Source organism: Nonomuraea sp. B208 (assembly GCF_057536035.1).
Genome location: NZ_BAAJOU010000021.1, coordinates 388507 through 611867 on the forward strand (window position 1 = coordinate 388507; position 223361 = coordinate 611867).

At 72.4% G+C, this 223361-nt stretch carries 219 protein-coding genes and 2 pseudogenes (2 of these 221 only partly in view); 130 read left to right on the plus strand and 91 right to left on the minus strand.

Features of this window, described 5'->3' with window-relative positions; translation table 11 throughout:
* The 4 genes in view from AC27IY_RS18775 to AC27IY_RS18790 are tightly spaced (at most 40 nt apart) and all read right to left on the minus strand, a layout consistent with a single transcriptional unit that may run on beyond the window.
* A protein-coding gene (locus AC27IY_RS18775; RefSeq protein ID WP_344213471.1) for a family 2B encapsulin nanocompartment shell protein crosses the window boundary here: on the minus strand, positions 1-509 show its beginning. Its footprint begins 859 nt before the window's first position; 509 of the gene's 1368 nt are visible here — the first part of the coding sequence; it begins with the start codon at positions 507-509; its stop codon lies off the left edge, out of view.
* Between the two features lie 40 nt (positions 510-549).
* Entirely contained in the window at positions 550-1959 is a 1410-nt protein-coding gene (locus AC27IY_RS18780; protein WP_423451909.1) for a family 2B encapsulin nanocompartment shell protein, read from the minus strand.
* A gap of 26 nt (positions 1960-1985) precedes the next feature.
* Positions 1986-2927 carry a 4-hydroxy-3-methylbut-2-enyl diphosphate reductase gene (locus AC27IY_RS18785; RefSeq protein WP_364462092.1) on the minus strand — a complete coding sequence of 314 codons (942 nt, stop codon included), beginning with the start codon at positions 2925-2927 and terminating at the stop codon, positions 1986-1988.
* 14 nt (positions 2928-2941) lie between these two features.
* A complete protein-coding gene (locus AC27IY_RS18790) occupies positions 2942-3991 on the minus strand; it encodes a polyprenyl synthetase family protein (protein WP_423451907.1) in 1050 nt (349 codons plus the stop codon).
* A 154-nt stretch (positions 3992-4145) separates the two neighbouring features.
* Between AC27IY_RS18790 and AC27IY_RS18795 the strand changes: the two genes are divergently transcribed.
* The 5 genes from AC27IY_RS18795 (at position 4146) to AC27IY_RS18815 (ending at position 8578) form a co-directional block, all read left to right on the plus strand.
* Positions 4146-5327 (plus strand): zinc-dependent alcohol dehydrogenase, encoded by a 1182-nt coding sequence (locus AC27IY_RS18795; RefSeq protein ID WP_487178692.1) that lies wholly within the window; start codon positions 4146-4148, stop codon positions 5325-5327.
* Positions 5328-5367: 40 nt separating this feature from the next.
* Entirely contained in the window at positions 5368-6417 is a 1050-nt protein-coding gene (locus tag AC27IY_RS18800) for an NAD-dependent epimerase/dehydratase family protein (RefSeq protein WP_423451906.1), read from the plus strand.
* 242 nt (positions 6418-6659) lie between these two features.
* Positions 6660-7130, plus strand: a complete 471-nt coding sequence (locus AC27IY_RS18805; protein WP_449949731.1) for an ATP-binding protein — start codon at positions 6660-6662, stop codon at positions 7128-7130.
* Between the two features lie 136 nt (positions 7131-7266).
* Entirely contained in the window at positions 7267-8166 is a 900-nt protein-coding gene (gene folP / locus AC27IY_RS18810; protein ID WP_344213457.1) for a dihydropteroate synthase, read from the plus strand.
* A gap of 10 nt (positions 8167-8176) precedes the next feature.
* Positions 8177-8578, plus strand: a complete 402-nt coding sequence (locus AC27IY_RS18815) for a DnaJ family domain-containing protein (protein ID WP_364462077.1) — start codon at positions 8177-8179, stop codon at positions 8576-8578.
* A 137-nt stretch (positions 8579-8715) separates the two neighbouring features.
* Here AC27IY_RS18815 and AC27IY_RS18820 read toward each other — a convergent pair whose 3' ends face one another.
* The gene (locus AC27IY_RS18820; RefSeq protein WP_487178693.1) at positions 8716-11067 is read right to left on the minus strand and encodes a glycoside hydrolase family 6 protein; all 2352 of its coding nucleotides are present in this window, start codon (positions 11065-11067) and stop codon (positions 8716-8718) included.
* A gap of 317 nt (positions 11068-11384) precedes the next feature.
* Between AC27IY_RS18820 and AC27IY_RS18825 the strand changes: the two genes are divergently transcribed.
* Together AC27IY_RS18825 and AC27IY_RS18830 are read left to right on the plus strand one after the other, a co-directional pair.
* Positions 11385-14285, plus strand: coding sequence for a glycoside hydrolase family 48 protein (locus AC27IY_RS18825; protein ID WP_487178694.1), 2901 nt, complete (start codon positions 11385-11387; stop codon positions 14283-14285).
* The gene (locus AC27IY_RS18830; RefSeq protein WP_423477525.1) at positions 14228-16810 is read left to right on the plus strand and encodes a glycoside hydrolase family 9 protein; all 2583 of its coding nucleotides are present in this window, start codon (positions 14228-14230) and stop codon (positions 16808-16810) included. The genes AC27IY_RS18825 and AC27IY_RS18830 overlap by 58 nt, the downstream gene beginning before the upstream one ends.
* Before the next feature lie 133 nt (positions 16811-16943).
* Here AC27IY_RS18830 and AC27IY_RS18835 read toward each other — a convergent pair whose 3' ends face one another.
* Both AC27IY_RS18835 and AC27IY_RS18840 read right to left on the minus strand, forming a co-directional pair.
* Positions 16944-17477, minus strand: a complete 534-nt coding sequence (locus AC27IY_RS18835) for a hypothetical protein (protein WP_371248954.1) — start codon at positions 17475-17477, stop codon at positions 16944-16946.
* Positions 17474-18535 carry a lytic polysaccharide monooxygenase gene (locus AC27IY_RS18840; protein WP_344213447.1) on the minus strand — a complete coding sequence of 354 codons (1062 nt, stop codon included), beginning with the start codon at positions 18533-18535 and terminating at the stop codon, positions 17474-17476. Before AC27IY_RS18840 ends, AC27IY_RS18835 begins: the two co-directional genes overlap by 4 nt.
* 264 nt (positions 18536-18799) lie before the next feature.
* On the opposite strand from AC27IY_RS18840, the gene AC27IY_RS18845 reads away from it, so the two are divergent.
* The gene (locus tag AC27IY_RS18845; RefSeq protein WP_487178695.1) at positions 18800-19882 is read left to right on the plus strand and encodes a glycoside hydrolase family 12 protein; all 1083 of its coding nucleotides are present in this window, start codon (positions 18800-18802) and stop codon (positions 19880-19882) included.
* Positions 19883-19982: 100 nt separating this feature from the next.
* Here AC27IY_RS18845 and AC27IY_RS18850 read toward each other — a convergent pair whose 3' ends face one another.
* From AC27IY_RS18850 to AC27IY_RS18860, 3 genes are all read right to left on the minus strand, one after another.
* Complete coding sequence (locus AC27IY_RS18850) at positions 19983-21272, minus strand: serine/threonine-protein kinase (protein ID WP_364462059.1); 1290 nt, start codon at positions 21270-21272, stop codon at positions 19983-19985.
* The gene (locus tag AC27IY_RS18855; RefSeq protein ID WP_423451900.1) at positions 21259-22230 is read right to left on the minus strand and encodes a LacI family DNA-binding transcriptional regulator; all 972 of its coding nucleotides are present in this window, start codon (positions 22228-22230) and stop codon (positions 21259-21261) included. Before AC27IY_RS18855 ends, AC27IY_RS18850 begins: the two co-directional genes overlap by 14 nt.
* 226 nt (positions 22231-22456) lie before the next feature.
* Entirely contained in the window at positions 22457-24604 is a 2148-nt protein-coding gene (locus AC27IY_RS18860; protein WP_487178696.1) for a transglycosylase domain-containing protein, read from the minus strand.
* A gap of 351 nt (positions 24605-24955) precedes the next feature.
* On the opposite strand from AC27IY_RS18860, the gene AC27IY_RS18865 reads away from it, so the two are divergent.
* Genes AC27IY_RS18865 through AC27IY_RS18875 form a run of 3 tightly spaced genes read left to right on the plus strand, consistent with a single transcriptional unit; the run spans position 24956 to position 27544 of the window.
* The gene (locus tag AC27IY_RS18865; RefSeq protein ID WP_487178697.1) at positions 24956-26071 is read left to right on the plus strand and encodes a hypothetical protein; all 1116 of its coding nucleotides are present in this window, start codon (positions 24956-24958) and stop codon (positions 26069-26071) included.
* Entirely contained in the window at positions 26068-27090 is a 1023-nt protein-coding gene (locus tag AC27IY_RS18870) for a hypothetical protein (RefSeq protein ID WP_487178698.1), read from the plus strand. The genes AC27IY_RS18865 and AC27IY_RS18870 overlap by 4 nt, the downstream gene beginning before the upstream one ends.
* Positions 27091-27145: 55 nt before the next feature.
* The gene (locus AC27IY_RS18875; RefSeq protein ID WP_487178699.1) at positions 27146-27544 is read left to right on the plus strand and encodes an STAS domain-containing protein; all 399 of its coding nucleotides are present in this window, start codon (positions 27146-27148) and stop codon (positions 27542-27544) included.
* Here AC27IY_RS18875 and AC27IY_RS18880 read toward each other — a convergent pair.
* The 5 genes from AC27IY_RS18880 to AC27IY_RS18900 all read right to left on the minus strand — a co-directional run bounded on the left by AC27IY_RS18880 (position 27501) and on the right by AC27IY_RS18900 (position 33695).
* Positions 27501-28907: a dihydrolipoyl dehydrogenase family protein gene (locus AC27IY_RS18880; RefSeq protein WP_487178700.1), complete on the minus strand. Its 1407-nt coding sequence runs from the start codon at positions 28905-28907 to the stop codon at positions 27501-27503. The two genes, AC27IY_RS18875 and AC27IY_RS18880, sit on opposite strands and share 44 nt — an antisense overlap.
* Positions 28908-28994: 87 nt before the next feature.
* Positions 28995-30830, minus strand: coding sequence for a CheR family methyltransferase (locus tag AC27IY_RS18885; protein WP_344213429.1), 1836 nt, complete (start codon positions 30828-30830; stop codon positions 28995-28997).
* 28 nt (positions 30831-30858) lie between these two features.
* Entirely contained in the window at positions 30859-31071 is a 213-nt protein-coding gene (locus tag AC27IY_RS18890; protein ID WP_487178701.1) for a hypothetical protein, read from the minus strand.
* A 53-nt stretch (positions 31072-31124) separates the two neighbouring features.
* On the minus strand, positions 31125-31868 hold the full coding sequence (locus AC27IY_RS18895; protein ID WP_487179112.1) for an STAS domain-containing protein: 744 nt from the start codon (positions 31866-31868) through the stop codon (positions 31125-31127).
* Positions 31869-31970: 102 nt separating this feature from the next.
* The gene (locus AC27IY_RS18900) at positions 31971-33695 is read right to left on the minus strand and encodes an IucA/IucC family protein (protein ID WP_487178702.1); all 1725 of its coding nucleotides are present in this window, start codon (positions 33693-33695) and stop codon (positions 31971-31973) included.
* A gap of 79 nt (positions 33696-33774) precedes the next feature.
* Here AC27IY_RS18900 and AC27IY_RS18905 point away from each other — a divergent pair, with 79 nt between their 5' ends.
* Complete coding sequence (locus AC27IY_RS18905; RefSeq protein ID WP_487178703.1) at positions 33775-35346, plus strand: IucA/IucC family protein; 1572 nt, start codon at positions 33775-33777, stop codon at positions 35344-35346.
* Positions 35347-35399: 53 nt separating this feature from the next.
* Positions 35400-36302 (plus strand): alpha/beta fold hydrolase, encoded by a 903-nt coding sequence (locus AC27IY_RS18910; RefSeq protein WP_487178704.1) that lies wholly within the window; start codon positions 35400-35402, stop codon positions 36300-36302.
* On the opposite strand, the gene rfaE2 is transcribed toward AC27IY_RS18910, so the two are convergent.
* Complete coding sequence (gene rfaE2, locus AC27IY_RS18915) at positions 36236-37666, minus strand: D-glycero-beta-D-manno-heptose 1-phosphate adenylyltransferase (RefSeq protein WP_423451889.1); 1431 nt, start codon at positions 37664-37666, stop codon at positions 36236-36238. The genes AC27IY_RS18910 and rfaE2 overlap by 67 nt on opposite strands.
* 151 nt (positions 37667-37817) lie before the next feature.
* On the opposite strand from rfaE2, the gene AC27IY_RS18920 reads away from it, so the two are divergent.
* From AC27IY_RS18920 to AC27IY_RS18965, 10 genes are all read left to right on the plus strand, one after another.
* A complete protein-coding gene (locus tag AC27IY_RS18920; RefSeq protein ID WP_487178706.1) occupies positions 37818-38606 on the plus strand; it encodes a glycosyltransferase in 789 nt (262 codons plus the stop codon).
* Positions 38606-39682 carry a glycosyltransferase family 9 protein gene (locus tag AC27IY_RS18925; RefSeq protein ID WP_487178707.1) on the plus strand — a complete coding sequence of 359 codons (1077 nt, stop codon included), beginning with the start codon at positions 38606-38608 and terminating at the stop codon, positions 39680-39682. Before AC27IY_RS18920 ends, AC27IY_RS18925 begins: the two co-directional genes overlap by 1 nt.
* Before the next feature lie 131 nt (positions 39683-39813).
* Positions 39814-40203: a type II toxin-antitoxin system RelE/ParE family toxin gene (locus AC27IY_RS18930; protein ID WP_449949776.1), complete on the plus strand. Its 390-nt coding sequence runs from the start codon at positions 39814-39816 to the stop codon at positions 40201-40203.
* Complete coding sequence (locus AC27IY_RS18935) at positions 40200-40598, plus strand: helix-turn-helix domain-containing protein (RefSeq protein ID WP_423451886.1); 399 nt, start codon at positions 40200-40202, stop codon at positions 40596-40598. Before AC27IY_RS18930 ends, AC27IY_RS18935 begins: the two co-directional genes overlap by 4 nt.
* 112 nt (positions 40599-40710) lie before the next feature.
* Positions 40711-41022 (plus strand): glycosyltransferase family 9 protein, encoded by a 312-nt coding sequence (locus tag AC27IY_RS18940; RefSeq protein WP_487178708.1) that lies wholly within the window; start codon positions 40711-40713, stop codon positions 41020-41022.
* Positions 41023-41039: 17 nt separating this feature from the next.
* Complete coding sequence (locus AC27IY_RS18945; RefSeq protein WP_423451884.1) at positions 41040-41555, plus strand: SigE family RNA polymerase sigma factor; 516 nt, start codon at positions 41040-41042, stop codon at positions 41553-41555.
* Complete coding sequence (locus AC27IY_RS18950) at positions 41552-42763, plus strand: hypothetical protein (protein ID WP_487178709.1); 1212 nt, start codon at positions 41552-41554, stop codon at positions 42761-42763. The genes AC27IY_RS18945 and AC27IY_RS18950 overlap by 4 nt, the downstream gene beginning before the upstream one ends.
* Before the next feature lie 40 nt (positions 42764-42803).
* Entirely contained in the window at positions 42804-43382 is a 579-nt protein-coding gene (locus AC27IY_RS18955) for a TetR/AcrR family transcriptional regulator (RefSeq protein ID WP_344213409.1), read from the plus strand.
* 19 nt (positions 43383-43401) lie between these two features.
* On the plus strand, positions 43402-44163 hold the full coding sequence (locus AC27IY_RS18960) for an SDR family NAD(P)-dependent oxidoreductase (RefSeq protein WP_449949790.1): 762 nt from the start codon (positions 43402-43404) through the stop codon (positions 44161-44163).
* A 25-nt stretch (positions 44164-44188) separates the two neighbouring features.
* A complete protein-coding gene (locus AC27IY_RS18965) occupies positions 44189-44371 on the plus strand; it encodes a hypothetical protein (protein ID WP_487178710.1) in 183 nt (60 codons plus the stop codon).
* Positions 44372-44543: 172 nt separating this feature from the next.
* Here AC27IY_RS18965 and AC27IY_RS18970 read toward each other — a convergent pair whose 3' ends face one another.
* Positions 44544-44960 carry an ATP-binding protein gene (locus AC27IY_RS18970; RefSeq protein ID WP_423477385.1) on the minus strand — a complete coding sequence of 139 codons (417 nt, stop codon included), beginning with the start codon at positions 44958-44960 and terminating at the stop codon, positions 44544-44546.
* A gap of 138 nt (positions 44961-45098) precedes the next feature.
* Between AC27IY_RS18970 and AC27IY_RS18975 the strand changes: the two genes are divergently transcribed.
* The 4 genes from AC27IY_RS18975 to AC27IY_RS18990 are packed head-to-tail and all read left to right on the plus strand — an operon-like array spanning position 45099 to position 46630.
* Complete coding sequence (locus AC27IY_RS18975; RefSeq protein WP_344213401.1) at positions 45099-45893, plus strand: helix-turn-helix domain-containing protein; 795 nt, start codon at positions 45099-45101, stop codon at positions 45891-45893.
* Entirely contained in the window at positions 45880-46104 is a 225-nt protein-coding gene (locus AC27IY_RS18980; protein ID WP_329588666.1) for a DUF397 domain-containing protein, read from the plus strand. The genes AC27IY_RS18975 and AC27IY_RS18980 overlap by 14 nt, the downstream gene beginning before the upstream one ends.
* A 50-nt stretch (positions 46105-46154) precedes the next feature.
* Complete coding sequence (locus tag AC27IY_RS18985; protein ID WP_449949800.1) at positions 46155-46367, plus strand: DUF397 domain-containing protein; 213 nt, start codon at positions 46155-46157, stop codon at positions 46365-46367.
* A gap of 50 nt (positions 46368-46417) precedes the next feature.
* Positions 46418-46630 carry a DUF397 domain-containing protein gene (locus tag AC27IY_RS18990; protein WP_449949803.1) on the plus strand — a complete coding sequence of 71 codons (213 nt, stop codon included), beginning with the start codon at positions 46418-46420 and terminating at the stop codon, positions 46628-46630.
* Positions 46631-46685: 55 nt separating this feature from the next.
* On the opposite strand, the gene AC27IY_RS18995 is transcribed toward AC27IY_RS18990, so the two are convergent.
* Positions 46686-48212 (minus strand): golvesin C-terminal-like domain-containing protein, encoded by a 1527-nt coding sequence (locus tag AC27IY_RS18995; protein WP_487178711.1) that lies wholly within the window; start codon positions 48210-48212, stop codon positions 46686-46688.
* 189 nt (positions 48213-48401) lie between these two features.
* On the opposite strand from AC27IY_RS18995, the gene AC27IY_RS19000 reads away from it, so the two are divergent.
* Complete coding sequence (locus AC27IY_RS19000) at positions 48402-50348, plus strand: family 10 glycosylhydrolase (RefSeq protein WP_487178712.1); 1947 nt, start codon at positions 48402-48404, stop codon at positions 50346-50348.
* 43 nt (positions 50349-50391) lie between these two features.
* Complete coding sequence (locus tag AC27IY_RS19005; protein ID WP_487178713.1) at positions 50392-51480, plus strand: sensor histidine kinase; 1089 nt, start codon at positions 50392-50394, stop codon at positions 51478-51480.
* 15 nt (positions 51481-51495) lie between these two features.
* Here the strand turns inward: AC27IY_RS19005 and AC27IY_RS19010 are convergent, their stop codons facing one another.
* Together AC27IY_RS19010 and AC27IY_RS19015 are read right to left on the minus strand one after the other, a co-directional pair.
* Positions 51496-51873: a YbaB/EbfC family nucleoid-associated protein gene (locus AC27IY_RS19010; RefSeq protein ID WP_487178714.1), complete on the minus strand. Its 378-nt coding sequence runs from the start codon at positions 51871-51873 to the stop codon at positions 51496-51498.
* Positions 51874-51884: 11 nt separating this feature from the next.
* Positions 51885-52271, minus strand: a complete 387-nt coding sequence (locus AC27IY_RS19015; RefSeq protein ID WP_487178715.1) for a YbaB/EbfC family nucleoid-associated protein — start codon at positions 52269-52271, stop codon at positions 51885-51887.
* A 143-nt stretch (positions 52272-52414) separates the two neighbouring features.
* Between AC27IY_RS19015 and AC27IY_RS19020 the strand changes: the two genes are divergently transcribed.
* From AC27IY_RS19020 to AC27IY_RS19030, 3 genes are read left to right on the plus strand one after another with little or no spacing between them, the layout of a single operon-like run.
* Positions 52415-52735 (plus strand): hypothetical protein, encoded by a 321-nt coding sequence (locus AC27IY_RS19020; protein WP_344213386.1) that lies wholly within the window; start codon positions 52415-52417, stop codon positions 52733-52735.
* Positions 52726-53667, plus strand: coding sequence for a hypothetical protein (locus AC27IY_RS19025; RefSeq protein ID WP_487178716.1), 942 nt, complete (start codon positions 52726-52728; stop codon positions 53665-53667). The genes AC27IY_RS19020 and AC27IY_RS19025 overlap by 10 nt, the downstream gene beginning before the upstream one ends.
* A 3-nt stretch (positions 53668-53670) precedes the next feature.
* Positions 53671-54339 carry a hypothetical protein gene (locus AC27IY_RS19030; RefSeq protein WP_487178717.1) on the plus strand — a complete coding sequence of 223 codons (669 nt, stop codon included), beginning with the start codon at positions 53671-53673 and terminating at the stop codon, positions 54337-54339.
* A gap of 4 nt (positions 54340-54343) precedes the next feature.
* Here the strand turns inward: AC27IY_RS19030 and AC27IY_RS19035 are convergent, their stop codons facing one another.
* The 12 genes from AC27IY_RS19035 to AC27IY_RS19090 all read right to left on the minus strand — a co-directional run bounded on the left by AC27IY_RS19035 (position 54344) and on the right by AC27IY_RS19090 (position 68121).
* Positions 54344-55768: a pyridoxal phosphate-dependent decarboxylase family protein gene (locus tag AC27IY_RS19035; protein WP_487178718.1), complete on the minus strand. Its 1425-nt coding sequence runs from the start codon at positions 55766-55768 to the stop codon at positions 54344-54346.
* A complete protein-coding gene (locus tag AC27IY_RS19040) occupies positions 55765-57096 on the minus strand; it encodes an MFS transporter (protein WP_487178719.1) in 1332 nt (443 codons plus the stop codon). The genes AC27IY_RS19035 and AC27IY_RS19040 overlap by 4 nt, the downstream gene beginning before the upstream one ends.
* Complete coding sequence (locus AC27IY_RS19045; RefSeq protein WP_487178720.1) at positions 57093-57722, minus strand: TetR/AcrR family transcriptional regulator; 630 nt, start codon at positions 57720-57722, stop codon at positions 57093-57095. The genes AC27IY_RS19040 and AC27IY_RS19045 overlap by 4 nt, the downstream gene beginning before the upstream one ends.
* 56 nt (positions 57723-57778) lie before the next feature.
* Positions 57779-58198 (minus strand): hypothetical protein, encoded by a 420-nt coding sequence (locus AC27IY_RS19050; RefSeq protein WP_423451872.1) that lies wholly within the window; start codon positions 58196-58198, stop codon positions 57779-57781.
* 32 nt (positions 58199-58230) lie between these two features.
* Positions 58231-59412 (minus strand): ABC transporter permease, encoded by a 1182-nt coding sequence (locus AC27IY_RS19055; protein ID WP_487178721.1) that lies wholly within the window; start codon positions 59410-59412, stop codon positions 58231-58233.
* The gene (locus AC27IY_RS19060; RefSeq protein WP_487178722.1) at positions 59412-60101 is read right to left on the minus strand and encodes an ABC transporter ATP-binding protein; all 690 of its coding nucleotides are present in this window, start codon (positions 60099-60101) and stop codon (positions 59412-59414) included. Before AC27IY_RS19060 ends, AC27IY_RS19055 begins: the two co-directional genes overlap by 1 nt.
* A complete protein-coding gene (locus AC27IY_RS19065; protein ID WP_487178723.1) occupies positions 60094-61992 on the minus strand; it encodes a peptidoglycan-binding protein in 1899 nt (632 codons plus the stop codon). Before AC27IY_RS19065 ends, AC27IY_RS19060 begins: the two co-directional genes overlap by 8 nt.
* Positions 61993-62001: 9 nt before the next feature.
* Positions 62002-62907 (minus strand): hypothetical protein, encoded by a 906-nt coding sequence (locus tag AC27IY_RS19070; RefSeq protein ID WP_487178724.1) that lies wholly within the window; start codon positions 62905-62907, stop codon positions 62002-62004.
* A gap of 34 nt (positions 62908-62941) precedes the next feature.
* Complete coding sequence (locus AC27IY_RS19075; RefSeq protein WP_487178725.1) at positions 62942-63943, minus strand: hypothetical protein; 1002 nt, start codon at positions 63941-63943, stop codon at positions 62942-62944.
* On the minus strand, positions 63940-64263 hold the full coding sequence (locus AC27IY_RS19080; RefSeq protein ID WP_091081493.1) for a PadR family transcriptional regulator: 324 nt from the start codon (positions 64261-64263) through the stop codon (positions 63940-63942). Before AC27IY_RS19080 ends, AC27IY_RS19075 begins: the two co-directional genes overlap by 4 nt.
* Positions 64264-64323: 60 nt before the next feature.
* A complete protein-coding gene (locus AC27IY_RS19085) occupies positions 64324-66852 on the minus strand; it encodes a glycoside hydrolase family 9 protein (protein ID WP_487178726.1) in 2529 nt (842 codons plus the stop codon).
* 123 nt (positions 66853-66975) lie between these two features.
* Positions 66976-68121, minus strand: a complete 1146-nt coding sequence (locus tag AC27IY_RS19090; RefSeq protein ID WP_423451865.1) for an alkaline phosphatase PhoX — start codon at positions 68119-68121, stop codon at positions 66976-66978.
* 169 nt (positions 68122-68290) lie between these two features.
* Here AC27IY_RS19090 and AC27IY_RS19095 point away from each other — a divergent pair, with 169 nt between their 5' ends.
* A complete protein-coding gene (locus tag AC27IY_RS19095; RefSeq protein WP_487178727.1) occupies positions 68291-69949 on the plus strand; it encodes a carbamoyltransferase family protein in 1659 nt (552 codons plus the stop codon).
* Here the strand turns inward: AC27IY_RS19095 and AC27IY_RS19100 are convergent, their stop codons facing one another.
* Complete coding sequence (locus tag AC27IY_RS19100) at positions 69950-71293, minus strand: N,N-dimethylformamidase beta subunit family domain-containing protein (protein WP_487178728.1); 1344 nt, start codon at positions 71291-71293, stop codon at positions 69950-69952.
* 89 nt (positions 71294-71382) lie between these two features.
* Between AC27IY_RS19100 and AC27IY_RS19105 the strand changes: the two genes are divergently transcribed.
* Positions 71383-72168 (plus strand): N-acetylmuramoyl-L-alanine amidase, encoded by a 786-nt coding sequence (locus tag AC27IY_RS19105; protein WP_423477365.1) that lies wholly within the window; start codon positions 71383-71385, stop codon positions 72166-72168.
* A gap of 8 nt (positions 72169-72176) precedes the next feature.
* Here the strand turns inward: AC27IY_RS19105 and AC27IY_RS19110 are convergent, their stop codons facing one another.
* A complete protein-coding gene (locus AC27IY_RS19110) occupies positions 72177-72356 on the minus strand; it encodes a hypothetical protein (protein WP_344213353.1) in 180 nt (59 codons plus the stop codon).
* Positions 72357-72560: 204 nt separating this feature from the next.
* Between AC27IY_RS19110 and AC27IY_RS19115 the strand changes: the two genes are divergently transcribed.
* Positions 72561-73379, plus strand: a complete 819-nt coding sequence (locus tag AC27IY_RS19115) for an SAM-dependent methyltransferase (protein ID WP_423451859.1) — start codon at positions 72561-72563, stop codon at positions 73377-73379.
* Here AC27IY_RS19115 and AC27IY_RS19120 read toward each other — a convergent pair.
* The 5 genes from AC27IY_RS19120 to AC27IY_RS19140 form a co-directional block, all read right to left on the minus strand.
* Positions 73369-73944, minus strand: a complete 576-nt coding sequence (locus tag AC27IY_RS19120) for a hypothetical protein (protein ID WP_487178729.1) — start codon at positions 73942-73944, stop codon at positions 73369-73371. The genes AC27IY_RS19115 and AC27IY_RS19120 overlap by 11 nt on opposite strands.
* A 33-nt stretch (positions 73945-73977) precedes the next feature.
* Entirely contained in the window at positions 73978-75120 is a 1143-nt protein-coding gene (locus AC27IY_RS19125) for an FAD-dependent monooxygenase (RefSeq protein ID WP_487178730.1), read from the minus strand.
* Positions 75121-75187: 67 nt separating this feature from the next.
* Positions 75188-78340 carry an AfsR/SARP family transcriptional regulator gene (locus AC27IY_RS19130; protein ID WP_487178731.1) on the minus strand — a complete coding sequence of 1051 codons (3153 nt, stop codon included), beginning with the start codon at positions 78338-78340 and terminating at the stop codon, positions 75188-75190.
* Between the two features lie 25 nt (positions 78341-78365).
* Complete coding sequence (locus AC27IY_RS19135) at positions 78366-79559, minus strand: tetratricopeptide repeat protein (RefSeq protein ID WP_487178732.1); 1194 nt, start codon at positions 79557-79559, stop codon at positions 78366-78368.
* On the minus strand, positions 79553-80986 hold the full coding sequence (locus tag AC27IY_RS19140) for an AAA family ATPase (protein ID WP_487178733.1): 1434 nt from the start codon (positions 80984-80986) through the stop codon (positions 79553-79555). Before AC27IY_RS19140 ends, AC27IY_RS19135 begins: the two co-directional genes overlap by 7 nt.
* Before the next feature lie 170 nt (positions 80987-81156).
* On the opposite strand from AC27IY_RS19140, the gene AC27IY_RS19145 reads away from it, so the two are divergent.
* Positions 81157-83526, plus strand: a complete 2370-nt coding sequence (locus AC27IY_RS19145) for a M28 family peptidase (RefSeq protein ID WP_487178734.1) — start codon at positions 81157-81159, stop codon at positions 83524-83526.
* Between the two features lie 4 nt (positions 83527-83530).
* Here the strand turns inward: AC27IY_RS19145 and AC27IY_RS19150 are convergent, their stop codons facing one another.
* On the minus strand, positions 83531-85096 hold the full coding sequence (locus tag AC27IY_RS19150; RefSeq protein WP_487178735.1) for a cellulase family glycosylhydrolase: 1566 nt from the start codon (positions 85094-85096) through the stop codon (positions 83531-83533).
* Positions 85097-85297: 201 nt separating this feature from the next.
* Here AC27IY_RS19150 and AC27IY_RS19155 point away from each other — a divergent pair, with 201 nt between their 5' ends.
* Positions 85298-86986, plus strand: a complete 1689-nt coding sequence (locus AC27IY_RS19155) for a GAF domain-containing sensor histidine kinase (RefSeq protein ID WP_487178736.1) — start codon at positions 85298-85300, stop codon at positions 86984-86986.
* Here AC27IY_RS19155 and AC27IY_RS19160 read toward each other — a convergent pair.
* The 4 genes from AC27IY_RS19160 to AC27IY_RS19175 form a co-directional block, all read right to left on the minus strand.
* Positions 86964-87383, minus strand: coding sequence for a pyridoxamine 5'-phosphate oxidase family protein (locus AC27IY_RS19160; protein WP_487178737.1), 420 nt, complete (start codon positions 87381-87383; stop codon positions 86964-86966). The genes AC27IY_RS19155 and AC27IY_RS19160 overlap by 23 nt on opposite strands.
* Before the next feature lie 84 nt (positions 87384-87467).
* The gene (locus AC27IY_RS19165; RefSeq protein ID WP_487178738.1) at positions 87468-88109 is read right to left on the minus strand and encodes a response regulator; all 642 of its coding nucleotides are present in this window, start codon (positions 88107-88109) and stop codon (positions 87468-87470) included.
* Between the two features lie 41 nt (positions 88110-88150).
* A complete protein-coding gene (locus tag AC27IY_RS19170) occupies positions 88151-89653 on the minus strand; it encodes a long-chain-fatty-acid--CoA ligase (protein ID WP_423477353.1) in 1503 nt (500 codons plus the stop codon).
* Positions 89640-91016, minus strand: a complete 1377-nt coding sequence (locus AC27IY_RS19175) for a PucR family transcriptional regulator (protein WP_423477352.1) — start codon at positions 91014-91016, stop codon at positions 89640-89642. The genes AC27IY_RS19170 and AC27IY_RS19175 overlap by 14 nt, the downstream gene beginning before the upstream one ends.
* 179 nt (positions 91017-91195) lie before the next feature.
* Here AC27IY_RS19175 and AC27IY_RS19180 point away from each other — a divergent pair, with 179 nt between their 5' ends.
* Genes AC27IY_RS19180 through AC27IY_RS19200 form a run of 5 tightly spaced genes read left to right on the plus strand, consistent with a single transcriptional unit; the run spans position 91196 to position 95829 of the window.
* Positions 91196-91954, plus strand: coding sequence for an ABC transporter ATP-binding protein (locus AC27IY_RS19180; protein ID WP_423477351.1), 759 nt, complete (start codon positions 91196-91198; stop codon positions 91952-91954).
* A complete protein-coding gene (locus tag AC27IY_RS19185; RefSeq protein ID WP_423477350.1) occupies positions 91951-92667 on the plus strand; it encodes an ABC transporter ATP-binding protein in 717 nt (238 codons plus the stop codon). The genes AC27IY_RS19180 and AC27IY_RS19185 overlap by 4 nt, the downstream gene beginning before the upstream one ends.
* A 2-nt stretch (positions 92668-92669) precedes the next feature.
* Entirely contained in the window at positions 92670-93551 is an 882-nt protein-coding gene (locus AC27IY_RS19190; RefSeq protein ID WP_449949899.1) for a branched-chain amino acid ABC transporter permease, read from the plus strand.
* Positions 93548-94555 carry a branched-chain amino acid ABC transporter permease gene (locus AC27IY_RS19195; RefSeq protein ID WP_423451845.1) on the plus strand — a complete coding sequence of 336 codons (1008 nt, stop codon included), beginning with the start codon at positions 93548-93550 and terminating at the stop codon, positions 94553-94555. Before AC27IY_RS19190 ends, AC27IY_RS19195 begins: the two co-directional genes overlap by 4 nt.
* A 5-nt stretch (positions 94556-94560) precedes the next feature.
* Positions 94561-95829, plus strand: a complete 1269-nt coding sequence (locus AC27IY_RS19200) for an ABC transporter substrate-binding protein (protein WP_423451844.1) — start codon at positions 94561-94563, stop codon at positions 95827-95829.
* 4 nt (positions 95830-95833) lie between these two features.
* On the opposite strand, the gene AC27IY_RS19205 is transcribed toward AC27IY_RS19200, so the two are convergent.
* Positions 95834-96787 (minus strand): NAD-dependent epimerase/dehydratase family protein, encoded by a 954-nt coding sequence (locus AC27IY_RS19205; protein ID WP_487178739.1) that lies wholly within the window; start codon positions 96785-96787, stop codon positions 95834-95836.
* A 23-nt stretch (positions 96788-96810) separates the two neighbouring features.
* Positions 96811-98010: a cytochrome P450 gene (locus AC27IY_RS19210; RefSeq protein WP_487178740.1), complete on the minus strand. Its 1200-nt coding sequence runs from the start codon at positions 98008-98010 to the stop codon at positions 96811-96813.
* A 206-nt stretch (positions 98011-98216) separates the two neighbouring features.
* On the opposite strand from AC27IY_RS19210, the gene AC27IY_RS19215 reads away from it, so the two are divergent.
* Positions 98217-99731: an FAD-dependent monooxygenase gene (locus AC27IY_RS19215; RefSeq protein ID WP_364462234.1), complete on the plus strand. Its 1515-nt coding sequence runs from the start codon at positions 98217-98219 to the stop codon at positions 99729-99731.
* 3 nt (positions 99732-99734) lie between these two features.
* On the opposite strand, the gene AC27IY_RS19220 is transcribed toward AC27IY_RS19215, so the two are convergent.
* Positions 99735-101180 (minus strand): FAD-dependent monooxygenase, encoded by a 1446-nt coding sequence (locus tag AC27IY_RS19220; protein WP_487178741.1) that lies wholly within the window; start codon positions 101178-101180, stop codon positions 99735-99737.
* A gap of 52 nt (positions 101181-101232) precedes the next feature.
* Between AC27IY_RS19220 and AC27IY_RS19225 the strand changes: the two genes are divergently transcribed.
* Together AC27IY_RS19225 and AC27IY_RS19230 are read left to right on the plus strand one after the other, a co-directional pair.
* On the plus strand, positions 101233-101436 hold the full coding sequence (locus AC27IY_RS19225; protein ID WP_170223733.1) for a helix-turn-helix domain-containing protein: 204 nt from the start codon (positions 101233-101235) through the stop codon (positions 101434-101436).
* A 10-nt stretch (positions 101437-101446) separates the two neighbouring features.
* On the plus strand, positions 101447-101902 hold the full coding sequence (locus AC27IY_RS19230) for a Clp protease N-terminal domain-containing protein (RefSeq protein WP_487179113.1): 456 nt from the start codon (positions 101447-101449) through the stop codon (positions 101900-101902).
* 48 nt (positions 101903-101950) lie between these two features.
* On the opposite strand, the gene AC27IY_RS19235 is transcribed toward AC27IY_RS19230, so the two are convergent.
* Entirely contained in the window at positions 101951-102430 is a 480-nt protein-coding gene (locus AC27IY_RS19235) for a hypothetical protein (RefSeq protein ID WP_487178742.1), read from the minus strand.
* 450 nt (positions 102431-102880) lie between these two features.
* Between AC27IY_RS19235 and AC27IY_RS19240 the strand changes: the two genes are divergently transcribed.
* Positions 102881-104281 (plus strand): PLL family lectin, encoded by a 1401-nt coding sequence (locus AC27IY_RS19240; protein ID WP_364461870.1) that lies wholly within the window; start codon positions 102881-102883, stop codon positions 104279-104281.
* A 41-nt stretch (positions 104282-104322) separates the two neighbouring features.
* Here the strand turns inward: AC27IY_RS19240 and AC27IY_RS19245 are convergent, their stop codons facing one another.
* Positions 104323-105657: a hypothetical protein gene (locus AC27IY_RS19245; protein ID WP_487178743.1), complete on the minus strand. Its 1335-nt coding sequence runs from the start codon at positions 105655-105657 to the stop codon at positions 104323-104325.
* A 204-nt stretch (positions 105658-105861) separates the two neighbouring features.
* Here AC27IY_RS19245 and AC27IY_RS19250 point away from each other — a divergent pair, with 204 nt between their 5' ends.
* The 8 genes from AC27IY_RS19250 (at position 105862) to AC27IY_RS19285 (ending at position 111596) form a co-directional block, all read left to right on the plus strand.
* Positions 105862-106323 (plus strand): Hsp20/alpha crystallin family protein, encoded by a 462-nt coding sequence (locus AC27IY_RS19250; RefSeq protein ID WP_487178744.1) that lies wholly within the window; start codon positions 105862-105864, stop codon positions 106321-106323.
* A gap of 15 nt (positions 106324-106338) precedes the next feature.
* The gene (locus AC27IY_RS19255) at positions 106339-106905 is read left to right on the plus strand and encodes a hypothetical protein (RefSeq protein ID WP_364461861.1); all 567 of its coding nucleotides are present in this window, start codon (positions 106339-106341) and stop codon (positions 106903-106905) included.
* A gap of 6 nt (positions 106906-106911) precedes the next feature.
* Positions 106912-107274: a hypothetical protein gene (locus tag AC27IY_RS19260; protein ID WP_344213295.1), complete on the plus strand. Its 363-nt coding sequence runs from the start codon at positions 106912-106914 to the stop codon at positions 107272-107274.
* A 63-nt stretch (positions 107275-107337) separates the two neighbouring features.
* A complete protein-coding gene (locus AC27IY_RS19265; RefSeq protein ID WP_487178745.1) occupies positions 107338-107616 on the plus strand; it encodes a hypothetical protein in 279 nt (92 codons plus the stop codon).
* Positions 107617-107678: 62 nt separating this feature from the next.
* Positions 107679-107981, plus strand: a complete 303-nt coding sequence (locus AC27IY_RS19270) for an EthD family reductase (protein WP_487178746.1) — start codon at positions 107679-107681, stop codon at positions 107979-107981.
* A gap of 180 nt (positions 107982-108161) precedes the next feature.
* Complete coding sequence (locus tag AC27IY_RS19275) at positions 108162-109529, plus strand: family 2B encapsulin nanocompartment shell protein (RefSeq protein WP_487178747.1); 1368 nt, start codon at positions 108162-108164, stop codon at positions 109527-109529.
* Between the two features lie 40 nt (positions 109530-109569).
* Positions 109570-110712 (plus strand): family 2 encapsulin nanocompartment cargo protein terpene cyclase, encoded by a 1143-nt coding sequence (locus tag AC27IY_RS19280; protein ID WP_423451835.1) that lies wholly within the window; start codon positions 109570-109572, stop codon positions 110710-110712.
* Entirely contained in the window at positions 110709-111596 is an 888-nt protein-coding gene (locus tag AC27IY_RS19285; RefSeq protein WP_344213285.1) for a geranyl diphosphate 2-C-methyltransferase, read from the plus strand. Before AC27IY_RS19280 ends, AC27IY_RS19285 begins: the two co-directional genes overlap by 4 nt.
* A gap of 161 nt (positions 111597-111757) precedes the next feature.
* On the opposite strand, the pseudogene tnpA reads toward AC27IY_RS19285, so the two are convergent.
* A pseudogene (tnpA, locus tag AC27IY_RS19290) lies at positions 111758-112172 on the minus strand (IS200/IS605 family transposase).
* Between the two features lie 66 nt (positions 112173-112238).
* Between tnpA and AC27IY_RS19295 the strand changes: the two are divergent.
* Positions 112239-113507 carry an RNA-guided endonuclease InsQ/TnpB family protein gene (locus tag AC27IY_RS19295; protein ID WP_487178748.1) on the plus strand — a complete coding sequence of 423 codons (1269 nt, stop codon included), beginning with the start codon at positions 112239-112241 and terminating at the stop codon, positions 113505-113507.
* A gap of 98 nt (positions 113508-113605) precedes the next feature.
* Here AC27IY_RS19295 and AC27IY_RS19300 read toward each other — a convergent pair whose 3' ends face one another.
* The 3 genes from AC27IY_RS19300 to AC27IY_RS19310 all read right to left on the minus strand — a co-directional run bounded on the left by AC27IY_RS19300 (position 113606) and on the right by AC27IY_RS19310 (position 116141).
* Positions 113606-114829, minus strand: coding sequence for a S1C family serine protease (locus AC27IY_RS19300; protein ID WP_487178749.1), 1224 nt, complete (start codon positions 114827-114829; stop codon positions 113606-113608).
* Positions 114830-114995: 166 nt separating this feature from the next.
* Positions 114996-115724, minus strand: coding sequence for a class I SAM-dependent methyltransferase (locus tag AC27IY_RS19305; protein WP_487178750.1), 729 nt, complete (start codon positions 115722-115724; stop codon positions 114996-114998).
* Between the two features lie 33 nt (positions 115725-115757).
* The gene (locus tag AC27IY_RS19310) at positions 115758-116141 is read right to left on the minus strand and encodes an STAS domain-containing protein (RefSeq protein ID WP_423451831.1); all 384 of its coding nucleotides are present in this window, start codon (positions 116139-116141) and stop codon (positions 115758-115760) included.
* Positions 116142-116341: 200 nt separating this feature from the next.
* On the opposite strand from AC27IY_RS19310, the gene AC27IY_RS19315 reads away from it, so the two are divergent.
* The 4 genes from AC27IY_RS19315 to AC27IY_RS19330 are packed head-to-tail and all read left to right on the plus strand — an operon-like array spanning position 116342 to position 119174.
* A complete protein-coding gene (locus AC27IY_RS19315) occupies positions 116342-116911 on the plus strand; it encodes a CGNR zinc finger domain-containing protein (RefSeq protein WP_371252216.1) in 570 nt (189 codons plus the stop codon).
* Positions 116911-117384: a protein-tyrosine phosphatase family protein gene (locus AC27IY_RS19320; protein ID WP_487178751.1), complete on the plus strand. Its 474-nt coding sequence runs from the start codon at positions 116911-116913 to the stop codon at positions 117382-117384. The genes AC27IY_RS19315 and AC27IY_RS19320 overlap by 1 nt, the downstream gene beginning before the upstream one ends.
* On the plus strand, positions 117381-117890 hold the full coding sequence (locus AC27IY_RS19325; protein ID WP_423451829.1) for a GNAT family N-acetyltransferase: 510 nt from the start codon (positions 117381-117383) through the stop codon (positions 117888-117890). Before AC27IY_RS19320 ends, AC27IY_RS19325 begins: the two co-directional genes overlap by 4 nt.
* 57 nt (positions 117891-117947) lie before the next feature.
* Entirely contained in the window at positions 117948-119174 is a 1227-nt protein-coding gene (locus AC27IY_RS19330) for a site-2 protease family protein (RefSeq protein ID WP_423477333.1), read from the plus strand.
* A gap of 6 nt (positions 119175-119180) precedes the next feature.
* On the opposite strand, the gene AC27IY_RS19335 is transcribed toward AC27IY_RS19330, so the two are convergent.
* Both AC27IY_RS19335 and AC27IY_RS19340 read right to left on the minus strand, forming a co-directional pair.
* The gene (locus AC27IY_RS19335; RefSeq protein WP_344213269.1) at positions 119181-119651 is read right to left on the minus strand and encodes a hypothetical protein; all 471 of its coding nucleotides are present in this window, start codon (positions 119649-119651) and stop codon (positions 119181-119183) included.
* 146 nt (positions 119652-119797) lie between these two features.
* Positions 119798-120973 carry a sensor histidine kinase gene (locus AC27IY_RS19340; protein WP_423477332.1) on the minus strand — a complete coding sequence of 392 codons (1176 nt, stop codon included), beginning with the start codon at positions 120971-120973 and terminating at the stop codon, positions 119798-119800.
* Positions 120974-121103: 130 nt separating this feature from the next.
* Between AC27IY_RS19340 and AC27IY_RS19345 the strand changes: the two genes are divergently transcribed.
* The 3 genes from AC27IY_RS19345 to AC27IY_RS19355 all read left to right on the plus strand — a co-directional run bounded on the left by AC27IY_RS19345 (position 121104) and on the right by AC27IY_RS19355 (position 123833).
* The gene (locus AC27IY_RS19345) at positions 121104-121901 is read left to right on the plus strand and encodes a lytic polysaccharide monooxygenase auxiliary activity family 9 protein (protein ID WP_423451825.1); all 798 of its coding nucleotides are present in this window, start codon (positions 121104-121106) and stop codon (positions 121899-121901) included.
* 137 nt (positions 121902-122038) lie between these two features.
* On the plus strand, positions 122039-123283 hold the full coding sequence (locus tag AC27IY_RS19350; protein WP_423477331.1) for an alpha/beta hydrolase: 1245 nt from the start codon (positions 122039-122041) through the stop codon (positions 123281-123283).
* Positions 123284-123293: 10 nt separating this feature from the next.
* Positions 123294-123833, plus strand: a complete 540-nt coding sequence (locus AC27IY_RS19355; RefSeq protein WP_423477330.1) for a DinB family protein — start codon at positions 123294-123296, stop codon at positions 123831-123833.
* 24 nt (positions 123834-123857) lie between these two features.
* Here AC27IY_RS19355 and AC27IY_RS19360 read toward each other — a convergent pair whose 3' ends face one another.
* Positions 123858-124988, minus strand: a complete 1131-nt coding sequence (locus tag AC27IY_RS19360) for a hypothetical protein (RefSeq protein WP_423477329.1) — start codon at positions 124986-124988, stop codon at positions 123858-123860.
* 268 nt (positions 124989-125256) lie between these two features.
* Positions 125257-127125, minus strand: coding sequence for an adenylyl cyclase (locus AC27IY_RS19365; protein WP_487178752.1), 1869 nt, complete (start codon positions 127123-127125; stop codon positions 125257-125259).
* 185 nt (positions 127126-127310) lie between these two features.
* Here AC27IY_RS19365 and AC27IY_RS19370 point away from each other — a divergent pair, with 185 nt between their 5' ends.
* The 13 genes from AC27IY_RS19370 to AC27IY_RS19430 all read left to right on the plus strand — a co-directional run bounded on the left by AC27IY_RS19370 (position 127311) and on the right by AC27IY_RS19430 (position 143730).
* Positions 127311-128750, plus strand: a complete 1440-nt coding sequence (locus AC27IY_RS19370) for a PI-PLC domain-containing protein (protein ID WP_449949966.1) — start codon at positions 127311-127313, stop codon at positions 128748-128750.
* Between the two features lie 180 nt (positions 128751-128930).
* Complete coding sequence (locus tag AC27IY_RS19375; protein ID WP_487178753.1) at positions 128931-130595, plus strand: ABC transporter substrate-binding protein; 1665 nt, start codon at positions 128931-128933, stop codon at positions 130593-130595.
* A gap of 3 nt (positions 130596-130598) precedes the next feature.
* Positions 130599-131609 (plus strand): ABC transporter permease, encoded by a 1011-nt coding sequence (locus AC27IY_RS19380; protein ID WP_329588794.1) that lies wholly within the window; start codon positions 130599-130601, stop codon positions 131607-131609.
* Entirely contained in the window at positions 131609-132472 is an 864-nt protein-coding gene (locus tag AC27IY_RS19385) for an ABC transporter permease (RefSeq protein ID WP_487178754.1), read from the plus strand. The genes AC27IY_RS19380 and AC27IY_RS19385 overlap by 1 nt, the downstream gene beginning before the upstream one ends.
* Positions 132469-134247, plus strand: coding sequence for a dipeptide ABC transporter ATP-binding protein (locus AC27IY_RS19390; protein ID WP_487178755.1), 1779 nt, complete (start codon positions 132469-132471; stop codon positions 134245-134247). The genes AC27IY_RS19385 and AC27IY_RS19390 overlap by 4 nt, the downstream gene beginning before the upstream one ends.
* Positions 134244-136307: a hydantoinase/oxoprolinase family protein gene (locus AC27IY_RS19395; RefSeq protein WP_487178756.1), complete on the plus strand. Its 2064-nt coding sequence runs from the start codon at positions 134244-134246 to the stop codon at positions 136305-136307. The genes AC27IY_RS19390 and AC27IY_RS19395 overlap by 4 nt, the downstream gene beginning before the upstream one ends.
* A complete protein-coding gene (locus AC27IY_RS19400; protein WP_449949974.1) occupies positions 136304-138001 on the plus strand; it encodes a hydantoinase B/oxoprolinase family protein in 1698 nt (565 codons plus the stop codon). Before AC27IY_RS19395 ends, AC27IY_RS19400 begins: the two co-directional genes overlap by 4 nt.
* Positions 137994-139661, plus strand: a complete 1668-nt coding sequence (locus tag AC27IY_RS19405; RefSeq protein WP_371252230.1) for a hydantoinase B/oxoprolinase family protein — start codon at positions 137994-137996, stop codon at positions 139659-139661. Before AC27IY_RS19400 ends, AC27IY_RS19405 begins: the two co-directional genes overlap by 8 nt.
* The gene (locus AC27IY_RS19410; protein ID WP_423477321.1) at positions 139658-140893 is read left to right on the plus strand and encodes an amidohydrolase family protein; all 1236 of its coding nucleotides are present in this window, start codon (positions 139658-139660) and stop codon (positions 140891-140893) included. The genes AC27IY_RS19405 and AC27IY_RS19410 overlap by 4 nt, the downstream gene beginning before the upstream one ends.
* Positions 140890-141288 carry a DUF4440 domain-containing protein gene (locus AC27IY_RS19415; protein ID WP_487178757.1) on the plus strand — a complete coding sequence of 133 codons (399 nt, stop codon included), beginning with the start codon at positions 140890-140892 and terminating at the stop codon, positions 141286-141288. Before AC27IY_RS19410 ends, AC27IY_RS19415 begins: the two co-directional genes overlap by 4 nt.
* Positions 141285-141617 (plus strand): TIGR04076 family protein, encoded by a 333-nt coding sequence (locus AC27IY_RS19420; protein ID WP_344213235.1) that lies wholly within the window; start codon positions 141285-141287, stop codon positions 141615-141617. Before AC27IY_RS19415 ends, AC27IY_RS19420 begins: the two co-directional genes overlap by 4 nt.
* Positions 141614-142633, plus strand: coding sequence for an LLM class flavin-dependent oxidoreductase (locus AC27IY_RS19425; protein ID WP_487178758.1), 1020 nt, complete (start codon positions 141614-141616; stop codon positions 142631-142633). Before AC27IY_RS19420 ends, AC27IY_RS19425 begins: the two co-directional genes overlap by 4 nt.
* Entirely contained in the window at positions 142630-143730 is a 1101-nt protein-coding gene (locus AC27IY_RS19430; RefSeq protein ID WP_487178759.1) for an alpha/beta hydrolase, read from the plus strand. Before AC27IY_RS19425 ends, AC27IY_RS19430 begins: the two co-directional genes overlap by 4 nt.
* On the opposite strand, the gene AC27IY_RS19435 is transcribed toward AC27IY_RS19430, so the two are convergent.
* A complete protein-coding gene (locus tag AC27IY_RS19435) occupies positions 143714-144151 on the minus strand; it encodes an Lrp/AsnC family transcriptional regulator (protein WP_344213229.1) in 438 nt (145 codons plus the stop codon). The genes AC27IY_RS19430 and AC27IY_RS19435 overlap by 17 nt on opposite strands.
* 144 nt (positions 144152-144295) lie before the next feature.
* On the opposite strand from AC27IY_RS19435, the gene AC27IY_RS19440 reads away from it, so the two are divergent.
* Both AC27IY_RS19440 and kynU read left to right on the plus strand, forming a co-directional pair.
* Positions 144296-145108 (plus strand): tryptophan 2,3-dioxygenase, encoded by an 813-nt coding sequence (locus tag AC27IY_RS19440; protein WP_449949988.1) that lies wholly within the window; start codon positions 144296-144298, stop codon positions 145106-145108.
* A gap of 32 nt (positions 145109-145140) precedes the next feature.
* Complete coding sequence (gene kynU / locus AC27IY_RS19445; protein ID WP_449949991.1) at positions 145141-146394, plus strand: kynureninase; 1254 nt, start codon at positions 145141-145143, stop codon at positions 146392-146394.
* Here kynU and AC27IY_RS19450 read toward each other — a convergent pair.
* The 3 genes from AC27IY_RS19450 to AC27IY_RS19460 all read right to left on the minus strand — a co-directional run bounded on the left by AC27IY_RS19450 (position 146391) and on the right by AC27IY_RS19460 (position 148247).
* Positions 146391-147005: a helix-turn-helix domain-containing protein gene (locus tag AC27IY_RS19450; protein ID WP_364463185.1), complete on the minus strand. Its 615-nt coding sequence runs from the start codon at positions 147003-147005 to the stop codon at positions 146391-146393. The genes kynU and AC27IY_RS19450 overlap by 4 nt on opposite strands.
* Positions 147006-147077: 72 nt before the next feature.
* Entirely contained in the window at positions 147078-147377 is a 300-nt protein-coding gene (locus AC27IY_RS19455) for a hypothetical protein (RefSeq protein ID WP_487178760.1), read from the minus strand.
* A gap of 6 nt (positions 147378-147383) precedes the next feature.
* Positions 147384-148247: a dioxygenase family protein gene (locus tag AC27IY_RS19460; RefSeq protein WP_487178761.1), complete on the minus strand. Its 864-nt coding sequence runs from the start codon at positions 148245-148247 to the stop codon at positions 147384-147386.
* A gap of 205 nt (positions 148248-148452) precedes the next feature.
* On the opposite strand from AC27IY_RS19460, the gene AC27IY_RS19465 reads away from it, so the two are divergent.
* Both AC27IY_RS19465 and AC27IY_RS19470 read left to right on the plus strand, forming a co-directional pair.
* Positions 148453-149064 carry a hypothetical protein gene (locus AC27IY_RS19465; protein WP_423451808.1) on the plus strand — a complete coding sequence of 204 codons (612 nt, stop codon included), beginning with the start codon at positions 148453-148455 and terminating at the stop codon, positions 149062-149064.
* Between the two features lie 118 nt (positions 149065-149182).
* A complete protein-coding gene (locus AC27IY_RS19470) occupies positions 149183-150424 on the plus strand; it encodes an NBR1-Ig-like domain-containing protein (RefSeq protein WP_487178762.1) in 1242 nt (413 codons plus the stop codon).
* Positions 150425-150468: 44 nt separating this feature from the next.
* Here the strand turns inward: AC27IY_RS19470 and AC27IY_RS19475 are convergent, their stop codons facing one another.
* The 5 genes from AC27IY_RS19475 to AC27IY_RS19495 form a co-directional block, all read right to left on the minus strand.
* Complete coding sequence (locus AC27IY_RS19475) at positions 150469-151419, minus strand: SpoIID/LytB domain-containing protein (RefSeq protein WP_487178763.1); 951 nt, start codon at positions 151417-151419, stop codon at positions 150469-150471.
* 34 nt (positions 151420-151453) lie between these two features.
* Positions 151454-152347, minus strand: a complete 894-nt coding sequence (locus AC27IY_RS19480; RefSeq protein WP_344213210.1) for a peptidase inhibitor family I36 protein — start codon at positions 152345-152347, stop codon at positions 151454-151456.
* Between the two features lie 52 nt (positions 152348-152399).
* Complete coding sequence (locus AC27IY_RS19485; protein ID WP_423477310.1) at positions 152400-153245, minus strand: peptidoglycan-binding domain-containing protein; 846 nt, start codon at positions 153243-153245, stop codon at positions 152400-152402.
* Between the two features lie 159 nt (positions 153246-153404).
* Positions 153405-154040 (minus strand): response regulator, encoded by a 636-nt coding sequence (locus tag AC27IY_RS19490; protein WP_449950002.1) that lies wholly within the window; start codon positions 154038-154040, stop codon positions 153405-153407.
* A complete protein-coding gene (locus AC27IY_RS19495) occupies positions 154037-155164 on the minus strand; it encodes a sensor histidine kinase (protein WP_364463212.1) in 1128 nt (375 codons plus the stop codon). The genes AC27IY_RS19490 and AC27IY_RS19495 overlap by 4 nt, the downstream gene beginning before the upstream one ends.
* 112 nt (positions 155165-155276) lie before the next feature.
* Between AC27IY_RS19495 and lgt the strand changes: the two genes are divergently transcribed.
* From lgt to AC27IY_RS19510, 3 genes are all read left to right on the plus strand, one after another.
* Positions 155277-156092 (plus strand): prolipoprotein diacylglyceryl transferase, encoded by an 816-nt coding sequence (gene lgt / locus AC27IY_RS19500; RefSeq protein WP_449950008.1) that lies wholly within the window; start codon positions 155277-155279, stop codon positions 156090-156092.
* A gap of 76 nt (positions 156093-156168) precedes the next feature.
* Positions 156169-157062: a CPBP family glutamic-type intramembrane protease gene (locus AC27IY_RS19505; protein WP_449950011.1), complete on the plus strand. Its 894-nt coding sequence runs from the start codon at positions 156169-156171 to the stop codon at positions 157060-157062.
* Between the two features lie 40 nt (positions 157063-157102).
* Entirely contained in the window at positions 157103-158362 is a 1260-nt protein-coding gene (locus AC27IY_RS19510; protein WP_487178765.1) for a sensor histidine kinase, read from the plus strand.
* A gap of 3 nt (positions 158363-158365) precedes the next feature.
* On the opposite strand, the gene AC27IY_RS19515 is transcribed toward AC27IY_RS19510, so the two are convergent.
* Positions 158366-159013: a response regulator gene (locus AC27IY_RS19515; RefSeq protein ID WP_344213196.1), complete on the minus strand. Its 648-nt coding sequence runs from the start codon at positions 159011-159013 to the stop codon at positions 158366-158368.
* A 272-nt stretch (positions 159014-159285) separates the two neighbouring features.
* On the opposite strand from AC27IY_RS19515, the gene AC27IY_RS19520 reads away from it, so the two are divergent.
* From AC27IY_RS19520 to AC27IY_RS19545, 6 genes are all read left to right on the plus strand, one after another.
* Positions 159286-159375: a potassium-transporting ATPase subunit F gene (locus AC27IY_RS19520; protein WP_344213194.1), complete on the plus strand. Its 90-nt coding sequence runs from the start codon at positions 159286-159288 to the stop codon at positions 159373-159375.
* A complete protein-coding gene (gene kdpA / locus AC27IY_RS19525) occupies positions 159375-161036 on the plus strand; it encodes a potassium-transporting ATPase subunit KdpA (RefSeq protein WP_487178766.1) in 1662 nt (553 codons plus the stop codon). The genes AC27IY_RS19520 and kdpA overlap by 1 nt, the downstream gene beginning before the upstream one ends.
* A 1-nt stretch (position 161037) precedes the next feature.
* Entirely contained in the window at positions 161038-163104 is a 2067-nt protein-coding gene (gene kdpB / locus AC27IY_RS19530; protein WP_423477301.1) for a potassium-transporting ATPase subunit KdpB, read from the plus strand.
* Positions 163105-163911, plus strand: coding sequence for a potassium-transporting ATPase subunit C (locus AC27IY_RS19535; protein WP_423451798.1), 807 nt, complete (start codon positions 163105-163107; stop codon positions 163909-163911).
* 61 nt (positions 163912-163972) lie between these two features.
* Positions 163973-166450 (plus strand): DUF4118 domain-containing protein, encoded by a 2478-nt coding sequence (locus AC27IY_RS19540; RefSeq protein WP_423477522.1) that lies wholly within the window; start codon positions 163973-163975, stop codon positions 166448-166450.
* Positions 166447-167115, plus strand: a complete 669-nt coding sequence (locus AC27IY_RS19545) for a response regulator (protein WP_344213183.1) — start codon at positions 166447-166449, stop codon at positions 167113-167115. Before AC27IY_RS19540 ends, AC27IY_RS19545 begins: the two co-directional genes overlap by 4 nt.
* Here AC27IY_RS19545 and AC27IY_RS19550 read toward each other — a convergent pair.
* Positions 167103-167678, minus strand: coding sequence for a TetR/AcrR family transcriptional regulator (locus AC27IY_RS19550; protein ID WP_487178767.1), 576 nt, complete (start codon positions 167676-167678; stop codon positions 167103-167105). The two genes, AC27IY_RS19545 and AC27IY_RS19550, sit on opposite strands and share 13 nt — an antisense overlap.
* A gap of 110 nt (positions 167679-167788) precedes the next feature.
* Between AC27IY_RS19550 and AC27IY_RS19555 the strand changes: the two genes are divergently transcribed.
* The 3 genes from AC27IY_RS19555 to AC27IY_RS19565 all read left to right on the plus strand — a co-directional run bounded on the left by AC27IY_RS19555 (position 167789) and on the right by AC27IY_RS19565 (position 170940).
* Positions 167789-168337, plus strand: a complete 549-nt coding sequence (locus tag AC27IY_RS19555; protein ID WP_423477298.1) for a hypothetical protein — start codon at positions 167789-167791, stop codon at positions 168335-168337.
* A 39-nt stretch (positions 168338-168376) separates the two neighbouring features.
* The gene (locus AC27IY_RS19560) at positions 168377-170482 is read left to right on the plus strand and encodes an NACHT domain-containing protein (protein WP_423477297.1); all 2106 of its coding nucleotides are present in this window, start codon (positions 168377-168379) and stop codon (positions 170480-170482) included.
* 98 nt (positions 170483-170580) lie between these two features.
* Positions 170581-170940: a hypothetical protein gene (locus AC27IY_RS19565; RefSeq protein ID WP_344213174.1), complete on the plus strand. Its 360-nt coding sequence runs from the start codon at positions 170581-170583 to the stop codon at positions 170938-170940.
* A gap of 21 nt (positions 170941-170961) precedes the next feature.
* Here AC27IY_RS19565 and AC27IY_RS19570 read toward each other — a convergent pair whose 3' ends face one another.
* The gene (locus tag AC27IY_RS19570) at positions 170962-171291 is read right to left on the minus strand and encodes a hypothetical protein (protein WP_487178768.1); all 330 of its coding nucleotides are present in this window, start codon (positions 171289-171291) and stop codon (positions 170962-170964) included.
* 436 nt (positions 171292-171727) lie between these two features.
* Between AC27IY_RS19570 and AC27IY_RS19575 the strand changes: the two are divergent.
* The 3 genes and pseudogenes from AC27IY_RS19575 to AC27IY_RS19585 form a co-directional block, all read left to right on the plus strand.
* Positions 171728-172525: pseudogene (locus AC27IY_RS19575) on the plus strand (PP2C family protein-serine/threonine phosphatase); the annotation flags it as partial.
* Between the two features lie 163 nt (positions 172526-172688).
* Positions 172689-173066 carry a trehalase-like domain-containing protein gene (locus AC27IY_RS19580; protein WP_487179114.1) on the plus strand — a complete coding sequence of 126 codons (378 nt, stop codon included), beginning with the start codon at positions 172689-172691 and terminating at the stop codon, positions 173064-173066.
* Between the two features lie 325 nt (positions 173067-173391).
* Positions 173392-173919, plus strand: a complete 528-nt coding sequence (locus AC27IY_RS19585; RefSeq protein ID WP_423477295.1) for a DUF7144 family membrane protein — start codon at positions 173392-173394, stop codon at positions 173917-173919.
* A gap of 27 nt (positions 173920-173946) precedes the next feature.
* Here the strand turns inward: AC27IY_RS19585 and AC27IY_RS19590 are convergent, their stop codons facing one another.
* The gene (locus tag AC27IY_RS19590) at positions 173947-175071 is read right to left on the minus strand and encodes an AI-2E family transporter (protein WP_487178769.1); all 1125 of its coding nucleotides are present in this window, start codon (positions 175069-175071) and stop codon (positions 173947-173949) included.
* Positions 175072-175225: 154 nt separating this feature from the next.
* Here AC27IY_RS19590 and AC27IY_RS19595 point away from each other — a divergent pair, with 154 nt between their 5' ends.
* Complete coding sequence (locus tag AC27IY_RS19595) at positions 175226-175627, plus strand: SHOCT domain-containing protein (RefSeq protein WP_487178770.1); 402 nt, start codon at positions 175226-175228, stop codon at positions 175625-175627.
* 7 nt (positions 175628-175634) lie between these two features.
* Here AC27IY_RS19595 and AC27IY_RS19600 read toward each other — a convergent pair whose 3' ends face one another.
* Complete coding sequence (locus tag AC27IY_RS19600) at positions 175635-176882, minus strand: amidohydrolase (RefSeq protein WP_487178771.1); 1248 nt, start codon at positions 176880-176882, stop codon at positions 175635-175637.
* 135 nt (positions 176883-177017) lie between these two features.
* Between AC27IY_RS19600 and AC27IY_RS19605 the strand changes: the two genes are divergently transcribed.
* A complete protein-coding gene (locus tag AC27IY_RS19605; RefSeq protein ID WP_487178772.1) occupies positions 177018-177716 on the plus strand; it encodes a trimeric intracellular cation channel family protein in 699 nt (232 codons plus the stop codon).
* Positions 177717-177743: 27 nt separating this feature from the next.
* Here the strand turns inward: AC27IY_RS19605 and AC27IY_RS19610 are convergent, their stop codons facing one another.
* Entirely contained in the window at positions 177744-178145 is a 402-nt protein-coding gene (locus tag AC27IY_RS19610) for a YbaB/EbfC family nucleoid-associated protein (RefSeq protein ID WP_487178773.1), read from the minus strand.
* A 48-nt stretch (positions 178146-178193) separates the two neighbouring features.
* The gene (locus AC27IY_RS19615; RefSeq protein WP_423451787.1) at positions 178194-178601 is read right to left on the minus strand and encodes a YbaB/EbfC family nucleoid-associated protein; all 408 of its coding nucleotides are present in this window, start codon (positions 178599-178601) and stop codon (positions 178194-178196) included.
* Positions 178602-178708: 107 nt separating this feature from the next.
* On the opposite strand from AC27IY_RS19615, the gene AC27IY_RS19620 reads away from it, so the two are divergent.
* The 3 genes from AC27IY_RS19620 to AC27IY_RS19630 are packed head-to-tail and all read left to right on the plus strand — an operon-like array spanning position 178709 to position 180432.
* On the plus strand, positions 178709-179032 hold the full coding sequence (locus AC27IY_RS19620) for a hypothetical protein (RefSeq protein WP_487178774.1): 324 nt from the start codon (positions 178709-178711) through the stop codon (positions 179030-179032).
* Positions 179029-179922 (plus strand): hypothetical protein, encoded by an 894-nt coding sequence (locus AC27IY_RS19625; protein WP_423451785.1) that lies wholly within the window; start codon positions 179029-179031, stop codon positions 179920-179922. The genes AC27IY_RS19620 and AC27IY_RS19625 overlap by 4 nt, the downstream gene beginning before the upstream one ends.
* A gap of 6 nt (positions 179923-179928) precedes the next feature.
* A complete protein-coding gene (locus AC27IY_RS19630) occupies positions 179929-180432 on the plus strand; it encodes a hypothetical protein (protein WP_423451784.1) in 504 nt (167 codons plus the stop codon).
* 23 nt (positions 180433-180455) lie between these two features.
* Here AC27IY_RS19630 and AC27IY_RS19635 read toward each other — a convergent pair whose 3' ends face one another.
* The gene (locus tag AC27IY_RS19635) at positions 180456-180770 is read right to left on the minus strand and encodes a hypothetical protein (protein WP_487178775.1); all 315 of its coding nucleotides are present in this window, start codon (positions 180768-180770) and stop codon (positions 180456-180458) included.
* 65 nt (positions 180771-180835) lie between these two features.
* Here AC27IY_RS19635 and AC27IY_RS19640 point away from each other — a divergent pair, with 65 nt between their 5' ends.
* The 8 genes from AC27IY_RS19640 to AC27IY_RS19675 all read left to right on the plus strand — a co-directional run bounded on the left by AC27IY_RS19640 (position 180836) and on the right by AC27IY_RS19675 (position 187188).
* Positions 180836-181546 (plus strand): hypothetical protein, encoded by a 711-nt coding sequence (locus AC27IY_RS19640; RefSeq protein WP_487178776.1) that lies wholly within the window; start codon positions 180836-180838, stop codon positions 181544-181546.
* Positions 181547-181643: 97 nt separating this feature from the next.
* Positions 181644-181799, plus strand: a complete 156-nt coding sequence (locus AC27IY_RS19645; RefSeq protein ID WP_329588891.1) for a hypothetical protein — start codon at positions 181644-181646, stop codon at positions 181797-181799.
* Positions 181800-181850: 51 nt separating this feature from the next.
* Positions 181851-182810: an MvdC/MvdD family ATP grasp protein gene (locus AC27IY_RS19650; RefSeq protein WP_423477282.1), complete on the plus strand. Its 960-nt coding sequence runs from the start codon at positions 181851-181853 to the stop codon at positions 182808-182810.
* Positions 182807-183805, plus strand: coding sequence for a TIGR04500 family putative peptide maturation system protein (locus AC27IY_RS19655; protein ID WP_487178777.1), 999 nt, complete (start codon positions 182807-182809; stop codon positions 183803-183805). Before AC27IY_RS19650 ends, AC27IY_RS19655 begins: the two co-directional genes overlap by 4 nt.
* A complete protein-coding gene (locus AC27IY_RS19660) occupies positions 183802-183990 on the plus strand; it encodes a hypothetical protein (protein ID WP_423477280.1) in 189 nt (62 codons plus the stop codon). The genes AC27IY_RS19655 and AC27IY_RS19660 overlap by 4 nt, the downstream gene beginning before the upstream one ends.
* Complete coding sequence (locus tag AC27IY_RS19665; protein WP_449950058.1) at positions 183987-186122, plus strand: peptidase domain-containing ABC transporter; 2136 nt, start codon at positions 183987-183989, stop codon at positions 186120-186122. The genes AC27IY_RS19660 and AC27IY_RS19665 overlap by 4 nt, the downstream gene beginning before the upstream one ends.
* 21 nt (positions 186123-186143) lie before the next feature.
* Positions 186144-186611 carry an NUDIX hydrolase gene (locus AC27IY_RS19670; protein ID WP_423477278.1) on the plus strand — a complete coding sequence of 156 codons (468 nt, stop codon included), beginning with the start codon at positions 186144-186146 and terminating at the stop codon, positions 186609-186611.
* A 121-nt stretch (positions 186612-186732) separates the two neighbouring features.
* Positions 186733-187188: an SPW repeat protein gene (locus AC27IY_RS19675; protein WP_364463294.1), complete on the plus strand. Its 456-nt coding sequence runs from the start codon at positions 186733-186735 to the stop codon at positions 187186-187188.
* A 30-nt stretch (positions 187189-187218) separates the two neighbouring features.
* Here AC27IY_RS19675 and AC27IY_RS19680 read toward each other — a convergent pair whose 3' ends face one another.
* From AC27IY_RS19680 to AC27IY_RS19720, 9 genes are all read right to left on the minus strand, one after another.
* Positions 187219-188724, minus strand: coding sequence for an MFS transporter (locus AC27IY_RS19680; RefSeq protein WP_423477277.1), 1506 nt, complete (start codon positions 188722-188724; stop codon positions 187219-187221).
* A gap of 39 nt (positions 188725-188763) precedes the next feature.
* Positions 188764-189654 (minus strand): DMT family transporter, encoded by an 891-nt coding sequence (locus tag AC27IY_RS19685; RefSeq protein ID WP_449950419.1) that lies wholly within the window; start codon positions 189652-189654, stop codon positions 188764-188766.
* A 24-nt stretch (positions 189655-189678) separates the two neighbouring features.
* Positions 189679-190257, minus strand: a complete 579-nt coding sequence (locus AC27IY_RS19690; protein WP_423477275.1) for a hypothetical protein — start codon at positions 190255-190257, stop codon at positions 189679-189681.
* Positions 190254-190892 (minus strand): DUF6286 domain-containing protein, encoded by a 639-nt coding sequence (locus tag AC27IY_RS19695; protein ID WP_423477273.1) that lies wholly within the window; start codon positions 190890-190892, stop codon positions 190254-190256. The genes AC27IY_RS19690 and AC27IY_RS19695 overlap by 4 nt, the downstream gene beginning before the upstream one ends.
* The gene (locus tag AC27IY_RS19700; protein WP_423477272.1) at positions 190889-191263 is read right to left on the minus strand and encodes an Asp23/Gls24 family envelope stress response protein; all 375 of its coding nucleotides are present in this window, start codon (positions 191261-191263) and stop codon (positions 190889-190891) included. Before AC27IY_RS19700 ends, AC27IY_RS19695 begins: the two co-directional genes overlap by 4 nt.
* Positions 191260-191436, minus strand: a complete 177-nt coding sequence (locus AC27IY_RS19705) for a hypothetical protein (RefSeq protein WP_344213120.1) — start codon at positions 191434-191436, stop codon at positions 191260-191262. The genes AC27IY_RS19700 and AC27IY_RS19705 overlap by 4 nt, the downstream gene beginning before the upstream one ends.
* Positions 191433-191822, minus strand: coding sequence for an Asp23/Gls24 family envelope stress response protein (locus tag AC27IY_RS19710; protein WP_423477271.1), 390 nt, complete (start codon positions 191820-191822; stop codon positions 191433-191435). The genes AC27IY_RS19705 and AC27IY_RS19710 overlap by 4 nt, the downstream gene beginning before the upstream one ends.
* Positions 191819-192319, minus strand: coding sequence for an Asp23/Gls24 family envelope stress response protein (locus AC27IY_RS19715; protein ID WP_423477520.1), 501 nt, complete (start codon positions 192317-192319; stop codon positions 191819-191821). The genes AC27IY_RS19710 and AC27IY_RS19715 overlap by 4 nt, the downstream gene beginning before the upstream one ends.
* A 149-nt stretch (positions 192320-192468) precedes the next feature.
* A complete protein-coding gene (locus tag AC27IY_RS19720) occupies positions 192469-192948 on the minus strand; it encodes a GNAT family N-acetyltransferase (RefSeq protein WP_423477270.1) in 480 nt (159 codons plus the stop codon).
* A gap of 131 nt (positions 192949-193079) precedes the next feature.
* Between AC27IY_RS19720 and AC27IY_RS19725 the strand changes: the two genes are divergently transcribed.
* On the plus strand, positions 193080-193442 hold the full coding sequence (locus AC27IY_RS19725; protein ID WP_423477269.1) for a metalloregulator ArsR/SmtB family transcription factor: 363 nt from the start codon (positions 193080-193082) through the stop codon (positions 193440-193442).
* A 152-nt stretch (positions 193443-193594) separates the two neighbouring features.
* Positions 193595-196006 (plus strand): phosphoketolase family protein, encoded by a 2412-nt coding sequence (locus tag AC27IY_RS19730; protein ID WP_487178780.1) that lies wholly within the window; start codon positions 193595-193597, stop codon positions 196004-196006.
* A gap of 126 nt (positions 196007-196132) precedes the next feature.
* Here AC27IY_RS19730 and AC27IY_RS19735 read toward each other — a convergent pair whose 3' ends face one another.
* Complete coding sequence (locus tag AC27IY_RS19735) at positions 196133-196876, minus strand: response regulator (RefSeq protein ID WP_344213110.1); 744 nt, start codon at positions 196874-196876, stop codon at positions 196133-196135.
* Positions 196877-197272: 396 nt separating this feature from the next.
* Between AC27IY_RS19735 and AC27IY_RS19740 the strand changes: the two genes are divergently transcribed.
* From AC27IY_RS19740 to AC27IY_RS19815, 16 genes are read left to right on the plus strand one after another with little or no spacing between them, the layout of a single operon-like run.
* Positions 197273-197578: an acyl carrier protein gene (locus AC27IY_RS19740; RefSeq protein ID WP_364463326.1), complete on the plus strand. Its 306-nt coding sequence runs from the start codon at positions 197273-197275 to the stop codon at positions 197576-197578.
* 30 nt (positions 197579-197608) lie between these two features.
* Positions 197609-198415: a cupin domain-containing protein gene (locus tag AC27IY_RS19745; RefSeq protein ID WP_423477267.1), complete on the plus strand. Its 807-nt coding sequence runs from the start codon at positions 197609-197611 to the stop codon at positions 198413-198415.
* Positions 198412-199695 carry a beta-ketoacyl-[acyl-carrier-protein] synthase family protein gene (locus AC27IY_RS19750; RefSeq protein WP_487178781.1) on the plus strand — a complete coding sequence of 428 codons (1284 nt, stop codon included), beginning with the start codon at positions 198412-198414 and terminating at the stop codon, positions 199693-199695. The genes AC27IY_RS19745 and AC27IY_RS19750 overlap by 4 nt, the downstream gene beginning before the upstream one ends.
* Positions 199692-200939, plus strand: coding sequence for a beta-ketoacyl synthase N-terminal-like domain-containing protein (locus AC27IY_RS19755; protein ID WP_487178782.1), 1248 nt, complete (start codon positions 199692-199694; stop codon positions 200937-200939). The genes AC27IY_RS19750 and AC27IY_RS19755 overlap by 4 nt, the downstream gene beginning before the upstream one ends.
* Complete coding sequence (locus AC27IY_RS19760) at positions 200936-201835, plus strand: cyclase family protein (RefSeq protein WP_487178783.1); 900 nt, start codon at positions 200936-200938, stop codon at positions 201833-201835. The genes AC27IY_RS19755 and AC27IY_RS19760 overlap by 4 nt, the downstream gene beginning before the upstream one ends.
* Positions 201832-203235 carry a B12-binding domain-containing radical SAM protein gene (locus AC27IY_RS19765; protein ID WP_487178784.1) on the plus strand — a complete coding sequence of 468 codons (1404 nt, stop codon included), beginning with the start codon at positions 201832-201834 and terminating at the stop codon, positions 203233-203235. Before AC27IY_RS19760 ends, AC27IY_RS19765 begins: the two co-directional genes overlap by 4 nt.
* On the plus strand, positions 203232-204596 hold the full coding sequence (locus AC27IY_RS19770; RefSeq protein ID WP_423477265.1) for a coproporphyrinogen-III oxidase family protein: 1365 nt from the start codon (positions 203232-203234) through the stop codon (positions 204594-204596). Before AC27IY_RS19765 ends, AC27IY_RS19770 begins: the two co-directional genes overlap by 4 nt.
* 42 nt (positions 204597-204638) lie before the next feature.
* Positions 204639-206009, plus strand: a complete 1371-nt coding sequence (gene hemW, locus AC27IY_RS19775) for a radical SAM family heme chaperone HemW (RefSeq protein WP_487178785.1) — start codon at positions 204639-204641, stop codon at positions 206007-206009.
* Positions 206010-206022: 13 nt separating this feature from the next.
* The gene (locus AC27IY_RS19780; RefSeq protein ID WP_344213092.1) at positions 206023-207204 is read left to right on the plus strand and encodes an NAD(P)H-dependent oxidoreductase; all 1182 of its coding nucleotides are present in this window, start codon (positions 206023-206025) and stop codon (positions 207202-207204) included.
* Complete coding sequence (locus AC27IY_RS19785) at positions 207201-208055, plus strand: alpha/beta fold hydrolase (RefSeq protein WP_364463354.1); 855 nt, start codon at positions 207201-207203, stop codon at positions 208053-208055. Before AC27IY_RS19780 ends, AC27IY_RS19785 begins: the two co-directional genes overlap by 4 nt.
* A 40-nt stretch (positions 208056-208095) precedes the next feature.
* Positions 208096-209352, plus strand: a complete 1257-nt coding sequence (locus AC27IY_RS19790; protein ID WP_423477262.1) for an MFS transporter — start codon at positions 208096-208098, stop codon at positions 209350-209352.
* A complete protein-coding gene (locus AC27IY_RS19795; RefSeq protein WP_423477261.1) occupies positions 209349-210029 on the plus strand; it encodes a DNA alkylation repair protein in 681 nt (226 codons plus the stop codon). Before AC27IY_RS19790 ends, AC27IY_RS19795 begins: the two co-directional genes overlap by 4 nt.
* Positions 210026-211129, plus strand: coding sequence for an LLM class flavin-dependent oxidoreductase (locus tag AC27IY_RS19800; RefSeq protein WP_371252289.1), 1104 nt, complete (start codon positions 210026-210028; stop codon positions 211127-211129). Before AC27IY_RS19795 ends, AC27IY_RS19800 begins: the two co-directional genes overlap by 4 nt.
* A gap of 1 nt (position 211130) precedes the next feature.
* Positions 211131-212294 (plus strand): alpha/beta hydrolase family protein, encoded by a 1164-nt coding sequence (locus tag AC27IY_RS19805; RefSeq protein ID WP_423477260.1) that lies wholly within the window; start codon positions 211131-211133, stop codon positions 212292-212294.
* Positions 212291-213766, plus strand: a complete 1476-nt coding sequence (locus AC27IY_RS19810) for an acyl-CoA carboxylase subunit beta (RefSeq protein WP_423451756.1) — start codon at positions 212291-212293, stop codon at positions 213764-213766. The genes AC27IY_RS19805 and AC27IY_RS19810 overlap by 4 nt, the downstream gene beginning before the upstream one ends.
* Positions 213767-213788: 22 nt before the next feature.
* Positions 213789-214106 (plus strand): Rieske (2Fe-2S) protein, encoded by a 318-nt coding sequence (locus tag AC27IY_RS19815; RefSeq protein ID WP_487178786.1) that lies wholly within the window; start codon positions 213789-213791, stop codon positions 214104-214106.
* 7 nt (positions 214107-214113) lie between these two features.
* Here the strand turns inward: AC27IY_RS19815 and AC27IY_RS19820 are convergent, their stop codons facing one another.
* The 3 genes from AC27IY_RS19820 to AC27IY_RS19830 are packed head-to-tail and all read right to left on the minus strand — an operon-like array spanning position 214114 to position 216170.
* Positions 214114-214683 (minus strand): DUF6461 domain-containing protein, encoded by a 570-nt coding sequence (locus AC27IY_RS19820; protein ID WP_487178787.1) that lies wholly within the window; start codon positions 214681-214683, stop codon positions 214114-214116.
* A gap of 57 nt (positions 214684-214740) precedes the next feature.
* The gene (locus AC27IY_RS19825; RefSeq protein ID WP_449950111.1) at positions 214741-215484 is read right to left on the minus strand and encodes an ABC transporter permease; all 744 of its coding nucleotides are present in this window, start codon (positions 215482-215484) and stop codon (positions 214741-214743) included.
* Complete coding sequence (locus AC27IY_RS19830) at positions 215481-216170, minus strand: ABC transporter ATP-binding protein (protein WP_364463381.1); 690 nt, start codon at positions 216168-216170, stop codon at positions 215481-215483. The genes AC27IY_RS19825 and AC27IY_RS19830 overlap by 4 nt, the downstream gene beginning before the upstream one ends.
* Positions 216171-216284: 114 nt before the next feature.
* On the opposite strand from AC27IY_RS19830, the gene AC27IY_RS19835 reads away from it, so the two are divergent.
* Together AC27IY_RS19835 and AC27IY_RS19840 are read left to right on the plus strand one after the other, a co-directional pair.
* A complete protein-coding gene (locus AC27IY_RS19835) occupies positions 216285-217382 on the plus strand; it encodes a sensor histidine kinase (protein WP_487178788.1) in 1098 nt (365 codons plus the stop codon).
* Positions 217379-218020, plus strand: coding sequence for a response regulator (locus AC27IY_RS19840; protein WP_487178789.1), 642 nt, complete (start codon positions 217379-217381; stop codon positions 218018-218020). Before AC27IY_RS19835 ends, AC27IY_RS19840 begins: the two co-directional genes overlap by 4 nt.
* A gap of 31 nt (positions 218021-218051) precedes the next feature.
* Here the strand turns inward: AC27IY_RS19840 and AC27IY_RS19845 are convergent, their stop codons facing one another.
* Entirely contained in the window at positions 218052-219077 is a 1026-nt protein-coding gene (locus AC27IY_RS19845) for a hypothetical protein (RefSeq protein ID WP_487178790.1), read from the minus strand.
* Positions 219074-219403 carry a PadR family transcriptional regulator gene (locus AC27IY_RS19850; RefSeq protein WP_423451751.1) on the minus strand — a complete coding sequence of 110 codons (330 nt, stop codon included), beginning with the start codon at positions 219401-219403 and terminating at the stop codon, positions 219074-219076. The genes AC27IY_RS19845 and AC27IY_RS19850 overlap by 4 nt, the downstream gene beginning before the upstream one ends.
* Positions 219404-219648: 245 nt before the next feature.
* Between AC27IY_RS19850 and AC27IY_RS19855 the strand changes: the two genes are divergently transcribed.
* On the plus strand, positions 219649-220110 hold the full coding sequence (locus tag AC27IY_RS19855; protein WP_487178791.1) for an NUDIX hydrolase: 462 nt from the start codon (positions 219649-219651) through the stop codon (positions 220108-220110).
* 71 nt (positions 220111-220181) lie between these two features.
* Entirely contained in the window at positions 220182-220670 is a 489-nt protein-coding gene (locus AC27IY_RS19860) for a hypothetical protein (RefSeq protein ID WP_487178792.1), read from the plus strand.
* 32 nt (positions 220671-220702) lie between these two features.
* On the opposite strand, the gene AC27IY_RS19865 is transcribed toward AC27IY_RS19860, so the two are convergent.
* Positions 220703-221560 carry a class I SAM-dependent methyltransferase gene (locus AC27IY_RS19865; RefSeq protein ID WP_487178793.1) on the minus strand — a complete coding sequence of 286 codons (858 nt, stop codon included), beginning with the start codon at positions 221558-221560 and terminating at the stop codon, positions 220703-220705.
* A 280-nt stretch (positions 221561-221840) separates the two neighbouring features.
* Here AC27IY_RS19865 and AC27IY_RS19870 point away from each other — a divergent pair, with 280 nt between their 5' ends.
* A complete protein-coding gene (locus AC27IY_RS19870) occupies positions 221841-223055 on the plus strand; it encodes an MFS transporter (RefSeq protein WP_487178794.1) in 1215 nt (404 codons plus the stop codon).
* A 41-nt stretch (positions 223056-223096) separates the two neighbouring features.
* Here the strand turns inward: AC27IY_RS19870 and AC27IY_RS19875 are convergent, their stop codons facing one another.
* Positions 223097-223361, minus strand: partial view of a histidine kinase gene (locus tag AC27IY_RS19875; protein WP_487178795.1) — the 3' portion only. Its footprint extends 518 nt past the window's final position; only the last 265 of its 783 coding nucleotides appear in the window; the start codon falls outside the window, past its right edge; it ends in the stop codon at positions 223097-223099.

Here is a 223361-nt window from a genome sequence, read left to right on the forward strand (position 1 = left end):
GTCTCCAGCGTGAAGTCCCACGTCGCGCCCGGCAGTCCGCCGCCCGCGTGGTCGCCGTCGGCGAGGGCGCCGCGCACCAGCCGGTCGCCGTGTCCGCCGGCCTGGAGCTGGGCGACCTTGCCGTGCGCGATCAGCAGGATCTCGTCGGCTGGGCGGCCGGCGCGGGCGATCGTGTCGCCCGCGCCGTACTCCCGCTGCCGGAACGAGCGGGCGAGCAGCTCCAGCTCCTCGCCGCCGGCCATCCCGTGCAGCAGGGGCAACTCCGTCAGGCTCGGTGGGATCACCTGGAGCCGGGCCCCGGTGCGGTAGAAACTCACCCGGCCGCCCCCGACCGGGTAGGTGAGCCGCCGGTTCACCCGGTAGGTGCCGGCCGCCACGTCGACCCACGGCAGCATCCGCAGCAGCCAGCGCGGGGTGATCTCCCGCGCCTGCGGAGGCGTCTTGGTCGTCGTGGCGAGCCTGCGCGCCGCCTGGGTGTCGAGGCTGAGCCTCTGGTCCGACTCCGTCACGTGTGAAACACCACCAATCCCCCGGCGGATCAGGTCCGGGCTAGTCGTTCCTGCCGAGCTCGACGTCCTCCAGAACGCCGAGCGCGTCGGGCACCAGGACCGCGCACGAGTAGTAGGCGCTGACCAGGTAGGACACCACCGCCTTCTCGTTGATGTTCATGAAGCGCACCGACAGGCTCGGTTGGTACTCGTCAGGGATGCCGGTCTGGTGCAGGCCCACCACGCCCTGGTTCTCCTGGCCGGTCCGCATGAGCAGGAACGACGTCGTACGGCTGCCCGAGACCGGGATCTTGTTGCAGGGGAAGATCGGCACACCTCGCCAGGCCGGCACCCGGTGCCCGCTGACCTCGCTGGCCTGCGGGTAGACGCCGCGCTTGCTGCACTCCCTGCCGAAGGCGGCGATGGCCTGCGGATGAGCCAGGAAGAACGCCGGCTCCTTCCACACGGTGGCGAGCAGGTCGTCGAGGTCGTCGGGGGTCGGCGGGCCGGAACGGGTGCGGATGCGCTGGCTGAAGTCGGCGTTGTGCAGCAGGCCGAACTCGCGGTTGTTGATCAGCTCGTGCTCCTGGCGCTCGCGCAGCGCCTCGATCGTGAGGCGGAGCTGCTGGTCGAGCTGGCTCATCGGCTGGTTGTACAGGTCGGAGACGCGGCTGTGGACGCGCAGGATGGTCTGGGCGACGCTCAGTTCGTACTCGCGGGGGCTCAGCTCGTAGTCGACGAACGTGCCGGGCAGCGTGGCCTCGCCGGTGTGGCCCGAGGACATCTCGATGGCGGCCTCGCCGTAGTCGTTCTGGGCGTGGGCGCCGCTGCTGGCCAGGCTCTCCAGGTGGGCGCGCAGCGCGGGCGACTGCTCGGCGACCTGCTCGAAGTCCTGCCGCGACAGCGTCAGCAGGGTCGTGGCGGTCTTGGCCCGCGCGCTGAAGGCGAACGGGGCGCCGTCGGTGAGCGCCTGCTCGCCGAAGTGGTCGCCGTCGGCCAGCACGCCGAGCTCCTGGTCGTCGCCGTACGCGCCGCGGGCCACCTTGTCCACCCGGCCGTGCGCGATGAGGACGAGCCGGTCACCCTCCGCGCCCTCGGCGACGATCTGCTCGCCGGGCTCCACCTCCCGCTGGGTGAAGCGGGCGGCCAGCGCCTCCAGCACCTCCATGTCGTCGAAGCCGCGCAGCACGGGCAGCTCGGTCAGCTCCGCCGGGATGACGCGGACCTCCGAGCCGGTGGTGCTGAAGGTGATGCGGCCGTCCCCGAGGGTGTAGGTCAGCCGCCGGTTCACCCGGAAAACGCCGCCCGAGCACTGCACCCAAGGCAGCAGCCGCAGCAGCCACCGCGAGGTGATCTCCTGCATCTGCGGCGGCGTCTTGGTGGTGGTGGAGAGCTGCCTCGCGGCTTCGGTGCTCAGGCTGAGCTGACCGTTGCCGTTCTCGGGGGCGGCGGACTGGGTGGTTTCTGTCATCTCTTACCTGCCTGTTCCGTGCTGGATTAGCCGGGATTGCGGGTTGGTCGTAGTTCGGGGGGAAGAGAGAAGGTCAGGGTCTCCTCGGTGAGGGTCACCTGAGTGACGTCGGCGAAGCCGCGGGCCGCGAGCCAGTCGAGCAGGCCGCTGACCAGCCGCTCCGGCGCCGAGGCGCCGGAGGTGACGCCGACCGTCCGCACGCCGCGCAGCCATCGCTCGTCGGCCTCTCCGGCGTGGTCCACCAGGTGGGCCGCCCGCGCCCCCGCCTCCAGCGCGACCTCGACCAGGCGCTGGGAGTTGGAGGAGTTGGCGGAGCCGACGACGAGGACCAGCTCGCACTCGGGCGCGATCCTGGTCACCGCCTCCTGGCGGTTCTGGCTGGCGTAGCAGATGTCGTCGCTGGGCGGGTCGGCGAGGTGCGGGAAGCGCTCGCGCAGCGCGCCGACCGCGCGCATGGTCTCGTCCACCGACAGGGTGGTCTGCGACAGCCAGCTCACCGGGCCGTCGCCGGTGACGCTCACCTCCTCGGGGCGGGCCGGGTCGACGACGTGGATGTGGCCGGGGGCCTCGCCGACGGTGCCCTCGACCTCCTCGTGCTCGGCGTGGCCGATGAGCACGATCTCGTGGCCGTCGGCGGCGAGCCTGACCGCCTCCTTGTGGACCTTGGTGACCAGCGGGCAGGTGGCGTCGATGGTGCGCAGCCCGCGCCGCTCGGCCTCGGCCTTCACCTCTGGCGACACGCCGTGGGCGCTGAAGATCACCAGCGCGCCGTCGGGGACCTCGTCGAGCTCGTCGACGAAGACCGCGCCGCGCCTGGTCAGCTCGCCGACCACGGAGGTGTTGTGGACGATCTGTTTGCGGACGTGGACGGGCGGGCCGAAGCGCTCCAGCGCCCGCTCCACCGTCACGATCGCGCGATCGACGCCCGCGCAGTAGCCACGCGGGGCCGCGAGAAGTACGCGTCCCATCGGGAAAAGCCCTTCTAGCTGGTGCGGTGTGCGAGCCGGTCGGCGAGCACGGTGAGCGCGGCGGCCGCGTCCGGCTTGATCCCGGCCTCGGCCAGCGCCGCGACCGCCTCGCGCACCCGGCTCGCGATCATGTCCTCGACCGCGGCGAGCGCTCCGGTGTCGCACAGGATCTGGCGCAGCTCGGCGGCGCGCTCCTCGTCCAGCCCGGGGTCGCCGTGCCAGCGCCGCAGGTGCTCGCGCTGGGCGGCCGAGGCGCGGCGCAGGGCCTGCGCGATGAGCACGGTGTGCTTGCCCTCGCGCAGGTCGTCGAGCGCCGACTTGCCGGTCTCGGCGGCCGAGCCGAAGGTGCCGAGCACGTCGTCGCGGAGCTGGAACGCCTCGCCCAGCGGCACCCCGAACCGGGAGTAGGACGCCAGCAGCTCCGCGTCGGCCCCGGCGAGCGCGCCGCCGATCTGCAGCGGCCGCTCCACGGTGTATTTGGCCGTCTTGTAGCGGATGACGGTCAGCGCCTCGTCGACGCTCGCCCCGGCCCGCAGTTGCGCGAGCATGTCGAGGTATTGGCCGCTGATCACCTCGGTGCGCATGGTGTCGAAGAGGTGGTGCGCGGCGCGCAGCCGGTGCGGCTGGATCCCGCAGGAGGACAGCATGGCGTCGGACCACGCCAGGCTCAGCGTGCCGAGCAGGATGCCGCCCGCCTGGCCGAAGACCTCCGCGCCCGGCCCCGCGTGCAGCCGCTCCAGGCTCTTGTGCACGGTGGCGCGGCCCCGGCGCAGCTCGCTGCCGTCCATGATGTCGTCGTGGATGAGCAGGCCGGCGTGGCACAGCTCCAGCGCGGCGGCGGCCGTGATGATCTCGTCGCAGTCGTCGCCGCCCGCCCCGCGCCACCCCCAGTAGCACAGCTGCGGCCGGATGCGCTTGCCGCCGCCCAGCACGAACTCGCGCAGCACGTTGTACGCGACCGCGACGTCGGGATCGGACAGCGGCGCCCGCCAGGTCTCCAGGAACGCGCTCAGGTGGTGGTCGATGCGCGAGCCGAGGCATGGCTCAGTGAGGCCCAATGGCATGCGCGCGCTCCTTCGGTCGATCGGATATCACCAATAGTTACTCACCCAACACTGAGCGTGTAAAGAGTCTGGGGCTGCACATGACTTCATCCGTCTCACCGGTCACAGGAGCAGGCCGTCCGTTTAGTGGCTTTTGTAGGGGTATGCGCTGTGCATGAGAGCAGTCACATGGCACGGCAAGCGGGACGTGCGGGTCGAGGACGTTCCCGACCCGGTGATCAAGGAGCCGAACGACGCGGTCATCAGGGTGACCAGCACCGGCATCTGCGGCTCCGACCTGCACCTGTACGAGGTGCTCGGCCCGTTCATGGCCGAGGGCGACATCCTGGGCCACGAGGCCATGGGCGTCGTCGAGGAGGTCGGCCCGGAGATCACCCATCTCAAGCCGGGCGACCGGGTCGTCATCCCGTTCAACATCGCCTGCGGCCACTGCCACATGTGCGGCATGGAGCTGTACGCCCAGTGCGAGACCACCCAGGTGCGCGAGCAGGGCACCGGCGCCGCCCTGTTCGGCTACACCCGCCTCTACGGTCAGGTCCCCGGCGGCCAGGCCGAGTACCTGCGGGTGCCCGAGGCCCAGTTCGGCCCGATCCGGGTGCCGGACGGCCCGCCGGACGAGCGGTTCGTCTACCTGTCGGACGTGCTGCCCACGGCGTGGCAGGCGGTCGCGTACGCGGAGATCCCCGAGGGCGGCAGCGTGACCGTGCTCGGGCTCGGGCCCATCGGCCAGATGTGCGCCCGCATCGCGCGGCACCTCGGCCACCGGGTGATCGGCGTCGACGGCGTCGACGCCCGGCTGGAGCTGGCCGCCCGCCACGGGATCGAGGTCATCGACGCGAGCGAGGTGACCGCCGTGCCCGACGAGATCCGCGCCCGCACGGCCGGCCGCGGCACCGACTCGGTGATCGACGCCGTCGGCATGGAGGCCCACGGCTCGCCCGCCGCCAAGATCGCGCAGACCCTCACAGGACTGCTGCCCGACGCCCTCGCGGCCCCGCTCATGACCAACGCCGGCGTGGACCGCCTGGCCGCGCTCAACCAGGCCATCGACGGCGTGCGCAGGGGCGGCGTGATCTCCGTCATCGGCGTGTACGGCGGCATGACCGACCCGCTGCCCATGCTCCGCATGTTCGACAAGGGCATCACCCTGCGCATGGGGCAGGCGCACGTGCGCCGGTGGATCGGCCCGCTGATGCCGCTGGTGACCGACGACGCCGACCCGCTCGGCGTCATGGATCTCGCCACCCACAAGCTGCCGCTGGAAGATGCGGCAAAGGCGTACGAAATGTTCCAGAAGAAGGCCGACGGGGCCATCAAGGTCCTCCTACAGCCCTGATGGGCGTTTCACCGGACGGACAGCGGGCAGCGGTGCCTTCATGAGAGTCGTCGTGGTGGGAGCAACCGGGAACGTCGGCACCAGCGTGGTGCGCGCGCTGAGCACCGACGAGCGGGTGACCTCGATCGTCGGGGTCGCCCGGCGGCTTCCCGGCTGGCGCGTCGACCGCACCGAATGGCGGCAGGCCGACGTGGCCTCCGCCGACCTGACCCGGATCTTCGACGGCGCGGACGCCGTGGTCCATCTGGCGTGGCTGTTCCAGCCGACCAGGGACCCGGCGACCACCTGGCGGGCCAACGTGCTCGGCAGCATGCGGGTCTTCCGCGCCGCGGCGGAGGCCGGGGTGCAGGCGCTGGTGCACGCCTCGTCCGTGGGCGCGTACTCGCCGGGGCCCAAGGACCGGCGGGTGGACGAGAGCTGGCCCACGCACGGGTGGCCGGGAGCCGCGTACGGGCGGGAGAAGGCCTACGTCGAGCGGGTGCTCGACGTCTTCGAGCACGACCACCCGAGCATCCGCGTGGTGCGGATGCGGCCCGGCTTCATCTTCCAGCGGGCGGCGGCCTCGGAGCAGCGCAGGCTGTTCGCCGGGCCGCTGGTGCCGCGGCGGTTGATCGGCGCGGGGCGCATCCCGTTCGTGCCGGACATCCCCGGGCTGCGGCTGCAGGTGCTGCACGCCGAGGACGCGGCCGAGGCCTACCGGCTCGCGGTCGTGCGCGAGGTCAGGGGCGCGTTCAACATCGCCGCGGAACCCGTGCTCACTCCCGGCGACCTCGCCGAGCTGCTCGGCACCCGTACGGTGCCGGTGCCGCGCGGGCTCGCCAAGGCGGCCGTCTCGGCGGCCTGGCGGCTCAGGCTGGTGCCCGCCTCGCCCGGGCTGTTCGACCTCGCCATGCGGCTGCCCGTCATGACCACCGACCGCGCGCGCGAGGTGCTGGGCTGGCGGCCGCGGCACTCGTCGCTGGACGCCATGCGTGAGCTGTTCGAAGGACTGCACGACGGCGCCGGCATGGACACCGCGCCGCTCGCCCCCGACGGCGGCCCGGCCGGCCGCGTCAAGGAGCTCGCCTCCGGCATGGGCGCACGCCCGTGACGCCGATCCGCCCCGAGCGCGGAGTGTAATCCCCCTCCTGGCGGGAAGGGGGGACACGAGGTCCAGAGGCGCGGCCCCCGGGTGTCACTACGACACGGAGGAACGCCATGGACCCTTTTCCCCGGACCGGTTTCCGCCAGGTCCTTCGCCTCGATCTTCCCGATCTGAGCCAGTGCGGCGGAGGCGGCACGTCTCCGCCGCCCGGGCGCCGGCGCGTCCAGGCCAGGTCGGAGGAGCCTGCCATGCGCACCCTTCTGACCCAGCCCTTCACGCTCCAGGACGTGACCAGGCTCCGCCGTACGGTGGCCGAGAAGGCCGAGCACTGCGGGCTGAGCGGTCCCCGCCTGGACGACTTCGTCCTCGCCGTGCACGAGAGCGTGGTCAACGCCGTCGAGCACGCGGGCGGGCGCGGGCACTTCAAGCTGTGGACCGTGGACGGCGTGATCCGCTCCGAGACCACCGACCGGGGCGAGGGCATCCCCGACGGGTACGTCGCCGGCGACCACCGGCCGTCCGACATGAGCTACGACGGCCGCGGCATCTACCTCATCCGCCGCCTGTGCGACATGGTGGACTTCAGCACCGGCCCCCACGGTACGACGGTCCGCATCACCATGCGGCTGCCGAAGGCCGCGGGGCACGGCGCGCGGGGGCACATGCGACGCGTCCGGGTCGCGGGCCAGGCCCATCCGCCCGGACGCTTCACCGCCTGAGCCCGCCGTCCGCAGCGCCGTCAGCAGCGCCGTCCGCAGTGCCGTCCGCAGTGCCGTCCGCAGTGCCGTCCGCAGTGCCGTCCTCAGGGGCCCGCCGCCCGGTGGTGCCCGCGTAGCGGCAGGTAGGGTCGGAAGAGTGAGCCGCGAGCAGCCTTCCCCCGCGATCATCGCCCCGGTCCGGCGCATCGGCCGGCGGGAGTTCGACTTCGCGCGCCAGGTCGCCGTGATGGCGATCGTCAACCGCACCCCCAACTCCTTCCACGACCAGGGCCGCACCTACGCGCTGGACAGCGCCGTCGCGGCGGCCAGGCAGGCGGTCGACGACGGGGCCGACTGGGTCGACATCGGCGGTTTCGCCTTCAGCGCCGCGCAGGCCGAGATCGGCGCCGCCGAGGAGATCGACCGGGTCGCCCCCGTCATCGCCGAGGTCCGTGCCGTCACCGACGCGGTCATCTCGGTCGACACCCACCGCCCCGAGGTCGCGCGGGCGGCGATCGAGGCCGGCGCCGACGTCATCAACGACACCAACGGGCTGCGCGAGCCCGGCCTCGCCGAGGTGGCCGCCGCCACCGGGGCCGGCGTGGTGGTCACCCACAGCCTGGGCGGCCCCGGCCGGCGGGTCTTCCGGCCCAGCTACGACGACGTGGTGGCGGAGGTGGCGGGCTTCCTGCGGGAGCGGGTGGCGTACGCGCTGGAGGCCGGCATCGCGCCCGACAAGATCATCATCGACCCCGGCCACGACCTCAACAAGAACACCTTCCACTCGCTGGAGCTGACCCGCCGCCTGGAGGAGATCACCGCGATCGGCTACCCGACGCTGGTCGCGCTGTCCAACAAGGACTTCATCGGCGAGACGCTCGACCGGCCGCAGGGCCGGCGGACCGAGGGCACCATCGCCGCCAACGTCGTCGCCGTACTCAAGGGGGCGCGGATCCTGCGGGTGCACGACGTGCCCGCGACCGTCGCCGCCGTACGCATGACCGAAGCCGTCCTCGGCTGGCGTGCCCCCCTCGCGCCCAGCCACAACCTGGCGTGAAGGAGCGCACGTGAGCGACCGCAAGCCGATCGGGATGCCCTTCGAGAGCTGGGTCGACCGGCAGATCCGCGAGGCGGAGGAACGCGGGGAGTTCGACGACCTGCCGGGCGCGGGCAAGCCGCTGCCGGGGCTGGACAAGCCGCAGGACGACATGTGGTGGATCAAGCAGAAGGTGGAGAGCGAGGGGCTCGCCATGCCGCTGCCGCCCACGCTGGCGCTGCGCAGGGACGCGGAGGAGGCGCTGCGGGAGGCGCGCGGGGCGCGCACCGAGGCCGAGGTGCGGCGCGTGCTGGAGGCGGTCAACGAGCGGATCCGCGAGGCGATCAGGACGGGACTGTCGGGGCCGCCGCTCAACCTGATGCCGTTCGACGTGGACGAGGAGATCTCGGAGTGGCGGCGCGCCCAGGGGTGACCCCCATGGGAACGGGGCCCGGGCGCGACGGCCCGGACCCCGGTCCGGTTGGCTGAGGGGCCCGGGTCAGGCGGGTCCCTCTGGCCGGCCGGAGCCCCGGGTCAGGCGGGGCCCCGGCCGGCCGGGTTCAGGTGATCTCAGTTGACCGGCGGGTAGGCGTTCGCCAGCAGCTCACGGAACTGCGCCGAGAACCACTGGCCGGAGAGCGGCGCGTCGCCCTTGGCACCGGACATGTTGTTGCCGTTGAGGCTGTTGCCGGTGTACGTCGGGTCGCACATCCGGTCGAACCTCTTGCCCTCGTCGTTCGGGATGTCCCGGCTGGCGCCGTCGGACTCGCCCGGAGGCTTGATCCAGACGTAGGCGTCGAGGCCGGCGACGGGGGCGGCGGTCGGGCGGGCGCCCAGGCCGGCGCCGGCCTGGTTGCACCAGTTACCGGCGTGGATGCGGCGGTCGACGCGCGAGCTGTTCACGAACGTGTCCACGTTGAGCGAGGTGCTCGGCCCGGACGGGCGGGCGCTGCCGCCCCAGCCGTTGCGCGAGGTGTCGATCAGCATGCCGAGCCCGGAGCGGAAGCCCTTGGCGATCAGGGCGGTGCGCAGGGCGAGAGCGAAGGACTGCTCGTCCACGTACCAGTTCCAGTCCACCCACTTGGACTGCCGGACCGAGACGTTGTCCACCATGGTGTTGACGGTGAAGTGCGGCTCGGTCGTGGCCCCGTAGTTGGCGGTGTTGACGATGAAGCCGTCCACGCTGTCCACGCCGGCGGCGGTGCCGGCGACGGTCTCGTAGAAGAGGTTGACGGAGGGCTGGAAGTTCGAGTCCCAGCCGAGCCACGCGTGGTGGGCGGCGTCGATGTAGGTGTAGACGTTGGGGATGGCGTGGAGCTTGTCGAGCGCGTACCGGACGCCGTCACGGTAGCCGCCGGGGCCGTTGGCCTCGCGGCAGTCGGCGAAGTTGTTGAGGTTGGTGACGAGGTTCGGCAGCGAGTCGGGCTCGATGATGGTGACGATGCGCAGGTTCGCGTAGGCGGAGTCGCGGAGGATGGCCGCGATCGGGTCGATGTACTCCGTCTTGTAGCGGTTGAAGCCGTCCTGGGAGATGCGCAGCTCGCCGTTGGAGGCCAGGGCGGAGCAGTCGCGGTTGGGCAGGTCGTAGATGACGACCTGGATGGTCAGCGGCGTCGAGCCGTTGGCGGCGTCCTGCCGGACGGCCTCGTCCAGGTGGGCGCGCAGGCCCATGGCGCTGCTGGAGCCGGCGATGGCGGCGATGCGGTCCATCCACACGGCGGTGGAGGTGTTCGCGACCGCCGAGCCGCCGGGCTCGGCCGCGGCCTTGGCGCTCCAGTTGGGGTTCACGTAGCCGGTGGCGCCGGCGTACGGGTTCTCCACGTGGGTGGGGGTGGGGCCGCCGTCGTCGTCGGCCTCGGTGGCGGTGACCGTACGCGAGGTCAGGCCGGTGGAGGCGACGGTGAACGTGCGGCTGCCGTTGGCCGTGTCGGAGTCCTGCGCGGCGGCCAGGGTGACCGTCTGCGGGGTGTTCCAGTTCGACGTGGTAAAGGAGAGCGAGGCGCCCGAGCTGACGGTGAGGTCGGCGTCGCCGCTGCCCGCCGCCGTGGTGACGGTCACGCCGGCGGAGGGCTGGGCGGCCAGCCGCACGGTGAACGTGCCGGTCGAGCCCTCGGGCACGGTCACCGAGGTCGGCGTCACGATGATGGACTGCTCCACCGTGGCGTCGTCGTCCACCTCGGTCGCGGTGAGCGTGGCGCCGGTGACGCCGCTGCCGCCGACGCTGAAGCTCGCGGTGCCCGCGGTGGTGTCGGCGTCCTGGGCCGCGGCCAGGGTGACCGTCTGCGCGGTGTTCCAGTTGCTCGGGGTGAAGGTGAGCGAGGCGCCGGAGCTGACGGTCAGGTCGGTGTCACCGCTGGTACGGGCGGTGGTGACGGTGACGTTCGAGCTGGGCGCGGAGGAGAGGCGCGCGGTGAACGTGGCCGTCGAGCCCTCGTTGACCGCGATCGAGCTGGCCGACAGCACCACGGACGGCGTGACCGGGCCGGTGCCGCCGCAGCTCACGCCGTTGACGCTGAACGACGTGGGGTTCGGGTTGGTGCCGGTCCAGGTGCCGTTGAAGCCGACGGAGACCGAGGCGCCGGTCGCGAGGCTGCCGTTGTAGGGCATGTTCGTGCCGGTGACGCGGGTGCCGCTCTGGCTCCAGTTGGCGCCCCAGCCACTCGGTGTGTACTTCTGCCCGGTGGTCGGGTAGTCGAAGGCCAGCGACCACGACGAGATCGGGTCACCGGTGTTCTTCAACGTGATGTTCGCGGTGAAACCGCCCTGACCAGGGCTGCTCGTCCACGAGTTGGCAGAGTAGGTCACGTCGCAGGCGACCGCGGCGTTGGCGGCCGTGCCCTGGCCGGCGACGAGTCCTAGGGCCGCGACACTCGCGGCGGTCACGGTCACGGCCCATTTGCGGAGGCCGCGTTGGAGTCTCACGAGCGATCATCTCCAGTGCTAGGTGGCTGGGAGCGCTCCCATCGTGAGCCGCCGTCGGGTTGCTGTACAGAGGGACGTCCCCGCGCCGCCGCCGGGGGCCCCGCATGCTCCGTGAATGCCCTCTAACGATGATGAAACTTTCATCTAGGGCAGGCAGGTGAGAGGAAACAGAGGGGTTACCGGGCGGCCATTTCGTTGACATACGCCGGAGCACACCCACAATCCCGATTGGGAGCGCTCCCACACCCCTACTCCCTGGAGACCCCGTGAAATTCAGACCTCCGCCCCTTCTGACGCGCTTATCGAGGCGGCTCGCCGTGGCCACGACCCTCGTCCTCGTGGCCGGCGCGACCACGGCCGTGGCGGCCGCCCCCGCCCAGGCCGCGGTCTCGTGCGACGTGACGTACGCGGCCAACCAGTGGACGAGCGGCCCGAACCAGGGCGGCTTCACCGCGAACATCACGCTGAAGAACACCGGTGACCCCATCACCTCCTGGACGCTCGCCTTCGACTACCCGACCACCGGGCAGAAGTACACGCCCAGCGGCTGGGGCGCCAACTGGAGCCAGAGCGGCACCCGCGTCACCGGCACGAACATGCCGTGGAACGGCAGCCTCGCGACCGGAGCCTCCACCAACATCGGCTTCAACGGGACCTGGACCGGCAGCAACCCCAGCCCGACGTCGTTCAGCGTGAACGGCGTCACCTGCGGCGGCACCGGCCCGACCGCGCCCACGGTCTCGCTGACCTCGCCCACGGCCGGGCAGACCTTCACCGCCCCCGCCACCGTGCCGATCGCGGCCAACGCCGCCGACGCCGACGGCACGATCGCCAAGGTCGACTTCTACCAGGGCAGCACGCTGCTCGGCACCGACACCACCTCCCCGTACAGCTACAACTGGACGAACGTGGCGGCCGGCAGCTACTCGATCACCGCCCGCGCCACCGACAACAGCGGCGCGGCCACGACCTCCTCGCCGGTCGGCATCACCGTCTCGCCGCCGAGCACCGGACCGGCCCTGGTCGTCAGCCCGACCACGCTGTCGGTGCCCGAGGGCGGCACGGCCGGCTTCGGCGTCAAGCTGTCGCAGGCGCCCTCCTCCAACGTGACCGTCAGCGTGGCCCGCGCCAGCGGCGACGCCGACATCACTGTCTCCGGCGGCGCGAGCCTCACCTTCACGCCGTCGAACTGGAACACCGCGCAGAACGTCACCCTGGCGGCCGCGCAGGACTCCGACACGACCAGCGGCTCGGCCGTGATCCGGGTGAGCGCGAGCGGCCTCACGCCGGTCGACGTGACCGTCAGCGAGGCCGACGACGACGTGGGCGGCGACAACACCTACGTGCAGCGCTTCGTCGAGCTCTACAACGAGATCCACGACCCGGCCAACGGCTACTTCTCGCCGGATGGCGTGCCGTACCACTCGGTCGAGACGTTCATGGTCGAGGCGCCGGACCACGGGCACGAGACCACGTCCGAGGCCTACAGCTACTACCTGTGGCTGGAGGCGACCTACGGCCAGGTGACCGGCGACTGGTCGAAGTTCAACGCCGCCTGGGCGTCGATGGAGAAGTACATCATCCCGGCCACCGCCGACCAGCCGACGAACTCCTTCTACAACGCGTCCAAGCCGGCGACGTACGCGGCCGAGCACACCTCGATCAGCAACTACCCGTCGCAGATCGACTCCGGCGTGTCCGTCGGCACCGACCCGATCGCCAGTGAGCTGCAGACCGCGTACGGCACCCGCGACATCTACGGCATGCACTGGCTGCTCGACGTCGACAACACCTACGGCTTCGGCCGCTGCGGCGACGGCACCACCAAGCCCGCCTACATCAACACCTACCAGCGCGGCCCGGAGGAGTCGGTCTTCGAGACGATCCCGCAGCCGTCCTGCGACACCTTCCGGCACGGCGGCACCAACGGCTTCCTGGACCTGTTCATCAAGGACGCCTCCTACGCCAAGCAGTGGAAGTACACCAACGCCCCCGACGCCGACGCCCGCGCCGTCCAGGCCGCCTACTGGGCGCTGACCTGGGCCAAGGCGCAGGGCAAGTCCGCCGACGTCTCGGCCAGCGTGGCCAAGGCCGCCAAGATGGGCGACTACCTGCGCTACGCGATGTACGACAAGTACTTCAAGAAGCCGGGCTGCACGAGCACGAGCTGCGCGGCCGGGACCGGCAAGGACGCCTCGGCGTACCTGCTGTCGTGGTACTACGCGTGGGGCGGCGCGACCGACTCCAACGCCGGATGGGCGTGGCGCATCGGCTCCAGCCACAACCACTCCGGCTACCAGAACCCGTTCGCGGCCTGGGCGCTCGCCAACGTGGCCGAGCTCAAGCCCAAGAGCTCGACCGGCGCCTCCGACTGGAGCACCAGCCTCAACCGGCAGCTCCAGTTCTACAAGTGGCTGCAGTCCGACGAGGGCGCCATCGCCGGCGGCGCGACCAACAGCTGGGAGGGCCACTACGCCAGCCCGCCGAGCGGCCTGCCGAAGTTCTTCGGCATGACCTACGACTGGCAGCCCGTCTACCACGACCCGCCGTCGAACCAGTGGTTCGGCTTCCAGGCGTGGACCATGGAGCGGGTGGCCGAGCTGTACAACCAGACCGGCAACGCCAACGCCAAGGCCATCCTCGACAAGTGGGTGACCTGGGCGCTGGCCAACACCACGATCAACGCCGACGGCACCTACCAGATGCCCTCGACGCTGCGCTGGACCGGCCAGCCGGCCGGCGACTTCAGCTCGCCGACCGACGTCCCGCCGGCCAACCCCAACCTGCACGTGACCGTCGTGGACCACACGACGGACGTGGGCGTCGCCGGCGCCTACGCCAAGGTGCTGATGTACTACGCGGCGCGGGCCAACCACACCGAGGCGAAGAACACCGCCAAGGCCCTGCTCGACGGCGTCTGGAAGAACCGGGACGCCAAGGGCGTGTCGGTGCCGGAGACCAAGACCGACTACAACCGCATCGACGACCCGGTGTACGTCCCGGCCGGCTGGAGCGGCAAGATGCCGAACGGCGACACCATCAACTCCAGCTCGACCTTCATCTCCATCCGCTCGTTCTACAAGAACGACCCGGACTGGCCGAAGGTGGACGCCTTCCTCAAGGGCACCGGCCCCGCGCCGGTGTTCAACTACCACCGGTTCTGGGCGCAGGTGGACGTGGCCGTCGCCCTGGCCGAGTACGGGCGGCTCTTCCCGTGAGATCCGCAAGGAAAGCAGCGCTGATCGCTGCGGTGTCGCTGGTCCTGCCCCTGGTCACAGGGGTAGGGCCGGCGGCCCCCGCCGCCCACGCGGCGCCCGCCTACAACTACGGCGAGGCGCTGCAGAAGTCCCTGTGGTTCTACGAGGCCCAGCAGTCGGGCGACCTGCCCTCCTGGAACCGCGTCTCCTGGCGCGGCGACTCGGGCCTCAACGACGGCAAGGACGCCGGCCTGGACCTGACGGGCGGCTGGTACGACGCGGGCGATCACGTGAAGTTCGGGCTCCCGATGGCGTACAGCGCCACCATGCTGGCCTGGGGCGCGGTCGAGTACCGCGACGCCTACAGCTCCTCCGGCCAGCTCACCCACCTGCTGAACAACCTCAAGTTCGTCAACGACTACTTCATCAAGGCCCACCCGTCGGCGAACGTGCTGTACGGGCAGGTCGGCAACGGCGGCACGGACCACGCCTGGTGGGGGCCGGCCGAGGCGATGCAGATGGCGCGGCCGGCGTACAAGATCGACGCCTCGTGCGGCGGCTCCGACCTGGCCGGTGAGACGGCGGCGGCGATGGCGGCCTCCTCGATGGTCTTCAGGCCGACGAACGCGGCCTACGCCGACACGCTGCTGACGCACGCCAAGCAGCTCTACTCCTTCGCCGACACGGTGCGGAAGAAGTACAGCGACTGCATCACCGACGCCCAGGGCTACTACAACTCCTGGAGCGGCTACAACGACGAGCTGGTGTGGGGCGCGATCTGGCTCTACCGGGCCACGAACGACGCCTCCTACCTGGCCAAGGCCGAGGCCGGCTACGACAACCTGTCCAACGAGCCGCAGAGCACCACGAAGTCGTACAGGTGGACGCTGGCGTGGGACGACAAGTCGTACGGGGCGTACGTGCTGCTCAGCAAGCTCACCGGCAAGCAGCGCTACCTGGACGACGCCAACCGCTGGCTCGACTGGTGGACGGTCGGGGTCAACGGGTCGAAGGTGGCGTACTCGCCGGGCGGGCAGGCCGTGCTCGACCGCTGGGGCTCGCTCAGGTACGCGGCCAACACCGCGTTCGCGGCGCTGGTGCACAGCGACTCGATCAGCGACGCCACGCGCAAGGCCCGCTACCACGACTTCGCGGTCCGGCAGATCAACTACGCGCTCGGCGACAACCCGCGCAACTCGTCGTACATGATCGGGTTCGGCGCCAACCCGCCGAAGAACCCGCACCACCGCACGGCGCACGGCTCGTGGACCGACCAGATCACGAACCCCGAGCAGACCCGCCACACCCTGTACGGCGCGCTCGTCGGCGGCCCGCCCGACCCGAACGACGCCTACACCGACAAACGCGACGACTACGTCATGAACGAGGTCGCCACCGACTACAACGCCGCCTTCACCGGCGCGCTGGCCCGGCTCCACAAGGAGTACGGGGGCACCCCCGCGGCGAACTTCCCGCCCGCGGAGACGCCGGACGGTCCCGAGATCTTCGTCGAGGCGGGCGTGAACGCCTCGGGCACGAACTTCACGGAGATCAAGGCCATCGTCCGCAACCAGTCGGCCTGGCCCGCCCGGGTCCTGTCGGACGGCTCGTTCCGCTACTACTTCACGCTCGACGGCTCGACGACCCTCTCGCAGATCAGCGTGTCGTCGGCCTACACGCAGTGCAAGGCGCCCACCCTCGGCTCGCTGGGCGGCGGCGTGCACTACGTGAACATCGACTGCTCCGGGCAGGTCATCGCCCCGGCCGGGCAGTCGCAGCACCGCAGGGAGGTGCAGTTCAGGATCAGCAGCGCGGGCACGTGGGACCCGGCCAACGACTGGTCGTACCGGAACATCCCCACCACGCCCGGCGCGACGCCGGTCCGCACCCCGAACATCACCCTCTACAGCGGCGCCACCAAGATCTGGGGTGAGCCCCCGGGTCCGGAGGAAGAGGACGACACCCCGCCCAGCAAGCCGGGCAGGCCCGCGGCATCCGGGATCACGGGCTCCACCGCCAGGCTGACCTGGACGGCCTCCACGGACAACGTGGGCGTGTCGGGTTACGACGTCTACCTGGGGTCCACCAAGGCAGGCACGTCCCCGACCGCCTCCTTCGACCTGACGGGGCTCACCCCTTCCACGTCCTACTCGGCCACCGTGGTGGCCAGGGACGCGGCGGGCAACACCTCGCCGCCCTCGGACGCGGCCACGTTCACCACCACGGACACGACGACGCCGCCCCCGGGCGGCTGCCAGGCCACGTTCAAGGTGACGAACTCGTGGGGCGGCGGCTTCCAGGGCGAGGTGACCGTGAAGAACGCGGGCACCGCGGCCATCAGCGGCTGGACGGCCTCCTGGACCTCCCAGAACGCCATCACCCAGGTCTGGGGCGGGAAGCTCACGCAGTCCGGCTCCACCGTGACGGTGCGGAACGAGAGCTACAACGGCGCCCTCGCCGCCGGCGCGAGCACCACGTTCGGCTTCATCGCGAGCGGCGCGGCGAGCGTCCCCGACCCGGTGACCTGCGCCTCGGGCACCGGCTGAACACTCAGGCCGTCCGCTGCGTATGAGGAGGTGAGGCCACAACTTCATATCCCTGCCCGATGAACCATCCCCGCCCGGATGGGACGGACGCGGTCGATTCCTCCAGTCGGCCGCGTCCGTTTTTCAGGGGGGTTCAGCCCTGGCGGCGGTTGACCTCCTGCGCGAAGCGCTCGCGGGCGAGGTCGATGAACGACTCGTCGGCGAACTCCTCCTTCAGCGCCTGCGCGTGGTAGCGCTCGGGGATCAGCCGGAGCACGTGGTCCCGGTAGCCGGGTCCCGGCGCGGGCACCCGCACCTGCGGCGGGATGCTGATCTTGACGGCGATCGGGCCGGAGGCGCGTACGGACTGCGCCCAGTCCGTGCCCTCGCCGGTCACCGCGCACAGGTGACGGGCGTAGACCCAGGTGACCTCGACCAGCGACTTCGCGTCCGGCGGTTCGACGCCGAACGGCTCCACCGCGCAGATGACGCGCGTGTCGAGGGTGCCGTGGCCGTGGGCGTGGTGCTCGTCCGGCGAGGACTCCTCAAGGATCTTGGTGACCTGCGCGGAGAGCTCTCGATCGAGCTGCGACGACGGCTGCCTGCCGGCGAAGAACATCACCCCGGCCAGGCTCAGCCCGGCCAGGGTGATGATCGCCGCGATGAGCCCGCGACGGGTTTTGATCACGGGCTGGTGCAGGTCAGGGTCGGGGCGGGGTTCGGGACCGAGCCGGTGGCGTTGAACCCGAACGTGGTGGTGGCGTTGGGGGCGAGCTGGCCGTTGTAGGTGGCGTTCTTGACCTTCACGTTCGGCGGCTGACCGCTCAGCACGCCGTTCCACGGCGAGCCGTCGAAGCCTTGACCGCCGCCGTAGGTCCAGGAGACCGTCCAGCCGTTCAGGCTGGAGGTGCTGGTGTTCTTCACCGTCACCTCACCCTGGAAGTGGCCGGCCCAGCCGGTGTCGGTGGCCTTCCACGTCGCCGTGCAGGCGCCCGGCGTCGGCGTGGACGTCTGCGTCGGCGTGATGGAGGGGCCGGGCGTGCTGCCGTTCGGGCCGACGCCGGTGACCTCGCCGTTGCCGCCGTCGAAGACGACGTCGGAGCAGCTGTAGAAGTTCTCGTTGCTGTCCGAGCGGATCCAGTGCGTGTAGATGATGTGCCGGCCGGTCTTGCCGGACGGGAGCTGGCTGTTCCAGTAGTAGTAGTTGAGCGCGCCGGCCGGGCCGGTGTCCGGCGGGTTGGTGACACTGCCGAACGGCTCCAGGTCCGACCACTTCAGCGGCCCGTTCGGGTTCCAGCCGTTCTTGGTGATGTAGTAGTTGAACGAGCCGGGGTGCTTGGCCCAGTTGCTGTGCCGCATCTGGATGGTCGCGCCCGAGGTCAGGTGGGTCACCGGCCAGTCGGAGCGGACCGCGTTGTAGGCCGAGAAGTCGTACGGCCCACCGGTGCCGCCGCTGCAGAGCTGGCCGTCGGGGATGAACCCGGAGGTGCGGCCGGCGCCGTCGGAGCGCAGCACCGCGAACCAGTTGTAGAGGGGCGTGCTGCCGCTCTGGGCAACGGCGGCCGCGCAGGCGGGGTTGTAGGGGAGGATCTGGCCGTTCTCCCGCAGGCCGTCCTGCCAGCACAGGAACGTCCGGCCGCCCGGCACCATCATGACGCCGTGCGCCTGTGCGGGGTTGGGTGCGATGAGGATCGTGGTGATCAGAACCAGGACGGCGGCGATCGCCGTCCGCTTCACTGCTTTCATGTGGGCTTTCCCTTGCGCTGACGACAGAGGAAACTGCCCCACGACCCAGCCCGCCCGGCCAGCGCCAGTGAACCACGCGCCGGGCCGTTCCGACAACGCGCCGTGAAACTTTCAGCCGATCATGGTCATGGTTTCCCCTGGTAGCCGCATAGCGGCAGGTGGTAATTACATGCGCGCTCTTGCCGTGTGACGGAACGCGGAGAAGCCTCCCTGTTGGGAGCGCTCCCACGTATCCTGTTCTCCGAGAAGCGGGAGCCACATGTCATGAGGAACGCGCACACCCATCTGCTCATCGGGGCGATCCTGGCGCTGCTCGCCGGCTGCCTGGTCGCCGCGCCCGCCCAGGCCGCCCCGGTGCTGTGCGGCAAGTACGCCTCCACCACCGTCCAGAACGGCCGCTACGTCGTCATGAACAACGTGTGGGGCGCCGACACCGCCCAGTGCATCGACGTCAACCAGAACGGCGGCTTCACCGTCACCCAGGCCGCGCACAACAAGCCCACGAACGGCGCCCCGGCCTCCTACCCGGCCGTCTACGCGGGCTGCCACTACGCCACCTGCAGCACCGGCAGCAACCTGCCGATGCAGGCGAGCTCGCCGTCGTTCGGCTCGCTGCGCACCTCCGTGAGCATGACCTACCCGAGCGGCGGCGTGTGGGACGCCGCCTACGACATCTGGTTCGACCCGACCCCGCGCACCGACGGCCAGAACACCGGCGCCGAGATCATGGTCTGGCTCAACCGCATGGGCTCGATCCAGCCGGTCGGCTCCCAGATCGGCACCGTCAACCTGGCCGGCGGCACCTGGCAGGTCTGGTTCGGCAACATCGGCTGGAACGTGATCTCCTACGTACGCACCTCGCCGACCGCCTCGATGGACTTCACGATCGACACGTTCCTGAGCGACGCCATCGGCCGCGGCTACGCCCAGCGCTCGTGGTACCTCACCAGCGTCCAGGCCGGCTTCGAGCCCTGGGTCGGCGGCGCCGGCCTGGCGGTCAACTCCTTCTCCTTCGGCTCGGGCGGCTCGAACGGCGGAGGCGGCGGCTGCACGGCCGCCGCCACCACGCAGTCCCAGTGGCAGGGCGGCTACGTCATCCAGCCGGTCACGGTGACCAACACCGGCTCGGCCACGAAGAACGGCTGGACGGTGACGTTCACGCTGCCCGCCGGCCACACGATCACCGGCTCGTGGAACGCGACCCTCAGCGTCAGCGGCTCCACGGTCACGGCCAGGAACGCGGGCGGCAACGGGACCCTGGCGCCGAACGCCTCGACCAGCTTCGGCTTCCAGGCGACCAGGCCGGGCGGCAACTCGCAGGTGCCGAGCGGCTACACCTGCGCATGAGATCCGCGCGGGCGTGCTTGAGCGAGGGGCACGGGCCGCGCGGAGGAGGGGTACGGCTGGTGCTGCCGTACCCCTCCGTCAAACTCAATCCGTCAAATGCTCAGTCCCGTTCCATCGCCTGCTCGATGTCGTCGAGCCGGGCCTGCAACTCGCTCAGGCAGGCCGGCGCGAGCCGGCCCTCCCGCAGCCGGTCGGAGAGCTTCTGCCGCAGGTTCTGCGTGGTGGTCGCGTACGGGCCCCGCGGCACCACCGTGGTCTGGAGCACCTGCTTGAGGTCGAGGACGACGTCGGCGTCGGTCGCGCCGCACGGCGTACGGGCCTCCAGCACGCTCTGGAACCGGGTGACCGCCTGCTCGACCGTGACGGCCGAGGCGGGGCTGCTCTCCATGTAGCGGGCGGTGACGCCGGCCGACGGCTCGGCGACCACCCGCTCCTGCTGCTGCTGTGGCGGCGGCGTGGCGGACGGCTGCTGGACGACGGCCCGCTGGATCCCGGTCTGCTGGAACCACAGCAGCGCCGAGAGCGCGACCGCGGCAGATCCCACCACGGTCACGCCCCGGCGTACGTGCCGGCCGACGGAGGCCGCGCCCAGCGCGGAGTTGAGCCCCGCGACGATCTCCGCCGCCGTGGGCCGCTCCTCCGGCCGGTGCGCGAGGCAACGCTGGCAGAGCGAGGCCACGGCGTGCGGCACCCCGGGGACCCGCGGCGGGGGAGACGTGCGGCGGGCCGCCTCGATCTCCTCCCACGTGGTCTCCGGGTACGGCGTGCGCCCCGTGAGCATGGTGTGCAGCAGCACGCCCAGGGCGTAGACGTCCACGGCGGGATGGGTGGGCGCGCCGAGCAGGCGTTCGGGGGCGACGTACGGCGGGGTGCCGCGGTCGTCCTCGGGGTCGCCCGTCCACGCCGCGATGCCGAAGTCGAGCAGCTTCGGCCCGTCGTCGGTGAGCAGCACGTTCTCGGCGGTGACGTCCCGGTGGACCAGGCCGCGCGCGTGCCCGGCCATGAGGACGCGGGCCAGGCGGAGCGCGATGGCCGCCGCCTCGGCCCACGGGAGCGGTCCCTGCTCGATGCGGTCGGCCAGCGGCGTGCCGTCGAGCAGCGGCATCACGACGTAGGCCGCGAGGGAGCCGTGCGGGGTCACGGTCTCCCCGTAGTCGTAGATCTCGATGGTGTCGGGGTGGAGGAACCTGGCGGCGGCACGGGCCTCGCTGCGCACGCTCACCCGCTCACCCTGGTCGGTGTGCAGGGAGGCGGTGAGCACCTTGACCGCGATCATCCGGTGCAGTGACTGGTCGAAGGCACGCCAGATGATCGACATGCCGCCTCTGGCCAGCGGATCCAGCAGCAGATACCGCCGGGCCAGAACGTCCCCTGGCTCAAGCCGACTCACGGACGACCAGTTCCGTGGGCAGGACGGGGTCCACTCCCGCCGCCCCTGTGAGGAGCAGCCGGGTGGCCACCGTGGCCAGTTCCTCGACGGGCTGGCGGATGGTGGTCAGCGCGGGGACGGTGTGCTTGGCCACCGGCGCGTCGTCGAACCCGATGACCGCGACGTCGGCGGGCACCTTGCGCCCGGCCCTGCGCAGCGCCTGGATCGCGCCCGCGGCCATGAGGTCGGAGGCGACGAACACGGCGTCCAGCCCTGGAGCGTGACGTAACAACCACTGCATGGCATGCGTGCCCGATGCGGCGGTGAAGTCGCCGTAGGCCACCGGCACGTCGGGGGCGCCGGCCGCCTGGAGGGTGCGGACGAGCCCTTCGAGCCGGTCGCGGGCGGCCGGCAGCGACGGTGGGCCGCCGATCGCGGCGACGTTGCGGCGGCCGGTGAGGAGGAAGTGCTCGGCCGCCTGCCGTCCGCCGTCGAGGTTGTCGACGTCGGCGTACGGCAGTTTGAGGTCGTGGGGCGGACGGCCGATGTTACGGACCGGAATGCCCGAGGTGGACAGTTTGATGGCCAGCGGGTGACGTTCCCGCGCCCCGATGATGAGCACCGCGCCGGACAGCGCGGGGAGGATCGAGGAGGTCGGGGTGACGGTGGTCACCATGAGGTGGGTGCCGTGCTCGGCGATCACCGCGCCGGCGGCGGACAGGAGCCTGGCGTAGTAAGGCTCGGAGAACAGTCGGGGAAGATGGTCACAGATCACGGCGGTGACGCCGTCGGCGGTGGTTTTGGCGGCCGCGCCCCTGGGCGCCCGATGGCGGACGTAACCCATCCGGGAGACGGCGTCGTAGACTTGGCGGCGGGTCGAGGTACTGACCCGCACCGAGCCCGTGAGGACTCTTGATGCGGTCGCGGGGGAAACCCCTGCAGCGGCCGCCACCTGTGCCAGTGTGGGCTGCTCGGTCATGGAGCACCTCGCGGAAAGATCCTGGGAGCGCTCCCAACGTTACCAACGTTTCGCCGTTGTTAATAGGGCCTTTGCTGAGAGTGCGTCCGGTTGTGCGGACGCATCCGGAATTTGCGGAGCTAGTGGCGGTGGTAACCCTCGGAGTTTTTGTTCCGAGGGTTGATCACCGGCATATTTCCATGTCCGATTTGTCGTATCCGACCTTATGGAAAAGAACCCTTGCCGCTCAGCCGTCCTCGCCGCCGAAGCGGACGTCGAAGCCGTCGCCGTCGTCGTCGCCCTGCTGGGGCTCGACCGGCCGGCGCGGCTCGCAGCCCGACCCGCACCCGCCGAACCTGGAGGTGTTGACCGGGGTGAAGTCCGTCGCCGGGACGCCCTTCAGTGCCTCGATCATGGTGTCCTTCCAGATCGGGCCGGGGATGGAGGCCCCGAAGACCGAGCCGTAGTACTTGCCGCCGATCGTGATGTTGTTGAGCTTGTGGGTGACCGCGCCGCGCGGGTCACCGATGCTGACCGCGCCCGCGAGGTCCGGCGTGAACCCGGCGAACCAGGCGGTGGCCTGCGAGTCGGTGGTGCCCGTCTTGCCCGCCGCCGGGCGGCCGATGCCGCCGACGCCGCGCATCGTGCCCTTGGTGAACACGCCCGACAGGATGTTCGCCGCCGCGTCGGTGACCTCGGGGTCGATCGCCTGCTTGCACTTCGGCTTGTACGTCGTGACCTTGCCGTTGCGGTCCTTGATCGAGCTGATCGCCATGGGCGCGCAGTACTTGCCGCGCGCGCCGATCGCCGCGTAGGCGTTGGCCACGGTCACCGGGTCCATCTCGTTGATGCCGAGCGTGAACGTGGAGAACTCCTGCAGGGGCAGGCCGTCGGAGCGCTTGATGCCGAGGCTCTTGGCGGTCTTCACGACGTTGCAGAGCCCCGCCTTCTGCTCCAGCATCATGAAGAAGGTGTTGACCGAGCCCCAGGTGCCGGTGGCCAGCGACTTGAAGCCGCCGCCGCCCTCGTCGTTGGTGACGGTGTGGCTCGGGTCGGCGATGTTCTCGCCCTTGCAGTTCTTGAACGTCGAGTAGTAGGGGGCGCGGTAGCCGCTGCCGACCGTGAACCCGTCGTTGATCTTCATGCCCTGGTCGAGCGCGGTCAGCAGCGTGAAGGTCTTGAACGTCGAGCCGGCCTGGAAGCCGACGCCGCCACCGTGCACCGCGTCGGCGACCACGTTGTACGACATTTCCTTCTTGCGCTTGTTGGTGCCGTACGCGCGGCTGGCCGCCATCGCCTTGATCGCGCCCGTGCCCGGCTGGACCAGCGCCTCGGAGGCCACCGGGTTGTCGCTGGCGAAGACGTGCTTCTTGATGGCCCGCTCGGCCGCCTTCTGCATCTTCGGGTCGATCGTGGTCTTGATCGTCAGGCCGCCGCGGTTGAGGAACTGCTCGCGGGCCTTGGCCGTCTTGCCGAAGTCGGAGTTGCTGAGGATCTCGTTGCGCACGTACATGCAGAAGTACGGATACGTGCTGGCGCCGCACCCGCCGGGGATCGCGGTGTTCTTCCAGCCGAGCTTCTTGGACTTGGCCTCCTCGGCCTCCTCCGGCGTGATCTTCTTCAGCTCGGCCATCCGGGCGAGCACCACGTTACGCCGGTTGAGCAGCTTCGCGCGCTGCTTCTTGCCCAGGTTGGGGTCGGTGGCGTTGGGGTCCTGCACCGCGCCGGCCAGGGTGGCGGCCTGCGACAGGGTGAGCTTGTCGGCGCTCACGCCGAAGAAGCGCTGGGCCGCCGCCTCCACGCCGTACGCGCCGGCGCCGAAGTAGGCGATGTTGAGGTACTTCTCCAGGATCTGGTCCTTGGTGTACTTCTCCTCGACGGCCATCGCGTAGCGCAGCTCCTTGAGCTTGCGGGCGTAGCTGGCCTCCAGCGCGGCGTTCTTCTCCTTCTCGGTGGTCGCCGAGTTGAGCAGCACCTGCTTGACGTACTGCTGGGTGATCGACGAGCCGCCCTGGGCGATGCCGCCGGAGGCGAGGTTCTTGGCCAGGGCGCGCATGGTGCCCTCGATGTCGATGGCGCCGTGCTCGTAGAAGCGGTAGTCCTCGATCGCGATGATGGCCTTCTTCATCACGTCGGCCACCTGGTCGAGCGTGACGTTCTCGCGATACTGCTCGTAGAACCAGGCGATCTCGTTGCCCTTGGCGTCGAGGACGGTGGTGCGCTCGGCCAGCGGGGGCTCCTTGAGCTCCTCGGGTTTGATGCCCAGATCCTCCGAGGCGCCGACGAACATGGCTCCCGTGCCACCTACCGCGGGCAGTGCGATGGCCGCGGTCACCACGCCGGCCGCCACCGCCGCCGCGGTGAGACGCGCGATACCTGACAAGCGGGAACCCATGCGGAAATTCCTCCCCTTCGTGGCAATAGGGTGCATCCTAAACCCGGGCATGGCGTGCTCCATGTAAAACGTTGGACCCCGGCGACGGCCGGTTGGTTCGCTCCCGGCCCTCGTGACTTCCGGCACATCGTGCGGGACGACACGGTTCCTTCTGGTTCCCGTCAGGCGTCGGCAAAACGTCGTCGCGGCGCAGGGGCGGACGTAGGGCCCTCTGGCAGCCTCTACCAGGGCATATCTACCTGCCCCGTTGGAGGTCTCATGCATCGTGTCGGAGATGGCGGGCAATTCGATCGGTTGCTCCGCGCGGCCCGTACCTACTGGGGAGACAGTCCCGGTGGCGAGCGATGCGTCGTGGCGGAGGTGTTCGACCAGGACATCAGGGTCGTGGTGCGGACGCTCATGGTCGCCAAGGCAGTGTGCGACGCCGCCGCGGCGCGGCTGGTCGTCCACGGTGACCCGGAGTCCCGGCAGCTCGCCGAGGTGTTCGGCGCGGCGGCCGACCCCCAGCCCGAGACGCCGCCGGTCGCGCTGGTGACCGGGCGGGTGGACCGCGACCTGCCCAGGGACATCCCCGTCGTGCACGTGCACGGCACCGGCACGCTCCAGGCGTACGCGCTGTTCCCCGACGACGGGCCGAGGTCGTTCGAGGACGAGCTGCCCGGCCGCGTGGCGGCCTTCTTTGAGCAGTACGTCTGGCCGAACCGCGAGATGATCAGGCCCAGCGCCGAGCGGGTGGCCTGGCAGGCCAAGAGCGGCTACCAGGTCCGCACCGACACCGAGCGCCGCCAGCTCCGCGCCTACGGCTGCGCCCGCCTCGGCCTCGACCCCGGCCTGCCCACGATCACGGTCGCCGCGCACGCGCCCGGCAGGGACACCGAGCTGTTCGAGACCACCGCGCGCTTCGCCGCCGCCGAGGAGTCCGCCAACTGGCTGTTCGTCGACCCGATCGCGCCCGATCACCGGCGCGTGCGCTCCGGCCTCGGCGAGCTGTCCACGAACCTCCTGTGGAGCCTCACCGACGTCGCCGTCAGCTTCGAGGACAGCGACCTGCCCGCCTTCGGCATCCCCGTCATCCAGTCCGGCTTCTCGGCGGGCGCCCACTGCGGCGCCACCCACCTGGCGCGTACGGCGTCGGACCAGGTGCGGCTGCTGGAGGAGGCGGTCACCACGCACGCCAAGGGCGAGACCATCCTCGGCCCCGAGCAGCGCGAGCGCGCCCGGCTGTGGCTGTGGATGCGCCGCTGCGGCGCGGACGTGCCCACCCAGCTCCTGCCGCACTGGGCGCACGGCGCGGACTACCCGCGCGTGCTGGCGGTCAACCTCCGCTACGTCGAGCGTGACGGCGACCCCCTCTTCGGCGCGGTGCATCGCATGTGGGAGCGGCGTGAACCCCTGCTCACCCGCTTCGACTTCCGTCATCCGGCAGGGCTGTCCGCCACTCTCACCCCCGCGAGGAGCATCCGTTGAACAGCATTGGGTCCGGCACCGACCTCGACCAGGTGATCCTGCCCGCGATCCCGCCCGCGCACCTGCGCAGCGGCCAGATCGCCGCCCTCCAGGTGACCGACCGGCTGCATCGCGGCTCGCAGATCATCGGCCGGTTCGAGACCTCGGGACTGGCCGGCTTCAAGATCGCCGCGCAGGGCCGCCCGCTGCGGGTGCGCATGTCCCTGTCGGTGGACGAGCACTCGGTGAGCGGCTGGCACACCGGCGTCACCGAGGCGGCCGCCGTGCTGCCCCGCCTGGTCCAGATCCGCTCGCAGGGCCGGCTGCGCCAGTGCGTGCTGCTGCGCGGCCGCCGCTCGCACGCCCAGGTCGCCTTCGACCTGTCCGCCGACGAGATCCCCGACGACGGGCTGATCTGCGTCGAGGCGCTTGACATCATGGAGGGCGACGGCGTCAGCCCCGAGGTGCGCGAGCTGCTCGGCGACCGGATCCTGGCCGACGGCGTGGCCGGGCTGCGCCTCGACAAGATCGTGTTCGAGGAGCCGCCGGCGGCCGACTTCGACACCGACCAGCTCGACGGCTGCCGCTGCGAGGCGGGCTCGCTGATCAGCGCCGGCGGGCTGGTCAACCTCAACCGGCAGGGCACCCGGCAGCTGCGCTCGAACCTGTTCCTGGTCAACCCGGCGTTGCGGCACACGTTCGGCTCCAGCGGCTACCTCACCCTCCGGCTCGGCACCAAGGCGGAGCCGGCCGCCGTCATCCCCGCGACCTGGCGACGGATCAACAGCGAGCTGCGCTGGCTGCGGCACGCCACCAGGAAGCTCGTCCGGGCCGCCGCCCCGCACGTGGAGCAGGTGCTCAGCATCAGGGACGGCGACCTCGGCGTGCCCGAGCAGCGCCCCCAGGGCAACCTCACCGAGCTGGAGGTGCCGTGCCCGGCCGGCTCACCGCTGCTGGTGGTCCTCACGCCCGTCCCGGGCGTGGTCCCCACGCTGGAGCACGCCACCGTCAGCGGGACGCGGCTGTCCGAGCGGGGATGAACAGGCAAAACAGCGATCACCTGTGAAAACGCCGCCCCTGGGGCAGGAGGAACAGGTGACCAGCAACGGCCTGCGCATCGACACGACGCGCCATCCGCACTGCACGGTCCTGCGCGCCGGCGGCCGGCTCGACCACGCCGGGCGGGTCAGGTTCAGCGCCCGCGTCAACGACGTCTGGGACTGGTCCGACGGCCCGGTCCTCGTCTTCGACCTCGCCGAGCTCGACTTCTACGACTCCTCGGTGATCGGCGTGCTGGCGATGGCGATGCAGCGCATGGAGGAGGAGCACGGCGACGGCCGGATCATCCTGGTCCGGCCGTCCGGCCACCTGCTGGACGTGCTGCGGCAGACGGACCTGCTCGCGCACGTCGAGCTCCGCGACAGCGTCGCGGAGATCATCGCGGAGCTTTCTACAGCCCGTACGCCTCCAGCAGGCGCAACCACACCTCGCTGACCGTCGGGAACGACGGCACGGCGTGCCAGAGCCGGTCGATCGGCACCTCGGCGGTGACCGCGATCGTGGCCCCGTGCAGCAGCTCGGCGACCCCCGGGCCGACGAACGTCACCCCGAGCAGCACCCTCCTGTCCTCGTCCACGACGGCCCTGGCCCTGCCGCGGTAGCCGTCGCCCAGCAGGTAGGCCCCGGTCACCGAGCCGAGGTCGTAGTCGACGGCGCGCGCGTGGAAGCCCGCCTTTCTCGCCGCCTCCTCCGTACGGCCGACCGCGCAGACCTGCGGGTCGGTGAAGACCACCTGCGGGGCGCCGTAGTGGTCGGCGAGGTCGCGCATCTCGCACAGCTCGTCGCCGCGGGCCCGGGCCGCGATCACGTCGCCGCACACCCTGGCCTGGTACTTCCCCATGTGGGTGAGCAGCGCCCGGCCGTTGACGTCGCCCACGGCGTAGAGCCAGCCCTCGGCCACGCCGGTGGCGCGCATGCTGTCGTCCACCTCGACGTACCCGCCGTCGGCCAGGCCCACCGAGGCGAGCCCGAGGTCGCCGGTGGCGGGCTCGCGGCCGGTGGCGACCAGCAGCTCGTCGGCCTCCAGCGGCGGCCCGTCGGACAGGTGCACGGTGATCTTCCCGCCGGGCTCGGGCCGCTCCACCCGGACCACGTCCGTGTGGGTGCGCACGTCGATGCCGGCCGCGGTGAACGACTCGGCCACCATCTCGCCCGCGAACGGCTCCATCCGGTTGAGCAGCCCGCCGCCGCGGACGAGCACCGTCGTCTGGCGGGCGCCGAGCCCGTGCATCGCCTGGGCCATCTCGCAGGCCACGACGCCGCCGCCGATCACGGCCAGCCGCTCGGGGACGGCGGTGGCCGCCGTCACCTCGTGGCTGGTCCACGGCCGGGCCTCGGCCAGGCCGGGCACCGGCGGTACCGCCGCCGTGCTGCCGGTGGCGAGCACCACGGCCTGGCGGGCGGTCAGCACCCGCTCGCCGCCGTCGGACAGCGCCACCCGGACCCGCCTCGGCCCGTCGAGCCGTCCCCGCCCGCGGACGAACTCGGCCGGCACGCCCTCGATCCACCGCACCTGTCCGCCGTCGTCGTAGCGCGAGACGGCCTCGTCACGGCGGGCCAGCACGGCGGCCACGTCGATCTCGCCGAGCGACATACCGGGCACCCGGCTCACCTCGCCGGCCAGGTCCACCGGCCGCAGCAGCGCCTTGCTCGGCACGCAGGCCCAGTAGGAGCACTCGCCGCCGGCCAGCCGCTCCTCCACGATCGCGGCGGTCAGGCCGCCGCGCACCGCCCGGTCCGCGACGTTCTCACCGGCGGGACCTGCGCCAATCACGATGACGTCGAACTCGTCGGGCACCCCAGCCTCCCCATGCGTTTCGTCCCTTCATCGCACTCTTTCATGTGAAGGGCGCAGAGGTGGACGTGGCACGCACGCGAGCGGGCGTCAGCCGCCCGCGCCCAGCACGCGCATCACCAGGATGAGCCCGCGCGTGTCGTCGTCCTCGGCCCGCAGGCGGGACACCTGCACCGAGAGCGCCACCGGCCGGCCCCTGCGGTTGACCGCGTCGAGCACCAGCCCCTCCTCACGCGGGTCCGCGCGGAGCGCCGCCCGCAGCCGGGGGGCGAGCGTGTCGAGCGGCAGGCCGATGTCGAGCGCCGAGAGGGTCGCGCCCACGGCCTCGACGGTCCGCACCCCCCACAGCTCCTCCGCCCCGGGACTCCAGACGATCACCCTGAGCTGGTCGTCCAGCACCACCACCGCGTCGCCGAGGCTGCGCACCACCGACGAGACGAACCGGTTGACCTCGTCCAGCTCGATGGTGCGGGCGGCGAGGGCGTCGTTGATCTGTTGCAGCTCGTCGTTGGTGGACTGGAGCTCCTCGTTCATCGTCTCCAGCTCCTCGTTGGTGGACTGGAGCTCCTCGTTGGTGGTCTCCAGTTCCTCGTTGGTGGACTGGAGCTCCTCGTTGGTGGTCTCCAGCTCCTCGTTGAGCGACTGGAGCTCCTCGTAGGCCTGTTCGAGCTGGCGGTTGGCCTCCTCCAGCTCGTCGCGCAGCCTGCGGTAACGGGTGACGTCGTTGAAGTGGATGCTGATGCCCGCCAGGTTTCCCGAGGCGAGGAGCGGCACCACGGACACGTCGAAGACGCTGTCCTCCGGCTGGCCGGGCCGCCGCCAGCCCACCTCGCGCAGCTCGACCGTACGCAGCTCGTGGCGGGCCTGCTCGATGACCGAGCGCAGCTCGACCGGCCGGTAGGACACCTCCAGGTCCTGGAACGGCCGCCCGACGTCGCGCGGGCCGAGGTTGAACAGCGCCTCGGCCCTGGAATTGGCCAGCGCCAGGTCGCCCGGCAGGTCGAGCACGAGCTGCGCCACCGGCCCCGACGCGAGCGCGACCGACGCGAGGGCGGGTAACCGCGCGGCGAGGTCGGAGGCGCTGCCGACCGCCGACCAGGTGGCCCGGGTGCTGTGACCGGTGGGCCTCAGCTTCCTGAACAGCCGCATCCGCAGGTCCACGGGCTCGAACGTGTCGCTGTGGTTGAGCAGCATCTCGGCCTTGCCCAGGAACAGGTAGCCGGTGTCGGCCAGCGCGAAGTGGAAGCGCCGGACGATGTTGAGCTGCATCTCCGTGTTGAAGTACATCAGCGTGTTGCGGACGAGCAGCAGGTCGACGCGGGAGATCGGCGCGTCGCGGGTCAGGTCGTTGCGGCCGAAGATGAGCTGGCGGCGCAGGTCGCGGCGGAAGGTGAACCCGTTCTCGACCGGCTCGAAGTAGGTCTCGCGCAGGTCGAGCGGCACCTCGCCGAGCGCCCGCTCGGCGTAGACCCCGGTGCGGGCCAGGTGCAGCGCCTTCTCGTCGAGGTCGGTGCCGTAGATCTTGACGCGCTCGCGGAAGGCGTCGACGCCGAGCTCCTCGGCCAGCACCATGGCGATGGTGTACGCCTCCTCTCCGGTGGCGCAGCCGGCGCTCCACACGCGGATGGGCTGATCGTGCTCCATCAGGGCGGGGAGCACGCTCTCGCGCAGCCGCTGCCAGGCGGCGGCGTCCCTGAAGAAGCTCGTGACGTTGATCAGGAGGCTGTCGAACAGCCGGGTGTACTCCTCGGAGTGCAGCTCCAGGTAGTCCCGGTATTCGCCGTAGGCGGCCAGCTTCAGCGCCTCGAGCCGGCGGGCGATGCGACGGACGAGGGTGTTGCGCTTGTAGCCGGTGAAGTCGAAGCCGCGGGTCTCCTTCAGCAGGAGGAGGAGATCGTCGAGCTCGCGCTCATCCTCTGGGGTCACTGCGCCAGCCTACGCCGGGCGGCTCCGCTCAGTCGGTCATCGCGGATTCGTCGCCCCGGCCGATGCGGGATCCCAGCGTGGGCTCCTCAGCCGTGCCGGTGATGCGCTCCAGTGTGCGCACCCGCTCCTCCAGCCGCCGGACGGCCACCCACAGGGCGCGTTCCACCGCGTCCGGCCGCGCGTCCGCCCGGCTGTCCCGCAGGAGCTGGTCGATCTCCTTGGCCAAGTCGTCGTCGCGCACGTGGTCCTCCCCTTCGACGGGCGTCCCGCTCCGCCGGCGCCGCGGCGACGAGGTCACCTCCTGTCGTCCACATGCCTCCTCTCCTGTCCGGAAACGTCGTGGTCATGCACGGCGTCATGCGTGCCCGGAGCGGCCCTGCCGTCGATCGCGGACCGGATGCTGACGCGGCTCGTACGCAGCACCTCCAGGCTGGCGACGCAGCGCTCGCGGGCCGACAGCAGCAGGGTGCGGGACTGCGCGGTCCGCAGGAGCTGCCGGGTCAGCGTCGAACGCTGGCGGAGCGTCTGCTCGCGCAGGCCGCGCGAGCGGCTCATCACCAGGGACAACGCGGCTTTCTGCGGACGCGGGCGATCGCGGGCGTCCTCGCCCGGCGAGGTGGTGCGCAGGTTGCGGAGGAGCGGCATGTGGCGGGGGATCGGCGTGGGCGGTCCCGACACCTCGTAGACGTCCACGTCGGTCTGCGCCAGGGCCTCCGGCATGCTCGGATAGACCGGGATGGGCTCCGCCTGCCCGTCCATGAGCGAGATGAGCCGGAGCAGCGACGGCCTGGCCTCCGCCACGAGAAGGCCGCCGCCCTTGCGCCGCATGGCGCTGTGCGTCAGCGCGAGTTGCTGCAGGCCGTCGAGGTCGCAGAACCAGAGGTCGGAGGCGGCGACCACGACGTGTTTGACCCTGGACCGCGGCAGCGGGTCCAGGAACGCGGCCAGGACGGGCCTGGTCGTCGCATCCAGCTCTCCCGTGAGGGCGACCACCAGGGTCGTCTCCCCGACGGGCACGAGCCGCACAGACAGCTGCATCACCGGACGGCCCTCCTCCCCCGCCTCGCGAACGCGGCGGCACACATCACGGTCCTCCGTCATAGTGCTCCCTCCCGACGCCGAGGGCCAGACAATTCGCAGTCATGGCGATACGAAGAGTGGATTAGGCAGTTTGATCCAGTTGTCCCCCGGTGGTGTGCCGTCGAGCTGAGCCAGCAGGTGGGCCTTCACCATGAGGTACGGGGCGAACAGGGCCTCCCGGTCGGCCCGTACGTCCGGATCGCACGGCAGACCGTCGAACGCCTCGCGCGCGGCGTCGCGCACGATCCGCCACAGTCCGGCCTCCACGTCGCGGTCGCCGCCGGAGAAACCGGCCACCAGGCCGCCGAACGTCGTGCCGATCAGGGAGCCGTACAGCTTGGCGTGCAGGACGCCGGGATCGTCGTGCAGCAGCCGCGCGGCGACCGGCGGCACCTCGACGCCGTGCCTGGCCAGCCGGGCCGGGCTGAGCCGGACGTCGGCGAGGTCGCGGTAGGCCAGCCGGGCGGGGCGGCCCCGTCCGTCCAGCACGACCAGGAGGTTCTGTCCGTGGGCCTCCAGCGCCGCGCCCGCGGCCAGCAGGCGCAGGGCGGCGGGCAGCGCGAGCCGGGCGAACGCGGCCAGCCAGGCGGCCGGGTCGTCCACCGCGCCAGAGGCCACCGCGCCGGGGGTTCCCGCGCCGGGAGTCCCCGCGTCCGGGATCACCGCGGCGAGCGGCAGCACGTCGGCGCTCCCGGCGAAGGCCCGGGTGGGCTCGCGCAGCATGACCGCCAGGTCCGCGCTGAACTCGCCCTTCACGGTCGCGGCGGCTCCGGCCAGGTAGCGGATCATGCGCGGGCCTCCGGCGCGGCGGGACAGCTCCGTGAGGAGGTCCGACAGCGGGACGCAGTCGCGGATCGAGCCGGGGGAGATGTCGCGGACGGCCGAGGTCATCCGCGTGGTGAACGCCGTCTTCAGATGCGGGCCGCCGTCCAGCGGGGCGAGCGTGCGCACGGACATCAGCGGCCGGGCCGGGATCGCCCCCCTCCGGTACGGCCGCACCCCGAGGTCCGGCAGCACGTGCTCGCTCTGCCAGGGGTGCACGGGCAGCAGCAGCCGGTCGCCGTCGGTCAGCGCGTCCGGCCACGGGCCGGAGACCAGGCAGTCGGCGGCGGGGACGGCGACCAGGTCGAGGGCGACGACGGGCCGGTGCTCGGGCATGTAGGCGAGCTGCTCGGCGACCGACACGCCGGGGCGGTTGCGGCAGCACGGGTGGTAGGGGTGGCCGTCCATGACGTCCTGCTCGTGGTCCTCCGGGACGCGGGGGTGTCCCGGTCGGGCGTGCACGCGGGCGGTCGGGTGGGCGCCCGGGTGGGCGTTCGGGCGGGCGTTGGCGCGCGACAGTGCCAGGGAGGCGACGCTGTTGGCCAGGTCGGCGGTGAGCCGTGCGCTGCCGGGGAGCCCGAGCGCGGCGAGGAGCGCGGCGGGCTCCCGGTACGGCGTCCCGTCCAGCCACAGGACGGGCACCTCGCCGAGGTCATGGGGCCGCCGCTCCGGCCCGCGCAGCCGCCGCCCATCGGCCAGCACCACCTCGGCCTCTGCCGGGGCTTGGCCGTGTCGGGGGGCCTGCCCGTGGTGAGGGGAGTGCGCCTGTCGGGGGGCGGGGTTGTGCTGGGCGGTGTGGCCCGGGGAGGTGACGATGCCGGGGAGTGGTTCGTGCAGGAGGCTGCGCCACAGGCGGCCCAGGACGGCGGCGCGGGCGCCGGGCACGGCCTCGGCGTAGGCGGCCGACAGGGCTGGGCGTACGGTGGCTAGCTCCGCAGCGAAATCACTCTCGTCTCGCCCCATAATCCCCCCGATTTCCACGAACATCCTGTTTAGCTAGCCTGTGTGCGCTGACGGGTACAAACGGTAGGAGAAGGTCGCCATGCCATCCACAGACGGCCTCCTCCCGCCCGGCGGCGGGCCGGAGCGAGAAGCCTGGACGCACGCCACCGCACTCGCGGTGACGGCGCTGCTCAACTGCCTGGTCCGGGAGGTCGCCCACCCGGGTCCCGACGCCGGCACGTACGTGCTGCCCGCGACCGGCCACGTCCTGCGGGTGAGCGGCGGGCGTTTCCCCGCCGACCCCGAGCTGCGCGCCGCGGACGGGTGGCGTCCGCTGCCGCTGGACGACCTCGTCGCGCTCACCGCCGCCGAGCTGCGCGCCCGTACGGGCACCGCCAACGACGTCCTGCCCGCCGAGATCCGCCACAGTCGTGACGTCGCCGCCGCGCTCCTGGCCGCGCGGCGGGCCACGGAGCCGCCCGCCGATCTGTACCTGCGTTCGGAGCAGGCGCTCCTCGCCGGCCACCGCTACCATCCGGCGCCCAAGGCCCGGGGCGGCGCGGGCCCGGAGGAGTGGCTGCGGTACTCGCCCGAGGTGCGCGCGAGCTTCGCGCTGCCGATTCTCGGCGTCCCCCCAGAGCTCCTCGTCGAGGACGGCGACCCGGCCGCGCTGGACGCGCTCACCCCGGCCGCCGGCGCGGACGGCCTGGTGCCGCTGCCCGCCCACCCCTGGCAGGTGGAACTGCTGGGCGCGCCGCTGCGTCACCTCGGCGTCACGTCGGAAGTGGCGGTGGCCACCTCCTCGATCCGCACGGTGTACCTGCCGGAGACGGACCTGTTCTGCAAGTTCAGCCTCGACGTGCGGATCACCAACGACGTACGCCGCCTCTGGTCCCGTGACCTGCGGCGGCTGCGGGAGGTCGCCGAGCTGGTGGACGGGGCCTTCGAGGGGCTGGCCGGGCACGTGCCGCGGCCCGCCGTGCTGCGCGACCGCGGCTACCGGAGCGCGGACCTGGGCGGCGGGGACGGCGGCGAGGCGCTGGCGGTGATCGTACGGGACGGGCTGGGCGCGCATCTGCGGCCCGGCCTGACCGCCGTGCAGGCGGCCGGGATCAGCGAGGGCTTCCCCGGCAACCCGCTGGACGGCCTCGACGAGGACACGGCCCTGCTGTGGTGGGAGCGCTACCTGGAACACGTGGTGCCGTCGGTCCTGCACGCCTACTTGCGGCACGGCGTCGTCTTCGAGTGCCATCTGCAGAACGTCCTGGTCGGCGTGGACGGGCGGGGCCTGCCCGCGCAGGCGCTCTTCCGCGACCACGAGGGCGTGCGGATCCTCGCCGAGCGGCGGCCCGACCTGCCGGGCGCGGCCTCGGTGAGCCGGGCCTACGGCTGGGAGCGGCTGGTCTACTGCCTGGTGACCAACAACCTGCTGGAGATCGCCGGCGCGGTGACCGAGCGCCATCCCACGCTGCGGGACGAGCTGTGGGCGCGGGCGCGGTCGGTGTTCAAGGACGCCGGGCGGGAGCACGGCGATCCGGAGGAGCTGCGGGCGCTGCTGTCGGACCCGTACGTCCCGGCGAAGGCGAACCTGCTGCTGCGCTGGACGGACGCCGAGGGTGAGGCCATGCGCTGCGTCCCCATCCCTAATCCGTTGAGACTCTTTACGCCCTAAGCTATTGTTCCGAAGGTAATGCCTTACGGCGTAATGAGATAAGGGGGAGCGACATGCCCGAGGCGGTTCTGCACGACGGCAGCAGCATCGAGGTGGAGGTACACGGTTCAGGGCCGGTCGTGCTGCTCCCCGTGGACCCGCGCCCGATCGAGGGCGAGCAGGCCGAGGAGATGCGCAAATGGGGCGCGGACCCGGCGCTCGGCCGCTCGCTCATCGACGGGCTGAGCGACGCCTTCCGCGTCGTGGCCTTCGACTACACCGGCCACCTCATGGCCGTCCCCAAGCCGGACACCCTCACCCCGGACAACGTGTCGGCCGACCTGCTCGCCGTGGCCGACGCGGTCGGGGCCGGGAGTTTCGCGTACTACGGCTACTCGTGGCTGGCGCTCTCCGGGCTGCAGCTCGCCCTCCGCACCGACCGGCTGGCCGCGCTGGCGATGGGCGGCTACCCGCCCTACGAGGGCCCGTACGCTGAGATGCTGAAGGTCACCACGGCCACGTACGAGAAGGCGATCGACCCGCCGCCGCCCGCCACGGAGCCGGTGGAGCCGGGCGACTGGGGGTCGGTCCAGAACGTGCCGAGCGAGCCGCAGGCCCGGCAGTTCGTCACGCTGTACGAGGCGCTCCAGGACTTCGACGACAAGGCCGTCCGGCTGACCTGCCCGCGCCTGTGCTTCGCCGGCTCGGCCGACGCCATCGACTACGCCGAGGAGTGGGGCGGGACCCGGGTGGACCTCGCAGGGCCGCTGACCCGGCACCGGGGCGAGCTGGAGGCGCGCGGCTGGGAGGTCGCCGTGCTGGACGGGCTCGACCACATGGGCGCGATGCGGGCCGAGAGCGTGCTGCCCGTCCTGCGGCCGTGGCTGGAGCGCGTCCTGCTCCAGCGTTCTCAGGCGTTCTCCGGCAGTGACCGCATGCGGCCGATGATCGCCGTGGTGGAGCGGTCGGGCAGGTAGTCGAGCACCCGCACCTCGCCGCCCAGGGCGCGGACGAGCGGCGTCTCCGGCAGCATCTCCGGCGTGTAGTCGCCGCCCTTCACGTACAGCTCAGGGCGGATCATCCTGATCAGCCGCTCAGGCGTGTCCTCGTCGAACTCGACCACGTAGTCCACGCCGTGCAGCGCGGCCAGCACCGACATGCGGTCCTCGCACGAGTTGACCGGCCGGCCCGCGCCCTTCAGCCGGGCCACGCCGGCGTCGCTGTTGACCGCCACCACCAGCACGTCGCCGAGCTGCGCCGCCTGCTCCAGGTAGGTGACGTGGCCGCGGTGCAGCACGTCGAAGCAGCCGTTCGTGAACACCACCTTCTCGCCCGCGCGCCGGTGCTCGTCCAGGAGCTCGGCCAGGCGCTCCGGGGTCTGCACCGCGCCCTCGCGGCGGCGCAGCGCGCGCAGCAGGTCGTGGCGGGTGCACACGGCGGTGCCGGGGCGGCGTACGACGACGGCCGCCGCCGCCTGGCCCGCCTGCGCGGCCTCCTCCGGGGTGGCCCCGCCGGCCAGCCAGAGCGCGAAGGCCGCCGTGTACGTGTCGCCCGCGCCGGTCGCCATGTGCTGCGGCGCGGGGTGCGCGTACGTCCGGTACGGCGGCACGCCCGCCCGGTGCAGCAGCGTGCCCTCGCCGTCGAGCGTGGTCACCACCATGTCCGCGCCGGTCAGCTCCAGCACCCGGTCGCTGCGCGCCATCAGGAAGCCCAGCCGGTCCGGCTCGCCGTCCTCCTCGGCGAGCAGCCGGACGACCTCGGCGTAGTTGGGCAGCACGGCGTTCGGCCGGCACTCCCGCCAGGGGGCCACCGCGTGCGCGTCCACGACGAGCAGGGGCAGGCCCGCGAGCGACCTGCGTACGGCCGGGGTGAACACGCCGCCCCCGTAGTCGCAGGCCACGACCACGTCGGCGGCCGGCGCGACGGCCGCGACGCGGCGCAGCAGCTCGCGTTCGGTCTCCTCGGGGAGCGGGTCCTGGTCCTCGTCGTCGAAGCGGGCGATGAGCTGGCCCTCGGTGACCAGCCGCCGCTTGTGCGCGGTACGCCGGCCCGGCACGGTCAGCAGGTCCGTCTCGACGCCGAGCAGCCGCAGCGCCTGCCGCAGCTCCTCGCCGGGCTCGTCGTGGCCGGCCACGCCGATCAGGCGTACGCGTGCGCCGAGCGCGACCAGGTTGGCGGCGGTGTTGGCGGCGCCGCCCGGGGCGTTCTCGGTGCTCTCCAGGCTCATCACGGGCACCGGAGCTTCCTGCGCGAGCCGCTTGGCCGAGCCGTGCAGCCAGGAGTCGAGCATGACGTCACCGACGACCACTGCGTTGATGATCTTCTCGTTGGTGGTGCCCATGACAGGCGAGTACCAGCAGAAGGGCTCTCCAAACCCCGGGTGCCGGGTGTCGCCGCAGGTTATCGAGGGGTTCGGCCGGGGTAGCCGGGCTCCTGTGCACGGCTCAGAACTCGATGTGGGCTCCCAACTCGACGTTGGCTCGGAACTCGATGTGCTCGTCCCGACGAAGGACCGTCCGGGCGCGCTGGCGGTCACGCTCGCCGGCCTCGCGGCCCAGACGGCGGGCGGCTTCCGCGTGGTCGTCTCCGACCAGTCGGCGCGGCCCGTGGCCGAGGACCCGCTGGTGGCGGCGGCCGTACGCATCCTGGAGCATCGGGGCTCGCCGGTCGAGCCGCTGCGGAACGTGCCGCCGAAGGGCCTGGCCGAGCAGCGGCAGTTCCTGCTGGAGCGGGCCCGGCGCAGGTTCGCGCTCTACCTGGACGACGACGTGTGGCTGGAGCCGGACGCCCTCGCCACGCTGACCGGCGCGCTGGCCGAGCTGCGGTGCGGGTTCGTCGGGTACGCGCTGCACGGGCTGTCGTACCGGGAGGACGTGCGGCCGCACGAGCTGACGTCGTACGAGGAGTGGGCCGGTCCGGTGCGGCCCGAGCGGGTGCGGAGGGACCAGCCCGCCTGGCGGCGGCACACCCTGCACAACGCGGCCAACCCGCTGCACCTGGCCGCCAAGGTGGGCGCGGACCGGGGGTGGCGGGCGTACAAGGTGGCCTGGATCGGCGGCTGCGTGCTCTACGACCGGGAGCGGCTGGTGGAGTGCGGCGGGTTCGGCTTCTGGCGTGCGGTGCCGCCCGCGCACGCCGGTGAGGACGTCGTCGCCCAGCTCCGCGTCATGGAACGCTACGGCGGGGCCGGGCTGCTGCCCAGCCGCGCCTACCACCTGGAGCTGCCGACCACGGTGGTGGACCGGCGGGCCGAGTGCTACGACCACGTGCTGGAAGCCTGATGGGCGGGCTGGTCCCCGGGGTCGAGCGGATCGCCGTGCTGCGGGCCAACGCCATCGGCGACTTCCTGCTGTCCGTGCCCGCTCTGGACGCGCTCAGGTCGGCCTATCCGGACGCGAAGCTGACGCTGCTCGGCCTGCCGTGGCACGCCGGGTTCCTGGAGGGGCGGCCGGGGCCGGTGGACGAGGTGGTCGCGCTGCCGCCGATCACCGGCGTGTCCACGAGCGAGGGCGGGCATCCGGTCCCCGGCGGGCTGTGCGAGGGGCTGCGCGAGCGGGCCTTCGACCTGGCGGTGCAGATCCACGGCGGCGGCCGGTACTCCAACCCGTTCGTCCGGCGGCTCGGCGCGCGGGTGACGGCGGGGCTGCGGACGCCGGACGCCGACGAGCTGGACCGCTGGGTGCCGTACGTCGACCACCACCACGAGAGCCTGCGCTTCCTGGAGGTGGCCGCGCTGGTCGGCGACAGGGCGGGCGACAGGGCGGGCGGGCTGGAGCCGCGGGTGGCGGTCACCGGCCGCGACCGGGAGGAGCTGGCCGCCGCGTTCGGCGAGCCGCCGCCCGGCCTGGTCGCGGTACACCCGGGCGCGCGCGACCCGCGCCGGCGCTGGCCCGTGGAGCGCTTCGCCGCGGTCGCCGACCGGCTCGGCCGGCCGGTCGTGGTCACCGGGTCGGCCGCCGAGCGGGACCTGGTGGAGGGGGTCGTCGCCGCGATGCGCCGGCCCGCCGCCGCCGTCGCGGGCACGCTCGGCCTCGGCGCGCTGGCCGCCCTGTACGAGCGCTGCGACCTCGTGATCGGCAACGACACCGGCCCCCGCCACCTGGCCGCGGCGGTCGGCACGCCCACCGTCGCCGTCTACTGGTGCGTGAACCTCGTCAGCTACGGCCCGCTCACCCGCACCCGGCACCGGCCGCTGATCTCGTGGACCACCGGCTGCCCGGTGTGCGGCGCGGACGGCGTGGACCCGCGGGGCGAGCGCTGCCCGCACGACGTGTCGTGGGTGCGTGACGTGCCGGTGGACGACGTACTGGAGCAGGCCGGGGATCTTCTCGCGGAATCCGGCGGGCCGGACGCATAGCGGAGGGGTTCACGCGCCGATGGCCACCCGGTCGGGCGACCGTCGAACAGCGGGGCGAACGCATGCGCGACGCCCTGCGCATCGGCTGACATGCCCGTTCGGGAGGTAAAGGATCGCCTATACTCGAAGGTGTGCAGGACGAGTGGAGCATCTATGTCACCGACGAGGTTGATGCCTGGATCAGTAGCCTTGATCCAGTGCGGCATCGGCTCGTCATCGATGCGCTCGATCGACTCGCGGAGAACGGTCCAGCATTGGGCAGGCCACTTGTGGGCAAGGTCAGCGGCTCGCGTATCACCAATCTGAAGGAACTGCGCCCCCGGTCCTCCGGGCGTAGCGCGCTTCGACTGTTGTTCGCTTTCGACCCAAGGCGGGACGCCATCATCCTTGTTGCCGCGGACAAATTGAAGGCGAACCCACGCGACCCCAACCGCTGGTATGAGGAGGCCATACCGCACGCGGAGCGTCTGTATGACATCTATCTGAAAGAGCGCGCAGAGGAGGAGGGGCAGAACCAATGACGACGTTCAAGAAGTGGAACCGCGCCAAGCACGTTGAGCAGGCCGGAGGGGAAGATGCCCTTGCCGATACCCGACGCATGGTTGACGACTTCATCGACGCCTGGCAGCTCGCCCAGCGCCGCAAGAACGCCGCTATGACGCAGAACGAGGTTGCCGCCCTGATGGGTGTGACCAAGGCGCGGGTCTCGCAAATCGAGCGTGGCGAAGTCTCGTCAGTGGATGTGGTGGCTCGTTATGTGGAGGCGATCGGCGGACGGCTTGAGCTCACCGCTAGCTTCCCCGGCAGCACCTACCGGCTACGCGTCAGCAAGACGAGGCAGACGTGCAAGCGGCACTTCAAGTTCAAGGGCTCGCGTATCGAATCGCACACCGGAGACGCCCGGCACACTGTTTGATGTCGAGGCATGCTGCGCGATCACCTGATCCGATGTCTCAACCCTGACGTCGGGTCCGGCGAGGCCACCTACCACGCGCTCCCGCCCGGACGGGCGACGACGTCCCTTCAACATGAACGGCCGCAACGACACCGGCCCCCGCCACCTGGCCGCGGCGGTCGGCACGCCCACCGTCGCGGTCTACTGGTGCGTGAACCTCGTCAGCTACGGCCCGCTCACCCGCACCCGGCACCGGCCGCTGATCTCGTGGACCACCGGCTGCCCGGTGTGCGGCGTGGACGGCGTGGACCCGCGGGGCGAGCGCTGCCCGCACGACGTGTCGTGGGTGCGTGACGTGCCGGTGGACGACGTACTGGAGCAGGCCGGCGATCTGCTGGCGGAAACACGCATAGCGGAGGGGGCCATGCGGCGTCTGAGAGGGTGACGTCGATCCTTTCGGAGGTGATCGTGGACGCCGCGGACGAGCAGCGTTTCCGCGAGTTCGTCGCCGCGCGTTCCCCCGCGCTCATGCGGCTGGGGTTCCTGCTCGCCGGCGGCGATCAGCACGCGGCCGAGGACCTGGTGCAGAGCGCGCTGGCCAAGCTGGCCGCGAAGTGGCGGCGGGTGACCGCCCCTGAGGCGTACGTGCGGCAGACGATGTACCGCCAGCAGGTGAGCTGGTGGCGGACGAGCGCGCGGCGCGGCGAGGTGATCCAGGCCGACCCGCCGGAGACCGCGGGCCGGGACCTCAACCACCAGAGCGAGCTGCGCATGATGCTGCGCGCCGCGCTCGCCCGGCTCACCCCCCGCCAGCGCGCGGTGGTGGTGCTGCGGTACTTCGAGGACCTGCCCGAGCAGGAGGTCGCCCGGACGCTGGGCTGCTCGGTCGGCACGGTCAGGAGCACCGCGCACCGGTCGCTGGCGCGGCTGCGCGAGATCGCCCCCGAACTGGCACGAGAGCTGGAGGTGGCCCGGTGACCCGGTTGCTGCGCGACACGATGCGGGAGTGGGCCGGGGAGGTTCACGTTCCCCACGACCTGGCCGATCGGGCGCTACGGAGGCGCGTCCGTCGGCCGGCGAGGGTGGCCGTCCTGGCGGCGGGGCTGGTGGCGGCGCTGATCGCGGGCGTCACGTTCGTGGCGGGGACGGTGGGGGACCGTCCCGCGCCGGCGGTCAGCGTGCGTCCGGCCGACGGGATCACGCTCCCGGCCCGGCCCTCGCCCGCCCCGACCGACGTGCGCGCGGACGTCGAGCACAGCCCGCCCCGCCGGCTGGTCGCGGCGGGACGGCTGGCGGTGTCGGCGTACTACACCATGAAGGAGGAGCCGGCCGGGGGCAGGCTGCGGCACAACGTACGCACCTGGTCCCTGTACGACCCGCGTAGCGGCGGCTACGAGCGGACCTCCTGGGGCTGGGTGGACGTGGCCCCCGGGCTCCAGGTCGCGGCCGTGCTGGAGCGCGAGCTGCCCGCGCGGCGGCTGGGCATCCTGGACCTGAACACCCGGCAGATTCTCAAGTGGTTCGACCTGGAGCATCCGGTGGCCTCGGTCACCTGGTCGCCCGACGGCACGAAGGTGCTCGCCACCGCGTACTCCAGTTATCCCGACGCGGTGGAGCGCGGGCCCGAGCCCGACAGCCTGATCCTCCGTGACAGCCCGCGCACCGGCTACTTCATCCTCGACGTCGGGTCCGGCGAGGCCGTCTACCACGCGCTGCCCGCCCGGACGGGCGACGACGTCCCAGCCAACATGAACGGCCGCCAGGACCTCGGCTGGAGCCTGGACGGCACGGCGATCTGGGCGCCCACGGACACCGAGCCCGATCGCGTCTGGTACACCCTCGACGGTGAGCCGCGCGACGCTCCGCAGGGCCAGCGCTACGTCCGCTACTCAACGGAGTCGGCGCTCTCGCCCGACGGCCGCCGCGTGCTCGGGCCCGACGGCCTGCCCACCGAGATCACCGACAGCGCGACGGGCGAGATCGTCGGCCGCCAGAACGTCCTGCAGCTGCACGCCTGGGCGGACGACGACAACGTGCTCGCCCTGGGCTGCGCGGGCTCCTGCGGGGACGAGTTCGACAACGGTCTGGTGCTGGTGAGCGTGGACGGGGCGCGGATGACCCAGCTGGCCGCGTACCGGAACTCCAACAAGCAGGGCGCCTGGCGCTGGGTCCTGACGCCGCGATGATTTTTGACCGATCGTTCTAGATAGTGTTAACGTGGCTCGCGTGGCACGGAGCAAGGAGTTCGATCCCGAGGTCGCGCTGGAGAAGGCGCTGGAGCTGTTCTGGGAGCGCGGCTACGAGGGCACCTCGATGGCCGACCTCGTGGAACGGCTCGGCGTCGCGCGGGCCAGCATCTACGGCACCTTCGGCGGCAAGCGCGAGCTCTATCTGAAGGCGCTGGAGCTCTATCTCGCGCGCAACGACGTGGTGGGGCCGCTGTCGCAGCCGGGGCCCGTGCTGCCGGCGCTGCGCGCCTTCCTCGACGGCTACGTGGCCGAATGTCTGGCCGACGAGCTGCGGCGGGGGTGCATGGTGGTCAACACGGCGGTCGAGTTCGGCTCGCGCGACCCGGTCGTGTCGCGGCGGGTGGTGGAGAGCTGGGCGGGGCTGGAGACGGCCATCGCGGCGGCGCTGGTGCGGGCGCGGGCCCAGGGGGAGATCCCCGGGCACAAGGATCCGTACGCGCTGGCCAGGTTCCTGCTCGTGCTGCTCCAGGGCGTACGGGTGCTCGGCCGCGCCGACCCCGACCCCCGCCGCCTCCGCGCCGCCGTCGAAGAGGCCATGACAGCCGTCCAAATTTGAGAACGATTGGTCAAGAATCATGAGTGAGCGTTTCGCGGGGAAGGTCGCCCTCGTCACCGGCGCGACGGGTGTCGTGGGCGGGGCGGTGGCGCGGGCGTACGCGCGGGAGGGCGCCGCCGTACTGGTGGTCGGCCGCGACACCGGACGGCTGTCCGGCCTGGTCAAGGAGATCGAGGCGGCCGGCGGCCGGGCGAGCGCGTTCGCCGCCGACGTCTCCCGCTCGGCCGAGGCCGCCGCCATGGTCGCCGCCGCCGTCTCCCGCCTCGGCGGGCTCGACGTGGCCTGCAACGCGGCCGGGATCTTCGGCACGCTCGCGCCCGTGGCCGACTACGACGAGGACGTCTTCGACCAGGTGCTGGCGGTCAACCTCAAGGGCGTGTTCCTGTCGATGAAGCACGAGGTGGCCCACATGCGCTCCCACGGCGGCGGGACGATCGTCAACGTCGCCTCCAACCTGGGCGCGCACTGGCGGCTGCCGGGGGCGGGCGCGTACGCCGCCTCGAAGGCCGCCGTCAGCCACCTGACCCGCACCGCCGCCCGCGACCACATCGCCGACGGCGTCCGCATCAACGCGATCAGCCCGGGCCCGATCGACTCCCCGATGTCGACCCGTCCGGGCGAGACCGTCGAACAGCGGGACGAGCGCATGCGCGCCTCCCTCCCCATCGGCCGGGTCGCCGCCCCTGAGGAGATCGCGGCGGCGGTGCTCTGGCTGACCTCGCCCGAGTCGAGCTACGTCGTCGGCCAGGACCACGTCGTGGACGGCGGCGCCACCGCCTGAGAGGCTGTTCGAAGGAGAAGGATCGATGACGAGTTTCCCCAAGTGGAACGACGTGCGCGCCGACATCGTGGCAACCTCCGGCGGAGAGGAGGCCGTGGCCGAGGCCCGGCGGCGCAATCAGGCCTACATCGACGATTACGAGCTGGCCGAACGGCGTACTCAGACACTTTCGGCGGGTGACTCGCTGAACAGTGGCGCCACCGCCTGACGCGCGCGTCGGCGTGTCTCCTCTTCCAGATGCCGGTGCAGCTCGGCCAGGGTCACGCCGCACCGCACATTGGAGAGTCCGCTCGTGGACGGCACCAGGACAAGGCGGATGGCGATGTAGCCGCCTCCTGCGCCGTCGATGATCTGCCAGCCGGGAAAGGGCCGGGGCGTCGTCATCCTGCCGCTACATCGGCCCAGATGACGCGGCGTCCGCCCGCAAGGAGGCGCGTTCCCCGGCGGACGCTGAGGCAGGCCACGATGCCGAGGCCGCGACCCGACTCCGCCAAGGGATCGAGCTGGCGGGGGACGAAGCAGGGCACGGGGGACGGGGTGCCCGGGTCGGTCACCTCCAGGCGGACGAAGCCGTCGCCGAAGCCGAGGCGGATGCCGATCCAGTCGCGGCCCTGGCCGTTGGGGACGTGCTGGACGACGTTGGCCACCAGCTCGGCGACGATCTGGAGCGCGTCGGACCTGACCGCCGGATCATTGTCGGCGAGCCACAGTCCGGTGGCCTGGCGTGCCTGCCATGACGTTCTGGCGTCGCGGCGCAGCGTCGTGCTGCGCCACAGGACGACCTCTGAGTTGCCCATAGTGCGGCTCCGGCTTTGCGAGTGTCCGAGAACACTCCTCAGAGTGGCGGCGTGCTGCTATTTTGTGATCGACCCGTCACCGTCCGTTGCCGGACAGACCTCCTGAGGCTTGTCCGGGTCCCCCTGAGAGGGCGTGGCATGCCGGCACAGGTCTACGGCGAGATTCTGAGGAAGGCGCGCGAAGCGGCAGGGCTGTCGCAGGCGGCGCTGGGGGAGCTGCTTTCGTGCAGCGAGAGCCTGGTCGGCCTGATCGAACGCGGCAAGCGGCGGCCGAGCAAGGGTTTCACCCTGGCGGCTGAGGCGGCGCTGGGGTTGAACGGCGAGCTGTACGGGCTTCTGCCGAACACGACGGTGATGTCCACGCCGAGGTGGTTCAGCGAGTGGCCGAAGGCGGAGGAGAAGGCCCACACCATCCGCACCTGGCAACCGCTGGTGATCCCCGGGCTCCTTCAGACGGCCCGCTACGCGCGAGCCCTCCTGATGACGGAGCCGGGAGTCACTGAGCAGTGGGTGGACGATGCCGTGGAGACACGGCTCCGGCGGCAGTCGGTCTTCCAGCGCGTGGATCCGCCCTTGTACTGGGCGCTGATCGATGAATGCGCTCTCCTCCGCCCGGTGGGTGGGAAGGAAGTGATGCGGGAGCAGTTGGAGCATCTGTTGAAGATGTTCGCGCGGCCCTTCGTCTCGATTCAGATCGTGCCGCTGGAGATGGGCGCTACAGCGGGTCTGCTCGGAGGCTTCGCCGTCGCTCAGGGCAAGGACATGCCGGATCACATCTCACTTGAAGACGCCGCCTCGGGCTCCGTGAGCGCTCATGAGGACATGGTGCGGCGGGTCAGCGTCAGGTATGAGGCGATTCACAAATGGGCACTTCCCATATCGATGAGCCAGCGACTGATACATGAGGCGGTGGCGAAGTATGAAGATCAGTGATGATCTGCGTGCCGAGCTGGAAGCAGCCCGGTGGGTCAAGTCCACACTCTCCGGATCCAGCGGCGGTGACTGTCTCTACGCCGCCAGACTGAGCGGCGACCGTTATGCGATTCGTGACTCCGAGCAGCCTGAGGTCGCGCCGCTGATTCTTCGCGGTGGAGTGTTTCGGGCGTTCGTGGGTGGCGCGAAGCTCGGGGAGTTCGACTTCTGACAGCGGCTTGCTGTCTCCCTCGTCGGTTTCGGAGAAGAGGACGGCAAGGTATGCGGATCGGTGACGAGCTGGAAAGCGTGCGGTGGATCAAGTCCTCGCTGTCCGGGCCCAACGGTGGGGACTGTCTCTACGTCGCCAAGCTGAGCGGTGACCGTTACGCGGTCCGTGACTCCGAACAGCCCGGGGTCGCCCCGTTGATTCTGCGGGGCGAGGTGTTTCGGGCGTTCGTCTCGGGCGCGAAGCTTGGGGAGTTCGACTTCTGACAGCGGCTTGCTGTCTCCCTCGTCGGTTTCGGAGAAGAGGACGGCAAGGTATGCAGTTCGGTGACGAGCTGGAAAGCGCGCAGTGGATCAAGTCCTCGCTGTCCGGGCCCAACGATGGTGACTGTCTCTACGTCGCCAAGCTGAGCGGTGACCGTTACGCGGTCCGTGACTCCGAACAGCCCGGGGTCGCCCCGTTGATTCTGCGGGGCGAGGTGTTTCGGGCGTTCGTCTCGGGCGCGAAGCTTGGGGAGTTTGATTTCTGACGGAAGGCCCGCGCCCACCGCTGCGGTGGTGGGCACGGGCCGTGGTGTGGTGGGGTCAGACGCGGCTGATGCGGACGGCGTCGGCGATGACGTAGCCGGTGCCGGCGGTCCACCGGCTGATTCCGACCACGTTGTACGTCCCCGCGTTCAGCGAGAACGTGCCGATGCTCTTCCAGGTGCCGCCGCCGCTGCGTTGGTCGACGTAGACGGTCTGGTTGCCGCCTGAGGCCGCCACGATGTACGGCGCCGAGCTGTTGTAGCCCGCGTCGGCCGGATACCAGACCTCGACGCGGTACGTGCCCGCGCTGGGGATGGCGGCCGAGTACCACGCCGGGTCGCTGGCGGAGACCGGGTCGGCGAAGCGGTAGTCGGAGCCGTAGCGCTGGCTGGAGTACGTGGAGGTGCCCCAGTTGGCGCTGGCGGTGAACTGGCCGGAGGTGGTGTTGTCGATCGTGGTGGTCCACGAGGGGGTGCCGCCGCCACCGGTCACGTAGTTCATGTACGTGGTCCAGTTCCAGTTGGAGCCCGGGTCGGTGTGGGTGGCGCCGGGCACCTGGTTGTGGCCGATGATGTGGCTGCGGTCCTTGGGGATGCCGTACTTGTCGCAGATGGCCTTGGTGAGGGCCGCGGACGCCCGGTACATCGCGTCGGTGAACCACGAGGCGTCGTTGACGTAGCCCTCGTGCTCGATGCCGATCGACCGGGTGTTGTAGGTCCAGTTGCCGGCGTGCCAGGCGATGTCCTTCTCGCGCACCATCTGGGTGATGGCGCCGTTGGAGGACTTGACCACGTAGTGGGCCGAGACCTGGGCGGAGGAGTTCTGGAACCAGGAGATGGTGCCGGCGTACGAGCCCTGCGTGACGTGGATGATCACGCGGTCGATGGCGTAGCTCGACGGGCGGCTGGAGGCGGTGTAGTTGCTGGAGCTGGCGGCGACCCAGGCGGCGGGGCCGTAGTCGGTGCTGAGGACGCCGGCGTCGGCCTTGGCGTTGAGGTCGCGGGCCTTGGCCAGCGGGCCGCGGTCGGCGGTGACCTCCTGCGGCTTGACCTGCACGCCGCGGATGTCGATGCCGAGTCCGAGGCTCTCGTAGACGGCGTCGGCGTAGAGGCGGGCGAGCTCGGGCGAGGTGGCGTTGCCGTACTTGGCGACGGCCTGGTACCAGCGGCCGGCGTCCTTCCTGGCCGTTTCGTCGAGGCCGAGGGCGTCGGCGTGGGCGCGGAGGACGGCGGCGCCGCCGAGCACGTTGGCGGCGTCGTCGGTGCGCAGTTCGTCGGCGGAGCGGCCGGTGAGCTCGGCGGCCTTCTCCAGCGAGTGGTTGGTGGGGTTGGAGACGAGGTGCATGACGCCGTAGCCGCCGCTGGCGCTGGGCTTGCCGTCGTGGCCGTCCAGGTGGGTCTCGGCGTAGCCGAGGGCGACCAGCAGGTCGCGGGGCACGTCGTACGTGGCCGCCGCCTTGGCGAAGGCGGCGGTGAGCGTGCCGTCCGTGGGCGCGGCCAGGGCGGGGCGGCCCGTGGCGACGAGGACGAGGACGGCGAGGAAGGAGGTGGCGAGGGCTGTTAATCGCGTGCGGGCGAGTTCCATGGGGGGCTCCTCGTTCACAAGGGTGACGGCTCGCACGCTACGGCAACTACCTGACCGATGTCGATAATTGACATTACTCGCCAGTTCGGTGAAACTTTTCACCTTCGTTGACTGGATGTCCGAAGTTGGGCCCCCGCAAAAGCGTGAAAACTATTGCGCTTTCCGGATGATGCGCTGAAACTTCCCTTCGTGACCGCGCTCCTGCGTACCCTCATGGCGGCGCTCACCGCCGCACTCGTCACCCTCGTCGTGCCCGCCCCCGCCGCCGTCGCAGCCGCCTGCCAGACCGACCCGGCCACCCCGAAGCGCCAGCTCAGGGCCATGTGGATCTCGTCCGTCGCGAACATCGACTGGCCCAGCCGCACCGGGCTCACCGCCTCCGCCCAGCAGGCCGAGTTCCGCGCCTGGCTGGACCTCGCCGTGGCCAAGCGCATGAACGCCGTCGTCGTGCAGATCAGGCCGACCGCCGACGCGTTCTGGCCCTCGTCGTACGAGCCGTGGTCGCAGTGGCTGACCGGCACCCAGGGCGGCAACCCCGGCTACGATCCGCTGGCGTTCATGGTCAGCGAGGCCCACGCCCGGAACCTGGAGTTCCACGCCTGGTTCAACCCGTACCGGATCGCCAACCACGACGACCCGGCCAAGCTGGTCTCCACGCACCCCGCCCGCAAGAACCCCTCCTGGCGGTTCGCCTACGGCGGCAAGCTCTACTACAACCCGGGCATCCCGGCGGTCCGCGCCTTCATCGAGGACGCCATCATGGACGCGGTCTCCAAGTACGACGTGGACGGCGTGCACCTCGACGACTACTTCTACCCCTATCCGGTGAGCGGCGAGTCGATCCCCGACTCCGCCACCTACGCCCAGTACGGCGGCTCCTTCGGCAACGTCGCCGACTGGCGGCGGGAGAACGTCAACCTCCTGATCCGTGAGCTCGACCAGCGCATCCACGCCGCCAAGCCGCACGTCTCCTTCGGCATCAGCCCGTTCGGGATCTGGCGCAACTCCGGCACCGACCCGCTGGGCTCGCGCACCTCGGGCCTCCAGTCCTACGACGCGATCTACGCCGACAGCCGCACCTGGGTCAAACAGGGCTGGGTGGACTACATCTCCCCGCAGATCTACTGGCACCTCGGCTTCTCCACGGCCGCCTACGAGGTGCTGACCGCCTGGTGGTCCGACGTCGTCAAGGGCACCGGCGTGCAGCTCGTCATCGGCCAGGCCGCCTACCGCGCCGGCGCCTCCGGCCAGGACGCCGCCTGGCAGGACCCGGCGGAGCTGAGCGACCATCTCCACGACAACAGGCAGCACCCCGAGATCGTCGGCGACGTCTACTTCAGCGCCAAGGACGTCAAGGCCGACCGGATCGGCGCGATCACCCGCCTGGTCAACGCCCACTACACCAGGCCCGCCCTGCTGCCCGCCCGGGGCGCCGCCGCCGCTCCGGCCGCGCCGGTCATCACGGCGGCCACCCAGGGCAGCGGCGGCGTCCAGCTCACCTGGACCGGCTCCGGCACCGGGTACGCGGTCTACCGCGTCGCCGGCACCCCGTCGGCCGCCGACCCGTGCTTCTTCGCCGACGCCCGCAACCTCGTCGGCACGACCAGGGCCAAGACGTTCACCGACACCACGGCGAGCGGCACGAACACCTACTACGTGACCGCGCTCACCCGTACGCACCAGGAGAGCGCGCCCAGCGCGGGCCGGACCGCCGGCTCCCCGGGCGGCGCGTTCAGCGTGATCCTGGACAACGCCGCCGCCGGCTTCACGGCGAGCGGCAACTGGGGCACCTCCGCCTACTCCACCCAGCTCTACGGCGCCGACTACCGCTTCGCCGACCCGGTCGCGGCCAGCGACCCCGCCTGGTACGCGGCGACCATCCCCAGCGCGGGCAGCTACCGCGTCGAGGTGTGGTACCCGGCGAACGCCGGCTACAACAGCGCCACGCCGTTCATCGTGGCCGCCTCCGGAGGCAACCAGACGGTCAGCGTCGACCAGCGGTCGGGTGGCGGGGCCTGGCGGGTGCTGGGGACGTACACGTTGAACGCGGGCACGTACAACGTGGTCGGCGTGAGCCGCTGGACCTCGGCCACCGGCTACGTGATCGCCGACGCGGTCCGCATCACCAAGGTGTGAGGGGGCGCTGGGCAGGTGCCGTCCGTGATCGTACGATGAGCCGGTGGACGGTGCCCGCCCGCGGCTCGCCGATGCGGTCGCGGTCCTCGCCGCGGCGGGCTTGACGCTGGCGGCCTACCCGAGGGGGCCGTTCCTGCCGCTCCTCCTCGCCGTCACGGTGCCGCTGCTGTGGATGCGGCGCGCCCCGCTGACCGTCGCCTGGATCAGCGCGGCCACCGCGGCCGCGCTGCCGGTGCTCTGCGCGCTGGCCCCGGCCGCGGTGCCGCCGCTGGCCCACCTGCCGGTGTGGCCGCCGGCCGGCCCGTTCGCGGTGTACGCGGCCATGGCCTTCGCCGCCGAGCGGCACCACGCCACCCGGCGGTGGCTGCCCGTGCTCGCCCTCGCCCTCGCCGTGCTGCTGCCCGCCGAGTGGCCGGGCGCGGCCTTCCTCGTCCTGCGCACCGAGATCGTGCTCGCCTTCGCCGTCCTGTACGGCCTGTACGCCGAGGCGGGCGCCCGGCTGCGGCGCGCGCTGGAGGAGCGGGCCGAACGCGTGGAGCGCGAGCGGCTGGCCGGCGAGATGCACGACGTCGTCACCCACCGGGTCAGCCGCATGGTCCTGCGGGCCGGCGCCCTGGCCGAGCAGGCGGCCGACGAGCGCGCCAGGGCCGCCGCCGAGGAGCTGCGGGCGACCGGCCGGGCGGCGCTGGACGAGCTGCGGCACATGAGCCTGCTGCTGCGGCGCGGCACCGGGGAGGGCTTCGACCTGGGGCTGCCGCTGCCCGACCTGCGGTCGCTGGTGTCGGAGTCGGCCTTTCGCGGCGTTCCCGTGGAGCTGGTGGTGAGCGGCGTGCCGGTGCCGGTGCCGGGGGAGGTGGGGCGGACGGCGTACCGGGTGGTGCAGGAGGCGCTGGCCAACGTGCGCGAGCACGCGCCCGGCACGGACGCCCGCGTGGAGGTGCGCTACCTGCCCGGCGTGGTACGGGTGAGCGTGCGCAACACCCGGCCGGAGGAGGCGTTCGCGCCGCCCGGACTCGGCGGCGAGGGGCTGAGCGAGGTGAGCCAGTGGGTGGAGCTGGCGGGCGGCACGCTCAAGGCCGGGCCGGTGGAGGACGGCGGCTTCCTGGTCACCGCCATCCTCCCGACGAACTGACCGGGCTGTCAGATCTCAGCGCCACTCGCCGAGCATGGCCTCCAGACGGGCCTCGGCCTCGGCGGGGTCGTAGCCGGGCAGCGCCTCGCGCATGAGGTCGTGGGTCTGGCGCTGGGCGTCGGCGCACGCCTCGCGCACGGCGGCCAGCGTCTCCTCCGCCAGGTCGCGGCTCGGCAGCTTGGTGGCGCGGGGGCCGTAGGCGACCTTGAGCACCCGGCCGTTCGCGTCGACCCGCGCCTCGACCTGCCCCGAGCGCGACCTGCCCGCGCCGACGACCCGTTCGAGGTCCTCCTGGGCGCTCTCCAGCCAGGCCAGCATCCGCTCGCCCGCGCGGCCGGCCTCGTCGAGGTCGCGCTCCTTGATGTCGGCGGGGTCGTACCGGTGCTCGAACACGAGTGGCCTCCTCAGAGCAGGTCGCGGGCCACCTGCTCCACCCGGTCGCGGACGAAGCTCTCGTCCAGCGGCTCGGGCAGGGTCGCGGCCCCGGCGACCTTGTCGGCGATCTCCTTGGCCCTGCGCTCGGCGTCGTCCTGGGCCGCGCGCAGCACCGCCGTCACCTCCCGGCCGAGCGCCGCCTCACCGAGGCGCAGCGCTCGGGGGTCGAGGCGCAGGCCGGTGAGCTCGCCGTGGCCGGTGGCGACGGCCTCCACCAGCCCGTCCTTGCTGCGGGCGCGGCCCTCGACCTGCCCGATCGCGGCACGGGCGGCCTGGAGGTCGCGCATGACCCGCCGGGCCTGCTCGTAGTAGTCGGCCAGGTAGCGGGCGTCGTCCTCGGGAGCGGGGCGCGGCATGTGACCTCCTCCGGCATGACGGCAGCTGAACGGACGAAGGCACAGTCTAGACGGCCACGATCCCTTCGATGTCCGACAGATCACAAGATCATGACTGGAAAGTGTCGTCCGAAGTGACAGAAGGGCTTATATCGTCATTCGCCATGACGGAAGTTGAGATCGCCTTCGGCGCGGTGGAACGGGAGGCCGCGCGTGTCAGGGCCCACGGCGAGGACTACGGCGCCGTGCTGACCCCGATGCACGCGCGAGGCGACGGCGTGTCGTCCTGGGGGGACGACGGTCTGTTCTCCGTGTTCACCAGCTTCTACGCCGAGTGCCGCGAGACCTCGATGGCCGCGCTGGGCGGCCTGCACGCGATGCTCGTCAGGACCGGCGACGGCCTGCACGACACCGCCAGGAACAGCCGCGACGCCGAATCGGCCAACACCGCGGTCGTCGGGGACGTGGAGACCACGTGGGCGTGATCCTGCCGCCGGCGGCGGCCTCGATGATGGCGATGCTCGGCCCCTGGCCCAACATCGACGAGGACGACATGGGGCGGGAGAGCGCGGCCGTGCGCACTGCCCACACCACCGCCCTGCCCGCGGCGGCCCAGGTCGACGCGGGCGTGCAGGGCGTGGGGCAGGTCCACAAGGGCGAGTCCGCCACCCACCTGCAGTCCTTCTGGGACCAGCACGGCGGGCAGGGCGGCCACCTCGCCCAGGCCGACGCCGCCCTGCGGTCGATGCCCCGGTTGATCGACGGCGGCGCGTCCGTCGTGTCGGCGGTGAAGGTCGCGGCGGGCACGCAGGCCGTGTTCGCCGCCGTGGACGTGGCCAAGCTGCTGGCCTTCGGCGGAGCGGTCGGCGCGACGTACGCGACGGCCCGCGTGCTCGCCGGGCGCAAGGCGGTCGGCGGGATCCTGCGCCAGGGCGCGGAGGGCACCGGCAAGGTCCTCGCCCCGCTGATGCGGCGCAAGGTCACCGAGCCGATGCGCCGCGTCCTCGACACCATGAAGCTCCCGCGCGGGCCCATGGGCTCGCCGGCACTCGCCGGTGGCCCGCGCGGGGTCGTCCCCATGCGTCCTGCGGGCCTGCGCAACCCGTCCGGGCCCCGGTCCGTACGGGACGGCATCGCGCAGATGGGCCGCAGGAACAACCGGGGCAACAGCGGCGGCGGCCGGGGCGGAGGCGGCGGACGGGGCCGCAGGGACGAGACCGGTAAGTTCCATGGTGCGATCCCGCAGAGCACCAGGGGCATGAGCGAGGCCGAGAAGAAGAAGCTGGAGGACGACCTGAAGAAGAGCATCGCGAAACGGAAGGCGGAGGAGCAGCGACTGGGCTACGAAGCCGGCCACGCGGAGCGGATTCGACGGGAAGAAGGGGCTCTGCGACGGCTCTTCGGAAGGAACAAGTAGCGCATGCACACCCAGACAGGTGACGACCTGATCGCACGCGTCCTCGCCCACGCCGACGACGACGACGTCCTCGGCGCTGCGGCCAACGACCTGCTGGAGGAGGTGTTCGCCGGCTACCCGGTGGACAACCTGCGCCGGCTGCTGCGCAGCGACGCGGAGAAGGTCGTGCGCACGGGCGCCTGGCTGCTGTCGGAGCTGGGCGAGCTCGCCGCGCCGCTGGCCGACGAGCTGCCCGCCCTGCTCGCCAGCCCGCTCCGCCAGGTGCGCTTCTTCGCGGTCGAGACCGTGCTGAACGCGGGGGACGCCGACGGCCCGCTCGCCGCCAGGGCGCTCGCCCTGGTCCGCGACGGTGACGACGCCGTGCGCTGGAAGGTCCTCTCCTTCCTGGCCGAGGCCGGGACCGAGCAGCTCGCGGCCGGGGCGGAGGCCCTGGAGGACGCCGAGCTCAAGGAGCTGGCCGAGTGGCTGGTACGCCTCGACACCGAGGAGATCGACCCGCGCGAGGTCGTCGCCCGGCTGGAGGGCGGCGACCGCACGGCCCGGATGTTCGCCGCGGCGGCGGCCGCCCGGCTGTCCGACGAGGAGGACACCAACCTCCTCGCGCACGCGGCCACCGCCGAGGACGAGGAGATCCGCTCGTTCGCCCTGGAGCAGCTCGACGACCTCCAGTGACCCGTCAGCCCGTGCCGTAGAGGACCGACAGGAAGCGCACCAGCACGGCCTCGCGGCTGCTCGCGGGCAGGGCGTCCAGCACGGTGTTGACCACGGCCATCTCGGGCCGGCCGGCGCCCGGCCGCAGGTCCGCGCCGACCGAGGCGGCCAGCTCGGCGAAGGAGGCGTCGTCGAGCGCGTCGAGGTCCAGCCCGGCCACCAGCTCGACCAGGCCGTCCGGCAGCTCGACGGGGCCGCGCTCGCGGGCGGCCGCGGCCGACTCGGCGATCACCTTGAGCATGGCGTCCACCCCGGCCAGCGTCACGCCGGTGACGGTGATGTGCAGGTTGGCCGGGATGCCCGCGTACGAGAGCTGCGGCTGCAGGAACCAGCCCCGTGCACGGGCCTCGTCGGCCAGCACGAACACGTCCACCCCGTCGCCGGCGAAGGCCACGAGAGACGACTCGGGCTCGCCCAGCGGACGCAGCCCGGGGATCTGCGCGATGCCCTCGCGCAGCCGCCTGGCCGCCTCCAGGGTGGCGCGGCCCAGCTCGACGTACCCCTCGCGGCCGAGCGCCTGGAGGGTGGCCCACGCGCCGCCGAGCGGCCCGGCCGACCGGGAGCTCTGGACGGTCGCGTTGATGATCGTGTAGCCGGGCCAGGCCGCCGAGGCGAAGTACGCCCTGCGCCGCATCGCGGGGTCGGCGAACAGCACGACCGAGGCGCCCTTGGGCGCGTAGCCGAACTTGTGCAGGTCGCAGGAGAGCGACGTGACGCCCGGCACCGACAGGTCGAACGGCGGGATCTCGGCCCCGGCCGCGCGCAGCCACGGCAGCAGCCAGCCGCCGACGCACGCGTCCACGTGGCACGGCACCCCGGCCGCCGCGGCGACGGCGGCCACCTCCTCGACCGGATCGATGACGCCCTGCGGGTAGGACGGCGCGGAGACGACGACGAGGACCGTGTCCTCGGTCATGGCGGCGGCGACGTCCGCCGGCCGCACCCGGTAGGTCTCCAGGTCCACAGGCACGGCGACCACCTCGACGCCGAGGTAGTGGGCGGCCTTGTGGAAGGCGGGATGGGCGGTGACGGGCACCACCAGGTTGGGCCGCTCCCGACCGGCGTGGTCGCGGGCCGCCTTCACGGCCAGCATGATCGACTCGGTGCCGCCGCTGGTGAAGACGCCGTGGCCGCCGCCCAGCTCGTCCGCGACCGCGCCGACGACCTGGCGCTCCATCTCGACGATGCTGGGGAAGGCGGTCGGGTCCAGGCAGTTGACCTCCAGCATCTCGAAGTACGCCCGCGCCGCCGCGTCGTTGACCTCGGCGCGGCCGGTGTCGTACACGTAGGCGGTCACCTGGCCGCCGCGCACCGGCAGGTCGTCCGCCTTGAGCCGGGCGAGCTCGGCCAGCAGGTCGGCGGTGGCGCGTCCGGTCGGGGGGAGGTTCACGCGGGCTCCTTCGCGAGGCGGCCGTACCGGGCCACGAACGGCAGACTGATCAACATGAGCAGGGCGGGCAGCGCGGTGAACCCGAGCAGCAGGCCGGTCAGGGCCACGGGCTCCTGCGCGACGGGCGATCCGGTGGGCGCCGAGACGAACCCCGAGAGCGTCAGCACCAGCGCGAACAGCCCCGGGCCGAGCGCCAGCCCCGCGGTCTCGCCCGCCGTCCACAGGCCGGTGAACGCGCCCGACTGCGCCTGCCCGGTGCGGGCGGCGTCGGCGTGCACGGTGTCCGGCAGCAGCGACAGCGGCAGCAGTTGCAGGGCCGCGTAGCAGACGCCCGCGAGCGCGGTCAGCGCCAGCGTGACGATCAGCCCGCCTACGGCGATGGCGGGGATCAGCGCGACCGCGACCGCGCAGAACCCGGCCGAGGCGGCGAGGTAGCAGCGCACCGCGCCGTGCCGCCGGGCCAGCCACGCCCATCCGGGCACCGCGAGCATGCTGGGCCCGACCAGGCAGACGAACATCACCGACGTCAGTCCGTAGTCGCCCAGCCGGTACGACGCCACGTACGGCGCCCCGGCCAGCATCACCGCCACCGCCAGCGCCTGCGTTACGAACGCGGCCAGCAGCACGAAGAACGGCCGGTTGCCGCGCGCCAGCCGGAAGGCGGCCACCGGCCCGAGCGGGCGCGGCCCCGGCCGCGACGGCACCCAGCGGGTGCCCAGCGTCGCGGCGACCAGCGCCGCCGCCATGAGCGCGCCGATGACGACGCCCATGACCGCGTAGCCGCCCCGGCCGCCGCCCGCCAGGTCCACCACGGCCGGGGCCAGGCCGCCCGCGACGAGGATGCCGACGGTCAGGCACACCACCCGCCAGGACATGATGCGGGTCCGCGCGCTCTGGGTGCCCGCCATCTCGGCGGGCAGGGCCACGTACGGCACCTGGAAGCAGGCGAACGCGGTCGCCGCCAGCAGGAACGCGGCCCCCGACCAGAGCGCCCCGGGCACACCTCCTGGCACGGCGAACATGAGCGCGAACGTCACAGGCAGCGCCGCCGCGCCGATCGCGAGCAGCCGGGTGCGGCGGCCCGTGCGTACGGCCTCGCGGTCGCTGGCCGCGCCGACGAGCGGGTTGAGCAGCACGTCCCAGATCTTGGGCGCGACGAGCACGACGCCCGCCACCGCGGCGGGGACGCCCAGCATGTCGGTCAGGTAGTAGAGCAGCAGCAGGCCGGGGACGGCGGAGAAGACGCCGGTGCCGATCGAGCCGACGCCGTAGCCGAGCAGCCGGCCGCGGCCGAGCGGGCGTTCGACGACGCCTCCGGGAAGGGTCATGGGGCGTCGCCGGGGAGGCCGAGCGTGCGGTGCAGGCTCTGGTGCAGGTGGGCGCGGAAGCGCCGCAGCGCCGCCCGGTCGCCCGCGCCGCGCCGGCGGCCCTCGGCGTCCAGCACGCCGCCCTTGGCGAAGCCGTGGATGGACCAGATCGCGGACCAGATCGTGTATTCGAGGTCCACGCCCGCGGCGATGACGCCCGCCTCGCGGGCCGGGAGCAGCGCCGCGCCGACGTTCGCGATCAGCGGCTGGACGTACTCGCGTTCCAGCTCGGTGATGTCGCTGGCGTCGGAGAGCCAGCGGTGCATCCACAGCGCGGGGATCTCGGGGTTGTCGACGCAGAAGTCGAGGTAGTCGTCCATGAGCCGGTGGATCGCGACGACGGGGTCGGTGCCGGTGAGCCGGGCCAGCGCCTGATCGAGGGCGGTCCGCTCGGCGAGGTGGGAGCGTTCCATGACCGCGAGGTAGAGCTCGCGCTTGCCGCCGACGTGGTAGTTGACGGTGGCGATGTTGAGTCCGGCGGCCTCGGCGATCTGGCGGGTGGAGGTGCCGTCGTAGCCGAGGGCCGCGAAGAGCTGCGTGGCGACCTTGACGATCAGGGCGACCTGACCGCCGTCCGCTGGTGTCATGCGCCGAACATAGTTCCACCACGCCCCGCCGGTCAATCACTTGATGGAGGCCGGGATCAGTCCGGCGCCCAGTACTTCGTCATGGCCGCGTCGAGCTGCTTCACCACCGGCTGCCAGCTCTTCGGGAGCGTGTAGCGGGTCGCGCGGTGTCCCTGGTGGGCGAGGGTGTACTTGAGGAAGTCCGCGCCCCGCGGGGCCGGCTCCGAGCGGCCGACGCGCAGGCTCTTCAGCGCCGTACGGAGCCTGCGCTCCTCCTTGCCCGTGAGGCACTTGTCCACGGTCGGCCCGGTACGGCGGCTCAGCCGCACACAGCCGTCCCGGTAGACGATCACATGGTCGTCGAAACCCGCGAACCCGCCCTGCCTCCGGTAGTCCACCAGCACCTTCCGCTGGACGGCGGCGGCCACCGGAACGGCCGGTACGGCGACCAGAGCCGGCACCAGCAACGGCGTGAGCGCGATGCGCCAGATCCTCATGCCCCTATGACGTGCCGGCGGGCCGATCGGGTTCACCGCAACGCGTCCACGGGCTCCATCCTGGCCGCGCGCCACGCCGGATGCAGCCCGGCCAGCAGCCCCACCAGCGCCCCCGCGACCGGCGCGGCGATCGCCAGCCGCACGTCCAGCAGCGGCGTCCACCGTTGGACGGCCGAGACCGCGACGATCGCGACCACGCCCAGGCTCGCGCCGATCACGCCGCCCGCCAGCCCGATCAGCGTGGACTCCAGCAGGAACTGGGCGGCGACGTGCCGCCTGGCCGCACCGAGCGCCCGGCGCAGGCCGATCTCCTGGACGCGCTCCATCACGGTGACGAGCGTGACGTTCGCGATGCCGAGCGCGCCCACGACGAGCGAGACCAGGCCGAGGATCAGGAAGAGCGCGTCGGCGTCGTCCCGCGCCGCGTCCCTGGCCCTGGCGGGGCTGGGTGGGGCGATCACCTGCAGCAGGTCGCCGGCGCCGGGGCTGAGCGCCACCGGGGCCTGGCGGGCGATCAGGTCCGTCGCGCCCAGGCTCGTGTTGACCAGCACCCTGGTGACCTCACGCAGCCCGAACCGCCGCCCCACGGTCGGCGGCAGGATCACGGCCGCGCTCAGGTTCCGCTCCCGCCGCAGGTCGCCGAGGACCCCGAGCACCGTGTACGCGTGCCCGCCCACGAAGATCGCCGGCGCCCGGTCGAGCCGGGTGATCCCGAGCATCCTGGCCGCCTCCTCGCCGATCACGGCCACCCGGTCGCCGCGCCGGACGTGCCCCTCGTCGTAGAAGCGGCCCTGCGTCATCCGGCCGCGCGCGGCCCCGGGCAGGCCGGTCGTGGCGGCCAGCACGGTCAGGGCGTGCGTGGTGACCCGGGCGGGGTCCACGAGGACGTTGGAGCGTACGGACACGTTCGCGCCCTCCTCCGCGTCGGCCACGGCGGCCGCCGACTCCACGCCGCGCAGCCGGGTCAGCCGGTCCACGGCGTCCCAGGCCACCACCGGCTTCCCCGTCGTGGACTCCGGCACCTCCACCGTGATGGCCGTGGCGGCCAGTGCGTCGAAGCGGCCGACGATCTGGTTGCCCGCCGTGGCGGCCACGCCCAGCGTGACGACCAGCGTGGTGATGCCGAGCACGGTGCCGAGCGTGGTCAGCGCCGTGCGCACCGGCCTGGCCAGCAGCCCGGCGACGGCCTCGCCGGCCAGGTCGCGTACGTGCATCACTCCTCCACCAGCACGCCGTCGGTGATCCGCACCCGGCGCCCGGCCCGCTCGCTGACCTCCGGCTCGTGCGTGATGACCACGATCGTCAGGCCCTGCTCCCGCAGCTCGCCGAACAGGTCGAGCACCGCCTCGGTGTTGCGGCTGTCCAGGTTGCCGGTGGGCTCGTCGCACAGCAGCAGCGACGGGCCGCCGAGGAGGGCCCTGGCGATGGCGGCGCGCTGGCGCTCGCCGCCGGACAGCCGGTCCGGCGCGAACCCCGTCCGGTGGCCGAGGCCCACCCGGTCCAGCGCCGCGAGTGCCCGCTCCCGCCTGCCTTTGCGCGGCTGGGTGCCGTAGACCTCGGCGAGCATCACGTTCTCCAGCACGCTGCGGTGCGGGAGCAGGTGGAAGGACTGGAAGACGAAGCCGATCCGGTCGCCGCGCAGCCGGGTCCTGGCCCCGTCCCTGAGCGTCGTGGTCTCCACGCCGTCCAGGCGATAGCCGCCGGACGTCGGGCGGTCCAGCAGCCCGACCACGTTCAGCAGCGTGGACTTGCCGGAGCCCGACGGGCCGACGATCGCCAGGTGCTCGCCCCGCTCCACGCGCAGCGACACCTCGCGCAGCGCGCGGACCGGCGGCGCGGCGGGATACTCCCTGGAGACCTTCACCAGCTCGACGACGGGCGGCGGCGTCCCTCGCTCAGCCACCGCTCACCACCACCCGCTCGCCCTCCTTGAGCGCACCGCTGACCTCGACGTTCCCGTCGGCGGTCAGGCCCGTGCGCACCTCGACGTCCCTGGTCCGGTCCGTGGCGTACTCGACCCGCACCCGGGCCCTGCCGTCCGCCGAGGTGATCACCGCGGCCACCGGGACGACCAGCACCGGCTCCTCGGTCGCGCCCACCGTCACCCGCACGGTCACCGCGACGCCCGCCCGCAGGCCCGCGCGCCCGCTCGGCGTGAGCAGGACGGCCCGGGAGCCCTCGGGCGGCTCCTCCCCGCCGGGCCGCCCGGCCTTCTCGCCGACCGCGCTCAGCCTGGCCTGGTACGTCCGGCCCGAGTCCAGCTCGACGGTGGCCTTCATGCCGGGCCGCAGCAGCTCCGCCTCCGCGGCCTCGACCGAACCGGTCACCGCGAACGCCGAGCTGGTCACCGTCGCCACCTCGCCCTCGACCGGGCGGCCCGGCTTCGCCGCGACCTTCTGGACGCGGGCGGGCAGGTTCGGCAGGAACACCACCTCGCCCGGCGGGATCGACACGCCGTAGGTGCGGGCGTACTCGGCCAGCATCTCCTCGGCGGCGGCCACGTCCGCCCTGGCGCCGGCCACCTTCATCCGGGCCGGGGAGAGCTGCCTGGCCTGGCGCAGCGCCTGCTCGGCGGTCACCACCGCCTCCTTCGCGGTCCTGACCGCTTTGCGCAGCTCCGCGAGCCTGGCCTTGCCGGCCTCCTCGGCCTTGCGCAGCACCAGGTCACGGGCCTGCTGCGCGGCCGCCAGGTCCGCCCTGGCGTTGGCCACCTTCAGCTCCAGGAGGCTCGTGTCGACGGTGGCGGTCGGGCGGGGGGTGGCGGGTTGGGAGGGGGGCGGCTGGGAGGAGGTCGGCTGGGGGGTGGCCGTGCCTCCGGCCGTCGGCTGGGCCGCCTGCCCGGCGGCCTGCCGGGTCGTCTGGCCGGCCGCCTGCCCAGCGGCCTGCCGGGTGGTCTGGTCGGCGGCCCGCCAGGTCGTCTGGCCGGCGGCCTGCCCGACCGCCTGCCGGGTCGCCGGGTCCGAGGTCGGTTGGGAGATGGCCTGGCGGAGGGCCTGTTCGGCTTCGAGGAGGCGTTCGCGGGCCGCGCGGACGGCCGCGTCCGCCGCCGCCAGGTCGGCCTCGTCGGCGGGGGTGAGCCCGCCGGACTCGGCCTCGGCCAGCGCGGCGCGCGCCGCTTTCAGGTCCTTCTCCGCGTTGTCCAGCCGGACCTTCAGCGGCAGCACGTCACGCCCCCGGTCCAGGGCCTGCCGCTCGGTCGCCAGGGTCTCCCTGGCGGTCCGCACGGCCTTGCGCAGCGACTCGTACGTCTGCCGCTCGGTCAGCGTCGGCTGCTGGGCCTCGTACCCCTTCTTGGCGTACATGCGGGTCACGGCCGCGATCGTGGCCCGGTCGAACACGCCCGACGCGGGCGCGCGGTGCCCGAGCCTGCGCAGGGCCCGCTGCAGTTGCCGGACGTCGTCCCCCTTGCCGCCGGGGGCGATCGTGCGGTGCATCGGCACCGCGCCGCGCAGGGCGAACACCGGGCGGCCGTTGACCTCCATCAGCACAGCGCCCTCCCTGAGCCGCCCCTTGCGCGGCGCGCGGGTGGCCCGCTGCAGCTCGGCGCCGCCACCGACCACCCCGGCCAGGGTGACCGGCAGCGGGGAGCCGTACTCCAGCATGCCGCTGAGCACGACCGTGCTGACCAGCTTGCGGCGCTCCACGGCGGCGGTGACGAGCGAGGCGGCGGGCGCGGCGCGGCGGGCCGCCTCATCGGCGGGGGAGCGCAGCCGGGCGCCGACCGCCCAGCCGGCGCCCGCGACGACGACCACGCCGGCCACGACGCCGGCGAGGAGCCTGCGTGGGGATCTCATGAGCGCCGGTCAGAAGGCGAACTGCTCGTTGACCTGCCGCTGGACCGCGGTCTCCTTGGGCAGGTAGGCCGCGTAGAAGTCCTTGCCGCACTCCAGGTCGTCGAGGGCCGCCTTGATCTCCTTGGTGAGGTACGGCTTCGCCTCCTCGGGGGTGAGCGTCGGCATCTGGATCTGCTTGGTGTCCTTCGTCATCTTCGGCGGGCCGGGCTGGTCGCCCTGCTGCTTGCGGCCCAGCTTGCTCTGCTGCTCCATGAACGTGAGCTCGCCGCGCCCGGCCACGGCGGTCGGCTTGGTGTCGCTGACGGTGTAGCCCTTGCCCTTGAGGCAGGTGGCCATGGAGCCGGCCAGGCTCACCAGGTCCTGGTCGCCGTCGAGCTCGGCCGCCTTGGCCCGCTTGTGGGCCTTGGCGATCTGGCCGTAGTAGTCGATGCTCGACTTCAGGGTCAGGCCGAGGGCCTGCTTGCCCGCCACGGCGACGCAGGCGTCCCTGGCCTGCTGGTAGGCCTCCCCCTGGGAGGGCGAGAGGGCGGTCATGATCTTGATGTTCGGGTCCTGGACGGGCTCTCCGCCCATGTGCTCAGGGGCGTTCAGTTCCTTGGGGTAGACGTGCTGGGCGAAGACCCCGAACCCGTACTTCTCGCGGTAGGTCCGCATCGCCTCGTAGTCGCCGGAGGCGAGCTTGCGCTCCTGGTCGCTCTCCTGCTTCTCCGGCTTCACGTACGGCACGTACGTGAAGCCCTTCTGCTTCATGCAATCGGCCTTGGCCGCTTCGAACTGACGCTTCTTGTCCTGGACCGCCGTGCTCGGGGCGGTCGTGCCCGGGGCGGCGGCCGGGCCCTCGGCGGCGCCCCCGCAGCCGCAGAGGACGGTCGCCGCGACGGACATGGCAAGGGCCAGACGGGATCTCTTGAGCATGGGACGAGACCATACTCCGTTAAACGAAGTATGGTCAATCCAGACAGTGCCTTCGCTGCCGCAGCGGCACGAACACGGCCGCCACCGTGAGCAGGACGAGGATGCCCGCGTAGGCCAGGTGCTGCCTGCCGAGGTCCTGGGCGTGGAAGGCCAGCTCGCCGAGGGCCACGAGCAGGTAGATCGCCGACGCCATGGCCCACCGGTGGTCGCGCGCCAGGTAGCCGCCCGTCACCGCGAGCCCGAGAGCCACCGCCTCGACGGCCATCCTGCTCAGGCTGATCGGGTGCTCCGTCCCTTCCGCCATCCACGCGGGCCCCGCCCACGCGGCCGGCACGACCGCCGCCCACCACCACCACGACCTGGCCCGTACCGGCCGGCGCAGCGCCACCAGCACCACCAGGCCGATCAGCACGATCGCGTAACCGCCGGCCACCAGGAACGGATCGCTGTCCTGGAACAGGGCCCGATCGGAGAGCGCGTCCGGGTAGACGGGCAGCACGGTCACGTCGAACCACTGCCGGCCCGAGGCGAGCGCGACCGCCTTCGCGCCGGTGAGCAGCGTGAGCGCGAAGGCCGTACGCAGCCGTCCGCGCAGGATCGCCAGCAGCGCCGCCGCCGACAGCAGCGTCCATAACGGCAGCTCGCCCGCGTACGGGAGCAGCGCGGCCAGGTTCACCGCCGCGACGGCCGTGACGCCCAGGTGCAGGCCGTCCTCCCAGGCGCTGCCGGTCGCCTGGTGCGTGATGCGGCTGCGCACGCCGCCCGTCAGCAGGCCCCACGCCTCCCTGAGCACGGGCATCCGCCTGCCGGGCGCCGCGTCCTCCAGCAGCACGTCCAGCAGCTCGTCGCCGTGCGCCCGCCGGTACGGGCGCGGGTAGGCCAGCAGCAGCCTGCGGTAACGCCGTTCGAGCGGGCTCGGGGCGGCGGGGTCGTCCGAGGCGGGGTCGTCCGAGGCGGGGTCGTCCGGGGCGGGGGCGTCCAAGGCAGGGTCGTCCGAGGCGGGGTCGTCCAGGGCGGGGCCGGTCGGCGCCGTCATGCGCCGGACGGGCGCAGGACCAGGGCGGCCGCCTCCTGCATCCGCCTGGCCTCGGCCTCCACCAGCGCCTGGCCCTCGTCGGTGATCCTGAAGTAGCGCCGGTTGCGGCCGTTGACCGTCTCCTCGCGGTCCACGGCGATCACGCCCCGCTCGTTGAGCCGCTCCAGGATGCCGTAGAGCGTGCCGACGGACGGCTGGACCCGCCCGCGCGACAGCTCCTTGATCGATTTGCTGATGGCGTGTCCGTGCAGCGGGCCCGCACGCAGGGCCGTGAGCACGAAGTACATCGGCTCGCTGACTTCAGAGGTTCCCCTGGGCATGGGGCGACATTATTCCGTTCAACGGAGCGTCCGCAACGCGCCCAGGGGATCCCTCACGATCTATCGGCAGCGTGCCCCGTTGAGGTGGAACACCTCGGGCGCCGTGTTCGGGCCTGAGGGGTTCGTGCCGTTGAACCCGAACGTCACCCGCTGTCCGGGCGCGATCTTGCTGTTCCAGTCCAGCGCCTTGGCCGTCACCACCGCGCCCGACTGCGACAACGTCGCGCCCCAGACGTTCCCTGCCTGCTGACCGGCCGGGAACGACCAGCGCAGGGTCCAGCCGTCCACTGCCTGCCTGCCGGTGTTCTCGATCACGACCTGCGTGGTGAACCCGCTCGGCCACGAGCCGTGCGCCGTGTAGACGACCCGGCAGTCCACGCGCTCGCCCCTGTCGGCCAGGAACGCCGAGACCCAGGCCAGCGGGGAGTTCCAGTTGATGGTCAGCTCGTTCGTCGACCACGACTCGATGTGGTCGATGTAGCAGAACTGCGGCTTGCAGCCCTGGAGCAGACGCTGCGCGACGGGGTCCTGGATGGCGGAGTTCGGGCCGCCGGCCAGGGTGCCGCGCGGCGGGTTGGGCAGCGCGGGGTCGAGCTGGTGGGCGTACCAGCGGCTGTGCTGGTTCTTCGAGGCGACCTCGCCGTAGCCGGTCACGTACGACTGGTTGAGCGCGTTGCGGCCCAGGATGTAGTCCATGCCCTCGCGGACGGCGCCGCGGTACTTCTCCTCACCGGTCAGGTCGTAGGCGGTGGCCAGGACGACCAGGTTGTTCAGCACCAGGTTGTTGGAGCCCCAGTCGTAGTCCGGCGGGTTGTAGGGCAGCCCGTACGGGTGCGCCCGCTGGATCGCCAGATACTTCTCGGCCCCCAGGACCACCGACTTCCGCACCTGAAGCCGGTCGGGCAGCGCGTTGGGCACCGTCGCCAGGTCCAGTCGGCCGAGCTGGGCCGTGTTGCCCCAGTCGAAGCCGCGATCGCGCCAGATGTCGGCGGTGTGGTGCGGCGAGGCCAGGACGAAGTCCCTGAACTCCTTCTCGCCGGTCGTGATGTAGAGCTCCGCCGCCGCCCAGTAGAACTCGTCGCTGACGTCGGCGTCGTTGTAGGCGCCGCCGCCGGTGCCGTCGGCCGGGTCGGCGTACCTGGCGGGCTCGGCCTTGGCCGCCGCCCACGCCTTGCGGGCCGCCGTCAGGTTCCTGGCCGCGAAGGCGGCGTCGTACGGCGCGAACAGCCGGGCCGCCTGCGCCGCCGTCGCGGCCAGGTTCAGCGTCGCGGCCGTGGACGGCGGGTGCAGCTCGCGCGGCTGCGGATCGAGGTGCGGCAGCAGCGGCAGCCCGGTCCAGGCCCGGTCGTGGATCTTGTGGTGGGCCATGCCGGCCAGCGGCTTGCCGTCCGGCACCTGCATGCTCAGCAGGAACTCCTGCTCCCAGCGGGCCTCGTCCAGGATGTCGGGGCGGCCGTTGCCGCTCTCCGGGATCGCGAGCTGGCCGTCCTTGAAGGCCGCCCGGTCGCGCTCGTAGGCGGACATGAGCTGGTGGACGGAGATGCCGCCGTTGACGACGTACTTGCCGTGGTCGCCGGCGTCGTACCAGCCGCCTCTGACGTCGAGCGAGTAGTCGCAGACGCCGGGCTGGCAGGGGACGCTCACGTCGCCCTGGTTCGGCGCGACGCCGAGGTGGCCGGCCGGGCGGGCGTAGCCGGGGCGCAGGCTGCCCAGGATCTCGATGCCGCTGCGCTGGGTGTAGTAGAACTTCAGCGCGTCGGTCGGGAGCTGGTCGTAGAGGTCGGCGGCGATGTCGAACGGGCGGCTCGTCTCGCCGTCGGCGGTGATCGTGTAGCCCTCACCCGCCTTGCGGTAGGAGCCGAAGTCGAGCGTGTGGACGTTCTGGCCGGAGCTGGCGTCCACACCCCTGGGGGTGGTCCTGCCCTTGGCGACGGTCTCGTTGTCGGCGTTCTTGAGCTCCCAGTCCAGCGCGGCCGTGGCGGCGGTGACCACGGTGGCCCTCTTGGGGCCCGAGGGCAGGTAGCCGAGCATGTTCACACGGACGCGGGGCCCGGTGTCCGGCTCGTAGACCTCGGGTTCCGCGCCGCCCTTCAGCGACACGTCGTCCATGCAGAACCTCCAGGGCTCGGCGCTGCCGCCCAGCTGGAACGCCACCTGCGCGTTCGGCAGCGACACGGGGGCGGTGAAGGTGTAGGAGTAGTCGTTGCCCGAGACGCTCATCTCGGGGGCGGCCGACAGATACTGCGTCCACGGGTCCACGGGGAGCTGGATCAGGGCGCGGCCGACCTTGGCCGGGGTGGCGGTGGCGAAGAACCCGAAGGCGTACGTCTCGCCCTCGACCAGCGGGAGGTCGTTCTGGCCGATGATGACGTCCCAGGGGTTGGCGGTGCCGCCGGGGATGTCGGCGCACAGGCGGCCGTCCTGGACGACGGGCGTCACGTTGCCGGTGCTCCACCAGGGGGCGGTGCCGGTGTCGAAGGTGCCGTTCACGATCTGCTCGGGTCCCTCGTCGGCGGCGTGAGCGGACGTCGCGGGGGACAGGGCGACCATGGTGAGGAGGGCCAGTAAGGCGGCCCGGCATCGGGGCATGGAGGTCCTTATGGGGGGAGTTGGGAGCGCTCCCAATCCTGAAGGGCCGGTGGGGCCGCGTCAACGGCCCCGCACCAACCATGATTCAGAAGGGTGAAACTTTCACGCGCCCCGTGTCCGTCGTCAGCGCCGGAAGGGGCCTCGCACCTCGTACGTGATCCCGCCCGTCCCCGCCGTCTCGCCGCTGGTGCCGCGCTGGGAGGAGAAGTAGAGCCGGGTGCCGTCGGGCGAGAACGCGGGCCCGGTGATCTCCGACTTGGCCTGCCCGTCGAGCCGCATGATCGGCGCCACGACCCCGTCCGGGGTGATGATGTTGATCTCCATGTTGCCGCCGTCCTCGGCCACGTAGAGGTCGCCGGAGGGCCGCCCGGTGATGTTGTCCACGCCGTCGAGCGTCCCGCCGCCGTCGTAGACGGCCGTGACGGTCGAGCGGGCCACGTCGTACGCCCACACCTTCCTGTCGCCCTTGGCCGTGAAGTAGCAGATCCCGCCCGCGTAGTGGCAGCCCTCGCCGCCGCTGAAGTGGCGGGCGGCGGAGACCTGGTGTCTGGTCTGGGTCTCCAGCACGCCGGGCCCGGGGTCGGGCACCGGACGCCACTCGACGGCGTCGCCGCCCGCGCCGCAGAGCACGTCGAGCCGGCCGCTGGACAGGTCGCCCCAGGTGGTGGGGGTGAAACGGTAGAAGCAGCCGTCGGACTCGTCCTCGGTGAGATAGACCACCCGGTGGTCGGGGTCGCAGGCGGCGGCCTCGTGCTTGAAGCGGCCCATGGCGGGGCGCGGCTGGGCGGAGCGGACGCCGTACGGGTCGGTCTCGTACACCCGGCCGCGGAAGACCTCCTCGCACGACAGCCAGGTGTTCCAGGGGGTCGCGCCGCCCGCGCAGTTGAGCGTGGTGCCGCTGAGGATGCGGTAGGCCCGGTCGATCGAGCCGTCGGCCCGGAACTTGATGGCCGAGGCCCCGCCGACCAGCGGCACCTCGGAGTTGGAGACGTAGATCCAGCCGGTGCCGTCGGGGAAGCAGGCGCCGCCGTCGGGCGCCGGGTGCCAGAGCGTCCCGCCGACGACGCGGCCGGTCCTCGCCACGATCCGGCCGGTGAACCCGGCGGGCAGCGCCATGCCGTTCGCGTCGGGCGCGCCGAGCGGCCCGTACGGGCTCGGGCCCGCCGAGACGGCGGCCACCGAGGCGGCGGCGTCGTGCCACACCGCGCCGGAGAAGGCCACGGCGCCGAGGCCGGTCGAGAGGGCACGTAAGAAGGTGCGGCGTTGCATCCTCGCTCCATCCACTCGGGGGGGCTCCGTACCGCACCCGACAGTAGACGCCGGTCCGTCCCCTGCGTAGGCCCAGTTCTGACGCTGACGGGTCTCTTACGCCCTTGAGAGATCCACTTGTCCTGGCCTCGGGTACGGGTGCCGTGATCACACCCAGGAGGCACCGGAGATGGCCGATTTTCCCATCGTCGTCGGGATCAACCGCACCCAGGACGGGTCCATCGCCGTCGCGGTCGGCGACACGGGCATGTACAGCCTGCAGAAGGAGCGCATCACCCGGCGCAAGCACCACTGGGGCCGGCTCGGCGACCTGCCCGACCGCTACCTGCCCGCGATGCCGCTGCTCAAGGAGCCGGTGGACCTCGTGGTCGAGGGGTATTCCTCCGACGCCGAGATCGAGAACCTGGAGGACTACCACGAGGAGCTGCGCGAGAGCCTGAGCCTCAAGGAGGACGCCAGGATCGTCCAGGTCTCGCACCACCTGAGCCACCTCTACAGCGCCTTCCACCCGTCGCCGTTCGAGGAGGCGGCCGGCCTGGTCGTGGACAACCAGGGGAGCCCGGTCCGGCGCTTCACCGAGCCGTTCACGCCGCCGCCCGGCGCCTCCGGCGACCTGCTGGAGGTCGCCTCCTTCTACCGGTGCACCCGCGACGGTGTCGAATGCCTGGCCAAGCAGCTCTGGCACGGCGACTGGGCCGACCCGGCCGGGCTCGGCTGCTTCTACGCCCTCCTCACCAAGGCGCTCTGGCCCGAGGGCGAGGGCAACGAGGGCAAGGTCATGGGCCTGGCCCCGTACGGCGACCCGGACGCGCTCGGCCTGCCCGGCCTCGACGTGCGCGGGCACGAGGTGCTGATCCCGTCCGCGTGGACCGAGCTGTTCGCCCGGCGCGAGGAGTTCATCTACGAGCCGGGCGGCGAGCCGTTCCGCCGCTCGGCGAACCTGGCCGCCGCCGGCCAGCGCGCCTTCGAGAACGCCCTGGCCGCCCTCGCGGAGTGGCTGCACGCCAGGGCCGGCCTGGACAAGCTAGCCTTCGCCGGCGGCACGGCGCTCAACTGCTCGGCCAACGGCCTGCTCATCAGGCGGGGGCCGTTCCGCGAGGTCTTCGTCCCGCCGAGCCCGCACGACGGCGGCACCGCGATCGGCTGCGCCCTCTACGGGCTGGAGGCCGTGCTCGGCGTACGCGGCCGGTGGCGCTGGCGCGACGACTTCCTCGGCCCCGACCCCGACGAGAGCGAGATCGCCGCGGCCGTCGGCAGCCTGCCGGACGGCCTGGTCGCCGAGCAGCCGGAGGACCTGATCGCCGCGACGGTGGCGCTGCTGGAGGACGGCCGGGTCGTGGGCCTGCACCAGGGCCGCAGCGAGTCAGGGCCGCGCGCGCTCGGCAACCGCAGCATCATCGGCGACCCGCGCAGACCCGACATCCAGGACTACATCAACTACGAGGTCAAGGGCCGCGAGTGGTTCAGGCCGCTGGCCCCGCTGGTGCTCGCCGAGCACGCCCGGCGCTTCTTCGACGTGGACCGGCCGGCCCCGTTCATGCAGTACGCCGCCGACGTCCGCCCCGAGTTCCGCGAGCTGCTGCCCGGGGTCACGCACGTGGACGGCACCGCCCGGCTGCAGACGGTGGAGCCCGAGCGCACGCCGTTCCTGCACGCGCTGCTCACCCGCTGGTACGCGCGGACCGGCCTGCCCGTGCTGATCAACACCTCGCTGAACGGTCCGGGCCGGCCGCTCACCGAGACGCCCGAGCACTCGATCGACACGCTGCGCACGACCGGCATGCACGCGCTGGTGATGCCGCCGTACCTGATCAGGAAGACGGACTGATCAGGAAGACGGACTGGGCGGCGGCTCGCCGAGGCGGTCGAGCACGTTCGCGGTGATGCGCGCGACCGCCGCCGAGCTCTCCAACCCGCGCGGCCAGTCGGTGGTCGCGCCGGTGAACACCGTGCCGTGCGCGGTGTGCAGGCCCATGGTGGCGGCCCCGTTGCCGAACCCCCAGCCGGCCGCCCCGCAGTCGCCCACCGCGAGGATGGTGAACCCGGCCGGGGTGCCGTCCGCCCCGGTGGGCACGTAGGGCGGCCCGGCGGCCCGGTCGAACGCGGCCCCGTCGCACTCGTAGCCCACCAGGCACTCCTCCAGCCCGAACACGTCGCCGTCGCGCAGCCCCGTGCCCGCGTACACCCAGTGATCGGCGTGCTGGACGCGGAAGCCGACCGGCTCGGGATGCTCGTCGCGGTCGCGCTCGCCGCCGTTGCGGAAGCTGACGCCGGTCAGCTCGTTCTCCGGCGGGCCGTGCTCGTGCCAGAAGCCGGTCCGCTCGAAGCTGACCGGGTCGCGGAAGGCGATCCGCCACCAGCAGGTGTTGCCGCCGAAGAAGGCCACGTTGCGCCCGGCCGCCACGTGCCGGGACACGGCGGCGCGCATGGCGTCGCTCCAGTACTCGTCGTGCCCCGCGCTCACCAGCAGCTTGTACGGCCCCAGCAGCTCCTCGCCGTCCCGGTGCAGGTCGAGGTCCGTGCAGTAGTCCACCCGGTAGCCGCGCCCGGCCAGCCAGGCCACGAAGCGGCCGTCCCAGTGGACGAACGTCTGGCGCGGCGTCGGGTCGTACGGGTCGAAGTTCGTCACGTCGTAGGGGGTGGCGCCGGTGCCGCCGCCCGGCCGGTGCAGCGACACCCCCGGCTCCGGATCGCCCGGGACGTCCGCATGGTCGTAGAGGCACCAGCCGCCGGAGACGTTGTAGGCGTGATAGGTGAACAGCGGCAGCTTGTAGAGGATCCGGGCGGACGGGACCGCCGGGCGCACCACGAAGAGCGCCTTCGCCTCCCGCCCGTCGGGCGTCGTACGGTCCGGGTCCGTACGGTCGCCGTCGTCGTCGCCCTCGACCAGCACCGCCACGTACACCCCTGGCTCGGCCGGGGCGGGCAGCTCGTGGCCGGGCCAGGCAGGCAGCGGCTCGCCACGGGGGCCGGTCCCGTCGCGGCCCCAGTCGTGCGCGGGCAGGTGCGGCGGCGCGTCCGCGCCGGGCAGCCACGGCGACTTCGCCGACAGCGTCAGCCCGTCGCCGCACCGGTGGAGCTCCACCCGGAAACGCGGCGCGTCCGTCGCCGCCCGCAAGGTCAGCGTCCCGCCCGCGCGAGGGCTCGGCTGCTCCACGTAACCCCTGATCACATCGCTGGGACTACCCGGTCGTACGACACGAAATAGCAGGTCAGCGTATGTATTGGGTTTGCCGCGCCGAGGCCGGTAGCGTCGGCCGCATGCGCGCGTACCTGGTGACACTCACGCTCTCGGCCGCGCTCTCCACCGCGTGCGGCGGCCCGGCCGCGCCCGCCGCCGCGCCCGAGGCGGCCTCGCCCGCCTCGCCGGCCCCCACGCCCTCGGCGGCCCCGCTGCGGGGCAAGACGGTCGTCCTCGACCCCGGGCACAACGGCGGCAACGCCTCCCACCCGGAGCAGATCAACCGCCTGGTCGACGTGATCAACGGCACCAAGCCGTGCAACACGACCGGCACCGAGACCGACGCCGGCTACCCCGAGCACGCCTTCACCTGGGACCTCGCCGGCCGGCTCAAGCCGATGCTCGAACGCATGGGCGCCAAGGTCGTCCTCACCCGGCCGAACGACAAGGGCGTCGGCCCGTGCGTCACCGAGCGGGCGGCCATCGGCAACGAGGCGCGGGCGGACGCGGTGCTGTCCATCCACGGCGACGGGGCCGCGCCCCGGGGGCACGGCTTCCACGTGATCATGCCGGGCCTGCTGCCCGGCCACAACGATGAGGTGATCGAGCCGTCGCGGCGGCTCGGCCACGCCGTACGCGACGCCTACCGCGCCGGCACCGGCATCCCCTACGCGAACTACGTCGCCAAGGACGGCCTCCAGACCCGTACGGACCTCGGCGGCCTCAACCTGTCGACCCGGCCGGCGGTCTTCATCGAGTGCGGCAACATGCGCAATCCGGGCGACGCCCGCAAGATGTCCAGCCCAGCCTTCCGGCAGCGCATGGCGACCTCACTCGCCACCGGCCTGCGCGACTTCCTGACCTGATCACCGCGTCAGTGACAGAGCGGTTCGCCGCCCACCACGCACGCGATGTCGTCGAGCTGCACGCTGAGCAGGGTTCCGTTCATGCCGAGCACGAGCACGAGGTCGCGCCGCGAGGGGTGGGCCAGCATGACCCGGCCGACGACTCCGTTGTCCAAGATCACGGTGGGGCGGCCTGCCGCGTAGTCCATGCCCTCGTGACTCCTCTCCGAGAGGGACCGGCCCCCGCCGGACCCTTCTCCCCCCAGGATGCACAGGCGAACCCCGTCACCGCATCGGCCATCCGGACCAATTTCTCACCGGACTTCCTGACTCGGGCTTCGGACGGAAGAAAGTCGGGTCCGTTGAGTAGGATGGCGCTCACGTTGCCGCGTGGCTAAGGAGACGGCCTTCCCGTGACCGACTTAGAACGCCTTCCGCCCGGTGTCGACCCGACGGTGCCGAGTTCGGCCCGCGTGTACGACTATCTCCTGGGCGGCAAGGACAACCTCGCCGTCGATCGCGAGGTCGCCGAGAAGCTGCTCGCGGTCGCCCCGGACACCCGGCTCGTCGCCCGGGCCAGCCGCCACTTCCAGATCGAGGCCGTCCGCCACCTCGCCGAGCAGGGCGTCCGGCAGTTCCTCGACCTGGGCACCGGCATCCCCACCTCGCCCAGCATCCACGAGACCGTGCGCCAGGTGCATCCCGGCTGCCGGGTGGTCTACGTCGACAACGACCCCGTGGTGGGCCTGCACGCCCAGGTGCTGCTGGCCGACGCGCCCGGCCTCGCCGCCCTCCAGGCCGACCTGCGCAGGCCCGCCGACATCCTCGACAGCCCCGAGGTCACCGAGCTGATCGACTTCGACCGGCCGGTGTGCGTGCTGATGGTGGGCGTGCTGCACTACGTCATGGACGACGAGGACCCGGCGGGCATCGTGGCCGCCTTCAGGGACCGCATGGCGCCGGGCAGCCACCTGGTGCTCTCCCACGCGCTGGCGGAGAGCGACGCGCAGGCCGTCGGCCGGCTGCGCGCGTCCACCGACGGCACCTCGGCCCAGGCCGGGTTCCGCACCCGTGAGGAGGTGCTGTCGCTGTTCGAGGGGTTCGAGCTCATCGGGCCGGGGCTGGTGCCGGTCCACGAGTGGCGCCTCGGCCCGGACGATCAGGAGGTCCCGCTCATCGACGGGGTGCCTCGCCTGCTCTTCGCGGCCGGGGTGGGCCGGGTCAAAGCCTGATCCCCGCGACGATCCTGCTGAGGTCGGGGACGAGCGGCTCGGAGGCCATGACGGTGACGGCGACGCCGTCGCGCTCCACCCAGCCGACGTAGCGGCCGTGGCCGAGCGCGCCGTCGCCCTTCATGGTGAGCACCTTACGGTCACCGATCTTCGCGGTCCGCACGTCCCCCGAGAACGTGCCGAGCCGGAGCGGGGCCTTCTTCAGCGCGTTCAGCTCGCGCAGGCCGGGCTTGCAGACCACGCGCACCCACAGCCAGCGGTGCTTGAGGTCCACGTCGTCGCGGTTGTCGGACCACTGGTAGCCGTACTCGGTGAGGCCGTCGTGGCGGCTCACCTCGACCTGCCCGTGCGTGAAGCCGCGCGGCAGGACCTCGACGCGGACGCCCTTGATCGCGTTGGACCTCCTGGCGGGCCGGTCGATGTCCGAGCTGTTCGCGCGCTTGACCTCCGCCTTGGACGGCGTCGGGCAGGAGGGACGGGTGGCGGCCCCGGCGGCGGGGGCGGCGATCACGGTCGCGGCGAGCACGGCGGCGGACAGGGCCGCGAGGTGCCGGTTTCTGTTCATGCCCGGGTTGGATGTCCTGCTGATCACAAAAGTTCAGTACGTCTTGAGCTCGATGTCGGTCGCGAACTTGTCGGTCATTTTCATCATCCAAGCGAGGAGGAAGCGGTACTTGAACATCCAGTTCCGCATCCGGATCCGCGACGGACTCCCGGGTGCGAGGAAGGGGCCGGCGTTGCCGTTCTCGGAGATCTTGGCGTACGGGCGGAAGACGCGCTCGTACGCGTCGAACGCCGCCCGATGGTCGCCGCCCGCCGCCGCCAGCTCGCCCGCCAGCACGTACGCGCCCACGACGGCCAGGCCGGTGCCGAACCCGCCCAGCGTGTTGCCGTACGCCGCGTCGCCCAGCAGCACCACGCGGCCTCGGCTGTACCGGTCGATCCGGACCTGGCTGATCGAGTCCAGGTACACGTTGGGCGAGCGCCGCACCGCCGCCAGCACCTCCGGCACCCGCCAGCCCATGCCCGCGTACGCCCGCGCCAGGATGTCCTTCTGCTGCCCGGCGTCATAGCGGTCGTAGTCGAGCGGCTCGGAGGCGAAGACGAAGAACGCCGGCGCCTTCGGCCCGCCGACGGCCGCCATCCTGCCCGGCTCGTTGTACATCCGCCCGACCGGGCCGAAGTCCTGGTCCAGGTCGACCAGCGCGTAGTAGTGGCCGAGGAAGCGCACGAAGTCGGACTCCGGGCCGAAGGCGAGGCGGCGGACGTTGGAGTGGATGCCGTCCGCGCCCACCACCAGGTCGAACGTGCGGGGCGCGGCGCGCTCGAAGGTCACGTGCACGCCGTCCGGGGTCTCGGTCAGCGACGTGATCGAGTCGCCGAAGACGTACTCGCAGGCGGGGGCGGTGCGCTCGTAGAGCAGCCTGGCCAGGTCGCCGCGCTGGATCTCCAGCTCGCCGCCGGTGAACTCGCCGGGCATGACCGCGAGCGTGCGGCCCTCGGCGTCGACGAGGAGCTGGTCGGTGCCGCCGGTCTGGAGCTTGCGCACGTCGTCCAGGATGCCCATCCTGGACAGGACCGTGCGGTGGGTCTCGCCCTTGAAGTCGACCGCCTGGCCGCCGGGGCGCAGCGCCGGGGCCTTCTCGACGACCGTGACGGAGCAGCCGTACCTGATCAGCCAGTGGGCGAGCGCGGGGCCGGCGATGCTGGCGCCGGAGATGAGAATGGTGAGGTTCTTCATGTCCAGCAGCCTCGCGACCTGCGCTGACAACCCGGCGACCACCGGCTGACAGCCCTCCGCCTCCCTGTCAGCCCGGGTGCTGCGCGGTCAGGGCTTCCCGGGCTTCGGCTCGTCCCATGGCGGCGCCCTTGGCGTACGCGGTCGCGAAGCCGTCCGGCCCGAGGACGGCGGTGGCGCGGGCGGCGGTGGCGGCCACGTCGGGGTCGCCCGCGACGGCGATCCCCCGGAGCGCCGCCCCCATCCCGAGCAGCAGCCCCGCCCGCGCGGCGTCCTCGGCCGTGGTTTCCTGGGCCGTGGTTTCCTGGGCGGGGAGCAGGGCGTGGCCGGCCAGGCCCTCGGCGACGGCGGCGAGGTCGGCGGTCATCGGGGAGCCGAGCGCGGCGGCCAGCGCCTCGCCGTGCCTGCGCGCCGCCTCCGCCGCGTCCCCCCGCGCCTCCGCGAGCCGCCCGAGCGCCGTCAGCACCTGCGACCTGATCCCGGACGCGGTGAAGGCCCAGCTCCCCTGCACGATCTCCAGCGCGGCGTCCAGCCGTTCGGCCACCTCGCCGATCCACGCCAGCCCGTCCTCCTTCGGCGGGAGGTGGGTGTGCTCGATGCGGGTGATCTCGGCGGCCACCAGGTGGATCGTGGCCATCAGGGCGGGCCGGCCGGTACGGCGGGCCAGCTCCGCCGCGCGTTCGCAGTCGGCGCGCGCGCCCCGCGGGTCGTCCGCGCGGCAGCGGGCCTCGGCGCGCCGGCAGAGGACGTCCACCAGCTCCTCCGCCGCGCCGAGCTCCTCCAGCAGCCCCACCGCGTCCTGCCAGAGGCGCATGGCCCGCGCCCGGTCGCCGCGCCAGCTCGTGATCAACGCCAGCCAGTCGAGCGCCTGCGCCTTCCCCCAGCGCTCGCCCACCGCGCCGAAGTCGGTCAGCACGCTCTCCAGCTCCCGCTCGGCGGCCCCGATCCTGCCCCGCAGCACCAGGACGAGCGCCTCGCTCAGCCGGCCCAGCGCCCGGCTCCACGGGTCGGCGGAGAGGAGCGGCGGCCAGTGTTCGCCGCCGTCGTCGTCCGGCGGCCCGGCGACCATGCCCCACAGCGCGGGCCCCAACCGGCAGCGCATCGGCCGCCCGAGCGACCCGGCGGCGGCCCGCGCGCGTTCCCAGTGCGGCGATCCTGCGTCGGGCACGGCGTGCAGGACGGTGAGCACGTACTCCTCGGCCAGCTCGGCGGGCGGCTCGGCCCCCAGCGTGTCGAGCAGGCGGGTCGCGGGCGCGATGGCCTGCCCGCGCCGCCCGCTTAGCCACCAGTACATGGCCAGCGCCGCCACCAGCCGCGCCGCCGTCGCCGGGTCGTGCTCCACGCTCCAGCGCAGCGCCGCCCGCAGGTTCGCGTCGTCGGCCGACAGCCGGGCCAGCCAGTCGAGCTGTTCGGCCCGGTAGAGGTGGTCGTCGGCGCGCCGGGCCAGCTCCAGGAACCAGGCGGCGTGGGCGCGGCGCAGCCGTTCCTCCTCGCCCGCCTCGGCCAGCCGGTCGGCGCAGAACAGCCGGATCGTCTCCAGCATGTGGTAGCGCTCGCCGTCGGTCTCCACGAACGACTTGTCCACCAGGCCGGCCAGCGGCTCGGCGGCGTCCGCGCCGCAGACGGCCTCGACCGCCTCCAGCCGCGCGCCGCCCGCGAACACCGCGAACCGCCTGGCCAGCTCCTGCTCCTCCTCGGCGAGCAGGCTCCAGCTCCACTCGACGACCCCGTGCAGCGTACGGTGGCGGGCCGCGGCGGTGCGGTCGCCGCGCGACAGGAGCGCGAAGCGGCCGTGCTCGGCCAGGCGGGCGGCGATCTCGGCGACGCCGAACGTACGCGTCCGGGCCGCCGCCAGCTCGATCGCCAGCGGCAGGCCGTCGAGCGCGGCGCAGATCCCGCGTACCGCGTCGAGGTTGTCGGGGCCGAGCGCGAACCCCTGGCGGACGGCCGCGGCCCGGTCGGCGAACAGCCGGACGGCGAGCGGATCGGGCAGCGGGGCGAGCGGGACGAGGTGCTCGCCCGTGATGTTCAGCGGCTCCCTGCTGGTGGCGAGGACGGTCAGGCGGGGGCAGGAGGTGAGGAGCCGGCGGGCCAGCGCGGCGGCCCCGGCGACGACGTGCTCGCAGTTGTCGAGGACGAGGGTCAGCTCCTGCTCCGACAGCGCGGCCACCACGCGGCCGGCGGCGTCGCCCGCCCCGCCGGCCTCCGGGGCGCGCAGCGCGGGCTCGCGCAGCCCGAGCGCGCCGAGCACGGCCGCCGCCACCTGGCCGCCGGAATCGCCGTCCACGAGAGAAAGGTCCACGAAGCAGACCTCCCGCCGCGCGCCCGTGGTGGCCTCGACGGCGAGGCGGGTCTTGCCGGTGCCGCCGGGGCCGACGATCGTCACCAGCCGGGCCTCCGCCAGGGAGCGGATCCTGGCCAGCTCGTCCTCGCGCCCCACGAAGCTGGTGAACGGCGTCGGCGGCTGGGTCCGCGCCACCGCGGCAGGACCGGCGGTGGAGCCGCGCAGGATCTCCAGGTGCAGGGCGGCCAGCTCGGCCGACGGGTCCGCGCCGAGCTCGTCGGCGAGCAGCCGCCGCGTCTCGTCGTACACGGCCAGCGCCTCGGCCTGCCGTCCGGCGGCGTGCAGGGCGCGCATGAGCAGCCCGCGCGCCCGTTCGCGCAGTGGGTGGGCGGCCACCAGCTCCCGCAACGCCCCCACCGGGCTGGCCTCGGGAAGCGCCAGCTCGGCGGCCAGCAGGTCCTCACGCGCCGACAGGCGCAGCTCCTCCAGCCGTCGCGCCTGCGCGGCGGCGAGCGGCGCGTCGAGGACGTCGGCCAGCGCCGGGCCCCGCCACAGCTCCAGGGCGTCCCCGAGGACGGCCGCCGCCTGCGCGGACAGACCGGCGGCGAGCAGCCGCCGCCCCTCGCGGGCGAGTCGTTCGAAGCGATGGGCGTCGACGTCCTCCCGCTCGACGGCCAGCCGGTAGCCGGCGCCGTGGAACTCGATCAGCCGGTCGGGCAGGGCCCGCCGCAGGCGGGAGACCTGGGCCTGGACGGCGTTGGCGGCGCCGGCGGGCGGGTCGTCGCCGTACTGGCCGTCGATGAGGCGTTCGACGCTCACCGTGCGGCCGGCGTCGAGGAGCAGCAGGGCGAGCAGGGCACGCGGGCGCGGGCCGCCGACGGCGACCTCCCGGCCGTCTGCCGCGCGGACCGTGAGCGGGCCCAGGATGCCGAACTGCACGTCCCGATTGTCGCGCATGCCAGGGTCAGGCCGGCGGGGCCGCCGTGGCGCGGCGCACCCAGGCGGCCGGCCAGATCGTGCCGAGGGCCGCGTACACGGTGAGCAGCGCGAGCGTCGGCACGCCGGCCGCCGCCGCGACGACGGCGGCTGCCGCCAGCAGGAACGTCCAGACGTACAGGGTGGCGCGGCCGTTCGGCGCGCCCGTGTGCGCCGCCTCCTGCACCGGCGTGACCAGGGCCATGACCGCAGCGCCCGCCATGCCCACCGCCTCCGCGCCCAGGGCGACGCCGAGCGCGAGCGTCGCGACGCCGGCGGCCAGCAGCGCGCAGCAGAGACCCGCGACCCGGGCCTCCGCCCCCTCGAACAGCAGCCGGGTCGCCCGCGCGCGAGCCAGCCGCAGCACCGTCGCCGCCTCGAAGACCCAGGCCACCCAGTGCATCAGGGCGATGAGCACGAACACCGCGATCAGCGGCGGGACCGCCGGCAGCAGGAGCAGCAGCCGCAGGCCGCCCCGGTGCCGGCGCCGCAGCTCCGACAGCTTGCGCTGCAGCGGGTTGCGCTGCTTCAGCGCCTCGGCCAGCAGGTCCCTGGCCGGGCCGAAGCCGGGATCGAGGTGGAGCACCTCGCGGAAGTGCCCGGCCGCGGCCCTCGGATCGCCGAAGGCTAGCGCCGCCCGGCCGGCCGCCAGGTGGGCGGTGGTGCTCTCGGGGTCGATCCGGAGCGCGTACGCGGCCGTCGTGCGGGCCGGCTCGGCCTCGCCGAGACAGGTGTGCGCGATCGACAGCAGCGAGGCCAGATCCGCGTCCTCGGGATCGACGGCCAGCCCGCCGCGGGCCGCGTCCGCCATCTGCCGCCACCGGCCCGCGGCCGAGTGGGCGCGGGCCAGCAGCTCCCACACCGCCGCCTGCTCGGGGGCGTGCGCGAGCGCCGTCTCCCCGGCCCGCACCGCGTCGTCGGGCTGGCCCGAGCGGTAGTGGACCTGGCCGGCGACGTAGTGCGGGAACCAGTGGCCGGGAGCCAGCCTGACGCCCTCGCGCGCCTCCTCGGCGGCCTCCCCGGCCTTGCCTTGGCCGATGAGGGCGAGGGCCAGCAGGCAGTGGGCGGTCTCCTGCTCGGGCTCGGCGGCGAGGACGCCGCGCAGCTCCCGCTCGGCGTCGGCGGGGCGGCTCAGCCTCAGCAGCGTCCGCGCCCGCTCCAGGGACTCGCCGACTTTCACCATTTGCCCTTGACCCAGGGCAGCAGGTCGTCCCAGGCGCCGGACTCGTTGGAGTGCAGGACGTAGTTGCGGGCCGTCGCCATCCACTCGCGTACGGCGGTGGGGCGGGCGGCCTTGGCGGCGGCCAGCAGGTCCATGGTGGTCATCGGGATCGGGTGGCCGGCCCGCATCGACTCGTGCAGCTTCACCTCCACCGCCCGGTCCACCACGCCTTTCAGATCCGCGCCCACCATGTGCTCGGTGGCCCGCGCCACCGCGTCGAAGTCCAGGTCCGCCACCGGCTTGTCGCGGCAGAGGATGCGCAGGATGGCGGCGCGGGCGCCCGCGTCCGGCGGCGGCACGAACACGAGCTGGTCGAAGCGGCCGGGGCGGCGGAAGGCCACGTCGATGTACCAGGGGGCGTTCGTGGCGGCGAGGACGAGCACGCCGTCGTTGGCGTTCTGGTCCACGCCGTCCAGCTCGGCGAGGAACTGGTTGACGATCTGCCGGTTGTGGGTGTTGCGGGCGTCGGAGCGGCGGGCGGCGAGGGCGTCCACCTCGTCGAAGAACAGCACGCACGGGCGGTTGCGGCGGGCCAGGTCGAACGTGGCGCGCAGGTTGCGCTCGCTGGAGCCTATGTACATGTCCAGGATGTCGGCCAGGCCGACGCTGATGAACGCCGCCCCCAGCTCGCCGGCCGCCGCCCTGGCCAGGTGGGTCTTGCCCGCGCCCGGCGGACCGTACAGCAGGACGCCGCCGCCGGCGCGCTTTCCGTAGGCGGCGAAGAGCTCGGGCTGCTGGAGGGGGAGGAGGAGCTTGACGCGCAGGGACTCCTTGACGGCATCCATCCCGGCGACGTCGGCGAACGTCGTCCGCGCCCGCTCCACCTCCGCCGGCCCGTCCCCCGGCCCTGCGGCTGTCGCCGGGTACCCGCCGCCCGCCCCCGCTCCAAGGGAGGGGGCGGGCGGGGCCGGGAAGGAAGAGGCGGGCGGTCCTGCGGGGGTGGGTGCGGGCGGGGGTGCAGGGGCCGGGGCCGGGGTGGGTGCGGCGGGGAGGGCGAGGGCGGTGGCGACCTCCGGGTCGGCGGAGGACGGGTCGCGGGTGACGGCGTCGTAGTAGCGGTAGGCGGCGCGGCCGAAGTCGCCCTCGCCGAGCAGGGCGCGGGCCGCGACGACGCCGAGGCGCGGCGGGTAGCCGGGCGTCGCGAGGAACGGCTCCAGCGCCGCCAGCGCCTCGCCGTACGCGCCCCGCCGCACGAACGTCTCCGCCAGCGAAGCCGTCACGTCCGGGTCCCGGGGAGCGAGCATGAGCGCGGCCCGGAGCTCCGTCTCGGCATCGGCGAGGTGCCCCTTGGCCAGCAGTTGCTCGCCGAGGTGCCGCCGAAGCGGGAGGTTGTCCGGGGACAGGCGCGCCGCCTCCCGGAGCGCCTGGAGGCCGGCGTCTTCGAGCACAGTCCCGGTCCCTTCTGTCGCAGAACATCACTTCTGTACGGGACTAGGCAGGCTATCGAAGTCGATCGGAGCGGCGTGTCCGCTTCCCGCGAGCCTGAGGAAAACCACAGGTAGATCCGGGCATCCGCATCATTCCGGCGGCAGGGGCCCAGTCCGTAGCGTCCCTGGACATGATCGGAAAGTTGATCGACGTCCCGCGCCGGACCGTGGCGGGCCTCGGCCCGGCACTGGTGCTGGCGTGCGCCGTCCTGCTGGCCGCGATGACCGACAGCACGATGCAGCCACTGCCCGCCTCCGCCGCGTCCGGCGAGTTCAGCGCCGCGCGGGCCCGTACCCATCTGGAGCGCTTCGCCACCGAGCCGCGCCCCATCGGCGGCGCGGCGGCCGAGCGGGCCAGGACCTACCTGGTGGCCCAGTTGCGCGCGGCCGGGCTTGATGTCGAGGTGCAGCGGGCCGTGGGCGCGAACGCCTCCACCGGGCTCGCCTCGTTCGGGCTGGTGCACAACATCGTCGCCACCCGGCGTGGCCACGACCCGACGGGCACGGTCGTGGTCGCCGCCCACTACGACTCGGCGGCGATGGGCCCCGGGGTCTCCGACGACGCCGCCGCCGTGGCCGCCATGCTGGAGACCGTACGGGCGCTCGGCGACGCGCCGCTCCGCAACGACCTCGTGCTGCTCATGACCGACGGCGAGGAGGACGGCGTGCTCGGCGCCGAGGCGTTCGTCAGGGAGCACCCGCTCGGCCGGGCCGGGGGCGTGCTGCTGAACTGGGAGGCGAGAGGCGTCTCAGGACCGTCGCTGATGTTCGAGACCTCGCGGGGCAGCGCCGGGCTGGTGGAGGCGTACGCCGCCGCCGCGCCGCGCCCGCGCGGCGACTCCACGATGGCGGCGGTGTACCGGCTGCTGCCCAACAACACCGACTTCACCCCGCTCACGGCGGCCGGCTTCGCGGGGCTGAACTTCGCCTACATCCAGCGCTCCTCGCACTACCACACGGCCGGCGACTCCCTCGCCAACCTGGACCCGGGCAGCCTGCAGCACCACGGCTCCACCATGCTGGCGCTGACCCGCGCGCTCGGCGCGGCCGACCTGCCCGCGTTGCGCACCGACCACGACGCCACCTACTTCCGTCTCTTCGGCGTCCTGATCACCTATCCGGACGCGCTGGTGTGGCCGCTCGCGGGGCTCGCCGCCGCGGCGGTCGCGGGGCTCGCGGCCGTGGCCCGGCGCAGGCGGCTGCTCAGCGTGCCGCGGCTGGTCGTGGCGGCGGTGTCGGGGCTGGTGCCGCTCGTGGTGTCCGCGCTGCTGGCCCAAGGGTTGTGGGAGCTGCTGGTGGCCTGGCGGCCCGCGTACGACGGGATGGGCGGGCTGCTGCACCGGCCGGACGCCTTCCGCGCGGCCGTGGTGGCGCAGACCGCGCTCGTGGTGCTCGGCTGGTACCTGCTCCTGCGGCGGCGGCTGGGCCCGGCCGCGCTCGCGGTCGGCGGGCTCGCCTGGGCGGCGGCGTTCGGCGTGCTGTGCGCCGCCGTCGCGCCTGGGGCGTCGTTCGTGTTCGCGCTGCCCGCGCTGGGCTGCGCCGTCGGCGGTCTCGTGGCGCTTTCGGTGGGTCGGCCGCTCGTCGCGGCGGCGGCGCTGACGCTCGGCGCGGTGCCGGCCGCGATGCTGCTGTCCGGGCTGGCCAGGAACGTCTTCGACGGGATGGGGCTGGCGCTCGGCGGCGCGGCGGCGCTGGTGACGGCGCTGCTCGGACTCCTGCTCCTGCCCGTCGCCGAGCTGTGCCTGCCCGGACCGAGCGCCCGCGCACGGGCTCGGGGGCTGGGTCGGCCCGAGGCGGGCGTCCGGGCCAGGGGACTGGCCGGGGCGCCGGTGGGCGCTCTCGGTCTCGCGCTCGTCGCCTTGCTCGTTCCCGTGCTGGTCGCCGCCGGTCTGGCCGGTGACCGGTTCGACGCACGCAACCCCGCCCGCACCCACCTGGCGTACGTCATGGACGCCGGCACCGGCGCCGCGCGCTGGGTCAGCGCCGACCCGGAGCCGCCGGCCTGGACCAGGAGGTACGTCACCGGCCGCGACCGCACGCCGCTGCCCCCCGGCTACGCGCGCGGCACCACGCTGTGGACCGGCCCCGCCCCCACCCTGGACCGGGCCGCCGGGCCCCGCCTGACCGTGCTGCGCCGCGACGGCGACCGCGTCGAGCTGCGCGTGAGCGCGGGCCGGGCCGCCCGTTCGCTCACGCTCAGGATCGAGCGCCCGATCACCGAGGCGACGGCGGCCACCGCCGGGACGGCTCCGGTGACCGTGCGCGTCGCCGGTACGCGGGCGAACACCTGGCCGGGCGAGGTCCGCTTCCGCGGCCTGCCGGACGCGGGGGCCCGGATCTCCCTGCGCGTCCAGGGCGCCGACAAGGTACGGATCACCGCGATCGCCGAGACGGACGGCCTGGCCGCCGTGCCCGGCTTCGCGCCCAGGCCACCGGAGCTGGTGGCGGCCACCCGGGAGGACGGCGAGCTGATCGCGGTCACCCGTACCTACACTGTCTGACCGGTCAGGAGCAGGCGGCGTTCTGCGGGGCGCCCGCCGGGCCGTTGGCGGTGAAGCCGACCACCACGGACGCGCCGGGCGCGAGCGTACGGGCGTAGTCGGGCCCCTTCGCCGTCCACGTCGTGCCGGACTGGCTGACGACCGCGTTCCAGCCGTTGACCAGCGTGACGCCCGACGGGTACGTCCAGGTGGCGCTCCAGCCGTTGATGGGCGAGGAGCCGGTGTTCTTGACGGTGACCTCGCCCTGGAAGCCGCCCTGCCAGGAGTTCACCTGCCGGTAGGCGACGGTGCACTGGCCGGGCGGCACCTCGGTCGGCGTGCCCGACGGCGAGCTCGTGGGGCCGCCGACCGGCGGGATCAGGTACGGCTGCAGGATGTCCTGCTTGGCCTGGTTGATGGTGGTCCAGTCGTCGTTGACGATGCCGCCGGTGTCACCGGAGTTCGGGTTCCACGACCAGTACGTGAACGACATCCCGTTGACCCCGGTGCCCATGTACTTCATGAGCTCCTGGAGCCAGATCTTGTCGACGTTCGAGGCCAGCGTGGTGCCGAACTCGCCCAGCATGATCGGTGCTATGTTCTGCTTGTAGAGGTAGCCCCAGTACTTGTCCCAGATGGCGGGCATGTTCGCCGGGTAGGCGGGGTCGTCGAACCAGCTCTGGTGGTAGACCGAGGTGGCGTACTCGTGGGGGGAGTACACCAGGCGGTTGGCCACGTTCAGCCGCACCGGGAACTGGCCGGCCTTGGACAGGTTGCCGCCCCACCAGCCGCAGTCCTCGTCGTTGCTCGGGTCGCCGTCCCAGATGTTGGGCTCGCCGCCGCTCGGGCAGCTGACGCCCTCGACGAAGATCAGCCAGTTGGGGTTGACGGACAGGACGGCGTTCCCCGCCCGCTCGGCGGCGAGCCGCCAGTCGCGGGACTGGTCGCCGCAGCCCCAGCAGGCGCCGGTGGCGTTCGGGTTGGTGCCCTGCGCGTGCGGCTCGTTGTGCAGGTCGGCGCCGATGACCGTCGGGTTGCCCGCGTAGTGCTGGGCGAGGGCCTTCCAGTCGTTGATCCAGGTGGTCTCCGGGGTGGCGGGGACATACCAGAGGGGTGACTGGCCGGCCGAGGTCGGGCGGTGGCGGTCGAGGATGATCCGCATGCCCTTGGTGCCCGCGTAGTCGACGACCTTGTCCAGGATCTGCATCGGCGACAGGCCGACCAGGTCGGGGTTGACGTAGTCGTTGACGCCGGTGGCCGCGGCCCCGGGCTTCAGCGCGTCGTTCGAGTACGGCACCCGCAGCGTGTTGTAGCCGAGCCGGGCCATCAGGTCGATCTGGCTCTTCCACGGATTGCTCGACCACAGGCCGTGGAAGGTCTTGTTGTCGGTCTCCATCCCGAACCAGTTGATGCCGGTCAGGCGCACGGTCGCGCCCGTACTGTCGACGATCTTGTTGCCGCTGGTGCGGAGGTAGCCGGTGCCGGTGCCGGCGGCCGCTCCGGCGGGAGCGGCCGTGGTCAGCGCGACCGTCACCGCCGCGCCCGCCACGAGCGCGGCCAGGGCGGACGTCGCCACCTTGGACAAGTGCATGGGGGTGCCCTTTCGAGGAGGGGAACGCGGCCGTCATGCTCGCCACCGTCCTCGCCGACCGTCAATGCGCGTGCCCGCGACACCCACCTTGACCTGCGCGGACGCGTGAAACTTTCACCTCTGCGGCGACGGGGTCACCGGCCGGAGTGATCATCCCTACCTGCGAGGTCGACCGGCCCCGCAGGGTGCGAGACTGAACGCATGGTGGATGACGAGCATCGCCCCCTGATGCCGAACATGCGGCTCGACGAGCTGCTGTCGGAGCTCCAAGTACGGCTCAACGCCGTGCTTGCCACCCGCGACCGCGTGCACGCCCTGCTGGAGGCGGTCGTGTCCGTGGGCAGCGACCTCGATCTGGAGACCGTGCTGCGCACCATCGTGGAGACCGCGACCAAGCTGGTGGACGCCAGCTTCGGCGCGCTCGGCGTGGTCGGGCAGGAACAGACCCTCGTGCAGTTCATCCCGGTGGGGCTGAGCGACGAGGAGATCGCGGCCATCGAGCACTGGCCCCACGGGCTGGGCCTGCTCGGCCTGCTGATCAAGGACGCCCGGCCGCTGCGGCTGGGCCGGATCTCCGACCACCCCGAGTCCTACGGCTTCCCGCCCGGCCACCCGCCGATGGGCACCTTCCTCGGCGTGCCCATCCGGGTCCGGGACGAGGTGTTCGGCAACCTCTACCTGACGGAGAAGCGCGGCGGCGGCGAGTTCGACGAGGAGGACGAGGCCATCGTGATCGCGCTGGCCACGGCCGCCGGCGTCGCCGTCGAGAACGCCCGGCTCTACGAGGAGTCGCGCCGCCGCGAGGCGTGGCTGGAGGCGTCCACCGAGGTGACCACCCGGCTGCTGTCCGGCGGCGGCACCCGCGAGGTGCTGACCATGGTGGCGGCGCGGGCCCGGCAGATGACCGACGCCGACCTGGCCAGGATCCTGCTGCCCGACCCGGCGGGCGAGCGGCTGCTGGTCGAGTTCGCCGAGGGCACGGCCGAGGATGAGCTGACCGAGATGTCCTACGCGCTCGACGGGACGGCCGCCGGCGAGGTCTTCCGCGAGGGGCGGCCGCTCCACTCGCCCGACCCGCTCGACGCCGACTCCCGGCTGCGCGAGCTCGGCTACGGCCCCGAGCTGCTGCTGCCGCTCGGCGCGGGCGACTCCGTACGCGGCGTGCTGGCCCTCGCCAAGTGCGTCGGCCGCATGCCGTTCAGCGCGGGCGACGTGCGGGCGCTGGAGGCGTTCGGCGGGCAGGCGGCGATCGCGCTGGAGCTGGCCGACACCCGCCGCGACGCCGAGCGGCTGAGCCTGCTCGAAGACCGCGACCGCATCGCGAAGGACCTGCACGACGTGGTCATCCAGCGGCTGTTCGCCACGGCCATGACGCTGATGAGCACGGTCCGGCTGGTCGAGCACCCCGAGGCGTCCGGCCGGCTCCAGCACGCGATCGACGAGCTGGACGAGACCATCCGGCAGATCCGCTCGACCATCTTCGCCCTCCAGAACGTCAGGGAGAGCGCGGTCCCGAGCCTGCGCGGCCAGATCGTGGAGCTGGTGGAGGGCGCGCGGGGTCACCTCGGCTTCATGCCGGGGCTGCGCATGGAGGGCCAGCTCGACGCCAGGATCTCCGACGACCTCGCCGAGCAGCTGCTCGCCGTCCTGCGCGAGGCGCTGTCCAACGTGGTCCGGCACGCGAAGGCGACCAGGGCCGACGTGGCGGTGGAGGTGACGGGCGACCTGCTCGCGCTGTCGGTCCGCGACAACGGCGTGGGGCTGCCGTCCGGCGGGCGGCGCAGCGGCCTGCGCAACCTGGAGGAACGGGCGACGCGGCTCGGGGGGTCGTTCACGGCCGGACCGGGAGAGCAGGGCGGGACCGCGATCAGTTGGACTGTGCCCTTGTGATCCGGCGTCCGCTGATCTGCTCCAGGCTGACCCGGACGTAGTGGTCGAGCCTGCCCGGCACCCACGGGTCGAGCGGCAGCGCGGCCAGGCGGGCCGTCTCGGCGGGGTCGGTGATCGCGTCGGCGTGCCCGACGACGCTCACCGACCAGCCCGTACGCAGCACGGGGTCGTAGTCGTCCACCTCGAACGCGACCACCGCCCGCCGGGTGGCCGCCGCCAGCTTGGAGCCGACGCCGGTGCGGATGACGATGCCGTCGCCGTCGAGGCAGAACGCGACCGGCTGCACCGCGGGCAGCGCCCGGTCGGTGAAGACGATCCGCCCGATGGGCGTCGAGGCGAGCAGGCGCAGGCACTCCTCGTCGGTGAGCACCTGGAGTCCGGACGAATCGAGTCGCATGCCTGCCAGCATCGCCGCCGGACGGGGCGGACGCTTAGGGACGAAAGTCCCTTCATGCCCGCCGTTCCGCCAGGACCGACCCGGTTACGGGCGGCGTTCGGTGCGCAACCGGGCGGACAGGGCGGCGGCCTGGGTGCGCCGTTGCATGTTGAGCTTGGACAGCAGGTTGGAGACGTAGTTCTTGACCGTCTTCTCGGCCAGGAACAGCCGCTCGCCGATCTGCCGGTTGGTCAGCCCCTCGCCGATGAGGTCGAGGATGTGCCGCTCCTGCTCCGACAGCCCCGCGAGCGGGTCCTTCCTGGCCGCCTGCTCGCGCAGCCGCTGCAGCATGGCCGCCGTGGTCTGCGGGTCGAGCAGCGACTGCCCGGAGGCGACCGTCCGCACCGCGCCGACCAGGTCGGAGCCGTGGATCTGCTTGAGCACGTAGCCGGAGGCGCCGGCCATCACGGCGTCGAACAGCGCGTCGTCGTCGGCGAACGACGTCAGCATCAGGCACGCGAGCCCCGGCACCCGCGAGCGCACCTCGCGGCACACGTCGACGCCGTTGCCGTCGGGCAGCCGGACGTCGAGCACCGCGACGTCCGGCTTGAGCGCGGGGATGCGCGCGATCGCGGACTCGGCGGTGCCGGCCTCGCCGATGACCTCGATGTCGTCCTCGGAGTCGAGCAGGGCCGCCACGCCCCTGCGCACGACTTCGTGATCGTCGACAAGGAACACGTGAATCATGACTCCACGCTAGCCGCCGACCGGCCCTGTCAGGTAGGGACCTAGGTCCCGGATCGGGAGCCGGGGGTCACCGCCGTGAGCTGGCCCAGCTCCCGCTTGAGTATCTTGCCGGTGGGGCTGGTCGGCAGCTCGGCCACGAACGTGATGTGCCGGGGATACTTGTACGCCGCCACCCGCTCGCGGACGAACCCGCGCAGCTCCTCCCCGCTCACCGGCGCCCGCACCGCGACCACGGCCGCGACCTCCTCGCCCAGCTCCGGGTGCGGCACGCCGAGCACGGCCGCCTGCCGCACCGCCGGGTGCTCGTACAGCACCTCCTCGACCTCGCGCGGGTAGACGGTGTAGCCGCCGCGGATGATGATGTCGCGGCGGCGGCCCACCAGGAAGAAGAAGCCGTCGTCGTCCACCCGGCCGAGGTCGCCGGTGTGGAACCAGCCGTCGCGCAGCGCCTCGGCGGTGGCCGCCGGGTCGTTCCAGTAGCCCTTCATGACGTTGGGGCCGCGTACCACGATCTCGCCGATCTCGCCCCGGGGCAGCTCGCGGCCGTCCTCGCCGACCACCTTCATCTCCACGTCCCTGATCGGGCGGCCGATCGAGCCGGGGCGGCGGCCGGGACCGCCCCGGTTCGCGGCGGCGACGGGCGAGGTCTCGCTCAGCCCGTAGCCCTCGACGATGCGGCAGCCGACGCGGGCCTCGTACGCGCGCAGCACGTCGAGCGGCAGCGCCGCCCCGCCCGAGGTGCACACCCGCAGCATCGACAGGTCGGACACGCCGGGATGGTCGAGCAGCGCGATGAACATGGTCGGCACGCCCTGGAACACCGTCACCCCGTCGCGCCTGATGACCTCCAGCGCCCGGCCCGCCTCGAAGCGGGGCAGCAGCGTCAGCCGCGCGCCCGCGTGCACGGTGGCGTTGAGCGAGCAGGTCTGGCCGTAGGTGTGGTAGAGCGGCAGCGCGCCGAGCACCACGTCGTCCACGCCGAGCGCGTGCATGCGGGCCACGGCCTCGGCGTTGCCGGCCAGGTTGGCGTGGGTGAGCTCGACGCCCTTGGGCCGGCCGGTGGTGCCGGAGGTGTAGTGGAGCACGGCGGTGTCGTCGGCGCGGGTGCGGGCCGGCTCGCGTTCGGGGGGCACGGCCCGCAGCAGCCGGGGCAGCTCGCCGGGCACCACGAAGAAGCAGTCGGCGGCGGTGCCCGCCGTCCCGGCCTCGGCGGTCTCGGCGAAGGCGTGCCAGGCGAGCAGCAGCCGCGCCCCGCAGTCGCCCAGGTAGGCGGCGATCTCGCGGCGTTTCAGCAGCGGGTCCAGGGGGACCGCCACGGCCCCGGCCCGCAGCACCCCGTAGTAGACGACGCCGAACTCGGGCACGTTGGGCAGCATGACGGCGACCCGGTCGCCGCGGCCGATCCCGCGGCGGCGCAGCAGCCCGGCCAGGCGGGCGCTCAGCTCGTCCAGCGCGCCGTAGGTCAGCGCCGCCCCGTCCAGCGTGAGAACCGCTCGGCCGCCGAGCCGCGCGGCGGCGTGGTGGAGCCGGTCAGCGAGGTTCATGGGAGGACCGTACGCCGGCGCGCCGCCGCCCCTCATCGGTCACGGCGGCCAGTCTTTCCCGGCCGTCGTTGGTGGGGACCGCGTCCTGCAGCGCGATCGCGACGAGCAGCTCGACGAGGTCGTTGATGGAGCGCAGGCTGCGCCCGGTCCGCTCCTGGATGCGGCGCATCCGGTACTGCGCGGTGTTGGGGTGGATCTGGAGGCGTTCGGCGGCGGTGCGCAGGTTGAGGTCGGCCGCCGCGAACGCCCGGATCGTCGCGGTCAGCACGCCGCCACGCGCCCGGTCCTCCTCCAGCAGCGCCGTGATGCGCGGGTCCACCAGGTGGCGGGCGGTGTCGTCGGCCCGCAGCGCCAAATACTGGAACGGGGTGATCCTGGGCAGCGCCGCGACCCCGCCCTCCTCGGGCACGAAGTCCAGCACCGCCCGCGCCTCCTGGTACGCCTGCGGGATCTGCGCAGGCCCGGCCACCGGCGTGCTGATCCCCAGGGCGAGCCTGATGCCCTCGCCGGCGAGGCTCCCGACCACGGCCTGCAGCCGGTCGCACAGCTCCCCGGCCTCCGCGCCGGGCCCGAGCACGGGCACCGCCACGATCTCCGACTGGCGCACGACCGACAGCGTGCGGGCCCCGTTGCCGCCGGTCCTCGCCAGGGCGGCGCAGGCCGCGTGCCTGGCCTCGGCGTCCCTGTTGAGCCCGGCGGCCTCCGTGGCGGGGGCCTCGACCAGCATGGCGACCACGACCAGCAGCGGCGTGCGGGCGTCCGGCGCGAGGCCGTGCGCCTGCGCGGCGGCCAGCTCCCTGCCGCGGGTGGGCGTGCCGCCGGCCAGCAGGGTCTCCAGCAGGCCGCGGCTCTCCCGTACGGACTCGGCGGCGGCGTACTGCTGGAACTCCATGTAGGCGTACGCGGCCTGCGTGCTCGCGAAGTCGCAGTAGCGCATCTGGGCGACCGCCAGCGACAGCGCCGCCTCCCGCCCGGCGGGCGTCGGGCCGGCCCGCTCGACCAGCGACTCCCAGAAGACGCGCTGGCCGACCCGGTAGGCGTTGATGTAGTCGGCGAGCGGCACCCCGGCGCGGGCGCGGCGCATCGCGGCCCGCCGGACGAAGGCGATGTCGGCCGCCGTCACGGGCCGCTCCTCCAGCAGCACCGCGAGCTTGGCGCGGTAGTGCCGCAGGACCTGGTCGCGTACGTCGGCGTGGAAGTCGACGCCCTGCGCCGCGTACGTGGGCACCTCGGCCCGGATCGCCGCCCCTCCGGCGTCGGCCAGGTCGTGGACGTTGTCCAGCAGCTCGGCGAGGATCCGCGCGCGCTGCGCGCGGACGGCCTCGGTGCCAGTGAGCGTTTCCGTGCTGAAACGACCGGACATGCCGGGATGATCCATGCCCATGGCCGGGCGGTCAACGGGTCGTGACCGGGATGAGACCGTCGCTGTGCTCCGCGGACAACATGCCGCGGACATCTTGGGTCACCGTGCCCAATGCGGCCTCTGACGAGCGGATCCTACGCTGAGCCCACGCGTCAGAACAATGTTCTCCAGGAGGCCGGATGCTGGAGGTGCGCGATCTCACCGTCCGCTTCGGCGGCATCACCGCGCTGCACGGCGTGAGCTTCGCGGTGGCGCGCGGCGAGATGGTGGGGCTCATCGGGCCCAACGGCGCCGGCAAGACCACGCTGTTCAACTGCCTGACCCGCCGCTACGAGGCCGACTCGGGCGTCATCGCCTACGAGGGCACGGACCTGCGGGCGGCGGCCCCGCACGCGATCGTGCGGCTCGGCATCGCCAGGACCTTCCAGAACCTCGGCCTGTTCCCGCGCATGTCCGTCCGCGACAACGTGCTGGCCGGCGCGCACCACCGGGGCCGCGCCGGTTTCCTGACGGCCGGGATCCGGCTGCCCGGCGTGCGGCGCGAGGAGCGCGAGCTGCGCCGCGACGCCGACGCCGTCCTCGACCGGCTCGGCCTGACCGGGGTGGCCGAGCATCCGGCGAGCGGGCTGCCGTTCGGCACGCTCAAACGGGTCGAGCTGGCCCGCGCGCTGGTCGCCCGCCCCCGGTTGCTGCTCCTCGACGAGCCGGTCAACGGGCTGAACGCGGCCGAGGTGGCCGAGTTCGCCGGCACCCTCCGCGAGCTCAAGGACGCCTACGACCTCACCGTGGTCGTGGTCGAGCACCACATGGGCTTCGTGATGAGCGTCTGCCGCCGGATCGTCTGCCTGGACTTCGGCCGCAAGATCGCCGAGGGGTCGCCGGCCGAGGTGCAGCGCGATCCCGGCGTCATCGAGGCGTACCTGGGGACGGCCGTATGAGCTTCCTGGTGGTGGAGGGCCTGGTCGCCGGCTACGGCGAGGCGCGCGTGCTGCACGGCGTGGACCTCAGCGTGGCCGAGGGCGAGATCTGCGCGATCCTCGGCCCCAACGGCGCGGGCAAGACCACGCTGCTGCGCGCCCTGTCCGGCATGGTCAGGGCGCGGGGCGTGGTCAGGCTCGGCGGGACCACGCTGACCGGCCGCCCGCCCGACGCGGTGGCCCGGCTGGGCGTGGCGCACGTGCCCGAGGGGCGCGGCACGTTCATGCCGCTGACGGTCGAGGAGAACCTGCGGCTCGGCGCGTTCGTCCGGCGCGGCGGACGCGCTGTGGAGGACGACCTCGACCGCGTCTGCTCCTATTTCCCGCCGCTGCGCGACCGGCTCGGACAGGTCGCGGGCAGCCTCAGCGGCGGCGAGCAGCAGATGCTCGCGCTCGGCAGGGCGCTCATGCTGCGGCCCAAGGTGCTCCTGCTCGACGAGCCGTCGCTGGGCCTCGCGCCGCTGGTCACCCGGGAGCTGTTCCGCATCGTCCAGGCCATCAACCAAGAGGAGCGGACCACCGTGGTCGTCGTGGAGCAGAACGCCCACCTCGCGCTCGGCGTCGCCCGGCAGGCGCACGTCCTGGAGACCGGGCGCATCGTGCTGTCCGGCACGGCCGAGCGGATCAGGGCGGACGAGCAGGTCGCCCAGTCCTACCTCGGATACCGGGTGTAGCCGTGGCCGGGTTCCTGCAGCAGGTCGTGGAAGGGCTCGGGGCGGGCGCGGTCTACGCCAGCCTGGCGCTCGCCCTGGTGCTGATCTACCAGTTCACCGGGATCGTCAACTTCGCCCAGGGCGAGCTGGCCATGTTCTCCGCCTATGTCGCCTGGCAGGCCATGGCGGCGGGGCTGCCGTTCTGGGCGGCGCTGGCGCTCACGCTGGCGGTGTCGTTCGCGGGCGGGATGCTCATCGAGCGGATCGTGATCAGGCCGGTCGAGGGCGCGCCCGAGCTGACCCTGGTGATCGTCACCGTCGGGCTGTTCATCTTCGTCAACGCCGCCGCCGGCTGGATCTGGACGTTCCTCATCAAGGACTTCCCGAACCCGTTCCCGCGCGGCGCGCTGGAGGTCGGCGGGGTGAGCGTCGGCTTCTCGACGCTGGGCGTGCTCGGCGTCGTGGCGCTGGTCATGGGCCTGCTGTACCTGCTCTTCCAGCACACCAAGATCGGCCTCGGCATGCGGGCCGTGGCCGCGAACCCCGACTCGGCCCGCCTGGTCGGCATCCGCGTGGGCCGTACGCTCGCGCTCGGCTGGGGACTCGCCGCCACGGTCGGCGCGGTGTCGGGCGTGCTGGTCGCTCCGCTGCTGTTCTTGGAGCCCAACATGATGGGCGGCGTCCTCATCTACGCCTTCGCGGCGGCCACGCTCGGCGGGTTCGACAGCCCGGCCGGCGCGGTGGCCGGCGGCGTGATCGTCGGAGTGGCGGAGACGCTGGCCGGCGCGTACGTGCCCGCCATCGGCTCCGACCTCAAGATCGGGGTGCCCCTGGCGATCATCCTCGGCGTCCTCCTGGTACGGCCACGCGGGCTGTTCGGCCGAGCGGTGGTGGAACGCGCATGACCCAGGTCGAGGACGCCGGCGTGGACACGCGGCCCGCGCGCCGCCCCCTCCCTTGGACCCCCGTCGTGCGGCGCCGGGCGGCGGTGGCAGCGCTGCTGGCCGCCGCGCTCTACGCGCCGTTCCAGCTCGTCCCCTTCCACGTCTTCCAGCTCACGATGGTCCTGGTGTACGCGGTCGCGCTGCTCGGGCTGAACCTGCTCGTCGGGCACGCCGGGCAGATCTCGCTCGGGCACGGGGCGTTCTTCGCCGTGGGCGCGTACACGGCGGCGGTCCTGACGCACGGGCCCGGCCTGCCGTACCCGCTGACGCTGCCGGCCGCGGCGGTCGTGGCGTTCCTGCTGGGGCTGGCGTTCGGGGTGCCCGCGGTCCGGCTGCGCGGGCTCTACCTGGCGCTCGTCACCCTGGCCATCGCGATCTTCCTGGTGCCGCTGCTCAAGCGGTTCGAGCACGTCACCGGCGGCTCGATGGGGCTGACGCTGCCCAAGCCGGGCCCGCCGGCCTGGAGCGGCCTCGCCGAGGACCAGTGGCTGTACTTCCTCGCCCTCGCGGTCGCCGTGGCCTCGTTCGCGCTGGTGGGCAGCCTGCTGCGGTCGCGGGTGGGGCGGGCGCTGCACGCGCTGCGCGACGACGAGGGCGCGGCCGAGGTCATGGGGGTGCGGCTGTCGGCGTACAAGACGCTGGCCTTCGCGTGGAGCGCGATGTTCGCCGGCGTGGCCGGCTGCGTCTACACGTGGGTGATCGGGTTCGTCTCGCCTGACTCGTTCACCGTCAACCTGTCGATCACTTTGCTCGCCGGCCTGGTCGTCGGCGGGCTCGGCTCGACGGCCGGGCCGGTGCTCGGCGCGCTGTTCGTGATGTTCGTCCCCAGCATCGCGCAGGACCTCAACGAGGCCGCGCCGGGCGTCATCTTCGGCCTGCTGATCATCGCGGTGATGTACGTGGCTCCCACGGGCCTCGCCGGGCTGGCCGGCCGCCTGATCAGGAAAATCCCCCGGAAGGAGTAAGAGGGATGCGTGTATCTGCGATCGGCTGCGCGGCGCTGCTCCTGGTCGCCGTCGGCGCCTGCGGGGGGCGCGAGAGCGGCGGCGACGCCGGGACGGCCGCGTCCGGCCGGTGCCAGGGCCAGCAGACGACCGGCATCACCGACAAGAGCATCAAGCTGGGCGGCATCTACCCGCTGTCCGGCCCGGCCTCCGCCTACGGGGACATCCCCAAGGGCATCAAGGCGTACTTCGACTACGTCAACGCCGAGAAGGGCGGCATCGGCGGGCGGAAGGTCGAGTTCATCGTCCGCGACGACGGCTACCAGCCGCCGAAGGCCGTCGAGGAGGCCCGCAGACTGGTGGAGCAGGACCAGGTCTTCGCCCTGTTCCAGACGCTCGGCACCCCCTCCACCACCGCCACCTGGGACTACACCAACCAGCGCAAGGTGCCCCAGGTCTTCGTCGCGACCGGCGCGTCCAAGTGGGGCACCGACGCCGCGCACCCGTGGACCATCGGCTGGCAGCCGAACTACGTCTCCGAGGCCCGCGTCTACGCGCAGTACCTGAAGGCCGAGAAGCCGTCGGCCAAGATCGCCGTGCTCTACCAGAACGACGACTTCGGCAAGGACCTGCTCGGCGGCTTCAAGAAGGCCATCGAGGGCACTCGGCTCACGATCGTCGCCGAGCAGAGCTACGAGGTCACCGATCCCAGCATCGACCCCCAGATGCGCAACCTGGCCGGCTCGAAGGCCGACGTCTTCCTCGACGTCACCACGCCGAAGTTCGGCTCGCAGGCGCTGGCCGCCGACGTCAGGAACACCGGCTGGAACCCGCTGCACATCATCAACAACGTCGCCGCCTCGATCACCGTGCTCAAGCCGGTCGGCTTCGACAACGTGCAGGGCGTCGTGTCCAGCTCGTACTACAAGGACCCGAACGACCCGACCTGGGCGACCGACGCGGAGATGACGCTCTACAAGCAGAAGGTCAAGCAGTACGCCCCCGGGGCCGACCCGAACATCCCGTACCTGACCTTCGGCTGGGCCGTCGCCAGCAGCTTCCACAAGGCGATGGACGCGGCCACGTGCCCGACCAGGGAAGGGCTGCGCGACTCGGTGCGCAACCTGCGGGACGTCAAGATCGACATGCTGCTGCCCGGCGTGACGCTCAGCACCGGGCAGGGGGACGCGTTCCCGATCGAGTCGATGCAGCTGATGACGTTCAAGGGGCAGCGGTGGGAGCTGTTCGGGCAGGTCATCGACACGCGCAAGGAGTTCGGGCCGCTGACCGGCTGACGCCTCAGACGGCGACGGCGCCCGTCTCCACCAGCCGGCCGACGGCCTCCTCGATCGCCTCCAGCGCCTCGTAGCGGGGCCGGTGGCCGAGCAGCCGCTCCGCCTTGGCCATGCTGCAGTGCGGGCTGTACATGATGTGGTCGTAGGTGACCGCCGCGTCCTCCTCGGACACCGTGGCCCGCCACCGCTCCCACGGCAGGTACGTCAGCCGCGCCTCCCGCCCGAACCACCCGGCCACCGCCTCGGCGTAGCCGCGCAGCGTGAGCGCGCCCGCCGCCACCGAGTGGAAGCTCTCGCCGACCGACGCCGACGGCGTGGCCAGCGCGTCCATGAACAGCCTGGCCACGTCGTCGGCGTGCACGTGCTGCACGGTCTCCATGCCGAAGTTCGGCAGCGCCAGCTCCTCCCCGTCGGCCAGGGTCTGGAAGACGGCAGGGTTGACGTTGCCCGCCGGGTTGACCGGCACCCATCCGGGCCCGGTGATGTGGCCCGGGTGGATGACCGTCGCGGGGAACCCGTCGCGGTGCGCCCGCTCCAGCAGGTACGCCTCGATCGCGGCCTTGCGCCTGCCGTACTCGCCGAGCGGCCGCTTCGGCCGGTCCTCGGTCGTCGGCACCCGCGCGCTCGGGCCGTGCGTCCAGATCGTCCCGCAGTGCAGGAAGTGCCGGACCCGCCCGGTCAGCGCCTCGGCCAGGTGGCGGGCGCTCGCCTCCTCGAAGCAGATGAGGTCGATGACCGCGTCGCCCTCCAGGTCGGCGATCCGCCGCCCGAACGTGCCGGCCGCGTCCTCCGCCTCCCGGTCCGCCGAGACGGCGGTGACCCGCCGCCAGGCGCCGTGCGGGGTGTAGGGCTCCCGCTTGCCCCTGCTCACCGCCACGACGTCGTGGCCGGCGTCCACCAGCCTGGGGATGAGATAGGTGCCGATGTGGCCACTCGCGCCGATCACGACTACTCGCATGGACGCAGCGTAACCCGCAGGCGTCACCAGGCGACCGGGAGGGAGGACAGCCCGTACACGACGCTGAACGAGCGGAACACCGGCTCGGCGCCGTCGGCCACCCGCAGCCCGGGGAAGCGCTGGAACAGCGCGGGGAAGGCCGTCTTCAGCTCCATCCTGGCGAGCGGTGCCCCCAGGCAGTGGTGGATGCCGTGCCCGAACGCCAGGTGGCCGTGATCGCCGCGTGTCAGGTCGAACCGGTCGGCGTCCGGCACCAGCCCGGAGTCCCTGTTGGCCGTGGGCAGGGAGCAGATCACCAGGTCGCCGGCCGCGATGACGGTGTCGCCGAGCCGGGTCTCCGTGGCGGCGACCTTGGTGGTGCCGGAGTGCACGATGCTGAGCCAGCGCAGCAGCTCCTCCACCGCCGCCTCGATCCGCTCGGGCTCCTTGCGCAGCAGGTCGAGCTGGTCCGGGTGGCGGAGCAGCGCCAGTGTGCCGAGCGAGAGCATGTTGGAGGTCGTCTCGTGCCCGGCGAACAGCAGCAGGCTGCCGATGCCGACCAGCTCGTCCTTGGTGAGGTCGTCGCCGTGCTCGCGGACCAGCATGCCGAGCAGGTCCTCGCCGGGGTCGGCCTGGATGCGGCCGACCAGGTCCTCCATGTACGCCCGCGACTGGAACTGCAGCGCCACCCGCTCCTCGGCGGGCACCGTGACGTCGAGCATCCGGCTGGTGCGCTCCTGGAACCCGGCGCGCTCCTCGTACGGCACGCCGAGCAGCTCGCAGATCACCAGCGACGGGATCGGCAGCGCGAACGACGGCACCAGGTCGGCGGGCGGACCGGCGGCCTCCATGGCGTCCAGGTGCTCGTCGATGATGGCCTTGACCCGGGGCTCCAGGCGCCGCATGCGCCGGAGCGTGAACTCGGGGGTCAGCATGCGCCGCAGCCGGGTGTGCTCCGGCGGGTCCTGGCCGAGCAGGTTGCCCGCGTTGATCTTGGCGAGCTGCTCGGGGGTCATCTCGGGCGCTCCGGGCAGCCGCGCGATGGTCTGCTTGGCGATCGGGAACCGCTCGGCGTCGCCCAGGACCTCGCGGACGTAGGCGTGCCGGCTCACCAGCCAGGCGTCGGCGCCGAACGCGGTCGTGATCCGGGTGACGCCCGACTCCTCGCGTGCGGCGGCGAGGTCCGGCGCGGGGTCGAACTGCGCGCGCCGCATGTGCAGCGGCATCACCGAGGACTCGGACATGCGTACCCCTGAATGATCGTCGTTGGTGTGGCGTAAACCGTAACAATGCGGGAGGGGTGCCTCTAGTGTGATCTTCAATCAGTTATGGGTTCGTACCGCGCCTGATCACCTTTCCGCGATCCTGGGCCCCCGCGGGCGCCTTGACGGTGGCGACGGGACGCCAGGAGCATGCCCGTAACTTCCGAGGACGATTGGGGACGGTGGAGATGGAGAAGGCGGGCGTGCCCGAGCAGGTGCCCGTGCTGGTCGCCGGAGGCGGGCCCGTCGGCCTGGCGACCGCCGTGGAGCTGGCGCACCACGGCGTGCGGAGCCTGGTGGTCGAGCCGCGGGAGACGGTGTCGTGGCTGCGCCCCCGCGCCAAGACCACCTCCGCCAGGACGATGGAGCTGCTGCGCCGCTGGGGCCTCGCCGAGACGTTACGCGCCCGCGCCCCGCTCGCGGTGTCGTGGTCGGACCAGGCGGTGTTCGTCAACAGCCTGCTCGGCCGCGAGATCGCCAGGATCGGCGGCTGCTTCGGCCTCGACCTGGTCGGCTCCGACCTCGCCGCCGAGCCGGGCCAGCAGGCGCCCCAGCCGCTGGTCGAGGAGATCCTGCGGGAGGCGGCCGGGGACGCGCTGCTCACCGGCTGGCAGGTCGCCGGGCTGACCGAGGACGGCGACGGGGTCACCGTGCGGATCGTGTCGGGCGAGGGCGAGGAGCGCGAGGTCAGGGCCGCGTACGTGGTCGGCTGCGACGGCCCGCGCAGCGTCACCAGGGCCGCCATCGGCGCCCGCTACGAGGGCCGCCAGGACGCCCGGCCCAACTTCAACATCGTCTTCCGCGCCCCTGGCCTCGCCGAGCGCGTCCCGCACGGCCCCGCCGTCCACTACTGGGTGCTCAACCCCGCCCAGCCCGGCCTGACCGGCCGCCTCGACCTGAAGGACACCTGGTGGTGCATCGCCCAGGGCGTACGGGCCGAGGACGCCGACCCGGTGCGGCTCGTCCGCAACCTGGCCGGGGACGACGACCTGGAGGTCGAGATCCTCGCGACCGACCCGTGGACCGCCCGCATGCTGCTGGCCGACCGCTACGCGAGCGACCGCGTGTTCCTGGCCGGCGACGCCGCCCACCAGAACCCGCCCTACGGCGGTCACGGCTTCAACACCGGCATCGGCGACGCGGTCAACATCGGCTGGAAGCTCGCCGCCGTGCTCAACGGGTGGGCGCCGGCCGCGTTGCTGGGCACGTACGAGGCCGAGCGCCGCCCGATCGCCGCCGACACCATCGAGGCCGCCGCCGCGAACATGGCCACCCTCGCCCCCGAGCTGGCCGACCCGGCGCTGATGGGCGACGAGGCCGAGTTCGAGAAGGTGCGCCCGGCGGTGGCCGAGGCCGTGCTGCGCACCAAGCACAGCGAGTTCCACAGCCTGGACCTGGTGCTCGGCTACGTCTACACGGGCTCGCCGATCGTCGCCGACGGCGCCGGCGAACGCCTCCCGCACCGCTGGCTCGCCCCCGGCGTCTCCCTCTACGACCGCCTCGGGCGGGGCTTCAGCCTCCTCGGCGACCCGGACGCGCCCGGCGTCAAGACCCTGGAGGCGGAGGCCCGCGACCTCGGCGTCCCCCTGGAGCTCGTCCCGCTTCCTGACGAGCCCCTGACCCTGGTCCGCCCCGACCAGCACGTGGCCTGGCGCGGCGACACCCCGGACGGCGTGCTCCGCCGCGCGCTGGCCATGAGCTGACCGTCAGGCGCGGCTCGCGGCGACCGCCCCGAACCACCTCCCGGCCGCCTCGGCCAGCCCGGCGGCGCCCGCCCACGCCACGTAGCCGTCGGGCCTGATCAGCAGCGCGTCGGCGGGCGGCCGCGCGGCGGCGGCGTGGACGACCTCCATCCAGTCGTCCTCCGCCAGGCCGTCCGTGCCGCCGCCGAGGTCGAGCAGCACCGGACGGCCGCTCCGCAGCAGCTCGGCCACCCGCCGCCCGTCCGCCAGCTCCAGGTCAGGCGCCGGCCTGCCGACGGCCGGGTGCGCGTCCGCGGCTCCGGGGTCGTAGCGCGCCCCGGAGTCGTACAGCAGCCCGGCCAGGTGGCGGACCGGCTCCTCGAAGGCGAACACCTCGCCGAGCAGCGCGCGCAGCGCGGCGCCGTCCTCGCCGTCCACCCGATCGACGGCCGCCTGGGCGCGGGTCTGCGTGAGCGTACGCGCCCCGGCCGGACGCCGTTCGGCCTCGTACGTGTCCAGCAGCTCCCCGGGCACTCGCCCGCGCAGCACGGCGGCCAGCTTCCAGCCCAGGTTGACCGCGTCCGTCATGCCCACGTTCAACGCGGCGCCGCCCGCGGGGAACAGGTGCGCGGCGTCGCCCGCCAGGAACACCCGGCCCGCCCGGTAACGCTCCGCCAGCCGGGCCTGCGCGACGGTGGACGACAGCCAGATCGGCTCGCCGAGCGGCAGGTCGCGGCCGAGGTGCCGGCGCAGGGCCGCCTGGAACATCTCCAGGGTCACGGGACCGCGGGGCGGCGCGCCGCGCTCGCGGATGCCGGCGATGAGCACCCCTGGCTGGAGCGAGTTCAGCAGGACCCGGCCGTGGGGACTGCGGTTCCAGCCGGGTTCCATGCCGGGCCCCATGCCGGCCTCCAGCGAGCGGGCGTCGGTCCTGAAGTGGCCGACGATCAGCCTCTCCTTGTCGGTGTCGCCGGGGAAGGCGATGCCGGCGGCCTCGCGTACGAGGCTGTGGCCGCCGTCGCAGCCGACGGCGTACCGGGCGCGCAGCTCGCCCCGGCCGGTGGTCAGGGTCACCCCTTCCGCGTCCTGCGCGAGCGCGAGCACCTCGCATCCGCGCCTGACGTCGGCCCCGAGCTCCCGCGCCCGTTCGTCGAGCAGCCGTTCGAGGCGTGGCTGCTGGATGAGCAGGACGCGCAGGGGGATGCCCGGCACCCCCTCGAAGCGCAGCGGCACGGACGCGAACGGCAGGCCGGGCGCGGGGCCCGCGTAGGGGCTGCCGGCGCTGAAGCGCTCCAGCAGGCCGCGGTGGTCCAGGGTCTCGACGATCTGCCCGACCAGGCCGTTGGCCTTGGGCAGGTCGCCGATCTCCGGACGCTTGTCCAGCACGATCGGGCGGACGCCGGCCAGGCTCAGCTCGCACGCGAGCATGAGCCCCACGGGTCCCGCTCCCACGATCAGCACGTTCTCCATGCCTGTCAGGCTAGATTGACAAAATCGCGGCTGTCAATCTAGCCTGACACACGTGGACGTCACAGAGTTGTCCGAGCGCATCAGGTCGAACGACCCGGCCATGGGCCTGCGGGCGGTCGGCGCACTGCACCGGCTGGCCGAGCAGGTCGAGGCCGTGTCGGTGGCGCTGGCCAGGGAGCAGGGCTGGACCTGGGAGCAGATCGGCGACGCGCTCGGCATGTCACGACAGTCGGTGCACGCCAAATACGGAAAGTGAGGCACCCGTGATGTTCGGCTGGGAGAAGAGCGCCTTCGGAGTGATCGTGAAGGCGGCGGTCCAGGAGGCGAGAGAGCGCGGCGACCGGCGCATGGGCACCGAGCACCTGCTGCTCGGCCTGCTCCACCACGAGCCCGTCGCGCGGGCGCTGGGCGCGGACGTGACCAGGGCCCGCGCGGCCCTCGGCGAGCTCGACCGCGAGGCGCTGCGGATGCTCGGCGTGGACGTCGGCGAGGACCTGCCGTCGAGGCCGCGCAGGCACCCGCCGCTCGGGGGCGGCTCGCTCACCTCCAACGCGCGCGCCGTGGTCGACCGGGCGGTCAAGGGCACGACGATGCGCAGCAGGAGCGAGGCGCCGAGGATCATGGCGCTCGCCCTGCTCGACCGCGAGCGGCCGGACCCGGTCGCGCAGCTCATCGACAGGCTCGGCATCGACCGGGCGGCCGCCCGCGCCCGGCTCGCCTGACCGGAGCCCGGCCGCCCGCCGTCGCGGCGGCCACGGCGGCTACGGCGGCTACTCGGCCGCGCGGTGGCGGCGGTCGTCTTCCTCGCGCGGCCGCGGGGCGACGACGGTGAAGGAGGCGGTGGCCGTCCTGCCGCCGACCTTGACGGTCACCTTCCGGGTGCCGGCCTTGGCGCGCGACGGGACGGTCAGCTCCTTGACGGCCCGGCCGCCGGAGAGGCTGAGGCGGTAGCTCTTGCCCTCGGGGCTGGTCACCGTGGCGGTGCCGGAGGTCTGGCCCTTGACGAGGATCGTCACGCCGTACGTCTGCCCGGCCCGCACCCGGGACGGATCGACCGCCACCGAGAGCGAGACCTGCCGGGGCCCGGCGTCCTTCCTGTCGCGGGCGTCCTGCTTCTCGGCGGGCGCCGGGGCGGCCGGGGCCGCGTGGGACGGCTGCGGCGCGGGAGCGGCGAGCGCGGCTCCGGAGAGCGGAAGGGCGAGGAAGGCGGCGCCGGCGAGGGTCACGGTGAAGGGCTTGGAGAAACGCACTGCTCGAAGTATCCAATCCTGGGACTGACCTGGCCGATCCTTGATGAACCCGGCCCCGGAGGTCGTCCCTCGCCCGACATGCTGCTGACCGAAGATGAGAAGAGCCTGTCATCGTCCTGTGGATGGCATAAGAGCAGGTGAAGCGGGCTCCGGGTGGGGCGCGTCCACATCTCGGCCGCGAACGTCTGGTCTGGAAAGCCGTTCCGGGGGAAGGGGAGGCGGAGCACTGGGTGGCTCCTGTGGCAGCGACAGCGCTTTAAAGGGATAGGAAGGGCCCGGTGGGGACACGGCGCACGCGTCCCCACCGGGCCCTTCCGCTGCGCGCGCGAGGTGGCCAGGAAACCGGCACGGTGATTCCTTTCCTCAACCCTTCCGTAACGGGGTGAACGCACACAGTTACTATGTGTCAGATTCGTACGTGTACGCATCACACATCCCAGGGGGCTGGATATGGACGAGAACAGGGCTGACACCTCACAGCTCGACTTCGACGACGAGGCGACGTTGTTCCAGGCGCAGGACGACCCGTTCGCCGCCGCCGCGGTGGACCTCGCGGTCGAGACCGAGCTGCTGCGGGACGACGACCTCGCCGACCGCGCCGCCGCCGAGGTCGCCTGGCTGGCGGCGAGGCACGAGAGCGAGCGCCGCATCGCCGAGCTGGACCCCCGGGACCAGGACCGCGTCCGCCACCTCCAGGGCGAGCTGCGCGCCACCGGCGCCGAGGTGTGGCCCGTGGCCCACTGGTGGGGCTTCGAGATCCAGCTCAACGAGGTGGCCGCCGCCCGCGCCGCCGAGCTGGCGTCCCTGATCGGGGAGACCGCGGGCGCGGTGCTCGGCGGCTGGCTGACGCCGCTCGTCGAGTGGTCGGCCAGGAACAAGGCCCGCTGGATCGGCTCGGTCGCCCGCCCGTACGGCGCCCGCCTGGTCTCGCCGTGGACCGCGCCCGCCTCACTCGTCCCGGCCCGCGTGGGCGCCGTGCCGGCCGGTGACGCCCGCCTGTGGTGGGCGGTCCACGAGCCGGGCGAGGGCTGGAGCGAGGACCAGCGCTTCGTCGACCACTTCACCGCCACGGGCGCGGCCCTCGCCGAGTACCGCGACCGCCTCTACGTCGCCCACCGCGGCAGCGACGGCGACGCCGCCCTGTGGTGGGCCGTCTACGACGCCGAGCAGGGCTGGAGCGAGGACCAGCGCTTCCCCAAGCACTTCAGCGCGAAGGCCCCGGCGCTCGCCGTGTACGACGACCAGCTCTACTGCGTGCACCGCGGCGCCGGCCAGGACACCGCCCTGTGGTGGGCCCGCTGGGACGGCTCCAGGTGGAGCCAGGACACCCCGCTGCCCGACCACTTCACCGTGAGCAGCCCGGCCCTCGCCGCCTACGACGGCAAGCTGTGGTGCGTGCACCGCGGCGCGCACGACGACAGCCTCTGGTGGACCGTCTGGGACGGCAGCAGGTGGAGCCAGGACAACCGCTTCCCCGACCACGCCAGCCGGTCCGGCCCGGCCCTCGCCGTCTTCCGCGGCCACCTGCACTGCGTGCACCGCGGCGCCGGCGAGGACACGGCGCTCTGGTGGACCCGCTGGGACGGCTCCTCCTGGAGCCGCGACGAGCGGCTGCCCGACCACTTCTCGGCCGAGGGCCCGGCCCTCACCGTCTACAAGGACCGCCTCTACGTCGTGCACCGCGGCGCGGCCGACCAGAGCCTCTGGTGGGCCTCCTTCGACGGCGCGAGCTGGAGCGCCGACGAGCGGCTGCCCGGCCACTTCAGCGCCGAGGCCCCGGCCGCCCTCGCCTTCCGCGACAAGAACGCCACCCGCGACCAGCTCGTGGTGCTGCACCGCGGCAGCCGCTGACGCGCAGGAGGGGCGCCGCGCCGGCGCCCCTCGTCCCTTCTCTACCAGCCCGCGAGCTGGTCCACGAACCACTCCACCAGCGTCCCCGACACCGCGCCGTGCGGGGAGTTGCGGCTGTCGCAGCAGTACGCGTCGAGGAACGTCTCGTCCTTCTGCAGCAGCCGCAGGTCGGTGTAGAGCTCCGACGGCCACGTCAGGGGGTCCCGCGCCAGCGCGACCGCGCTCACCGACGGCACGAAGCAGGTGCCGCGGAAGCGGTCCTCGATCGGCAGCCCCATCGCGTCCGCGACCCGGCCGAAGGCGTCCAGGGTGCCGCCGGGCGCCCCGTCGAACGCCGCCACGTACGAGGTCGCGCTCGTCCACACAGGCTCGCCGAAGCCGATCGCGCCGACGTTGCGCAGCTCGCCCTGGTCCGGCTGGATCCTCGCCACCAGCCGCAGCGGCCCCTCGCCCAGGTCCAGCACCGGCGTGCCGGGACGCAGGTCCGGCCCGCGCCCGTCGCCGGAGCCGTTGACCAGGCCCAGCTTGTACGGCCGCATCGGGAACCAGCCGATCCGGCGCATGTCCTCCAGCAGCTCCTTGCGCAGCGGGCTGGAGTCGGTGACCCGGCCCGAGTAGCCCGTGCCCGGCAGCCAGCCCCACAGGAGCTGCTGCGCCGCCGGGCTGCGGATCAGCTCGGCCTGCCCGGCCCCGTCGGGGCGCGGCTGGATCGTCTCGTGCAGGTAGGCGAGCTGCTGCAGCACCAGCGGGATCCACGCCCCGAGGTGCGGGGTGTCGTACGAGAAGTACTTGTCGGTCTGGTGGTCCACGCCCTCGCTCTCCATGCGGGCCAGCGCGTACCTGGTGATCATGCCGCCGGCGCCGACGCCGCCCACGATCAGCGGGGAGTCGCCGCGCCGGGTCTCCAGCACGCGCAGCAGGCAGGTCACCGCGACGGCCGCGTTCGCCTGCACGTACGCCTGCCGCTGGTCGAAGCCCAGCAGGACGACGTCGAGCCCCATCTCCAGGAGCTGGTCGAGCAGCCCGGGGATGCCCGGCTCGTACGGCGCGTTGAAGTGCCGCCACATGCTCGCCAGGTCGCTCGGACCGTAATTGAAGCCGTCGGCGAAGATCAGCGGCCGGACCGGCGCCGTGCGCCCCTCCGCCAGGTGGACGTGGGCCCGGCCGGTCGCCACGTGGCCCCGGTGCGGTTTGTCCGCCACGAGCTCCCATACCAGGTCGGGCTCGGCCGCCTCGCCCTCGCGCACCGGCGGGGTGGCGAACCAGACCCCCGGGTCGCCGAGCGCGCTCGCGATGCGCTCGATCTGCTCCGGGGCCAGGCTGCTCTCGACGGTCCTGGTCTTGCTCTCGACGTCGATCCTCGGTTCCTGTGCCATGGTGATCCCCTCCTCACGTGATCACTCACAGTAATCGAAGCAGGTGAGGGGGTGGTGGCGGCGCGCGTGCGCCCGCCCAAGCGCAGTTCACCGGAGTGTCAGGAAACGGCGCTTCGCCGAGTTTGCCGATGAACGCCGGGTAGGGACGCGATGAACCACATGAGCAGGGACGGTCATGTTCCTGCCGTTACGGAGGTGAAAGCGATGGCACTGCCCGCCAGGCGGCACAGAGCACCGGCGCCGTGGGCGAGCGCGAGCCCGACGGCCCGCTCGTGGGACCCCTTCACCGAGTTCCAGCAGCTCTGGGACCAGATGGGCCGGCTGTTCGAGCAGGGCGCCGAGGCCGACACCGCCGCCTGGCGGCCGGTCGCCGAGACCGAGGAGACGGCGGAGGCGTACCTGGTGCGCGCGGAGCTCCCCGGGCTGCGGCGGGACGAGATCAACGTCGAGGTCGAGGGCAACGAGCTGTGCGTCTCGGGCGAGGTCGCCGAGGAGGAGCGGGGGCCCAGGCTGAGGCGGCGCACCGGCGCGTTCGTCTACCGGACGATCCTGCCGTCCGACGCCGACCTCGACAAGATCGGCTGCGAGCTCGGCGACGGCGTGCTGACCGTACGCGTGCCGAAGACCGAGCAGGGCCGTTCGCGCCGCATCGCGATCAAGGGCTGACCGGGCGAGGGGGCCATGGCCGGGACCCAGGCGTTCTGGATCGACGCGGCCCACGAGGGCGCGCAGACCCGCTACGGGGAGCAGCTGCGCAGGTGGCGGCAGCTGTTCGCGGCGGTCGAGGGGGAGCCGGGAGCGGCCGGCGTCACCCTGGACCCGCTGCGCTTCGCGCTGGGCGCGTGGGAGGCCGCCATGCGCCCGGTCACGGACCTGCCCTACGTACGCTGCCATCCGCGCGTGCTCGACGCGGCCTGCCACCGCCCCGAGGAGGCGCGCGGCCCGCTGGCCGTGGTCGAGCTCGCCGTGCCCCCGCCGGTGCCGCTGCCCGACGGCTGGCACACCTGGCACCGCCCGGAGGGCGGCGGGGACGGGTACGCGGCGCCGCCGTACGAGCGGCCGACCGCGCTGACCACGCTGGAGCTGCGCACGCCGCTCTCGCCCGACCGGCTGCCCACCCCCACCCACGCCCGCGCCGCGGGCCTGCCCAATCTGGACGACGCACAGGCGTCGCTGGAGGCGCTGGTGTCCGAGCTGAACGCGGTCGTCGCGCCCTTCCTGCACGCCCTGGAACGGAACCCGAGGTGAACCCCCATGAACAGACCCGCAGGCGACCCCGACGACGAGTTCTTCGCGCCCGTGCTGCGCGAGCCGCCGCCCCCCGAGGCCGAGTCGGCGACCGGGAAGGTGAGCGACACCGGCGTGCCCGGCGTCTCCGGCGGCGGCCACGGCGACCCGGAGGAGCAGCCGCCGCCGAGGAGCGCGCTCGGCTTCCGGCTGCTCGCCGTCGCCCTGGTCCTGCTGGCCGGGGTGGTGCTGGCCGTGTGGGCGCTGCTGGCCGGCAACCCGGCGCTGGCGATCGTGCCGGCCGTGGTGGCGCTGGCGGCGGCGGCGTACCTGGTGGCGTTCGGCGTGCGGAGGGCGCGCTCGGACGGCGGGCCGCCCACGTTCGGGTGAGTACGGGCGGATGAGTACGGGCAGGGCGATCGGGCCCTGCCGGAGCGAGAAGGAGACCTGACCATGAAGAACGAGCGCAGGGCCGCCGTCGGCACCCAGCTCATCGACCGGGAGTGCGTGCGCGCGCTGCTGGAGTCCGACCGGGACGACGCCACGCTGGTCTACGTGCGCGGGGAGTGCGTGGTGCTGCCCGACGCCGAGGTGGACGAGGCGCACCGGGGGCTGGTGATCGCCCGCCGTGACGAGCTGATGGCCAGGATGCCCGGCAAGGAGCTGACCGACCAGATGCTCGACAACCTGGCGCACCGGCTGGACAACATCGTCCGCGATCTGGGCGCCTGACGTCTGGTGCCGCGACCCCGGCCGGGGTTTGATCGAAGCACCCACGACCAGGGAGGCGGATCATGGCGTTCCAGCTCATCGTGCTCTACAACCACCCGGAGAGCGCCGAGGACTTCGACAAGCACTACGACGGCACGCACGCCCCGCTCGCCGCGCGCCTGCCGGGGCTGCGGTCGTACACGACGCTGCGGCCCGCCGGGGACCGGCCGCCCTACCATCTCGTCGCGGTCCTGACCTTCGACGACGAGGCCGCGTTCGGCGCGGCGATGGCCGGCGAGGAGGGCCGGGCGACGGCCGCCGACCTGGCGAACTTCGCCGGCGCCGGCGTCGAGATGCTGATGGGGCCCGCGGGGACGATCGTCTGAGGAGAGCGGGTCAGGGCGGCGGCCCCGCGCGGCCGCCCTGACGCCTCGGGAGAAAAACAGCCGGGGTAAGCATCACCTGTCCGCCGAGCTACTCTGCCCAGCGTGTTCGTGTGAATACTTTCGGTGACGAGGAGTCGGCGATTGCGAGGGATGATGCCCACGGACCCCACCGAACAGCGGATGAGCCTGGACACCAGGGCCGCACGCACCCTGGCCACGACCACCAAGACCCGCCCCCAGATGCAGGCGATCACCTCCCGGTGGCTGCTGCGCATGCTGCCCTGGGTCGACGTGCGCGGCGGCACCTACCGGGTCAACCGCCGCCTCACCCACCGGGTGGGGCGCGGGCGGGTGAGCGTGGTGCGGGAGGGCGCCGGCGACGTCCGCGTCATCCCCGAGACGCTGGCCGAGCTGCGGGCGCTGCGCGGCTACGACGACCTCGACGTGCTGGCCGCCCTCGCCGCCACGTTCACGCCGCGCGAGGTCGCACCCGGCGAGGTGATCGTGGCGGCCGGCACGCCGGTCACCGAGACCTACATCATCGCCCACGGCCGCCTGGAGAAGCAGGCCATCGGCAGATACGGCGCCACCGAGTCCCTCGGCGTCGTCACCGACGGCGACCAGTTCGGCGACGAGGCACTCGGCCAGGACGACCCCCGCTGGTCGTGCACGGTCAGGGCGGCCACCGCCGGCACGATCCTGGTCTCGCCGTGGGCCGCCTTCCAGCGTGTCCTCGCCCGCGCCCCCGGCCTGCGCGCCCACCTCGACCGCTACCTCGACAGCACCCGCAGGCCCGTCAACAGGCGCGGCGAGGCCGCGGTCGAGATCGCCGCCGGCCACGTCGGCGAGCCGGTCATCGGCGGCACGTTCGTCGACTACGAACTCCACCCCCGCGAGTACGAACTGAGCGTGTCCCAGACCGTCCTCCGCGTCCACACCCGCGTGGCCGACCTCTACAACCACCCGATGAACCAGCTTGAGGAGCAGCTCAGGCTCACGGTCCACGAGATCCGCGAACGCCAGGAGTGGGAGCTGCTCAACAACCCCGACTTCGGCCTGCTCCACAACGCCGGCTACGACCAGCGCCTGTCCACCTGGTCAGGCCCGCCCACCCCCGACGACCTGGACGACCTCATCAGCATGCGCCGCAAGACCCGCCTGCTGCTGGCCCACCCCAGGGCGATCGCCGCGTTCTTCCGCGAGTGCAACAAGCGGGGCCTGGTGCCGGGCAGCGCCGAGGTCAACGGGCACGAGATCCCGGCCTGGCGGGGCATCCCGATCTTCCCCTGCGGAAAGATCCCCGTCAGCGCGCAGCAGACCACCTCCATCATCGCCATGCGGGTGGGCGAGGACGACCAGGGCGTGGTGGGCCTCCACCAGACCGGCCTGCCGGAGGAGCACGAGCCCGGCCTCAACGTGCGCTTCATGGGCATCGACGAGAAAGCGATCATGTCCTATCTCGTCAGCGCCTACTACTCGGCCGCGATCCTGGTGCCCGACGCGATCGGGATCCTGGAGAACGCCGACGTCGCCGCGCCGCGCTCCTGACCCGCCTCTTCCCCCTGTTTCGTCGTCCGCGAGGAGCGTCATGCCCGCCGACCGGCTCCCGGTCCTGCCCACCGGCCTCGGAACGTCCGCGCTCAGCCTGCGCGCCGCCGCTCCCGTCCCCGCCCCCCTGCGGGAGGAGGGCGACGGGCACGAGTCCGGCCCCGCGCGGCCGTCCCCGCACGTCAGCCTGGCCCCGCTGCCCTACCGCGAGCAGCCCTGGGGCGACGGCTCCTATCCGCCGCTGCTGGTCCCCGAGACCGTCCGCGTCGACGACGACCTCGGCGCGGAGGTCGACCGGCGGCTGCTCGCCTGGGCGGAGCGGCTGGGCCTGCACGAGGGGCGGCTGGAGGAGTTCGGCCGCACCGGCTTCGGCCGGCTCGCCATGCTGACCCACCCCGACACCGACGACCCCGACCTGCTGCTGGTCGCCGCCCAGCTGAACACCGCCTGGTGGGCGGCCGACGACTACTACGCCGACGAGAGCGACCTCGGCGCCACCCCGACGGAGCTGCCGCCCCGCCTGGCGCTGGTGATGTCCGCCATGGACCCGCCGCCGCCGGCCGGCGACTACACCCGGCAGCTGGAGGAGACGATCACGGCCGACCCCGTGCTGGTCGCGCTCCGCTCGGCCACCTCCCATCTGAGCAGGCACGCCCTGCCCTCGCAGGTGATGCGGGTGTGCGGCATCACGTTCCAGATGTACGTGAGCTGGTGCGCCTACGCCGCCTGGCGCTACCTGAAGACGCCGCCGCCGGTCTGGCGCTACCTCGCCGCCCGCCAGCACGACAGCTTCTACACCTCGATGACGCTCATCGACGTCGTCGGGGGCTACCACCTGCCCGCCGACCTGTTCTACGACCGCCGCTTCCACACCGCGCTCATGCAGGCGGGCACCGCCAGCGTGCTGGTCAACGACCTGCACTCGGTGGCCAGGGAGGCGGCCGACGAGCTGCCCGACAGCAACGTGATCCTGCTCATCGCCGCCGAGGAGGGCTGCTCGGTCGAGGAGGCGACCGAGCGGGCCGTACACCTGCACAACGACTTCGTCCGAGGATTCGAGGCCGGCCGGCAGGCGCTGGCCGGCGTGCCGTCGCCGGAGCTCAAGCGGTTCCTGCGCGGCGCGCAGGCGTGGATGGCCGGATGCCTCGAATGGCACGGCAGCAGCGCCCGCTACCAGTCATGACCGTCATCAGAAAGGACTTCGCCCGCGTGACCACCACGAACGCGCACAACTCCGTGCTCGGCAGCCAGTACCAGCGATCCGTCGCCGACTACTGGAACGCCGAGCGCAACCCCGTCAATCTCCGGCTGGGCGAGGTCGACGGCCTCTATCACCACCACTACGGCATCGGCCACGTCGACTGGTCGGTGCTGGAGGGCCCCGAGGAGACCCGCGAGCAGCGCCTCGTGGCCGAGCTGCACCGGCTGGAGACCCAGCAGGCCGAGACCCTGGTCGGCCACCTCGGCGCGCTGGGCCCCGGCGACCGCGTCATGGACGCGGGCTCGGGCCGGGGCGGCTCCAGCTTCCTCGCCAACCTGCGCCACGGCTGCCAGGTCGACGGGGTGTCGATCTCCGAGGAGCAGGTGGCCTTCGCCAACGAGCAGGCCCGGCAGCGCGGCGTCGCCGACCAGGTGCGCTTCCACTTCCGCAACATGCTCGACACCGGCTTCGAGACCGGCGCCTACTCCGCGATCTGGAACAACGAGAGCACCATGTACGTCGAGCTCTCGCTGCTGTTCGCCGAGCACGCCCGGCTGCTGCGCCGGGGCGGCCGCTACGTCTGCATCACCGGCTGCTACAACGACGCCTACGGCCTGCCGTCCCGGGCCATCAGCCAGATCAACGCCCACTACATCTGCGACATCCACTCCCGCAGCACCTACTTCAAGGAGCTGGTGGCCAATCGGCTCGTGCCGTGCAGCGTCATCGACATGACGGCGGCCACCATCCCCTACTGGGAGCTGCGGGCCCAGAGCCACCTGGCGACCGGCATCGAGCAGGCGTTCCTGGACGCCTACCAGAACGGCAGCTTCCAGTACCTGCTGATCGCCGCCGACCGCGTCTGAGCCTTCCCCCACCGGCCGGGCCGCCCTCCGGGGCGGCCCGGCCCCCCTTACCGAAGATCCGCAGAATGCCTCGGCCTTCAGCTTCAGGCCGGGGATGAATGCGGTCCCCCTTGGGGATGGCCCGCCGTAGGCGGGGCAGCGCGGAGCGTGGACCTGGAACCTCAGGTGGGGCGGCGCTGCTGTTCGATATATGCCTTGATGATCGATAGTGGCGCTCCGCCACAGGAAGCGGCGAAGTAGCTGGGTGACCAGAAGGGGCCGTGCGTGATGGCGGGGTCCTGGCCGGGGAACTCCTTGCGCAGGTAGTGCGAGGAGACGCCTTTCGACGAGTTGACGAGTTTGCTGATCGCGACCTTGGGCGGGTAGTGGATGAGCAGGTGGACGTGGTCCTGTTCGCCATTGAACTCGCGGAGTTCGGCCTCGAAACTGTCGCACACCTCGATCATGATGTCTTCGCAGCGGCGCAGCATCGCGTCGTCGAACACGTTTCCGCGATATTTGGTGACAAAGACCAGATGGACGTGCAGCGCGGAAACCACGTTTTCTGCCTCGCCGGTATTCCACATCCTGGCTCATAGACCGGACGATAATGTGTTCGAGTCGGTGAGTCGTGAGCGTCCCGTGGAAGAGGGGGTGTCGCGCATGTTGACGGGCCGGAAGTACCGCCTGGAGTTCGACTTCGGGCAGCGGGCGTTCGCCGAAAGGCTGGGCGGAATCTGCCGGGCCGTGTGGAACACCGGTCTCGAACAACGGCGGGAATACCGGCGACGCGGGCAGTGGATCACCTATGCCGAGCAGTGCAGGCAACTCGCCGACGCCAAGGAGGACCCGTACTGCGACTGGCTCGCCGACGCCCCCGCCCAGGTGATCCAGCAGATCCTCAAAGACCTGGACCAGGCGTGCCGCAAGCATGGCGCCTGGACGGTGCACTGGAAGTCGAAGGCGAAGTGGCGGCCCTCGTTCCGGTTCCCCACCGCCAGACATTTGCCCGTGGAGCGGATCAACCGCAAGTGGGGGCGAGTCTTCCTGCCCAAGTTCGGGTGGACGCGGTTTCGGATGTCGCGCCCGCTCGGGGGAAGCGTCAAGTCCGCGACCGTGTCCCGGGACGGCAGGCACTGGTTCATCAGCTTCCTGATCGACGATGGGATCGCCGAGCGTGAGGAACACGCCTGCCCTCGATGGGTGGGCGTGGACCGGGGGGTGGTCACGGCCGCCGTGACCTCGGACGGGGAGTTCTTCGACCGTCGCCACGCCGGAAGCGACGGTGTCTCCTCCAGGCAGCCGCCACGGGAGACGGAACAGGACCGAAAGGACGACCTCGGGTATCTCACGCCCGGCGAAGCGGAACGGTATCTACGGCTGCAACGCCGGCTCGCCCGCACGAAGAAGGGGTCGAAGCGGCGCAAGGCGGTCACGGCCGCGATGAGTGAGATCATGCGGAGAGTCCGGTGGCGGCGCGCCGACTTCAACGCCCAAGCCGCGCACCGGCTCACCCGCGGGTACGGGCATGTGGTCATCGAAGACCTGAACACCAAGGGCATGAGCGCGGCCGTCAAGCCCAGGCCCGACCCCGGCCGGCCGGGCAGGTTCCTGCGCAACGGCGCGGCGGCCAAGTCCGGGCTCAACAAGGCGATTCTCGACAAGGGCTGGTACGGCCTGGAAGTCGCTCTGCGCTCCAAGGCGCGCTACACCGGCAGCGTCATCCATGAGATCAACCCCGCGTACACGTCCCAGACGTGCCCGGAACCCGCGTGCGGGAAGGTGGACGAGAAGAGCCGCAAGAGCCAAGCGATCTTCTCCTGCACTTCTTGCGGGCACACCGAGCACGCCGACATCGTCGGGGCCAAGAACATCAAGGACAGGCGGCCGGGCTGGCCGTCTCAGGGCGTGGAGACCCACCCGGGTCCGTGAAACGTCAAGCACCCCGTTCCACGGCAAGGGCCGCGCAAGCGGCACGAGCTGCCGCATAGCGGCACGGGATTCCCCGTCCCTTCAGGGCGGGGAGCAGGTCAATTCTGCTCCTGCATCGTGGCGGTGACGACGTTCTCCTTGCCGTCACGCAGGTACGTGATCCGCACCTGCTGCCCCACCGTGAACCCGCGGACCTGCCCCACGACCGTGTCGCCCCCGTCCACCGGCGTGTCACCGATCTTCGTGATGAGGTCGCCCTGCTTGAGCCCGGCCTTGGCCGCCGGGCTGCCCTCGGTCACCTGGCGGATCAGCGCGCCGGGCACGTCGCCGGTCGCGTCGGTGACGCTCACGCCGAGGAAGGCGTGGCTCACCTTGCCCTTGCTGATGAGCTGCTCGGACACCTTCTTGGCGGTGTTCACCGGGATGGCGAAGCCGAGGTTGACGCCCTGCGAGGAGACCGCGCTGTTGATGCCGATCAGCTCGCCGGCCGCGTTGACCAGGGCGCCGCCGGAGTTGCCCGGGTTGATCGCGGCGTCGGTCTGGATCATGCCGCCGAGCGTGGTCATCTTGCTCTCCTGCTGCTGCTGCCCCCAGGGGAACTGCTGGCCGCCGCCGCCGTCGCCGGCGGTGACCGTACGGTCGAGGGCGCTGACGATGCCGGCGGTCACCGTGCCGTCCAGGCCGAGCGGGCTGCCGAGGGCCAGCACGTCGTCGCCCACCTTGAGCTGGTCACTGTCCCCGAGCGTGGCCTTGGCCAGGCCCGACACGCCCTCGGCCCGGATCACCGCGAGGTCCGTCGCCGGGTCGGTGCCGACCACCTTGGCCTTGGCCGTCCTGCCGTCGTTGAACTTGATTGTGAGCACGGTGCCCTGCCCGTCCACGACGTGGTTGTTGGTGAGGATCAGCCCGTCCTCCGACAGCACCACGCCGGAGCCCTCACCGGACTGGCCCTGGATCATCACCACCGACGGCTGCACCTTCGCCGCCACCTCGGCCACCGTGAGCTGGTCGGCCACGGTACGGAAGACCGGGCTCGCCGCGCTCGCCGTGGCGACGGCGGCCGGGCGGTCGGCCCCGGCCAGGTACGCCCCCACCGCCCCGCCGCCGAGCGCCGACGCCCCGAGCGCGGTCACGGCCGCCAGCGCGAGCCCCGCGACGGCCTTGCGGCTCAGCGCGAACACCGTCCTCCGCGACGACGGCGGAGGCGGCGGCGGCGCCGAACCCACCGGCTCCTTTCTGGGGAACCCGCCCACCGTGGGCGGCGTGTCACCGAACTGGGTCCAGCCACCGGCGGCCTGCTCGCGGGGGTCGTTCGCGTCCATGTCATCTCCTAGCGTCCCGATGACACAAGACTGATCAATGCCCGGTAAGAGCTGGTTAAGGGAAAGATCGGGTCACTTGTCGCGCCCTGACGCCGGCCTTATCGCCGCTGGCCGGGGGTAGGGGGAGGGACCGGAGAATTGTTGAAATTTCCGGCCGACACGCCCGTCAGCCGGCTTCGAGGACGAAGAACAGGAAGCTCAGGAACCTCGTACGGGTGGGCTCCATCTCGCGGAACTCCTCGGGAAACAGGTCGCGGGCTTCCGGCACGAACGGCGGTTCGCTGATGACGCTGATGCGGAAGCCCGCCGCCGTGAAGGCCTCGGTCATCGCGTGCAGCGGCCGGTCCCAGAAGCTCAGCGTGGTGGTCTGCCCGCCCATGACCCATTCTTCGGTCCGGTTACGGGTCTCGAAGTACTTGGGCTTCTCCCCGGCCGCCTGCTGCATGAGCGTGATGACGAAAGGATGGTCGACCGAGACGAGCAGCCGGCCGCCGGGCTTCAGCACGCGTCTGACCTCCGCCAGCGTCGGCCCCCAGTCCTCCAGGTAGTGCAGCACCAGGGACGCGATGACGTCGTCGAACGTGTCGTCGGGGAAGGGCAGCGGGCCGGCCAGGTCGACGACCCGCAGGTCCGCGTCGGCGCCGAGCCGCCGCCGGGCCAGCTCCAGCATCCCGGCGCTCGCGTCGACGCCGGTCACGACGGCGCCCCGCTCGCGCAGCGCGGCGAACAGGGGGCCCGCGCCGCAGCCGGCGTCGAGGATGCGCCGCCCGGCCACGTCCCCGGCGAGCTCCAGCATCGCGGGCCGCTCGTAGTACGCGTTCACGAGGCTCTTCTCGTTCTCGGCCGCGTACCCCTCGGCGATCGGGTCGTAGTCGTAGGAAGTCTCAGCAGACATCCGGCCATTCTGACCCATCGGTCACGAAGCCGCTCAGGCTTCCGTAAGGGTTTTCTCCTGGGCGTTGGCCTGCTGGAGAGCGGCGATCACGGCCTGCTCCACCGTTTCGTGCACGTGCAGCACGGTGTTCGCCTGGGTCAGCTCCATGAGCCCGGCGATCTTGGGATGCGGCGCGGCCAGATGCAGCACGCCGCCGTGCTGACGGGCGAAGGCGTGGGTGTTGAGCAGCACCCGCAGCCCCGCGCTGGCGAGGAAGGTGACCTCGCTGAGATCGACGACCACGTGTTCGCCGGGAGCGCGCCGGTGGCGCTGGATGTAGAGGTCGAAGGCGCGTGCCGTGGCGGAGTCGATCTCGCCCGCGACGGAGATCACGCACACGCCCGGCAGTTTCTGCACGGCGAACGTGAGATCCAGCATGCAATGCCCACCGATCGGAATTCGAGTGCGAATTCTCAGAGAACATGGACAAGGCGTTGGTTCGCCTTTACCGCACGATAGCCGGGCGCCGCCCTTCTTAGAAGATGCGGCTGTCGAATTCTTACCCTGCCGGAGGGGGCGCGGTGTGCGGTCGCGTAAGGGTTATAATCCTCCTACAACGGTTACCGAGGAGGGCGCCCATGGACATCCCGATCGCCGGTTACGCCACCGGAGTGGCGGTGGCGAACGACCTGGTCAGCACCTCGCCGACGGTGCGGGGCGCGGCCGGGGACGCGCTGCCCCGCCCGGCCGCGCTGGCGGGCCTCCTGGCCAGGCACGGCCTCGTCCTCGACGCCCCGCCGCCCGACGACGCCGCGCTCCACGAGGTGCACCTGCTGCGCCGCGAGGTCCGCGGCGTCATCGAGACCGAGACCGAGGAGCAGGCCGTGGCCGGGGCCATGGTGCTGGCCGGGCGCGCGGGACGCTCACCGGTCCTGCGGCGCGACGACGCCGGAGCCTGGCAGTGGCACGTGCCCACCGCGCCGGGCGCGCCGCTGGCCGCCGAGCTGGCCGCGGTGATCGGCATCGGCCTGCTCGGCGCGGTGCGCACGCTCGGCCACTCCCGCTTCCGCCCGTGCGCCGCGCCCGGCTGCCGTGGCGTGTTCGTGGACGTCAGCAGGGGAGGACGGCGGGCGTACTGCATGCCGGACCGGTGCGGCAACCGGGTCAACGTCGCCGGCCACCGCGCCCGCCTGCGGAGCGCGAGCTGATGGCGGCGCTGGAAGGGGCGATCCGGCTGCCGGACGGCCTCCACGTACGCGGCCGGGGCCTGCGCCACCCGCTCCCGCCGGGCCCGCGGCCCGACTTCGGGCTCTACCTCGGCTCCGACCGGCTCCGCCGCCGCCACGACGCCGCGCTGACCTGGCCGCACGAGTGGCTCAACTGGCCCGACTTCCTGCTGCCGCGCGACCGGGACCTCGCCGTACGCCGCATCGGAGAGCTGCGCGAGCGGGCGCGGGCCGGCCAGGCGGTCGAGGTGGCCTGCGGAGGCGGCGTCGGGCGCACCGGCACCGTGCTCGCCTGCCTGGCGGTGCTGTCCGGCCTCGACCCGGCCGCCGCGCTCGCCTGGACCCGCGAGCACCACCACCCCCGCGCGGTCGAGACCCCCTGGCAGCGCCGGTGGATCGCCCGCTTCCCAAGTGATCGTACGAAAGGCGACCTCATGAAAGGCGACCGCCCGTGACGCACTCCGACGCCGTCATCCGCGCGGCCGTCCCCGCCGACCTGGCGGCCGTGACCGCGATCAACGCCCACTACGTCGCCAACACCGTCATCACCTTCGAGGAGACCCCGCCCACCGTGGCGGACTGGCAGGCGAGGCTGGCCGACCTGACCGCCCGCGGCTTCCCCTTCCTCGTCGCCGACGTCGGCGGCGAAGTCGCCGGCTACGCCTACGCGGGACCCTGGCGGCCCAAGCCCGCCTACCGGCACACCGTGGAGGACAGCATCTACCTGGCTCCCGGCCACGTCGGCCGCGGCCTCGGCGGCGCGCTGCTGGCCGCGCTGATCGACGGCGCGACGGCGGCCGGGCTGCGCCGGATGATCGCCGTCATCGCCGACGCGGGCGACGACCGCTCGATCGCCCTGCACCGCAGGCACGGCTTCACCGAGGCGGGCCGGCTGACCGAGGTCGGCTTCAAACTCGGCCGCTGGGTGGACACGACGCTGATGGAACGCCCGCTGACCTGAGGTTTCTTCGGTGACTGGCGGGTAGCCGGACCCCATCCGAGCGGATGGAGCAGACAGATGCGTTCGTCGTTCCGGTTGGGCCGCGTCGGCGGGGTCGTGGTCGGGCTCAACATCAGCGTGCTGGTGATCGTGGTGATCCTGGTGGCGGGGCTGTCGTTCGGGCAGTTCCCGCTCGCCTTCCCCGGCTACCCCGTGGTGGCGTACGTGCTGGTCGGCGTGGGCACCGCCGTCCTCTTCCTGGCCTCGCTGCTCGCCCACGAGCTGGCGCACGCCCTGGTCGCCCAGCGCAACGGCATCGAGGTGCCGCGGATCACGCTGTGGCTGCTCGGCGGGGTGGCCGAGCTGAAGAGCGAGCCCCGCACTCCGGGCGCCGACCTGCGGATCGCGGTCGTGGGGCCGGTGACCAGCTTCGTGTGCGCGGTGGTGTTCGCGGCGCTGGCGCTGGTGAGCGGCGGCGTGCCGCTGGTGGCCGGCATGTTCGGCTACCTGGCCGCGGTCAACGTGCTGCTCGCCGTCTTCAACCTGGTCCCGGCCGCGCCGCTGGACGGCGGGCGGGTGCTGCGGGCCGCGCTCTGGTCCCGCTGGGGCGACCGGGTACGCGCCGCCGTGGCCGCCGCCCGCGCCGGCCGCGTCTTCGGTTACGTGCTCATCGCGCTCGGCTTCCTCCAGGTCGTCTCGGGGCTGGGCTTCCAGGGGCTGTGGCTCGTCCTCATCGGCCTGTTCCTGGTGAACGCGGCGAGCGCCGAGGAGCAGCAGGCCCAGCTCGGCGCGACGCTGCACGGGGTGACGGTCGGCGAGGTCATGTCGGCCCGGCCCGTCACCGCCTCGCCGGACGAGACCGTCGCCGGGCTCATCGACCGGCTGGTGCTGAGCCGGCGGCTGTCGACGTACCCGCTGGTGGGGACCGACGGGAGCTTCCTCGGGCTGGTGACGCTCAACCGGCTGCGCCAGGTGCGGCCGGAGGCGCGGGAGACCACCCGGCTCGCCGACATCGCCTGCCCGCCCGACCAGGTGCCGAAGGCGGTCCCCGACGAGCCGCTGCTCGGCCTGCTGCCGCGGATGAACGGCTGCGCCGACGGCCGCGCCGTGGTGCTCGGCCCTTCCGGGCAGCTCGTCGGGCTGCTCACGCCGAGCGACATCAGCCGGGTGATCCAGACCGCCGGCCTGCACCACCACGACCCCTACCCGCACCCGCGCGGCGCCGACCTCGCCGTCCCGCCCCAGCGCCGGCCCGAGCCCGAGCCCAAGCCCGGGGAACGCGAGCACCGCCGCACCGAGGTCTGAGAGGGGCTACCGCGCGGCGGCAGGCCGGAGGCGGCGGAAGAACGGGTTGGCCGCCGGGCCGAACATCATGCTCATCGCCCCGAGCACCGCCGCCAGGTGGATGACCCGGCTGAAGGTGAACAACAGGGTCATGAGGTCGGCGTCGCCGAAGAACTCCACCACCGAGTTCCCCGCCAGCAACCACTGGATCGGCTCGATCACCAGCGACAAAGTGCCGAACACCCCCAGGGACAGCGCGAGCGACACCCGCGCCCAGTTGTGGCCCTGGCGCAGTCGTACGGCCAGGAAGATCGCGGCAGCGAAGATCGTCAGGCGCAGTCCGAGGCCACCGGCCAGCGAGGCGAACGAGGCCGTCCCCGCGGCGATCATGCCCGACACGGCCAGGGCCGCCTCGAACACACCGGCCCCGACGGCGACGAACCAGAGTGCCGAGGCGGTCGTGACCGAGGCGGGGGCGGCGAGCGGCTGCGTGGTCATGAGGTTCTCCCAGAGGGGCGGGTGACGAGCGGTACGAGAAGCAGTCTCCGTCGCCATGAGGGTCCGGTTCATGCCCGCGCGCACCCGAGCTGAGGTGGGGACAGCCTTACCGCCGGCCGTCCTGCCCCTCCGGCGGACGCCGCCGGTCAGGGCCGTCGCGCGCCGAGCGCCGGCACGGCGGAGGACGGGAGCGGCAGCACCGCGTGGATCCGGTAGCCGCCGTCCTCGCGGAGCCCCGCGTCCATGGCGCCGCGGAAGAGCGCCACCCGCTCCCTGATCCCGGTCAGCCCGTCACCACCCGGCGGCGGCACCGGGCCGGGCCGGGCGTCACGCGGCCACTCGCCGGTGATCTCCAGGCGCAGCTCGGCCTCGCCGTGGGTGATCCGGACCAGGGCCTGGGTGGGGCCGGGGTGCTTGAGCACGCTCGCGAGCGCGTCCTGGGCGATGCGGTAGGCGGACAGGTCCAGGCCCGCGGGCAGGGGCCGGGGCGTGCCGTCGATCCGCAGCGCCACGTCCAGACCCGCCGAGCGCAGGTGCGCGACCAGCTCGGCCAGCCGGTCGAGGGTGGGCTGGGGGGCCGTCTCGCCGGTGTCGGGGTCCGTGCGCAGCAGGTCCAGCGTGCGGTGCAGCTCCTCCACGGCGCCGCGCCCGGTCTCCTCGATCAGGGCCAGCGCCTCGCGCTCCTGCCGCAGCTCCCGAGGCAGGAGCAGCCGTACGCCGCCGGCCTGGAGCACCATGACGCTGACGTTGTGGGCGACGAGGTCGTACAGCTCGCGGGCGATCCTGGCGCGCTCCCGCGCCACCGCCACCACGTCGGGGGACTCGGGAGCGGCCGGCGGCTCGCCGGGGGAGCGCCTGCGGCGGACCGTGACGCCCGCGATCCCGGCGACGAGGGCCAGCGCGCCCGCGACCAGGTGCTCACCGACCGCCGCCGGCTCGGCGAGCATCTGCGCCGACAGGAACAGCGCGCTCATCCCGATCCCGGCCAGTCCCCGCGCGCCGGTCGCCGGGGCCTGGCTGAGCACGGTGAACAACAGCAACAGCGCCGCGTGCCACTGCCAGGCCCCCGGCGGCCGGCCGGCCAGCAGGTACGCCACCAGACTGATCCCCGTGAACACGCCCATCACCGTGACCGGCCGGCGCCGCCGCGCCAGCACCAGGGCCGCGGCAGGCACCGCCGCCACCGCCCAGAGCCCGGGGACCGCCCCGCCGGCGGCCCGCAGCTCCTCGGCGAGCGCGAGCAGGCCGATCAGCGCGGCCGGCAGCCAGTCGATCGGCTCCGGCCACGTCGTCGTGCGGGGATCACGGGAAGCGTCGGCCATGAAGCGGAGCCTAGGGAGCGGAAGGAGGGGCGGTCATCAGCCCAGCGCCGCACGCGGGGTCCACCTCCGGGGTGATTCCTGGCGGTCGCGGGCCCGCTGAACCGCCGCCGCCCGGCTTCCGTACCTCGGGGTGAGAACGCCGAGCGGGGAGGTCGGGACGTTGCGGCACCGGATCACGAGCGCGGCCGGCGGGCTGCTGCTGTCGATGGCCATGATCGCCGGCCCCGCGGACGCGCACGGCGCGCTGGAGAGCCCGCTCAGCAGGGCCGCGGCCTGCGGCGGGACGGACACGTACGCGGCCTGCCGGGCCGCCGCCAAGGTCGCGGGCTCGGCCCTGCCCGGCGAATGGGACAACCTCAGGGTGGCGAACGTCGCGGGCAGGGACCGCCGGGTCATCCCGGACGGCAAGCTGTGCAGCGGCGGCCTGCCGGGCTTCCGCGGGCTGGACCTGGCCCGCAAGGACTGGCCGGCCACCAAGCTGCGGCCCGGCGCCGGCTTCACCTTCCGCTACCGGGGCACGATCCCGCACAAGGGCACCTTCCGCCTGTACGTCACCAAGCCCGGCTACGATCCGGCCGAGCCGCTGCGCTGGTCGTCCCTGGAACGCGAGCCGTTCCTCACGGTCAAGGACCCGAAGCTCGCCGACGGTTCGTACGCCTTCAAGGGCCGGCTCCCCACCGGCAGGACCGGACGCCACCTGATCTACACGATCTGGCAGAACTCCGACACGCCGGACACCTACTACTCCTGCTCCGACGTCGTCTTCACCGCCGCCGCCCGCAAGGGCAACGCTCCCGCGCTCCAGCCGCCGGCCCAGGGCCCGGCCGCGCCGGTCGGCGTCCCGTGGCAGCTCGGCGTGGGCGTCCTGCTGAGCGCAGGGGTGGGAACGGCCGCCTTCGTGGGTCTCCGGGCGGGTCGCCGCAGGTGACCGGGGGCTACCAGGATTGCGCTCGCCGCACGTTGTATTAACTTAGGCTTGCCTTAGTCGTACGACGTTGGGAGGCGACCATCAGCCGCGCGCAGCACGCCCTCTACGGCCCGGCCACCACCTCCGCCCTCGCCGCGTTGCCCGCTCGCCCCGCGCCCGCCGACCTGGACGCGCTCCTGGCGGCGGGCGGGCCGGTGCTGACGGAGTCGGACGGCCAGACCGAGGTGACGTTCGTGACCACCGGGGGCCGGGCCCCGCTGTCGCTCTGGATCCAGGGCGTCCGCCAGGCGCTCCCGCAGCGGATGCGCCGCCTCGGCGCCGACGGCCGGGGCCGTCAGGTGTGGGCCTACGGCGCCCGTTTCCCGTCCGACAGCACGCTGACCTACTGCTACGTCGAGCGCGACCCGCTCGCCAGGCTCGGCCCGGTCCGCCGGGCCCGGCTGGCCGCCTCGGCCGGCGCCCGCGACGAGCTGATCGAGACCCTGCTGTCGCGCTCCTTCCCCGACCCGGCCGCGCCGCGCCGGGTGCCGAACGTGCTCGGCCTGCTCGGCGGGCAGAAGGCGCCGATCCCCGCGACGGTCAGCGACTGGGTCACGCCGCTGGCCCTGCCCGGCGCGCCCGGCCAGGACTGGCGGCACCGCCCGGTGCGCCTCGGCCGCCTGGTGACCGAGCGCCCCGGGGTCGGCCCGCTGGCGCGCCCGGTCACCGTCTACCGCCCGCCGTGCCGCGGCGAGGTCCGTGACCTGCCGCTGGTGGTGGTCTTCGACGGCGAGGCGTTCGCCTGGCTGGCCGGCGAGCTGGACGAGGCCATCGCGCGGGGCCGGATGCCCGCCTTCCTCGTCGCCTACGTCCACAACCTGTCCAGGCGGCGGCGGGTCGAGGAGCTGTCCGGCGACCCCGGCTTCGTCGCCGCGCTCGTGTCGGAGATCGTGCCCTGGCTGCGGGCCCGGCACCATGCCGCGGCCGACCCGGCCCGGGTGATCGTGGCGGGGGCCGGGCTCGGCGGGCTGGCCGCCGCCCGCCTGGCGCACCAGCGTCCCGACCTGTTCGGCGCGGCGCTGGTGATGTCCGGCTCGCTCTGGTGGGAGCCGCGCGGGCGCGCCGGCCGTCCGGCCGGGCTCGACCTGCTGGCCCGCTTGGCCCGCGAGCGCCGCCACCGCTGGCCGATCCGCCTGTGGATGAGCTACGGCACCCTGGAGGCCGACGTCGGCGACCGCCGGCTGACCCTGCTCGGCGCCGTCGAGCGCTTCGCCCGCGCGGCCCGGCCGCACGTGGACGAGCTCACGGTGCGGGAGTTCCCCGCCGGCCACGACACGCCGTGCTGGCGGCTGGCGCTCCGCGACGGGCTGCGCCATCTCACGGCCCGCTGGAGGTCCTTCTAGACTCCCTGGAATGACCGTGATCGACGAACAGGGCCGTCCTGAGCCCCCCATCGCCGCCGGCGAGACCGCCACCCTCCTCGGCTACCTCGACTACCAGCGCGCCACCTTCAACTGGAAGTGCTCGGGCCTGGACGAGGCCGGCCTGCGGGCCACCGTCGGCGTCTCGTCGATGACCATCGGCGGGCTGCTCAAGCACATGTCGTACGTGGAGGACCACTGGTTCAACCGCTCGCTGCACGGCAACGAGCCGCACCCGCCGTGGGACACCGTGGACTGGGCGGCCGACCGCGACTGGGACTGGAACTCGGCCGCCGCCGACTCCTCGGAGCAGCTGCACGCGCTGTGGCAGGGCTTCGTGGCCCGCTCCCGCGAGCTGACCGAGCAGGCCCTGGCCGACGGCGGCATGGACCGCCTGGCCAAGCGGGGCTGGTCCGACGGCACGACCCCGTCGCTCCGCTGGATCATCTGCCACATGATCGAGGAGTACGCCCGGCACAACGGCCACGCCGACCTCATCCGCGAGTCCGTGGACGGCCTCACCGGCGAGTGAGGGGGCCGGTCAGAGCAAGGTCGGTCAGAGCAGCTGGTCGTGCCGGGCGTCGGCCTCCTGGCGGACCGTGACGATGAAGGCGCGGCGCAGCTTCTGCCGGCGCGGGCCCTGCAGGCTCAGGCCGCCGCCCGGCTGGTGGGAGCGTACGTGCCGCTCGTAGAAGCGCCAGCAGCTCTGGATGCCGTGCAGCAGGTTCTCCAGCAGGTCGGGGGCGGGGCGGCCGGGGTCGAGCGGGGTCAGGGGCAGGTGTACGGTGTCGGCGCCGACGGCGAGCTCGGGATGCTCGGCGTGGACCTCGCCGATGAGGCGTTCGGCCGCGTTGATGCGGTGGCGGGCCTCGATGATGCCGAGCAGGTGCCCCTCGCCGACGTGCAGGGCGTTGCGTACCAGGGTCATGACGACCTGACGCGGGCGCACGCCCGCCCCGAGCCCGCTGACGACCTCGGTCAGGCTCTCGAACGCGAGCGGCTTGAACCGCTGGTCGGCGGCGGCCACGATCTGCGCGGGATGGGCGTGCGTGAGCCGGGAGGCGGCGGCGACCGCGGCGTGCAGCCAGTGTGCGGCGGCGACGGCCGCCGCGGTGGGGTCGAGCCGGGTGAACAGCGCGTCGCAGCCGAACGGGTGCCGGCGCAGCAGCCGGTCGGCCTGGACCACCTGCAGCGGTGAGGCGTCCTCGCGGCTGAGGGCGACGGCCTGCCCGGCCCGCTGCGACAGGTCGCCCAGCTCGGCCCGCTGGACCGCGTCGAGCTCGGCGGTGACCTCGTCGGCGACCTGGGTGGTCAGGTCGGGCCGGCCGAGGAAGGCCAGGGTGCGGCCGACGGTGTGGGCGGCCTCCTGGACCCTGGTGCCGATCTCCGCCCAGGCGGTCCGGTCGGCGGAGACGATGAAGTCGTGGACCGTTCCGAAGGCGTCGCGCTCCTGCTGCCGCTGCCGGCCGAGGCTGCCTGGCCCGTAGTGGTCGGCGACGCTGGCGGGGTGGGTGTAGCAGCGCCAGCAGGCCTGTGAGAGCTGGGTGAGCCCCGCGGACAGCCGCAGCAGCTCGTGGTGGGGGAGGAGGGAAGGTAGGTCGGCCACGGTGGTGGCGGTCTCGCCGATGCCGGTGCTCCATTGAGCGATGAGCGCGCCGCGGGCGCGGTCGATGGCGTACCGAGTCACAGAGACTCCTTCGACGGGGGGTCTGAGCGGGCGAGGGCCGTGCTCAGTGAGCGTGGGCGCGGTGGTGGGCGGCCACGTGCAGAATGCTAATGAGGACCCCGGCCGGCGCGGAGGATTTTTTCCTACGGCGCGCATTCCTGGCGGCGGCTTAATAACCGATAAAATGGCATTTGCGGTGCTCGGCGGGGTGGATATTTTGCTACCACGAATGCCGCCCGGCGGCTGAACGGCCGGGCGGCGTCCGCGTTTCGCGAGGGTTTACCGGGGCTCAGGGAGCCGGATAGTCCGTGACGTAGACCGGCGATCCCGTCCTCGTGGTGTCGGCCGCCTCGCCCACGCCGTTGACGACGTGGTCGATCGTCCCGGCGCTGAGGTTGACGGTCATGATGTGGTGCAGCCGGACGCCGGGGGTGCGCGGCACCTCGAAGCCGTTCTCGGTGTGGATGTCGGGGTTGTTCTGGTTGAAGACGTAGACGCCGGCCCCGTACAGGCGGTGCGTCCGCACCCGGTCGCCGACCTTGTAGCCGGCCCAGCCCTTGACCTTCCCGTTCATCCAGTCGGCCTGGGTGGGCGGGTCGTACGGCAGCTCGTTCTGGTAGAGGATCGTGGTGCCCGCCTCGCCGTTCCAGACCGTGTTGTACTGCTGGAAGTGCTCGACGAACAGGCCCGTCGCGGTCACCCGGTCGCCGTTGACGACCGCGCCGGTGCGGCCGAGGTTCGTGTTCCAGCGCTGGGTGTCGGTCAGGCCCTCCACGCCGTGGTCGGCGCGCCACACCCACGTGTGGTCGATCAGCACGTCGTCGCTGTTGACCTCCAGGGCGACGTCCGTGCTGCCGACGTGCGGGCCGCCGACCCGGAAGTAGACGTCGGACAGCGTCGTCGGGTTGCCGGGCGAGCTGTGGCCCCGGCCGTTCCGCTTGCCGACCCGCAGCAGGACGGGCGACTTCCGCTCGCCCGCGTCGATGGTCACGCCGGCCACGATCACGCCGGGGACGTCGGCGACGTCGATGGGGGTCGCGCCGCCCACGGCGGTGAGCGTGGCATGCCCGAGCCCGAGCACGACGGTGTCGGGGCGCTTGACCTCGATGGAGCGCGGGATGTCGTACACGCCGGGCGTGAGCAGCAGGTGCTTGCCGCGGGCGAGCTGGCTGTTGATGACCTGCACCGGGTCCGACGGCCGGGCCACGAAGAAGTCGCCGATCGGGATCGTCCGGCCGGGCGTCAGGCCGCCGGCCCAGGAGACGCCGCGGGTGTTCCTGCGGGCGGCCGGGACGCGCACCTGGTAGCGGCCGCGCGCGTCCGTGTAGAGGAACGGCTTCTCCCTGCTGACCGGGGTGGTGTCGAGCGTCGTGTACGGCGGGTCGGGGAACGCCGACTCCGCGGGCGCGCCGACGACGCCGGAGAAGACCTGGTTCCAGACCGCGTTGGACCAGCCGGCGACCTCGCTGTCACGGGTCAGCCACTGCTGCTGGGAGCCGTTCGTGACGGCCGGCAGCCGGGAGTCGGCGATGAAGCCGCCGCTCGCGTACTGGGGGCCGGCCGTGCAGTAGTCCATGAGCGACAGGGTGCCGCCGGTGACGTCGAGCCGGCGCAGGGAGACCGCCTGGGAGACGGCCCAGAAGTTCGCCGAGGACCGGCAGCCGTCCTGGCCGGCCGCGTTGATGTTGATGGACAGGTTGGAGAGGGTGCGCCAGAAGTTGACGAGGGCGAGGCAGTTGGCGGTGCCGCCGTCGGCGAGGCAGCGGTTGTAGACCTCGACCTTGCCGTTGATGACGACGTCCGTGGGGGAGGCGCCGAGGCCGGCGATCTCGGTGTAGTAGCCGACCTTGATCTGGAGGGGGTGCTCGGCGGTGCCGTACGTGCCCGGCTTGAACAGGTAGGCGTGCCTGGCGGTGCCCATCTCGGCGTCGACCTGGGCGGCGTGCGCCGCGTCGAGGGTGGCCTGGATGTCGGCGACCGGCATGCCCGGGTCGAAGACGGTGACGTTGGGTCCGAGGTCGGGCGCGCCGCCGCCGTGCGGTGCCGCGCTCGCGGGCAGGCCGGTGGCCCCGGCCGTCATGACGGCGGTGGCCAGCACGACGCCTAAGGCGATCGCCCGGCCGGCACGCCGGCGCCCGTCAGGTTGCTGGATCGTCATACGTGGAGTCCTTTCGACGGGCGGCCCGGCGGCTCTGAGAGAGCGCTCTCTCGGGTCGTTTGTACCGTGCCGCCCGGCCCGTTCACAAGGGCGGGTAGGGGCCGTGAGGGCCCGGAAAACAGGGGTTGGCGGCGACCTCAAGATCGTGTTGTCTGGAGGCACCCCGAGATCGCGAGGATCAGCCGATGCCCCAGCCGAGAGCCGCCCTGCCCGCGCTCGCCGCGGCCGTGCTCGTGTCCGCCCTGGTGACCGCCGCTCCGGCCGGTGCGACCGTCAACAGCGCTGCGGACCTGCCTCTGACCTCGGCGGTCTTCGGCGCCACGCACAACAGCTACTCGGGCGACCTCGACGGCGCCAGGGGCTCGATCGTCCGCCAGCTCGACGAGGGCGTGCGCTTCATCGAGCTGGACATCCACGACAACGGCTACGCGAGCGCCCGCGACTACGCGATCGGCCACGACTCGCCCGGCGACGCCGTGGACCACACGGGCAACCCCGCCTCGAACCTCCTGCGCGACTGGCTCACCGCGATCAACGCCTGGTCGGCGGCCCACCCTGCCGCCGCGCCCATCACCGTCGCGCTCGACATCAAGGACGACCTGACCGACAACACCTCCTACGCCGCGGGCAACCTCGCCGCGCTCAACCAGGAGCTCACCGCCGTCTTCGGCGACCGGCTGCTGCGCGCGTCGGACTACCCGGCCGCCACGCCGACGGTGGACGCCTTACGCGGCCGGGTGCTCGTGCTGCTGTCCGGCAACGGGCGGACGCGCACGCTCTACAAGCGCGACGCCGGCACGAGCCCCGCCGTCGCCATGAACGCCCGCGGCCAGGTCGTCGAGGTGCACGACTCGGGGTCGGGCGACCTGTGGTACTGGAGCGGCACGTACGGCCCCGACGGCACGGTGACCTGGCTGCGCCACGGCCGCTACGACAGCGGCGTGACCCCGGCCGTGGCGCTCAACGACGCCGGCGACCTGGTCGAGGTCCACCAGTCCCAGAGCGCGACCACGCTGTGGTACCGCGTCGGCCGCCTTGCCGCCGACGGCGAGATCACCTGGTCGGCGAGCCACCAGTACGACAACGGCGTCCTGCCCACCGTCCGCTTCACCGACGCGGCGGGCACCCGGCTGCAGGAGATCCACCGCAGCCAGAGCAACAGCCAGAACTGGACCTGGACCGGCGCCCTCGACGCCGCCGCGCGCACGGTCGCCTGGACCGGCAACGCGAAGACCGCCGACGCCCGCCCCGACAAGACCACCGCGGTCAGCGGCACGTCCCGGGTGCGTGTCTGGACCGGCGCCGACGGCCCGACCCCTGCCACGACCCTGCGCGTGGACACCGACCGGCGCGCCGGCGAGCGCGTCCGCTACCCGCAGGTCGCCTTCACCGAGTTCCAGCAGGGCGACAGCGCCGAGCTCCAGCAGGACGCGCTCTACTACGCCGCCCCCGCCTCGCAGTCGTCGTTCATCGTCTCCGCCCGGCAGGCGGGGCGGCTGGCCCGTGGCTGGGACTTCGACTCGGCGTCCCGGGCGACCGACCCGCTCGCCAATTATCCGGCGACGAACCGCCCGTACGACACGTGGTACCGCACCCTGCTCACGCAGGCGGGGGCCGTTCGCTGAACAGGGTTCGGCATGTTTCACCTGGGTGAAATTATCTGAACAGCCTTGTCCTGTATGCCCGCTTACCGGTAGAACAGCAGGCAACCAGCAGGGCTTTTGCCGGTGAACCGGCTTCGTGATGCGTTCATGAACGGAACGCCTGGCTGAACATGCCGTCCCTTCCGTCCCCCAGGAGGACACATGGCCGGATTCCCGCGCCCGGACGCCGCCACGTCTTCGCCGCTGTCGCGCAGGTCGGCGCTGCGCCTCGGGGGCAGCGTGGCGCTGCTGTTCGCGGCCGGCTGCGCCGCCGGGACCAAGGCGGGCGGCGAGCCCCAGCCGTCGGCGTCCGGCGGGACCGGCGCATCCGGTGGAACGCTCCGCATCGCGGTGAGCAGCTACATCAGCAGCTGGGACCAGGACTTCGTGGGCTTCGACCTCACCGCGTTGATGCTCTACAAGAACGTCTTCCCGTACCTGATCGACTACGGCGTCAAGGACGTCGGCGGCTCGCAGATCCTCGACAGCGAGAACATCGCCCCCACCTTCGCCGAGTCCTTCGAGCCCGACGCCGACAACAAGGTCTGGACGCTCAAGCTGCGCAAGGGCGTGAAGTTCGCCAGCGGCAACGAGATGACCGCCGCCGACGTCAAGTGGTCGAAGGACCGCGCGTTCGCCGCCCAGGCCAACGTCGCCGGCGTCTACCGGCTGATCGGGCTCACCAAGGCCGACCAGGTCAAGGTGGTCGACGACTACACCGTGGAGTTCCATCAGGCGTTCCCGAGCGCGCTCACCCGTCAGATCCAGGCCATCTCCCTCTACGTCTTCGACTCGGCCGAGGCCAAGAAGCACGCCACCGACGCCGATCCCTGGGCCAAGGAGTGGTTCGCCAAGAACCCGCCGACGGGCGGCTACTTCAACGTCGCCAAGGCCGTCCAGGGCCAGGAGATCGAGCTCGCCGCGAACACCGGCTACCCCGGCCCCGACCCGGCCAAGCTGAGCACGATCCGGCTCACCGTGGTCCCCGCCGCCGCCAACCAGCGCCTGCAGCTCCAGGCCGGCGACGTGGACCTCGCCCTCGGCATGAGCCGGCGCGACATCGCCGACCTCAAGAACGCCGAGGGCATCAAGGTCATCTCGGCGCCGAGCAACAACCAGGTCGCCATCCAGATGTCGGTCACCTCCGCGCCCTTCGACGACGTCAAGGTCCGCCGGGCGCTGGCCTGCGCGGTGCCGTACGAGCAGATCATCGCCAACGTCTACGGCGGCGACGCCCGCCCTGCGAAGAGCCTGGTGCCGCTGGACATGCCGGGCTACGCCGACACCGGCTACCCCTACGCCTACGACCTGGACAAGGCCAAGTCCCTGCTGGCCGAGGCCGGCAAGCCGGCGATCAGCTCCGAGCTGGTCTTCGAGGCCGACAACGGCGAGCAGCAGCAGATCGCCGTGCTCGTGCAGAGCGAGGCGAGGAAGGCCGGCATCGAGCTCAAGCTCGTCCCGCTGGACCCGGCCACGCTCGGCGAGCGCCGGGGCAAGAAGAACATCCCGCTGCAGCTCACGGCCGGGCAGCTCTGGGTCAACGACGTCGAGTACATGCTGGGCACCAGCTTCACCAAGGGCGCCAGCCTCAACTACTCCAACTACGTCAACGACGAGATCGAGGAGATCTTCGAGAAGTCGCACACCACGGTCGAGGACGCCGACCGGCTCAAGCTGTGGGCCCGGGTGCAGGAGATCCTCGCCGAGGACGTGCCCTGGGCGATCATCTGCCAGCCGAACTTCACCCTCCCCGTGCGCGAGAAGGTCGCCGGCTGGGTGCAGCCCATGGACGGCCTGGCCCGCCTGCGTTACCTGAGCGGGGTCTGACCCGTGCGGATCGCCCGGTTCACCGCCCGGCGCCTGCTCCAGGCGGTGCCCGTGCTGCTCGGCGTCATCGTGGTGACGTTCGTGCTGGTCCGCGTGCTGCCGGGCGATCCGATCCGCACCATCCTCGGCCCCAATGCGACCGAGGCCGACGCGGCGGCGGCCCGCGCCCGCTACGGGCTGGACCAGCCGCTGTGGCGGCAGTTCCTCGACTACGTGGGCGGCCTGTTCAGCGGCGACCTCGGCACCTCCATCCAGAGCGGCGCGTCCGTGGCGGGCGAGATGGCGGTCCGGGTCGGGCCGACGATGGAGCTCGTCGTGCTCGCCGTGGTGATCGCCACGCTGCTCGCCACCGCGCTCGGCATCTGGTCGGCGCGGCGGGCCGGGCGGGCCGGTGACCACACGCTGCGGGTGCTCGCCCTGGTGGGCAACTCGCTGCCGGAGTTCTGGCTCGGCCTGGTGCTGATCCTGCTCGCCTACAGCGTCCTCGGCTGGGTGCCCGCGCCGAGCGGCCGGGTCGATCCGGACACCGACCTGACCCTCATCACCGGGGCGGACCTGCTGGACGCGGCGCTCACCGGCAACGGCCCGGCGTTCGCCTCGGCCGCCGGGCACCTCGTGCTGCCGGTGCTGACCATGGTCGTCGTCATCGTCGCGCCGCTGCTGCGCAGCGTGCGGGCCTCGGCGCTGGAGGTGCTGGGGTCGGAGGCGTACCAGGCGGCGGCCGCGCACGGCCTGTCCGCGCGGACGCTGTTGCGCGGCTACCTCACCCGGGCCGCGCTGGTGCGGCTGCCCGCACTCGCGGCGCTCGTGTTCGGCTTCGCGATCGGCTCGACGGTGCTGGTCGAGTACGTCTTCTCCTGGCAGGGCTTCGGGCAGTGGGCGCTGCGCGGCCTGCTGTACCGGGACTACCCGGTGGTGCAGGCGTCCGTCGTGGTGATCGCGCTCTGCTACACGCTGATCTTCCTGATCGCCGACGTGGTGCACGCCGTGCTCGATCCGAGAGTGAGGATCTGATGGCCGACCTGACCGCCGCGGCCGACGCCGGTCCGCCGCGCGCCGCCGCGGACCGGCGCTTCGCGACCACGCTGATCAGGGCCGGGTCGGCGCTCCTCGGCCTGGTCGCGCTCGCCGTGCTGATCGGCCCGCTGCTGGTCCGCTGGGGCCCCGAGGAGATCGACCCGACGGCCTCGCTGGCGCCGCCCGGCGGGGCGCACCCGCTCGGCACGGACGTCAACGGCATGGACATCCTCAGCCGGGTGCTGTACGCGGGCCGCCTCGACCTGGGCGTGGCGATCGCCTCCGTGGCCCTCGCCGTGGTGCTCGGCACCGCGCTCGGGCTGCTCGCCGGCTACCGCGGCGGCCGGGTGGACGACGTGCTCATGCGGGTCCTCGACGTCTTCCAGGCGTTTCCCGCGTTCATCCTGGCGCTCGCGGTCGCGGCCCTGCTCGGCGGCGGCGCGGGCAACCTGATCCTGGTGGTCGCCCTGGTCAACGCCCCCGCCTACGCCCGGCTCGTACGGGCCGAGGTGCGCACGGTGCGCGAGCTGCCGTTCGTGGAGGCGTCGCGGACCGCGGGCGCGTCCGGGCTCGGCACCCTGTGGCGGCACGTGCTGCCCAACAGCCTCACCCCGGTCCGCGTCATCGCGCCGCTGAACTGCGGCTGGGCCATGCTGACCCTCGCCGGGCTGTCCTTCCTCGGCCTCGGCGTCACCGTGCCGGCCGCCGAGTGGGGAGCCATGATCAGCCTCGGCACGTCGGACGTGGTCGCGGGGCGCTGGTGGACCTCGGTGCCGCCCGGCCTGTTCCTGCTGGTCAGCGTGCTCGGGTTCAGCCTGCTCGGCGAGGGGCTGCAGGAGCGGGCGGGGGTCGTACGGTGAGCCTGCTCGACATCAGGGACCTGCGGGTCACCATCGGCGAGGTCCAGGCGCTGAAGGGCGTGGACCTGACGGTCGGCCGCGGCGAGGTCGTCGGCCTCGTGGGGGAGAGCGGCGGCGGCAAGAGCATGATCGCCCGCTCGATCGTCGGCCTCCTGCCGGGCGCGGCCCGCGCCACCGGCGAGGTCCTGTTCGACGGCGCGGACGTGCTGACGATGGACGCCGCGGCGCTCGCGGCGCACCGGGGCGGCGGCGCGGCGATCTGCTTCCAGAACCCGCGCGGCGCGCTCAGCCCGACCCGCTCCATCGGCCGCCAGCTCACCGACCGCCTGACCGCGCACCAGGGCGTGGCCGCCGCCGAGGCGCGTACGGCGGCGGTCGCCCTGTTCGAGAGCGTCGGCATCAGGTCGGCGGCCCGGCGCTTCGACCACTACCCGCACGAGCTCTCCGGCGGCCAGGCCCAGCGGGTCATGATCTCCCTCGCCACCGGCTGCGCCCCCGGCCTGCTCATCGCCGACGAGCCCACGACCGGCCTGGACGTCACCCTCACCCGCGAGATCCTGCGGCGCTTCCGCGAGGCGGCCGACGAGGAGGGCAGGGGCGTGCTGCTGATCTCCCACGACCTCGCCTCCATCGCCCGCGTCTGCGACCGGCTGGTGGTGCTGAACGCGGGCGAGGTCGTCGAGCACGGCCCGGCCGCCGACGTCCTGGCCGCCCCCGCCGACCCCTACACCCGCGCGCTGCTGGCGGCCGTCCCCGACGTCACCAGACCGGCCGCCCGCACTGCCGCCACCCCTGGGGACGAGGTCGTGCGGATCGAGGACGCCCACGTCGTGTACGGCAGCCGCTTCGGCTCCGGCGGCCACCACGCGCTGCGCGGCGTCAGCCTGAGCGTGCGCGCGGGCGAGACGGTCGGCGTCGTCGGCGAGAGCGGCAGCGGTAAGAGCACCCTGGCCCGCCTCATGCTCGGCCTGATCGCCCCGTCGCGCGGCACGGTCACCCTGGCCGGGCGCGAGCCGTCGAAACTGCGCGGCCGGGAGCTGCGCGACCTGCGGCGGCGGGCCCAGCTCGTCTTCCAGGACCCGATCGGCTCGCTCAGCCCGCGCCGCACCGTCGCCGACGCCGTGGCCGAGCCGCTGCGCGCCGCCGGGATCAAGGCCCCTGAACGGGCCCGCCTGGTCACGGCGGCGCTGGAGCGGATGGGCCTCGACGGCACGTACGCCACCCGGCGCCCGCACGAGCTGTCCGGCGGCCAGGCGCAGCGCGTCGGCATCGCGCGGGCGCTGGCCGGCGAGCCCGACCTCGTCGTCTTCGACGAGCCCACCTCCGCCCTCGACGTGACCGTGCAGGCGCAGATCCTCAAGGTGATCGGCGAGGTGACGGCCGAGCGGGGCCGCGGCTCGGTGTTCATCTCGCACGACCTCGCCACCGTGCGCGGGGTCTGCGACCGGGTGGTGGTGCTCTACCTGGGGCGGATCGTCGAGGAAGGGCCGGTCGAGGAGGTCTTCGCGCGGCCCCGGCATCCGTACACGAAGGCGTTGCTCGCCGCCGCCCCCACCCTCGGCGGGCGGGTGGACGGCGCGGGCGTGAGCCTGACCAAGGACCCCGAGGAGGCCGTTCCCGGCGCGGGCTGTGCGCTCGCGCCGCGCTGCCCGTACTCGGAGGACGTCTGCCGGGCCGAGGAGCAGGAGCTGCGGATCCTCGGCCCGGTCAGCGTCGCCTGCCGCCGCGCCCACGAGCTCCCGGACCCGCCGGATCGAGAAGGACCAGAGAGGTGACGCATCCCATGCCCGCGATCAGGCTGGCCGTCGACATCGGCGGCACGTTCGTCGACGCCATGGAGCTGGACACGCGCACCCACGCGGTCCGCTTCCGCAAGTCCCCGACGACGCCCGCCCGCCCCTGGGAGGGGGTGCTCGCCGCCGTCGGCCTGCTCGGCACCGACCCGGCGGAGGTGGAGCTGTTCATCCACGGCACCACGCTCGGGCTGAACGCGGTGCTGGAGCGGCGCGGCGAGCCCACCGGCATCATCGCCAACGCGGGCTTCCGCGACATCTTCCTGCTGGGGCGCGGCAACGTGCCCGCCGACCACATGTACGACTTCCAGTACCAGCGCCCCGAGAGCCTGGTCCGCCGCGCCGCCACGATCGGCGTGCGCGGGCGGCTCGACTACAAGGGCCGCGTGGTGGAGGAGCTGGACCCGGGCGACGTGCGGGAGGCGGCCAGGATCCTGGTCGAGGAGCAGGGGGTGCGCACAATTGCCGTGTGCTTCCTGCACTCCTACCTCAACCCCGAGCACGAGCTGCGCGCGGCCGAGCTGGTGCGGGAGGCGTACCCGGAGGTCACCGTCTCGGTGTCCACGGACATCGTGCGCGAGTACCGCGAGTACGAGCGCACCAGCACCACCGTGCTCGACGCCTACATCCGCCCCATCTTCGAGCGCTACGTGGACCGCCTGGAGTCCGGCCTCGCCGAGGACGGCTTCGCCGGACGGTTCCTCATCATGCGCTCCGGCGGCGGGTCGATGACCTCGGCCGTGGCGAAGACCTCGCCCATGCACACCGTGCTGTCCGGCCCGGCCGGGGGGATCGCCGGGGCCGCGTACGTGGCCGCCGCGCTCGGCCGGGACAACCTGCTGACCTTCGACATCGGCGGCACGTCGCTCGACACCTGCGTGATCGAGCGGGGTCAGGCCGTGGCGGCGTACGAGGCCAAGCTGGAGCAGTTCCCGCTGCTCATCCCCGCCTACGACATCCGCACGATCGGCGCGGGCGGCGGCTCGATCGCCTACCTGGACCGGGGCCTGCTCAAGGTCGGCCCGCAGAGCGCGGGCGCCGTCCCAGGACCGGTCTGCTACGGGCGCGGCGGCGACCGGCCGACGGTCACCGACGCCGCCGTCGCCCTCGGCTACGTGGACCCCGACCGGTTCCTCGGCGGCGACATGCGCCTGCACGACGAGGCGGCCAGGGACGCGCTGCGCGAGCAGATCGCCGAGCCGCTCGGCCTCGCCGTCGAGGCGGCCGCGGCGGGCGTCTTCGACGTGCTGCTGGCCAAGACGGTCGGCGCGGTGCGGCAGATCACGGTCGAGCGGGGCCACGACCCGCGGGTGTTCTCGCTGCTGGCGTTCGGCGGCGCGGGGCCGCTGCTGGCTCCGCTGCTCGCCCGCGAGATGGGCATTCCCGAGGTGATCGTCCCGTTCGCGCCGTCGGGGTTCTCCGCGTGGGGCATGCTGACGGCCGACATCGTGGACGACGTGTCGCGTACGGTCATGACGACGCTGGACGACGCCGACCTCGACGCGCTGGAGGCGGTGTTCGCCGAGGCCGAGTCGGCGGCGGCGGCCTCGCTGGCCGCGCAGGCGATCCCCGCCGGCCAAGCCGTGCTCGAACGCGCCATGGAGGTGCGCTACCTCGGCCAGGAGCACTCGCTGACCGTCCCCGTCGGCCGCGACCTGCGGCCGGACGCGGTGCGGGCCGCGTTCGAGGAGCTGCACCACGCCCGGTACGGGCACGTCATGGACAACCGGCTGCAGATTCTCAACCTGCGGGTGCGCGGCATCGGCCGGATCGACAAGCCGGAGCTGCCGGCGTACGAGCCGGGCGACCCCAACCCGGCGCGGGCCCGCATCGGCTCGCGCGACGCCTTCGACTTCGGCGCCCGCGAGGTGACGTCCTTCGCCGTGTACGACCGGGCCAAGCTGGAGCCCGGCGACGTCCTGGACGGCCCCGCCCTGATCGACGAGGGCACCTCCACCACGGTCGTGCACTCCGGGCAGCGGGTCCAGGTGAACCCCTTCGGCCACCTGCTGGTCACCCTCACCCCGGAGGTGCGCTCATGAGCGAGGCGAACGTGCGGCTGGACGGCGCGACGGCCGAGGTGGTGCGCAGCTACCTGCTGGCGGCGGCCGAGGAGATGCGCGCGACCCTGATCCGCACCTCGTTCAACCCGGTCATCTACGAGGTGCACGACTTCGGCCTGTCGATGTACGACGCCGGCCTGCGGCTGATCGCCGAGGCGACCGGGCTGACGTTCTTCCTCGGCGCGAACGACTTCTCCCTCGCCAAGGGCGTCGAGTACGTGGGCAGGGAGAACCTGCACCGCGGCGACGTGGTGCTGCTGAACTACCCGTACTGGAACGCGGCCCACGCCTACGACGCGACGCTGTTCGCGCCGGTGTTCCAGCCGGACCCGGCGGACGAGGCGGCCGACGGGACGCTGGTCGGCTTCCTGTGCGTCCGGGCGCACTGGATGGACCTGGGTGCCAAGGACCCCGGCTACGTGCTGGACTCGACGGACATGCACCAGGAAGGGCTGATTTTTCCGGGCACCAAGGTGTTCTCCCGTGGTGAGCCCGTCCGCGACATCCACGAGCTGATCCGGTTCAACTCCCGCATGCCGGACCTCGTCATCGGCGACCTGCACGCCCAGGTCGCGGCCCTGCGCACCGGCGAGCGCCGGCTGCTGGAGATCATCGACAAGTTCGGCCGGCCCACCGTGGACGCCGCCGTGCAGCGCATGATCGAGGACGGCGAGGCCCGCACCCGCGCCGCGCTCGCCGCGCTGCCGCACGGCACCTGGACCGCCGAGGACTGGGTGGACGACGACGGCATCACCGAGGACCCGGTGAAGATGCGGGTCACCGTCACGGTCGCCGACGACCGCTTCACCGTCGACTTCGCCGGCTCCGCGCAGGCCACGCCCGGCCCGATCAACATGCCCTTCGGCGCCACCGTCGCCCTCTGCAAGGTCATACTCAAGTCGCTGACCTCGCCCGACGAGCCGTCCAACCACGGCACGACGGTCCCGCTGGAGGTGCTGGCCGAGCCCGGCACGCTGTTCCACGCCGTCTACCCGCAGCCCACGTTCACGCTGTGGACCGGCATCGTGGCGGTGGAGCTCATCCTGAAGGCGCTGGCGCAGGGTATGCCGGACCGGCTGCCCGCCTCCTCCGGCGGCGACGTGCCCGGCTTCATGATGGTCGGCACGCACCCGGACACCGGCCAGCTCTTCGCGGTCAGCAACAACGACCTGGTCGGCTGGGGCGCCACGCCGGAGCACGACGGCATGAACGCGGCCACCCACGTCTCCGGCAGCGCCGGGCGGAGCACCCCGATCGAGGTGCTGGAGGCGCGGACGGGGATGTTCTTCGAGCGGCTGGAACTGCGTACGGACTCGGGCGGCGCGGGCCGCCACCGGGGCGGCGTCGGCCTGCGGCGGGACATCCGGTTCACCACGGCGGGCGAGTTCCTGTCGGTGATCAAGAAGACCCGGTCGCGGCCCTGGGCCCTGGACGGCGGCCTGGAGCCGGACCCGAACCAGGTGATCGTCTTCCCCGGCACCGACCGGGAGGCCCGGGTCAGCACCAAGCGGGTCAAGGTCGAGCCCGGCGACCGGGTGACGCTGCTGACGGCGGGCGGCGGCGGGCACGGCGACCCGCGCGAACGCGACCCCGAGGCGGTCCGTCGCGACGTCGCCGAGGGCTACGTCTCGCCCGAGGCCGCCCGCGAGGTCTACGGCGTGGACGATGCCTGACCTGGACGGCGCGACCGCCGAGGTCGTGCGCTGCCACCTGGTCGCGGTCGCCGAGGAGATGCGGGCCACGCTGGAACGCACGGCCTTCAACCCCGTCATCTACGAGGTGCGCGACTACGGCATCTCGGTCTACGACACCGACCTCCGGCTGATCGCCGAGGCCACCGGGCTCAGCCGGTTCCTCGGCGCCAACGACCACTCCATCCGCAAGGGCGTGGAGTACGTGGGCCGCGACAACCTGCACCCCGGCGACGTGGTGCTGCTGAACTACCCGTACTGGAACGCGGCCCACTCCTACGACGCCACCCTGTTCGCGCCCGTGCACGGGGAAGCCGGGCTGCTGGGCTTCGTGTGCGTCCGGGCCCACTGGATGGACCTGGGTGCCAAGGACCCCGGCTATGTCCTGGACTCGACGGACATGCACCAGGAAGGGCTGATCTTCCCCGGGACGAAGGTGTTCTCCCGTGGGGAGCCCGTCCGGGACATCCACGAGCTGATCCGGTTCAACTCCCGCATGCCGGACCTCGTCATCGGCGACCTGCACGCCCAGGTCGCCGCCCTGCGCACCGGCGAGCGCCGCCTGGCCGAGCTGCACGCCCGCTACGGCACCCCGCTCGTCGAGGCCGCCGTGGACCGGGCCGTCGAGGCCGCCGCCCGCTCGGCCGCCGACGCCGTCGCCGCGCTGCCCCAGGGCACCTGGACCGCCGAGGACTGGCTGGACGACGACGGCGTCACCGACGAGCCGGTGAAGATGCGGGTCACCGTGACGGTCGCCGACGGCCGGTTCGTCGTCGACTTCGCCGGCTCCTCCGGAATGACGCGCGGACCGGTCAACCTGCCGCTCGGCGCCACCATCGCCACCTGCCGCATCGCGTTCAAGGCGATCACCACCCCCTGGGAGCAGACCAACGCGGGCCACTTCGCGCCGCTTGAGGTGCGCGCCGAGCCCGGCACGCTGTTCCACGCCGTCTACCCCGCGGCCACGTTCACCCAGTGGACGGGGACGGTCGCGCTGGAGCTGATCTACAAGGCGCTGGCGCAGGGCATGCCGGACCGGCTGCCCGCCTCGTCCGGCGGCGACGTGCCCGGCTTCATGATGGTCGGCACGCACCCGGACACCGGGCGGCTCTTCGCCGTCAGCAACAACGACGCTGTGGGCTGGGGCGGCACGCCCGCCCACGACGGCATCGGACCGGCCAACCACCCGGCCCAGACGCAGGCCCGCAACACGCCCGTCGAGGTGCTGGAGGCGCGGACGGGGATGTTCTTCGAGCGGCTGGAGCTGCGTACGGACTCGGGCGGCGCGGGCCGCCACCGGGGCGGCGTCGGCCTGCGGCGGGACATCCGGTTCACCACGCCGGGCGAGTTCCTGTCGGTGATCAAGAAGACCCGTTCGCGGCCCTGGGCGCTGGACGGCGGCCTGGAGCCGGACCCGAACCAGGTGATCGTCTTCCCCGGCACCGACCGGGAGGCCCGGGTCAGCACCAAACGGGTGAAGGTCGAACCCGGCGACCGCGTGACGCTGCTGACGGCGGGCGGCGGCGGGCACGGCGACCCGCGCGGGCGCGACCCCGAGGCGGTGCGCCGCGACGTCGCCGAGGGCTACGTCTCGCCCGAGGCCGCCCGCGACATCTACGGCTTGCTGGAAGGAGCACCATGAACACGGTCGTCATCACCGGCTGCACCGTGGCCGACGGCCGGGCGGCCACGGGAGCGGACCCCGTCCCCGACGCCGGCATCCTCGTCAGGGGCGAGCGCATCGTGGACGTGGGCCGCCGCGAGGACGTCCTCGCCGCCGCCGACGCGGTGCCCGGCGAGGTCGCCCACCTCGACCTCGGCGGCGCGTACGTCACCCCCGGCCTGGTCAACATGCACACCCACCTGTCCCTGTCCCTCCCCGGCACCGCCGGCGACCAGGTCAAGGACATGAACCCGCACGAGCTGGCCCTCTACATGGCCGACGGCGCCCGCCGCACCCTCGACTGCGGCGTCACCACCGTGCGCTGCGTGGCCGAGAAGGACCATGCCGACTTCGCGCTGCGCCGCGCCATCGAGGCCGGCCGGGTGCCCGGCCCCCGCATCTTCACCGCCGGGCGGGCGCTCGTCTGCACCGGCGGGCACGGCCACGAGGGCAGCGACACCCTGGAGTGCGACGGCGCCGACGGCCTGCGGCGCGGCGTCCGCTCCCAGATCAAGGCCGGGGCCGACCTCATCAAGGTCATGATCTCGGGCGGCATCGCCGGGCGGCACGAGTCGATCGACACGCCGCAGCTCTTCGCCGACGAGATGGCCGCGGTGATCGAGACCGCGCACGCCTGGGGCCGCAAGGTCACCGCCCACGCCGGGCCGGCCGCCGTGATCGCCCAGGCCGTGGCGCTCGGCCTCGACTGCGTGGAGCACGGCTACCAGCTCACCCCCGAGGTCGCCGCCCAGATGGCCGAGCGCGGCACCGCGCTGGTGCCCACCCTGCTCGTCACCCGCTGCAAGGAGTTCTTCGACGAGCTCGGCGTGCCGGAATGGATGCAGTGCCGCTCGCTCAACGCCGGGCCCGAGCACCTGGAGAGCTTCGCCACCGCCGTCACCGCCGGGGTGGAGGTGCTGCTCGGCAGCGACATGCCGCCGTTCTGGGGGTTCGAGGGCACCAACGCGACCGTACGGGAGCTGGAGCACATGGCCGAGGTCATCGGCCCCGCCCGCGCGCTCTACGCCGCCACCCTCGGCCCCGCCCGCTGGCTGCGCGCCGAGGCGGACATCGGCACCGTCGAGCCCGGCCGCTACGCCGACCTCGTCGCGATGGACGAGGACCCGCTGGCGTCGGCGTCGGCGTACCGGGGCGTCCGCTGGGTGATGAAGGGCGGCCAGGTCGTCCGCTCGGAAAGGAAGGCAGCATGACCCTGGTCCAGGGCGCCGCGGCGGCCATCGCCGCCGCGATCGACGACATGTACGCCGCGTTCGTCGCCGGCGACCGCGCCCGCTTCGACTCCCACCTGCACCCCGACGTGACCACCTGGGAGACCCACCTCCCCGGCCCGCTGCGCACCCGCGCCGAGCTGGACGCCTACCGCGACGCCCGCGACGGCTCCGGCCGCCGCCCGGTCATGGACACGCTCACCGCCCGCGACAAGCACATCGACGTCTGGGGCGAGGTCGGCGTGGCCAGGTACGTCCTGGTCGCCGAGCCGCACGGCGCGCCCGCCCAGCACACGAGGGTCACCGACGTGCTCCGGCACACGCGGGGCCGCTGGCTGATCGCCCACCACCACGCCGAGCTGGTGAGCGAGCCGTGACCGGGGCGGGTCCCGAGCCGGACATGGAGCTGTACGACCTGCGGGTCACCGTCGACGCCATCGAGGGCCGCTCGGTCTGCGGGATGGCCGTCGGCGACTACTTCGAGCTGGAGAACAGCGCCCACCTGCGGCTGCCGGAGGGCCGGCACTTCTGCGTGTGGGCGCTCGCCAGCGTCCTGCCGTTCCTCGCGGCCAAGCAGCGCGACCTGGGGGCGGGGGACTGGCTGGAGCGGGACACCCTGTTCTGCTGCCCGGACCCGGAGGAGCGGCTGACGATGCGGGTCGAGCGGGTGCGGCGGCGTCCGATGAACTCGGCGGACCTGACGTGAGCGGACCCGTGGACTTCGAGATCGGCATCGGCCTGCAGAGCGACAAGCAGGCCGGGGACTACGCCAGGCTCGGGCGGCTCGCCGAGGAGAACGGCATCGACGTGGTGTCGGTGTTCGGCGACCTGATGTACCAGCCGCCGATCTTCCCGCTGCTGGAGATCGCCGCCGCCACCTCGCGGGTGCGGCTCGGGCCGGCCTGCCTCAATCCGTACTCGATGGCGCCGTACGAGATCGCCGGCCAGCTCGCCGCGCTCGACCTCGCCTCCGGCGGGCGGGCGTACCTGGGGCTGGCCCGGGGGACCTGGCTGGGCGAGGTCGGGATCGCGCAGCCGCGCCCGCTCACCGCGCTGGCCGAGTGCGCCGAGGTCGTGCGGCGGCTGCTCGCGGGCGACACGTCCGGCTTCGTGGGCGAGCTGTTCAGTCTCGCGCCCGGCACCGCCCTGCGCTACCCCGTGCGCCGGGCCCGTCCGCCGCTGCTCATCGGCGCCTGGGGGCCGCGCGGCGCGGCGCTCGCCGGGCGGGTCGCCGACGAGATCAAGGTCGGCGGGAGCGCCAACCCGGCGATGGTGCCGGTCGTGCGCGACCGCCTGCGTCCCGGGGCCGAGGAGGCGGGGCGGTCCGTGGACGACGTCGGGATCGTGCTCGGCGCGGTCACCGTCGTCGCCGCCGACGGCGAGGCCGCCCGCGCGAAGGCCCGTCGGGAGGTCGCCATGTACCTGGCGGTCGTGGCCGAGCTGGACCCCACGGCCGAGGTGCCCGCCGACCTGCTGGCGCGGGTCAAGGCCGAGGTCGCGGCCGGACGGGACGACGCGGCGGGCCGGCTGATCCCGGACGACCTGCTGGACCTGTTCGCGTTCTCGGGCACTCCCGAGCAGGTGGCCGCGCAGGCGTGGCGGCTGATCGAGGCGGGGGTGCGGCGGGTCGAGTTCGGCACCCCGCACGGGCTCACCGACGATGAGGGGGTCCTGCTCATCGCCACGGAGGTAGCACCGATGCTGAGAGAGGCGACACCATGACCCGCGTGACCGTGCTGGTCGCGGACGGGCTGGCGGCGGACCGTGAGCTGCTGGCGGAGTTGGCCGAGCGGGAGTTCGCCGCGCTCGGGGTCGCCGGGCGGCTGGTCGAGCCGCCGGATGCCGCGTCGTTCGCGGCCGCGCTGGACGCCGCCGGGGCCGAGCCGGAGCACGCCGTCGTCGCCCTGCCCGGAGCCGATCCCGAGGTGCGCGCCCTGATGGAGCCGCCACGGGCTTACCGCGAACGGCTGGTCTGGCTGGATCTCGCGAGGACCGGCCCGCACCAGGCGGGTGGCGCGCTCCACCTGTACGGGCGCGGCGTCAACGGCCTCACCTGGGCCGTACGGGCCGCGGCGCACCGGGTGACCCACCGCCCGCGCCGCCTCACCTACGGCCCCCTCCCCGACCAGTACGCCGAGCTGCTCCTGCCGGACGCGCGGCCCGCGCCGGTCGCGATGCTGCTGCACGGCGGCTTCTACCGGACCCGCTGGGCCGCCGACCTCATGGACGCGCTCGCCGCCGACCTGGCGGCCCGCGGGTTCGCCGCCTGGAACGTGGAGTACCGCCGCCCGGACCGCCACGGCTGGGACGCCACCGTGTCGGACGTCGCCGCCGCGTACCACGCCCTTCAGACCCTCGGCGCGGACGTCGACCAGGACCGCGTCGCGGTGATCGGCCACTCGGCGGGCGGTCAGCTCGCGCTGCGCCTGGCCGCCGACCTGTGGGCGGCCGGGCGGGGCCCGGCGCTCGCCGTCTCCCTGGCCGGCCTGGTGGACCTGGTGGAGTGCGACCGCCGCGACCTGAGCGGCGGCGCGACGGCCCTGGCGCTCGGCGGCGGGTCCGCCGAGATCCCCGAGGTGTACGCGGCCTCCAGCCCGCTCGCCCGGCTCCCGCTGGGCGGTCCGCAGCTCGTCGTCCAGGGCGCCGGCGACGACCCGGACCTCGTGGACTTCAACCGCCGCTACGCCCGCGCCGCGACCGGCGACCCGGTCACCTACCTGGAGGCCCCGGGAGACCACTTCTCGGTGATCGACCCGGCCGCCCCCATCTGGGCCGCGACCGCCGCCCACGTCGAGGAGGCGCTCAGGCCAGCGGGGTGACCGGCCGCCACGCCACGGGGCTGGACAGCACCATCGTGCTCGACGGCCGCCCGTAGTGGGACAGCCCGTCGATCAGCCGCTCGAAGTGCGCCATCGAGTCGAGCGCCACGACGAGCAGGCAGCAGGTGTCCCCGGTCACCCGGTACACCTGGACGATCTCGGGCTGGGTCAGCACCTCCTCGTGGCGCAGCACGCAGCGGGCGCCGTAGCAGTCCATCCGGATCAGCGCCCGCACCTCACGTCCGGCCCGGCCGAGGTCCACGTGGGCGTGGTAGCCCGAGATCACCCCGGTCTCCTCCAGCCGCCGTACGCGCTCGGCCACGGCCGGGGCGGACAGGTGCACCCGCCGCGACAGCTCGCTGTAGGAGAGCCGGGCGTCGGCCTGCAGCTCGCCGAGGATCGCCCAGTCCATCGCGTCCATGGCACCATCCGTCACTCTCGGCAGCGGCGAAAGGCAAACCGGAGATCGCCTTTCGAACGTAAACCCATCCTGCCCTATCACCTTCGTTCGGCTATTTCAGCATAGTTCGTCGTGAGTGAACATTGAGGTGAACGAGGAGGAGTGATGGAAGCCCCGAGACTGCGCTTCGCGAACGCCACCCCTTACGACGCGTACGTCGGCACCGCCGTCCTGCGCGAGCTGCCGGGACCGCGCACCGCCGAGCCGGAAGAGCCCGCCTTCCTGGTCACCACGCAGGTCATGGAGCTGTACTTCGGCCTGGTGCGCACCGAGCTGCGCCTGGCGATCGAGCTGCTCGGCGGGCCCGCGCCGGCCCCGGCGACCGCCGTGATCGCGCGCGCGGCCGCGTACCTCGACGTGGTGAACGCGGCCTGGCGGCCGCTGAACCGGCTCACGCCGCGCCAGTTCAACGCCTTCAGGCCGGCGCTCGGCGAGGGCTCGGGATTCCAGTCGGCGCTCTACCGCGAGGTGGAGTTCCTGCTGGGGGACAAGAACCCGTCCCTCGTCCAGGTCCACCGCGGCGACCCCGAGGTCCACGGCGAGCTGCTGGCGGCCCTGCGCGCGCCCAGCCTGTACGACGCCGCCCTGTCCGCCCTGGCCCGCCGCGGGCACGACGTCCCCGAGTCCGTGCTCACGCGCGACCCGGCGCAGCCGTACGAGCCCGATCCCCGGGTGGAGAAGGCGTGGGCCCGCGTGTACGCCGAGGAGGGCCCCGGCGACGAGCTCTGGGAGCTGGGGGAGGCGCTGACCGACCTCGCCGAGAACTTCATGGGCTGGCGGACCCGCCACCTGGTGGTGGTCCGGCGCGCGATGGGCGCGAAGATGGGCACCGGCGGGTCGAGCGGCGCGAGCTGGCTGGAGCGGTCGCTGCGCCGCGAGATCTTCCCCGAGCTCTGGTCGGCCCGCACCCTGGTCTGACGTGCCGACCCCCTGGCCCTGATGGAGAACGCGTGAACACCCACCCCGAGCAGGACGCCCTGGCCGCCGACGCCGCCGACCCCGGCCGCCGCGCGGAGTTCCTGATCCCGCCGGCCCCGGCCGGCTCCCCCTACCCGGAGACCGCCTACTTCGCCGGCAACTCCCTGGGCCTGCAGCCGAAGGGCGCCGCCGCGGCCGTCCAGGCCGAGCTGGCCGAGTGGTCCGGCCAGGCCGTCGAGGCGTGGTTCGCCGCCGAACGGCCGTGGGTGACCTACCCGGCGCTGCTCCGCGAGGACATGGCCGCCCTGGTGGGCGCGCGTCCCGAGGAGACCGTGGTCATGAACGCCCTCACGGTCAACCTGCACCTGCTGATGGCCACGTTCTACCGCCCGCAGGGAGAGCGCGTCCGGATCGTCATCGAGGACACCGCCTTCCCGTCCGACTCCTACGCGGTCGCGGGGCAGGCCGCCTGGCACGGGCTGGACCCGGCCCGCACGGTCGTCCGGCTGCCCGCCGCCGACGTCCCCGCGTACCTGGCGGCCGAGGGCGGCAAGGTCGCCCTGGTGCTGCTCGGCGGGATCAACTACCTCACGGGCGAGCTGCTGGACATCCCCGGCATCACCGCGGCCGCGCACGAGGCGGGCGCCGTGGCCGGGTGGGACCTCGCGCACGCCGCAGGGAACGTCCCGCTCTCCCTGCACGACTGGGACGCCGACTTCGCGGTCTGGTGCACCTACAAGTACCTCAACGGCGGTCCGGGAGCGCCCGGCGCCTGCTTCGTGCACGCGCGCCACCTGGCCGGCGGCGCGGACCCCGCACTGCCGCGGCTGACCGGCTGGTGGGGCACCGACGAGCGGGTCCGCTTCGAGATGCGCCCCGACCGCGACCACGTGCCCGCCGCCGACGCCTGGCAGGTCTCCACGCCGCCCATCCTCGGCCTGGCCGCGCTGCGGGCCGCGCTCGCCGTGCACGCCGAGGCCGGGATGGCCGAGCTCGCCGCCCGCAGCCGCCGGCTCACCGGCTACCTGGAGTCGCTGCTCGCCCCGCTGAACGGCGGCCCGATCGAGCTGATCACGCCGTCCGACCCGGCGCGGCGCGGGGCCCAGCTCTCGGTGCGGGTGGCCGCCGGCGACGCGGGCGGGCTGGCCGGGCGGCTGCACGCCCGGCACGGGGTGCTCGCCGACGTGCGCAACCCGGACGTGATCCGCTTCGCGCCGGTGCCGCTGTACTCGACGTACCACGACTGCTGGCGGGCCGCCCAGGCCCTCGCCGCCGAGCTGGTCTAGAACAACCGGGGGGTGACCACCGACACCACTGTGGTCACCTGGTCGGTGTCGTTGTACATGCTGTGCGGCACGGTCGAGCGCAGGTGCACGCTGTCGCCGGGGTAGAGCCGGTGCTCCACGCCGTCCACCTCGTACAGCAGCTCGCCGCTCAGCACGTACGCGAACTCCTCGCCGGCGTGCCCGTACGCGGGCTCCCGCCGTCCGCCCGGCGCGATGTGCACCAGCAGCGGCTCCAGCACCAGGCTGGGGCCGCGCGCGGACAACATCCGGTACGTCTGCGCGCCGGACACGTACTCGGTGGCCGCCGTCTCCGCCCGGGTGAGCGTGAAATGGGTCGGCAGCCGGTCGGCGTCACGCCCCGGCTGGCGGCCGGGGGAGTCGTCGAAGAACTCCGACACCCCCCGTTCGAGCGCCGCCGCGACGCTGTTCAGCGCCACCAGCCCGATCGTCGAGATCCCGCGCTCCACCTGGGAGAGGAACCCGATCGACAGTCCCGACCTGGCCGCCAGGTCGCGGAGCGTCATCCCCCGCTCCTTGCGGAACTCGCGCATCCGCGCGCCCACGAGCTCCTGCCGGGGCTCGTCCGCGCGCCGGTCCTCCGACGCCGCCACCGGGACCTCCATGTCAGTCGGGGGGTTTGTTCAGCAGCATGAACATATTTCACGCAACGCCCCCCGGCCAACTCACAGGGGGAACCGTTCCTCCACGGCGAGCAGCGCCGCCACGAGCGGCGGCAGGTCCGTCTGGTCCAGGCCCTCGATCTCGAAGCTGAGGATGTTCCCGGACGCGGGATCGTCGCGCACCGTCCCGGACGGCAGGCGGAGCCGGGCGTCGAGGTCGGCGGTGAAGCCGCCGGCGCGTACCTGGACGGAGGTGCGCAGCCAGCTCGCGTCCCAGGGGTCGGCGCTGCCGGGGAACGAGCGGCCGAGGACCGGGATCAGCAGGTGGTCGGACTCCCGGCTGCGGCCGATCATGATGTCCACGGGCCGTCAGGCCAGCCGGAAGGTGAACTGCACCCGCCGCCACGGCCCCGGCCGCCCGTCGGGCGCGGGGCCGTGCTGCTCGGCGAAGGGCACGATGATGGGCTCCTTCACGCCGAACACGGCGTCGGAGCCGAGATAGGCGCCGCCCTCGACGAAGAGCTGGGTGACCAGCGTGCGCCGCCCCGGGGCCGCGATCAGGAAGTGCAGGTGCGGGGCGCGCATCGGGTGGCGTCCGGCGGCGGCCAGCAGCTCGCCCACCGGCCCGTCGTCGGGGATCGGGTACGGCGCCGGCAGGATCGTCCAGAACGTCAGCCGCCCGTCCGCGTCGGTGCGCAGCCGCCCCCGCAGCACCGGCCCGTCCCGGTCCGGGAGCTGGACGTCGTAGTAGCCGTCCTTGTCCGCCTGCCACACGTCCACCACGGCGTCGGCGACGGGGACCCCGGCGGTGTCGATGACCGTGACGTCCGCCAGCACCCGCTCGCCGTCGAGCCCGCCGGAGATGTCGGCGCCCTGCGGCAGCTCCGGCGGCCCCTCGACGTAGAAGGGGCCGAGCACGGCCGACGGCGTGGCCCCGGCGGCGCGGGCGTTGCCGAGGATGTCGACCAGGCTGCTCACGCCGAGCACGTCCGAGAGCAGGATGAACTCCTGGCGGACGTCGCTGGTGAGGTGCCCGGCCCGGGTGAGGAAGCCGATCGCGTGCCGCCACTCCTCGTCGGTGACGTCGTGCTCGCGCACGAAGGCGTGCAGGTGGGAGACGAGGCCCCGGGCGAGGGTACGCAGCCGCTCCGGCGCGCCGTCGAAGCTCGCCAGCACGCTCCGGGTGAGCTCGTCCGCCGCCCGCTCGACCGCGGGGTCAGGGGTCGTGGTCATCGTGGTCCTCCGATCGACGTCGTATGTCGTCAGCGGCCCGTCGGTGGCGACCAGGAGGGCTCCGGACAGGGGTGTCGCTCCTCTGCGGCAGGGCAGCCGCGCGGATCTTACCGGTTGCCAGGAGCGGCGGGCGAGGGCCGCCGACCATGGACAAATGCGGGCTGAGTCGTACGATGAATGCCTTCGTGCCGATGGAGGGGGATTCATGAGCACGCAACCAGAGGGCGGGCCGAGCGGTTTAAAACCGTTCAAAAGCATCCCGGCGGGCTGCACCGAATTCGTCGGTGATTCTCCGGCCATCCGGAAAGAGCTGGCCACGGCCGTCACCGAGATGCTGCAGTATCACAAGTCTCACCCCAGCGCCGACAATCCCGTCTACCAGAACTGCAAGGACGAGCTGACGGCGATCAAGGACATGCTGACGAAGCCGTATTTCGTGCCCGCGGGGAAGCTCCTTTCCCTGGTCACGAAGCATGACGGCAGGATTCAGGGCATCGCCGTGGTGAGCAAACTCGCGGATTCGCTCAGAATCGACCAGGCGTCCGTCGCGCCGTGGAACATCATCCGCCCCGCGGTCAACGAGGCCGCCGCGCCGAACCCGTTCCAAGGGGTCGGCTGGCAGATAGTGGATGTCGCGCTCACGTACAGCGGGGTGGTGGACCTGACCGCCGCGACCGACCAGTCCGCGGAAAGCTTCACCAAGATGGGCTTCCGCACTCCCGAGGACGCCCCGCTGAAAGGCGGGAGCTTCGGGGTGTTGAAAGGGGAGCGGGCCGTAGCCTTCAAACAGAAAGTGGCGAACTTCCGGGACAAGTGAGGCCGGATTTCGCAACAAAACCGACGGGCATCCACGGTTCGCGAATAGCGCCGGCCGGCGTTCGTGCTGATACCGGTTCGGGTTGAGGGCGGACCGTGGGTGCTGTTACCTTCGCACGGTGGACGACAGGCGTGCACGGGCGGAGGCGATCGAGAGCTTCGCGGCGACCTTGCGAGAATTGCGCAACGCGGTCGGCAACCCGCCTTACCGGGAGATGTCCGGCCGGTCAGGGGCGATTTCCCACACGACACTCCACGAGGCCACGAAAGGCAACCGGCTCCCGAGCTGGGAGACCACCGTCGAGTTCGTCAAAGCGTGCGACGCCGATCCGGCCGACTACCGCGAGCGCTGGGAGCAGGCCAACCGGGTGGTCAGATCGGCGAGCGCCGGTGAGTCCGCGCCCCGCGCCGCCACGTCGGTGGAGCAGCCGTCCGACGCGGCGGCTCGTCCGTCCGGCGGAGCGGAGCTCCTGTCCGATGCGGCGGAGCGTCCGTCGGATGGTGCAGTGGACCACTTGTCCAGTGGGGCGGAGCGTCCGTCGGATGGTGCAGTGGACCGCTTGCCCGGTGGGGCGGCGCGTCCGTCCGACGGTCTCGCGGCCGGGCCCGGCGCTGCGCGGCTCGCCCTCGCGTCGCAGGCGCCCCCATCCGCGGACGACGCCCCACCGCCCCCCATGAACGGCGCCCCACCGCCTTCCCGGAACGACGCGCCCCCGTCCCCGGACGGCGTCCCGCCGCCCCCTTCCGTGCCCCCTCCCGTGTCGCCGGCCGCGCCGGCGGCCGGAAAGGGGCGATCCCGGCCGGCCCGCGTGGCCGCCCTGGCGGCGGCGGCGGTGGTCGTCGTCGCCGGGGCGGTGGCCGTCGTCGTGACCGTGCTCAACAACGGCGCCGCGACCGACGACCCCGGCCCGGCCCCGAGCGGGCCGGGATCGTCGGCCGCCGCGCTGTCCCCGGCCGACTGCCCGGTGCGCTCGACCAACCCGCCCTGGGCCCCGCCCCTGCACCCCGGCGACAAGGCCGAGTTCATCGAGGACGTCACGCTCCCCGACTGCGCGCGCGTCGACGCCGGCAAGACCGTGACCAAGGTGTGGCGGCTCAAGAACGCCGGGACCGTGCCGTGGACGGGATACTCGCTGCGCCGCCTCGACTTCGCGCAGCAGGCCGACCAGTGCCAGACCATCTCGGACGTGCCGATCAAGGACACCCCGCCCGGCGGCACGGTCGACGTCGAGACCGTCGTCACCACGCCCAGGAAGCCGGGCCTGTGCTACGTGCGGTTCAAGATGGTGGACGCCTCGGGAGCGATCCTGTTCCCGGGAAGCCGGCCGATCAACTTCCAGATCATCGTCGACGCACGCTAGTTCCCCGCCACGCCGGGGCGCGACGGGGAACCAGGGACGGCGGCTCAGGAGCCGAGCGTGATCCCCGTGTAGTAGTGCTGGAGGATCCTGGAGTAGCTCCAGCCCGCGTTGGCCTTGTCGCGGGAGCCGTACTGCGACATCCAGTCGCCGTCGACCCAGTTGCCGCACGCCGTCGTCGTGGAGCAGTACTGCGCCCGGAAGATCTTCCCGCTCCGGGTCAGCCGGGTGCCCCAGGTCGCGTCCACGGCGGCGCTCGTCGTCGCCTTCGCCGAGCCGGGCTGGTACACCTGGCTGGAGGTGTGGTCGTAGACGTCGAAGCACTCACCGCTCGGCGTCCTGCGGTTGGAGTGCAGCGCCCAGTACCAGCCGAAGTTCTTCACGGCGAGCGCCCCCGCCTTGAGCGACTCGGCAGGCCAGCTCGACACCCACTCGTTGGGCAGGACGTTCTTGACGTAGGTCTTGAAGTCCACCCGCTCCACGCGGTCCAGGGACGTGCGGTACACGAGGATCGTCGTGGGCAGCTTGGTGTCCGTGCCGTCGGTCTTGCACCCGGTCGGCGACGTGGAGCTGAGGAACTGGTGCGAGGCGTTCTGGTTCTTCAGCGTGGCTTTGAGGTTGGCCTTCGCGCCGGGGGCGAAGTCCTGGTAGCTGCCGGCGTAGCCGGTGTTGAAGTAGACGCGGACGGTCTTGCCGCTGCGGTTCCAGACGGAGGCGGCGGAGTTCTTGATGCAGGTGCCCTTGCCTGCTCCGGCCCCCTTGAAGTCGTAGCAGGTCGGCTGGGTGGTGCTGTAGTCAGGGATCGACCCGGTGAAGTCGGAGACCGACCCCTGGTGGTTGCTGTTGAAGTAGTAGCAGAACTCGCCGGTGTCGCAGACGCCGTCGCGGCTCGCGGCCGAGGCGGGGGAGGCGGCGGTGGTGAGGACCGCCCCGCCGACCGCCATCGCGGCGGTGGCCGCGGCGAGCCGTGAGAGCAGGCGGACCGTTCGTACGGACACGTTGTCTTCCTCTTCTGGTCGCGGCCGGGGGGCGTTATCGGATGCTGTAGCCCTGGGAGTTCCAGAACGAGGTGGGGTTCGGGTTGTCGAGGTGCGGGTCGCCGACGCTCTTGGCGGCGCGCGTCTGCCGCCCGAGGCGCATCTCCACGTGGGTGTGCGCGGACGAGCTGCTCGACACGCCGCGCCACGACTCGGTGGCGATCACCTGGCCGCGACGGACCTGCTGGCCCACGGCCAGGGAGGACACCGGGGCGGAGTGCAGGTAGATGACCGTCTTGTTCAGCGAGGAGTTGTAGATGGCGATCGTGGACAGGTTCGCCCTGCCGGTGGCGCCGCGCACGACGTTGATGACCTGGCCCGCCACGAGGGCGTGCACGTTGGAGCCGATGCCGCGGGCGATGTCGATGCCCTCGTGCCGGCCGGAGGTGGAGGTGTAGCCGTCGAAGCCGCAGGTGATCCGGCCGGTGGCCGAGTACAGCGAGTACGACATGGCGCCGCCGCTCCCCGACGACGACGGGCCGAACTGGTGCGAGGCGTTCTGGTTCTTCAGCGTGGCGTTCAGGTTGCCCTTCGCGCCCGCGGCGAAGTCCTGGTAGCTGCCGGCGTAGCCGGTGTTGAAGTAGACCCGGACGGTCTTGCCGCTGCGGTTCCAGACGGAGGCGGCGGAGTTCTTGATGCAGGTGCCCTTGCCTGCTCCGGCCCCCTTGAAGTCGTAGCAGGTGGGCTGGGTGGTGCTGTAGTCGGGGATCGAACCGGTGAAGTCGGAGACCGATCCCTGCTGATTGCTGTTGAAGTAGTAGCAGAACTCCCCGGTGTCGCAGACACCGTCGCGGCTCGCGGCCGAGGCGGGGGCCGCGGTGCCGAGCACCGCTCCGCCGAGCGCCATCGCGGCGGTCGTGGCGGTGAGGATCCTGGTGAGCTTGCTCATGCTGTTCTCCTGTCTGTGCTGTTCGAGATCGAGATCGGGTCGGAGTACGGGGTCAGCGCCGCCGGTACTCCTCCCAGGTGCGGATGGTCGTCCGCGGGCCGTCGTCCGGGCCGCGGTTGGCGAGCCCGTTCAGACCGAGGTAGTAGTCGCCGACCTGGTGCTGGGCCTGGCTGGACAGATCCGTGTCGCTGATCGCGACGGCGTGGATGTGCCAGGGCCAGTCGCCCTGCTGAGGGCTGCGCAGCCAGGCGGCGAAGCCGACGAGACGCAGCGCGCGGACGACGGCGGTGCGGGTGGCGGCGCTCATCCCGTCCACCGAGATGTCGACGACGCCGCCGCCGTCATGGGTGCCGACGGACGTGGGGTCGCCGCCGGGGTTGTACGACCCCTGGTCCAGCGCGAGGTCCCGGCCGAGCAGCCGCTTGGCCTCCGCGAGCATGTCCCGCGTACGGGTGTTGAGCACGGAACCGCCGACGGACACCCGAGCGCCCGGGGTGATGGCCCGGGTGACCGTGAACCGGCCGGCGCCGAGCTTGGTCAGCGACGTCCTGCCCGGCAGGCCGTTGGCGTCGAGGCCGCTGAGGCCGAGCGACTTCTGGTAGTTCGCGTAGGCGGTGACCGTCGTGGTGCCGAAGTAACCGTCCACCCACTTCGCGTCGAGCAGGCGGAGGTCACGCAGCGCCTGCTCGACGAGGAGCACGCCGGCCTTGGCGCCCGGGGTCAGCGTGTTGTCGGGCCGCCGCGGGTCGATCTGGGCCGCCTTGACGGCCGCTTCCATGTTCACGGTCGGAAGGGCCCCAGCGTCGGCCTTCTGTGCCGCCGCCGCCCCGGTCACCCCACTCAGTGGGGCGATCAGGACGGCCGCCGCGAGCAGGGCGGCGCATGAGGACAGCTTCATCGGGTACTCCTGGTTCACGGGGCCGGGCGGCGATTCCGGGGTGGCGGAGTCCAAGGTGGCGGCTCGCCCGCGTGTCCGGTAGGAGATCCGTGTTGTCAGCCTGTTCGACGTGCTCCTGCCTGCGGAATTACACGCCGTCTGACAGGCGGCCGGGTGGCGTCAGCCGCCGAGGCGGATGATCCCCCGGGTGGCCGCCACGGTCACGGCGGCGGTGCGGTCGTCGACGCCGAGCTTGGCGAAGACGTGCAGCAGGTGGGTCTTGACGGTGGCCTCGCTGATGCACAGCTGGGCGGCGATGGCCTTGTTGCTCAGCCCCCGGGCGACCGCGCCCAGGACCTCGATCTCCCGCCCGCTGAGCGCGCCGGGCGCGTCGGCGCGGGCCCACGACAACACCCGGGTCGCGATCGACGGCGACAGGGCGCTCTCCCCCCGTGCCGCCGCCCTGATCGCGGCGAACAGCTGCTCGCGGTGGCTGTCCTTGAGCAGGTAGCCGATCGCGCCGGCGTCGATGGCGCGGGAGATGTCGCCGTCGGTGTCGTACGTCGTCAGCACGATCACCTGCGCGCCGGGGTCGGCCGCGCGGATCCGGCCGATCGCCGCCGCGCCGTCGAGCTCGGGCATCTGCAGGTCCATCAGCGTGACGTCCGGCCGCAGCTCGCGCGCCAGGCGCACCGCGTCCGCGCCGGAGACCGCCTCGCCGACCACCTCCAGGTCGTCCTGCGTCCCGAGCATCGCCCGGATGCCGTCGCGGACCACCGGATGGTCGTCGGCGATCAGCACCCGGATCGCGCTCATCGCGCCCCCACGGGCAGGCTCGCCACGACCGTCGTGCCCTCCCCGGACGCGCTCTCCACGAGCAGCGTGCCGCCGAGCTGCGCCATCCGTTCCGACATGATCAGCAGGCCGTGGCCGGCGGCGGCCCGCCCCGGGTCGAAGCCGTCGCCGTCGTCGTGGACGTCCAGCACGACCAGGTCGTCCATGTACGACAGGGTCAGCGTGACCCGCTCGGCGCGCGCGTGGCGCCGGGCGTTGGCGACCGCTTCCTGCGCCACCCGCAGCAGCTCGACCTGGACCTGCGCGTCCAGGGGCCGCAGCGCGCCGGTGATCACGGCGTGCGCGTCGATGCCGGTCTCGTCGGACAGCCGGCCCGACAGCCGCCGCAGCGCCTCCGGCAGCCCGCCGTCGTCGAGCTCGCCCGGCCGCAGCGCCCGCACCACCCGGCGGCTCTCCGTGAGGTTCTCCCTCGCCGTACGCAACGCCTGCGCCAGGTGCCGGTCGCCGGGCGAGCGCTCCTGCGCCGCCTCCAGCAGCATCACCACGCTGGCGAACCCCTGGGTCAGGCTGTCGTGGATGTCGCGGGCCAGCCGCTGCCGCTCGGCGGCCACGCCCGCCTGCCGTTCGGCCGCCGCCCGCGCCTCCTGGGCGGCCTGCAACTGGTCGATCAGCTCCTTGCGCTCGGCGCTCTGCCGGGCCACGGAGGAGAAGTAGCCCACCGAGGTGGCCGCGCTGACCGCGATCAGCACGGTGATGGCGAGCTCGGTCCAGCTGATCGACCCGCCGTGGTGGTAGCTGTGCCACAACCAGCCCCCGGCGCACGACAGCACCGCGACCAGCCCGATCCGCACGGCGTCCATGCAGTACGGCACCAGCACGCACAGGCAGACCACCAGGAACGACCGGTCGATCGCGAACAGCCCCAGCCAGAGCAGCCCGCCGCCGGCGACGTACGGCAGGGGCACCTCGCCGGCCGGCGGCGTGCGCAGCACGAACCACACCGCGTACCAGGCGGCCAGCCCGGCCACGAGCGCCACCGGCAGGGCCTGGCCCACCTCCGTCAGCGGGCCGGCCGAGGTCAGCACCAGCCACGACCCGAAGAAGGCGTGCTGCCACCGGCGCCGGGACCGCTCCCAGGACTCCACGGGATCGACGATAACCAGCCGTCCGGCGGTCCGGCATCAACCAGTCGACTGACCCGGGAATCGGCGGCCCGCTCGATGCGCGCCCGGCCGCCCCGGGACGAGACTCGGCGGTGTGACAGCCATCCCCAGCCCGCCTCAGGGCGTCTGGCATCTCGGCCCGCTGCCCATTCGGGCGTACTCGCTGCTCATGGTGCTCGCCATCGTCGTCGGCGCCTGGGTCACCCGCCGCCGCTGGGCCGCCCGCGGCGGCGACCCCGACGCGGTCGTGGACATCGCGACCTGGGCCGTGCCGTTCGGCCTGGTCGGGGCGCGTCTCTACCACGTGGCCACCGACTGGCGGCAGTACTTCGGCCCCGGCGGCGAGCCCCTGCGCGCCTTCGCGATCTGGGAGGGCGGGATCAGCATCTGGGGCGCCGTCGCCGGGGGCGCGCTCGGCGCGTGGCTGGCCTGCCGCCGGCGCGGCATCCCGCTGCGCGACTTCGCCGACGCCGTCGCGCCCGGGATCGCGCTCGGGCAGGCCATCGCCCGCTGGGGCAACTGGTTCAACCAGGAGCTGTACGGCAGGCCGACCGACCTGCCCTGGGCCCTGGAGATCGACGCCGCCCACCGGCCGGCCGGCATGGAGTCCACGGCGACGTACCATCCGGCCTTCCTCTACGAGTCGCTGTGGGACCTGGGGGTGGCCGGGCTCGTCCTCTGGGCCGAACGCCGCTTCCACCTGGACCGCGGCCGGACCTTCGCGTTCTACGCCGCGGCCTACGCCACCGGACGCGCCTGGATCGAGTGGCTGCGCGTGGACCCCGCCCCTCTCGTCCTCGGCCTGCGCCTCAACGTCTGGACCGCCCTGCTGACCCTCGGCGCGGCCCTCACGTACCTGACCGTCACGCGCAGGCCCGGTACCCCTGGCTGTACCTCCGTTGGGGCGTAAGGGGGAACGACCGGGAGGGGGCGTCGCTGGTGTGCTGGTGACTGTCCATCAAGCGCTCCCCAAGGGAAGTACCGACATGGCAGTCTTCGTCCGCCGTCGCCCGCTGCTCAGTTTCTTCATCCTGGCCAACCTGTTGAGCTGGGTCGCCTGGTTGCCGTACATCCTGTCGCGGAACGGCACCGGGGTCCTCGACTTCGAGTTCCCCGCCCTGCTCGGCACCTCGCAGCTGCTCGGCATGCTGCCCGGCGCCTACCTCGGCCCGATCTTCTCCGCCTACCTCGTGACCAGGATCGCGGAGGGCAAGGAGGGCGTCCGCCGGTGGGTGGGGCGGATGACCAAGTGGCGGGTGAGCTGGGTCTGGTATCTGGTGACCGCCATCGGCGTCCCCGCCGCCATCATCGTCACCTGCCTCGCCATGACCGACGGGCAGTTCACCGCCCCTCCCGCCGCCGTGCTGGCGGCCTACATCCCGAGCCTGCTGCTCCAGATGGTCACCACCGGGCTGGCGGAGGAGCCCGGCTGGCGTGACTTCGCGCTGGCGCGCATGCAGCGCAGGTTCGGCGCGCTGGGCTCCACGATCATCCTGGGCCCGCTGTGGGGTCTCTGGCACCTGCCGCTGTTCCTGTCGGAGTGGGGCGGGTACCCGGACGTCAGCCTGCTGCGGATCGCCGAGTTCGTGGCGTTCTGCTGCACCTTCAACGTGGTCGTCACCTGGGTCTTCAACCGGACCGGGCAGAGCCTGCCGCTGATCATGCTGCTGCACGTCAGCGTCAACAACTTCATGTCGGTGGCCTTCGCGGAGGTGTTCCCGACGCTCGCCACGCCCGAGCTGGCGTCCCGGGTCACCCTCCTCGCGGGCACCACGGGGGCCGTCGTGGTGCTGATCGCCACCCGAGGCCGCCTGGGCTACCGGCCGCCCGCGGAGCCCGTTCCGGCCGCGGCGGGCACGGAAGCCGTGACGGCCCGATGAGCCGGCGGTAGCCTGTGGCGGACCTGGGAGGTGCGTGCTCATGACGACCGGCGAGAACCGGGCCCCGCGGCGCGTGGACCTGGTCGCCCGGGGTCGTGCCGCACTGGACGCGCTCGAACACCTCGTCGCCGGGATGGGCACGGCGGTCCTGGCGCTGGTGGCGCTCATGTCGGCGGTCGTCACCGGCCTGGCCTGCCTGGTCGGTGTGGGGGTGCCGCTGGTGCCGGCCACGCTGCGCGGCCTGCGCGCGGTGGCGGACAGGGAGCGGGCCAGGCTCTCGCGCTGGGGCCCGGAGGAGCTGGTCGCCGCGTCCCCGCCGCCGGCCGGGCGGCGCGCGGCGCTCGCCGACGGGACGGTGCGGCGGGAGCTGGCCTGGACGGTCGCGCACGGCTCCGCCGGGCTGTTCCTGGGCCTGGTCGCCCTCACCCTCCCGCTGCACGCGGTGCAGGACGTGACCTTCGCGTTGTGGTGGTGGCTGCTGCCTCCCGAGGAGGCCGCGACGGCGGCGTACGGGATGTGGGAGGTCAGGGACGCGGCGGGCGCGCTCGCCGTCGCCGCGCTGGCCCCTGTCGAGATCGCGCTGACCGTGCTCGTCGCACCCTGGATGGCCCGGCTGCAGGCCTGGTCAGGGCGTCGCCTGCTGCGGCCAGGCGCCGACGTGGACCTGCACCTTCGGGTGGCGGAGCTCACCGCGACCCGCGCCGCCGTGCTCGACGCGCACGCCGCCGAGCTGCGCAGGATCGAACGCTCGCTGCACGACGGCACGCAGAACCGGCTCGTCGCCGTCAACGTGCTGCTCGGGGCCGCGCTCAGGGCGCTGGAGCGCGACCCGGCCACCGCCAGGGAGTCGCTCGAACGGGCGCAGAGCGCCGCGGAGCAGGCGCTCGGCGAGCTGCGCGGCGTCGTACGCACCATCCTGCCGCCCGTCCTGACCCACAAGAGCCTCGCCGACGCGCTCGCCGGTCTGGCCGCGGCCTGCCCGGTGCCCTGCCGGATCGACGCCGATCCGCTCATCAGGGCCGCCGCCTCCGTCGAGGCCACCGCCTACTTCGTGGTGGCCGAGGCGCTCACCAACATCGCCAAGCACAGCGAGGCCGGGCGGGCCGTCGTCCGCGTACGCCGCCTCGGCGACCGGCTGCTCCTCCAGGTCACCGACGACGGACGCGGCGGGGCGGACGAGCGCGGCTCCGGGCTCGCCGGCATCCGGGGCCGGGTCGAGGCGCACGACGGGACGTTCACGCTGAGCAGCCCGGCCGGCGGGCCGACGACCCTCGACGTGACCCTGCCCGCGGGGACGTGAGGGTCAGGTGCTCTCCAGGTAGCGCAGCACGGCGGCCACCCGGCGGTCGGTGCCGTCGGCGGGCTGCAGGTCGAGCTTGGCGAAGATGCTCCTGATGTGCTTGTGCACGGCCCCGCCGGTGACGACGAGCCGCTCGGCGATGGCGGAGTTGCCGAGCCCTTCGGCCATGAGGGCCAGCACGTCGCGCTCGCGCGGGCTGAGCCGGTCGAGCGGGTTGCCGGGCCGGTTGCGGGTCAGGAGCTGCGCGACCACCTCGGGGTCGATGGCGGTGCCGCCGTCCGCCACCCGGTGCAGCGCGGTCAGGAACTCCTGGACCCGCCCGACCCGCTCCTTGAGCAGGTAGCCGAGGCGGGCGCTGCCGTGGGCGAGCAGGTCGGTGGCGAACGCCTGCTCGACGTACGCCGACAGGACGAGCACGGCGAGGCCCGGCCTTCGCCGCCTGGCCTCGACGGCCGCCCTGATGCCCTCGTCGGTGTGGGTGGGCGGCATGCGGACGTCCACGATGGCGACGTCCGGCTCGTACGCGGCCACGGCGTCGAGGAATCCGGCCGCGTCAGGGGCGGTCGCCACCACGTCCAGGTCCTCGGCGCGCAGCAGCAGCGCCAGGCCCTCGCGCAGCAGGGGGTCGTCCTCGGCGATCACGATCCGCAAGGCGGCTTCACCTCCAGGCCCGCTGTCACAGTCCTCGCCCTCAGACCCTAGGCCAGCGGGCCCCAGGGGGTAGGAAGGCCGTCAATATTTGGGCTGCGGCCGTATGAAATGCGTCAAGAACCACCAAACCTCCCAATCCGCATCGTTTGCTGGTGACAGGTCCTTCCGGACCTCATCGAGTTGAGGAGTGGGATGGCAGACGTCATCTTCGTGGCCCTGACGATCGCGGTCTTCGCGGTCCTCGGGCTCGTTGTGAAGGCGGTGGAGCGGCTGTGAGCGCCGTCAACGCCGCCGGTCTCGTGATCGCCGTGGCCCTGGTGATCCTCATGGTCGCCGCCCTGCTGTTCCCCGAGCGGTTCTGATGAGCACGACCGCCGCCGGGATGCTCTTCGTCGCGTCCCTGGTCGTCGCGCTGGCGCTGGCGTACCGGCCGCTCGGCGACTACATGGCCCGCGTCTACTCCGCCACCGGGCACAGCCGGCCCGAACGGATGATCTACCGGCTGCTCGGCGTCCACCCCGAGGCCGAGCAGAGCTGGGGCGGGTACGCGCGCGCCCTGCTGGCGTTCTCGGCGGTCTCGGTCCTGGCCGTGTACGCCCTCCAGCGCCTCCAGGACCGGCTGCCGCTGAGCCTCGGCATGGAACCGGTCACCGACCACATCGCCTGGAACACCGCGATCAGCTTCGTCACCAACACCAACTGGCAGTCGTACGCCGGCGAGTCCACCATGGGCCACCTGACCCAGATGGCCGCCCTGGCGGTGCAGAACTTCGTCTCTGCGGCGGCCGGCATGGCGGTGGCGGTCGCCCTGGTGCGCGGGTTCGCCCGCGCCCGGTCCGGCACGATCGGCAACTTCTGGGTGGACCTGGTGCGCGGCGTCCTGCGCGTCCTACTGCCGATCGCGTTCGTCGGCGCGCTGATCCTGGTCGCCGGCGGGCTGGTCCAGAACCTCTCCGCCCCGCACGAGGTGACCACGCTGACCGGCGCGACCCAGGCGGTCACCGGCGGCCCGGTCGCGTCCCAGGAGGCGATCAAGGAGCTGGGCACGAACGGCGGCGGCTTCTACAACGTCAACTCCGCCCACCCCTTCGAGAACGCCGCCGCCTGGACCAACTGGCTGGAGATCTTCCTCATCCTGGTGATCCCGTTCTCGCTCACCCGCACCTTCGGCCGGCTGGTCGGCCAGCTCCGCCAGGGCTACGCGATCCTCGCCGTGATGGGCGTGCTGGCGCTGGCCGGCATCCTGCTCACCAACGTCTTCGAGCTGTCCGGCCACGCCACGGTGCCGCAGGCGGCGGGCGCGGCGATGGAGGGCAAGGAGGTCCGCTTCGGTGTCTCGAACTCCGCCACGTTCGGCGCGGCGACGACGCTCACGAGCACGGGAGCGGTGAACTCCTTCCACGACTCCTACACCCCGTTCGGCGGCATGATGACCATGTTCGACATGATGCTGGGCGAGGTCGCCCCCGGCGGCGTCGGCTCGGGCCTGTACGGCATGCTCGTCCTCGCCGTGATCACGGTGTTCGTGGCCGGGCTGATGGTCGGCCGCACCCCCGAGTACCTGGGCAAGAAGATCCGCGCCCGCGAGATCAAGCTCTCCTCGCTCTACTTCCTGGTCACCCCGGTCCTGGTGCTGGTCGGCACGGCGTCCGCGATGGGCTCGGCCGAGCGGCGCGCGAGCATGCTGAACACCGGCCCGCACGGCCTGTCCGAGGTCCTGTACGCCTTCACCAGCGCCGCCAACAACAACGGCTCCGCCTTCGCCGGCCTCACCGTCAACACCCCCTGGTACGACGTGGCGCTCGGCCTGTGCATGGCCTTCGGCCGGTTCGTACCGATCATCCTGGTGCTGGCCCTGGCCGGCTCGCTGGCCGCGCAGTCTCCGGTCCCCGAGGGCGCGGGCACGCTGCCGACGTACCGGCCGCAGTTCGTCGGCATGGTCATCGGCGTGACGCTCATCCTGGTCGCCCTCACCTTCCTCCCCGCCCTGGCGCTCGGACCGATCGCGGAAGGACTGTCCTGACATGCCGGCCCCCATGCTCGACCCGGAGCAGCTGATCCGTTCACTGCCGGGCGCGCTGAAGAAGCTCGACCCGTTCACCCTGTGGCGCAACCCGGTGATGTTCGTGGTGGAGGTCGGCGCGGTCTTCACCACCGTCCTCGCCGTGCTCGACTCCTCGGTCTTCGCCTGGGCGATCGTGGCCTGGCTGTGGCTGACCGTCGTCTTCGCCAACCTGGCCGAGGCGATGGCCGAGGGCCGCGGCAAGGCCCAGGCGGCCACGCTGCGCAGGGCCAAGACGGACACCCAGGCCCGCCGGCTGGCGGACCCGGCCGACCCCACGCGCTGGGACGTCATCCGCGCGCCCGAGCTGCGGCAGGGCGACCACGTGATCGTCGAGGCGGGGGAGACCATCCCCGGGGACGGCGACGTCGTGGACGGCATCGCCAGCGTGGACGAGTCGGCCATCACCGGCGAGTCCGCCCCCGTCATCCGCGAGTCCGGCGGCGACCGCTCCGGGGTCACGGGCGGCACGAAGGTGCTGTCCGACCGGATCATCGTCAGAATCACCCAGAAGCCCGGCGAGAGCTTCGTGGACCGGATGATCGCCCTGGTCGAGGGCGCGAACCGGCAGAAGACGCCCAACGAGATCGCGCTCAACATCCTGCTGGCCGCGCTGACGGTCATCTTCCTGGTCGCCACCGTGACCATGCAGCCGCTCGCGATCTACTCCAAGCTCGTCAACCCCGGCGTCGCCGACGCGCCCGCCCTCGACGCGAACGGCGTCACCGGCGTGGTGCTGGTCTCGCTGCTGGTCTGCCTCATCCCGACCACGATCGGCGCGCTGCTGTCGGCCATCGGCATCGCCGGCATGGACCGCCTGGTCCAGCGCAACGTGCTCGCCATGTCGGGCCGGGCGGTGGAGGCCGCGGGCGACGTCTCGACGCTGCTGCTGGACAAGACGGGCACGATCACCCTGGGCAACCGGCAGGCCGCCGCGTTCGTCCCGGTCCGCGGCGTCAGCGCGGCCGAGCTGGCCGAGGCCGCGCAGTTGTCCAGCCTGGCCGACGACACCCCCGAGGGCCGCTCCATCGTCGTGTTCGCCAAGCAGCGCTTCGGCCTGCGCGAGCGCGGGCCGGGGGAGCTGGCGCACGCCGAGTGGGTGCCGTTCACGGCGCAGACCCGGATGTCCGGGGTGAACGTGGACGGGCGCGAGGTCCGCAAAGGCGCGGCCACGGCGGTCATGAAGTGGGTGCGCGACGCCGGCGGCCATCCCGTCGAGGAGGCCGGCCACGTGGTGGACGGCATCTCCGCCTCCGGCGGCACGCCGCTGGTGGTGGCGGAGCGAGGCCGCGTCCTGGGCGTCATCCACCTGAAGGACGTGGTCAAGGAGGGCATGCGCGAGCGGTTCGACGAGATGCGCAGGATGGGCATCAGGACCGTCATGATCACCGGCGACAACCCGCTGACCGCCAGGGCCATCGCCGACGAGGCCGGCGTGGACGACTTCCTGGCCGAGGCCACCCCCGAGGACAAGCTCGCCCTGATCAGGCGGGAACAGGAGGGCGGCCGGCTGGTGGCGATGACCGGCGACGGCACCAACGACGCCCCGGCCCTCGCCCAGTCGGACGTCGGCGTGGCCATGAACACCGGCACCTCCGCCGCCAAGGAGGCCGGCAACATGGTCGACCTCGACTCCAACCCGACCAAGCTCATCGAGATCGTCGAGATCGGCAAACAGCTCCTCATCACGCGCGGCGCGCTGACCACGTTCTCCATCGCCAACGACGTCGCGAAGTACTTCGCGATCATCCCGGCCGTGTTCGCGGCCGTCTATCCGGGTCTGGACGCGCTGAACGTCATGCGCCTGGCCAGCCCGCAGTCCGCCATCCTGGCCGCGGTCGTGTTCAACGCGCTGGTCATCGTCGCGCTGATCCCGCTCGCCCTGCGCGGCGTGCGCTACCGGCCGTCCAGCGCCTCCAAACTGCTGTCCCGCAACCTCTACGTCTACGGCCTCGGCGGCGTCGTCGCGCCCTTCGTCGGCATCAAGGTCATCGACCTGCTGCTCCAGCTCCTCCCGGGGATGTCCTAGATGAAACACCTGCCGAACCCGCTGCGCCGGCACCTCGCCGCGCTCCGCACGCTCGCCGTGCTCACCGTCCTGCTCGGCCTGATCTATCCGCTGGTCGTCACCGGCCTCGCCCAGGTGCTCTTCCACGACCAGGCGAACGGCTCCGTCATCAGGGGCGTGGGCAGCTCGCTCATCGGCCAGTCCTTCACCGACGCCGCCGGCCGTCCGGTCAGGAAGTACTTCCAGTCCCGCCCGTCGGCCGCCGGCTACGACCCGATGTCCACCTCGGCGAGCAACCTCGGCCCCGAGGACGTCATCGACGTCGCACAGGGCAGGCGGTCGCTGCTCACGCAGGTGTGCGCCCGGTCCAGGGCGGCCGGCGAGCTGGAGGGCGTCAGCGGCGCCCGCCCGTACTGCACGCCCGACGGGGTCGGCGCGGTGCTCAAGGTCTTCCCCGGCCGCGCCGTCAGCGTCAACCAGCCCTGCCCCGCCGTCCCCTTCGTCGCCACCTATCAGGGCGTACGGGTCGAGTGCGCCAGGCCGGGGGAGGACTACGCGGCCGGCCGCACCGTGCCCGTCCGCGGGAACGCCCCCGCGTCCCCCGCCGTCCCCGCCGACGCGGTCACGGCGAGCGGCTCCGGCCTGGACCCGCACATCTCGCCGGCCTATGCCGCGCTCCAGGCCCCGCGCGTGGCGAGGGAGCGCGGCCTGCCCCTCGACCGGGTGAGGGCGCTGATCGAGGAGCACACCACGGGGCGCATACTGGGCTTCATGGGCGAACCCGCCGTCAACGTGCTCGAACTCAACCTCGCCCTCGACGAGGGCTGACGTGCGAGGACGGCTACGGGTCTACCTCGGGGCGGCCCCCGGGGTGGGCAAGACGTACGCGATGCTCAGCGAGGGCCGCCGCGCGCTCGAACGCGGCCGTGACGTGGTCGTGGGCCTGGTCGAGACGCACGGCCGGCCCCGTACGGCCGCCTTGCTGGAAGGCATGGAGATCGTCCCGCGCAGGACCGTCCGCTATCGCGGGGCCGCCTTCACCGAGCTGGACGTGCGGGCGGTCATCGAACGCCGGCCGAAGGTCGCGCTGATCGACGAGCTGGCCCACACCAACGCGCCGGGCTCGGGGAACGTCAAGCGCTGGCAGGACATCGACGAGATCCTGGACGCCGGCATCGACGTCATCTCCACGGTCAACATCCAGCACCTGGAGTCGCTCAACGACGTCGTCCAGGAGATCACGGGGGTTCCGCAGCGCGAGACCGTGCCCGACGAGGTGGTGCGCAGGGCCGACCAGATCGAGCTGGTCGACATGTCCCCGGAGGCGCTGCGCAGGCGCATGGCGCACGGCAACGTGTACGCCCCTGAGAAGGTCAGCGCGGCCATGTCGAACTACTTCCGCGTCGGCAACCTCACCGCGCTGCGCGAGCTGGCCCTGCTCTGGGCCGCCGGCAAGGTCGACGACCAGCTCGACCGCTACCGCGCCGACCACGGCATCGCCGACACGTGGGAGACCAGGGAGCGGGTCGTGGTCGCCCTGACCGGCGGCCCGGAGGGCGACACCCTGGTGCGCAGGGCGGCGCGCATCGCGGCCCGCACCAAGGGCGCCGACCTGCTGGCCGTCCACGTGGTCAGCGCCGACGGGCTGGCCGGCGCGGACCCGGCCAGCCTGGCCCGCCAGCGCGCCCTCGTGGAGAGCATGGGCGGCTCCTACCACCAGGTCGTGGGCGGCGACGTGCCGCGGGCGCTGCTCGACTTCGCCCGCGGCGTCAACGCCACGCAGCTCGTGCTCGGCGCCTCCCGCCGGGGCCGGTTCGCGCAGATCCTCGCGCGCGGCGTCGGCGTGGAGACCATCAGCCTGTCCGGCTCGATCGACGTCCACCTCGTCACCCACGAGGAGGCCAAGAAGGGCCGCAGGCGGCCGGAACGCGCCCGCGCCGCCCTGACCCGCGAACGGCGGCTGACCGGCTGGGCCGTCGCGATGGCCGGGCTGCCGGCGCTGACCGCCGCGCTCGTCCCCTTCCGCGACGTGCTGCGGCTGCCGAACGAGATCCTGCTGTTCCTGCTCCTGGTCGTCGGCGTCGCCCTCGTGGGCGGCATGTGGCCGGCCATCGCCGCGGCCGTCGGCGCGTCGCTGCTGCTCAACTGGTTCTTCACCCCGCCCGTCGGGCGCGTCACCATCGCCGATCCGGAGAACCTGTTCGCGTTGATCGTGTTCGTGCTGGTCGCGGCCGCGGTCAGCACGATCGTGGACGTGGCCGCCCGGCGTACCCGGCAGGCCGCCCGCGCCGCCGCGGAGGCCGAGGTGCTGTCCACGCTGGCCGGGCACGTGCTGCGCGGCGAGGCCGCGCTGCCGTCCCTGCTGGGACGGCTGCGCGAGACGTTCGGGCTCGACTCGGTCACCCTGCTCGAACGCGTCGGCGACCCCACTCCCGAGGACCGGGGCGACCCCCGCGCCTGGCGCATCATCGCCACCTCGGGAGGCGCCCCCTGCACCGCGCCCGCCGACGCGGACACCGACGTCGTGATCGGCGACGAGCTGGTGCTCGCGGCCCGTGGCCGGCTGCTCAACGCCGGCGACCGGCGGGTGCTGGAGGCGTTCGCCGCCGAGGCGGCCGTCGCGCTGCGCCAGGAACGCCTGGAGGAGGAGGCCGAGCTGGCCAGGCCGCTCGCCGAGGCCGACAAGATGCGCACCGCGCTGCTCGCCGCCGTCAGCCACGACCTGCGCACCCCGCTCTCGGCCGCCAAGGCGGCCGTCGAGAGCCTGCGCGGCAGCGAGGTGGAGTGGACGGACGAGGACCGCGAGGAGCTGCTCGCCACCGCCGACGAGTCCCTGACCAGGCTCGGCCGGCTCGTGGACAACCTGCTCGACATGAGCCGCCTCCAGGCCGGGGTCCTCGGCCTGGCGCTCCAGCCCGTGGCGCTGGAGGAGGTCGTGCCCCGGGCCGTGGACGATCTCGGGCCGCTGTGCGACCACGTGGAGGACGACGTGCCCGTCGAGCTGCCCGACGTCGTCGCCGACCCGGCGCTGCTGGAACGCGTGCTCGCCAACCTCATCGCCAACGCCGTCCGCTACAGCCCGCCCGGCTCCAAGGTGCTGGTCACCGCCGGCCGGCACGGCGACCAGGTCGAGATCAGGGTCGCCGACCGCGGCCCCGGCATCCCGCCGCAGGACCACGAGCGGGTGTTCTTGCCGTTCCAGCGGCTCGGCGACCGCGACAACGGCACCGGCGTCGGTCTCGGCCTCGCGCTCTCGCGCGGGCTCACCGAGGCCATGGGCGGGACCCTCATCCCCGAGGAGACGCCAGGAGGAGGTCTCACGATGATCGTCAACCTGCCGGTCCACAGCGGGGCGGCGGCGCCATGACCAGGATCCTGGTCGTGGACGACGAGCCGCAGATCCTGCGCGCGCTCCGCATCAACCTGGCCGCCCGTCACTACGAGGTCGCGGTCGCCGCCGACGGCTCCTCCGCGCTGCGCCAGGCCGCCGAATGGCGTCCCGACCTCATCGTCCTCGACCTCGGCCTGCCCGACATCGACGGGGTGGACGTCATCCACGGGCTGCGCGGCTGGACCCGCGTCCCCATCGTCGTCCTGTCCGGCCGGGCCGGGAACGAGGACAAGGTCGGCGCCCTGGACGCCGGCGCCGACGACTACGTGACGAAACCCTTCGGGATCGACGAGCTCCTGGCCCGCATCCGCGCCGTCTCCCGCCGCACCAGCGTGCAGGAGGCCGAGCCGGCCGCCGTCCGCCTCGGCGACCGTACCGTGGACCTGGTCGGCAAGACCGTCTCCGGCGGGATCAGGCTCACCCCCACGGAGTGGCACATCCTGGAGATCCTGCTGCGCAACCCCGGCAAGCTCATCCCCCAGCGCTACCTGCTCACCCAGGTGTGGGGCAGCAAGCACGTCAAGGAGACCCACTACCTGCGCCAGTACATGGCCCAGCTCCGCAGGAAGCTCGAACGCGACCCCGCGCACCCCCGGCACCTGATCACCGAACCGGGCATGGGCTACCGCTACGTGCCTTGAGGGGTCCGCTCGAGTACCAGCTCGACGCCGTGCAGGAACGTCTCGCCGACCGCCACCGGGTCGGTCAGGCAGCCCGCCGCCATCGCGCCGTCGCGCAGCATGACGACGTGCCGGCCCGCGGGCTCGGGCGGCGTCTCCCCGGCCCGCGCGAGCAGGTCGGTGACGGTGCTCAGGAACCACTCGCGGTGCGCGAGCACGGCCCGGTGCACGGGATGCTCGGGGTCCGGATATTCGGCCACGGCGTTGAGGAAGGCGCAGCCGCGGAACCCGGGCGACCGGATGTCCTCGGCGATCGACCTGGCGACGGCCCGCAGGACGTCGGCCGCCGGCCGGCCGCTGCCGAGCGCTTCGCCGACCCGGTCGCGGATGGCCTGGTCGGCGCCGCGCAGGTAGGCGACGACGAGCTCGTCCTTGCTGGGGAAGTGCCGGTACAGCGTCGCGCGGGTCACCTTCGCCTCCGCGACGATCCGGTCGATCCCGACGGCGTGCAGCCCTTCCGCGTAGAAGAGCCGGGTGGCGGTCCCGAGCAGCCGTGCTCGCGCTTCTGACGTGTTCTGCACCATCGCAGGGAGCGTAGCAGATAGAACGTTCGGTCTTGACAGCCGGGAAGCCCGCTGCCACCCTTACCGACGACAAGACCGAACGTTCTATCTCTCCTGCGAAGGGGAACCCCGTGAGCACCGTCACCGCCTCCACTTCCGCCGCCGCCTCCCTGCGGCGGCTGTACTTCGTCCGTTTCGGCTTCGCGCTCGTCTGGGCCGGCCTGCTGGCCGCGACCGCGTCGGGCCTCGGGCCGGTCAGCGTCGCCCTGCTGGTGCTCTACCCCCTGTTCGACGGGGTCGCGGCCATCGTCGACGCCCGCTCGTCGAAGGCGACGGGCCCGGCACTGGGCCTGTACGCGAACATCGTGATCAGCTGGGCCACCGCCGTCGGCCTGGCCTTCGCCGCCGGGTCCGGCATCCCGGCCGTCCTGCGCGTGTGGGGCGCATGGGCCGTCGTGTCCGGCCTGCTCCAGCTCGCCGTCGGCGTGATCCGCCGGCACCTCGGCGGTGGCCACTGGCCGGTGATCGTCAGCGGCGCCATCTCGACGGTCGCGGGGACCTCGTTCGTCCTGCAGGCCACCCAGGAGAGCGCGTCGCTGGTCAGCCTCGCCGGCTACGCCACGCTCGGCGGCCTGTTCTTCCTGGCCTCGGCGCTGCGCCTCGGCCGGGTCACCCGCTGAGCGGGCGCGGGAAGGCGTCCTTCTGGCAGGCTGTCGGCCGTGAACCCGCGTACGAAGACCTGGTGGTTATGGGCGGGCGTGGCGGCCGGGGCGGCCCTGCTGGTCGCCGCCGCGGTGCGACTGTGGCTGCTGCATCCCGGCGACGTGGACCCGGTCAGCGCCGTGTTCGCGCTGGTGGGAACGGCTGTCAGCGCGATCTCGTGGTGGCGGGCGCAACGGCTGGCCGACGCCGACGTGTCGAACGCGATGACGCTGCTGGCCGGGCGCGTGCTGGCCGAGGAGCGGGCGCAGCGGGCGCAGCTGCTCGGCCCCAAGGGCAAGGACGTGCTCATCGACGTCGACTTCTGCTTCCACCCCACCGGTGGTGCCGTCTCCGCCCCGGCGAAGGGCGACCTGGGACACGTGGCCGACTACTTCCGCGGCCTGCCGGCGCCACGGCGGCTCGTGATCTCCGGGGTGGCGGGGTCGGGCAAGACCGTCCTCGCGATCGAGCTGATCCTGGAACTGCTCGGCGACAGGCAGCCCGACGACCCCGTCCCGGTACGGATCTCGGCGACGAGCCTGGATCCCGACCTGCCGGTGGAGGACCTGCTGGCCCGGCACCTGACCGCGACGTTCGACCTGAAGCCGGTGACCGCGCGCGCGCTCGTGAAGGCCGGCAAGATCCTGCCCGTCATCGACGGGCTGGACGAGATGGACGAGACCGACAAGCCGGGCTACGGCTCGCGGGCCGCCCGCGCGCTGCGCGCGCTGGAGGACTACGAGCACGGGCCGGAGCGCTGCAGCCTGGTGGTGACCTGCCGCACGGGCCAGTACGACGCCCTGGTCGCCGACCGGGCCACCCCCCGGGGCGCCGTCCGCGTCACCGTGAAGGAGGTGGCCGGCGACAAGGCGTGGCAGTTCATCCAGGAATTCACCGACCAGGAGGACCCGGACCGCTGGCGGCCGGTCCTGGACGCGCTCACCCGCCCCGGTGACGTCCTGGCCGACGCGCTCGGCACCCCGTGGCGGCTGACCCTGGCGGTCACCGTCTACGAGGAACGCGACCCCCTCACCGGGCGCTACGTGCGCTCCCCGCGGGACCTCACGAAGTTCACCGACGAGCCGTCCGTACAAGAGCATCTTCTCGACCTGTTCATCCCCGCCCGCCTGGCCGCGACGGATCCCAAGGGAAAGGGGCCGACCGCCGAGCAGACCCACGCCTGGCTGGCCGTCCTCGCCGGTCATCTGCACCGCAACAAGAGTCGGCCGCCGTTCCACGGACGCGTGCTGTCCAGCACCGATCTCGTCCTGCACGAGCTGTGGCCGCTGGCGGGAGACCGTCCGCGGGCCATCGGCGCGCTGGTGGCCCTGGCCACCGGTCTTCCCGGGGTCGCCGTCGTCGTCGCCGGCTTCGTCCTGGTGCTCTCGCAGCTCGACGTCGTGGACGGCAAGGTGTCGGGCCAGACGGTGATGGCGCTGGGGCTGCTCCTTCTGCCGGGCGTGGTGGCTCTGCGGCTGCTGAAGGAGCCTTTCGACGCCTGGCGGGAGGTGTGGTCCCCGGCGGACGAGATCGGCTTCCGCGGGGTCCGCGGCGTACGCGACCGCGGGAGCGCCGTGGTGGAGGGCGTGCTCGCGGCGGCGGGCGGCTCGCTGGCGGGAGTGGCGGTGGGCATGAAGCTCGGCGTCGAGGTTCCGCTGTGGGTGTCGATCGGGTTCGGCCTCCTGCTCGGAGCCGGGATGGCGAGCGGGAGGAGCGGGGGGGACGGCCCCGCCGGTCCGCGCAGGGGCGTCGAGGCGCGGACGATCGTCAGGAACGACGCCGTGCTGACCCTCGTGGCCGCCCTCACCTTCGGCCCGGGGTTCGGGTTCCTCCTCGGCGTCTGGTTCGCGGGGCTGCTGGACGGGCTCCCGGTCGTGACGGCGGTCGCGGCGGGCGCGGTGTTCGGGATGTCCCTCGTGGCGTCCTGGTCCCCGGTGCTGTCGCGCCGCTACCTGGGGCTTCTCCTGGCGACGCGGGGCCGGCTGCCGTGGCGGCTGGGCCGCTTCCTGCACCGGTGTTACGACGCGGGACTGCTGCGGATCTCCGGGATCGCCTACCAGTTCCGCCACCGTGAGCTCCAGGACCACCTGGCCGCGCACCCCGTGCTCCGCGACGACAGGTGAGGGGCCCCCGCCCGCTCAACACGCGCTCAACAGGGGGTCAACAGCGGCCGCCCTACCTTTCTCTCACACCGACAGGCGCGACGAGAGAGGACAGCACGATGAAGCTGGCAGTGAAGCTGGGAACCGTGGTCGCGGCGAGCGCCGCATCGCTGACCCTGGCGGGCATGTCGCCGAACGCGGCCATGGCCGCCCCCACCACGACGACCGCCATGACCGCGGCCACCCCCGCCGTCGCGGCGGTCGCCGCCGCACCCCGCCCCAGCGTCCGGTGGCTCTGCGGCAAGCGGGTCGTCAGGAAGCTCATCCCGGCCTGCTCCCACGGCAAGTGGGAGCCGACGACGATCAAGAAGATGCGGTGCCTCCAGGGGCACGGACCCTACGTGGGGTGGACCGGCCCGGCGAAGCTCGCGTACTGGGCGAACAGGTGCTTCAAGACCAGCGAGTGGGAGAAGTGGTGACCGTCTTCTGACGGTCAGGCGTCAGGCGCGGCTTCTGGTGTCGAGGGCGAGACCGCCACCGTCCGCCGGCCGGAACCCCAGCCCGTGGAGCTCGGGGTCGTCGAGCGCGGTGACCACGCTCAGCGCCCCGGCCTCGGCCACCTCGTGGACCGCGAGCCGCGCCAACGCCGCGCGCAGCTCGGGCGTGACGCCGGGCTGGATGTGCAGCACGTTCGGCGCCGTCGGGAACTCCAGTCCGATGGCGTACGTGTTCGGATCCCGCCGCCAGCGGAACATCACCAGCATGCCGTCGGCCTCGGCCACGACGTCGACGGCGGCGAACCCCTCCGTCACGGCGCCCGGACGTACCAAGAGCTCCTTGACGGCTTCGACGACTTCCGACCGGGACCATACGGCTGTCATCCGTCCAGCCTCTCATCACCGAGGGCAGAGGAAAGCCTTCCCCAAGAGCTGACCATGCGGCTTTCGGCCTCCGGATCGCAACAGGTAGACAGAAAGCGTGGGATTTCGGGGAAACCCGCATCCGTGGGGGCAACCATCACTGCGCGACCACGCACTGGCGGTGATTCCGCTGGCCATGATCGTGGTGATCACGGCTGCCGACCTGTTGACCCCCAGCACCGTTCGTCTCGGCGCCCTGCTGGTGGCGGCCCCCGCGATCACGGCCTCCTTCGCCGGCGCGTGGTTCACGGGCCTGATCGGACTGCTCGCCGTCGTGGCCGAGGTGATCATCGGCTTCCACCACCATCTGATGGGCAGCGGGAACGAGCGGGCGGAGCTCATCGCCATGATCCTGGTCTCGGCGTTCGTGGTGCTGTTCTGCCTCGTCAGGGACCGCGAGCGGCGGGTCCTGGTGCAGGTGCGCTCGGTGGCCGAGGCCGCGCAGCGCGCGCTGCTGCGCCCGCTGCCCGAGTCGCTCGGCACGCTCCGGCTGGCCTCCGTCTACCTGGCCGCCGCGGCCGAGGCCAGGATCGGCGGCGACCTGTACGCGGCCGTACGCACCCAGGGCGCCACCCGCCTGATCATCGGCGACGCCCGGGGCAAGGGGCTGCCTGCCATCTCCGACGCCGCCGCGCTCGTCGGCGCCTTCCGCGAGGCCGCGCGCCGGGGCCTGTCCCTGCCGGAGCTCGCCGCCGACCTGGAGGACAGCGCGGGGTTCAACCCGTACGAGTCCGCCAAGGCGTGGCCGGTGGACGACGAGAGCTTCGTGACCGCGGTCGCCCTGGACATAGCGGACGACGAGCCGGTGCTCACCATGGTGAACTGCGGCCACCCGCCGCCGCTGCTGGTGCACGAAGGCAAGGTCACGCCGCTGGAGTGCGAGCGTCCCTCGCCGCCGCTGGGCCTGGGGAACCTGGGCGGCGAGGGATACAGCGTCTGCTCGTTCCGCTTCGAGGAGGGCGACCTGCTGCTGCTCTACACCGACGGCGTCACCGAGGCGCGCGACACCGCAGGCGTGTTCTACCCGCTGGCCGACCGGATCGCCGCCTGGACGCGGGAGTTCCCCGAAGGGCTGCTGAAGCGCATCTGCGCCGATCTCATCACCTATACCGGCGGCCGGCTCGGCGACGACGCCGCCATGATCGCGATCCGCCGCCTGCCCCTGCCCGCCGCCCCCGAGCCGCGCGACGCGTCGAGCGCCACCGACCTGGAGGCGGTGAGCGCGGTGAACCGTTTCGTCCAACCGGCGTCCATGGCGACCGTTGGAGGCACTGATGGACACGTACCCGCAGATCGCGGACCACGGCATGGTGGGGGACCTGCAGACCGTCGCGCTCGTCTCCGAGACCGGCGCCATCGATTGGTGGTGCGCGCCCCGGTTCGACTCCCCGAGTCTCTTCGCCTCCCTCCTCGACGGCGAACGCGGCGGACACTGCCGGCTCTCCGTCGATTCCGGCCGCGTCGCGGGGGTCACGGTCCGGCAGCTCTACCTGTCGGACACCGCGGTCCTCGTCACCCGCTTCATGGCTCCCGACGGCGTGGGGGAGGTCGCCGACTTCATGGAGCCGGACCCCTCAGGCGCCGCCTCCGGCCGGCGCCGGCGTCCGTCACGCTGCGCCCTGACGGCGACGACCTCACCGCCGACCTCACCCTCCGGGTCGGGGAGACGGCCTTCGTCGCCCTGACCGCCCCGAGCGGCCCCCGCCCTTCCTGACCGCCGACGAGGTACGCGGCAGCCTCGAATCCTGCCGCGCCTTCTGGCGCGACTGGCTGCGCGCGTCCCGTTACCGGGGGCGCTGGCGATGTTCCCGTGGTCCCCTCTTCCCGGCCCGGGGAGCGCCGCGAACAGGCAAAAAGACTCCACGGTAATTTGCCCACTTTTGTAGCTATTTGCGAAGAAGGGGGAGGATGTCCTGGGTAGAGAAGCAGGGTAAGGAGTGGCCGCGAGCACGCGCATGGAAGCTGCTCGGACCGCTGCACGGAAACTCCGCCTCGCGGAGGGAGCCGATCATGGAAGAACCACGTTACGGACGCACCCAGCAGCAGCAGGTCTCCCGGGAGCAGGTCTCGGAGGCGGTGCCCCAGCAACGTCAGGCGGAGCGGGCGGAGACGGCCCCCGCGACGAGGGAGCCACGGCCCAGCGGCTGGCTCGGCTGGGTCATGTTCGCCGGCATCGGGATGATCATCCTGGGCTGCTTCCAGGCGCTGATGGGCCTGGTGGGGCTCCTTCACAGGGGCTTCTACATCATCACGCCCAACAACCTGGCGGTTCCGGTCAACTTCACGGCCTGGGGATGGTTCCACATAGCCATCGGGGTGATCGTCTTTCTCGCCGGACTCGCCATCATGTCGGGCAAGACCTGGGGACGGGTGGTCGGGATCACCCTCGCCGCCATCCAGGCGTTCGTGAACTTCGCCTGGCTGCCCGCCTACCCGATCTGGTCGGCCATCATCATCGCCTTCGACGTCCTGGTCATCTACGCGCTGGCCGTGCACGGGAAGGAGATGAAGGCGTTCAGCAGGGCCGGCATGCCGTAGACGGCATTCCCGCGGAGGAGGCCGGCGTCACTTCGGTGGCGGCGGCTTCTTCCCGCCGGTCGGCGGGGGCACCCGGGTGGCCACGGACTCCTGCAGCTCCTGACGGGTGACGAACGTGTCGACCAGCGAGTGCAGCATGGCCACCACGGGGATGGCCAGCAGCGCGCCCATCGCGCCGAACAGCGACGCCCCCAGGATCACGGCCGCGAAGGACACCCCTGGATGGATGTCCACCGCCCGCGAGCTGATCTTCGGCTCCAGCGTCAGGTTCTCCACCTGCTGGTAGAGCACGCCCCAGCCCAGCGCCGCCAGGCCGATCCAGGGACGGGGTGACACCAGCCCCACGACCACCGGCAGGGCGATGGAGATGTAGGTGCCGATGGTGGGCACGAGCTGGGCGACCAGGCCGGTCCACGCCCCGAGCGCGAGCCAGGACGGCATGCCGAGCGCCAGGAACACGAGGGCCGAGGCGACGCCGTTGATCGTGGCGAGGACGAGCCGGGAGGAGACGTACCCGCCGGTCTTGACCGTGGAGACGTCCCAGACGTTGATGAAGACCTGCTGGACGCGGCCGGGCAGCAGCTGCGCGATCCACCGGCGCAGCGCCGGCCCGTCGGCCGAGAGGTAGAACGTCAGCAGCAGCAGGGTGAACATGTTGAACACCGTCCCCGCCACCGTCCCCACCAGGCCTAGGACGCCGTTGAGCGCGCCCTGCGCGTACGAGGCCGCCTGCTGCGGGGTCAGGTTGAGCGAGCCGAGGATGGCGGAGATCTCGTAGCGGGTGCCGAAGCGGGCGTTGACCCAGTCGACGACGCGGGTGATGACGTCGGGCAGGGCCTTCAGCAGCACCGCGACCTGCCGGACGAGCAGGCTGCCGAACAGCACGAAGAAGATCACCACCGTGACGATGAACAGCGTCATCACCAGCAGCGTGGCCGTGCCGCGGCGCACCCGCCTGGACAGGCGGCGCACGGCGGGCTCCATGGCGAGCGACAGGAACCACGCCATCACCAGCATGGCGATCAGCGATCCCGCGTCGACGAGCACGAAGCGGACGAAGAACGCCGCGGCGACGACGGCCGCCAGGACGAGCCCGGCCCGCCAGATGTTCGCGGGCGCGAGCAGCACCTGCACGGTGGGTCTCGGTTCCATCGATCATCAACGTACAAGCAGGGGCCGCTTGAGCTGGGCCTTCACCGCCTGGCCGGGTGCGGAAGATTGGCCGAACGTTGGGACTGGTAGGGCCGAGAAAGCGGCATAAACGGTGAAAGGCGCAAAACGGTCTCGCGCCGAAGGGAGCGCCGCGATGGGCGACTATCCTCTTCTCAACCTCTTCTGGACCATGCTCGTGTTCTTCATGTGGGTCCTCTGGTTCATGCTGCTCTTCCGGGTCATCGGCGACCTGTTCCGCGACGACGACGTCAGCGGATGGGGCAAGACCGGCTGGACCGTCGTGCTGGTGGTCCTGCCCTTCGTGGGCGTCCTGCTCTACCTGATCGTCCGCGGCAAGGGCATGGGCCGGCGCGAGATGGCGCGGCTGCAGGCGAACGAGGAGGCGTTCCGCGCGTACGTGCGCGAGAGCGCCGCGGGCGGCACCGGCTCGGGGACCGGCGGCGAGCTGGCCAGGCTCGCCGACCTGAAGCGCCGGGGCGACCTCACCGACGACGAGTACGAGCGCGCCAAGACCAAGGTCCTCGCCGGGGTGTGAGGCCCCGTCAGCCGCCGTCGACGCCCAGGTAGGCCAGCGCCGAGACGACGGCCGCCCGCACGCCGGTGTCCAGGGTGGGCTGGATGACCGGGGCGAAGGCGGCGTTGTGGTTGCCGGGGACGTCGGCGTCGATCGTGCCCTTGCCGGCCGCCCGCGCGTACAGCTCGGGGTCCGTGCCGCCGAACCCCCAGTACGTGAACGGCGCGCCGAACGCCTTCGGGATCTCGCTGAAGTCCTCGCTGGCCGTCTGGAGATCGAGCTCTTTCGCCCGATCGCCGAAGAAGGCGGAGAAGGCCGCGGCGACCCTCCGCGTCGTGTCCGCGTCGTTGACCGTGGCGGGGAAGGCGCCGAAATGCTCGACGTCGGGCTCGCGGGGAGCGCCCGAGGCGGCGCACTCGGCGCGGGCGATCCTGACGATCGCGTCCCTGACGCGCTGCCGCACGTCCTCCTCGTAGGTGCGTACGTTGAGCTGGATCTCGGCCGTCTCCGGGATGTTGTTGGGATTGGCCCCGGAGTGGATGCTGCCCACCGTGAGCACGACCGGGGTGAGCGGGCCGACCTCGCGGGAGACGATCGTCTGCAGGCGCACCACGAGCATCGAGGCCATCACCACCGGGTCGATGCCCCGGTCGGGTGCCGAGCCGTGGGCCGAGCGGCCGTACACGGTGATCCGATAGTTGTCGGCGGCCGACAGCGCCGGCCCCGGCCGGGTGAGCACCTGGCCCGCCGGATAGGGCAGCACGTGCTGCGCCAGGCACACGTCGGGCTTCGGGATCCGGCCCGTCAGCCCGTCGTCGATCATGCCGTGGGCGCCGTCGCCGGGCTCCTCCGCCGGCTGGAACAGCGCCACGTACGTGCCCTTCCACGCGTCCCTGGCCTGCGCCATCAGCCGGGCCGCGCCCAGCAGGGCGGTGACGTGCGTGTCGTGCCCGCAGGCGTGCATGACGGGCCGGCCGTCGCCGCCGACGGCCGTGCTGGCGTACGGCAGCCCGGTCCGCTCCTCGATCGGCAGGGCGTCCATGTCGGCACGGAACAACACGCACGGCCCGTCACCGTTGGCCAGCACGCCGACGACCCCCGTGCCGCCGATGCCGTCGGTCACGTCGTACCCGTACGCGCGCAGCCGCTCGGCCACCCGGGCCGAGGTGCGTCTCTCCTGGTGGCCGAGCTCGGGATGGGCGTGCAGGTCGCGGTAGTACGCCTCCAGGTCGAGCCTGATGGCGTCAAGCCCGGCCAGCACGGTGTCGGCGGACATCGGTCGCTCCCCTCAGCCTCACCCGCGGATGCTTTCCTGATATCCGTCTGGAGTAGTCCAGACGGGCGCAAACGTTCCGCCATCCGGGGGCGGACCGCCGCCGGTTCCCGCGGAGGCGTCCCTAGGCTCCTGCCTGTGCGGGTCGAGACGATCACGACGGTGCTGGACCTGGTCGGGGTGTTCATCAACAGCCTGCTCGGCGGCTCGGTGGCCCGCCGCAGGGAGCTCGACCTGTTCGGGTACGTCGTGATCGGCGTCGTGTCCGGCCTGGGCGGCGGGCTGATCCGCGACGTGCTGCTCGGGCACGGGCCGCCACTCGCCCTGACCAACCCCCTCTACATCCCGATCGCGCTGGCCGGCGCGGGGGTGGCGTTCCTGCTGAAGTTCACCGAACGGGAATGGACCCGGCTCTTCTACGTCCTCGACGCGGTCGCGCTGAGCGTGTGGGCGGTCGCGGGGGCACAGCGGACGCTGGCCGCCGGGCTCGCCTGGCTCCCGGCGATCCTGCTGGGCACCATCACCGCGGTCGGCGGCGGCGCCACCCGCGACCTGCTGGTGCAGCGCGTCCCGGCCGTCTTCGGCGGCAACGGCCTGTACGCGTCGGTCGCCGCCCTGGTCGCGGCCCTGGAGGTGATCTGCTCGGAGCTCGGCCTGCCCGTCGCGGTGGCCACCCCCTTGGCGGTCGTCGCGGGCACCGTACTGCGACTGGTCGCCTACCGGCGGGGGTGGGAGCTGCCCGGCGGCGTCGAATGGGAGGCCCGCGACGTCCTCGGCAAGGCCATCCACCCCCCACCCCTCCGCCGCCGCGACCGCCGCAGGGACGGCGACGCCTGATCCGGCGCCTTTCGCGGTTCGTCCTCGTCAGGGGCGTTCGAAGGAGCGCAGCAACCGGCCGAGCTGCTCCTCGAAGGCGCGCAGATCCAGCCGGCCGTCCGGGAGCAGGTCGCCCAGCGCGTCGGCCATCAGCTGACGGCTCTGCCGCTCGGCATCGTCCTGGGCCCGGCCGACGGCCAGCGTCAGCTGCTCGGCCAGCGTCCGGCTGTCCAACCGCATGGCGCGCGGCGTGATGACGATGTCCCGTACGGTGCCGTCCACGGCCGCGACGGCCTTCACCTGACCGTTCGCGGCCTCGCCCGTGCCGGTGATCTCATCCAGTTCGCGCTGCCCGTCGTCCATCCACGCGAGGATCTTCGCGGCCTTCTCCGCCTCCCGCTCCAGATCCTTCTCGCGCCAGTTGGCGGGGTCCGCGTCGAATTTGTGCATTCCTTCTCCTCACCTACGAGGTTCGCCCGGCGTGGACGCCGCGGTCGGTCACCCTCTCGGAGGCCGGTCGATCTCGTCGGCGACCTGCTCGATCCGGCGGCGTACGAAGGTCTCGTCCAGCGGCTCGGGCAGGCTCTCCGCGCGTGCCCGGGCCCGCTCGACGATCTCGTGCGACCGGCGCTCGGCCGCCTCCTGCGCGGCCCGCGTCGCCGCCATGACCTGCCTCGCCAGCTCATCGGCCGGTTGCCGCATGACCCGGGGGTCGAGCTTGATCGCCTTGAGCCGCCCGCCGCCCCCCGCCACGACGCGCACCATGCCGCCGCCCGCCTCGCCCACACTGGTGATCTGGGCGATCTCGGCACGGGCGGCTCCGAGGTCACGCATGATCTCCTCGGTCTGACGAAGGACCCGTTCCAGGTGGTCGAGGTCGTCGTTCCAGGGGCCCGAGGACGGCATCGAAAGACTCCTTCACCAGACGCCGGAGACGGCACGCCCGGCAAGATACCAGCTCGAAAATCGGTCTCTGATCCACACCGGCTTCGATCATCGTTAACCTACGCTTCATGAGTTCGGAGCTTCGGCTGGTCCACGGGGCGCTGGAGACGGCTTCGGCGCACCTGAGAGGTGACGGCACGGACTACGCGGCGGCGCTGCGACGATTACAGCAGCGCGGCGACGCCGCTTCCTGGGGCGATGACGGCCTGCTGCGCCCACTGGTCACCGCCTACAGCGAGTGCACCGCGATCGCCCTGGCCGCCTACACCCACATGGGCGACCTGATAGGGGCCACGGGAGACGCGCTGGCGCTGTCGAGCCGGCGGGTGTCGGACGTCAACGAGGTCACCGTTCAGAACCTCGACGGGCTGCCTGACACGTCATGGGTATGACCCTGCCGCCCTGGGCCGACGGCGTCCTGGCCCTGGTGGGAATCCCCTTCCCGAACATCGACGAGGACGAGCTGCGGCTGGACGCGGACGCGTGGCGCACCGTGCTCGCCGGCACCTCGACGGCCGGCGCCCGCGCGGACACCACCGTCGCCCGGACCACGAGCCCGGCCGCGTACCAGGGCGACTCCGCGACGGCCCTCACCGGTTACTGGCAGAAGACAGGCGGTGACGGGCACCTCGACGCGGCCGCGACGGCGGCGAGGTACGCGCCGCTGATCCTCGACGGGGCGGCCGGCGTCATCACCGCCACCAAGGTAGGGGTCATCTCGTACGCGGCGTCGTGCGCGGTCAAGCTCTCGGCCACCATGCTCGCGGGCGGGCCGCTCGCCCTCGGCACAGCCACGGCCACGGTCCTCGGCACCCGGTACGCCATGGGAAGAATCCTCAAGGAGGCCGGCGAGGGCGGCGCACGCGTGCTGGCACCCGGCCTCGCCCGGCGAGTCACCGAGCCACTGGCCGGCATCCTCAGGAACGCCCGCGGACCGTGGGGAGGCGGCCCTCCGCTCGCCCTGGCCGGCGGCCCCCGCCTGCCTGCCCGCCTTCCCCGAAGACCCTCCGGCGTGGACGGCCCCAAGGGCCCCGCCATCGCCCCGATGTCCAAGTGGCGAAGGCCGAACTCGCCCAACAAGACGAACTCGGGTACGCATCGGGGCGTGTCCAAGAAACCGCCGAGGACCGACGCGGAGGCGGCCGCGCGACAGGCGGCCGCCGACGGCGGCCCCAGGGCGCATTTCCGGCCCGAATGCAGCAAAGGTGGCCACTTTCACGTGGACTACCTGAACAACAAGGGTGAGATCATGCACACCAGGCACTTCGACTTCGAGGATTAGATCATCGTGAACGACTCCCAGGCAGACAACGGCGCGACCGGGCGGGACCACCTGCTGGCGGGCGCCGCCGACCTGGGCGCCGCCATCGAGCGGCACGCCCTGATCCTCACCGAAGCCCCCGACGACTACAAGCGGGTGGTGGCGGCCGTCAACGACCTCCGCGCCGCCGCCATCGCGTACGCCGCCCTCTGCGCCGACCACGCAGGATGGGGCAACCCGTTCAGCGACCTGGAGAACGAACCGGCCCCCGGCGAGGAAGAGGAGGAAGCCGGCGACACCCCGACCGAGTACAGCCCGGTGGTGCATCTGGAGGCCCACTACCGGATCCGCGTACCCGACGTGGAGGCCGCCGAGCGCCTGCTGGGCGATACGGAGTCCGAAGACCTGCTGGGCGCCCCCTCGGACGTGGTGGCGCAGCTCTTCATGCGCGACGGCTGGGACCCCTACCAGTACGGTGGCGCCCTCCAGGCGGAAGAAGTGTCGTGGACCTGCGGCCCCGACCCGTCCTGATACCCGGGTATCCCGCTCGCGCTTCACTTGGTGAGGACAATGACGAGATATACGGCCGGGCAGAGGGCCCAACCCGACCAGAACGCGACGAACCCCGATGACGGGGGCCGTCGCGCGAACGACACGACGACTCCTGCCAAGCCGATGACGAGGATGGCGAACGGCGTGTACAGCAGGAGGATCGGCAGAAGCAAAAGGCTGAAGAACAGGAAAAAGGCAAACACGGCAACGACCAGGTAGGCGGCAGCAGCCGACGCCGCACCACCCAGGCCCTGCAGCAGGTGCCGTGCCATTGTCTTCACCATCGTCATGGTCGAGGCGTTTTCGTCCTCGGGCAACCGCCTTATCCACAGAATGCGGTTCGGGGAATCGGCGGCCGGGCGGCCCTCACTACTGTCCGCGCATGGGAAAGAAGCGAAGGCGGAACACCCGCCGAGGCGGCGTCATCGGTATGGCATTGCTCCTGAACGAGCTTGACCTGGCCACCATGAGGGCGTCCTACCCGTCATTCGAGTTCGAGGATTACGGCCAATACCTCGCCACATGTGAGCAGATCTTGCGCTATATGCTCAAGGTCGGACACAGAGTCATGATCGGGGCCTTCATTCCCGCCGAATACTCCGCATACTGCCAGACGGAGCAGTTGCCGCCCGACTCGGCCGTGAGCAGGGCCCGATACGCCCAGGCGGTGTGCGAGGAGGATGATCCCTTCCCCTGCCAGGGCGAACCCATCGGCGTGATCGTGGCCTCGCTCGCGCATCGCGAGCGGCTCCGGGCGCTCAGCATCCGGACGATGGATCTGCTGGCCGCTTTTCCGCCCGAAGTGGTGCTGGAGGCGAAGGAATATGCCGCGGAGCTGCTCGTGCGGCTTTCGACCCACGGGGGCCCAGGCCGGCACATCTTCACCTGCCACGTGGGCGCAGGAACGCACGACCCCCTGGAAATCGTCGCCGAGGTCGAGCTGGAGCAGAACGCGATGCGAGTCATGAGCGTGGATTTCCCGGCCCTGGCGCTGATACTGAGCTTCGCCCGGGCCGCCGGGGCCGCGCCGACTCTCACGAGCCTTTCCCGGCCGCCCCGAGTGACGTTGCTCCGTCTCCAGGATGACAGTTGATCATCCACGCGACGGACGACGCTCTGCCCGCCGTCTCCCTAACGTGCTCCATGCGATGGGGGGCATTCGGCTTCCCATGCGGACAAAAGGATGATGAATGAGCACGGGGAAGACGCGTACCAGCCTCGACAACATCGCGGCCCTGGGCGCTGAGCTCGACGAGGGTCAGCTCCTTCAGGTGAGCGGCGGCGCCAAGAGCCAGGTCATCGTGATCTGCGGTGGCCACACGCACACCTCCGGCGACAGCAACTAGTCAGCCGCGGGGGGCGCGACCCAGGTTGCGCCCCCCACCGGAACCATCTTGATGATCCTCGTACTGACCTCCGACGGAGACGAGCACGCCGAGCGCGTCGTGGGGACGCTCGCCGGGGCGGACGTCACCGTCTTCGACCCCGCGTGGTTCCCCGCCGCCGCCACCTTGGAGATCGGCCATCCGGGCGACGGCTCGACCGTCCGGGCCCTCGGCCACGGCGGACGCCGTGTCGACCTCGACGAGCTGACCGCGATCTGGTACCGCCGCCCGGGGAATCCGGTGGCCCATCCGTCGACCGTCGCCCGCGAGCACGTCGAGGAGGAGTGCCGGGTGCTGGTCGAGAGCCTGTGGGACGGTCTGGGGTGCCTGAAGGTCCCCGCCTCCAGGCCGGTCATCGACCGGGCGGGGCGCAAGGCGTACCAGCTCGAAGTGGCCAGGCGGCTGGGCTTCGAGCTGCCCGCGACGCTGATCACGAACGATCCCGAGCGCTTCCTCGACTTCTACGTCCAGCACGAAGGCCGGGTGATCACCAAGCCGGTGCACGGCAACCAGCTGGAGGCGGACGGTGAGCGGTTCGGGCGGTTCGCGGCGCCTGTGACGCCGGCGGACCTCGGTCATGCCGACGCCCTGCGCCTGTGCCCGGTCATCGTCCAGGCGTACGTCCCCAAGCGGGTCGAGGTGCGGGTGACCGTGGTGGGCGGCGAGCTGTTCGCGGCCGAGATCCACTCGCAGGTCAGCAACCACACCCGCTACGACTGGCGGCACTACGACCCGGGCGCCACCCCCATCCTGGCGCACGACCTGCCGGACGAGATCTCCCGGCGCTGCCTGGAGCTGGTCGAACGGCTCGGGCTGTGCTACGGCGCGATCGACCTGATCCTCACGCCGGACGGCCGCCACGTCTTCCTGGAGATCAACCCCAACGGCCAGTTCCTGTGGATCGAGGACGCGACCGGGCTGCCGATCAGCGCGGCGATCGGCGAGCTGCTGAAGAGCGGAGTGAAGCGATGACGTACGGGCCGATGCTCGCCGACGCGGTCGGCCTGCTCAGCTCGGGTGAGCCCGAGCGCGGCCTGGAGGGGTTCCGCGCGGCGTACCCGCAGGTCCGGACGCGGCTGGTCGCCCAGCGCGAGGAGTTCGACGGATCGCTGCACCACGCCCTGCTCATGAAGGACGGCGACGCCACGATCTCGCTGTCCTGGTGCCCCCAGCAGGCCCTGCCGTGGCCGCTGCGCGGCGTGCACCGCGCGGGCGAGCACCTGCTGCTCCGGGTCAACGGCATCGAGACGCCGGTGGCCAGGGCGATCGCCTGCCTGGACTTCATCTGGGACGAGTCCGCGCCGGCCGACCGGCTCATCGCCGACAGCCTCGTACGCGAGGAGCTGGCGGAGACGCGCGAGCCGCTGAGCGACGCCGCCCTCCAGGAGGCGATGGACGCCTTCCGCCGCGCCCGCGGCCTGCTGACCGTGGAGGCGACCCGGGCCTGGATGGAGCGCAACCGCATCTCCCACCATGAGCTGGAAGAGCTGGTCGCCCTTGAGGCCGCCGTCGCCGCGCTCCGCTCGCGGGTGGCCGCAGGACGGGTGGAGGACTGGTTCGCCGAACACGGCGCTGAGCTCGACGTGGCCCGCGTCGCGCGGGCGGTGTTCGTCGCCGAGCCGGCCGCCGTGCCCGACGCGGCCGGGTTCCTCGACGCGGTCGAGCGGGCCTTCGCCGACGGCGGCGCCCGTCCTGGCGAGGTGTTCGCCACCCTCCGCCGGGGCGACCTCGACACAGAGCTGGCGGAACGCATCTTCGAAGCCCCTCCGGGGACGGTCGCCGGGCCGTTCCCCGTGGATGGCGGGCACCTGCTGGTCAAGGTCCTCGCGGTGGAGCCGGCCGTGCTCGACGCGACCGTACGCGACCTCGTCGAACGCCGCATCTTCAGCGAATGGATCGACGAACGCAGGAACGCGGCCAAGATCGAATGGTTCTGGGGGATCGCGGAACGGACGGCCGGCGGGTGAAGTCGCTGCCGTACCGGGAGAAGGCGGTCCACCACCACCAGGGCGTCCGGCGGCACGTCGAGCGTCCCTACCGCGTCTCCGGGACGCTCCTGGTCTGGCTGTGGACCTACGTGGGCCTGCTCGCGCTGGCGCTGGCGGTCGTGGTGCTGCTCGGCGTCCTTCCCGCGCTCGGTGGTCCGCGATGAGGCGGGTCAGGGTGCCCGTGCTGAGGCAGAACACGATGGCCGACTGCGGCGCGGCGTGCCTGGCGATGGTGCTCGGGGCCCACGGGCGCCGGGCGAGCGTGCGCGAGGTCGTCGCGGACGTCCAGGTGTCCAGGGACGGGCTGACCGCCTTCGCGATCGTCGAGGCCGCCAAGTCGTACGGCCTGAACGCCAAGGCGTTCTCGATCGCGCCCGAGCGGCTCGGCGCGGTGCCGGGGCCGTTCGTCGTGCACTGGGAGTTCAACCACTTCCTGGTCGTCGAGCGCTGGCGCCCGGACGTCGTCGAGGTCGTCGACCCGGCCTCCGGGCGGCGGCGGCTCACCGCGGAGGAGTTCGACCTCGGGTTCACCGGGGTCGTGCTGGCCTTCGAGCCGGGCCCGGACTTCGACCCCCGGGGGCCCGAGCGGCGCCCGTGGCGCGCGAACCTCCTGCGCGCCCTGCTCATCCGCCACCGCGGCCTGCTCGTCCAGGCGCTGCTCGCCTCCCTGCTGCTGCAGGTGGCCGCGCTCGTGCTGCCCCTGCTGTCCGGGCTCGTCGTCGACGAGGTGCTGCCCGGCGGCGACCGTTATCTGCTGCACGTCCTCATCGTCGGCCTGCCGATCGTGGTGCTGATCCAGGGGATACTCACCTACCTGCGTACGGCCCTGCTGCTCATGCTGCGGGCGCGGGCCGACACGGAGTTCACGGGCGGGGTCGTCGGCCGGCTGTTCTCGCTGCCTTACGGGTACTTCACCCTGCGCGGGGCGAGCGACCTCGTCATGAGCACCCAGAGCGCGGCCAGCTTGCGGGCCATGCTGTCCGGCCAGGTGCTGTCGGCGCTCCTCGACGGCCCGCTCGCCGTGGTGCTCATGGTCCTCGTGCTGGTGCGCGATCCCCTGCTCGGCGGGTGCCTGGCCGCGATGGCGGCCGTCCAGGTCGTGCTGCTGCTCCTCACCCGCAGACGGATCGCCGACCTCACCGGGCGCGGCCTGACCGCCGCCGCCACGACCCAGGGCCGGCTCATCGAGTCCATCCAGGGCATCGAGTCGATCAAGGCGTCCAGCTCCGAACGGCGTGCCGTCGAGCGGTGGTCGGCGATGTTCACCGCCCAGATGAACGCCGACCTGCGCCTGGGCCTGACCCGCGGGCTCCTGGACTCGGTCCTGTCGGCCATCAGGATCCTCGCTCCCGCGCTGCTGCTGCTCGTGGGCACGGTCCGGGTGCTCGACGGCGGGCTGAGCCTCGGGACGATGCTCGCGCTCAACGCGCTCGCCGTCTCCGCGCTCACCCCGCTGACCTCGCTGCTGACCAGCCTCCAGGAGCTCCAGGAGGCCGGCGCCCACGTCGAACGGCTCGCCGACATCATCGAGGCCGAGCCGGAACGCACCGGCGGCGCGCGGCCGCCGCTGCGCGGGGAGGTGACGCTGAGCGACGTCGGGTTCCGCTTCGACCCCCGTTCGCCCTGGACGCTCAGGAACGTCACGCTGAGGATCGCCCCAGGTCAGAAGGTCGCGCTGGTGGGCAGCTCGGGCTCGGGCAAGAGCACCCTGGGCAGGATCCTGCTCGGCCTGTACGAGCCGGTCGAAGGCGAGATCCGTTACGACGGGACACCCGCGCGCGACCTGGACCCGAGCTGGCTGCGCGGCCGGTTCGGCGTGGTCACCCAGGACCCGCACCTGTTCACCGGGACCATCAGGGAGAACATCGCCCTGACCGTCCCCGGCGCGCCGCTGGAGCGGATCGTGGCCGCCGCCAGGATGGCGTACGTCCACGACGACATCATGGCCATGCCCATGGGGTACGAAACGATGCTCACCGAGGGCGGCGGCCTGTCCGGCGGCCAGCGGCAGCGGATCGCCCTCGCCCGGGCCCTGCTTCCCGAGCCGCGCATCCTGCTGCTCGACGAGGCCACCAGCCACCTCGACACCGTGGCCGAGGCCGCCATCGAACGCAACCTCGCGGGCCTGCCGCTGACCCGCGTCGTGATCGCCCACCGGCTGAGCACCGTACGCGACGCCGACCAGATCCTCGTCATCGACGGCGGCCAGGTGGCCGAGCAGGGCACCCACGACGAGCTGATGCGATTCGGCGGACGGTACGCGGCCCTCTCCGAACTGGCCCGGCCGTCGCTGTGACCACGGCGTAGGCTGCGGCGGATGAGTTTCCGACTGGCGGCGTACGCCGTGTGCATCGAGGACGGCCGAGTCCTGCTCGCCCACCACGTGAACCCGGACGGCGAGCGGGTCTGGACCCTCCCCGGCGGGAGGGTCGAGCACGGCGAGGACCCCTTCGACGCGGTCATCCGGGAGGTCGCCGAGGAGACCGGCTGCGACGCGGTCGTCGAACGCCTGCTGGGCGTGGACTCCCGCGTGATCCCCGCCGCCGTCGCCCGCGCCGGCGTCGAGCATCAGAACGTCGGCGTCTTCTACCGCGTCCGCCTCACCGGCGGCCGACTGCGCCCCGAGCCCGGCGGCGACATCGCCGAGTCGGTCTGGACCGCGTTCACCGACGTCGCGCGCCTCCGCCGCTCATCGCTGGTCGACGTCGGCCTCGCTCTGGCGCGGACCCTCCCGGCGAGCGGCCACGTCGATCCCGTCCCGGTCGGCGGTCTGATCCAGCACTGATCGGCCGCGCCACCGCGTCAGGATATGGGGAGACGTTTACCTGCTCGGGGGTGTCGGCAGGACGAAACGGGCAGTTGACCATCAATCCTGCCTCCGCACGAGAGGAAAGGTGGTGTGCGACATGGCTGACCAGCCGACGCGAGCCACTTACGACATCGGTCATCACCCCGACATAGCCGCGCTGCGCGCCCGCTACGACATGGCGGCCCAGCAGCCGGCAGGGCAGTCCGTCAGCGGGGTCGCCTTCCTGAGCGGGCTCTACCTGGCGATCTCGCCATGGGTGGTGGGCATCTTCGGCCGCACGAACCTGACCGTCAGCAACCTGATCACCGGGATAGCGGTGGTCCTGCTGGCGGCCGGGATCGCCTCGGCCAACGGCCGCTTCCACAGTCTCGCGTGGACGCTGCCGGTCATCGGCGTATGGACCATCATCACGCCGTGGGTCCTGCCGCCACACGGAGCCGGCGCCTCGACGATCGTCAACAACGTCGTCACGGGAGTGGTCATCCTCGTCACCGGCCTGGCCTGCGCCTCGCTCGGCATGATGAGCAGACGCCACGGCGGGCATCCACGATGACTCCCACGGTCCTCCGCTGACCCGCGCGGCTCAGCCGCGCAGGCGTTCGGAGGCGGCGGCCGCGGAGACGTCGTGCGGATAGGCGTGCCTGGCGCGCAGCAGCACGACCGCGTTCGCCACCAGGGGCACCAGCATGATCAGGAACGCGTACCGCAGCCCCTGCGCGCCGGGGGTGGCGCCCGGGCTGAGCACGTCGGCCAGAACGCCGAAGAGCACCGGGGCGACGGCCTCCCCGCCCACGCGCAGGAACGTGCGGATGCTCTCCGCGCGGCCCCAGAGCCGGTAGTGGACGACGTCGAGGCGGGCGGCGTCCAGCGGGGGATTGGCCGCCGCCGACGAGGCGGCCGCGACGAACAGGAACGGCAGCGCGAGCGTCGGCGACGTGGTGAGCAGCCCGGGGACGAAGAAGACGGCGGCGGCGGCGTACGCGATCGCGGGGACCACCATGCGGGCGCTGATGTGCCCGCGGCGGGTGAGCCGGTCGGCGAGGCGTCCGCCGCTGAGCACCCCCAGCAGGGCCCCGAGGCCCACCAGCAGCACGACGCCCGTCAGCGCGACCTGGTCGAGGCCGTACTGCTCACGGGCGAAGACGACGGCGAAGGTGCGTACTCCGGCGAAGAAGAAGTATCCGACCACGGAGGCGACGATCAGGGCGACGTTCGTCCGGATGCTCAGCACGTACCGGATCGCCTGCCCCAGGGACATGTGCACGGGGTCACGGCGCAGCAGCGCCGCGGGATCGGGCCCGATCCCGCGGCGGCGCACCGCGCGCCGCGCCGTGTCGTCGCGGTCCGGCCCGGAGTGGTCCGCCTCTCCACCGGGCGTCGCCACCGTGAACTTCCCGCCAGGTGTCACCGCGGGCAGCCGGCTCTGACCGCCGCGTTCGGGCTCGGGCAGCTTCCGCCCGATGACGAAGACGAAGGCGACACCCACGAGCGCGAGGAGCCAGAACGTGGAGCGCCAGGTCAGCAGCCGCGCGAGGGCGCTTCCCACCAGCAGGCCGAGACCGGCGCCGACCATCTCGCCGCTCAGGATGAAACCGTAGATCCGGCCCCGTTCGGCGGCCGGGAAGAAGTCGCCGACCAGCGAGACGACCGAGGGCGCGGCGGCGGCGGTCAGGCCCCCGACCGCCACCCGGGAGCACAGGAGCCACGGGAGCGAGTCGGCCAGGGCGCCGCCGATCATGGCCAGGCTCCACAGGACGATGCAGGCGGTGAGGAACCGTACCCGGTTGACGCGGTCGGTCAGGACGCCGACCGGCAGGACGGCGACGGCGCCGGCCGCGGAGGAGACGGCGGTCAGCGACCCGAGCTCGGTGTTGCCGATGCCCATCGACTCCTGGATCTCCGGCCCCACCGCGGCGACGGCCCCCTGGTCGGCGGTGACGAGCGCGAGAACGCCGGCGAGCATCGCGACGACCCGGAACCGCGTGGGGCCGCCCAGCAGGACCAGCATTCTCCGCCAGACCCCGTCGAACACGGCATGCGAGAAGCGGTTGAGCCTGCGGTGCCGCTCATTCCACGGTTTCGCGGACATCGGCGCCTCTCCCCTTGATCACCGTTCCTCCTTGTGCGGTCAGTTCCGTCCTTGGAGGGCGGTCTGCCCGGGTTTCGCCAGGAACGGGGATCGGCCGAGGACGACGATGCCGGTCGCCATCGCGATCAGACCGGCCACCTCGCCTGCCAGCGCCGCCGGGGTGACCTGCAGGCGTTCGGCGAAGATCGCCACGCCCAGCACGATCCCGCAGATCGGTTCGGCGACCGTGGTGGCCGGCAGGGAGATCTGGAGCGGAGCGGCGTCGAACGCGCTCTGGTTGAGGAGCAGGCCCACCACGGCGACGCACGGCAGGAGGTACGGCTGCCAGGTCATGAGCACGTTCTGGCCGTGGTCGAACGTGAGCAGGGCGTTACGGGTCAGGACGTCCTGCAACCCGTAGAGCACCCCCGCGGAGCCGGCCAGCAGAATCGCCTTGACCTTCAGTGACCGCCGCAGACCGAAGGCGACCAGCGCGGCCGCCACCACGACCACCGGGAGCGCCGCCAGCCAGCGCGGGGAGAGCGGATCGGGGAGGCGGCCGCCGTGCGGCTGCCCGGCGAACAGGAACAGCGCCACTCCTCCACACACCAGCACGGCGCCCAGTTGCAGCATGCGGCCGAACGGTTCCTGGTAGACGACATGGGCCGCGGTCAGGGCGAACAGCAGGTTCATCGCGAGCAGCGGCTCCACCCGCGCCACGTCCGCCTCTCGGAGCGCGATGGCGCCGAGGACCTGGCCGCACGCCATCAGCCCCAGCCCGAACAGCCACAACGGCGTGCGCATGAGGTCGAACAGCAGGCGCGGGCGCAGCATCTCGTCCAGAGGCTGGCGGTACGCGGCATGCTGCTGGGCGACGAAGCCGAGGCCCAGCAGGCAAGCCGCACCCAGAGAGACAGCGATGGTGATCACCAATGGCGACGCTCTCCGAATCCGCTCCCCGGGACGCCGGCGGGGTCAGCGCACCATCCGGTGCGGGGCGGGCGGCGGCTCCAGGCTGACGCGGGCCACCGTGTGGACATGATCAGTGCGCAGAGCGTCGCGCAGGTGCTGAAGCGCGACCGCGGACAGGTGCCATCTGAGCTCCCCGATGGGCGCCCTCTCGTCGGCGACGACGCGTAGCCGCACTTCAGGGGGGTAGCGCGAGTCGGCCACGCGCGCATCGGCGCTGACCACGGCCGGGCTCGACGCCACGTCGGCGGCGACCGCCTGCGACACCCCGTCAGCGGACACCTCCGAGAAGCCGGCCGGTGACCCTTCCAGCCGGATCGGGCGGTGCGTGACCTCCCTGCGGCCCTGCACCAGCAGCCAGCGCAGCGCCAGCAGCGCCACCACGATCGACACGACCGCCACGACCCACCAGATCGCCGGGCTGTTGCCGGTGAAGAACCCCCGTACGCCGCCGTCCACGATCGGGGTGTCCGCCGACCCGAGGCCGCCCAGCCCGCGGCCGGCCGCGAGCCCGCCCAGGACCAACAGCACCGATCCGATCAGCGCGAGTGCCCATCGGTTGCCCCGGCTGGTCTTCCTGTTCACTTGCGCTCCTTGACGTCCACGGTCACCCGGTACGGCTCCACGAGATCCAGTCCCGCCAGCCTGGTGAGCACGGCGGCGCGCACCTCCTGGGCGAACCTCTCCTCGTCCCACCCCGACGTGGTGGGCGTGACGGCGACCGTCCCGCCCCGCAGCGTGGCGTGGGCCGTGTGCACGCCCGGCACCTCCTCGGCCGCGTGCGCCAGGGCCCTGGTGACGCTCTTGGGGCGCAGCCCGATGATCACGTCGGGGTCGTGGCTGCGTACCGCCAGCAGGCGCGGCCGTCCCGGCACCAGAGCGGTGATCAGCAGCGCCAGCCCGATCAGCGCCACGACCACCGAGCCCAGCACGAACAGCGGGTTCGACCACAGCGTGGAGGCCGCCCAGCCGAGCATCCGGTCGTACGGCACCAGGCGCAGCGGAGCGCCGACCAGCGCCGAGACGGTCTCGGCGGCCACGAGCAGGCCCAGCAGCGTGAGCAGCACGGACACCACGACGGCCGGAACCCTCCGGGACGGGCGGAACGCCCGCACGGCCGCCCGGTCGGCGGCTTTGTCGCGTTTCGCCTGGTAGGCGCCTGCGGGGCCGTCCTCAGGAGGGACGGCGCCGTACTCCTGCGTCAACGTTCGCTCGGTCACGGCAGGTCACCGCCGAAGTCGGTAATGGTCACGTCCAGATGGGTGACGTCCAGGCCGGTCTGGGCGGCGACGCGGGCGATCACGTGCTCCCTGACCCGCGCCGCCACGTCCCGCAACGGCGACGGGTAGGCGACGCTCACGCTCAGGTGAACCGCGGCCCGCTCACCGCGGACCTCGGCGTCCGACGAGGGCGACCGCCACCCGCCGCCGGGATGCACCCCCAGCACCTCGGGAACCTCCCCGGCCGCGCAGCAGGCGATCTTGGTGACCACCTCGTCCGCGATCCGGGTGCGTCCGCGGACCTCGGGAGGCGGAGGCGCCGGACGCTGCCCGGGCACGGCCACGATGCCCGCGCCGGTGGCAGCGGTCACTTCCGCCTCACGGACAGGTTCACTTCACCGGTCTCGGCGAGCCGGCCGACCAGCCAGCCGACGGCGCCGAGCACCAGCACGATCAGGAACGGCACCAGCCCGCCGAACGCCCCGACGATCCCGAGAACGATGCCGACGGCCAGCCCGATCAACGGTAGCCACTGGTTGTTCATGATCCCTCCACGATGTCGTCCGCGCTGTCGTCAGCGACGCCGTGCGCGACGTCGTCGATGCGCACGTTCACCTGGCGCTCGCCGGCCAGGTCCGTCACGGCTCGCCGTACCTCGTCGGCGGTCTCCAGGAGCGGGCGGTCCAGGGTGGCGACGATGGCGATCTCGACCGCGCGGTCGCTCACGGAGACGCCCGTCAGCCGCCGGCCCGGCAGGTAGGTGGCCACGGTCCCGAACGGGCCGCTGGACAACGCGGCCACGCCGTCACACGACCGGACCCGCTCGGCGATCGCCAGCGCCTCGTCCTCGGGGCCTGTCCCGAAGCCGTCGTCCACCCCGGAGCCCGCCGGGCTCGCACCGGACTTCGGGGCCGGGCCCGTGTCCGTCATCGAACTCCCGGCTCCGGCCCGGTGTCCTGCCGGCGGCTCTTGTCGCCTTCCCGGCCGCGGTCCTGCTCGGGCAGGTGGACGTCGTCGACGCGGATGTTGACCTCGGTCACTTCCAGTCCGCACATGCGCTCGATGGCGTTGATGACGTTCTTGCGCACCGCCCCCGCCAGCTCGGGGATCGCCATGCCGTACTCGACCACCAGGTCGAGGTTGACGGCGGCCTGTCGCTCGCCCACCTCCACCGACACGCCCTGCGTCACGCTCTCGTCGACACCGACGATGCCGCGTACGCTGCCCAGCGCACGCGCCGCGCCACCCCCCATGGCGAAGACCCCGGACATCTCGCGGGCGGCGAGCCCGGCGATCTTGGCGACGACGGTGTCTTCGATCCTGGTGGTGCCCTTCTCGGTGACCAGCGCGGCTCCCGGGCTGCCCTCGTACGTCCTGGCCCTCGGCACGGTCGCGGTCTGGCCGGTTTCCGTGGCTCGACTGGACATGGTGTCCGACACGTCCGTCACCTCCCCTCCCCGTTTGTCCTCCTCAGTAAGCACTGATAACCGCCCCAAGCCATCTGACTCCTACATAAAACAGACTTTTAGAACATTTATGACAAGCTGGGAGGGATCGCCCGGAAGCCGGGCTTTCGTCACGGGCGCCAGCACAGCGCGGGGTCGGGATGATCGAAGAAGCCGAGCTCCCGGTAGAGCGGCTCGCCCTCGCGGGAGGCGTACAGGTCCACCCGGACGGCCTCACGCTCCCGGAACCAGTCGAGCAGGCCGAGCATGATCGCGCGGCTGTGGCCGCGCCGCCGGTACGCCGGATCGGTGACCACGCCGATGACGTGCCCGATCCGGCCGTTGCGTGAGTGGGGTCCGGGGAACCACTGCTCGACGGTGCCGATGCCGCAGGCGGCGAGCCCGTCGTCCCCGTCCACGACCAGGATGCGCGCGTCGTCCCGCGCCAGCTTCTCCTTCAGCACCGCGGCGAGAGCGCCCCGCCAGTCGTCGCCTGCCGACGGGGGGTTGAAGAAGTCGCCGCCGAGGTCTTCGAAGAGCAACGCCCGCAGTCGGACGAGTTCGGCGATGTCGTCTTCGGACGCCGGGCGAACGTCAGTTTGAAGTGTCATGAGGATCAGGCTGACGTAACGGCCTTGTGTACTACAACCCTTACGGAAAGCCCTCGCCGGACCTCCAGCTCGCCTGGCAGGTGGCCCGCCCGCATATAATTTCGACAGACTTCGAATCAGGAGGGGTTGTCATGACCGTCCAGACCGGCGGGTGCTGCGCCCCGATCGCCCGCGAACCGCTGGCCGAGGACACCGCCGCCGAGCTCGCCGTCATGCTCAAGGCGGTCGCCGACCCGGTGCGGCTGCGCCTGCTGTCGATGATCGCCTCCCACGCCGGCGGCGAGGCGTGCGTCTGCGACCTGACCGGCGCCTTCGACCTGACCGCCCCGACCATCTCCCACCACCTCAAGGTCCTGCGTACGGCGGGCCTGATCGACGGCGAGCGGCGCGGCACCTGGGTCTACTACCGCGTCGTCCCGGAGACGCTGAACAGGCTCGGCGCCCTGTTCACCCCCCTCGCCGGGCCCGCCGGGTTGGAGCTGCTCCCCACCTGACGGGGATGGGCGGCGAGAAAAGGCGTGGTGGCCCTTGGCCCCTGGCCGCCGGGACTTCCGGCCCTGTCCGCACGTCCCCCGGCTGAGGTCCCATGGTGTGGTGATCGCGTACGACCCGGACACCGCAACCACGCCGAGAAGGGAACGTGCCCATGACCGCAGTTCCGGATGAGCAGCTGGCCGTCGATGAGGAAACGCTGCGGAGACTGGCCTCTCCGGAGGACAAGGAGGTCGAACAGCTGGACGCCTGGTGGCGGGCCGGCAATTACCTCACGATCGGCCAGATCTATCTCCAGGGCAATCCCCTGCTGCGCGAGCCGCTGGCCCCGCAGCACATCAAGCCGCGGTTGCTGGGCCACTGGGGCACCAGCCCGGGACTTTCGTTGATCTACGCGCACGTCTCCCGGCTCATCCGGCACACCGGACAGCAGGCGATCTATCTCGCCGGACCGGGGCACGGCGGGCCCGCACTGGTGGCCGCCGGATATCTGGAGGGCACCTACAGCGAGATCTACCCGCACGTCAGCCAGGACGAGGCCGGGATGTCGCGGCTGTTCCGGCAGTTCTCCAGCCCGGGCGGCATCCCCAGCCACGTCTCGGTGACCACCCCGGGCTCCATCCATGAGGGTGGCGAGCTGGGGTACGTGCTGGTGCACGCCTTCGGCGCCGTCATGGACAACCCCGACCTGCTGGCGGTCGCGGTGGTTGGCGACGGCGAGGCCGAGACCGGGCCGCTGGAGGGGTCGTGGAAGGGCGTGTCGTTCCTCAACCCCGAGCGCGACGGCGCCGTACTGCCGGTCCTGCACCTCAACGGCGCGAAGATCGCCGGCCCGACGGTCCTGTCCCGTAAGGACCCGGCCGAGGTACGCCGGCTGCTGGAGGGCCACGGTTACGAAGTGCTGGAGGTGGAGGGCGCGGACCTGCCGGGCATGCACCACCGCTTCGCGGCCACGCTGGCCGAGGCCTGGAGCAAGATCCGCGCGATCCAGCACCTGGCCCGTACCGGCGGGTGGGACGGGAGCCGCCCCCGGTGGCCGCTGATCGTGCTGCGCTCGCCCAAGGGGTGGACCGGGCCGGAGCAGGTCGACGGCGTACAGATGGCGGGCACGTGGCGCTCGCACCAGGTGCCGTTGTCCGGGGTGCGCGACAACCCGGAGCACCTGGCGATCCTGGAGAGCTGGCTGCGCTCGTACCGGCCGGAGGAGCTGTTCGACTCCACCGGTGCGCCCACCGAGCTGGTACGCGGCCTGCCCCCGGAGGGCGACCTGCGGATGAGCGCCGCCCCGCACGCCAACGGCGGCCTGCTCACGCGGGATCTGACCCTGCCCGACTTCCGCGACTACGCCGTCGAGGTGCCGCAACCGGCGCGTACGCGCGCCGAGTCGACCCGCCGGCTCGGCGAGCTGCTGCGCGACGTATACCGCGACAACCCCGACAACTTCCGGCTGTTCTGCCCGGACGAGACCAACAGCAACCGGCTCGGCGCCGTGTTCGAGGTCTCCGACCGCGCCTTCGCCGAACGCGTCACCGCCGACGACGTGGCGATCGGCCGCGACGGCCGGGTCATGGAGGTGCTGTCGGAGCACAACTGCCACGGCTGGCTGGAGGGGTACACGCTGACCGGCCGGCACGGCATGTTCGCCACCTACGAGGCGTTCGCGATGGTCAGCGCCTCCCAGACGGTGCAGCACGGCAAGTGGCTGCAGGAGGCGAGCCGGCTGCCCTGGCGGGCCAAGGTGCCCAGCCTCAACGTGCTGCTCACCTCGACCGCCTGGCGCAACGACCACAACGGCTTCTCCCACCAGGGGCCCGGCCTGATCCAGGTCGTGCTGACCCAGCGCGGCGACGTCGCCCGCGTCTACCTCCCGCCGGACGCCAACTGCCTGCTGTCGGTGGCCGACCACTGCCTGCGTTCGCGGTCGTACATCAACCTCATCGTCATCGACAAGCAGCCGCAACTGCAATGGCTCGGCATCGACCAGGCCGCCGAGCACTGCGCCCGCGGCGCCGGCGTATGGGACTGGGCCGGCACCGACGACGGCGCCGGCGACCCCGACATCGTGCTGGCCTGCGCCGGCGACGTGGTGACCATGGAGACGGTCGCGGCGGCGCAGATACTCAAGGAGCGGCTGCCCGGCTTCAAGGTCCGCGTGGTCAACGTCGTGGACCTGATGACGCTGATGCGGCCCAAGGACCACCCGCACGGCATGAGCGGCACCCTGTTCACCGAGCTGTTCACCGACACCGTCGATGTCGTGTTCGCCTTCCACGGCTACCCGGGCGCCATCCACCAGCTCGTGCACGGCCGCCCGGACGCCGACCGGTTCAGGGTGCGCGGCTTCATCGAGGAGGGCACCACCACCACACCCTTCGACATGACCGTACGCAACCGCGCCTCCCGCTACCACCTGGTCATGGACGCCATCAACAACGCCAGGCGGCTGCCGCGCGGCGCCGCCGACCTGATGGCCTGGTGCGAGCGCAAACTCGCCGAGCACCAGGCGTACGTCGTCGAGCACCTCGAAGACATGCCCGAGGTCCGCGACTGGTCGCTGGGCGGATGACCAAGCGCCCCCGACGTAAAGGGAATTATCGCCCGCCGCGAATTGCGCGGAGAATGGACAAAGCTTTCCTCGGTGGGATCCCGCAAAATATCCGGATATTCAGAAAGGCGGATCACATCCCCGGGATCAGTTCTGCCGGAGGCCGTTGAGCACCAGTCGTCTGCGCTGCGCGGTGGGGGAGGGGACGTGCTCCATGTGGCCGCACATCATGCGGTGGTGCAGGCCGTGCTCGTGGGCGAAGATCACCAGCTGGACGCGGTCGCGCACGTTCAGCTTGGTGCACAGGCTCCGTACGTGCGACTTCACCGTGCTCTCGCTGACCCGCAGCATCCGGGCGATCTCGTCGTTGCGCATCCCGCGCAGCACCAGCCCCAGGACCTCCCGCTCGCGCGGCGTGAGGCTCTCGACCTCCGCCAGCGCCTGCGGGGGCTCGGCCTGGGTGCGGCTGAACTCGGCGACCAGCCGCGTCACGCCGTGGCTGGACAGCACCGCCTCGCCGGCTCGTACGCGGTGGATCGCGGGGATCAGCTGCTCGGGCCCGATGTCCTTGAGGAGGAAGCCGCGCGCGCCGAGGCGGAGCGCGCGGAAGAGGTCCTCGTCGGGGTCGGTCGGGCCGAACATCAGCACCTTGACGCCGGGGACGCCGCCGGGGCCGCAGATCTCGGCCGTGGCCTGGAAGCCGTCCATGTTCGGCATCAGCGTGTCCATGAGCACCACGTCGGGGCGCAGTTGCCGGGACAGCCGGACCGCGTCGAGGCCGTCGCCGGCCTCGGCGACCACCTCGATGCCGGTGCGCTCGCAGAAGGCGGTGCGCAGCCCTATGTGGATCACCGGCTGGTCGTCGGCCACCACCAGTCTGATGGCGCTCATCGGGGCACCGCGAGTCGAGTAGCGCCGGCAGGGTCGATCTTGATCATTTCGGTCCCCCAGATAATGATCGATAAAGGATCTGCGGTAGCAGCCCACCCGTTTCGCGCATCAATGCGTCCAATTGACCACATCTGCTCCAGAAGCGTCAAACGGTGGTACGCGTCGAAATTGACGCCAGTAATGACTTCTTGTCGCTCGAATTGTCGTCACGGCACGTCAACCGCGAGAACCGCCGTGACCGGATGGCCGGGTGGATGACGAGCGCCTCGGCGAAGAGACACGCGGGAGGGGCGGGCGTCGTCCCGCGGACGAGAGGGGGGTGCCCGAAAGGCGAGGGCCACTTCAGCGACATGGTTGATGACGGGCCGTACGGCCGCTGCCTACGCTGGCCGCGCCATGGAGACGGTCGCGCGCCGGGTCAGGCGCGCCGGACCGTCGGCGGAAGGCGGGAAAGGCCAGGTGGACGCCATGAACGTCGAGATCGTCACGCAACTGATGGCCGCGGTGGGCGCGGATGTGACACCAGAGGAGTTCGACCAGACGTTCGAGTCGCTGAACGTCGACTCGCTGGCCCTGGCGGAGATCTCCGCGCGGGCCGAGGAACGGTACGGGGTCGTCATCGAGGGCAAACTGACCGCCGAGACCACGCCGGCCCAGCTCGGCGCGTTCCTCGGCGAGCACGCGTCCGTCACGAAAGGCTGACGCGCCGTGGGCCACACCGACAACAGCATCGTGATCGAAGCACCGATCGCGTACGTCTGGGCCAGGACCAACGACCTGCGCTCGTGGACGGACCTGTTCACCGAGTACGCCAAGGTGGAGGTCCTGTCCGAGGAGCCCGGCCACCTCACCTTCAGGCTCACCATGCACCCCGACGAGGAGGGCAGGGTGTGGTCGTGGGTGTCGGAGCGCCGGCTGGACCGGGAGCACTGGACGGTGCGGGCGCGGCGGGTGGAGCCCGGACCGTTCCAGTTCATGAACCTCTACTGGACCTACGAGGCGCTCACCCCCGACACCACGCGGCTGCGCTGGGTCCAGGACTTCACCATGCGGCCCGACGCCCCGGTGGACGACGCGGCCATGGAGGCCCGGCTCAACCGCGGGTCGGCCGGGCAGCTCCGGATCATCGCGCAGCGGCTCAAGGCGTCCCGCTCGCGTACGCAGAGCTTCGCGGCCACCCGCTCGGTGCGGCAGCGGGGCGGGGACATGCGCACCCTGCTCAACCCGGCCTCGACCGGATGCTCCAACGGCATCTCCGGCGCGGTCGAGCTGGCCCCGGGCGAGCGGGTCAACGAGCACTACCACCCCTACTCGGAGGAGCACCTGTTCGTCGCCGAGGGCACCGTACGGGTCGACATCGACGGCGAACCCCGCACCCTGGGGCCGCGCGAGGCCGTCTTCGTGCCCCGCCAGGTCCGCCACCGGGTGACCAACGTCGGGACCGGCCCGGCGCTGGTGGTCTTCGCGCTCGGCCCGCTCGCCCCCAGCCCGGAGCTGGGGCACGTCGACACCGAGGACGAAGCTCCGGCGGCGACATGAGCCGGCGGGTGGTGGTCACCGGCATCGGGGTGCAGGCCCCCGGAGGGGCGGGGACGGACGCGTTCTGGGCGAGGCTCGTCTCCGGGCGTTCGGCGATCCGCCGGATCAGCACGTTCGATCCGGCCCCGTTCCGCTCCCAGGTGGCGGCGGAGTGCGACTTCGCGCCCGCCGCCTGGGGCCTGACGCCGCGCGAGATCCGGCGCTGCGACCGGTTCGTGCTGCTCGCGCTGGCCGCCGCGCGGGAGGCGGTCGACGACAGCGGCCTCGACCTCGCCGGCAGGGACGCCGGGCCGAAGGTGGGCGTCTGCCTCGGCAGCGCGGTCGGCGCGACGATCCGCCTGGAGGAGGAGTACGTCGTCGCCAGCGACGCCGGCCGGGACTGGACGGTCGCCGCCGACCACAGCCTGCCCTTCCTCTACCAGGCGCTGGTCCCGTCGAGCGCCGTGAGCGAGCTGGCCGCCAGGTACGGGGCCCACGGCCCCGCCCTCATGGTCTCCACCGGCTGCACGTCGGGCATCGACGCCGTCGGGACCGCGTACGAGCTGATCGTCGACGGGGAGGCCGACGTGATGATCGCGGGCGCCTCCGACGCGCCCATCTCGCCCATCACCGTGGCCTGCTTCGACGCGATCCGTGCCACGACGTCCAGGAACGACACCCCGGAGACGGCCTCCAGGCCGTTCGACGCGACCCGCGACGGGTTCGTGCTCGGGGAGGGCAGCGCCGTCCTGGTGCTGGAGGAGCTGGAGCACGCCCGGCGCCGCGGCGCGCGGATCCACTGCGAGGTCGGCGGATACGCGGGCCGCGCCAACGCCCACCACATGACCGGTCTGCGCCCCGACGGGATCGAGATGAGCGAGGCCATACTCGACGTGCTGCGGCAGGCCCGCATCGCCCCCGGCGACCTCGGCTACGTCAGCGCGCACGGCTCCGGCACCAGGCAGAACGACCGGCACGAGACGGCCGCGTTCAAGCGGGCGCTCGGCCCCGCCGCCGCCCGGGTGCCGATCAGCTCGATCAAGTCGGTGGTCGGTCACTCGCTGGGCGCGATCGGGGCCATCGAGATGGCCGCGTGCGCGCTGGCGATCCGGCACCAGGTCGTGCCTCCCACGGCCAACCTGACCACGCCCGACCCCGAGTGCGACCTGGACTACGTGCCGGTGACCGCGCGCGAGCACCCCGTCGGCCACGCCCTGTCGGTCGGGAGCGGGTTCGGCGGGTTCCAGTCCGCCATGGTCGTCTCCGCCCTGGCGGAGTCGTCGAAGGGAAGGGTCGCGTGACGGATCCCGCCTCGCTCGTCATCAGCGGCATCGGCGTCGTCTCGCCGGTCGGCATCGGCGTCGCCGCGCACTGGAAGGGCACCCTGGACCGGCGTTCCGGGATCCAGCCGATCGACGCGGCGCTGTCCGGCGGCAGCGGCATCCGGGTCGCCGGCGTGGTGCCCGACTTCGACCCGGCCGACTTCCTGCCCCGGCGGCTGCAGGTGCAGACCGACCGGTGGTGCTGGATGGGCCTGGCGGCGGCCGAGCTGGCCCTCGCCGACGCCGCGGTCGGCACGTTCGACCCTTATCGGCTCGCGGTGCTGACCGCCGGGTCCGCCGGGGGGAACGAGTACGGCCAGCGGGAGATCCAGGCGCTGTGGCGCGAGGGCCCCCGTGCGGTCAGCGCCTACCAGTCGATCGCCTGGTTCTACGCGGCGCTCGCCGGCCAGGTCTCCATCCGGCACGGCGCAAAGGGGCGCTGCGGCGTGGCGGTCGCCGACGCGGCCGGCGGCCTGCACGCCGCGGCCCAGGCGCGCCGCCTGCTCCTTCGCGGGCAGGCCGATCAGGTGCTGCTGGGGGCGGCCGAGGCGCCGCTGTCGCCGTACGCGCTGGTCTGCCAGTCCTCGCTCGGCCGGCACAGCGGCGCGGACACGGCCAGGGGCGCCTATCTGCCCTTCAGCGAGCGGGCGGCCGGGTCGGTCCCCGGCGAGGGCGGCGCCATGCTGGTCCTGGAGCGGGCGGACACGGCGCGGGCCCGCGGCGCGCAGGTCTACGCCGAGCTGGCCTCCGTGGCGTGCACGCACGACGCCCACCACCCGGCCGACCCGCCGCCGACCGCCGTCCACATGGCCGAGGCCGTCGCGCTCGCGCTCGAACGGGCCGGCGTGGCGCCCGCCGAGGTGGACGTGATCCTCGCCGACGGCGACGGCAACCGGTGCTGGGACGAGCTGGAGGCCGAGGCCCTGGTGTCCGTCCTCGGCGCGCGGGCCCTGGAGGTCCCGCTGGCCGTGCCCAAGACGCTCACCGGCCGGCTGAACTCCGCCTGCGGCGTGCTCGACCTCGCCTGGGCCGCGCTCGCGCTCTTCCACGACGTCGTCCCGCCCGCCCGCGAGGACCTGGACGGCCAGAAGGTCATCGCCGGTCTCGACGTCGTACGCGCCCCGCGCCGGGACGCGAACCTGCGTACGGCGCTCGTCTTCACCCGCGGCGTCGGCGGCTTCAACGCCGCGGCCGTCCTCAGAACGGCTGGAGGCCCGTCATGACGACCGTCGAGCGGCAGGCGGCGGACCGCGTCGCCCTGCCGGCCACCGGCCGGCTGATCGACCTGAGCATGCCCATCGAACCCACCCCCTTCGACCCCGCCGTGATGCGCAAGGAGCTGTGGCGGCACGAGCACGGGGGGCGCCGCATCGGCCGCAAGGCGGCGTTCAACCGCCGGCTGCCCCTCCGGCTCAGGCTGGCCCGTGCCGTCCGGTACGTCGCCGGCGGCCGGCGCATCGGCCCCGGCTGCTTCCCCGACGGCCTGTTCCTGGGCAACGAGGTGCTCACGCTGTCCGTGCACGCCGGTTCCCACGTGGACGCGCCCTTCCACTACGGGCCGCTCACCGGGGACCGGCCGGCGCTGCGGGTGGACCAGATCCCGCTGGAGCGCTGCGTCGGCGCCGGGGTGCTGCTGCGGCTGACCCACAAACTGACCGGCGAAGGGCCGGCGCAGGGCATCACGGCGGCCGACGTCAGGGAGGAGCTGGCCAGGATCGGGCACACGCTGTCGCCCGGCGAGGTCGTCCTGGTGCACACCGGGGCCGACCGCCTCTGGCCGGGCCCGCGCTACTTCACCGCCCATCCCGGCATGACCGTCGAGGCCACCGAGTACCTCCTCGACCAGGGCATCTCGGTCATCGGCGTGGACACGGCGGGCTTCGACCTGCCCGCGCCCGTGATGATCGAGCGCTACTACCGCTCGGGGGACGCGGCGCACCTGTGGCCGTGCCACCTGCTCGGCCGCCGCCGCGAGTTCCTGCAGATCGAGCGGCTCGGCGGGCTCGACCGCCTGTCGCGCCCGACCGGCTTCACGGTCATGTTCCTGCCCATCCACGTCAGCGGCGCGGGCGCCGCCTGGACCCGTCCCGTCGCCATCGTCCCCGAGGAGGACACGTGAAGGTCCTGCTCATCGCCACCAACCGGGAGCGCCGGCCCTCCTTCGCCGTGCCGGCGGGGGTCGCCTACCTCCAGACGGCCCTGATCGACGCCGGGCACGAGGCCCGCATCCTCGACCTCTGCTTCGACCCCGACGACCGCCTGGAGGGCCGGGTCACCGAGGCGATCGGGGAGTACGGGCCCGACCTGATCGGCGTCTCCGTCCGCAACATCGACAACGAGACGTACCTGCAGTACCGCGGCAACCTCGGCGACGTGAAGATCGTGCTGGGGGCGTGCCGCGCGGCCAGCGCCGCGCCGGTCGTGCTCGGCGGGTCGGCCTTCTCGCTGATGCCGGTCGAGATCATGAACGTGCTGGGCGCGGACCTCGGCGTCATCGGCGAGGGCGAGCCCGCCATGGTGGCCATCGCCGACGCGCTCGCCGAGGGCCGGCCGATCATCGACGCGCCCGGCCTGCTGCGGCGCGAGGGCACGCGGGTGTCCGTCTCGGAACCGGCCCGGGTGAGCGACCCGGGCTCGATCGTGGCGCCGCGCTACTTCGTCCCCGACAGCCGGTACTTCAGCACGCAGGTGGTCGGGCCGCAGCCGACGTACGGGATCCAGACCAAGCGCGGCTGCGCCTTCCGCTGCTCCTACTGCCCGGTGCCCTCGATCGAGGGCAAGCGGTTCAGGCTGCGCTCGCCCGCGCACATCGTGGACGAGATGCGGCACGTCCGCGACCTGGCCGGGGTCAAACGGTTCTTCATCACCGACAGCATCTTCAACCTCCCCAGGCGCCACGCCATCGCCGTGTGCGAGGAGATGGTGGCCGCCGACCTCGGCGTCACCTGGATGGCCTACACCAACCCCCTGCAGTACGACGACGACCTCGCCCTGCTGTTCAAGCGGGCCGGCTGCGAGACGCTCAACTTCGGCCTGGACGCCGGCTGCGACGAGATGCTGACCAGCCTCCAGAAGGACTTCACCGTCGCCGACATCGAGAACGCCACGGCGTGCGCCCGGCGGGCCGGCGTCCGGATCATCCACTCGCTGCTGCTGGGCGGGCCGGGCGAGACGGCGGACACCGTGGCGCGCACGCTCGACACGATGGACCGCTGCGCCCCGGACATCCTCACCATCGCCTTCGGCATCCGGGTGTACCCCAAGACCCCGCTGTGGCAGGACATCGGGAGCAGGCCCGGCCGGCCGGACCTCGACATGCTGCAGGCCGTCTTCTACGTGGACGAGGCGCTCGGCCCCGCCGAGTGCCGCACGATCCTCCGGTCGATCGAGGAGTTCGTCGAGACCCACCCCAAGATCATGGTCCGGATGAACTTCGACCCCAAGAACCTGGAGGCGGAGGTCTCCACCAGCTCGTTACGCATCTCCGCGCAGGCTGGCGCAGGAAGGAAGGCCCGATGAGCGCGACCGCCGCTCTCCCGTACGCCGCCCGTGACCGCTATCCGGTCATGTGCTACCCCATGCCGTGGGCCCCGCCGCAGTACGAGCGGATCGCCGGGGAGATGGGGCTGGACCGGCCCAGCAGGGCTCCGCAGCCGGCCGCCATGTACATGCACATCCCGTTCTGTGAATACCTGTGCGGCTTCTGCCCGTTCGTGAAGTACCTCAAGGACGAGGAGCGCGTCCGCAAGTACATCGACGATCTCAAGCGCGAGATGGCCATGTACGCGGAGACGCCGTACTTCCGCAGCACCGTCTTCGGCTCCCTCTACATGGGCGGCGGCACCGCGAGCAGCCTGTCGGGCCCGCAGCTCGCCGAGGTCGTCTCCTTCGCCCGCGAGCGCTTCACCTTCGCGCCCGACGCGGAGATCACCCTGGAGTCCAGCCCCATCACCATCGACCCCGACAAGTTCGCCGCGGTGCGCGCGGCCGGAGTCAACCGGGTCAGCTTCGGCGTGCAGACCTTCGACAAGGAGATCGGCGAGGCGTCGGACGTGGCCCAGGACGGGGAGACCTCGCTGCGGGTGATCCGGTGGGCGCAGGAGGCCGGGATCGACCACATCAGCATCGACCTGATCTACAACCTGCCGGGGCAGAGCGCCACCCCGCTGCTCACCGACCTCGACATCGCACTGGACGCCGGGGTCAAGCAGATCACGCTGTTCCCGCTGTCGGTCATGCCGCACACCAAGCTCTTCAGGGACGTCAACGACGGCAGGGCCGGCCGCCCCGGCGACCTCGCCCACGAGCTCGACCTGTGCCGGCGGGCCGGCGAGCACCTGGCGACGCGCGGCCTGCGCCAGACCTCGGTCCCCGACTTCTCCCTGCCGGACGTCGCCTACCGGCACGCCCGCATCCACTTCACCGACTTCGGCGACCTGCTCGGGCTCGGGGCCGGGGCCATGGGCACGGTCAACGAGTACACCTACGTCAACGTGGCCGAGCTCAAGCGCTACACCGAGCTGACCGGGCAGGGCGTGCCGCCGGTCAACGCCGGCCAGCTCACGCCGCACGAGGAGCGGCCGCGCGCGACGCTGGCGATGGGGCTGCGGATGCTCTCCGTCGCCCGCAGGACCTTCCGCGAGCGCCACGGCCAGGAGCCCGAGGACGTCTTCGGCCCGCTGCTCGACGACCTGACCCGCCGCGACCTGCTGGTCTGCGACACCGACGAGATCCGCCTGACCGAGCTGGGAACGCTGTTCGGCTACGACGTGGCCAAGGAGTTCTACTCCGACGACATCAGGGCCCGCGGCCAGAAGCTCGCCGAATCGCTGGCGAGGAAGCGCGACGTGGCCCCCACCGGGCCCGCCACCCCCAAGTAGCCCGTCACCCCCAAGTGGCCCGCCACCCCGAAGGAGCCCGGCGTGAGCACCGCGACGAAACCGTACGACAAGCGCGAACGCATCTGCGTCTCGCACTACCCGCTGCCCGCTGACCCGCCCGACGTCAGCGAGGTGCCGATGCTGATGAACCTGGACTCGCCGTCGACCCGGCCCGGCGAGAAGGCCATGTACATCCACATCCCGTTCTGCGACAAGATCTGCAACTTCTGCCCCTTCAACAAGCAGCTCATGGACGAGGCCAAGCTGGAGAGCTACCTGGTCCGGCTGAAGCGGGAAATCACCATGTACGCCGAGAGCCCGCTGGTCAGGTCGTTCACCTTCGGCTCGCTGGCCATCGGCGGCGGCACGCCGAGCTGCCTGTCGGCCGGGCAGCTGCACGACCTGATCACCCACTGCCGCACGGTGCTGCGCTTCGGCCCCGAGGCGGAGATCAGCGCCGAGGGCAACCCGTCCAACTTCACCGGCGAGAAGCTCGCCGCGGCGCGGGAGGCCGGCTGCAACCGCATCAGCTTCGGCGTCCAGACCTACAACGACCGCTACGCCGGCATGCTGGAGATCCCGCAGGACCCGGCCACCTCCCGCCTGGCGACCCGGGTGGCCCGCGAAGCGGGCTACGACAACGTCGGCATCGACCTGATCTACAACCTCCCCGAGCAGACCCTCGACGAGTGGCGGGCCGACATCGAGGAGGCCATCGACTGGCGCTACGACCACGTCACGCTGTTCTCCCTCATCATCCCGCCGTTCACCCGGCTGTTCTCGAAGATCGACACCAAGCGGCTCAGGCCGCCGGGGGACCACGACCACGAGGTCGCGATGTACCGCCTGGCCGCGGGCATGCTGCGCGAGGCCGGCTACGAGCAGTACTCCGTCTACGACTTCGCGCTGCCCGGAAAGATCAACAAGCACGCCGTGCTCTACTTCTCCGAGCAGCAGGACCTGCTCGGCGTCGGCGCCGCCGCCTTCGGCTACCTCGGCAAGTACATGTACGTCAACAAGGGCCCCCTGGCCGACTACCAGGGCGCCGTCGACCAGGGCGAGCTGCCCGTGCTGATCGGCTCCCGCGCCGACCGCGAGGAGGAGATGTGCGGGGCCATGGCCAAGGGCCTGCGGCTGTTCAGCGTCTCCCGGCGCAGGTTCCGCTCCCTGTTCGGCTGCGACCCCACCGACGTGTTCGGCGAGAAGATCGACAAGCTGGCCGCGCAGGGCCTGCTGGAGGTCACCGACGAGGAGATCCGCCTCACCGAGGACGGCGTCTTCTGGGGCAACAACGTCTGCCGCGAGTTCTTCTCCGCCCGCTACACCGAGATCGAGGCGATCCCCCGCGAGGTGCTCGCCCGCGGGCGGCTCATGAAGGCCGGGCAGGCCGCGCCCAGGCGCATCAGGGACTGATCGGAGAACGGCGATGAAGTCGAAGAACGTGCTCGGGATCTGCGGCTCGCCGAAGACGACCGCCAAGAGCGCCAGCGAGTTCCTGTGCAGGGAGGCGCTCAAGGGCGCCGAGGAGGTGGGCGCGCAGACGCGGCTCGTCCGCCTGGTCGACTACCCGATCGTGGACTGCGACGGCTGCGGCGACTGCATGAACCGCACCCAGTGCCACCTGTTCAAGCACCCCGACGACCGCTACACCCGGCTGTACAAGGAGGTCCGCTGGGCGGACGCCTTCGTCTTCGCCTCCCCGGTCTACGCGCTCGGCCTGCCCTTCACCTGGAAGCAGTGGCTGGACCGGTGCGAGCCGGCCGACGAGGACGACCTGGAGTACCAGTACTACAACTACGAGGTCGCCGCCGACGTCAAGGGCAAGGCGTTCCAGGGCAAGGTCGCCGGGCAGATCATCACCTCCGGCGGCATCGGCCAGGAGTGGGCGATGGCCCAGCTCATGCCCCTCTGGACGAACGTCAAGCTGTCCGTGGTGATCAGCGTCGGGCTCAGCCTCATCGAGTTCGACGAACAGCCGGGCATCAGGACCAAGCCCTGGGGCGTGGGCGTGGACAACGCCGAGTTCGCCGTCGAGATCGCCCGGCAGGTCGGCCGCCGGGTGACCGCCGCCATCGGGTTCTCCACCTTCAACGTCCACGGCGCCTCGCCGCGGCTCGGCGGCTCCGAGGGCCGCGACTGCACCGAACAGCTCGGCCTGCTGAGCGACCTGACCGACCGGCCCTTCGCGCTGCCCGAGGGCGGCGGCCTGAGCCCGTACGTGCTGGTCATCGCCGGCCAGGACAAGAGCGAGGAGGCGGTACGCCGCATCGAGGCGATACTCAAGCGCGTCCCGGGGCTCGACGTGCGGCTGGTCGCCGTGGTGGACCAGTTGCCGCACTTCATCACCCGCGACTTCGTCAAGGAGCGGATCGCCGAGCAGAAGCACCAGGTGCCCGTACTGGTCGACTGGGACCGCGCCTTCGCCCAGGAGCTGGGCCTGGCGGCGAACGTCGACCCGCACGTCGTCCTGCTCACCCCCGAAGGACGGCTGCGCAGGGCGATCACCGGCACCAACACCACCCGGGAGATCGTCACCGAGATCGAGGAGATCGTCAGGGAGATGCGCAGCCTGAACCTGTCCGTGGCCAACCGAGGAGCACGGCCATGATGCCGACCACCTGGAAACTCCCCACCACCTGCGACGCCGTGGAGCTGTCCGACGGCGCCCGGCTCTTCTACCGCGTGTCGGGGCCGGAGACCGCCGCGCCGCCCGTCGTGTTCCTGCACGGCAACCGCGACAACCACACCCACTTCGCCGAGCTGATCTCGCTGCTCGACCCGGCGCTGCGCTGCCTCGCGCTCGACCTGCGCGGGCACGGCCTGTCGTCCAAGGAGGACCACCCGCTGTCGGCCGGCCAGTGCGCCGCCGACGTGATCGAGGTGCTGGACCACCTCGGCTGGGATCAGGTCACGCTGGTCGGGCACTCCCTCGGCTCCGTCACCGCCATGGTGCTGGCGCTGGAGCACCCCGAGCGGGTCGCCGGCCTCGTCCTCATGGGCTCGGCCGCGCACTACGAGATGAAGTGGAAACGCCCGGAGGTGACCGAGGAGACCTACCGCCAGGTCATCGAGGAGTCCAACAAGCGCGCCGGACCCTTCTTCTTCCTCGACGGCTACCCCGAGGTGGCGAACCGGGTCATCGCGAGCTGGTCATGGGTGCCCTTCTCCGTGCACCGCAACCTCATCCAGCTCACCCACCCCGACCTGCGCGAACGCGTACAGAAGATCGGTGCGCCGACCCTCGTCGTGGCCGGCGAGCTGGACCGCAGCACGCCCGTGGAGAGCGCGCGCTACCTGGCCGAGACGATCCCCGACGCGCGCCTGCACGTGGTTCCTGGAACCGGTCACTTCATGTTCATGGAAAAGCCCGTACCTGTGGCGGCGACGATCGCAGAATTCCTGGGGGTCCCGCTCGGCGCCTCCGGAGGCTGCGGCTCCGGATGCGGCTGCGGGTCCTGATCCTGAACCCTGCCCCGCCCGTACCCGAGGAACTGGTCCGATGACACGAGCTGAACCAAGTCGCGGCGCCGCGCCCGGCGCCGACCTCAGGCCGGCCGGCCTGCTGACCACGGAACGCGGCCGGGCGCTGGCCGTCCTGTCCGGCGCCGTCCTGGTGCAGTGGGCCGCCATGATGTCGGTCTTCCCCGCGCTTCCGTCGATCTCCGGCGCCCTCCGGATCGGCCCGGACGCGCTCGGCCTGGTGATGATGGTGTCGTCGCTGCTCATGACCGTGCTCAACGTCCCGGCCGGCGTGGCCGCCGACCGCCGCGGGCGCAGGCCCGTCATCGTCGCCGGCCTCGCCCTCAGCGCCCTCGGCGTGCTGGTGTCCGCGCTGTGGGCGGCGGCCTGGCCGTTCCTGGCCGGCTGGGTGATCTTCGGCATCGGCCGCGGCCTGTTCACCTCGCCGGCCTTCACCGTCCCCGCCGACACCTACGGGCCGCAGGAGCGGGGCAAGGCCATCGGCATCCTGGCCGGCGCCATCGGGGCCGGCTCCGTGCTCGGCTACGTGGCCGGCGGCCTGGCGCTGGCCGTCGCCACCTGGCAGACGGTGCTGATGGCGGACGCCGTGCTGCTCGTGGCGGCGTGCGCGCTGACCTGGTTCGCGCTGCCGGAGACGGCCAGGGAGCTGCACGCGGCGCCGCTGCGGAACGCGCTCGCCCAGACCTTCGCCTGGTACCGGCGGCGCGTGGTGCTGCTGTCCGGTGTCGTGGCGGGCCTGTCGTTCGCCGTCGGCGTCGCGGCGACCTTCCTCGTCCCGTTCAGCCTGGCCGGGCTGGCCGCCTCGCCGTTCGTGATCGCGCTGGTGTTCGTCCCGTACGAGGTGATGGCCTCCGCCGGCACCGTGCTCGCCGGGGCCGTCTCCGACAAGGTGGGGCGGCGGCTCCCGCTGCTGCTGGCGCTGCTGCTCGTCGCGGTGGCCCTGGCCGGCCTGCCGGTCGCCGGGGTCACCGTGTGGAGCGTGGCCCTGGTCTACGCCTTCGTCGGTCTCGCCGAAGGACCGGTCATCTCGCTGTCGACGACCATGGTCACCGACGACGTGCTCAAGGCCGACCCGCGCCGCGTGGGCGCGGCGCTGGGCGCCAACCGGCTCGTCCAGGGCCTCGGCCCGATCCTCGGCCCGGCGGCGGGCGGCCTGCTCGCCGAGCGGGCCGGGCTGGGCGCGCGCTACTGGATCCTGGCCGCGGTGCTGGCCGCGACCGCGGTCCTGGCCGCGTTCCTGCCCGAGACCTGGGCGGGGAAGGAGGCCGCGCGATGACGGACCTGGTGGAGGAGCTGCGCGCCGCGCTGGCCGGCGCATCGGTGCCCGAGCTGCGCCGCAGGACCGAACGGCTCTGGCGGCAGCGGCAGGACCGGGCCGGCGAGCTGTTCGACGCCCTCGTGGCGCTCTGGAGCCGGTCGCCGTCCGACGGCGAGCGCGAGATCCGCATGGGCATCGCCATGCTGCTCGGCGCCGTGGCGGTGAAGGAGCGGGCGGCCCTGGAGGTCATGACCACGGCCTGCGCCGACGACCCCGACTGGCGGGTGCAGGAGGCGCTGGCCAAGGGGCTCGACCGGCACTGCGCGCTGCGGGGCTGGCAGGAGAGCGTGCCCCTCCTGGAGTCCTGGCTCACCCACGCGCACCCCCACGTCCGCCGGGCGGCGGCCGAGGGGCCCCGCGTGTGGACCGGCCGGCCCTACTTCGCCGACCACCCCGACCAGGCGCTGCGGCTGCTCGGCCTGGTCCGGGCCGACGAGAGCCCCTACGTACGCAAGTCCGCCGCGAACGCCCTCAGCGACATCAGCAAGAAGCACCCCGATCTGGTCCTCGCCACGCTGTCCGGCTGGACGCGCACGGACCCCGCCGGCGCCTGGACCATCAAGAACGCCTGCAGGCACCTGTCCAAGTCCCACCCCGACGAAACCGCCAGAGTCCTGGCCGAACTGCGGGAGTGATCCGATTGCCGCTCACCTTCGGCAGCTTCAACCTGCCCACCTTCGACCCCGGCGCCGACGGTCCGCCCGACCGGATGCTCGCCCGCGTCCAGTCGCTCGCCGTCCTGGCGGAGGACCTCGGGTTCCACAGCGTCTGGCTGGCCGAGCACCACTTCCAGCCGCACGGCGGGATCCTGTCGGCCCCCGACGTCCTGCTGGCCGCGCTCGCCGCCCGGACCCGGCGCATCCGGCTCGGCCTCGGCGTCGTCCAGATCCCCTACCACCACCCGCTGTCGGTCGCCGAGCGGGTCGCCACCCTCGACCAGGTGAGCGGCGGACGCCTCGAACTGGGGCTCGGCAGGGCGTTCCTGAAGTGCGAGTACGACGGGTTCGGCGTCCCCATGGAGGAGAGCCGGGCCCGCTTCGCCGAGAACAGCGAGATCCTGCTCCGGGCCCTGCGAGGGGAGACCTTCGCCCACGAGGGCCGGTTCTTCCGCTTCCCCGAGCTGCGGGTGGAGCCCCGGTGCCTGCAACGTCCGCACCCGCCGGTGTGGGTGGCCGCCGCCACCACGCCGGAGACGTTCACCTGGGCGGGGGAGAACGCGCACCACCTGATGATCGCGCCGCTGCTCTCGCCCGACCTGGCCTCGCTGGCGGAGAAGATCGGCCTGTACTTCGCCGCCAGGGAACGGGCCGGCCACGACCCCGCGACCGGCCGGGTGCTGATGAACGTGCACGTCCACGTGGACGACACCTTCGACGCCGCCTTCGACACCGCCGCCCCCCATGTGCTGCGCTACGTCGCCGAGACGCGGGCGGCCGGGGCGTCGACCATCGCCTCGTTCAAGCGCGACGGCGTGCCCCGCGACTTCACCCACTACCCCGCCCTCGGCATGCGCTGGGGCGGCTTCACCCCCGAGGACGCGGCCGACAAGGGCACGATCGTCGTGGGCGCCCCCGACGACTGCGCCGCCAAGCTGGCCGAACTCATCGACAACCTGCACGTCACCACGGTCGCCGGCACGTTCGACTTCGGGCAGCCGATCGAGACGGTGGAGCGGTCGATGCGGCTCTTCGCGGAGAAGGTCGTCCCCCAGCTCACCGGGGAGGAGGCGGCCTGAGATGGGGGCCCGACGACCGCCGTTGCCGTTCCGCGCCGCCCTGCGGGTCCGCGGCGCGCTGCCCCTGCTCGGCCTGCGCCGCGGCGAGCCGCTCCTGCCACGCCTGGTCTTCATGGGCGCCGACCCCGGGGAGGCGCTCGACGCGCTGCGCGCCATCCGGTCGCCCGGCGCGTGGTGCTCCGTCTGGGAACGGCTCGCCGAGCGGCACGAGCGGACGGGCCGCGCGCTCGCCGCGGACGGCGACCGCGTCACCGCCGCCGAATCTCTCCAGCGGGCCGTGGCCTGCTACCGCGCCGCCGAGTACATGGAGTTTCAGCCCGCGGAACGTGCCCGCCTGTGGCGGCGGCTCGTGGCGGCCGGGACGGCGGCCGGCGACCTGCTGAGCCCGCCCGCCCGGCGGCTGGAGATCCCCGTGGACGGCGTCGCCGTCCCCGTCACCCTCCGCGTGCCCGCCGGCGGGCGGCCCGCTCCCTGCGTGCTCACCCTCGGCGGGGTGGACGGGGTGAAGGAGGAGTTCCACCGCATCTCCGAGGCGTACGTGGCCCGCGGCTGGGCCGCCGCCGCCCTCGACCTGCCGGGGCAGGGCGAGCTGCGCCGCTTCCACGACGTGCCGTGGCGGGCCGACGCCGAGGTGGTGATCTCCGCGGTGCTGGACGCGCTCACCCGGCTGCCCGACCTGGACGCGGACCGGATCGCCGTGGTCGGCGGCAGCGCGGGGGGCTACTTCGCGCTCCGCGCGGCGGCGGCCGACCGGCGGGTCGCGGCCTGCGCGGTCATCTCGGCCCCCATGGACCTGCTGGAGGTCCACCGCGTCGCGCCCCCGCCCATCCCGCAGACCATGGAGTACAACCTCGGGCTGTCCGGCCGCCGGGCCGTGGCCGCGCTCGGCGCGTTCCACGTGGACGAGGTCCTGCCCGGCATCTCCTGCCCCGTGCTGCAGATCCACGGCGGCGCCGACCGGACGGTGCCGTGGCCGCACGCGCGCCGGCTGCGGGAGGCGCTGGGGGAGCGGCTCACGGTGCTCTTCCTGGAGGACGGCGACCACATGTGCTTCAACCGCCTCCCGGAGTGGGAGGCCCGGCTACGGTCGTGGCTGAGCACGGTCCTGGACGGGCGCGGTGCCGCCGAGCCGGCTCGCTCACTGAGCGGGGAGGGCGCGGCGTGAGCGGGCTCACCGAACTCGCCGCCGTCCCCTCGGCGCACGCCGGCAACGGGGCGGCCGACCCGGCCCGCGCCTGGGTGAACGGCCTGCTCGACGCCGGGTCCTTCGTCGAGTTCGGCGCTCACGGCCGGCACCGGGAGACGGCACTCGGCATGTCGCACCGGCGCCCCGCCGGCGACGGCATCCTGGCCGGGCTCGGGCGGCTGGACGGGCGGCCGGTCGCCGCGTACGCGCAGAACCCCCACCAGCTCGGCGGCACCCTCGGCGAGATCCACGGCGAGAAGATGGCCCGGGTCCTGGAGCACGCGCTACGCGGCCGCATGCCAGTGGTCGGCGCCATCAGCTCGGGCGGCGCCCGCATCCAGGAGGGCGTGGGCGCCCTCGACGCCTACGCGGCCGTCTTCCGGCTCAACGTCGCGTTGTCCGGCCGGGTCCCGCAGGTCAGCGTGGTGCTCGGCGCCTGCGCCGGGGGCGCCGTCTACTCGCCCGCGCTCACCGACGTCGTGATCATGACCAAGGACCGCTCCTCCATGTTCCTCACCGGCCCGCGCGTCGTCCAGGCCGTCACGAAGGAGCAGGTCACCCCGGCCGAACTCGGCGGCTCCCAGGTGCACGCCACCCGATCGGGCGTCGTCCACCTGGTCGCGGACGACGTGCCGGACGCGATGGCCCAGGCCAGGAGGCTCCTGTCGTTCCTGCCCGGGTCGTGCTGGGAGCTCCCGCCGCCCGCCGCCCCCGAACCTCCGGGCGCACTGCCCGGCGTGCCACGCGACGGGCGCAAGGCGTACGACGTGCGCGGCGTCATCCGGGGGCTGGCCGACGGCGCCCACTTCCTCGAACTCCAGCCGCGCTACGCCCCGAACCTGGTGACCGGGTTCGCCCGGCTGGCCGGTCACCCGGTCGGGGTCGTCGCCAACCAGCCCCTCCGGCTGGCCGGCGTCATCGATGCCCGCGCGGCTGAGAAGGGCGCACGGTTCGTCCGGATGTGCGATGCCTTCGGCATCCCGCTGCTCGTCCTCGTGGACACGCCGGGCTTCCTGCCGGGACGCCGGCAGGAGGCCGAAGGCGTCATCAGGCGCGGGGCGAAGCTGCTGTTCGCCTTCTCCGAGGCCACGGTGCCGCGCGTCACCGTGATCCTGCGCAAGGCCTACGGCGGGGCGTACATCGTGATGAACTCCCGCAACCTCGGCGCCGACGCGGTCCTCGCCTGGCCCGGCGCCGAGATCGCCGTGATGGGCGAGGAGTCGGCCGTCGAGGTGGTGTTCCACCGCGAGCTCGCCGCCGACCCGGCGGCCCGGCCGCACCTGCTCGACCGCTACCGCGCCGCCGGCGTGGGCGGCGACCGGGCACTGGAACGGATGTCCGTGGACCGCGAGGTCACGCCGGACGACACCCGGCAGGAGCTCGTACGGACGTTCGCGGCCCTGCTGCCGTCCCTGCGGCCCGGCTTCCGCCACGACAACCTGCCCCAGTGAGCCAGGAAGGAGCCGTGTCCCCATGACCTACCGACTCGTCTGCCACCTGTCCGACATCCCCGAGGGCGGCCTGCTCGGCGTCGAGACGTCCGGAACCCCGCTCGCCCTGGTGCGTGACGGCGACGAGGTCTTCGCCCTGCACGACGTCTGCCCGCACGCGGGCGCCACCCTGAGCGAGGGCGAGGTGGACGGCGGCACTCTGGAGTGCTGGCTGCACGGCTCGTGCTTCGACATCCGCACCGGCAAACCGGTCGCCCCGAACACGCTGCCGGTCACCACGTACCCGGTCAAGGTGGAGGACGGAGGGGTGTTCGTCGCGGTCCCGCCGCCCTCCGGCTGACCGCTCCCTACGCGTAGGGGTGGAGATGCTCCGTCGAGCCGACCAGCGCGGTGCGCCTGTAGGCCGCGGGCGAGAAGCGGACGCCGGTGGCTCGCTCCGCGAGGGCGAGCGCCGCGGCGGCGGGATTGTCGGCGAATCCCGGTTCGTCCCCGCCGACGTGCAGCCCCAGGTCGGTGACGTCAGCCTCAAGACGGTCGGGCTCGGCGCCCTCACGGTAGCGATAGCTGTACAGGCTGAAGGTGGTGAGCAGATCGCCGTTCTGGTGGAAGCTGAAGTCAGCTCCCTTGATGGTCACGCACACGGCCGCGGCTGCCGAGCCCTCGGAGAGGAGCCCGGCCCGGTCGTGGACGATGGCGCCCCATCCGTACTCGACCAGGGCTGTCCCGCCTCTGGCACGGTACGCCGCGACGCCGAACCCTTCCAGAGGGCTGCCTGCGACCACGCCGATCCGTCGCAGAGCCTCATCGGGAGGCACGTCCTGGACGAAGCAGACACAGAGCCAGGTGTCGCCCACGCCGTCGGTGAACTCCTGGTGGAGCCACTCATAAGTGGCGGCGGTCGCCTTGACCATGACCATCGTGCGCCTCCCGAAGATGGACGATCGAGGCGATCTTTCCAGGGGAGTCCGACAAGCTCAGGTGACGTCGCGGCGCAGGGTCACCAGCCGGGCCGCGAGGGCGGCCACGGCGACGTACGCGGCGAACAGCAGCCCCCCGGCCCAGGCCGGCAGGAGCGCGCCGGCCTGCACGTGCATGCCGCTCAGCGCGCGGGCCGCGCCCGTGGGCAGCCAGCGTCCGACGTCAGGCGCCACCGACGTGAGCATGTAGTCCCCGTACATGAACCACAGCAGGGCCACGACCAGTGCCACCACCTGGTTGCGGATGAGCGCGCCGAGCCCCACGCCCAGCAGCGCGTACGCAGCCGTGCTCAGCACCGCGCCGAGCAGGACGAGCGGGACGCCGGGGGTCAGCACCGGCAGCCCGCGTACGGCGAGCAGCACCGCCCCCGACGCCAGCGTGGCCAGCGCCGACACGCACGCGATGGCCAGCCCGACGAGCCCCCAGGCCACCAGCTTGGCGGTCACCACGCGGCTCCTGACCGGAGTGACGAGGAAGGTCCAGGTGATCGTCTGGTGCCGGTACTCGCCGGTCATCGCGAGCACCCCGAGGATCAGCGTGAACACGTACGCCTGCTGGGCCATGGCGTAGACGTTCTCCACCCGCGCGGTCTCGGGCGCGTCGCTGAGGCCGTCGAAGACCAGGACCTGCAGCGCCGCCCACACGGCGCAGGTGACGGGCGCGATCACGGCGAGGGCCGGGCCGGTACGCCCCGCGCGCGCCTTGACCAGCTCGGCGCGGACCAGCGGGTTGCGGATCATCGGGTCGCCTCCAGGTAGAGGTGTTCGAGGTCGGTGGAGTCGGGGGTGAGCTCCGCCTGCCGTACCAGCCGGCCGCCCGAGATGATCAGAGCGCGGTTGGCGATGCGCTCGATCTCGGCCAACACGTGCGTGGACACCAGGACGGCCCGCCCGTCGAGCGCGTGGGCGCGCAGGAACCCGCGCAGCCAGGAGATCCCCTGGGGGTCCAGCCCGTTGGAGGGTTCGTCGAGGATGAGAACCTCCGGGTCGCCGAGCAGCGCGCCGGCGATCGCCAGGCGCTGGCGCATGCCGAGGGAGAAGCCGCCGACCCTGCGGTCGGCCGCATGGGTCAGCTCGACCTGTTCCAGGACCAGGTTCACGCGGGCCGGGTCCAGGCCGGCGGCCGTGCGCAGCACCTCCAGGTGAGCGCGGGCGGACAGGCCGGGGTGGAAGGCGGTCGCCTCCAGCACCGCGCCGACCTTGGTGATCGGATTGTCCAGCCGGTCGTACGGCGTGCGCCCGATCAGCGCGGTGCCCGAGGTGGGGGCGACCAGCCCGAGGATCATGCGCAGGGTGGTCGTCTTCCCCGCGCCGTTGGGTCCGAGGAAGGCGGTGACCACGCCCGGTTCGACGGTGAACGACACCTGGTCGACCGCGCGGACCGCGCCGAACGACTTGCTCAGGTCGGTGACGGTGATCGCTGTCATGGTGTGCAGCATGGTCGGCGCCGGGCGGGTGATTCATGACCGCGTGGGTGGATATGGCGATCTCCACCGTGGGGTGGATGGTCCCGTCCGCGGGCGGTGGTTACGGTTGCCGGTGTGTCCTTCCTGCGTCGTCCCCTCGTCCGCGTGGTGTTCCGCGCCTTGGTGGTGTCGTACCTGCTGTTCGGGTCGGTGTACGCCGTGGCGGACGCGTGGCCGAGGCTCGGCTGGGCGGCCGGGGCCGGGGTGCTCCTGCTCTCCGCGACGACCTTCGCCACGGGCGTGCGCGGTGCGGTGTTCCCCGGCGCCGGCCGGCTGCTGCTGCCGGCCCTCGCCGGCGGCCTGGCGATGCACGCCGTGTCCCCCTACAGCGGTCTCGCGGTGCTGTACGTGGTCGTCTTCGCCGCGCCGTACCGGCTGCCGCTGAGGTGGGCGGCGGCGTTCGTGGCCGCTGACATCGGCGGGACCGCCCTGGTGTCTCTTCTGCTCCGTCTGCCGGTCGCGGAGACGTTCGGGAACACGATGGGCCTCTGCTACAGCGTGATCCTGGCCTTCCTGCTGCGCCAGCTCACGCTGACCAGGGAGCTGGCCGAGTCGCGGGCCCGCGAGTCCGCCCAGGCCGAGCGCGCCCACCTGGCCAGGGAGATCCACGACATCCTGGCCCACGCGCAGTCCGCGCAGATCGTCCATCTGGAGGGGGCACGGCTGTTGCTGGAGCGCGGCGACGTGGCCACCGCGCTGGACCGGGTCAGCCGTGCCGTACGGCTGGCCCGCAGCGGTCTGGAGGAGACCAAGCGAGCCGTGGACGCGCTGCGTGGCCAGGACGTACGGCTGCTGGAGCTCCTGGAGCGCCTCACCACGGAGCACCGTTCGGCGGGCGGCGCGCTGTGCGAGGTGGAGGTCAGCGGCGACGTCTCCGCCCTGCCCGCCGGCGCCCGCCTGGCGGTGGCCCGTACGGCGCAGGAGGCGCTCACCAACGTGCGCAGACACGCGCCCGGCGCGGCGGTCACGGTCACCCTGCGCAACGTCCGCGGCTGGTGCGAGCTGGAGGTCCGCGACGACGGCGGCGCGGCCCCGCCGGCGCCGGACGGCGGCGGTTACGGCCTGGTCGGCATGCGGGAACGCGCCGAACTGCTCGGCGGGTCGCTCACCACCGGCCCGGAGGGCGAGGGCTTCCGCGTCCTGCTGCGACTGCCCGCGGAGGCGGCGTCGTGACCGTACGGGTGCTGGTGGCCGACGACCAGACCGTGGTCAGGGAAGGTCTGGTGCTGCTGCTCGGGCTGCTGCCCGGCGTGGAGGTCGCGGGCACCGCGGCCGACGGCGAGCAGGCGGTACGGCTGGCCGCCGCCGAGCTCCCCGACGTGGTGCTGATGGACCTGCGGATGCCCAGGATGGACGGCGTGGAGGCGACCCGCAGGATCCGCGCCGCCCATCCCGGCGTTCAGGTGGTGGTGCTGACGACCTACTCCGACGACGAATCGGTGTTCGCGGCGCTGCGGGCCGGCGCCCGCGGCTACCTGACCAAGGACACCGACCCCGAGACGCTGGCCAGGGCCATCGCCACCGTGTCCGGCGGGCAGGCGCACTTCGATCCCGAGGTGCAGTGGCGGCTGGCCGAGGAGGTCGCCCGGCGGCCCCACCGGCCCAGCGACCTCCCCGACGGGCTGACCGCGCGCGAGGGCGAGGTGCTGCGGCTGATCGCGGCGGGCCGGTCGAACGCGGAGATCGCCGCTGAGCTGTTCATCTCGGCGGGAACCGTCAAGACCCACATCAACAACCTGTTCGCCAAGGCGGGCCTACGAGACCGCGCCCAGGCCGTCACCTACGCCTACCGTCACGGCCTGGGGGAGTGAGCTCGGCGACGGTTGCGTGTTCAGGACGGGTTCAGGGACGTACGAGGCCGTCGCCGAGCGCGGGCCGTGCCGGCGGCAGCGCCCGCAGCCCCGCGAAGGCCAGCGCCGTGGACAGCACCCCGAGCAGCGCGCACTGCCCGCACACCGTCACCCACAGGATCCTGCCGACCTCGCCTTCGTGGGCGTAGGCGAGCAGCGACAGCCGCGGCAGCAGCAGGAGCAGGCCATAGATCGACAGCGCGAGCGGCCACGACGACGAGCGCCTTCGAGCCAGGACGAACACCCCGATCACGGCGAACACCGCTATCCCCGCCCCGGCGGGATCCATCCACAGGTACATCCAGGGCGAGTCGACCTGACCCCAGGCCAGGCTGACCTGCGCCCACCCCTGCAGGGCGAGCGCGCCACCCACCGGCAGCAGCGCGAGCCACCATGACCGCCGGACCGGAGACACGTCGGCGTGGAACCCGGCGAAGAGCGCGATCACCGGCACCGCGGCCGACGCGAGCTGGGCCGAGTTTTCCAGCGGCAGGATGACCTCGCCCGCGACCACGTGTTTGACGAGGACGTAGACCGCAGGCAGGAGTCCCAGCAGCGCCGCCGGCTTCGCCGCGCGCGGGCGGCCGCGCATGATCGCCGTGAACGCGACGGCGGTGCAGGCACCGATGATCGTCACCACGATCGCGAGCAGCCGCTCCGGCGAGCCGGGAGCGCCGAAGTAGTCGGATTCGCTGTCCGCGCTCACCCCGCGCAGCAGGTCACCCACGCCCGAGAGGGCGACGGCCGCCTGGAAGGCCAGCCCGATCAGGGCCACGAGTCGTACGGTCTCGCCCCAGACGAGGAAGCGGGGCGCCGAGCCCGCGGCGCCGAGCCGGATCCGTACGGACAGGGCCAGCACGCTGGCGATCTCACCCCAGGGCGGCCGGGGGTTGGTCTCGTCGGGCGCGTCGCCGTACATCTCCATGAACGCGTCCACCATCTCCTCCTCGCGCTCGGCGCGGTAGGAGGCGGGCAGCAGGCGGAGCACCGAGCGGTAACGCTGTTCGAGCAGGGTCATGCGGCGCCTCCGGCCATCCGTGCGCGGAGCAGGGTCGTGGCGACGCGCGCGGTCTCCTCCATGCGGGCGGCCTCCACGCGCAGGGCCTCGGCGCCCTCGTCGGTGAGTCGGTAGTAGCGCCGCAGCCGTCCCTGCTGTGCCTCTTCGCGGTCGAGCGCGATCAGGCCCTCGGCCGAGAGCTTGTCGAGCACGCCGTACAGAGTGCCGATCTTGAGCTGGACGCGCCCTACGGACAGCCGATCGACCTCCTGGACGATGCCGTAGCCGTGACGCGGCTCGCCCACCAGTGCGGTGAGCGCCAGGAACATGGGCTCCGTTATATTCACGCCTCCACGATATCCTGAGGATCAGGATATCGTCAGGAGTGCGCGGCCTCGGCCGTCTTCACCGCCACCCGCTGGCCGTCAAGCGCCGGTGCGTCGTTCCGCGAGCGCCAAAGCTCCTCGATGTAAGGCGGGAAGGCGCTGCCGATGGTTCGAAGCGGCGTAGACGAGCCACCGCACGCAGCCTTTGATCGGCGGCCCGGCGCAACTCGTCGAACTCCGTCGGACCGCATCGTATGATCCGCTTCATGCCGATCCCCAGAGCGGTCGCCGTGGTCGTCGACGGCACCCGAGTCCTGGTCATCAAGCGGTTCCTCCGGCGCGCCCCCGGCGTCACCTGCCACATGTGCGTCGGCGCGGGCCGGCAGGGGGAGAGGTGTCCCGGGCACCACTACACGCTTCTTCCCGGAGGGCATGTGGAGGACGGCGAGTCGCCGGAGAACGCGGCAGTGCGCGAACTCCACGAGGAGACGACTCTCACCGGGACGATCGACCGGCTGCTCTTTTCCGGCTCGCACAATGGCCGGCCGGCCTTCTACTTCCTCATGCGTGACGTCAACGGCACCCCCTTGCTCTCCGGCGAGGAGGCCAGGGAACACGGACCGGACAACAGCTTCGAGCTCAGATGGGCGACGGCCGCCGAGTTCGAGCAGCTGAACCTGTACCCCGCGGATGTGCACGGGCCACTCACGGAGCTACTTCGTCGTTGACCCCGCTACACCCAACCGAGGCAGTGCTTTGGATTGTCGGCGTCGATCCGTCCGAGAAAGCTGGTTGTCCTGTGTTCAGTGAGATCGCCGAGCGTTACGCCGAGCTGGTTCGCCGGATGCCGTGGGAAGGGATGGCGTGCACGGTGACGCTTCCCGACCACGGCGTGATGACGGTCGAAGACGCGGTGCGCCGGCGGTCGAACAACCCTTATCCCGACGGCAGGGAGCTGACGGATCGACTCGGGGGCCAAGGACTCCGGCACTGGTATCTGAGTGACGACATCGAGGGCAACACCACCCTGTACGCCTCCTATGGAGAGAGCAGCGGGCAGCTTCAATTTCCCGAACCTGATTGGTTGCCCTTCATTCCCTGGACCGAACAGATCGGGCCGCTGGCACCCTACGCGGACAAGTTCGCTGCCGTCTACGACACATGGTCGGACAACCCCGAGGTATCGGTGCTGGGCACGTGTCTTGCGGTGATCGAGTTGGAAAGCGGCGTTCGCCTGGACGAGGAGATGAGCAGGGGCCCGAGGACATACGTGCCGATGCCCACATGACCCGCGTAACGGCTGTCGCCAGCCGGTTGGGATCAAGGACACCTCAGCTTTACCGCGAGGAAGGATGGGACCTGGTGAAGCTTGTCGTAGGCGGCTTCGTCGATCTCCCGTAGGCCGTCCGTGGGGCGCGGTTCGATCAGCTGCTCCAGCACGAACCCTGCGGCCAGGAGCTCGCCCAGGAAGGTCTCCAATGGCAGGCGCTGGTAGTGGATCGAGAGCTCGGTGTCTCCGAGGGGCAGGTCTCTCCAGTCGTGGCTGAAGTACGAGCCTCCGAAGTGACGCCAGTCGGCTGTGGGATGGGTGGTCGACACCAGGAGCCATCCACCTGGTCGCAGGACGCGGCGCAGTTCACCCAGCAGTTGCGCACGGTTCCTGACGTGCTCGTACACGAGGGCGCAGACCACCCCGTCGAACGACGTGTCAGCGGCGAAATCAAGCGGCTCTTCGAGATCGTGGAGAAGCAGTTCCGCCTGGCCGTTCACGCGTGCTCGTGCGTGGCGCAACAAAGTGGCGCTGCCCTCGATTCCGACCACCTGAGCACCGCGGGCCGAGAGTTCAGCCGCATAGTGGCCTGCCCCACAGCCGACATCCAGGATTCTGGCCCCGGCAACATCGCCCGCGAGTTCGAGCATTGCGGGTCTGTCGGTGTAGGCGTTGTAGGGGCTCGTCTCTGCGTGTTCGGCGAAGTGATCGCCGAGTGCGTCATGGTAAGCGGTCGCCTTGTGCATCGGGACATCATGGCGCGGCCACAAATCCGTCGCCATTGATTTCCAGCGTTTGCTCTTTCGCCGCGCCGTGGACGGCAGGTCGGCCGACGCGGCCGGGAGGATTGCCGGGCTTTCGTACGCCATCGGACGCGACGTGACTTCGGCATGCGGACTGACGCGCATCGACAACCATTCGACGCTTCGCACTAATGCGCGGGCCAGGCTGCTGCGGGAGCGTCTGTTGTAGCGCGGCGGCTTGGTCGCCTGCGCCGTCGGTAGGCCGCACGTTGGTGCGAGTCTGCAGATCGGATGGAAGGGAGGGAACGACATGCGCAAGAGCAATGAGTGGAACGCGCCCGGCTTCGACTGGACCTGAGGTTCTCATCGGTGTGACATCGGTTCAGGCCGGGCGGGGCCGCGCGCGTGGTGCCGCCCGGCTGTCGCGTTGAAAGGGTTTGACGCAATGACGTCGGCGGACAACCGGCCGCGGTTCCGTGAGGTGCTGGAGGTCCGCGAATACCGGGCGTTGTGGCTGTCCGGGCTGGTCTCGCGGGCGGGTGACCAGCTCGCGCGGGTGGCACTGGCCGTGCTGGCCTACGATCTCACCCGGTCCGCGGCGGTCACGACCATCACCTACGCACTGACGTTCGTGCCCTCGTTGGTCGGCGGGCCGTTGCTGGGTGGTCTCGCCGACCGCTGTCCGCGCCGGCGAGTGATGATCTTCTGCGATACGATCCGGGCCCTGTTGATGGCCGCCATGGCGGCGCCGGGACTGCACTTCGCCGTCGTCTGCGTGTTGCTGTTCGCGGTGCAGCTCATCGACGCGCCGGAGAAAGCCGCGCGGATCGCCACCACGCCCGATGTGCTGGGCGAGCGCCTGTACACGACGGGCGTCACGCTCCACCAGTTCACCTCACAGGTCGCCGCGATCGCCGGGTTCGGCCTGTCCGGGCTGGTGGTCGCGGCGATCGGGGCCCGACCGGCACTGCTGCTGAACTCTCTGTCCTTCGCCCTGTCCACGCTGGTCGTGATGATGAGGGTGCGAGAGCGGCCCGCCTGGCGTACGGGGCGCGTCATGTCGCTGAGGTACATGTCGGGCGGCATCCGGACGATCACCAGTGACCGCAGGCTGCGTGCGTTGCTGGCGTTCGCCCTCCTGGCCGCGTTCTCGATCGCACCGGAGGCGCTGGTCGTGCCCTACGCGGATGCCGTGGGTGGCGGAACGGTAGCGGCGGGGGTGCTGCTGTGTTCCATCCCTGCGGGCAGCCTGCTGGGAATGTACCTGGTCAACCGGCTGTCAGCGGGAACGGCCAGGCTGGCGACGCTGGCAGCGCCGGCTTGTCTGCCGTTGGTGGTGAGCGCGTTCGCGCCGGGGGTGGCCGTCACCGCGATCGCCTGGGCGCTCACCGGCGTTCTGTCCGCGTACCAGGTGATCGCCAACGCGGCGTTCGTGCGGGCCGTGCCGCCGGAGCGGCGCGGCCAGGTGGTCGGTTTCGCGGGCGCGGCACTCGTCGCGGCTCAGGGGACCGGTGTACTGTTCAGCGGCCCGCTGGCTGACCTGCTCGACCCGCCGGTCGCGATCGCCGTGTACGGGCTCGCCGGAACGGTCGCCGCGCTGCCACTGGCCGCGTCCTGGCGTCGCCATGAGGCGACGAGCTCCCGGTCGGACCAGTCATAGGACGGCACGGAGGGCCGGCCGTGCGGGCTTGCCTCCGCCTCTCAACGAGGGTCGTGCAGTACGTGCTGGGTGGCGCCCAGTTCGCGCATGGCGTCACCGCTGGCCTCCTGAATGGCCAGGAGGGCCGCCGGGACCTCTTCGCCACGCTTGCGGGCCAGATGGACCGCCACCCCGGCCTGGACCTTGATGACCGAAATGCTCTGGGTAAGAGAGTGGTGCAGTTCCCGGGCGATACGCAGCCGCTCGTGATCCGCCCGCCACCTGGCGCCCTCCTCGCGTGCGCGCTCGGCGTCGACCGGGTCTTGT

Excerpts from the sequence above, each read along its gene's own strand:
- AC27IY_RS18780 (WP_423451909.1), bottom strand. The coding sequence starts at position 1,959 with ATGACAGAAACCACCCAGTCCGCCGCCCCCGAGAACGGCAACGGTCAG.
- AC27IY_RS18785 (WP_364462092.1), bottom strand. The coding sequence starts at position 2,927 with ATGGGACGCGTACTTCTCGCGGCCCCGCGTGGCTACTGCGCGGGCGTC.
- AC27IY_RS18790 (WP_423451907.1), bottom strand. The coding sequence starts at position 3,991 with ATGCCATTGGGCCTCACTGAGCCATGCCTCGGCTCGCGCATCGACCAC.
- AC27IY_RS18795 (WP_487178692.1), top strand. The coding sequence starts at position 4,146 with ATGAGAGCAGTCACATGGCACGGCAAGCGGGACGTGCGGGTCGAGGAC.
- AC27IY_RS18800 (WP_423451906.1), top strand. The coding sequence starts at position 5,368 with ATGAGAGTCGTCGTGGTGGGAGCAACCGGGAACGTCGGCACCAGCGTG.
- AC27IY_RS18805 (WP_449949731.1), top strand. The coding sequence starts at position 6,660 with ATGCGCACCCTTCTGACCCAGCCCTTCACGCTCCAGGACGTGACCAGG.
- AC27IY_RS18840 (WP_344213447.1), bottom strand. The coding sequence starts at position 18,535 with ATGAAAGCAGTGAAGCGGACGGCGATCGCCGCCGTCCTGGTTCTGATC.
- AC27IY_RS18845 (WP_487178695.1), top strand. The coding sequence starts at position 18,800 with ATGAGGAACGCGCACACCCATCTGCTCATCGGGGCGATCCTGGCGCTG.
- AC27IY_RS18855 (WP_423451900.1), bottom strand. The coding sequence starts at position 22,230 with ATGACCGAGCAGCCCACACTGGCACAGGTGGCGGCCGCTGCAGGGGTT.
- AC27IY_RS18860 (WP_487178696.1), bottom strand. The coding sequence starts at position 24,604 with ATGGGTTCCCGCTTGTCAGGTATCGCGCGTCTCACCGCGGCGGCGGTG.
- AC27IY_RS18895 (WP_487179112.1), bottom strand. The coding sequence starts at position 31,868 with ATGCAGCTGTCTGTGCGGCTCGTGCCCGTCGGGGAGACGACCCTGGTG.
- AC27IY_RS18900 (WP_487178702.1), bottom strand. The coding sequence starts at position 33,695 with ATGGGGCGAGACGAGAGTGATTTCGCTGCGGAGCTAGCCACCGTACGC.
- AC27IY_RS18905 (WP_487178703.1), top strand. The coding sequence starts at position 33,775 with ATGCCATCCACAGACGGCCTCCTCCCGCCCGGCGGCGGGCCGGAGCGA.
- AC27IY_RS18910 (WP_487178704.1), top strand. The coding sequence starts at position 35,400 with ATGCCCGAGGCGGTTCTGCACGACGGCAGCAGCATCGAGGTGGAGGTA.
- rfaE2 (WP_423451889.1), bottom strand. The coding sequence starts at position 37,666 with ATGGGCACCACCAACGAGAAGATCATCAACGCAGTGGTCGTCGGTGAC.
- AC27IY_RS18925 (WP_487178707.1), top strand. The coding sequence starts at position 38,606 with ATGGGCGGGCTGGTCCCCGGGGTCGAGCGGATCGCCGTGCTGCGGGCC.
- AC27IY_RS18935 (WP_423451886.1), top strand. The coding sequence starts at position 40,200 with ATGACGACGTTCAAGAAGTGGAACCGCGCCAAGCACGTTGAGCAGGCC.
- AC27IY_RS18940 (WP_487178708.1), top strand. The coding sequence starts at position 40,711 with ATGAACGGCCGCAACGACACCGGCCCCCGCCACCTGGCCGCGGCGGTC.
- AC27IY_RS18960 (WP_449949790.1), top strand. The coding sequence starts at position 43,402 with ATGAGTGAGCGTTTCGCGGGGAAGGTCGCCCTCGTCACCGGCGCGACG.
- AC27IY_RS18965 (WP_487178710.1), top strand. The coding sequence starts at position 44,189 with ATGACGAGTTTCCCCAAGTGGAACGACGTGCGCGCCGACATCGTGGCA.
- AC27IY_RS18970 (WP_423477385.1), bottom strand. The coding sequence starts at position 44,960 with ATGGGCAACTCAGAGGTCGTCCTGTGGCGCAGCACGACGCTGCGCCGC.
- AC27IY_RS18975 (WP_344213401.1), top strand. The coding sequence starts at position 45,099 with ATGCCGGCACAGGTCTACGGCGAGATTCTGAGGAAGGCGCGCGAAGCG.
- AC27IY_RS18980 (WP_329588666.1), top strand. The coding sequence starts at position 45,880 with ATGAAGATCAGTGATGATCTGCGTGCCGAGCTGGAAGCAGCCCGGTGG.
- AC27IY_RS18985 (WP_449949800.1), top strand. The coding sequence starts at position 46,155 with ATGCGGATCGGTGACGAGCTGGAAAGCGTGCGGTGGATCAAGTCCTCG.
- AC27IY_RS18990 (WP_449949803.1), top strand. The coding sequence starts at position 46,418 with ATGCAGTTCGGTGACGAGCTGGAAAGCGCGCAGTGGATCAAGTCCTCG.
- AC27IY_RS18995 (WP_487178711.1), bottom strand. The coding sequence starts at position 48,212 with ATGGAACTCGCCCGCACGCGATTAACAGCCCTCGCCACCTCCTTCCTC.
- AC27IY_RS19015 (WP_487178715.1), bottom strand. The coding sequence starts at position 52,271 with ATGCCGCGCCCCGCTCCCGAGGACGACGCCCGCTACCTGGCCGACTAC.
- AC27IY_RS19020 (WP_344213386.1), top strand. The coding sequence starts at position 52,415 with ATGACGGAAGTTGAGATCGCCTTCGGCGCGGTGGAACGGGAGGCCGCG.
- AC27IY_RS19030 (WP_487178717.1), top strand. The coding sequence starts at position 53,671 with ATGCACACCCAGACAGGTGACGACCTGATCGCACGCGTCCTCGCCCAC.
- AC27IY_RS19040 (WP_487178719.1), bottom strand. The coding sequence starts at position 57,096 with ATGACCCTTCCCGGAGGCGTCGTCGAACGCCCGCTCGGCCGCGGCCGG.
- AC27IY_RS19045 (WP_487178720.1), bottom strand. The coding sequence starts at position 57,722 with ATGACACCAGCGGACGGCGGTCAGGTCGCCCTGATCGTCAAGGTCGCC.
- AC27IY_RS19050 (WP_423451872.1), bottom strand. The coding sequence starts at position 58,198 with ATGAGGATCTGGCGCATCGCGCTCACGCCGTTGCTGGTGCCGGCTCTG.
- AC27IY_RS19055 (WP_487178721.1), bottom strand. The coding sequence starts at position 59,412 with ATGCACGTACGCGACCTGGCCGGCGAGGCCGTCGCCGGGCTGCTGGCC.
- AC27IY_RS19065 (WP_487178723.1), bottom strand. The coding sequence starts at position 61,992 with ATGAGATCCCCACGCAGGCTCCTCGCCGGCGTCGTGGCCGGCGTGGTC.
- AC27IY_RS19070 (WP_487178724.1), bottom strand. The coding sequence starts at position 62,907 with ATGCTCAAGAGATCCCGTCTGGCCCTTGCCATGTCCGTCGCGGCGACC.
- AC27IY_RS19075 (WP_487178725.1), bottom strand. The coding sequence starts at position 63,943 with ATGACGGCGCCGACCGGCCCCGCCCTGGACGACCCCGCCTCGGACGAC.
- AC27IY_RS19080 (WP_091081493.1), bottom strand. The coding sequence starts at position 64,263 with ATGCCCAGGGGAACCTCTGAAGTCAGCGAGCCGATGTACTTCGTGCTC.
- AC27IY_RS19085 (WP_487178726.1), bottom strand. The coding sequence starts at position 66,852 with ATGCCCCGATGCCGGGCCGCCTTACTGGCCCTCCTCACCATGGTCGCC.
- AC27IY_RS19090 (WP_423451865.1), bottom strand. The coding sequence starts at position 68,121 with ATGCAACGCCGCACCTTCTTACGTGCCCTCTCGACCGGCCTCGGCGCC.
- AC27IY_RS19095 (WP_487178727.1), top strand. The coding sequence starts at position 68,291 with ATGGCCGATTTTCCCATCGTCGTCGGGATCAACCGCACCCAGGACGGG.
- AC27IY_RS19105 (WP_423477365.1), top strand. The coding sequence starts at position 71,383 with ATGCGCGCGTACCTGGTGACACTCACGCTCTCGGCCGCGCTCTCCACC.
- AC27IY_RS19110 (WP_344213353.1), bottom strand. The coding sequence starts at position 72,356 with ATGGACTACGCGGCAGGCCGCCCCACCGTGATCTTGGACAACGGAGTC.
- AC27IY_RS19120 (WP_487178729.1), bottom strand. The coding sequence starts at position 73,944 with ATGAACAGAAACCGGCACCTCGCGGCCCTGTCCGCCGCCGTGCTCGCC.
- AC27IY_RS19125 (WP_487178730.1), bottom strand. The coding sequence starts at position 75,120 with ATGAAGAACCTCACCATTCTCATCTCCGGCGCCAGCATCGCCGGCCCC.
- AC27IY_RS19135 (WP_487178732.1), bottom strand. The coding sequence starts at position 79,559 with ATGGTGAAAGTCGGCGAGTCCCTGGAGCGGGCGCGGACGCTGCTGAGG.
- AC27IY_RS19145 (WP_487178734.1), top strand. The coding sequence starts at position 81,157 with ATGATCGGAAAGTTGATCGACGTCCCGCGCCGGACCGTGGCGGGCCTC.
- AC27IY_RS19150 (WP_487178735.1), bottom strand. The coding sequence starts at position 85,096 with ATGCACTTGTCCAAGGTGGCGACGTCCGCCCTGGCCGCGCTCGTGGCG.
- AC27IY_RS19155 (WP_487178736.1), top strand. The coding sequence starts at position 85,298 with ATGGTGGATGACGAGCATCGCCCCCTGATGCCGAACATGCGGCTCGAC.
- AC27IY_RS19160 (WP_487178737.1), bottom strand. The coding sequence starts at position 87,383 with ATGCGACTCGATTCGTCCGGACTCCAGGTGCTCACCGACGAGGAGTGC.
- AC27IY_RS19165 (WP_487178738.1), bottom strand. The coding sequence starts at position 88,109 with ATGATTCACGTGTTCCTTGTCGACGATCACGAAGTCGTGCGCAGGGGC.
- AC27IY_RS19170 (WP_423477353.1), bottom strand. The coding sequence starts at position 89,653 with ATGAACCTCGCTGACCGGCTCCACCACGCCGCCGCGCGGCTCGGCGGC.
- AC27IY_RS19175 (WP_423477352.1), bottom strand. The coding sequence starts at position 91,016 with ATGTCCGGTCGTTTCAGCACGGAAACGCTCACTGGCACCGAGGCCGTC.
- AC27IY_RS19180 (WP_423477351.1), top strand. The coding sequence starts at position 91,196 with ATGCTGGAGGTGCGCGATCTCACCGTCCGCTTCGGCGGCATCACCGCG.
- AC27IY_RS19185 (WP_423477350.1), top strand. The coding sequence starts at position 91,951 with ATGAGCTTCCTGGTGGTGGAGGGCCTGGTCGCCGGCTACGGCGAGGCG.
- AC27IY_RS19195 (WP_423451845.1), top strand. The coding sequence starts at position 93,548 with ATGACCCAGGTCGAGGACGCCGGCGTGGACACGCGGCCCGCGCGCCGC.
- AC27IY_RS19200 (WP_423451844.1), top strand. The coding sequence starts at position 94,561 with ATGCGTGTATCTGCGATCGGCTGCGCGGCGCTGCTCCTGGTCGCCGTC.
- AC27IY_RS19205 (WP_487178739.1), bottom strand. The coding sequence starts at position 96,787 with ATGCGAGTAGTCGTGATCGGCGCGAGTGGCCACATCGGCACCTATCTC.
- AC27IY_RS19210 (WP_487178740.1), bottom strand. The coding sequence starts at position 98,010 with ATGTCCGAGTCCTCGGTGATGCCGCTGCACATGCGGCGCGCGCAGTTC.
- AC27IY_RS19215 (WP_364462234.1), top strand. The coding sequence starts at position 98,217 with ATGGAGAAGGCGGGCGTGCCCGAGCAGGTGCCCGTGCTGGTCGCCGGA.
- AC27IY_RS19220 (WP_487178741.1), bottom strand. The coding sequence starts at position 101,180 with ATGGAGAACGTGCTGATCGTGGGAGCGGGACCCGTGGGGCTCATGCTC.
- AC27IY_RS19230 (WP_487179113.1), top strand. The coding sequence starts at position 101,447 with ATGTTCGGCTGGGAGAAGAGCGCCTTCGGAGTGATCGTGAAGGCGGCG.
- AC27IY_RS19240 (WP_364461870.1), top strand. The coding sequence starts at position 102,881 with ATGGACGAGAACAGGGCTGACACCTCACAGCTCGACTTCGACGACGAG.
- AC27IY_RS19245 (WP_487178743.1), bottom strand. The coding sequence starts at position 105,657 with ATGGCACAGGAACCGAGGATCGACGTCGAGAGCAAGACCAGGACCGTC.
- AC27IY_RS19250 (WP_487178744.1), top strand. The coding sequence starts at position 105,862 with ATGGCACTGCCCGCCAGGCGGCACAGAGCACCGGCGCCGTGGGCGAGC.
- AC27IY_RS19255 (WP_364461861.1), top strand. The coding sequence starts at position 106,339 with ATGGCCGGGACCCAGGCGTTCTGGATCGACGCGGCCCACGAGGGCGCG.
- AC27IY_RS19260 (WP_344213295.1), top strand. The coding sequence starts at position 106,912 with ATGAACAGACCCGCAGGCGACCCCGACGACGAGTTCTTCGCGCCCGTG.
- AC27IY_RS19265 (WP_487178745.1), top strand. The coding sequence starts at position 107,338 with ATGAAGAACGAGCGCAGGGCCGCCGTCGGCACCCAGCTCATCGACCGG.
- AC27IY_RS19270 (WP_487178746.1), top strand. The coding sequence starts at position 107,679 with ATGGCGTTCCAGCTCATCGTGCTCTACAACCACCCGGAGAGCGCCGAG.
- AC27IY_RS19275 (WP_487178747.1), top strand. The coding sequence starts at position 108,162 with ATGAGCCTGGACACCAGGGCCGCACGCACCCTGGCCACGACCACCAAG.
- AC27IY_RS19280 (WP_423451835.1), top strand. The coding sequence starts at position 109,570 with ATGCCCGCCGACCGGCTCCCGGTCCTGCCCACCGGCCTCGGAACGTCC.
- AC27IY_RS19285 (WP_344213285.1), top strand. The coding sequence starts at position 110,709 with ATGACCGTCATCAGAAAGGACTTCGCCCGCGTGACCACCACGAACGCG.
- AC27IY_RS19295 (WP_487178748.1), top strand. The coding sequence starts at position 112,239 with ATGTTGACGGGCCGGAAGTACCGCCTGGAGTTCGACTTCGGGCAGCGG.
- AC27IY_RS19300 (WP_487178749.1), bottom strand. The coding sequence starts at position 114,829 with ATGGACGCGAACGACCCCCGCGAGCAGGCCGCCGGTGGCTGGACCCAG.
- AC27IY_RS19305 (WP_487178750.1), bottom strand. The coding sequence starts at position 115,724 with ATGTCTGCTGAGACTTCCTACGACTACGACCCGATCGCCGAGGGGTAC.
- AC27IY_RS19310 (WP_423451831.1), bottom strand. The coding sequence starts at position 116,141 with ATGCTGGATCTCACGTTCGCCGTGCAGAAACTGCCGGGCGTGTGCGTG.
- AC27IY_RS19315 (WP_371252216.1), top strand. The coding sequence starts at position 116,342 with ATGGACATCCCGATCGCCGGTTACGCCACCGGAGTGGCGGTGGCGAAC.
- AC27IY_RS19320 (WP_487178751.1), top strand. The coding sequence starts at position 116,911 with ATGGCGGCGCTGGAAGGGGCGATCCGGCTGCCGGACGGCCTCCACGTA.
- AC27IY_RS19330 (WP_423477333.1), top strand. The coding sequence starts at position 117,948 with ATGCGTTCGTCGTTCCGGTTGGGCCGCGTCGGCGGGGTCGTGGTCGGG.
- AC27IY_RS19335 (WP_344213269.1), bottom strand. The coding sequence starts at position 119,651 with ATGACCACGCAGCCGCTCGCCGCCCCCGCCTCGGTCACGACCGCCTCG.
- AC27IY_RS19340 (WP_423477332.1), bottom strand. The coding sequence starts at position 120,973 with ATGGCCGACGCTTCCCGTGATCCCCGCACGACGACGTGGCCGGAGCCG.
- AC27IY_RS19355 (WP_423477330.1), top strand. The coding sequence starts at position 123,294 with ATGACCGTGATCGACGAACAGGGCCGTCCTGAGCCCCCCATCGCCGCC.
- AC27IY_RS19365 (WP_487178752.1), bottom strand. The coding sequence starts at position 127,125 with ATGACGATCCAGCAACCTGACGGGCGCCGGCGTGCCGGCCGGGCGATC.
- AC27IY_RS19370 (WP_449949966.1), top strand. The coding sequence starts at position 127,311 with ATGCCCCAGCCGAGAGCCGCCCTGCCCGCGCTCGCCGCGGCCGTGCTC.
- AC27IY_RS19375 (WP_487178753.1), top strand. The coding sequence starts at position 128,931 with ATGGCCGGATTCCCGCGCCCGGACGCCGCCACGTCTTCGCCGCTGTCG.
- AC27IY_RS19385 (WP_487178754.1), top strand. The coding sequence starts at position 131,609 with ATGGCCGACCTGACCGCCGCGGCCGACGCCGGTCCGCCGCGCGCCGCC.
- AC27IY_RS19400 (WP_449949974.1), top strand. The coding sequence starts at position 136,304 with ATGAGCGAGGCGAACGTGCGGCTGGACGGCGCGACGGCCGAGGTGGTG.
- AC27IY_RS19405 (WP_371252230.1), top strand. The coding sequence starts at position 137,994 with ATGCCTGACCTGGACGGCGCGACCGCCGAGGTCGTGCGCTGCCACCTG.
- AC27IY_RS19410 (WP_423477321.1), top strand. The coding sequence starts at position 139,658 with ATGAACACGGTCGTCATCACCGGCTGCACCGTGGCCGACGGCCGGGCG.
- AC27IY_RS19415 (WP_487178757.1), top strand. The coding sequence starts at position 140,890 with ATGACCCTGGTCCAGGGCGCCGCGGCGGCCATCGCCGCCGCGATCGAC.
- AC27IY_RS19430 (WP_487178759.1), top strand. The coding sequence starts at position 142,630 with ATGACCCGCGTGACCGTGCTGGTCGCGGACGGGCTGGCGGCGGACCGT.
- AC27IY_RS19435 (WP_344213229.1), bottom strand. The coding sequence starts at position 144,151 with ATGGACGCGATGGACTGGGCGATCCTCGGCGAGCTGCAGGCCGACGCC.
- AC27IY_RS19440 (WP_449949988.1), top strand. The coding sequence starts at position 144,296 with ATGGAAGCCCCGAGACTGCGCTTCGCGAACGCCACCCCTTACGACGCG.
- AC27IY_RS19460 (WP_487178761.1), bottom strand. The coding sequence starts at position 148,247 with ATGACCACGACCCCTGACCCCGCGGTCGAGCGGGCGGCGGACGAGCTC.
- AC27IY_RS19465 (WP_423451808.1), top strand. The coding sequence starts at position 148,453 with ATGAGCACGCAACCAGAGGGCGGGCCGAGCGGTTTAAAACCGTTCAAA.
- AC27IY_RS19480 (WP_344213210.1), bottom strand. The coding sequence starts at position 152,347 with ATGAGCAAGCTCACCAGGATCCTCACCGCCACGACCGCCGCGATGGCG.
- AC27IY_RS19485 (WP_423477310.1), bottom strand. The coding sequence starts at position 153,245 with ATGAAGCTGTCCTCATGCGCCGCCCTGCTCGCGGCGGCCGTCCTGATC.
- AC27IY_RS19490 (WP_449950002.1), bottom strand. The coding sequence starts at position 154,040 with ATGAGCGCGATCCGGGTGCTGATCGCCGACGACCATCCGGTGGTCCGC.
- AC27IY_RS19505 (WP_449950011.1), top strand. The coding sequence starts at position 156,169 with ATGGCAGTCTTCGTCCGCCGTCGCCCGCTGCTCAGTTTCTTCATCCTG.
- AC27IY_RS19510 (WP_487178765.1), top strand. The coding sequence starts at position 157,103 with ATGACGACCGGCGAGAACCGGGCCCCGCGGCGCGTGGACCTGGTCGCC.
- kdpA (WP_487178766.1), top strand. The coding sequence starts at position 159,375 with ATGAGCACGACCGCCGCCGGGATGCTCTTCGTCGCGTCCCTGGTCGTC.
- kdpB (WP_423477301.1), top strand. The coding sequence starts at position 161,038 with ATGCCGGCCCCCATGCTCGACCCGGAGCAGCTGATCCGTTCACTGCCG.
- AC27IY_RS19535 (WP_423451798.1), top strand. The coding sequence starts at position 163,105 with ATGAAACACCTGCCGAACCCGCTGCGCCGGCACCTCGCCGCGCTCCGC.
- AC27IY_RS19540 (WP_423477522.1), top strand. The coding sequence starts at position 163,973 with ATGCTCAGCGAGGGCCGCCGCGCGCTCGAACGCGGCCGTGACGTGGTC.
- AC27IY_RS19545 (WP_344213183.1), top strand. The coding sequence starts at position 166,447 with ATGACCAGGATCCTGGTCGTGGACGACGAGCCGCAGATCCTGCGCGCG.
- AC27IY_RS19550 (WP_487178767.1), bottom strand. The coding sequence starts at position 167,678 with ATGGTGCAGAACACGTCAGAAGCGCGAGCACGGCTGCTCGGGACCGCC.
- AC27IY_RS19565 (WP_344213174.1), top strand. The coding sequence starts at position 170,581 with ATGAAGCTGGCAGTGAAGCTGGGAACCGTGGTCGCGGCGAGCGCCGCA.
- AC27IY_RS19580 (WP_487179114.1), top strand. The coding sequence starts at position 172,689 with ATGGTGGGGGACCTGCAGACCGTCGCGCTCGTCTCCGAGACCGGCGCC.
- AC27IY_RS19585 (WP_423477295.1), top strand. The coding sequence starts at position 173,392 with ATGGAAGAACCACGTTACGGACGCACCCAGCAGCAGCAGGTCTCCCGG.
- AC27IY_RS19590 (WP_487178769.1), bottom strand. The coding sequence starts at position 175,071 with ATGGAACCGAGACCCACCGTGCAGGTGCTGCTCGCGCCCGCGAACATC.
- AC27IY_RS19595 (WP_487178770.1), top strand. The coding sequence starts at position 175,226 with ATGGGCGACTATCCTCTTCTCAACCTCTTCTGGACCATGCTCGTGTTC.
- AC27IY_RS19600 (WP_487178771.1), bottom strand. The coding sequence starts at position 176,882 with ATGTCCGCCGACACCGTGCTGGCCGGGCTTGACGCCATCAGGCTCGAC.
- AC27IY_RS19610 (WP_487178773.1), bottom strand. The coding sequence starts at position 178,145 with ATGCACAAATTCGACGCGGACCCCGCCAACTGGCGCGAGAAGGATCTG.
- AC27IY_RS19615 (WP_423451787.1), bottom strand. The coding sequence starts at position 178,601 with ATGCCGTCCTCGGGCCCCTGGAACGACGACCTCGACCACCTGGAACGG.
- AC27IY_RS19620 (WP_487178774.1), top strand. The coding sequence starts at position 178,709 with ATGAGTTCGGAGCTTCGGCTGGTCCACGGGGCGCTGGAGACGGCTTCG.
- AC27IY_RS19625 (WP_423451785.1), top strand. The coding sequence starts at position 179,029 with ATGACCCTGCCGCCCTGGGCCGACGGCGTCCTGGCCCTGGTGGGAATC.
- AC27IY_RS19640 (WP_487178776.1), top strand. The coding sequence starts at position 180,836 with ATGGGAAAGAAGCGAAGGCGGAACACCCGCCGAGGCGGCGTCATCGGT.
- AC27IY_RS19645 (WP_329588891.1), top strand. The coding sequence starts at position 181,644 with ATGAGCACGGGGAAGACGCGTACCAGCCTCGACAACATCGCGGCCCTG.
- AC27IY_RS19650 (WP_423477282.1), top strand. The coding sequence starts at position 181,851 with ATGATCCTCGTACTGACCTCCGACGGAGACGAGCACGCCGAGCGCGTC.
- AC27IY_RS19655 (WP_487178777.1), top strand. The coding sequence starts at position 182,807 with ATGACGTACGGGCCGATGCTCGCCGACGCGGTCGGCCTGCTCAGCTCG.
- AC27IY_RS19665 (WP_449950058.1), top strand. The coding sequence starts at position 183,987 with ATGAGGCGGGTCAGGGTGCCCGTGCTGAGGCAGAACACGATGGCCGAC.
- AC27IY_RS19670 (WP_423477278.1), top strand. The coding sequence starts at position 186,144 with ATGAGTTTCCGACTGGCGGCGTACGCCGTGTGCATCGAGGACGGCCGA.
- AC27IY_RS19675 (WP_364463294.1), top strand. The coding sequence starts at position 186,733 with ATGGCTGACCAGCCGACGCGAGCCACTTACGACATCGGTCATCACCCC.
- AC27IY_RS19680 (WP_423477277.1), bottom strand. The coding sequence starts at position 188,724 with ATGTCCGCGAAACCGTGGAATGAGCGGCACCGCAGGCTCAACCGCTTC.
- AC27IY_RS19705 (WP_344213120.1), bottom strand. The coding sequence starts at position 191,436 with ATGAACAACCAGTGGCTACCGTTGATCGGGCTGGCCGTCGGCATCGTT.
- AC27IY_RS19710 (WP_423477271.1), bottom strand. The coding sequence starts at position 191,822 with ATGACGGACACGGGCCCGGCCCCGAAGTCCGGTGCGAGCCCGGCGGGC.
- AC27IY_RS19715 (WP_423477520.1), bottom strand. The coding sequence starts at position 192,319 with ATGTCCAGTCGAGCCACGGAAACCGGCCAGACCGCGACCGTGCCGAGG.
- AC27IY_RS19720 (WP_423477270.1), bottom strand. The coding sequence starts at position 192,948 with ATGACACTTCAAACTGACGTTCGCCCGGCGTCCGAAGACGACATCGCC.
- AC27IY_RS19725 (WP_423477269.1), top strand. The coding sequence starts at position 193,080 with ATGACCGTCCAGACCGGCGGGTGCTGCGCCCCGATCGCCCGCGAACCG.
- AC27IY_RS19730 (WP_487178780.1), top strand. The coding sequence starts at position 193,595 with ATGACCGCAGTTCCGGATGAGCAGCTGGCCGTCGATGAGGAAACGCTG.
- AC27IY_RS19735 (WP_344213110.1), bottom strand. The coding sequence starts at position 196,876 with ATGAGCGCCATCAGACTGGTGGTGGCCGACGACCAGCCGGTGATCCAC.
- AC27IY_RS19740 (WP_364463326.1), top strand. The coding sequence starts at position 197,273 with ATGGAGACGGTCGCGCGCCGGGTCAGGCGCGCCGGACCGTCGGCGGAA.
- AC27IY_RS19750 (WP_487178781.1), top strand. The coding sequence starts at position 198,412 with ATGAGCCGGCGGGTGGTGGTCACCGGCATCGGGGTGCAGGCCCCCGGA.
- AC27IY_RS19760 (WP_487178783.1), top strand. The coding sequence starts at position 200,936 with ATGACGACCGTCGAGCGGCAGGCGGCGGACCGCGTCGCCCTGCCGGCC.
- AC27IY_RS19770 (WP_423477265.1), top strand. The coding sequence starts at position 203,232 with ATGAGCGCGACCGCCGCTCTCCCGTACGCCGCCCGTGACCGCTATCCG.
- AC27IY_RS19780 (WP_344213092.1), top strand. The coding sequence starts at position 206,023 with ATGAAGTCGAAGAACGTGCTCGGGATCTGCGGCTCGCCGAAGACGACC.
- AC27IY_RS19785 (WP_364463354.1), top strand. The coding sequence starts at position 207,201 with ATGATGCCGACCACCTGGAAACTCCCCACCACCTGCGACGCCGTGGAG.
- AC27IY_RS19790 (WP_423477262.1), top strand. The coding sequence starts at position 208,096 with ATGACACGAGCTGAACCAAGTCGCGGCGCCGCGCCCGGCGCCGACCTC.
- AC27IY_RS19795 (WP_423477261.1), top strand. The coding sequence starts at position 209,349 with ATGACGGACCTGGTGGAGGAGCTGCGCGCCGCGCTGGCCGGCGCATCG.
- AC27IY_RS19805 (WP_423477260.1), top strand. The coding sequence starts at position 211,131 with ATGGGGGCCCGACGACCGCCGTTGCCGTTCCGCGCCGCCCTGCGGGTC.
- AC27IY_RS19815 (WP_487178786.1), top strand. The coding sequence starts at position 213,789 with ATGACCTACCGACTCGTCTGCCACCTGTCCGACATCCCCGAGGGCGGC.
- AC27IY_RS19820 (WP_487178787.1), bottom strand. The coding sequence starts at position 214,683 with ATGGTCATGGTCAAGGCGACCGCCGCCACTTATGAGTGGCTCCACCAG.
- AC27IY_RS19825 (WP_449950111.1), bottom strand. The coding sequence starts at position 215,484 with ATGATCCGCAACCCGCTGGTCCGCGCCGAGCTGGTCAAGGCGCGCGCG.
- AC27IY_RS19830 (WP_364463381.1), bottom strand. The coding sequence starts at position 216,170 with ATGACAGCGATCACCGTCACCGACCTGAGCAAGTCGTTCGGCGCGGTC.
- AC27IY_RS19845 (WP_487178790.1), bottom strand. The coding sequence starts at position 219,077 with ATGACCCTGCTCGAACAGCGTTACCGCTCGGTGCTCCGCCTGCTGCCC.
- AC27IY_RS19855 (WP_487178791.1), top strand. The coding sequence starts at position 219,649 with ATGCCGATCCCCAGAGCGGTCGCCGTGGTCGTCGACGGCACCCGAGTC.
- AC27IY_RS19865 (WP_487178793.1), bottom strand. The coding sequence starts at position 221,560 with ATGCGCGTCAGTCCGCATGCCGAAGTCACGTCGCGTCCGATGGCGTAC.
- AC27IY_RS19870 (WP_487178794.1), top strand. The coding sequence starts at position 221,841 with ATGACGTCGGCGGACAACCGGCCGCGGTTCCGTGAGGTGCTGGAGGTC.